Source organism: Bacillus sp. FSL W8-0848 (genome assembly GCF_038007805.1).
GTDB lineage: Bacteria > Bacillota > Bacilli > Bacillales > Bacillaceae > Bacillus > Bacillus glycinifermentans.
In genome coordinates this window covers 2,345,271-2,575,956 of the sequence record NZ_JBBOYB010000001.1, presented here as the reverse complement: position 1 = coordinate 2,575,956, position 230,686 = coordinate 2,345,271, and the positions used below count along the sequence as shown (strand labels likewise).

The following is a 230,686-nucleotide window of genomic DNA, read 5'->3' as shown; positions in this document are numbered from 1 at the left end:
CGGGAAGAAGAACAGAGCATCGATATTTCTAACATTCAAAACGCTTTCGCGCAGTTGGAGAGAACAGATCAGGACTTGTTCCATGCGTTTTCCGTACTTATCGATAAATTAGTAATTCATCAGGATGGAACAGTTGACTTCTATTACAATTTCAAATGAGCAAAAATGCGCTTTTAGTTTGCAATAGGAATGCATAACGAATGCCATGCAAAAATTGGGAGTGAAAGGCCGTTCGCAAGCTGTTGTTGAACTTCTTCGAATGGGTGAGCTAGAGCTCTAAATTGCGCCGGTATTCCTTCTTTTGAAAAAGAAGGGAACCGGTTATTTGTTTTTTCCGGAAGCAGCATATTCATGTGCTTAGTCTTGCAATTTTTGCAGAAAAGAAGGAAAATAGACTCGGGTGTTGTGAAATAAAACGACGAGTTGAGCGAGGTTTTAGCACATGAATACGAAAGCTTCTTTGAACCATATTGTGGATATTGAAAAATCGCTCCGCCATATCGCGGGCATCATTAAGCAAAAAGGAAGAGAAATTCTTACTCAATATTCGATTACACCCCCGCAGTTCGTCGGCTTGCAATGGCTGTATGAATACGGGGATATGACGATCGGCGAGCTATCTCACAAAATGTATCTGGCGTGCAGCACCACGACAGATTTAATTGACCGGATGGAAAGAAATAACCTCGTTGAACGTGTGAAAGATCCGTCAGACCGGAGGGTTGTCCGGATCCACCTTTTACCGGAAGGGGAGCGGATCATTCAAGAGGTTATTCAAAAAAGGCAGGATTACTTGGATAACATGCTAGAAGCGTTTTCTGAAGAGGAAACAGCCGTTTTTGAAAAATTATTAATCAAACTTCAGCAGGAAATGAATAGAAAATGAGGCGATTTTGTTGGATCAACCGATAGGAGTCATCGATTCGGGTGTCGGCGGTTTAACCGTGGCAAAAGAAATCATGAGGCAGCTGCCGAAAGAAAACATCATATATCTCGGAGATACGAAAAGATGTCCGTACGGTCCGCGGGACAGAAAAGAAGTTCTTTCATATACATGGGAAATGACAAATTACCTGTTATCCCGTCATCATATTAAAATGCTCGTGATCGCCTGCAATACGGCAACCGCCATCGCGCTTGAGGACATCAGCCAAACGGTTGGCATTCCCGTGATCGGAGTGGTGCAGCCCGGAGCAAGGGCGGCTATTAAAGTGACGGAAAATCAGCGGATCGGCGTCATCGGAACGGAGAATACAATTAGAAGCGGAGCATACGAAAAAGCGCTGCTTTCATTAAACGGCGATCTCACGGTCGAAAACGTAGCCTGTCCGATGTTTGTCCCATTCGTGGAAAGCGGCAAATTTTTGGACGAAACGGCTGATGAAATCGTCAGGGCTTCGCTGTATCCGCTCAGGGATTCATCCATTGATACGCTGATCCTCGGATGCACGCATTACCCCATTTTAAAAGAGCCGATTCAGCGCTACATGGGCGAACGCGTCAACATCATTTCTTCAGGTGATGAGACGGCCAGAGAGGTCAGTACGATTTTATCCTACAACGGTTTATTGAACAAAAGCGCGCTTTCGCCTGAACACCAATTTTTCACAACCGGAGACCGAGAACGGTTTAAAAAAATCGCAAACGATTGGTTTGGCTACGACGTAAAGAATGTGAACAGCATCACGATTGAAAAAACAGCTGTAAAAGAGTACTAAACATACATGAAATAAATGAGCATCTTCTCATACGGAAGATGCTCATTTTGTTTTCTGAAAACGTTCCCCTCGGGCCCTGAGACCAATTCAAACAATTGGTCTATTTTGCATAAAGGCTCGTATACATAGTAGTACAAACAGTCTTAGGAGGGAAAGGTATGCCGAAAAAAGGGACGATGGGAATCGCGGTGTCTGTGACGGCCTCCGTGCTGCTTCTTTCCGGATGCGGTCTGTTTCAGTCAGATCAGGCATCAGAGGAAATTGATCCGCCGCAGGATATCACATATGTAAAAGAGGAGAAGGATCAAGACCAAACGGATCGGACGAAAGAAAAAACAGATGACCAGGACGGCAAAACGACAAGCGAAAATAAAGCGGAACAAAATGGCGATACGGTCATGAGGGAGCTTTATCTGATCGATAAAAACGGATATGTAACGGCACAGACGCTTCCGCTTCCAAAACAGGAAGGAACGGCAAAACAGGCCCTTGAATACCTCGTTGAAGGAGGTCCGGTCTCAAACATCCTTCCCAACGGTTTCAGAGCTGTGCTGCCGGCGGACACAACAGTAAATGTCGACATTAAAGAAGATGGCACAGCCATCGCCGATTTTTCAAACGAATTTAAAAATTATAAAGCAGAAGATGAACAAAAAATCGTCCAGGCGATCACATGGACTTTAACGCAATTTAACTCCATCGACAAAGTGAAAATTCGGATGAACGGGCACGATTTAAAAGAAATGCCTGTAAACGGCACGCCGCTGCCGGAGAATTTGAGCCGCGAGGACGGCATTAATATTGATACCGCCGGTGTGACGGATATGACAGCCACACAGCCTGTTACCGTATATTATTTAGCCGAGACGGATGAAGGCACATACTATGTCCCTGTTACAAAGCGCGCATCTGACAAAGAAAGCGATCAAGTCACGGCAGCGATTGAAGAACTGACGGAAGGCCCGAGCAAAAAAAGCGGATTGCTGTCGGATTTCCAGGGGGACGTGAAGCTCGAGAGCAAGCCGAAAATTGAGGACGGCCACGTGACGCTCGACTTCAATGAAGCCATTTACGGAAGCGCAGACGGGCAAAAGAAAGTGATTTCCGATGAAGTGTTAAACAGCATCGTGCTGACGGTGACCGAACTGCCGGATGTTAAAAGTGTATCCGTCACCGTAAACGGAAAGGCCGAGCTTGTCAATGAAAAAGGCGAAAAGCTGTCAAAACCGGTTTCAAGGCCGAGCAGGGTGAACACAGGTAGTTTTTAGCCGGAGATTTTTGATATACTATAAAAAAAGAGGTGGGCGTATAGAGCTGCCTCTTTCTTTATTCAGTTTTCGTTGACAGGAAATCTGCGAAATGTTTATGTACATACAATCGGAGGTAAAACATGAGATACGATGGAAGACAAAATGACGAATTGCGCCCTGTTGAGATGGAACTTGACTTCATTACCCATCCTGAAGGATCGGTGCTGATTACCGTCGGCAATACAAAGGTGATTTGCAATGCATCCGTAGAAGACCGCGTTCCGCCGTTTTTGCGCGGAGAAGGGAAAGGCTGGATTACGGCAGAATACAGCATGCTGCCACGCGCCACGAATCAGAGGACGATCAGGGAATCGTCAAAAGGAAAAATTTCCGGACGTACGATGGAAATCCAAAGGCTGATCGGACGAGCTTTGCGCGCGGTCGTTGATTTGGAGAAGCTCGGCGAACGGACGATCTGGATCGACTGTGACGTGATTCAGGCGGACGGCGGAACGAGAACGGCTTCGATCACCGGGGCATTCACCGCGATGGCGCTGGCCGTCAGCCGGCTTATGGAAAACGGGACGCTGAAAACAATGCCGATCACTGACTTTTTGGCTGCCACTTCAGTGGGGATCGACAAGGAGCACGGACTCATCCTTGATTTGAATTATCAGGAAGACTCGGCAGCAGAGGTTGATATGAACGTGGTTATGACGGGGGAAGGCCGCTTTGTCGAGCTTCAGGGAACCGGTGAAGAAGCGACGTTTTCAAAAAGCGAACTGAACGGTCTTTTAGAGCTTGCCGAAAAAGGGATTGCCGAACTCATCGAAAAACAGAAAGAAGCGCTCGGTGACGCTGCAGCGGCCATTCAGCAACAATAAAACTTTCAGAAAGGCTTGATACGAAATGAAAGAAGTCATCATTGCCACAAAAAACGAAGGAAAAGTCAAGGAATTCAAAGAAATACTCGCCCCGCGAGGCTATGATGTCAAATCATTACTGGATATCGGCTATACGGCCGATATCGAAGAAACCGGACAAACCTTTGAAGAAAACGCAATCATCAAAGCGGAAACGATTTCGAAAGAGACCGGCAAAATCGTGATTGCCGACGACTCCGGCCTGTCCGTCGATTATCTCGGCGGAAGGCCGGGGGTCTACTCGGCACGCTATGCCGGAGAAGAAAAAAACGACCTCGCCAACCTGCAGAAGCTGTTAAAAGAACTCGAAGGAGTCGAAAAGGAAGAGCGTTCGGCAAGATTCAGATGCGCGCTTGCCTTATGCATTCCGGGACAGGAAACGAAAACGGTCGAAGGGGCCGTCGAAGGCTATATTACAGAGGAGCCGATGGGGACGAACGGATTTGGCTATGATCCGGTGTTCCTCGTCAAAGATAAGGATCAGACGATGGCTCAGCTTTCAAGCAGCGAAAAAAACAAGATCAGCCACAGGGCGGATGCGCTCAAAAAGCTGACCGCATTATTGGATTGACACGGAGAGGAGGTGCCGGAATGAAGGTGCTGATCGTAAGCGACAGCCACGGCCTTGAAAATGAACTCGAAACAATCGCCAAACGTCATGAGAAGGATGCTGATCTCAACATCCACTGCGGAGATTCCGAGCTTGACCCTTCTCATCCGGCGCTTGCTTCCTACTTGACGGTAAAAGGTAACTGCGACTTTTACGGGGAATTTAAAGATGAAATCGTCGTACCGATCGGTGAGCGGAAGCTGTTTTTTACACACGGACATTTATACGGCATCAAGCAGTCGCTGTTAAATGTGTATTACCGGGCGGAAGAACTCGGAGCCGATATCATCTGCTTCGGCCACTCCCACATCGCCGGCAGCGAGCTGATGGACGGAAAGCTGCTGATCAACCCCGGCAGCATCCGCCTTCCCCGGGTGCGAAGGGAGAAAACTTATGCTATACTAAGCATTGACAATAACAACGCAGAAGTCCGCTTTTACGATACATCCGGACAGGAAATCGAAAGCTTAACAAATCGTTGCCGATTGCCGTAACATTCATGAGGAAGAATTTCTTCTTCCTCGTGATGAAAAAAAATTCTAAAAAAATGTTGACTTATGGGCACAATACGCATATAATAAATCTTGTCGCTGATAGTTAAAGCAAGCAAAACAACACATCATGTCCCAGTAGCTCAGCTGGATAGAGCAACGGCCTTCTAAGCCGTCGGTCGGGAGTTCGAATCTCTCCTGGGACGTTAAGCTGAAAAGCCTCAAATCTCTTGGTATACAAGGGTTTGAGGCTTTTTTCTTTAAGATCAAAGGTAAAGGCGTAAAAGCTGTAGGGAAAAATTCTGGTATATTCGATAAAATATCATTATATCCCTATAAAACTGTTTAAACGTATATATTCAACCTGCACCATCTTCTAAAAAGCATGTCTACAATCTTAAAGCCATTTTTATTTTTAATACTTCAAGAAACAGAAGGTGGGTTTTTTGACCTGATCAATAAGATTCATTTTCGTGGATAGACAGGATTTATTCACCAATTTCTTTCCGTAAAGTGGTAAACTCTATACTGATTGTAACTTTAGTATTAGAGGGGAATGCCATGAAGACTCTTGATGTCCATGCGTTGCACCATGCAATTGATCAAACGCTGGAACAATTAAAAAAGCAATCAGAAGAAATCGCCAATCTCAAAAAAAGCGTTGACGGGATAACGGCTCTTGATGATGCTTTAGAAGGTAAAGGAGGCGACGCGATTCGCGCCTTTTATGAAGAATGCCACACTCCGTTTTTGCGGTTCTATGAATCTTTCGTCGAGGAATACGAGTCATCTTTAAAAAAAGTGAAAAATGCACTGAATTCCTTGGAACCGAATCACAACGGTTATATTTCGCAAGCCTTTCTCGATCACGATCTGGAACAAGGCTTGAACGCGGCTGATCGAACAACGAAACATTTGGTATCAAAAGCCAACGCCGCGATTTCAAAAGTCAGCCATATTGTTGATTTGCCGGATTTGAATGACAATGATTTTCATGAACAAAACCGAAAAGCAATGAAAGACATCAATCAGACAATTGAAAAGCTGCACACTTTTGACAGGGAGCAGACAAACGCCCTCAAAACCGCTGAAAACGATCTTAAGACGATGCAGAGGTACATAACCAGGCTTGAAAAAATGTATACGGGTCCTAAAATTGAGATTGCAACCTATCAAAAAGGCTCGATTTTAAAGCCGGATGAGATGGATGCTTTACGCGGGGATCAAGAGACAGCGATGGGCGTCATGTTGGATAAGCTTGATAAGAGATCAAAGCTTGAAAAAGAGATTAGCGAAGTTAGCGAACATGATGTTCAACTTTATAAGCTGAGGAAAAAGCTCGAAAATGCATCCGATTCAGAGGAATATATTAAGATTGCTAAAGAAATCGGTTATGATAATCTCACACCAGAAGAAATGGAGCATGTTAAATCCATTGAGTTCTGGGACGATCCTCTTCAAGCGACAATTAATAATGTTAAAGAGGCCGGTCAAGGCCTTTTAGACGGTGTAGTGGACGCAGGGGAAAAATTAGATGAGGCGGGGGAAAAATATTTAGGTCCTGTATATAAATCAGTTAAAGGCAGTGCGGTCGCCGGATATGATCTTGCGAAAGATTTTGTTGATGGCGGAATTCAGCTGGGATGGAATATCGGATGGACAATCGACCATTTATATAAAGACCCACAGGTTGTTTTAGATACTGTTCTTGGATACGATTATAAAGGCGCTTTTCTGAGCATGATTGACACGTTGGCGGAAAAATGGGATGAGAAGGTAGTACATGGGGATGCGTATTCAAGAGCGCATTATTTTACTTATATGATCGGTAGCCTGTGGGGCTTGAGGAGCGGAAAATCTTCTGTTTCAACTGGCTCAAAAGATATTGCGAAAGCGGGAAAAACAGCGGTAAGCAAGGTGAAGAAAGCCGGTAAGGCCGTAAAACAGTCAATCAAGCCGCCTAATAATCGATATACTCCTGCATTGCAAGGGATTCTTCAAGATGCACCGAATTCTATTAACGTGAAGAATACGCCGATGGTATTAAAAGAATTGGCCGAGGATGGAAAGAAAAGTGTGCTTTTTAAGTCAGCTAAGGGTAAAGTAAATGATGTTACTAAAGTTAAAAAAGAAACGATAAAAAGGTTTACAAAAGAACAATTGGCAACTAAGCCTAGAAATTCCCCTATTCCAGAAAAATGGGAGAAAAAAGGTGGAAAAGTAGAGATAGATAAAGATGGCACTTGGGTATATACAAATAAAAAAGGACAAACGGTTAGGTATACTGGAGGTTATCCAGACTTCACCCCATATATGCACCCTACTGTAAAACCTGTAGAGATTGAGGTTGCAAAACCAACAAATCGTTCAGCAGACTTTAGACAGGCAAATTTAAAGGCTGGGTTAAACAAGGACTCTGATCCGCCGGTAGCTGCTTTAAACGAGCCACCAGAAGGATATACCTGGCATCATCATGAAGATGGAAAAACAATGATGTTGGTTGATAAAAAAGTGCATAGAGAATTTACTCACGTTGGTGGGGTTAATACTGTTAACGGTAAATAAAGAGGAGGAATTGTAATATGGCTAAAATAATTAATTCACACGATCAACTTTCGTTGGAACAAATCGAACAATTTGAATCAGAAAATAATGTTAAGCTGTCAGAGCTTTATAAAGAATTTTTATTAAAATGGAATGGCGGTAAAGCAAGACCAAATATATTTAAAATTTCAGATGAACAAGGTTCCAGTGTCTTAAACGTTTTTTATGGAATTGGGGAAATGTATGATAATTTAGAGGATTTCTTGGACATAATGGACGACCGTTTGCCTGAAGGATTTATTCCTATTGCAGAAGATCCCGCAGGAAATGTTATTTGTTTAGGAACCGAAGAGCCTTATTATGAAAAGATATACTTTTGGGATCATGAAGAAGAGTCAGAGAATCCTGATGACATGAGCAATATGTATTTTCTAGCTGATAACATCAATGGATTTTTGGACAGCCTTTATGAAGATGATGCAAAATAAAATGTAATTCTAGAACCTTGATTGGCTACTGTCTTTCAAGGTTTTTTATGTTCAAATCGAGAAAAATCCGACAAAAAGGGGGATAAAATAGGGGACTTTTTTAATTCCACTTTGTCATACGATAGATACAAAAAAACGAACGTGAATATTGAGTCCAAGACGGAGAGCCTGCGGACGTTGATCTTTTGCACAAGGATGTTATGCAGATGATTGATGTCCGTTTTTTAATGGAGAATGGGAGATGCACCTTTCCCTTATCAAGTGTGTACCTGGAGGTATCGAATGATGATGAAGGTCGTCAGTTTCACAGGAGCGGTTGAACTCTATGCAGGATTGCGAACGATAGTCGCGAGGATTGCAAGCGGTGAGATCCCGTTTGCACAGGAAGTCATTTTCACATGGCTCCTTATAACTTTTGCGTCCTCTTGGAGATTTGCTGGAGCCAATTCAAATAAAAAAACGAATAGTGCAAGGTGGTGTTTATTCGGTTAGGAGAATGAAAAAGAAAGATAAGAGATGTTTTATCAGCTGACACGAAGCAACAACTTAAAAAGCATTAAGCCCCTTAACGAAGGAAGATGATCCTTTAACGAGGCGGGGATTGGGAAGAGATCATGGGTGTCAGGAAAGACACATATAAACGACAAGGTGGCCACATTGTGCAGTTGGTGAATCCGGAAAAATCGGTCGTGTAAAATGGAAGGCAGGACGGGGAGGCAGATAATCCCGGGTCACGACGCAAAATATAATGAGTAAAGGCGACTCTGTAATTATGCAGAGTCGTTTTTTAACTTGCAATTAATTAGCAAGGACATCTTTTTATTTAGAACTCATAAATATTCGATGGGAAGTCTAATTGCTTATTTTCTCTATTTTTTTTATGTTGTAATATAGGCTTCAGGCGGTCAATTTTCAATGAGATATTTATTACTGCAAAATTTAGTCGCATTCTTACTTCCGTATTTTATACTGATATTCTTGGGGATTCTTTTTAAGAAAAGTGTAATAGAAAAAAATGAACTTATAATTAAACATTATATTTTAAAAAATACTAGGGAAAGCTCTCAGGAAGGTTTGCTAAAGTTTTTCTCGAAATTTCATATAATTGATGTATTAAGCATACGCAGAATGAAAACCATAAAGAGTTGGTTAATAAATAAACATAGTATAGATGATTTAAAAATGATTAAAATTGCAACAGAAGATGAATTTAAGAGGAAAGAGAATTTCTTATCACGTGTCACATTTGTTAATTTGTTTTTTTTGCCTTTCTTTACTGGAGTTGTATCTTTTGTAGTTCCGCTCTTTACATTTATCTTTAGTTTAACTGCTTTTGGTATTCAACAAGAATATATAAAAGCATCAGAGTCTAATCCTACTATGTCTTTTTTTGCTTTCTTTGATCTTACGAATCCAGATAATAATCAGTTAGAAAGATATATAAGACCAATATTTAACATGGTGTATTATGATACTGTTGGATTCTTTTTTCAAGCATTTTCCTTTATAGTTTTAGTAGTGGGTGTCAGTTTATTCTTAAGGAGACTTTCTTTAAGAAATACTTCTAGACTACATCTAATCACTCAACAAGCTTATGAAGAAAAATTAAAAAAAGTTGAAAAATTGACTAGTGATATAAGAGAGGTTAAAAAGAAGTTAGCTCTTAACTGGAATATGTGTACGTTAAATGACTCAAAAGAAAATCTTGAAATAATGTTTATTTCTCCGGATAAGGCAGACTGCTTTCTTCTTGAATCGAACGAAGAGAAAGACATTGTGGAACTTAGAACTATTATAAAAGATATTGACAGTAAGTTTAATGAATCTTAGGCATCCATCGGGGTGCTTTTTTTATTTTCAAAACAAACACAAATCAGAAGGGGGCGGCGGGTGAATGTAGATGGCCGAAAAGCACATTCAAGCACAAAAAGATTATGTCAAAGGAATGAAATACAAGGAACTTGCCGAAAAGCACGGGGTGTCAGTGAACACCATCAAGTCATGGAAAAGGCGGCACGATTGGGAATGAAAAAAGTGTCCCTGAAAAAAGTGTGCACACAAAAAAGTAGGCGCGCCACCCAGCAATATAAACGCTTTGGGGAACAAAGGCGGCACAGCAGCAAAGGGAAATCAGAATGCTGTGACTCACGGCTTTTTCTCCAAGTTTCTCCCGAAGGAAACGCTCTAATTATTCTGTTGATACACCGTCTGATGATTCTACAGGAAATGGAGAAGTTCCACAAACTTCAGATGAACCAACACAAGACACACAAGGTAAACGAGCAATTCTAGTGGTAACAATGACAACTGGTCTTGAAAAAGAGTTCGATCTTACAATGGAAGAGATTAATAAATTTATTTCGTGGTATGATCAAAAAGCTGCTGGTACAGGTCCTGAGAGGTATGCAATCGATAAGCACGAAAATAACAAAGGACCGTTTGATAACAGAAAAGATCATATAATCTTTAGCAATATTTTTACGTTTGAAGTAAATGAGTATTCAGCTAAAAAGGCTGAATAAAACATGAAATGAAGCTGGCCGAAAAAAGTATCGGCCATATGAGGAGAGCGGCCCTTTCATTTTGAGAAGGGGCTTACTTCTTTTCTAAGCTCATAGCATCCTGAAATTTTATAAGAGTTGAAACTCCTTTTGAATACACGACACGGAAAAGCTTGCGTTGCAAATTTATGAAATAGGTAAGCCTCTCGACCTGAATAATCTCTCCGGAATCTTCCTCATTTAAAATGAGCAGCGGCTTTAAAAACAATGAGAACTGAACTTTTGAATTATACTCCATCGCTTCACATATTATTCCTATGTCTTCTTCTATTTGGTTCATATTAAGAACGGGCCTTTTCACTCTTTTGTTTGGTTTTTAACTCTCGAAGCAACCTGACATGCTCCGGCACATCATAGCTGTTCATTTAATTGTTCCCGATCTTGCAAGTAATCATCGTCTTCTTAGAAGGAAGCAAATGTTCTATTTTCAAGGAAATGAATACAATAGAAAATTGGGAGCAGATTCACTCCCAATTAGGTATTTTTAGTTCCTATAGAAAGCAAAAGGGTGGGGTGATGATATAGCGGAGGAGGTAATGTCCTGTAGTGTTTCTAGGGTCAACGGCCTTTTCAGCCGTCGGTCAGGAGTTTACCTCTTACATGGGACGTCACAGCAGAAAAGCTTCAAACCTTCTGATATGCAGGGATTCGTGGTTTTTTTACCTGGAACAATTCGGTCTGTTTTTGGTTTGAAACTGCGTTTTGAGAGTAGATTTAAGTTTTGAATTTCCGCCCGCTGATTTATGTTCAAAAAAATGTCGGCTGATTTTTGGTCAGTTTATTCAATTACATGAGCTTAAATTAGCTTTGTAGGATCAATTTGTGTATGGCCTAATCTTCCCTGAATAACTTTAGTAACACACCTTCGGTTTCTTCAAAAAATAGTGGGAATTGCAGTTGCTGGGATTTAAGAAAAATTGGATCCTTCGGAGTTGATTATATCCTCATAAAAAAAGAAGCTGTTCATAGAAAATGTTATAAACCGATGTTGGAAACAACCTCTTTCCAATCTTAATCATTCACCTCGCTGTTACTCCAAAAAAGCTTTCGAATAATGAACGACACCTCGCACATGCTCAAGAGAATGATCTGTCAACTCAAGAGCCATAAATACTTCATCAGGCACTTCAAACGGGGCTTGTATATTCCATAAGCTAGCCGGTTTAAAACCAAACTTCGGATAAAAGTCTTTATGTCCCAAAACAATGACTGAACGATAACCAAGTTCTTTTGCGTTTTTTAAGGCAGCACGAATTAACCGGCTCCCAATTCCTTTTTTCTGATACTCAGGTGCAACAGAAACTGGAGCAAGTGCCAGAGAATCAACAGTGTTATCGCCATCTGCGATTTTTATTTTTGATAAAAGTACATGACCGATGATATTTTTGTCTTGATTTACTGCGACTAATGAAAGTTCAGGAATAAATGCATCTGATTTTCTGATCCTATTTACAAGCAAGTGTTCTTTCTTGTCGCTGTATTCCTCATTTAAAAAGGCTTTTTTAACAATTTCTTCAGTCGTATTATAATCTTCAGTGAGCTCTCGTCTTATTAAGATATCCATTTATAGTCTCCTGTTCTTTTGGTTAATTGTGATAAGTTTTTTTATAAGGTTAATAAACAAAACACCCGATTCACCATGCACCGGATGCGCATCAGGATACTGTTCGAAGATCTTCATAAAGATTGCGGAATTGATAGGCAAAATTACTGTAATATTGAGGCTTATTCCCCCTGAGCCGACCAATATGTACCTAATAGGCTTCTGATCGAAAGCAATCCCGCCACTGCAATGAGGGTGCCTAACATTCCGGGTAAAAGCAGATAGGCGATCATTAAACAAATAGCCGTTGCGACAAAATCTATAGTAAAACCTATTCCGGGGTGTCTCTTGAAATACCTTCTAATGTTTTTCAAATGATCTAAGCCTCCTATCGCATATCTTTTAAAAGATACTATGGGCATAAATGGTTCCACAAGAAAAAACAGCCCATGAAAGCGGCGCAATGAGCCTCTGTCACTTTTAACAAAATTTTATGCTGAACAATTCATTTTTTTATGACTCTAAATCGGGATCAACAAAAAATGTGATTTGAGCTGATACTTGAAAGCCCCCGGCATCCCACCCAAAACCTCGCTTTATTGGCCTAAACGTCTATTTTGATCAAGTAACTTTCGAAACGGCGATAGTCCGTTTCGCCTTGCCTTTCGCTCGTCACCGCCCTGCCTAAATACCCGCCAATTCACAGTTTTAGACATATATCTCATACAAGCAATGGTTTGATCTGTTATCCAGATTGATGGAAACGCCTCCAAGATGTAATATTTACCATGATAGAAAATCTTCCAACGTTCAATCGGACATCCAACTTAAAAAGGGAGCTGAAGAAAGGTGCACACACTAGAAAAAGCTGAAGAAACAAATATGCGAGCGGCGAGAGATTATGTGACAGAAGCGTTTGAAACCGTACGGCAGCGCAATATTCATGAGAGCGAATTTCTTCAAGCGGTAAAAGAAATCTTTGATTCGCTTGTCCCTGTTTTTGCGAAATATCCGAAGTATATTGAGCACAATATACTTGAGAGAATTGCGGAACCGGAACGAATGATTGTGTTCAGGGTTCCGTGGGTTGACGATCAGGGGACGGTTCGGGTTAACCGCGGATTCCGCGTCCAGTTCAACAGCGCGATCGGCCCGTACAAAGGGGGCATCCGTTTCCACCCTTCCGTTAACGCAAGCATCATTAAATTTTTAGGCTTTGAACAAATTTTTAAAAACTCTCTGACAGGCCTTCCGATCGGAGGCGGAAAGGGCGGATCCGACTTTGATCCAAAGGGCAAATCAGACAGGGAAATCATGCGTTTTACGCAGAGCTTCATGAATGAACTGCATAAATATATCGGACCAGACAGAGACGTGCCGGCGGGCGATATTGGCGTAGGCGCAAGAGAAGTCGGGTATATGTTCGGGCAGTATAAAAAAATACGCGGCGCTTATGAAGCGGGTGTTTTGACGGGGAAAGGCCTTGAATACGGGGGCAGTCTAACGCGCACAGAGGCCACCGGCTACGGGCTTGTCTACTTTGTCGAAGAAATGTTGAAGGATAAGGGGCTGAGTTTTGAAGGAAGCACCGTCGTCGTATCGGGATCGGGAAATGTAGCGATATACGCCATGGAAAAAGCGATGCAGTTTGGTGCAAAAGTGGTCGCCTGCAGCGATTCTGACGGATACGTATACGATAAAAACGGGATCGATCTTGATACTGTCAAACGATTGAAAGAAGTCGGGAACAAAAGAATCGCTGAGTATGTAGATGAACATCCTGACGCGCATTATTACACAGGCTGTTCAGGAATCTGGTCCGTGCCTTGCGACATTGCGCTTCCGTGCGCGACCCAAAATGAAATTGACGAAAAAGCGGCCGACATGCTGATCGCAAACGGCGTAAAAGCCGTCGGGGAAGGGGCGAACATGCCGTCTGAACAGGAAGCCATCGAGCGCTTTTTGAATTCTGGCATTCTGTTCGGTCCCGCAAAGGCCGCCAACGCCGGCGGTGTCGCCGTTTCTGCGTTGGAAATGGCGCAAAACAGCGCCCGTCTGCGATGGACGGCAGAGGAGACGGATCACAGGCTGCGCGATATCATGACAAGCATTTACCAAAACAGCATGAAGGCGGCCGGGGAGTACGGACGCCCTGGTGATTTATTGGCAGGAGCCAACATTGCGGGATTCATCAAGGTCGCCGATGCGATGATTGCTCAGGGGGTTGTTTAATTCAACGGGTGTTCCTTCTTTATCTGAACCCGCCGCCAACCCCTCTAAATCCATGCGCACCGACAGAGGGACTGCTGATGACTCCCGGGTGGCTGATGGCGCCTGCGGGGGTTGGACCGGTTAAAACAGAACCATACGGGTAGTATGTCGTTGGAGTGCCGGGCGTATATACGTAGGTCATCTGAGGTACAGAGAAGTATCCGGGATATCCCGGGAATCCCGGATATCCGAAAAACCCTGGATATTGACGGTATCCGCCTTCGTAAGCAGGATCAGAATACGGGAAAGCTGAAAATGTGCTGTACATAACATCCACCTATCTTTTCTTATTTATAATACTTTATGTAAATGTATGTAAAAGGAGTCTGTACACGTTTGCCGGTTAAAAGCCTAATCCGGCAACCAGGGAGGCTCCATTTTTTCTGTCATGAAATATGACAAAACAGTATAAAACTTCGTTTTCATTGTGTAATCTTTATAGATTACAGAAAAAATTTTTAATTATTTTTTAATTTTGAATTTCCTTTTATATCAATCATGTAAGCGTATACAAGTAGATTGATAAATCTAAATTGTCTAATAATTTTAAAAAATACGGTTGACACTGTTTGTAAAGGAGCGTAATATGAGTTCAAACAAAAGATCAAATCGCTTTAGAGCTTTTCAATTTTCCCGGAGAATAACGGCGGGAAAACGGGTTCCCGCATCATGATTTTTTAATCAGGTAACGCGTTCATTTACAACAGAAAGGTGTGCGAAAAGGATGGGGGACCAGAAAGACCAGTGGATCTTCCTAAACGACAAACTCGTTAAAAAAGAAGACGCTAAAATATCAGTCTATGATCACGGTTTTTTATACGGCGACGGGGTGTTCGAAGGCATCAGGGTGTATGACGGAAACATCTTCAGAATGAAGGAGCACATGGAACGCCTGTATGATTCAGCAAAATCCATCCTGCTCGAGATCCCTTATCAGCAGGAAGAGCTGACGGATCACGTTCTGAAAACGGTAGAGAAAAACGGGCTCAAAGATGCTTATATCCGCTTGGTTGTTTCAAGGGGACCGGGAGATCTCGGACTCGATCCAAACAATTGTTCAGCTCCCAGTGTCATCATAATTGTCGAACCATTGGCAATATTCCCAAAACATTTATATGAAACGGGAATTGATATCGTTACGGTGCCGACAAGACGAAACCGGCCGGATGTATTAAGCCCGAAAGTAAAATCCCTGAATTATTTAAATAATATTCTTGTCCGGATCGAGGCGCGGATGGCCGGGGTCAGCGAAGCGCTTATGCTCAATGATCAAGGCTATGTTGCCGAAGGTTCTGCGGATAATGTTTTTATTTATAAAAACGGAAAGCTTTTGACGCCGCCGGGATACCTTGGCGCGCTAGAAGGAATCACGCGCAATGCGATCATTGAAATCGCCGAAGAGCTCGGCTATGAAGTGAAGGAAGAGCCGTTTACCCGCCATGATGTATATACGGCGGAGGAAGTGTTTTTGACGGGAACCGCTGCCGAGGTCATCGCGGTTGTCAAAGTGGACGGCCGGCAGATCGGAAGCGGAAAGCCGGGAGTCCATACAAACCGGATGCTGGAAAAATTCCGCGAACGCGTTGTGCGTGAAGGAGAAAAGGTAAACTTTAACGATCAAAGCTTGAATGTCAGCTGAATAAAGATAAACGTAGAAGAGGATAAGTAACAGCGGAAACGCCGTCTGCAGAGAGCCGGGATTGCTGGAAACCGGTGGCGGCCTCCGCTTGCGAACTCCCCTCTGAGTGCAGGTTTGAACGATTCGTTAGAATTTAGTAGGGCCGGCCGGGTGAACCGAAACGATCACTCGTTATTAAAGCGGATATAGTTATCCATAAGGCGGCCGTAACGGCCGTGAACAAGGGTGGTACCGCGGAAAGAAAAGCCTTTTCGCCCCTTTGGCCTGCGAGGTAAGCAGCGCCATTGTGGGCGGGAAGGCTTTTTTAGCTGTAAAGGCATAATGGATGCATGCTTTGCGGCACATATAGATCAAATCAAAATCAAACTTGAAGTTGTGAGTGATGAACAAATAAGGAGGAAGAAAAATGAGGACGAATGTACAGTTGGATGCAGATCATGCCCAATGTACACAAACGATGGCTGGGGCGTCGATGCTGATTGAAGCTTTAAAGCGGGAAAATGTTGAAGTGATCTACGGATATCCTGGCGGGGCTGTCCTGCCGATTTATGACAAACTTTACGGATCGGGAATGTTTCATGTGTTGACGCGCCATGAGCAAGGGGCGATTCATGCGGCGGAAGGGTATGCGAGAATTTCCGGGAAGCCGGGCGTCGTGATCGCCACCTCGGGGCCGGGGGCGACCAATCTCGTGACCGGCCTTGCCGATGCAATGATCGATTCATTGTCGCTGGTCGTGTTTACGGGTCAGGTAGCGACATCGGTCATCGGATCTGACGCTTTTCAGGAAGCGGATGTGATCGGGATTACGATGCCGATCACAAAGCACAGCTACCAGGTCCGGGAGGCTGAAGACCTGCCGAGAATCATTAAAGAAGCGTTCCACATCGCGACAACCGGCAGACCTGGCCCCGTTTTAATCGACATCCCGAAAGATATCGCCGGAATCGAAGGGGAATTCAGCTACGACCATGACATTCGCTTGCCGGGCTATCAGCCGACAAAAGAGCCGAATTATCTGCAGGTCAGAAAGCTTGTGGAAGCGGTCAGCGGAGCGAAAAAGCCGGTTATTTTAGCCGGAGCCGGCGTTTTGCACGGGAAAGCGTCGGAAGAATTAAAAAATTATGTCGAACAGCAGCAGATTCCGGTTGCGCACACGCTGCTCGGGCTCGGAGGTTTTCCGGCCGACCATCCGCTTTTCCTTGGAATGGCAGGAATGCACGGGACATATGCCGCGAACATGGCGCTGTATGAATGTGATTTATTAATCAGCATCGGGGCGAGGTTCGATGACAGGGTTACAGGGAATTTGAAACATTTCGCCAAATACGCGAAAGTCGCCCATATTGACATTGATCCGGCCGAAATCGGCAAAAACGTCCACACGCACATTCCTGTCGTCGGAGACAGCAAGCTCGTCTTAACGGAACTGATCAAGCAAAACGGCAAACCGAGCGCTTCTGATGAATGGAAACAACAGCTTGCCGGCTGGAAAAGCGAATATCCTCTCTGGTATGAAGAGAATGCAGCCGAAGGCTTTAAGCCGCAGAAGCTGATCGAGTACATCCATAAATATACGAGGGGCGAAGCCATTGTGACAACAGACGTCGGTCAGCATCAAATGTGGGCCGCACAGTTCTATCCGTTCAAAAAAGCCGACAGATGGGTGACCTCAGGCGGTCTCGGCACGATGGGATTCGGGCTCCCGGCAGCAATCGGGGCGCAGCTTGCGGAGAAAGATGCAACGGTTGTCGCCCTCCTCGGAGACGGAGGATTTCAAATGACCCTTCAGGAGCTGGCGGTCATCCACGACCTCAACCTTCCGATCAAAGTCGTCGTGTTAAACAACCACTGTCTCGGCATGGTTCGGCAGTGGCAGGAAATCTTTTATGATGAACGCTATTCCCATTCGAAATTTTCGTCGCAGCCCGATTTTATCAAGCTTTCTGAAGCTTACGGCATCAAAGGCGTCCGAATTACATCTGAAGAGGAAGCGAAAGAAAAGCTCGAAGCTGCTTTGACATCGAATGAACCGATGGTCATCGACGTTCAGGTCGCAAGAGATGAAAAGGTATTTCCGATGGTTGCACCTGGAAAAGGGCTTCATGAAATGGTGGGGGTGAAACCTTGAAAAGAATCATTACGCTCACGGTACTGAATCAATCCGGCGTCTTAAACAGGATCACGGGGCTGTTTACAAAACGGCACTACAACATTGAAAGCATTACGGTGGGACACACCGAAACAGAGGGCATCTCCAGAATTACGTTCGTCGTTCATGTGGAAGATGAAAAAGAAACCGAACAGCTGACAAAACAGCTAAATAAGCAGATTGATGTATTAAAAGTCACGGACATTACGAATCAATCCATCGTCCAAAGGGAGCTGGCTTTAATCAGGGTCGTCTCCCCTCCTTCGAGCAGAGCGGAAATCAACGGCGTGATCGAGCCGTTCCGTGCCACAGTGGTCGACGTCGCCAAGGACAGCGTCGTCATTCAGGTCACAGGCGAATCAAGCAAAATCGAAGCGCTTATTGAACTGCTGAAGCCATACGGGGTTAAAGAGGTTGCCAGAACAGGCACAACGGCTTTTGCAAGAGGTACTCAGCAAAAGCCGGCCTCTATTAAAACAATATCTATTGTATAAATCTTAAAAACAAAAAAAGGGAGAGATTGAAATGGTAAAAGTATATTACAACGAGGATATTAAAGAAAACGTATTGGCAGGAAAAAAAGTGGCGGTTATCGGATACGGTTCACAAGGCCATGCGCATGCGCTGAACCTGAAAGAAAGCGGAGTCGACGTCATTGTCGGCGTCAGAAAAGGAAAATCGTTCACGAAAGCGGAAGAAGACGGCCATCAAGTATTTACTGTAAAAGAAGCGGCGGCACAGGCTGATATCGTCATGGTTCTGCTTCCTGATGAACAGCAGCAAAAAGTGTATGAAGCCGAGATTAAAGATGAGCTTCAAGCCGGCAATTCGCTCGTTTTCGCACACGGTTTCAACGTTCATTTCCATCAAATCGTTCCTCCGGCAGACGTTGACGTATTCCTCGTCGCTCCTAAAGGACCGGGACATCTCGTCAGAAGAACGTTCGAGCAGGGCGCAGGAGTGCCGGCGCTGTTCGCGATTTATCAGGATGTATCAGGTGAAGCGAAAGACAAGGCGCTTGCATATGCGAAAGCGATCGGTGGTGCGAGAGCAGGAGTGCTTGAAACAACATTTAAAGAAGAAACTGAAACAGACTTATTCGGGGAACAGGCGGTTCTGTGCGGAGGACTGACATCCCTGGTCAAAGCCGGCTTTGAAACGCTGACAGAAGCAGGATACCAGCCGGAACTCGCATACTTTGAGTGTCTGCACGAGCTGAAGCTGATCGTAGACCTGATGTATGAAGAAGGCTTGGCAGGCATGAGATACTCCATTTCCGACACGGCGCAATGGGGAGATTTCGTATCAGGTCCGCGCGTTGTCGATGAAAATGTCAAAGCTTCTATGAAAGAAGTATTGAAAGACATCCAAAACGGAACGTTCGCGAAAGAATGGATCGTTGAAAACCAAGTAAACCGCCCGCGCTTTAACGCCATCAATGCAAGAGAAAATGAGCATGAAATCGAAGTGGTCGGCAGAAAGCTTCGCGAAATGATGCCGTTTGTCAAACAGGGCAAAAAGAAGGAAGCGGTGGTAGCCGGTGCGAAAAATTAACTTTTTTGATACGACACTCCGCGATGGCGAGCAGTCACCAGGCGTCAATTTAAACACGCAGGAGAAGCTGGCGATCGCCCGGCAGCTGGAAAAACTCGGGGTCAATATTATGGAAGCGGGTTTTCCCGCTTCATCCCCCGGGGATTTCTACGCTGTAAAGGAAATCGCGCAAACGATTAAAAACTGTTCGGTAACAGGGCTTGCCCGTTCTGTCAAAGGGGATATCGATTCGGCCTGGGAGGCGCTGAAAAACGGGGCTGAACCGCGGCTGCATGTCTTTATTGCGACCTCTGACATCCATTTGAAATATAAGCTGAAAAAAACGCGGGAGCAAGTGCTGGAACAGGCGGTGGCAATGGTTAAATACGCGAAGCGGAAATTTCCGGTCGTGCAATGGTCGGCAGAAGATGCGTGCCGTACGGATCTGGCGTTTTTAGCCGAAATCGTGAGCCGGGTAATCGAAGCCGGTGCGGATGTCATCAATCTTCCGGACACGGTGGGGTATTTGGCGCCTGCCGAGTACGGAAACATTTTCCGCTACATCAAGGAAAATGTCCGCAATGCAGACAGGGTCAAGCTTTCAGCCCATTGCCACGATGATTTGGGAATGGCCGTCGCCAACTCTCTGGCCGCCATTGAAAACGGCGCTGACCAAGTGGAATCGGTAATCAACGGCATTGGCGAAAGAGCGGGGAATGCGTCTCTTGAAGAAATTGCCGTTGCTCTCCATATTCGGAAGGATTTTTACCAGGCGGAGTCTACGATTCAATTGAATGAAATTAAACGGACAAGTGATTTGGTGAGCAAGCTGACTGGAATGGCCGTTCCGCGCAACAAAGCGGTTGTCGGCGACAACGCTTTCGCACACGAATCAGGCATCCATCAGGACGGTTTCCTAAAAGAAAAAACAACGTACGAAATCATTTCGCCGGAGCTTGTCGGCGTCAAGGCAGACGCGCTTGTGCTCGGAAAGCATTCAGGGCGCCATGCGTTTAAAGATAAGCTGCAAAAGCTCGGATTCCAGTTTGCGGAAGAGGAGATCAATAAGTTTTTCAACATATTTAAAGAGCTGACAGGAAAGAAAAAAGAATTTACAGATGAAGATCTGATTTCTCTTATCCTTGAAGAAAAAGCGACAGACCGCAAAATCGGCTACGATTTGGTGTCGCTTCAAGTCCATTACGGCACATCGCAAGTTCCGACGGCGACGGTTTCGTTGAAGGACCAAAAGACGGATCAGGTCATTCAGGAAGCGGCGACGGGAGCGGGCAGCGTTGAAGCGGTCTATAATACGCTGAAGCGCTGTATGGATAAAGAAATCCAGCTCTTAGACTACCGGATTCAATCCAACCGCAAAGGGCAGGACGCATTTGCCCAGGTGTATGTCAGGGTGTTGATCGACGGAAAAGAATCAGGCGGCCGCGGAGTCGCGCAGGATGTGCTTGAAGCTTCGGCAAAAGCGTATGTAAATGCGGTGAACCGCCTTCTCGTTTACCAAACGAATGCGGAAGGCTTGCTAAAGGAAGCGGCTGTAGGATCATGACAGTGAAAAGGAAGGAGTTTGTTTAACGTGAAAAAACGAATCGCACTTTTGCCAGGTGACGGAATCGGCCCCGAGGTGCTGGAAGCGGCGGTAGACGTTCTGAAAAGCGTTGCCGAGCATTATCAGCATGATTTCGAATTTGAATACGGTCTGATCGGCGGAGCTGCCATCGATGAGGCGGGTGTGCCGCTGCCGAAGGAAACGGTCGCCGTCTGCCAAGGAGCTGACGCCATTTTGCTCGGAGCCGTAGGAGGACCGAAATGGGATCAAAATCCTTCTGACCTGAGACCGGAAAAAGGGCTCCTCGCCATTCGCAAACAGCTCGATCTTTTCGCTAACTTGAGACCTGTCAAAGTGTTTGAAAGCCTTGCCGAAGCCTCTCCTTTAAAAAAGGAATATATTAAAGGCGTTGACTTTGTCATCGTCCGCGAGCTGACGGGCGGTCTATATTTCGGAAAGCCGAGCAGGCAGTACGTCAATGAAAACGGCGAGGAAGAAGCCGTTGACACGCTGTTCTATAAAAAATCCGAAATGGAACGGGTCATCAGGGAAGCTTTCCGAATGGCAAAGGGACGCAAAGGAAAAGTCACATCCGTCGATAAAGCGAACGTTCTTGAATCAAGCAAGCTGTGGAGAAAGACGGCCGAAGAAGTCGCTCAAGAATTTCCTGACGTGAAGCTTGAGCATATGCTCGTCGACAATGCCGCGATGCAGCTCATCTATCATCCGGGTCAATTTGACATCGTCGTCACTGAAAACATGTTCGGCGATATTTTAAGCGATGAAGCTTCGATGCTGACGGGATCGCTCGGCATGCTGCCGTCGGCCAGCTTATCAAGCTCAGGCCTCCATCTGTATGAGCCTGTTCACGGGTCAGCTCCTGACATCGCGGGACAAAACGTCGCCAATCCGCTTGCAGCCATTTTGTCGGCGGCGATGATGCTCCGCACGTCATTCGGCCTTGAAACGGAAGCGAAAGCCGTTGAAATCGCCGTTGATCAAGTGCTTCAGTCCGGAAAAAGAACAAAGGATCTTGCAAAAGGCGGAGAGCATTGTACGACAAAGGCGATCACGGGAGAGGTTAAAGCAGCACTGGCAGATGACAACGCCATTTCGAACATCATGACCGCTTACGTTTAAGGAAAACGGATATTGGTAGAGGGAGGAAACAAGATGACGCCTCGAACGATCATCGAAAAAATTTGGGATCAGCATGTCGTTAAAAAAGGAGAGGGAAAGCCCGACCTTTTATACATCGATCTGCATTTAATCCATGAGGTCACTTCACCCCAGGCCTTTGAAGGTCTGAGACAAAAGAAAAGAAAGGTGAGAAGGCCTGAGAATACGTTTGCCACGATGGATCATAACATCCCGACCGTGAACCGGTTTGAGATTCATGATGAAGTCGCAAAACGGCAGGTCAGCGCGCTTGAACGAAATTGCGCAGAATTCGGCATCCGCCTTGCCGACCTGTCGAGCCCTGATCAGGGAATCGTCCATGTCATTGGACCTGAGCTCGGTTTAACGCTGCCGGGAAAAACGATTGTCTGCGGCGACAGCCATACGTCAACGCACGGAGCGTTCGGCGCGCTTGCATTCGGAATCGGAACGAGCGAAGTCGAGCATGTGCTTTCAACGCAGACGCTTTGGCAGCAAAAACCGAAAACGCTTGAAATCCGCGTTGACGGCACACTGCAAAAAGGCGTCACAGCAAAAGACGTGATCCTTGCCATCATCGGAAAGTACGGTGTTAAATTCGGCGCCGGCTATGTCATTGAATATACGGGAGAAGTGTTCCGAAACATGTCGATGGATGAACGGATGACCGTCTGCAACATGTCGATCGAAGCCGGGGCAAGGGCTGGGCTTATCGCACCTGATGAAACGACGTTTGAATATATTAAAACGAAAAAATATGCGCCAAAAGGCGCGGCGTTTGAAAAGGCCGTCGAGGAATGGGAGAGTCTGAGGACCGATCCGGGAGCTGTATACGACCGGACGATTGTTCTGGACGGCAATGAGATTTCCCCGATGGTGACATGGGGCATCAATCCGGGAATGGTTCTGCCGGTTGATGAAGCCATTCCGGGCCCTGAGGCGTTCGAGGAAGACGATAAAAAAGAAGCGCTGCGGGCCTATGAATATATGGGACTTGAACCATATAAAAAAATCGAAGATATTACGATTGAGCACGTGTTTATCGGCTCATGCACGAACTCGCGGCTGACGGATCTCCGTCAGGCGGCCGAGATAATCAAAGGGCAAAAGGTCGCCGACGGCGTCAGGGCGATCGTTGTTCCCGGTTCGCAAAGCGTCAAAATCCAGGCGGAAAAAGAAGGCCTTCATGAGATCTTTACCGAGGCCGGCTTCGAATGGAGAGAATCGGGATGCAGCATGTGCCTGAGCATGAATAACGACGTCGTTCCGGAAGGAGAGCGCTGCGCCTCCACGTCAAACCGGAATTTTGAAGGAAGGCAGGGCAAGGGAGCAAGAACGCACCTCGTCAGTCCTGCAATGGCGGCGATGGCTGCGATTTTCGGCCGTTTTGTCGATGTCAGAAAGCACTTTAAAGAAAAAACAGTCGTGTAAAGGAGTGAAAAGATGGAGCCTTTAAAAACGCATACCGGAAAAGCGGCGGTATTAAACAGAATTAATGTAGACACGGATCAAATCATACCGAAACAATTCCTGAAACGGATCGAAAGAACGGGCTACGGCCGCTTCGCATTCTTTGACTGGCGGTATTTGGAGGACGGTGCGCCGAATCCGGAATTCGAGCTCAACCGGCCCGAATATGAAGGGGCATCGATTTTAATCGCTGGTGAAAACTTCGGCTGCGGCTCCTCGAGGGAGCATGCGCCGTGGGCTTTGAACGATTACGGCTTTAAAATCATCATCGCGCCGTCGTTTGCCGACATTTTTCATCAAAACTGCTTTAAAAACGGGATGCTGCCGATCCGCCTTCCTTATGACACGTGGAAGGAGCTTGCTGCACATTATGAACATCAGTCGCTGCCTTTGACAGTCGACCTCGAAAAGCAGACGATTACGGATCACGGCGGGAAGCAGATTGCATTCGACGTTGATCCGCACTGGAAGGAAATGCTTTTGAACGGCTATGACGAAATCTCATTAACGCTGCTATTGGAAGATGAGATTGAACAATTTGAAAAACAGAGAAGCCCCTGGCTGCAAGTTTAAAAAAGCTGTCCGATTTTTTCGGAAGCTTTTTTTGCTGAAAGGGGCAGAAACGGTTCTTTCTTGTGTTTAGCGGGCCGGGTTGGTACACTTGATAAAAATAAGTGCCTGAAAGGAACTTAAGCATGAAGCGTGACAAGAAAAATTCAAAGATCATCCCGTTCCCTAACGTGAAAGAGCGGTTAGTGCATAAAGGGATGTCCGCCCTAAAAGAAAAAAATTACCATGAAGCACTGCGGCTGTTTTCAGAGGCGAGGAATTACGATGAAGAGGAATCTGACATTTATCTCGGAATGGCAATATGCTTTCTGGAAATCGGCGAGCTTGAAGAAGCGAGGGGCATCTGCGAAAAAATGCTCAAGGAGGGCCAGGGTCACTATTTTACGGTTTTACAGGTCTATATGACGATTTTAATTCAGCTTAGACAGTATGATAAAGTAAAGGAAACGATCGAAGCCGTTCTTGAGGAAAACAAGCTGCCCCCCGAAAGCGCTGAACAGTTTTATAAACTGCTCGAATTCAGCCGTAAGATGACCGAAGAGCCGGAGGCGGAGGACATCATGGAGGATCCGTCAGACGCCGAGGGCTACGACCGTGAGAAAGTTTTAAACGACACCGGAGAGCAGGTGAAGCTGGTCCATGCGCTGAAAGACCGGAATCTCTCGAAATACGCCGGTTTATTGAAAACGATCCTGCAGCATCCGAACGGGCATCCGGTCGTAAAGACGATGATCCTTCAGCTCCTGGCCGAGTCGGACTATGAAAAACCGACGCTCGTCACAAAATTTGGCGAATCGATGACAATCAATCCGAAAGAAACGGTCAAGCCTGATGACATGCCGATTTTAAAACACGTCCTGAACGTCCTTGACGATACGCTCGGAAATGAGAATCCCTCGCTGTATCAGGCGGTTGAAGAATTGTGGCGCAGGCATCTCTATGTGCTGTATCCGTTTCAGCCGAAATACTCGAACCGCGAGCTTTGGGCCGCCGCGCTTCATAAGGTCGGATATGAAATGCACGGCATCGACATTGACAAAAGCGAGCTTCACATTCTCTATGATTTCAATGACGGACAGCTTGAAGAAGCGTGCGCGATGATCAAAGACATAGAAGAAATTTCTTACTTGTAAATGTTGAAAGCAGCAGGCATTGTGTTATAATAAAGTGGTTGCATTTATGAAACGGAAGGCGATTGTTCCGTTTGCCGCTATAAATTCATTATTTATCTTTGCATACATAATGATGGCTCATGAGGAAGAACTAAGCTGACGGCAGGATCAATGTTTTGATGGACGAAGCCGCGTGCTTGTTTTAAAATGGAAAACCGACACAACCTGAATAGATTTTGGAGGGAAACACATGTCAGTAAAATGGGAAAAGCAAGAAGGAAACGAAGGCGTTTTAACGGTTGAGGTTGATGCTGATACCTTTAATAAAGCCCTTGATGATGCATTCAAAAAAGTAGTGAAGCAAGTATCCATTCCTGGATTCCGTAAAGGAAAAGTGCCGCGCGGCTTGTTTGAGCAGCGTTTCGGTGTTGAAGCGCTTTATCAGGACGCACTGGACATCCTGCTTCCTGTCGAATATCCGAAAGCGGTTGAAGAAGCGGGTATTGAGCCTGTTGACCGTCCGGAAATCGACGTTGAAAAAATCGAAAAAGGCGAGAACCTGATCTTTACTGCGAAAGTAACGGTTAAACCTGAAGTGAAGCTTGGCGAATACAAAGGGCTCGGCGTTGAAAAAGACGATACTGCCGTAACGGATGAAGACGTACAAAACGAACTGAAGTCTCTTCAAGAGCGCCAGGCAGAGCTTGTCGTCAAAGAAGACGGAAAAGTGGAAGAAGGAGACACCGTTGTTCTTGATTTCGAAGGATTCGTTGACGGCGAAGCTTTTGAAGGCGGAAAAGCGGAGAACTATTCTCTGGAAGTCGGTTCAGGCTCTTTCATTCCGGGCTTTGAAGACCAGCTTGTCGGACTGGAAGCCGGCGCCGAAAAAGACGTTGAAGTCACATTCCCTGAAGAATATCATGCTGAAGAATTGGCCGGCAAACCAGCCGTCTTCAAAGTGAAAATTCATGAAATCAAGGCGAAAGAGCTTCCTGAGCTTGATGACGAGTTCGCGAAAGACGTCGATGAAGAAGTCGAAACGCTTGCCGAACTGACTGAGAAAACGAAAAAACGCCTTGAAGAAGCGAAAGAAAACGAAGCGGATGCAAAATTGCGCGAGGAGCTTGTTTTAAAGGCTTCTGAAAATGCTGAGATCGACATTCCTCAAGCGATGATCGATACAGAGCTTGACCGCATGATGAAAGAATTCGAACAGCGTCTGCAAATGCAAGGCATGAACCTTGATCTTTACTTCCAATTCTCAGGCCAGGATGAAAACGCGCTGAAAGAGCAAATGAAAGAAGATGCCGAAAAACGCGTAAAATCAAACTTGACGCTTGAAGCCATCGCAAAAGCCGAAGACCTTCAAGTTTCTGACGAGGAAGTCGAAGAAGAGCTTTCTAAAATGGCTGAAGCGTATAACATGCCTGTTGAAAACATCAAACAAGCGATCGGTTCTACAGACGGCATGAAAGAGGATTTAAAAATTCGCAAAGCAATTGATTTTCTTGTAGAAAACCGTTAATATGTTTCATAATCATAGTTTATATAAAACAGGGCGCGAGTGTTTCGTGCCTTGTTTTATACAATTTTGACTTATCGGCCCTTCTTTTGGAAAGGATAGATAATGTCAAGCGGATCAACATACATATTGAATATGCCGGAAAGGCAAACACAATGTTATCGCCTTTTTGGAAAGTGTGGTAAAATGCAATACATAATGGAACGAATGTTTTACAGCGTATGTTTCTTTTAACGAAGAAACGGATATGACAAGGATATAAGGGGTGAAAGAATGTTTAAATTCAACGAGGAAAAAGGACAATTGAAATGCTCGTTTTGCGGAAAAACCCAAGATCAGGTACGCAAGCTTGTCGCCGGACCAGGCGTATATATATGTGATGAGTGCATCGAACTTTGCACTGAGATCGTCGAAGAGGAACTCGGCAATGAAGAAGAAGTGGAGTTTAAAGATGTTCCGAAGCCGCAGGAAATCCGTGAAATTCTTGATGAATACGTAATCGGCCAGGACCAGGCGAAAAAATCCCTTGCCGTAGCCGTTTACAATCACTATAAACGGATTAACTCCAACAGCAAAGTCGACGATGTCGAGCTGTCGAAGAGCAACATTTCCATGATCGGACCGACAGGAAGCGGAAAAACGCTTCTTGCCCAAACGCTTGCACGCATCTTAAATGTGCCGTTTGCGATCGCTGACGCTACCTCCCTGACGGAGGCGGGCTATGTCGGCGAAGACGTGGAAAACATTTTGCTGAAGCTGATCCAGGCGGCTGACTATGACGTGGAAAAAGCCGAAAAAGGCATTATCTACATCGATGAAATTGACAAAGTCGCGAGAAAGTCGGAGAACCCTTCGATTACGCGCGATGTTTCAGGTGAAGGCGTCCAGCAGGCGCTTCTGAAAATTCTTGAAGGCACGGTTGCCAGCGTTCCGCCTCAAGGCGGAAGAAAGCATCCGCATCAAGAATTCATCCAAATTGACACGACCAATATCCTGTTCATCTGCGGCGGGGCTTTTGACGGAATCGAGCAGATTATCAAACGCCGTCTCGGTCAGAAAGTCATCGGTTTCGGCGCCGACAACAAGCACGAAGACCTTGAGAAAGAAGCGCTGTTGTCCAAAGTGCTTCCTGAAGATTTGCTTCGCTTCGGCTTAATTCCGGAATTCATCGGCCGGCTTCCGATTATCGCCAGCCTTGAACCGCTTGATGAAAAAGCGCTGGTTGAAATTTTGACAAAACCGAAAAATGCACTTGTAAAACAATACGCGAAAATGCTTGAACTGGATAATGTGGAGCTTGTCTTCGAAGAAGAAGCTCTCAAAGCAATCGCCAAAAAAGCGATCGAACGCAAAACAGGTGCGCGCGGACTTCGTTCCATTATCGAAGGAATCATGCTTGACGTGATGTTTGACCTGCCGTCACGCGACGATATCGAAAAATGCGTGATTACGGCAGAAACCGTCACTGACGGCGAGCCGCCGCGCCTGATTATGAAAGACGGCACCGTCGCCACCGAAGACAAAAAAACGTCGGCATAATGCTTACATCCCCCTGAAGCTTCAGGGGGTTTTTGTTTGGCCAAAATTATCCCTTCCGAAACGTTTATTCCCTCTCCCAACAGGAAATACTAACAGACATAGATCAGATACGGGAGGGACCATCAGTTGAGCTGGACGAGCATTGCACTTTTTGTACAATTATTTTTCGGGATTATCATCGGATTATATTTTTGGAATCTGCTTAAAAACCAAAGAACGCAAAAGGTTACGATAGACAGAGAATCCAAAAAAGAGATGGAACAGCTCCGGAAAATGAGATCAATCCATTTATCAGAACCTTTATCAGAAAAAGTCCGGCCGACAAGCTTTCATGACATTGTCGGCCAGGAAGACGGAATCAAAGCGCTGAAAGCCGCTCTTTGCGGACCGAATCCTCAGCACGTGATCATCTACGGCCCTCCGGGGGTCGGAAAAACGGCAGCCGCCCGGCTCGTCCTGGAAGAAGCAAAAAAAAATAAACGTTCTCCTTTTCGGGATTCTTCCGTTTTTGTGGAGCTTGACGCAACGACGGCCCGATTTGATGAGCGGGGAATTGCCGACCCTTTAATCGGTTCGGTTCATGACCCGATTTACCAGGGAGCCGGCGCGATGGGACAGGCGGGAATTCCGCAGCCGAAACAAGGGGCCGTCACACATGCCCATGGAGGCGTTTTATTTATCGATGAAATCGGAGAGCTTCATCCGATTCAAATGAATAAAATGCTGAAAGTGCTGGAAGATCGGAAAGTCTTTCTGGAAAGCGCCTATTACAGCGAAGAAAACACGCAAATTCCGAAGCATATTCACGATATTTTTCAAAACGGGCTGCCGGCGGACTTCAGACTGATCGGCGCGACGACGAGAATGCCCGAGGAAATTCCTCCCGCCATCCGCTCGCGCTGCCTTGAAGTGTTTTTCCGAGACCTTGAAAGGCACGAATTGAAAACCGTCGCGAAAAAAGCGGCTGAAAAAATTAAAAAACACGTAACAGACGAAGGGCTCGACCTTTTGACATGCTATGCGAGGAACGGGCGCGAAGTCGTCAATATGATGCAGATCGCCGCCGGGATGGCGCTTACTGAAGACCGCGACCACGTCACTCTCGAGGATATCGAATGGGTGATCCATTCCAGCCAGCTGACGCCGAAATATGAACAAAAAATCGGAGGTAAGCCGCAGATCGGCATCGTCAACGGTCTTGCGGTACACGGTCCGAACAGCGGCTCTTTGCTAGAGATCGAAGTTACTGTCAATCAAGCGGCTGATAAAGGATCGATCAATATTACCGGCATTGCCGAAGAAGAAAATATCGGCAATCAGTCAAAATCGATCCGCCGGAAAAGCATGGCGAAAGGGTCTGTTGAAAACGTCATGACCGTCCTCAGGACAATGGGGGTAAAAGCTTCAGATTATGACATCCACATTAATTTCCCGGGCGGAATCCCGGTTGACGGGCCGTCGGCTGGAATTGCGATGGCCGCGGGCATTTTTTCGGCAATCCACAAAATCCCGATCGACCATACGATCGCGATGACTGGTGAAATCAGCCTGCACGGCCGGGTTAAACCGATCGGCGGCGTGATTCCGAAAATTAAAGCTGCCAAGCATGCGGGCGCGAAGACGGTCATTATCCCGCATGAAAATGTCCAGTCCATCTTAAAGCAGATCGAAGGCATTCGCATCGTTCCCGTCAAAACGCTTCAGGAAGTGCTTGACCTTTCATTGGTCAATCCGCCTTCAGAAATGCCGGACGGCGTAAAGATCAAAAAAGAATCCGTATAATCCTCATCACTTTTCGGTGAGGATTTTTTAACGGGGCCGTATCCGGGCAAGTTTTCTTTGCGGAGGACATCTTTTCCTTTTTCAGAAGTGAAAGAAAGGGTATACTACAGGAGACCCTTTTAATTCGCGGGACTTACCATTGTACATCGATAAAAAAAGTGTATTATAATGTTTCTTACTAAAGTTACGGAGGTGTCAGTCAAAATGGCAGATGAAACGAAACGAAGCATCCCGCTCCTCCCTTTAAGAGGTTTACTCGTCTATCCGACCATGGTGTTGCACCTTGATGTAGGACGCGAAAAGTCGGTGCAGGCGCTTGAACAGTCTATGATGAATGACCATATAATTTTTCTTGCAACACAAAAGGACATATCGATAGACGAACCGGATGAAGAAGAAATCTTCCCATTCGGGACCTACACGAAAATCAAGCAGATGCTGAAGCTTCCGAACGGAACGATCCGCGTTTTAGTGGAAGGCATTCAGCGCGCCCGAATCGTTGAATACCATGATTTGGATGATTATACATCGGTTACGATCGAGCGAATCGAAGAGGATACTGAAAAAGATGTTGAAGATGAAGCACTAATGCGCACCCTGCTCGACCACTTTGATCAATACATAAAGATTTCCAAAAAAATATCGGCTGAAACGTTTGCCGCGGTAACAGACATTGAAGAGCCCGGGAGAATGGCCGATATCGTCGCTTCCCACCTTCCGCTTAAGTTAAAGGACAAGCAGGAAGTGCTGGAAACAATCGATGTGAAAGCAAGGCTGAATAAAGTGATCGACCTGATTCACAATGAAAAAGAAGTCTTGGAGATTGAGAAAAAAATCGGGCAGCGCGTGAAGCGTTCAATGGAAAGAACGCAAAAGGAATACTACCTCCGCGAGCAAATGAAAGCCATCCAAAAAGAGCTTGGAGACAAAGAAGGAAAAGCGGGCGAGGTTCAAAAGCTTACGGATAAAATCGAAGAGGCCGGAATGCCGGACCATGTGAAAGAAACGGCATTCAAAGAGCTGAACCGGTACGAAAAAATCCCGTCAAGCTCTGCAGAAAGTTCGGTGATCCGCAATTACATCGAATGGCTGATTTCGCTTCCGTGGAATGATGCAACAGAAGACAGGCTTGATATTCACCTTGCCGGCAAAATTCTTGATGAAGAGCATCACGGCCTTGAGAAAGTCAAGGAGCGGGTTCTTGAGTACTTAGCCGTCCAAAAGCTGACAAAGTCATTAAAAGGACCGATTTTGTGTTTGGCCGGACCTCCCGGCGTCGGAAAAACTTCCCTTGCAAAATCGATCGCTAAATCGCTCGGGCGGAAATTCGTCCGCATTTCGCTTGGCGGCGTCAGGGATGAATCCGAAATCCGCGGCCACCGCCGGACGTATGTCGGGGCAATGCCCGGCCGGATCATTCAGGGAATGAAAAAAGCGGGCAAAATCAATCCAGTATTTCTGCTGGATGAAATTGATAAAATGGCCTCAGATTTCAGGGGCGACCCGGCTTCAGCGATGCTTGAAGTGCTCGATCCTGAGCAAAATCACACGTTCAGCGACCATTATATAGAAGAAACATTTGACTTATCGAAGGTTTTGTTTATCGCGACGGCGAACAATCTGGCGACGATTCCTGCTCCGCTTAGAGACAGAATGGAAATCATTACGATCGCGGGCTATACCGAAGTGGAGAAGGTGGAAATCGTCAAAGACCATCTTCTGCCGAAGCAGATCAAGGAGCACGGGCTGAAAAAATCAAACCTGCAAATGCGGGATCAGGCCGTACTTGATGTCATCCGCTATTATACGAGGGAAGCCGGGGTACGGAACCTTGAGCGCCAAATTGCCTCGATCTGCAGAAAAGCGGCAAAGCTGATCGTCTCAGGAGAAAGAAAAAGAATCACGGTCACAGAGAAAAATCTTGAGGACTATCTGGGAAAACGAATCTTCAGATACGGGCAAGCGGAGCTGGATGACCAAATCGGCGTCGTGACGGGGCTTGCTTACACAACAGCCGGCGGTGACACGCTTTCTATCGAAGTGTCGCTTTCACCGGGTAAAGGAAAGCTGATCTTAACCGGAAAGCTCGGCGATGTCATGAGGGAATCGGCGCAGGCTGCGTTCAGCTATGTCCGTTCAAAAGCGGAAGAATTAAAGATCAGTCCGGATTTTCATGAAAAGCACGACATTCACATCCATGTTCCGGAAGGCGCTGTTCCGAAGGACGGTCCGTCCGCCGGCATCACAATGGCGACCGCTCTCATTTCTGCACTGACGGGCCGCCCGGTTTCCCGCAATGTTGGCATGACCGGGGAAATCACGCTGAGAGGCCGGGTGCTTCCGATCGGCGGCCTGAAAGAAAAAACGCTCGCCGCGCACCGGGCCGGGCTGAAAAACATCATCATACCGAAAGATAATGAAAAAGACATTGAGGACATTCCGGAGAGCGTGCGGGAAGGACTGAATTTCATACCCGTCTCTCATCTGGATGAAGTCCTTAAGCATGCGCTAGTGGGAGAAGAGAAATGAAAGTTACAAAATCAGAAATCGTCATCAGCGCGGTGAAACCCGAGCAGTACCCTGAAGGGGGGCTGCCGGAGATCGCGCTTGCCGGGAGATCGAATGTCGGGAAATCATCATTCATTAATACAATGATCAACCGGAAAAATTTAGCGAGAACGTCTTCAAAGCCCGGCAAAACACAGACGCTCAACTTCTATATCATCAATGATGTGCTCCATTTCGTGGATGTTCCGGGCTACGGATTTGCAAAAGTGTCCAAGACCGAGCGCGAAGCGTGGGGCCGGATGATCGAGACGTATTTAACGTTGCGCGAAGAACTGAAAGCAGTCGTACAAATCGTCGACCTCAGACACGCGCCTTCACAGGATGATGTCATGATGTATGACTTTTTAAAGCATTATGATATTCCGGTGATTGTCATTGCGACAAAGGCTGATAAGATCCCAAAAGGAAAATGGGATAAGCATGCAAAAGTCGTCAGACAGACGCTGAATATTGAAGATGGAGACAAACTGATTCTGTTTTCCTCGGAAACGAAAAAAGGAAAGCAGGAGGCATGGGCCGCAATTGAACAAATGATCAACGGCTGAAAAAAAGCACTTGCGTCATGGATGCAGGTGCTTTTTTGCGGAATAAATTATTTTCTTTTTAAGAATAATAAGAGCAGACTGGCTGCAATCAGTGCGGCCGGCCAGTATGCTTCTACATAGGATGTTTCAATTTTAAGCGATTGAAGCCAGGCAATGATCCGGTTGAAAAAATAAAGATACAGCGCAAAGGCGATCATCAAAAAACTTTCAAATTGATATTCTTTCGTGCGAAGCGATCTGATGAACAGGGCGCATCCGGCAATCAGGACGACCGCGGTGAAATCGTCAGCTTGTCCGAAAAGCTCCTGTTTAAAGGCGAAATAAACGCCGATTGCGGTAAGCAGCAAGCCGGCAAAAAAATGAGCGTTATCGGCTTCTTTGTGCCCCTGATATAAAAATGCGAGGCCCACGAGAGCGGCCAAAACAGACCATTCCCCTTGTCCGTCAAAGAGGCTGATTTGTCCGGAACGCAATATTGCGTAAATCGATACGGCAAGGAACAGGCACGGGAGCAAAATCGATTTCTTTTTCAAACTATCACCTTCTCGTTTTAAAGAAAATAGGAAAGCAATTTCTACTATAACACAACATTTTTTTAAAATCTGTTCACATTTTGTGAAGAGAAAATAGTGAATATATGTTATAATCGTTGTGAATAATAAATTCTATATTGTAATTATTCTAATCTAGATAGATGTTGGGGGTGCAAGCAGGAATTATGCATATACTTGTTGTGGGATTGGATTACAAATCGGCCCCTGTTCATATACGCGAAAAATTAACGTTCCAGCCCAGCGATTTGGGACGCGCCATGTCGCAGTTAAAAGAAGAGAAAAGCATACTCGAAAACATCATCGTGTCGACATGCAACCGAACAGAACTGTATGCTGTCGTAGATCAGTTGCACACCGGACGCTATTATATGAAAAGGTTTTTGGCGGATTGGTTCGGCATGGATAAAGAAGACATGTCGCCTTACTTAAAATATTATGAAAATGACGGAGCGGTTGAACATCTGTTCCGTGTATCGTGCGGCCTTGATTCAATGATCATCGGCGAAACGCAGATTTTGGGCCAAGTGCGCACAAGCTTCAAGCTCGCTCAGGAAGAGAAGACGATTGGTACCGTTTTCAACTATTTGTTTAAACAGGCTGTCACCGTTGCCAAACGGTGCCATGCTGAGACGGACATCGCATCAAATGCGGTATCTGTCAGCTATGCCGCCGTTGAGCTGGCGAAAAAAATCTTCGGCAGCCTTGCGGATAAGCACGTTCTCATTCTCGGAGCGGGCAAAATGGGAGAGCTAGCCGTGCAAAACCTTCACGGACAAGGAATCGGACAGGTTACGGTCATCAACAGAACATTTTCAAAGGCAAAAGAGCTGGCCGGCCGCTTTTCAGGCGAGGCTAAGAGCCTGAACGAGCTGCAATGCGCTCTGACGGAAGCTGACATTCTCATCAGCTCGACCGGTGCAAACGGCTATGTCATTACAAAAGAGATGATCGAACAGGTCAACAAGCTTCGGAAAGGCTGTCCGCTTTTCATGGTGGATATCGCCGTGCCGCGCGACCTTGATCCTGCGCTTCAAGACGTGGAAGGCGTCTTTTTGTATGATATCGACGATCTTGAAGGCATCGTCGAGGAAAACTTGAAAGAGCGCCAGGCCGTGGCTGAAGAAGTCGAGCTCATCATCGAGGCGGAAATCGTCGCCTTTAAGCAATGGCTCAATACGCTCGGAGTCGTTCCGGTCATCTCGGCATTGAGGGAGAAGGCCCTCGCGATCCAGTCTGAAACGATGCAGAGCATTGAGCGCAAGCTGCCTCATTTAAGTATGAGGGAAAAGAAGCTTTTAAATAAACATACGAAAAGCATCATCAACCAGCTTTTGCGCGATCCGATTTTAAAAGCGAAAGAGTTTGCCTCAGAATCGGATGCAGAGGAAAAGCTCAGCCTGTTCACGCAGATTTTCGATATTGAAGAAGCGGCTTTCGCGAATGAAAAGAAACAAGATGAGCGCCAGCTGGTTCACGGCTTTAAAAAACAGCATCAGCAGGGCTACACTTCTATCGCGAGTGAGTGACGGTCATGACAGATACACTGCTAGCAAGGCTTAATGAAGGCACGATCGTGTTATATGCGCTCAGCGTTCTCTTTTATTTTATAGATTTTCTACAGCACAACCGGAAGGCAGGCAAAGCGGCCTTCTGGTTGCTTTCTATTGTCTGGATTCTTCAGACGGTGTATCTTTTTTATTTTATGTGGTATACCGAGGCGTTTCCTGTGCTGAACAATGTGCAGGGTCTTTATTTTTATGCCTGGGTGCTTGTCACGCTGTCCCTTGTATTGACAAAGCTCTTGAAGGTGGATTTTCTCGTCTTTTTCACAAACGTGATCGGCTTTTCCATGGTGGCGATTCATACGTTTACACCGACCGCACAGCAGTCGGCGGAGCTTTCGGGCAGGCTGGTGTCAGAGCTTCTGATCATTCACATTACGATGGCGATTCTCTCATACGGAGCATTTTCTTTGTCATTTGTCTTTTCAATGCTTTATCTTTTTCAGTACAATTTATTGAAAAAGAAAAAGTGGGGAAAATGGCTTTTGAGAATCGAGGATTTGGCAAAGCTTGATTACATGGCTTACGTCCTCAATATCATCGGCGTGCCCATGCTCCTCTTGAGCCTGATCCTCGGGATCATCTGGTCGTATGTGTCGCTTGAGACCCTGTACTGGACGGATCCGAAAGTGCTCGGCTCCATCGTGCTTCTCTTTTTATATGGTTATTATTTATTTATCAGGATCGTCAAAGAGCTGCAGGGGAGGATCGCGGCTATGTGGAACACCGCGTCTTTTCTTGTTCTCTTAATCAATTTCTTTTTACTAGGCAGCTTTTCACAATTTCATTGGTTTAGTTAAAACGGTTGCCCGTACGGAAATGGGAGGAAGAACATATGAGAAATATCATCGTAGGCTCAAGAAGAAGCAAATTGGCGATGACCCAGACGAAATGGGTAATCAAAAAACTGGAGGAACTGCATCCGAATGTTACATTTGAAATAAAGGAAATCGTGACGAAAGGCGACCGGATTCTTGACGTCACCTTGTCAAAGGTCGGCGGAAAAGGCCTTTTCGTTAAAGAAATCGAGCAGGCCATGCTTTCAGGAGAAATTGATATGGCGGTTCACAGCATGAAGGACATGCCGTCCGCGCTTCCGGAGGGCCTTGTGATCGGCTGCGTTCCGAAGCGGGAGGATGTCCGCGATGCGCTCATTTCAAAAAAACGTCAAACACTCGCAGAGCTTCCGCAGGGGGCGGTTGTCGGTACGAGCAGCCTGCGGAGAAGCGCCCAGCTTTTGCAGATCCGTCCCGACCTTGAGATTAAATGGATCAGAGGGAATATCGACACAAGGCTCAAAAAGCTTGAGACTGACGAGTATGACGCGATTATTTTGGCGGCTGCCGGCCTTTCGAGAATGGGCTGGAAAGACGATGTCGTGACGGAGTTTCTAGAGCCTGAGAGCTGCCTGCCTGCAGTCGGGCAAGGTGCGTTGGCGATTGAGTGCAGAGCTGCGGACGAGGAGCTGCTCGGTCTGTTATCCCGGCTGAATGACTGTTACACAGAGCAGACTGTCACGGCTGAACGCGCTTTTCTTCATGCGATGGAGGGCGGGTGTCAAATTCCGATTGCGGGCTTTGCCGTGATGAATGAAGAAGATGTCATCGAACTGACCGGTCTTGTCGCTTCCCCGGACGGCAAAACGGTATACAGGGAAAAGACGAGCGGGACAGATCCCGCAGCCGTCGGCAAAGAGTGCGCCGAACGGATGGCGCAAAAAGGAGCCAAGGATTTAATTGACCGGGTCAAGCAGGAGCTGGACAATCATGAATCGTGATCTTCCTCTGCAAGGAAAGAAGGTGCTCGTCACCCGCAATAAAGCGCAAGCCCAGTCATTTGGAAAAAAGGTGAAGGATTTGGGGGGAGAAGCGGTATTAACCTCTTTGATCTCGTTCCGGCCCGCTCTCTCTTCTGATCGGGCCCCGCAATTTCAAGCGGACATCGGCCAGGCGGACTGGCTTGTCTTTACTAGCGTAAACGGAGCGAAGTTCTTTTTTTCTTACATGGAAGATCACGGAATCGGGATTTCGGCCGCATCCAGGGCAAAGGTTGCCGCTGTCGGCGAAAAGACCGCCCGATATTTAGAAGACAGGAATGTCCGGGTAGACCTTATTCCGCAACGTTACATCGCTGAAGAGCTTGCAGAAGCGCTGCTGCAAAAAGCCGGCCCGAGTGACAAGGTGGCGGTTTTGAAAGGGAATTTATCGCGCGATGTTATAAAAGAAACCCTTACCCCGCTCGGCGTTGACATTTCGGAGTGGGTCTTGTATGAAACCGTCCCCGACACGGATGGAATCTGTCTGCTCAAAAGTACGGCAGCGCGTGAAGCGTTTGATTTCGTGACGTTTACGAGCTCTTCGACCGTACATGCGTTTATGAGCATATTGAAAGAGGAGAGCAAAAGGTGGGTCGAAAAAGGCACATCCTTTATCAGCATCGGGCCTTTGACGAAAAAGGCGCTCTCGGAATACGGAATCCCTTCAACTATGCCGGAGGTTTATACAATTGACGGAATGCTGGATACGATGTGCAGCATTTCAAGAAAAGGAGTATGACAAATGAAAGCATCATTTCACAGACACCGCCGTCTGCGGACAACGGCAGGCATGAGGAAGCTTGTCAGAGAAACCGAATTAAGAGCATCAGACTTTATTTATCCGATTTTTGCAATCGAAGGAGAGAACATTAAAAGTGAAGTGCCTTCAATGCCCGGCGTGTATCAGCTGTCACTGGACAGACTGAACGAAGAACTTGAAGAAGTCGCAAGCCTCGGCATTCAATCGGTTATCGTTTTCGGCGTCCCGGAACACAAAGATGCTGTCGGAAGTGAAGCATATCATGACCATGGTATCGTCCAAAAAGCGATCGCAAAAATAAAAGAGGACTTCCCGGAGCTTGTCGTAGTCGCCGATACATGCCTTTGCGAATATACGGATCACGGCCACTGCGGCCTCGTCGAGAACGGCGAAATCTTAAACGACGAATCGCTCGCTCTCCTGGCGAAGACGGCGGTCAGCCAGGCCAGGGCCGGCGCTGACATCATCGCGCCTTCCAACATGATGGACGGGTTCGTTGCCGCCATCAGAGAGGCGCTTGACGAGGAAGGGTTTACGAACGTGCCGATTATGTCTTACGCTGTAAAATATGCGAGTGCGTTTTACGGGCCGTTCCGCGATGCAGCAGGAAGCAGCCCGCAGTTCGGAGACCGGAAAACGTATCAAATGGATTACGCCAACCGCCTGGAAGCCATCAGAGAAGCGAAATCCGATGTGGAAGAAGGCGCCGATTTTCTAATCGTCAAACCGACTCTCTCCTATTTGGATATCGTCCGCGACGTGAAAAACGAGTTCAATCTGCCTGTCGTAGGATACAATGTGAGCGGAGAGTATTCGATCGTAAAAGCGGGAGGCCAAAACGGCTGGATCGATGAAAAAGCGCTGGTCCTTGAAATGCTGACAAGCATGAAGCGGGCAGGCTGTGATTTGATCATTACGTATTTTGCAAAAGATGCGGCAAAATGGATTGCAGAATAACGAAAATCGACTGGAGGTTTTAGCGAATGCGGAGCTATGAAAAATCTAAAGCGGCTTTTAAAAAAGCCCAGCAAGTCCTGCCGGGCGGAGTAAACAGTCCGGTCCGCGCGTTTAAATCGGTAAACATGGATCCGATTTTCATGGAACGGGGCAAAGGTTCGAAGATTTATGATATCGACGGAAACGAATATATTGATTACGTCTTATCATGGGGTCCGCTCATTTTAGGGCACAGCAACGAACAAGTTGTGAAAAGCATTCAAGAGACGGCCAAAAACGGGACAAGCTTCGGTGCGCCGACCGAGCTGGAAACAGAGCTCGCCGAGCTTGTCATTGAACGCGTCCCTTCCATAGAAATCGTCCGGATGGTCAGCTCGGGAACCGAAGCGACGATGAGCGCATTAAGGCTTGCAAGGGGATATACCGGCCGGAATAAAATCGTGAAATTTGAAGGCTGTTATCACGGGCACGGCGATTCGCTGCTCATCAAGGCGGGCTCCGGAGTAGCGACGCTCGGCTTGCCTGACAGCCCGGGTGTTCCCGAAAGCATTGCCAAAAATACGATTACCGTTCCATACAATGATCTCGAAACGATGAAGCTTGTCTTCAAAGAGTTCGGAGACGACATCGCCGGCGTCATTGTCGAGCCTGTAGCCGGCAATATGGGTGTCGTGCCGCCTGTTAAAGGGTTCCTCGAAGGACTCCGCGAGCTTACCGAAACATATGGTGCGCTTTTGATCTTTGACGAGGTTATGACGGGCTTCAGGGTCGATTACAATTGCGCCCAAGGCTATTTCGATGTGACGCCTGATTTGACGTGTCTCGGAAAAGTGATCGGCGGCGGGCTTCCAGTCGGTGCGTACGGAGGAAAAGCCGAAATCATGGAGAAAATCGCGCCGAGCGGACCGATTTATCAGGCCGGCACATTGTCCGGCAACCCGCTTGCCATGACAGCCGGACTCGAAACATTGAAGCAGCTGACGCCTGATTCTTATCGGGAATTTTCACGCAAAGCGGATCTTCTTGAAAAAGGAATTTCTGAAGCCGCCCGGAAAAACGGCATTCCGCATACATTTAACCGGGCGGGATCGATGATCGGCTTCTTTTTCACAGACGGGCCTGTCATCAATTATGAAACCGCCAGACAGTCTGACCTCAGCCTGTTTGCCGACTATTACAAAGGCATGGCGGATGAAGGCGTGTTCCTGCCGCCGTCACAGTTTGAAGGGCTGTTTTTGTCAACCGCCCACACGGATGAAGACATTGAACATACGATCAGAGCGGTTGAACGGGTGTTCAGCGCGATCAGCCGCAAAAAGTAAAGAACGAAGGAGGCTGCCGGCATTGCCGGCGGCCCTTTTTTTTATGTTCATATTTTGCCGTTTTTTTTCATACATCTTTACTGACATCTAATTTTAAAAATTAGGTGAAGGGAGGATATCAGTTTGCCGCAAAACCACCGTTTGCAATTTTCTGTGGAAGAGTCGATCTGTTTTCAAAAAGGACAGGAAGTATCGGAATTGTTATCGATATCATTGGATCCTGACATTTCCGTTCAGGAAGTGAATGATTACGTATCAATACGCGGGTCATTAGAGCTGACAGGCGAATACAACATAGATCAAACCCGGGAGTATGCTGAGCTGCCTGCGACAAGCCGATTTGTGGAAGACGTAAAATTGAAAGGGGACGGAAGCGCCGAGCTGACGCATTGCTTTCCCGTAGATATTACGATTCCGAAAAACAAGGTGAATCATTTAAACGATGTATTTGTGTTTATTGATGCTTTCGATTATCAGCTGACAGATGCCCGCATGCTGACGATTCAGGCGGACTTGGCGATTGAAGGCCTGCTGAATGTGAGCGGGGAAGAAGAGGAGAAAAACGGGGCGCACACCCCGCCGGTCCTGGGGGAAATTCCTCAGTATGAAGAAGAACCTGAACCTGCGTACCGGTCTTATCCGGATGAAGAAGACGATCCTGAAGAAAAGACGTTTTCCATTAGCCTAGACGCTCCGTACGATGACCAGGAAGTAGAAGAAGAAACATACGAAGATGAAGATGAAACCGATGAACAAACGGTTCCGATTTATCAATCGTTTCTCGGAGAATCCGGAAACGAAGCAAAACCGTTTTTTGCCGCTTCATTGTCCGCTGCGGAAAGAACGAAGCGCGAGCTGGAAACGCAAAAGGAAACTGAGGAAGTAAGAGAAGAGGTAAAAACAGAACGGAATATGGAAGAAAGCAGCAGGGATGCAAAAGCGGAACTGAGAATGGAGGAAAGCAGCAGGGACGCAAAAGCAGAACCGAGAATGGAAGAAAGCAGCGGGGACGCAAAAGCGGAACCGAGAATGGAAGAAAGCGAGGCGGCGGAAGAGACGGCGGAACCGTTATACAGGTCTTATTCCGATTCTGAAGAAACAAAGGAAACACCGTTTTTCGGCGTTCCTCCTATTCTGCATGATGAAGAAGAGCAGGAGGAAAGGGAGTCCTTTGAAATTGAAGTAAAACAGGAAACAGCAGAAGAAGAACCGGAGCCGAGCCATTCCATCGTAATTCCGGAATACTCTTTTCATGAGCAGGAAGAGCCTGAAGAAGAACGGGATGACAACGCGGAAGAAGAAACGAAAGAGAACGATAACGCGCTCTATTTAACGAAACTGTTTACAAAACAAGGGGAGGAGGAGTTTGCGCGAATGAGGATGTGCATCGTTCAGCAAAATGATACAATCGACCTTCTGTGCGAACGTTACGGCATTAATGCCCAGCAGCTCATCCGGATGAATTCCCTTTCTCTTGATGAAGAATTAAAGGAAGGACAAATCCTTTATATTCCCGATTATCAAAACAGCCATGCCTGATGCGTGGTGAGCAGAAATGGAAGATATCCAGTCTGTTTTGCATGAATACGGGCTTGCCGCTCAATATGTTGAGCCCGTCAGTCGAAAAGTGTGGAAAGTATATACGAACCACGGCGTATTCGCCCTGAAAAAACTGGTCGCTTCAAGGAATGCCCGTTTTACGGAGCAGATGATCATCCTTGAGGAGAAGGGCTACAGAAATTTCGTTCCCGTTTACAGAAACCGATCAGGGGAATTTTTGACCGGTGCGGGTGCTGATGTCTGCTATTTAATGCCGTGGCTTTCGCTTCAAAAAGAGGAAGAGCGCGATCAAAAGCACGAATATTTATTTCAGGAAATCGCTCTTATTCATCAGAAAACGGAAAAAGAAACCGATATAAGGCAAGAGGATACGCTCGGGCACTATGAACGGACAAAACGAAAATGGGAAGCGCAAAAACAAAGATATGAAGAGTTTCTCACAGTGGCGGAAAAAGAATGGTACATGTCGCCATTTCAGCTTCAGGCCGCGATGTATTACAAAGAGACGCTGTCCGCCGTCGATTTTGCGCTTGAACGTCTTGATGAGTGGTACGAAGCCATCAAAGGTAAGGAGTCTTCCAGACTCGTCTTAAACCACGGGCAATTGTCCGTCCGCCACTTTCTGTATAATGATATGGGCACGGGCTACTTTACCAACTTTGAGAAGGCGGGATACGGGCCGCCTGCAAATGACCTGATCGTATTTTTTACGAGAATGTTTAAGACAAATCCCGTCATGTGCCCGGAATGTGTAAGCTGGTTTTATACGTATCACAAAGTCTACCCTTTGCGCGATGAAGAAATCAGCTTGTTTTTAAGCTATATGGCTTATCCGGCAGCCGTATTTGACGAGCTGAAACGCTATCAGACGGGAAAACGCTCCGGAGAGAAAGAAGAATGCACAAGACTGCTGAAGGCGTATTGGCAAATGAAAAATGCGGAGCCGCTCGTAATGGGCATCCATCAAACAGAAGAAAACCGAAAACTCCAGGCAGAAACAGAGTCCCCATCATCATGATGCGGACTTTTCTGCTTGCAGCAGGCCTTGCCTGTTTTATATCCAGTCAAGGTGAAAGGCGCATGCAAGGAATATGAGAATACCCAACAGGAGAACATCAAACGTCGTTGGAAAGAAAAGGGTTCGAATGCCTTGAAAGATCGTAAGCGGGAGGATGACTTGAACACCGACAAGCTTTATCTGTTTCAGCCACGGCTGGAGCGAGTGAATGTTGAACTTTTTCCGCACCTTATGCCTCCTCTCCTTTTCGTTACAGCATCATATGAGAAAACGAAGCTTGTGTGCATGGCCCAATCTTGTATAAAACGGGAGAAAAACGGCAAAGATGATTGACGAAAATGAAAAAGATTTAGTAATATAAGAACAAGAAAAAAGTACGTGCTGAAAAATCAATGATCACCCGCTTTGAATGGGAAGAGTACAAAAACAGACGCTTACAGAGAGGGACTCCTAGAGCTGAAAGGTTTCCCAGCCAGTCTTTTTTGGAAGGTCGCCCAGGAGCGCAATTTCTTGAACATAAAAGTAGAGAAATTCGGGAAAGGCCCGTTATCCCATTAAGTGCGTGAATGCCTCATTCGGCGTTCATGAAAAAAGGTGGTACCGCGAGAGAGTTCTCTTCGTCCTTTTAACAGGATAAAGAGGACTCTTTTTCTATTGATCAGCCGTTTATATTGCTGGAGGTTTGAAAATGGATAAACAAGAACTGACGATGCCGACAAAATACGATCCGGCCAAAGTCGAAAAAGACAGATACGAATATTGGGTGAACGGCAAGTTTTTTGAAGCTGCAAACGACTCTGACAAAGAGCCGTATACCGTTGTCATTCCACCGCCGAATGTGACAGGGAAGCTGCATTTGGGACACGCGTGGGATTCGACGCTGCAGGATATCGTCACGAGAATGAAGCGGATGCAGGGGTATGACGTGCTGTGGCTTCCGGGAATGGACCACGCCGGAATTGCGACACAGGCAAAGGTTGAAGCCAAGCTGCGCGAGGAAGGAAAAACCCGCTATGATCTGGGGCGTGAAAAATTTCTCGAGGAAACGTGGAAATGGAAAGAGGAATACGCCGATTTCATTCGCAGCCAATGGGCAAAGCTCGGTCTTGGCCTCGATTACTCAAGAGAGCGGTTCACTCTTGATGAAGGGCTCTCAAAAGCGGTTCGCGAAGTCTTTGTGAAGCTTTATGAAAAAGGGCTGATTTACCGGGGAGAATATATCATCAACTGGGACCCGGCCACAAAAACGGCTCTGAGCGACATCGAAGTCATCTATAAAGACGTTCAAGGTGCATTCTACCATATGCGCTATCCGCTGAAAGACGGCTCAGGCTCGATTGAGATCGCGACGACCCGTCCGGAAACGATGCTCGGAGATACGGCGGTTGCGGTTCATCCGGAAGATGAACGGTACAAACACCTAATCGGAAAAACGGTCGTTCTGCCGATCACGGGAAGAGAAATTCCGATTGTCGCTGATGATTACGTCGACATGGAATTTGGTTCAGGTGCGGTGAAAATCACGCCGGCTCATGATCCGAACGACTTTGAGATCGGAAACCGCCACAATCTGGAGCGGATTCTCGTTATGAATGAAGACGGAACGATGAACGATAATGCCCTTCAATATAAAGGCATGGACCGTTTTGAATGCCGCAAAGCGATTGTGAAAGACCTACAGGAACAGGGCGTTCTTTTCAAAATCGAAGAGCATATGCATTCCGTCGGTCACAGCGAGCGCAGCGGCGCAGTCGTTGAACCGTACCTTTCAACGCAATGGTTCGTCCAAATGCAGCCGCTGGCCGATGCGGCAATCGAATTGCAAAAAAGCGAAGGCAAAGTCAATTTCGTACCGGAGCGGTTTGAAAAAACATACCTTCACTGGATGGAAAATATCCGCGACTGGTGTATTTCACGCCAGCTTTGGTGGGGCCACCGGATTCCGGCCTGGTATCATAAAGAAACGGGTGAAGTCTACGTCGGCGTTGAAGCGCCTGAGGATGCCGAAAACTGGGAGCAGGACAAAGATGTTCTTGACACGTGGTTCAGTTCGGCTCTGTGGCCGTTTTCGACGATGGGCTGGCCTGATGTCGATGAGGAAGATTTCAAGCGCTACTATCCGACTAACGTTCTTGTTACAGGATATGACATCATTTTCTTCTGGGTGTCCAGAATGATTTTCCAAGGCATCGAGTTTACGGGCGAGCGTCCGTTCAAAGACGTCTTGATTCACGGATTGATCCGAGACGACCTAGGCCGCAAGATGAGCAAATCGCTCGGAAACGGGGTCGATCCTATGGAAGTCATCGAAAAGTATGGAGCCGATTCACTCCGCTATTTCCTGGCGACCGGAAGCTCGCCTGGACAGGATTTGCGCTTCAGCTTTGAAAAGGTCGAATCTACATGGAACTTCGCAAACAAGATTTGGAATGCCTCAAGGTTTGCGTTGATGAACATGGACGGTATGACGTATGAAGAACTCGATTTATCAGGTGAAAAATCGGTTGCAGATAAATGGATTTTAACGAGATTAAACGAAACGATCGAAACGGTGACACATCTTGCAGAAAAATACGAATTCGGCGAAGTCGGCCGCCATCTCTACAACTTTATTTGGGACGATTTCTGCGACTGGTACATCGAAATGGCCAAACTTCCGCTTTACGGCGATGATGAAGCGGCCAAAAAGACGACACGCTCCGTTTTGGCGTATGTACTGGATCAGACGATGCGCCTCCTGCATCCGTTCATGCCATTTTTAACAGAGGAGATTTGGCAGCACCTTCCTCATGAAGGTGAATCGATTACGGTTGCGAAGTGGCCTGAAGTCGTCAAAGCATATTCCGACGAAGAGGCTGCGGCAAATATGAAGCTTCTCGTTGAAGTGATCCGTGCAGTGCGGAATATCCGCAGTGAAGTCAATACACCGCTCAGCAAACAGATCGAGCTTTATATCAAAACGAGCTCGCCTGAAGTCGCCGGGCGCCTTGAAGAAAACCGCTCTTACGTGGAACGCTTTACAAACCCGAGCGTGCTTGAAATCGGAACGGACGTCAAGACGATTGATAAAGCGATGACTGCCGTTGTATCAGGGGCAGAGTTGATTTTGCCGCTTGAAGGGCTGATCAACATTGACGAAGAAATCAGCCGCCTTGAAAAAGAGCTCGGTAAATTGAACAAAGAAGTCGAACGGGTTCAGAAGAAATTAAGCAATTTAGGCTTTATGAAAAAAGCGCCGCAGCACGTCATCGACGAAGAGCGGGCGAAAGAAGCCGATTATACAGCAAAACGCGAAGCCGTCGAAAAAAGGATCGCCGAATTGAAAAACTAAAAAAGGAAAAGCGAGGTGTTTTTCGGTCTTCACAAGGCCGGAAAACACCTTCATCATTGAAGGGAGGGAACAGGCTTGTTCAACACGTTTGAAGAAGCGCTAAGCTGGTTGAACGGAAGGCTGAAATTCGGCATCAAGCCGGGGCTGGAACGAATGGAGTGGCTGCTTGATGCGCTCGGGCACCCGGAGAAAAAAATGAAAGCTGTGCACGTTGCCGGAACAAACGGAAAAGGGTCGACGATCGCCTTTATCCGCTCGATAATGCAGGAAGCCGGATATACGGCGGGCACGTTCACTTCCCCTTATATCGTAACCTTCAACGAACGGATCAGCGTGGACGGCATTCCGATTTCAGATGAGGAGTGGACGGCGCTTTTCAATGAAATCGCACCGCTCGTCCTGGAGCTGGAAAAAACCGAACTTGGGGCGGCCACCGAATTTGAAATCATCACCGCTTGTGCATTTTTATATTTTGCTGCATACCGCAAGACCGATTTTGTTATTTTTGAAACGGGCCTTGGCGGCCGCCTTGATTCGACGAATGTCGTCGAACCGATATTGACGGTCATCACCTCGATCGGCCGCGACCACACCGCGATCTTGGGAGATACACTGGAAGAGATCGCGGCTGAAAAAGCGGGAATCATCAAGCAGGGCGTGCCCGTGTTAACAGCTGTTCATCAGCGTGAAGCTGCCGGTGTGATCAAACGCAAAGCTGCGGAAAAATGCGCTCCGTATATATCCCTTCAGGAGACTTGCGACATATACGGGGAGCTCTCTCTGCCGGATGGCGAACGGTTTTCGCTAAAGACGCCTGAGCAGCAGTACGAACAGCTTGAAACCGGCCTGATCGGCACCCATCAGCGGCAAAATGCTTCTTTGGCGGTTCTTGCAGCTGAATGGCTCGCCGCGGAAAATTACGCCGATATCAGCCGGGAAGCGCTTCGTGCCGGTTTGAAAAAAGCGGAATGGGCCGGCCGCTTTGAAAAAGTGCTGGAACAGCCGCTTACATATATTGACGGCGCTCATAACAAAGAAGGCGTCGGCCGTCTGACCGAGACGATAGCCGCTCACTTTGGGGATCGGAACATCCACGTTTGTTTCAGCGCCTTAAAAGACAAGCCCTATCAGGATATGATCCGCGAAATAGAGGCGTTTGCATCTTCGGTTCATTTTACATCGTTTGATTTTCCGAGAGCCGAATCCGCTCAAAAACTGTACGAGCAAAGCCGGGCCCGCTATAAAACCTGCGGCGAAAACATCGACTCCGTGTTTCGGTTTATCGAAGAAAAAGCTGCGGATGAAAAAGCCGTCGTGATCATTACGGGCTCGCTCTACTTTATTTCCGCCGTCAGAGCGGCATTGAAACGATAAAAGGCAAAAATGCGTTTTTAGCTTAGGCTGAAGGCGCATTTTTATATTTTCGCGAACAGCGGCCCTCTCCAAGGTTTGCTAAAATGGAAGCCCCTGGCCTGCCGGAAGATCCGGGCCGGGAAATCCTGCGAGAGGCTGATGTTCGTTGATGTACTTTTTCATAACCGGTTTGGTGCTAGGCTCTTTTTTTAATGCGGCAGGCCGCCGCATCCCTCAAAAAACCTCATTGCTCGCTCCGCGTTCCGCCTGCCCCGTCTGCCGCCGCCCATTGACTTTTCTTGAGCTGATACCGGTGCTGTCCTACGTCTTGCAGAGAGGAAAGTGCAGAGGGTGCAAGTGCTCCATTTCGATCGTCTATCCGGCCGTTGAGCTGACGGCGGCTTTTCTGTTTCCCTTTGCATGGCTGCAGATGGGCGGAGAGGGAGAGCTTGTCATGGCGCTTTTGCTCATTTCTTTGCTGCTGATCGCTTTTGTCTCAGATGTGACGTATATGGTCATACCCGATGCCGTACTTTGTGTTTTTCTGCCTATTTTCGTTGCCGGGCGTTTATTGATTCCGCTTGACCCTTGGCATTCGAGCATAACGGGGGCGGCTTGCGGATGCCTGCTGCCGCTCTTTACGGCTGCTGTGACGAAAGGGGGCATCGGCGGGGGCGATGTGAAGCTGTTTGCCGTCCTTGGCGTCGTCCTGGGAGCCAAGCTGATCGTGCTCGTGTTTTTCCTGTCCGCCGCCTGCGGAACGGTGATCGGGCTTACAGCCATGGCTTGCGGAAAGCTCAAGCGAAGGGATCCCTTTCCGTTTGCGCCCGCCATTTTGATCGGAACGCTGACAGGCTATTTTTACGGCGATCAGCTGATCGATTTGTACGTCCAAATGACGGCATAAAAAATTTGACGAAACCTTTTTGAACGAGACGACAAAAGTCTTGTTCTTTTTTTTTCGGGCTGTGATACAGTGTGGACAATAAGAGGGACAAGCCTTCAGGAGATCTCCTCCTTCCTTTTGGCTCCCTCTGTTTCTAACGGGATACTGCTATGCTCATCATACAATCAAAAACAGAAAGCGAGGGATGTACATTGAAAAAACGGAAAAGCAAGAAAATTTCGGCCGGGAACACGCCTAAAGAAGATCCGCTCAAAGTGATGATCAACGGAAAGGAAGAGACGATATACGGCACGGCGAAAGCAGAGGCGCAGGAAAAACATAAGGAAAAGAAACTGACCTTTTCGAATTGGGAAGAAAAGCGGAAGGCGGAGCAGGAGATATCCGCTTCAAAGGAGGACAGAAAACCCGAAACGGACGAATTTACATGGGCTGAGCCGGATGAGGAAGAGGCCGTTTTTAAAGACGATCCAAAAGTGGTGACGCCTTATCAAAAGAAACATGAAGCCAAAGGCAGTCAAAAGGCGAAACGAACGTTTTCTTACCCCGTTAAGCGTTTCGCGATGACGATTATTTTCGCTGTTTTGCTCGGCACAGGCCTCGGCGTTTTTGCTCTCAACCTTGCATCAGATAAAGGAGAAGTGCCGGCATCGGGCAGTCTTGGCGCGAATGCGGAAGACGGCGGGGCGGTCAAAGCCGGGGACAGCGATGGCGAAAAACAGGCGGCTGGCAAAGCCGGTGCGGATTTTAAAGGCTTTGCCGTGCAGGCGGGCAAATTCTCTTCAAAAGAAGGGGCGGAAACGATGGCTTCTCAAATCGTTGAAAAAGGATATGCCGCTGTTCCGCTGGCAAAAGATGACGGATATTACGTGATCGCCGGCATAACCGGTGAAAAGCAGATGACTTCTCAGCTCGGACAGATTTTGATCGATCACGATCTTGATGCGTGGGGCGGAAAAGAGCTGTCGGTTTCGCTTGATTCCGATTTGTCCCCGGCTTTTAAAGAAGCGGCAGAGCTGTCGGCAAAAGCGATTCTCGGCGCCGAGGTAACCGCGAAAAACGTCGCCGATCTCAAAGCGGAAATTGATGGAATAAAGCCAAATGGAGACTCGGAAAAGATAAAAGAGGGCATACTAAAGGCCGTGAATCTGCTGGAAAAACCGACAGCGGCAAACGGCTGGAAAAGCCAGCAGCTATTGCTCAGCCAAATGAAATAATCATTTGAACCAGCCGATGGGCTGGTTTTTTTGATTTATCGATTTTTGTCATCAAAAAGTTATTTTTCTGAAATTGTGGCTGAGGCTTTCTTTTGGTAGGATAAAACAAGTATCTTTATTTCTTAAGCAAAAAACCCGTGAAAGGATGGCTTCCCATGACACAGCCGCTTATTTTAGCTTCACAATCACCCCGCAGAAAGGAACTCCTCGACCTCCTGCACATTCCATACCGCGTCGTGGCGAGCAACGCAGAAGAAAAATTAAACCGAAACTTTTCGCCGGAAGAGAACGTCAAATGGTTGGCGGAACAAAAAGTGCGAAAAGTAGCCGAGCAATATCCTGATGCTGTCGTGCTTGGCGCCGACACCATAGTTTGTTTTGAAGGCGTTTGTCTGGGCAAGCCGAAAGATGCCGGGGAAGCCGGAAGGATGCTGAAAATGCTTTCCGGACAAACCCATTCGGTGCTGACGGGTGTCTGCATCAAGTCAAACAGCAAATGCGAAACATTTTTTGAGGAAACCGAAGTCACCTTTTGGCCTCTCGAAGATAAAGAAATCAGCGCCTATATTGATACGGGCGAACCGTTTGATAAAGCAGGTTCATACGGAATACAGGGAAAGGGCGCGCTCTTCGTCAAACATATTAAGGGCGATTACTACACGGTTGTGGGGCTGCCTATTTCCAAAACGATGAGAATGCTGAAGCGGTTTGGTCTGCACTCCTATTGATGAACCGAACGGGAAGGGGAATCACAGGGAGGGTTTTATCATTAGCGATCAGCCATTAAAATTAAGAGATTTTCCGGAAGATGAAAGGCCTCGCGAACGGCTCTTGAACATGGGCGCCGAAAGCCTGTCAAATCATGAATTGCTGGCGGTTCTTTTAAGAACCGGAACAAAAAAAGAATCGGTTCTCCAGCTTTCAAGCCGCCTTCTTCAGACGTTCGACGGCCTGCGTTTATTAAAAGAAGCATCTGTTGAAGAGCTTTCAAGCATCTCGGGCATCGGCCGCGCGAAAGCCGTTCAAATATTGGCGGCTCTCGAACTCGGCCGGCGCATTCATAAGCTTGTGTACGAAGAGCGGCATGTGATCCGCTTTCCTGAGGATGCAGCGAATTTGCTGATGGAAGATATGCGTTTTTTGTCTCAGGAACACTTCGTCTGTCTCTACCTGAATTCTAAAAATCAGGTAATCCACAAACGCACCGTCTTTATCGGCAGCCTGAACTCTTCCATTGTCCATCCGCGGGAAGTGTTTAAGGAGGCTTTGAAGCGGTCAGCCGCTTCTTTTATCTGCGTGCACAACCATCCTTCGGGAGACCCGGCACCGAGCAGCGAAGATATCGATGTTACAAGGCGTCTCAATGAATGCGGACAGCTCATCGGAATCGAATTGCTCGACCATATTATCATCGGCGATCAAAAATTTGTGAGCTTAAAAGAAAAAGGATATTTGTAACACTTTTTTTTTCATTAAATTAAGCTATAATAGAATTTATGGTTTTTGCTTAGGAATTTGTTTTAAGAAAGGAAGATACATACAAATGTTTGGAATTGGTGCGAGAGACCTTGGAATAGATTTGGGAACAGCGAATACGCTTGTCTTTGTCAAAGGAAAAGGAATTGTCGTTAGGGAGCCTTCTGTCGTTGCGCTTCAAACGGACACAAAGCAAATTGTCGCAGTCGGTAATGACGCGAAAAATATGATCGGACGGACTCCGGGAAATGTCGTTGCGCTCCGCCCGATGAAAGACGGAGTCATCGCTGATTATGAAACAACGGCAACGATGATGAAGCATTATATTAGCAAAGCTGTGAAAAACAAAGGATTGTTTGCAAGAAAACCTTATGTAATGGTCTGTGTTCCATCCGGAATTACAGCGGTAGAACAGCGCGCGGTTATCGATGCCACACGCCAGGCGGGCGCAAGAGACGCCTATCCGATTGAAGAACCGTTTGCCGCGGCGATCGGCGCAAACCTGCCTGTTTGGGAGCCGACCGGAAGCATGGTTGTTGACATCGGCGGAGGAACGACCGAAGTCGCGATTATTTCCCTTGGAGGAATTGTCACTTCCCAATCCATCCGTGTAGCCGGGGATGAGATGGACGAGGCGATTATCTCTTATATCAGAAAAACGTACAATCTGATGATCGGGGATCGCACTGCCGAAGCTATCAAACTCGAAATCGGCTCGGCCGAAGCAAGTGAAAACGGAGAAAGCATGGAAATCCGCGGCCGCGATCTTTTAACAGGACTGCCGAAAACGATTGAAATCACCGAGAAAGAAATTACGGCGGCGCTTCGCGATACTGTGTCTGCAATCGTAGACGCCGTGAAAAATACGCTGGAAAAAACACCGCCTGAACTTGCGGCTGACATTATGGACCGCGGAATCGTCCTGACGGGCGGAGGCGCGCTTCTTCGCCATTTGGATAAAGTCATCAGCGAAGAAACGAAAATGCCGGTTATCATTGCGGAAGACCCTCTTGACTGTGTAGCGATCGGAACAGGTAAAGCACTCGAACAAATTCATCTATTTAAAGGGAAAAATTAAGGACACAGTGAAATAGAAGAGGTGTATAATCATGCCGCAGTTTTTTACGAATAAACGGTTGATGCTTTTACTCCTTTGTATCATCATTTTGGTGGCAATGATTGGATTTTCGTTGAAGAACGACCGTAATGCAACTTGGCCCGAAAAATTCATTGGCGATACAACTGGTGTATTCCAAACCATTTTTCATACGCCCGCTCAGTTTTTTTCGGGCTTCTTTGAAAATGTAGAAGACTTAAAAAACACTTATGATGAAAACGAGCGCCTGCGGAAGAAGCTTGACGGCCAGACTCAGTATGAAGCAAAGCTTCAGGAACTCGAAAACGAAAACAAGTCCCTTCGCAAGGAGCTAGGCCATTTGAAGTCGATCAGAGACTATAATCCGATACTGGCGACTGTCATCGCCAGAAACCCGGATAAATATGAATGGTGGAACATGATCACGATTAACAAAGGCTCCAAGCATGGCGTGAAAAAAGACATGGCGGTCACAGACGAAAACGGCAACCTGATCGGTAAAATCGACAGCACAAAAGTGAATAGCTTCACTTCCACTGTCCAGCTTTTAAGCGCGACGGACAGAAACAACCGAATTTCGACCATCGTTTCGGCTAATAAAGGCAAAAAAACGGTAAACGGCATTATCAACGGATATGATTCTGACAAAAAGGCGCTGTCCATGGAAATTATTGATCCTGATAAAGAAAGGGATATCAAAAAAGGCGACCTGGTTGAAACCTCCGGGGCAGGCGGAGTATTTCCAAAAGGCTTAACGGTCGGAAAGGTGACAGAGGTCGAACCCGATTCTTACGGTTTGACAAAAATCGCTTACGTGAAGCCGGCTGCTGATTTGTATAATCTTGATAATGTCATTGTCGTTGATCGTACACTCGACACGGTGAATGAGGAGGAGGGAGGATCGTGAAGCGGTTCCTTCTTCCTGTCATCATGATGTTTGTCCTGGCGTCTGAAAGCGTTTATGCAGATTTTGTCAGATTGCCTTTTATCGGCGATGATCTGCAGCTGATTCCGCGTTTTCTGCTGCTCGTCTTAGTTTTTATGACGGCTTACGTCAATCAGTCGTTTGCCATTACATATGGATTTATATTCGGACTGCTATACGATATTAACTATACCGACCTTTTAGGGGTATACATGTTTGGTTTTGCCGGTATTTGTTATTTAACGTCAAAGGCGTTTAAAGTGCTGCAGACGAACGCGCTTGTCGTGATCTTCATATCGGTTCTTGCCGTCTGTGTCCTTGAGTTTTATCAATACGGCGTACAGATGTTAATACGGCCGGAGATCATGCCGTTCCATCAATTTGTGCTGGAAAGGCTGCTTCCTACTCTCGGATTAAACGCGGTTGCGGGAATTTTGCTCATTTACCCGTTCAAAGCGTTTTTTACCAGTCTTAAGAAAGAGCTTCGGGAAGAGTAAAAAAAGGATTTTATCAGCCGATGTCGAAATGAGTATGATGTTGAGGTGAACACCGTGAAGACCCAAAAGCAGCAATACGTAACAATTAAAGGAACGAAAAATGGATTGACGCTTCATCTTGATGACACATGCTCTTTTGAAGAATTACTGAACGGTCTTCAGGATATGCTGTCACTCGAACATTATATGGATGGAAAAGGCCAGAAAATCAGTGTTCTCGTAAAGCTTGGCCACCGCTATGTGACGAAGGAACAAGAAGCCAGGCTGACCGAAGTGATCACTGAGAAGCAAAATCTGTTTATCCAGTCCATCGAAAGTGAAGTCATGACCAAAACAGAAGCCGACCGCTTAAAAAAAGAAAGCGAGGTCATTTCGGTCGCCAAAATCGTTCGCTCGGGACAAGTCCTGGAAACAGATGGCGATTTGCTTCTCATCGGGGATGTGAACCCGGGAGGAATGGTGAAGGCCGGAGGAAATATTTTTGTCCTCGGCTCTTTAAGAGGGATTGCCCACGCTGGTTTTAACGGAAATAAACGAGCTGTTATTGCGGCTTCCGATATGAGACCGACTCAATTACGCATAAATCATGTGCTCAATCGCTCCCCAGACCACATCCAAGAAGGGAACGACATGGAATGTGCTTATTTAGACGAAGAAGAGAATATGGTCATTGACCGCCTTCAACAATTGGCTCATTTGAGACCTAGTTTAACAAGGCTTGAGGGAGGAATGTAAAGTTGGGTGAAGCTATCGTAATAACCTCGGGGAAAGGCGGAGTAGGCAAAACGACGACATCCGCGAATCTTGGCACCGCTTTGGCCATCTTGGGAAAGCGGGTATGTCTTGTTGACACAGACATCGGCCTGCGCAATCTCGATGTCGTCATGGGCCTTGAGAATCGAATTATCTATGATCTGGTGGATGTCGTTGAAGAAAGATGCAAGATCCATCAGGCGCTTGTAAAGGATAAACGCTTTGATGACCTGCTTTATTTGCTTCCGGCGGCACAGACAAGCGACAAATCGGCGGTTCTGCCGGAGCAGATGGTCAAATTAATCCAGCAGTTAAAACAGGATTTTGACTATATCGTTATTGACTGTCCGGCAGGAATTGAGCAGGGATATAAAAATGCGGTTTCCGGCGCTGACAAAGCCATTGTCGTGACGACACCGGAAATTTCAGCCGTTCGTGACGCCGATCGGATTATCGGACTTCTCGAGAAAGAGGAGAACATTGAGCCGCCCCGTCTGATCATCAACCGGATCCGCAATCACTTAATGAAAAACGGCGATACGCTTGACGTTGACGAAGTGATTCAGCATTTATCCATCGAATTGATCGGCATCGTCGCCGATGATGATGAAGTCATTAAGGCATCCAACAACGGAGAGCCGGTTGTCATGGACCCCAACAACAAGGCTTCCATCGCATACCGGAACATCGCCCGCCGCGTTCTCGGCGAATCCGTGCCTTTACAGTCATTTGAAGAAGAGCATAAAGGCGTGTTTGCCAGAATTAAATCGTTCTTCGGCGTGCGCGCATAATGCCAAAAAGCAATCTCAAGTTATGAGATTGCTTTTTTCATAGCATTTATTCTCTACCTTCATGTTCCACATAATGTTTCAGTATGGAGAGCTTGTTGTCCCAATACCGGTCGAAATAGGAGAGCCACTCCTGCAATTCGATCAGCGGTTCGGGATGAAGCCTGTACAGCTTCTCCCTTCCCGCTTTTCGTTCGCTCACAAGCCGCGCATCAGACAAAATCCGCAAATGCTTGGAGACGGCCGTCCTTGTTATCGGAAAATGGCTGCTGATATCGGTAATGGGCATTTCCCGATCAGCGAGAAGCTTCAGCAGCTTCCTCCTCGTCGGATCGGCGACCGCCCGAAACACATCATGTTTTTGCGCTGATGAAGACACTAGCCTTCAACTGCCATGCGAAGCCTTTGATTGACGAGCCCTTCCCAGCCGCCGTTCATCCTGTCGCGGACGTCCGAATTGTTTGCTCCCGCTTTTGGAACGATTTCTTCCGGCTCTCCCCAGCCGGAGTGAATCAAAGTAAACTCAGTGCCGCCGCCGGCTGTCTCTTTTAATTCAAAGGTCACGATCCAGCCTGACGTGTCCCAGGTGAAAGAGAGGCGATGCGGAGCTTCAAGCTCAATCACTTTGCACGGTGAAGGTCCATATGGCGACTGCAGGGTGAATTCATGGCCGATTTCAGGCTGAAAATTGTTCGCCATGAACCAGGCGGCAATTCCCTCGCTTGTCGCAACCGCTTCCCATACTTTTTGAATCGGCGCATGAAATGTGACCCTTTTATGTATATCAGGCACATGGCTGTTTTGTTCTTTCATTCGAATACCTCCGTCATGAAAAATATGAAACCAAAAGGTTTCGTTTTTTTATTATACGAAACCTTTTGGTTTCATGTCAATAATATCGGTATAAATGCTGTGGACAAGACATATCATGGTACAAACCAACGTGAATGTAAAGGATGAGGGGTATGAGTCACAGAGCAGATGAAATCCGCAAAAGAATCGCGAAAAAGCGAAAACGGAAAACGCCGGCAAATGGACCGGGCCGCCCTGACAGATCAAAGCGCCCGCTGCCACCGCCCGCCTGGACAGCCTTTCCGGAGGATGATAAACATGAGGAGTTCCCCGCATATGAAGGGGGTTCAACTTTGATAAACGGAAAGCATCCGCTTGTAAAGGCCGATGCATTCATCATAAAATGCCTCCTGTCAGCATGCCTCGTTCTTGTGTCTGCCATTGCTTATAAAGGCCATTTTGAATCCGTGAAGCAGGTCAAACCGGTGATCGGCCGGATGTTCACAGAAGAATTTCAATTTGCGGCCCTTGGACATTGGTATGAATCAAAGTTCGGACACCCGCTTTCGCTGTTTCAGCCGAAAAGCGGAAAGCAGTCAGAGCAAATGGAGGTCAACCAGGAGCTTGTCACCCCTGCGATGGGGAAAGTTCAGCAGAAATTTTCCGGAGAGGGGATCAAAGTCGAAACCGAAAGCGAAACGATTGAGAGCATGAAAGAGGGCTATGTCATTGAAGTGGAAAAAAGCCCGGAGACAGGCCTGACGGTTGTCATCCAGCATGCCGATAACAGCTACACCTATTACGGACAGTTGAAAAAGGTCGATGTCGCTTTATACGATTTCGTCGATAAAGGAGCCAAGCTCGGAACGATTCAGCAAAATAAAGACCATAAAGGCGTCTATTATTTTGCAATTAAACAAGGAGACGAATTTGTCGATCCGATACAGGTGATATCGTTTGATGAATAGATGGACAGAGCTCATCGCAAAGCTTCATATCCATCCCCTGCTCTGGCTGGTGATGGCGCTCGCTTTAATGACCGGGCATATTAAAGCGTTATTTTGCTTAATGATCGTCATTTTGGTTCATGAGCTTGGCCATGCCGCAGCAGCCGTCTATTTTTCCTGGAGGATCAAACGGATTTTTCTGCTTCCTTTCGGGGGAGCCCTTGAGGTTGACGAGCATGGAAACAGACCGTTAAAAGAAGAACTTGCCGTCGTTTGCGCTGGGCCGGTACAGCACATATGGCTTCAGTCAGCCGCTTGGCTGATGTCTGCCAATTCGCTCCTCGAACCGAAAATGTTTGATATGTTTACATTTTACAACTTGACGATCCTGCTGATGAATCTGTTTCCCGTCTGGCCGCTGGACGGGGGGAAGCTGTTGTTTCTGCTTTTTTCGAAATATTTGCCGTATCAAAAGGCGCAGCAAATGATCCTGTCCGTATCGTGTGGCGGCTGTGCACTGTTCATGATAGCGGTTTTGGCGGTTTCTCCAATGCAGCTGAGCGCCTGGGTGCTGCTCGTATTTCTATCCGTCTCCCTTTACCGGGAATACAGAAGCAGGCATTACGCCCATATCCGTTTTCTGCTTGAACGCTATTACGGAAAAGAGCGGGAAGTCCGCCGGCTTGCACCGCTCACCGTTTGCGCGGATGAGCGCATATACGACGTCATGTTGATGTTCAGGAGAGGCTGCAAGCATCCGATTATCATTGAAAAAGACGGGGAAAAGCTGAGCCAGCTCGATGAAAATGAAGTTCTTCACGCCTATTTCGCCGATAAACGAACGACGTCTTCAATGGGAGAGCTTCTGTCGGTTTATTGAAAACTGTATTGACATTCGTCTGTGATTCTGGTATATTTTTTAATGTTATGGATGTAGCACCCGTGCTACAACCGCTCAGCGCAGGCGCTAAGTGCTTGATAAAGCCCCCTGCTGACTGGCGAGTCTTAGTTTATTAGGAGGTGCAGAGATGTACGCAATTATTCAAACAGGCGGAAAACAAATCAAAGTTGAAGAAGGTCAAACTGTATACGTTGAAAAGCTTGCTGCTGAAGTCGGCGAAACAGTTACTTTTGACAACGTATTGTTTGTCGGCGGTGAAAACGTTAAAGTTGGAAACCCTACGGTTGAAGGCGCTACGGTAACAGGCAAAGTTGAAAAACAAGGCCGCGCTAAAAAAATTACCGTATTTAAGTACAAGCCGAAGAAAAACCAACATAAAAAACAAGGTCATCGTCAGCCTTACACAAAAGTCGTAATTGAAAAAATTAACGCTTAAGGCGTGTAGGATATGATTCAGGCAACAATTACAAGATCCCGGCTGGACGGGGACATTTTGTCCTTTGAAATGACGGGGCATGCGAATTTTGCTGAACATGGACACGATCTCGTTTGTGCCGGAGCATCTGCCGTTGCCTTCGGAGCGGTCAATGCTGTCATCGCACTGGCCGGCATTGATCCGATCCTCGATCTTGGGGAAGACGGGGGATATTTGTCTTTCCGGTTCCCTGATGAGACAGATCAGGAAGCGCGGAGCAAAGCCCAGTTGCTTCTTGAAGGCATGATCGTTTCCCTGCAAACGATCGAACGGGATTACAAAGGTTACTTACGAGTAACAGAGAACAAAATATAGGAGGTGAGCTACATGCTAAGACTAGATCTTCAGTTTTTCGCTTCTAAAAAAGGAGTAGGTTCAACGAAAAACGGACGTGACTCTGAGGCTAAACGTTTAGGTGCTAAACGTGCTGACGGTCAATTCGTAACAGGCGGTTCCATCCTTTACCGTCAACGCGGAACAAAAATTTACCCAGGTGAAAACGTGGGCCGCGGCGGAGATGACACTCTATTTGCGAAAATCGACGGAACTGTTAAATTCGAACGTTTCGGCCGTGACCGCAAAAAAGTGAGCGTATATCCTGTAGCCTAACCTTTAAACGAAACTCCGGTCGTTCTGACCGGAGTTTTTTTTACATATCAATTTCAATCCCGGACACGCTATCCGGCAAATGCCGGGATTCCGCTGGAGATTCCGCATAAACGTGTTTCATTTATACTGTCTTCTCTGTTATAATTCAAAGTACAAACCGGATCAGACTCCTAAAAAGAGACCAAACGATTGGGAGTGCCAAAATGGAAGAAATATCGAAAAAACGAGAAAAGAATATCGATGACACGGCTTTGACTCATGAGCTTATCCATCTGCTCAGCCACTCAAGGCACGACTGGATGAATAAACTTCAATTGATTAAAGGAAACCTAACATTAAAGAAATATGACCGCGTGTTTGAGATCATTGATGAAGTGGTCATTGAGGCTCAGCATGAATCAAAGCTTTCAAACCTGAAAATACCGCGGTTTGCTTACGATTTGCTCACGTTTAACTGGACGGCTCATTCGCTGACGCTTGAATATGAGGTGATCGGAGAAGTCAGGGATCTCTCGGCTTATGATGAAAAGCTGGTGATTCTCATCAGAAAGCTGTTTCGGATTTTTGACGAATGCGTTTCAAAAGAGAGCGAAAACCATTTGACCGTCACGCTGCAAACGGACGGACCCGAGGGAAGCCTCGTCATTTATCTCGACTTTCACGGCGCCTTGACAGAGCTTATCGGCTTTGAAGAATTTCAGAAATCACCTGAAGATTTTTATGAAATCAGGCGGCTCGATGTTTCAGAGCGTGAATGTCTTGCTGAAATCCACGTCAAGTAAACGCGGTTTTAAAGGAATAGAACGGAGGACATTATGTTTGTTGATCAGGTAAAAGTATATGTTAAAGGCGGAGACGGAGGCAACGGAATGGTTGCGTTCCGCCGCGAAAAGTATGTGCCGAAAGGAGGCCCTGCGGGGGGAGACGGCGGAAAAGGCGGAGACGTCGTGTTTAAAGTCGACGAAGGTCTCAGCACGCTGATGGATTTTCGCTATCAGAGGCATTTCAAGGCTGCCCGCGGAGAGCATGGCATGTCCAAAAACCAGCACGGCAGAAATGCGGAGGATATGGTTGTCAAAGTTCCGCCGGGCACCGTTGTCATTGATGATGATACGAAACAGGTGATCGCCGATTTGACGGAACACGGACAGGAAGCCGTCATTGCCAAAGGCGGCCGAGGAGGCCGCGGCAACACACGGTTTGCGACACCGGCAAATCCGGCGCCGCAGCTTTCGGAAAACGGCGAACCGGGCAAAGAACGCTACGTCGTTCTTGAATTAAAGGTGTTGGCCGATGTCGGGCTTGTCGGCTTTCCGAGCGTCGGAAAGTCAACGCTTTTGTCTGTCGTTTCTTCAGCCAAGCCGAAAATCGCCGATTATCACTTTACGACGCTTGCTCCGAACCTCGGCATGGTGGAAACCGATGACGGCCGCAGCTTTGTGATGGCTGACCTTCCGGGGCTCATTGAAGGCGCTCATGAAGGAGTCGGCCTTGGCCATCAGTTCTTGAGACATATCGAGAGAACGCGTGTCATCGTTCATGTGATTGACATGTCAGGCCTTGAAGGGCGCGATCCTTACGAGGATTATGTGACAATCAACAAGGAGCTTGAGCAGTACAATCTCAGGCTGACAGAACGGCCGCAGATTATCGTCGCCAATAAGATGGATATGCCTGAGGCGGAAGAAAACCTGAAGGCTTTTAAAGAAAAACTCACAGACGATCACCCCGTTTTCCCGATCAGCGCCGTTACAAGACAGGGATTGAGAGATCTGCTGTTTGAGATCGCCAATCGTTTGGAAACAACGCCGGAATTCCCGCTGTATGACGAGGAAGAACTGACAGAAAACAGGGTCATGTACAAATTGGAAGACGAAGAGGCGCCGTTCGAAATTACCCGTGATTCTGACGGAACCTTCGTCCTGAGCGGAGCCAAGCTCGAACGCTTATTTAAAATGACAGATTTCTCAAGGGACGAGTCCGTCAAGCGGTTTGCGAGACAGCTTCGCGGCATGGGCGTTGATGATGCATTGCGCGCACGCGGGGCAAAAGACGGGGATACGATACGTTTGCTTGAATTTGAATTTGAATTCATTGATTGATCGTGCCGGAGAGTTTGCGATGCAAACTCTCCGACATTCATTAGGATACAGGGTTTTTAAAAGGAGAGAAGAGCCATTGAAAGAGGAGACCTTTTATCTTGTCAGGGAAGACGTGCTGCCCGAAGCCATGCGGAAAACGCTCGAGGTCAAAAAGCTGATCGAACGGAAGAAAGCTGAGTCTGTAGCAGAAGCCGTCCAAAAAGTTGATTTAAGCAGGAGCGCTTTTTACAAGTACAGAGATGCGGTTTTTCCTTTTTATACAATGGTCAAAGAACAAATCATCACACTTTTTTTCCATTTGGAAGACCGTTCGGGAACATTATCGCATCTGCTGCAGGTTGTGGCTGATTCAGGGTGCAACGTGCTGTCGATTCACCAGACCATCCCCCTTCAAGGAAGAGCCAATGTTACATTATCGCTCAGCACGAGGGGGATGGCTGAAAATGTTGATTTGCTTATGAACAAATTAAGAAAGCTGGAATTCGTAGAAAAGGTCGAAATACTAGGTTCAGGCGCTTAAGGGAGAGAAGTGTATATACCATGAACATGAAAGTCGGTTATTTAGGTCCAGAAGCAACATTTACCCATTTGGCCGTGTGCTCTTGTTTTGCAGAGGCCAAACAGCAAGCATATAATACGATACCTGCCTGTATGGACGCAGCCATGAGCGGTGAAATCGATCTTGCCGTTGTTCCGCTGGAAAACGCGATCGAAGGATCGGTGAACATGACGATCGATTATTTAATCCATGAACAGCCTCTTTATATTGTCGGGGAAATCACGGCGCCGATCCGCCAGCATTTGCTGGTGCACCCTTCAAGAAAAGAAGAATGGACGAACATCGAGAAAATCTATTCACATTCACACGCGATTGCGCAATGCCACAAGTTTTTGCACCGCCAGTTTGATTCGGTTCCTTTCGAATACGCGACTTCAACGGGAGCCGCGGCAAAATACGTGAGCGAGAACCCGGATAAAAACATCGCGGTGATCGCCAATGAAATGGCGGCGAAAACGTATCGATTAGACATTGTAAAGAGGGACATCCACGACTACGAATATAATCATACGAGATTTGTGATGCTCCATCCGGATCAGCATGCTTCCGTTCAAGTCAATCCGGAATTAACATCAAGGCCGAAGACGACTTTGATGGTGACCCTTCCTTCGGACAGATCAGGGGCGCTTCATCAAGTACTGTCCGCTTTCGCTTGGAGAAATTTGAATCTTTCTAAAATTGAATCCAGGCCGACAAAAACAGGATTGGGAAATTACTTTTTTATCATTGATATCGAAATGGCGCTAGACGACGTCCTTATCCCAGGTGCCGCTGCAGAGCTCGAAGCATTGGGCTGCAAAGTGAAGGTGCTCGGGACGTACAATGCCTATGCCTTATAATGAAAAGGTCCTTGTGCCATCAGGCAAAGGGACCTTTTTTCGTTTATTCTTGAATTAAGATGCCGGCTTTCTTCAGCGCATCGCAAGCCTGTTCGATTTTCTCTTCGCCGTCTGCCTCCAGCGTGTGAAGGTGTATGCCGTTTGTCAGCTGTGACAAGTATGCGGCGTTTGTCGAAGAAATTTTTTTCACGAAATCTGCGACTTCCTTTCTCGTACTGACCCTGATGGATGCTGTCAGATCGCCATACACGGGATGCTCGATCGTAACATCCTTTACCGTCACCCCAAAATCGACGATCATGTTCAGTTCTTCTTCCGTTTTGCCGGGGTCGTGGTCGCAGGCGATGATGCGTTTGACCGGCTGTTTGTCAGAGGCTTGCGCCCGCAAATACATATATCCTTGACTCGTTGCAATAATCGGTTCATTTTTTGCTTTTAATAAGGATATATCCTGTACGATCACCTGTCTTGAAACAGAAGCTTTTTTCGCCAGCTCGCTGCCCGTCAGAGGTTTCTCAGATTCTTTAAGCCATGCGAGCAGGTGTTTTCGCCGCTCAGCTCCCGTAAGTTTTAATCCGTCTGTCAATCCGATGGTCTCCTTTCTCATGTTTTCATCTTTTCAAATACGTCCAGCAGTTTATCTACGTGCTCTTTTGTCGTCTCATATCCGAACGAAATTCGAATAAAGCGAAGGGCCTGCTCCTTTGGAACGCGGAGAGCCTTCATCGTGTTTGACGGCTCTTGATGGCCCGCGGAACACGCGCTTCCCGTTGAAATGCAAATGCCGCGCCTGTTACATTCCAGCATAACATATTGTCCTTCAAAGGAATGAAAAAAACAACCTAAAATATGCGGAAGCACTTTGTGACCGGCCGAATCGGAGACGGCGAGGGAGACGGGAAGGCATCGTTCCTGCAAGCGCCTCAAAAAATAGCCGCGAAGCTTTTGGTGTTTTTCAAAAACGGCGTCCATCCTGCCGGCCGTCTTTTCAGCCGCCGTAATAAATGCGCCGATTCCGGGCACATTGACGGTTCCGCTGCGAAAACCGTCCTCATGCAGAGTTCCGGGATAAACCGGCTTCCAGCCCACGCTCGGCCGAATATAAACTGCGCCGATTCCTTTAGGGCCGTATACTTTATGGCTTGAAACCGATAAAGCATCCACACCGAGTTCTTCAACGTTTACCGGGATTTTGGCAAACGTCTGAACGGCATCGCTGTGCAGGAGAACGCCCCGTTTATGCAAAAAGGAGGACAATTCAGCGAGCGGCTGGATGATTCCTGTTTCTGAATTGGCATGCTGTATCGAGACAAGCCCTGTGTCAGGACGGAGGTGCCGTTCCAATATATCGGCCGTGATCACCCCGTTTGCGTCAGGCTTCATCGTGCTGACTTCGTATCCGAGCGCGGTCAGATGCCGCTTTAAAATATGCATGGACTGATGCTCCATTTCTGTCATGATAAAATGGCGTTTTCCTGAAGGCAGACCGTTCAATATCGAATGGACGGCCAACATATTCGATTCGGTGCCGCCGCTCGTAAAATAAATGCCTTCAGCCTTGCCTGAGATGATCTCTGCCAGCTTAGCCCGGCAGTAATGCAACACGCTTTCCGCTTTTCCGCCGGCGTCATGGAGGCTGCTTGAATTTCCGTAAACCTCTCTGCTCAATTGTTCAAACGCTTGCAGGGCATCGCTTAAGACAGGGGTTGTCGCTGCATAGTCAAGGTATATCATGATTATCGTCTCCATTATAAAAAATGCTTGAGTTTATTTTATCTATGTGTAAATATAGGTGTCAAGACACATGTAAATTTACGGGAGGAATCATCATGTCTTCTCAGACCATTGTTGTGGTCGGCGCCGGAGCGGCTGCGCTGTCGTTTGCTGCCGCGATGCCGCCTTCATATGAAGTCATCGTCATCACCAAAAGCTCGGTGCATGACAGCAATTCGATGCTCGCCCAAGGCGGTATTGCCGCCTCTGTACTGCCGCAGGACTCAACTGCGGCGCACGCTGAGGATACATTGTACGCCGGAGGCGGCCACAATCATATTGAAACAGTCAATGATGCTATCGTAGACGGACGCAGATTCGTGATGGAGCTGATCAGCCAAGCCTTTCCTTTTGACAAGGACCCAAACGGGCGGCTTCAGCTCGGCAGGGAGGGGGCCCACTCGGCCAGCCGGATTTTGCATGCCGGCGGAGACGCGACGGGACGGATGCTTGTCCGGCATCTCATCAGCCGGCTTCATTCGAATGTCATCCTGAAGGAATACGAAGCCGCTTGTGAGCTATGGATCGATAACGGCCGCTGTGCAGGCGTCTGGACAAAAGATCAGGCGGGCTCGGTGCGTCTCAGGAAGGCGGATCATGTGGTGCTGGCGGCCGGAGGGTGCGGAAACCTTTTTCAAATGCACACGAACAACCGCTCAGTGACAAGCGACGGCCTTTCATTGGCATACCGGGCCGGAGCCTGCCTGACCGATTTGGAATTTGTCCAATTTCACCCTACGCTGCTCGCGAAAAACGGGCGAGCGTACGGACTGGTTTCAGAGGCCGTCCGCGGAGAGGGGGCCGTCCTGATTGATGAAAACGGCCATAGGATCATGGAAGGTGTACATCCGTTAAAGGATTTGGCGCCCCGCGACATCGTAGCGCGTGCGATTCATGATTACCAGAAGCAGGGAAGCCGCGTATTTTTGGATATCCGCGAAATTACGGACTTTCATCAGCGGTTTCCGACAGTCACTACTCTTTGCGATCAAGCGGGAATCTCATTTGAAGAGGGCCGGCTTCCCGTATCGCCCGGCATGCATTTTTTAATGGGCGGCATATCTGTGAACAGGTGGGGGGAAACGTCAGTGCCGCACCTTTATGCCATCGGAGAAGCGGCGTGCACCGGTTTTCACGGCGCCAACCGGCTGGCGAGCAATTCTCTTCTGGAATGCCTCGTTTTCGGAAAAAGAGCGGCAGAACGCATCCAAACCGAAACGACTGGAACGTCTCTCAGCGCAAAACGGCCAAGCTTGAAAGAGATTGCATTTGCCGTGCCTGAATGCAGCCTTGAAGACATCCGTAAAAACATGACCGATCATGTTTCGATTATCAGAACGGCGGATGAACTGAAGAAGGTGAAAAAATGGTTTGAAGAGATGCCGGTTCAGATGATAAATGTGAAAGAAATCACAGAGGAAGCGCTTGAATTGGCCCATTTGTGGCAGACGGCCAGATTGATGACAGATTCCGCCTTGCTGCGGACGGAAAGCAGAGGCGGGCATTTTCGCTCTGATTTTCCTTTTCGGGATGATGCGGGATGGAAAGGCAAACAGATCGTTCATTCAAAAGGAAGCATAACGATAAGACAAAACGAAGGGATTGTGAACAATGCAGCAGCTCACGCTTAATCGCATGCTCGAACAATTTTTCAAAGAAGACGTCGCCTGGGGAGATCTCACGTCCCAGGCCATTTTTGCCGAAGATCAGGAATGCGAGGCTTTCATTTCTGCGAAGGAAAACGGCTTGTTTGCAGGGGCGATGGTTGTAAAGGAAGGCTTTGGACTGATCGATAGCAAAATCGCCGTCGACATCGATAAAAATGACGGTGATCCCGTTGAAAAAGGGGAAGTAATCGCCAGGCTCAAAGGACCGGCAGCCTCGCTTTTGACAGGCGAGCGGGTCGTTTTAAACCTCATTCAGCGAATGTCAGGCATCGCCACGCTGACAAAGCAGTCGGTCTCGCGTTTAAATGACCCTGAGATCAGAATATGTGACACGAGAAAGACGACTCCCGGGCTCCGCATGCTTGAAAAACACGCCGTCAAAACGGGCGGCGGCGCAAATCACCGCTTTGGACTCGACGGAGGGGTCATGATCAAAGACAACCATATCGCCGCCTGCGGCTCGATCCGAAAAGCCGTCGAAAAAGCGAGGGCAGCCTGCGGGCCCATGATCAAGATCGAAGTGGAAATCGAGTCAGAGAAAGAGCTCGCCGAGGCGATCGAAGCTGAAGCGGATATCATTATGTTTGACAACTGTTCTCCGGAGACGGTTCGGAAATTTGCGGACATGACGCCTCCGGGCATTATAACGGAAGCATCGGGCGGCATTACGTTCGAAAATTTGCCGTTTTACAGGGGGACAGGAGTTGACTACATATCACTGGGTTATTTGACGCATTCAGCGAAAGCCCTTGATATCAGCCTGAATGTCAATTTAAAGAAAATGGGAGAGATAACAAAATGTCGATTTTAAACATGATGAACAACATGAACGAAAAGATGATGATGCCCGGCTCTTATAAAGAGCTGCCTGAAGAGGAAATGAAGAAGAGAATTTTGCATATCAAAGAGAAATACGGAGAAAAGCTGTTTATCCCTGGCCATCACTATCAAAAAGATGAAGTCATCCAATTTGCGGACGCCACAGGGGATTCATTGCAGCTCGCACAAGTGGCGCAGCACAACAACAAAGCGGAATATATTGCGTTTTGCGGGGTGCATTTTATGGCAGAAACCGCAGACATGCTGACGGAAAACAATCAGGTCGTCGTTTTGCCAGATATGAGAGCCGGCTGTTCAATGGCCGATATGGCCAACATGCAGCAAACAAACAAGGCATGGGAAAAGCTGACGGACATCTTCGGGGAGACGGTCATTCCGCTGACATATGTGAATTCGACGGCTGAAATTAAAGCTTTTACCGGAAGAAACGGGGGAGCTGCAGTCACATCATCGAACGCCAAACATATACTGAGATGGGCGCTTACACAAAAGGAGCGGATTTTATTTCTTCCGGATCAGCATCTGGGGCGCAATACGGCATATGATCTCGGCATTCCCCTCAGCCGGATGGCAGTTTGGGATCCAATTGAAGAAAAGCTGCTGTACAAAGGGGATGTGCAGGAGATAAAGGTTATTTTGTGGAGGGGGCATTGTTCAGTCCACGAAAAATTTACCGTGGATAATATTAAAAACGTAAAAGAACGCGATCCCGCCATCAATGTCATTGTTCATCCCGAATGTACGCACGAAGTCGTGATGCAGAGCGATTTCAGCGGTTCTACGAAATACATCATCGACACCATCAACAAGGCTGAACCGGGGAGCAAGTGGGCGATTGGAACAGAGATGAACCTTGTACAGAGAATCATCAGCGAGCATCCTGACAAACAAATCGAATCTCTCAATCCGGACATGTGCCCGTGCTTGACGATGAACAGAATCGACATGCCGCATCTGCTGTGGTCATTAGAGCAAATCGATAAAGGCGAACCTGTAGGTGTAATAAAAGTTGAAGAAGACATCGCAAAAGATGCCGTCAGCGCTCTCAACAGGATGCTAAGCATCAGCTGACGCCGAAGAACAAGTTTTTATCATAACCCCTTCTATTTCCGCATAAATTTGTGAGGAAACATATTTGTTATTCTAATGCGTTCGTTCACGTTTTTGCATAGGAGGGGAAAACGTTGAAAATTCATATTGTCCAAAAGGGCGACTCCCTGGAAAAAATTGCAGAAAGATACGAAGTAGACTTTCAGGAACTGAAGAAATTAAATTCTCAACTGAGCAACCCGGATCTGATCATGCCCGGAATGAAAATAAAAGTACCGTCTGGAGGAGTGCCGGTCAAAAAAGAAGAAGAACAGCTCAATATGCGTAAGGAATTGCCTAAAAAGAAGGAATTGCCGAAAAAGGAGCTTCCCAAAAAGGAACTTCCAAAAATGGAGCACCCATTTGCACAAGAAAAGCCTAAAGAAAAAGTGGAAATCGAAGACGTAAAGATGAAAGAAAAGCCTTCAATCCCGTACGTTCCGCCTGTCCCCAATCTGGGGCAGCCAGGTTTGCCGGAAGGCGATATTTCCAATCTTTATCAAAATGTAAACCAGCTCCATCAGCCGTTTGTACCTCCAAAACCTTATGAACATCAAGAGAAAGAGTCAAACATGTATTTTCCATGGACAAATGAGGAGGAGAGTAAAATGGAAAACGTCAACTATCCAAACGTTCCGAACCCTCAGCACGCAGGAGCGGCAGCTGAGGAACCCCCTGCATATCACGGGATGCCGAACGTAGCATCAGCCGGATATTATCATCATCCGCACTACTTTCACCACTATCCGTATTATCCGGGTTGCTTGATTCCGGTTTCACCGGTATTGCCGGGTTCTGGTTTGTGCCATCCGTGGTATCCTGCCCACATGCATTATATGCCTTATCCGCATCATGGCTATGTATCTCCGGCAGAATATGGAGGCGGAGAAAACGTCGGACACGACAATGCCGGCCATCATCACACCCACCATCATCAGCCCATGACGGCTCCGGCCTACATGCCGTCTTACGGAGCTTATCCGGGTCAAACGTACCCTTCATTTGCGCCGCCGAATGTCGGACACACGGGTGACCCGAACATTGCGCACGCCGGTGAAGAAGACTGCGGATGCGGACCGGGGCAATATTCGGGAGGCATTCCGACAGGCTACCCAGGCGGCATGCCATTCGGACAAATGCCCGGACAAATGCCGCAAATGGGTGCACCTTACGGAACAGGAGCATACGGACAGCAGCCGGCTGGAGGGCAAATGTTTGGAAGACCGGAAGAGGATGAAGACTGATTTCATTCGGGACGATGATATATCGTTCCTTTTTTAATGTTGTCTTTCCTTTAAGCGCTTCATACCAAAAAGAGCATATTGTCTATAACTGTCAAGGGTAACTCCCGGCATCCCGCACATCCTAAAAATGAGCGTCATGCTCAAAAATTAAAGCGGTTTTCACGGGGGGTTCAACCATTGGATAATAAGCTGAAAGTGTTCTCTAGTATCTTGCTTTTAACGGCGGGTCTTTCAGCATGCGGTTATAACAATGCCATGGATACGAGAAACAATACGCGCACGGTCGGATACTATTCAAACGATCCGGAGCGTGATGCCGGTTACGATCAAGACGGTCCTGTAACCGACATGATGGAAAATATGAACGGCCGAAACGGCACAACGAACGTATCGTATAACAATCGCATTCCGACCGGAGATGGAACCTACAGCAGGGGAGACATGAATTATCACAACCATTTGGTAAATGCGGCCAACACCGGATATAACACGCCGAAAAACCGCGCCATCTCACGGAACATCACCGAACGTGTCAATAAAATGGACGATATTAACGAAAGCCAGGCGGTTGTAACAGACCAAACGGTCATTATCGCCGTGCGGGCCAACAAAAGGCTGACGAATGATGATAAAAATCAAATCAGAAAAACGGCTAAAGACTTTGCCGGCAATCGTACCGTTCAAATCACAGCCGATGATGGTACATTCACCAGACTTCGGGAAATGAATAACAATTTCCAAAACGTATGGAACCGCGGGGACACCACGAACGAGCATTTGAACCGCCTGCGGAACCAGTGACAGACAAAATGCCGGGCTCAGACGTCCCGGCATTTTTCCCGTTTTCTTTACAAAACCGGGCAAAAACGTTTAAAGTGATACATAGAGACGACACAATTTGTTTGGAGGTAGAAAGACATGGCTGGCCATTCTAAATGGAAAAACATTCAGAAACGAAAAAATGCCCAAGATGCAAAACGGGGCAAAATTTTCATGAAGCTTGCCAAAGAAATCTATGTTGCGGCAAGAGGGGGCGGATCTGATCCGGAATCCAACGCAAGCCTGCGTCTCGCAATTGATAAAGCCAAAGGGGCAAACATGCCGAATGACAACATTGACCGTGCGATCAAAAAGGCGGCCGGAAACCAGGACGGCAGCCACTATGAGGAAATTACCTATGAAGGCTACGGCCCTTCCGGTGTCGCTGTAATGGTCAAATGTTTAACAGATAACAAAAACCGTACGGCGACAAACGTCAGAACCGCTTTCAGCAAAAACGGCGGCAGCCTAGGAGAGACGGGCTGCGTTTCTTACATGTTCAATCGAAAAGGATATATTGCCATCGAGCGTGAGGAACTTGATACAGATGAAGATGAATTCATGCTCGAAGCCATTGATATAGGCGCTGATGAGCTTGAAACGAGCGATGAACTGTTTGAAATATATACAGAACCGGAGCAATTTGAGGAGATCAAAAAGGAATTGGAAAACCGCGGGTATCAGCCTGTGACAGCTGAAATCACAATGGTCCCGGAGACGTATGCCGAAATTGATGAACCGGTTCAGGAAAAAATCGAAAAACTCGTTGATGCGCTTGAAGATGATGATGATGTCCAGGAAGTGTATACCAACGTTCATTAAATAAAAAGGACGCTTTAATGAAAGGGCGTCCTTTTCCTATGTTTTTAACCATTTCAAAACCGCTCCCGAACAGCAGCGGAGACAAGATTGGTTTTGGATCATATATTATGAGGGAGATTGGCATAAAGGGAAAGGAGGGTGTATAAATGGCTGAAAATTTCCAAAATGACATCCCGGCTGTTAATGTAGAGCAATTGAATGCACAAACGGCCCAAATCCTTGAGCAGGTCAACAATATGATCTCTGGCTTTGGCCAGTCCATTTCTGACTTGGTTCAGCAGAACGGCAATGTCGATTTAAGCAATGTCGACTGGACAAACAATCAAAACTTAGAGCTGAACCAATCCATTCAAAACCTTGTCAACGATTATATCCAAAGTATCAACAGTCTGAATTCCCAGCTGAACGGAACGCTCGGTCAAGCCATTGACGGAACGATTGTACAGAAAAATAACGACGAATAGGAAATCGTTGGCTTGGGTTTGTCGGCAAAGCTGATATAGCATTGCCGGCATTTTTTATAGATGAACGGCTGCGGAGACATCCGCAGCTTTTTTGTATTAAATGCTTTTTTTCATGCCGCAGCGTCTGCATTCCCGCAAGAATTGCCCGTTTTTTACTGAGCTTTTGAAGAGCGTGTAATCACAATTGTCACAGCGGCCGTGACGGACATCAGGATACTGATTGTAGTCGTAAACTATTGTCAAATCATACCCTTTTGTTTCAAATTCTGATTCTATCATATTTTTCACCTGCGCTTTTATAATCAGCTAATAGGATAACAGAAGGAGATGAAAAATGAAATATACTTTGCCGTTAAACATGACCGCGATTCGTCGCTTTTTTATCAAACCGTATACCCCGTTTGCAGAAATCGGGCTCAGATTCACGGAGAATGCGGCGTCAGAAAACAACGGAGTTGGCCGGGATATTTTCTTATCGGATTTTCCTCATAACAATTATCCATCTTTCAAACTACTGAAAAAGAATTGTTTTAATAAAAATATTTAAATTTTTATTTTTTATCGAACTTATTCATAATTGAATGAGCAATATGTAAAGCGTAAAATAACTGTGTCACAAAAAAGTCAAAAAACATATAACAGGCAGGCATGGAGGACATGCCCTTATACTTGTAAGATAAGCTGTAAAAGGGGAAGAAAACATGAAGAAGAAAGTGTTCATCTATTTGGCGATCGCTGCTGTGATGATAAATGGCGTCTGCAGATGGGTGGAGAAAACGTCCAGAGAGGAATTTCAGCGCCAGGCAGGGGACAGGTATGCCAATTTCGAGGAACTAAAAGCGCATGAAAAAAACAATTATAGCATCGACTATCATGAAGAAGCCGGTAGCGATTGTCTCATTTTTTCTCCCCACGGAGGAAGGATTGAAGGCGGGGTCAGCGAGCTTGTCCGCGCGTTTAACAACGATTTCTCAACATATTTATTTGAAGGGAAAAAAGATGAGAACAATTCAAATTTGCACCTGACGAGCACAAATTTTGATGAGCCGCTGGCCATGCAAAAAATAAAAGAATATCGCTACACGATCGCGTTTCACGGATATTCGGGAGACCGGCCGCATACTTTGGTCGGAGGCACGGACAGAAGGCTGGCGAAAGCCATCGTCAGATCGCTCGAAAAATCAGATTTTTCTGCCGAACTGGTGGAAAAGGACGGAAAATTCGCCGGAACGCACCCTGAGAATATCAACAATGAAAGCCAAAGCGGGTTGAGCGTGCAGCTGGAAATCAGCACCGCGCAGCGCAAAGAATTTTTCGGGAATTTTTCCTATAAAAAAAGAGCAGAAACAAAAACGCGGACGTTTTATCGATACGTCCGTGCGGTTCGAAAAGTATTGGAAGACAAATGTTAAGGCTCAAGCTTAATTTATTCCTGAGGAAAAACATGTTATTCTATGATTGATCTGCCACATCAAAAAGGGGGAATTCGAAAATGACGCGCAAAAACAGCATCATTAAGGAATTTTTATCACACCGTACAGTGACGGAAGAATTGATTCAAAAAATCGACGAAAAACATCTGGACTACAAACCGACTGAAACATCAATGTCTGCGAAAGAATTGGCTGTTCATATTCTCGATTCTTTCTATAAGTTTGCTTTGACGGCTAAGGAAGGGAACCCGGCCGCGTTTAAACAAAAGGCGGAAGAGGCGGACGGAAGCCTTGCCGAGCTTGCGAAAACGTATACCGAGAAAACGAACAAGCTGCTCGAATCTTTTACTGATGAGGACTTGGACCGTGAAATCGATCTGACGACGACATTCGGCATGAAAGTGACAGCTGAACAGCTTATTCAATTTGCGATCGGCCATGAGATCCACCACAAAGGCAACCTGTTCGTCTATGTCCGTGAAATGGGGCATACAGACCTGCCGTTATACGTCAAAATCCGCTGATCTCTCAAAAAACGCAGTCATAAAGAATACGATAGCGGCGCGGTGAGCACATTATGGATAAAACCTAAAGGAGGATGCCATGATGAATACACAGCGCGCCCAGGAAATCGTAGAATCGCCGGTGATGGTCGACGTCACCTACAACGGCCGGCCGATTTATATTCAGCATGTCGATCAGCAGAATGAAACCGCGAGAATTTATCCGCTCGGCCAGCCTGAAAACGAACAGGAAGTGCCGCTGGCGAGCCTAAAAGAGCAGTAAAAAAATCCCCTTCGTTCCGAAGGGGATTTTCTTTTGCCGTTAAAAGCGGGTCCGCTTCAATCAAATTCGAGTATGAATTTTAGACTCAGCCATATGAAAAAACACTCGAATAGCGCGAGTGTTTTTTCGTTAATTGATGATTTTGATGATCCCTTTGAAAGCCCATCTCAGCAAATAAAACAAAGGCTCGATCAGGTCTGCGAAAGGAAAAAAATCCCACTTATCATGCTTTTGTTTACGCTTTTTCTTATTCTCCAATTTCGCTTCTCCTTTCATAAAAAGGCATACGGCTGAAGCGCCGGATGGGTTTCACTTCTTTTGCTTTATGAAAGAAATTTATTTTTTCTGGCGGTCCATTGTTTTTGCAGCCAGCTTCGTTTGTAAAGAAAAGCGATCATTTCCATCCAGCATTTTGGGAGTTTTTGCGGGAATCCGTTTTTTTTATAAAAGATTTGATAAGCTGTTTTTAAGTCATCCCACTGTGTGCATTGTTTCGTTTGCGTAAATCTGGCGACATCGATGACCTTTACTTGTCCTGACGGCGTCAAGATCAGATTGCGGAGGTGAATGTCAGACGGATTTAATCCGGCCAGACGCGCATCGTGTAAAGCGCGGTCGACTTCCATCACCATTTCATCATCGATAGGAATGCCTTGATGTAAACACTCATAAAACGTATGGCCCTTAATATACTCCATTAAAATATATGAGCGGCCCGTTTCATAAATATCCGGATAATAGGAAGACCCTGACAGCCTTTTGTATATCTCCGCTTCTTTTTCGGCGGTTTTTTGAAATTCGGGGAAAAAGACCTTCAGCGCCATCTCTTTTCCCTGATCATTCAATTTAAAAACATAAGCGCTTCTTCCTTTCCCGATTAGTGTTATGTCATCAGGTTTTTGGACAAGCTTGTTAAATCTTTTTTTCGTGTCATATACGACGGCTTCTGCAAGGGTTTGCGCTTTCGTCACGTTACGTTCACCTTCTTTTTTTAGGGGCTCAAAAAAGAAAACTCTATATTGTTGTTTATACATGAGAATGGGCGACTTTGCATCCTAAATGCTTGAAATCAAGATGATTCACTGGAAAAGTAACAATTGTAAACAGCCTGTAAAATAATTCTCCGCTGCCTCATGCGCATTTTATTATAAACTGCAGAAAGCGGTTAAATTCCAAACGCGTTGGTCAAACTATGGGTAAATTCGTGAAGGCAAAAAGAAGGTGATGTAATGAACAGCCGGAAAACGAGGAAGAAAATCGGTTTTATTCTTGGCGGTTTGTCTCTTGCTGTCGTTTTTACCTTTCAGCATAAAGCTTCGGCAAACGATCCGGCCGCGGATCAAAAAGTTCATATCCAGTTTGAAAAAGTGTATTTGGACGGCGATGTAGGCATCGAAAATCGAGAAGAAACCATCGGCAAAGCGGAGGATGTGAAAGCCGCGTACAAAGGATGGCGGCTTGTTGACCAAAAAAAGGGCTTTATCCTGCTTCGCAAGCAAGTCGATGACATCTCCCCGCTCAGCAAAACGAACGGTTACATCGGCGTGACAGAAGAAGGCGTCATTTCGACGTTTCACGGACGTCCTGACGTTTTATCAGAGCCGATACAATCCTTTTTTCAGATTGATATAAAACGGCTTGAAAGCCGCATGGCTGAGGATCTTCAAAAAGGCATTCCATATCGGACGAAAAAGGAATTCGAGCACGTCATTGAGGCTGTGAAATCGTCCGGGAGCGAGCATCATGTAAAGGATATGAAGACATGACACCGTTATGTCTTTTTTTAAGTGATTAGAATAACCGAACTTCTTCCGTCTTAGCGAACATATGTTAACTTTTTCATTCTAGCTTTGCCTGTTTTATGTTACAATGAAGAGCAGTCAAAGAGGTGAATGAACGTTGATCGAATTTGTCAAGGGGACCGTTGCGTACGTATCTCCCCAATATATCGTTATTGAAAACGGCGGAATCGGATACCAGATCTTTGCGCCGAATCCGTTTATTTATAAAGAAAACAACGAAGAAACGATTTATACATATCATTACATCAGGGAAGACGCGTCTTCTCTGTACGGGTTTTCAACAAGGGAAGAAAGAATGCTGTTTGCAAAGCTGCTTGATGTCACGGGAATCGGCCCTAAAGGAGCGCTTGCTATCCTTGCTTCCGGCGATCCCGGGGCAGTCATTGAAGCGATTGAAAATGAGGATGAAGCCTTTCTCGTCAAATTCCCCGGTGTCGGAAAGAAAACAGCGAGACAGATCATTCTCGATCTAAAAGGGAAATTGGCGGACGTCGCCCCGGCGATGGCGGCAAGCCTGTTCAATCATGTGGAGCGGGAACAGGCGCATGAAGCCGCAACCGCCCTTGAGGAAGCGCTCGAAGCGTTAAGCGCGCTCGGCTACTCCGACCGCGAGATTAAAAAAGTGCAGCCTCACCTGAAAAAAGAAGAGGCGCTTTCGACAGATCAATATGTCAAAAAAGCACTGCAAAAACTATTAAAGTAAGGTGATGTTCATGGATGAGCGGCTCGTATCAAGTGAACTAGACAACCATGAATCAGCGATTGAGCAAAGTTTGCGGCCGCAAAAACTGGCTCAGTACATCGGCCAGGAAAAGGTCAAAGATAACCTCAGAATCTTCATCGAAGCTGCGAAAATGAGGGAGGAGACGCTGGACCATGTCCTGCTGTACGGACCACCCGGACTGGGGAAAACGACGCTTGCCGCAATCATCGCAAACGAAATGGGAGTGAACATCCGCACGACATCGGGACCCGCGATCGAACGCCCCGGCGATTTGGCGGCGATCCTGACGGCGCTTGAACCTGGCGATGTCTTATTCATTGACGAAATCCACCGGCTGCATCGTTCGATAGAAGAAGTTCTGTATCCGGCAATGGAAGATTTCTGTCTTGATATCGTCATCGGAAAAGGGCCGTCCGCCCGTTCTGTCAGGCTCGACCTTCCGCCTTTTACGCTCGTCGGCGCGACCACAAGGGTGGGGCTATTGACAGCGCCTCTCAGAGACAGGTTCGGCGTTTTGTCAAGGCTTGAGTATTATACGCAAGACGAGCTGTCAGACATCGTCGAGAGAACGGCGGAACTGTTCGGAGTCGACATCGACCCCCTATCCGCCCGGGAGATCGCAAGGCGGTCAAGGGGGACGCCGCGGATTGCCAACAGGCTCTTAAGAAGGGTCAGGGATTTTGCCCAGGTCCTCGGCAACAGCTCCATAACGGAAGAGGTGGCGGTTGACGCGCTTGAGCGCCTTCAAGTTGACAGGCTCGGACTCGACCACATCGACCGCAAGCTTTTAATGGGCATGATCGAAAAATTTGGCGGCGGTCCTGTAGGCATCGATACGATCTCAGCCACGATCGGGGAGGAATCCCATACGATTGAAGATGTGTATGAGCCGTATCTTCTTCAAATCGGTTTCATCCAAAGGACTCCGCGGGGACGCATCGTGACGCCTGACGTTTACACCCATTTTAAAATGGAGGTTCCAAAGACATGACTGACTTTCCAAAAATGCTGATGCTGCTTGGCGCTGCCATTTTTGCCGTCGGTTTATTCATGCAAGTCATCGGCAAACTGCCGGGGGATATTTTTGTAAAAAAAGGGAATGTGACGTTTTTCTTTCCAGTTGTCACATGTATTGTCATCAGCATCATCCTGTCCGTATTGTTCTCGATCTTCGGACGGATGAAGTGAGGCATAAGTACAGATAGAATAAGGTGAAAAAAATGAAAGTAGATTTGTTTGATTTTGACCTGCCGGAGCGTCTCATCGCCCAGGTTCCACTAAAAGAGCGGGACGCTTCGCGGCTGATGGTCCTTGACAAAAAAACGGGGGACATTACCCACAGTACTTTTAAGCACATCATCGATTTTTTGAACCCGGGCGATTTACTCGTGCTGAACGATACGAGGGTTCTGCCTGCGCGCCTGTTCGGCATCAAAGAAGAAACGGGTGCCAAGGTTGAAGTCCTGCTGCTAAAGCAGGAGGAAGGCGACGTGTGGGAGACGCTTGTCAAACCCGCCAAGCGGGTAAAAAAGGGCACAGTCCTGACGTTCGGCGACGGCCGTCTGACGGCGGTCTGCAAGGAAGAGCTCGATCACGGAGGAAGAAAAATCGAGTTCCGCTATGAAGGGATTTTTTACGAAGTGCTTGATTCGCTCGGGGAAATGCCGCTACCTCCTTACATTAAAGAACAGCTCGATGATAAGGAGCGCTACCAAACGGTGTACTCCAAGAAACAAGGTTCTGCTGCTGCGCCGACGGCCGGTCTGCATTTTACGGAAGAGATTTTAAAAGCGCTCGAGGAAAAAGGCGTGCAGATTGCGTTTATCACGCTTCACGTCGGACTCGGGACATTCAGGCCCGTCAGTGCGGAAAATGTGGAAGAGCATGATATGCATGCGGAGTTTTATGAAATGACGGAAGAAACGGCCGCGATCTTAAACCGTGTCAAAGAGGACGGGGGACGGATTATTTCCGTCGGTACGACATCGACGAGAACCCTTGAAACGATCGCATCTGAGAATGACGGGCGCTTCAAGGAAGCAAGAGGCTGGACGTCCATCTTTATTTATCCGGGATATACGTTTAAGGCAATAGACGGGATGATTACGAACTTCCACCTTCCAAAATCGTCCCTTATCATGCTTGTCAGCGCGCTTGCGGGCAGGGAGCACATCCTTTCCGCTTACAGAACGGCCGTTGAACACGAATACCGCTTCTTCAGCTTTGGAGATGCCATGTTGATTCAATAAATTTCAAAAGATTGGAGGGCTCATATTTTGTCGCAGCAACCGATACGCTATGAGTTCATAAAAGCATGCAAACAAACAGGAGCCAGGCTGGGGAAAGTGCATACCCCCCACGGCTCATTCGAAACGCCGGCATTCATGCCGGTAGGAACGCTAGCCACCGTGAAAACGATGTCGCCCGAAGAACTGAAAGAAATGGGCGCCGGCATTATTTTAAGCAACACGTACCACCTGTGGCTGAGGCCGGGACATGAGATCGTCAAAGAAGCGGGCGGCCTTCACAAGTTTATGAATTGGGACCGCGCCATTCTGACCGATTCCGGGGGCTTCCAGGTGTTTTCATTGAGCGAATTCCGCAAAATTGAAGAGGAAGGCGTTCATTTCCGCAATCATTTAAACGGGGATAAGCTGTTTTTATCTCCGGAGAAAGCGATGGAGATTCAGAACGCCCTCGGCTCCGATATCATGATGGCTTTTGACGAATGCCCGCCTTATCCGGCAGAATACGATTATATGAAAAAGTCGGTTGAACGGACGAGCCGCTGGGCGGAACGGTGCCTTGCCGCTCATAAACGGCCTGGCGACCAAGGGCTGTTCGGAATCGTTCAGGGCGGCGAATATGAAAATTTAAGAAAACAAAGTGCAAAAGACTTGATTTCCCTTGATTTCCCGGGCTATGCTATAGGTGGACTATCCGTCGGCGAACCAAAGGATGTCATGAACCGCGTATTGGAGTTTACGACGCCTCTGCTTCCTGCGGACAAACCGAGGTATTTGATGGGAGTAGGCTCGCCTGATTCTCTTATTGACGGCGCCATACGCGGCGTTGATATGTTTGACTGTGTGCTGCCGACGAGAATCGCGCGAAACGGAACGCTCATGACGAGCGAAGGGCGGCTCGTCGTCAAAAATGCCAAGTATGAAAGGGATTTCAGACCGATTGACGAACATTGCGACTGCTATACGTGCCGCAATTATTCGCGGGCGTACATCAGGCATTTGATCCGCTGCAATGAAACGTTTGGAATTCGTTTAACTTCTTATCATAATCTTTATTTTCTGTTAAAATTAATGGGGCAAGTGAGAGATGCCATTCGTGAAGATCGTTTAGGTGATTTCCGTGAAGAGTTCTTTGAGCGGTACGGATTTAATAAACCGAATGCTAAAAGTTTCTAGCCACATAAACGAGGTAAGCGATCAAACCAATTGAAAGGGGTGAAAAAAATAATGGAGATGCTTGGGACATTACTTCCGATTATTTTAATGTTTGCGGTTCTTTATTTCCTGTTGATCCGCCCTCAGCAAAAGCAGCAGAAAGCTGTCCGTCAAATGCAGGAGGAGCTGAAAAAAGGGGATAAGGTCGTAACGATCGGCGGCCTGCACGGTATCGTCGATTCGCTTGACGAAGACAAAGTTGTGATCAAAACCGGCGATGGTACCCGCCTGACATTCGACCGCCGCGCAATCAGAGAGGCGGCAGCCGAATAGGGAACGATAAGCCTGCTTATACATAAGCAAAAGCGAGGGAGCGGAAATTCATCCGCTCCCTCGCTTTTTCTCAGCCTCCCTAGGCGCGGCTCCCGTGAAGATTGACCCCGAATATCCCGCCCAGCGCGCTGACGCCCATGAATCCGGCATGGTACAGCACCTGCTTGACATTGAAAGCCTCGCCGAATCCCAAATATTGAAACAAAAGCACCGTAAGCGAGAAACAAAGGGCTGTCAACGCCCCGATCAGCCATCCTTTTTCCTTTGCTTTCCCTCCCGAAATAAAGCCGCCGATGAACAACGTAATAAAAGATATGGCGGTAATGAACCAGCTGAATGAGCTTTCCGTTAATGATGTTAATGTTAGTAAAAGAGATACTACAAGGCTTCCCGCAAACATGAGCGCAAACATCACGACTAAGCTGTACAGAATCCCTTTGCCTACTTGTTTTGGCTCGTTCATCACATACCTCCTTTCTGGAAATGGATGGGCTCGTCTTTTTAAATGTATTCCGGCCGGTCCCGAAATAGACTAAGTCCTTCCCTGCTTTTTGTACATAAAAGCACGTTTTTAACAAACGCTATGACATAAAGATTCAGAAAAAGGAGGCGGCCGTCTTGGAAGAGGTCATCACTCTTGTATTTCGGACGATCTTTTTGTATGTCCTCATTCTCGTCCTGTTCCGCTTAATGGGAAAAAGAGAAATAGGAGAGCTGAGCATACTGGATCTCGTCGTGTTCATCATGATGGCCGAAATTGCCGTTTTGGCCATTGAAAAAATCGACGACAACATTTTTCATACGATTGTGCCGATCCTTGTATTGACACTGATTCAAGTATTTTTTTCATACTTGTCGCTGAAAAGCCAAAAAATCCGCCATCTTCTCGATGGAAAACCGACGATTATCATCGACCGCGGAAAGATTGACGAACGGGCGATGAGAAGCCAGCGCTATAACTTCGACGACCTCTTGACACAGCTGAGAGAAAAGAACATCGAGCGGATTGCGGATGTAGCATATGCGATATTGGAGCCGACCGGCGAGCTTTCGGTGTTTACAAAAGACCGTACAGACAGCCGGATTGAACTGCCGCTTATTGTTGACGGAATCGTTCAACATGAACATTTGGAACAGATCGGGAAAGATCGCAGATGGCTTGAGCGAATGCTCGAAAAAAAGGGGTACCGCAGCCTTTCCGGCATTTCTTTCTGCACGTATCACAACGGCTCTTTTTTTATTGACCTTAAAGATGAACACAAACCGTAAACAAGCTACGAAATCCAGCGGCCGAACGGAGGAAACCGCTGGATTTCCTCTTTTTTGATAAGCCTGAACGCGATCAATAGGAACATATACAGAAAGCTCGAAAGCATGACACAAAAGAGAAGACGCACCGGTTCGGACTGCTCAAGGAAAAGGTGCTGTTTCATCCACAAGCTCAACCATCCGGATAGGAAAATGACGGCAAACGACATCATGTATTCCTTCAGATTGATGCTGATGGGGAGGACTTTGCTGACCGTCGCCGCATGCAGAAGCGTAACGAGGATCATGCCGGTGACGATTGCCAGTGCAGCCCCCATGATGCCGAGCGAAGGCCGTGAAGCAAGCACGAAAATCAGCCCCGTTTTGACGACCGCCCCGACCAGGCTGTTCATCATCGCCGCACCGGCCAAATTTAACGCCTGCAAAACGGCCTGGAGAGGCCCTTGGAAGTAATAAAATAAAAAGAACGGAGCCATGACTTTGACATAGATGGATGCGTTTGCCGATCCATACATGACGCTGACAAGCTCATCCGCATATGAAAACAAGATCACGACCGAAATTCCCCCGCTTAACATACAAAGCCTCATCGCCTGTTCGAGCCGGTATTCGACGATGTGCATTTTTTTCTGTTCAATCCCTTCGCTGATGGCGGGAACGAGCGCCGTTGACAACGAATACGTGATAAAGCTCGGAAGGGTGAGCAGCGTCAAGGCGAATCCCGTCAGCTCCCCGTACTGGCTGGTTGCCGCTGAAGCGGCAATGCCTGCGATCGCAAGGCTCTGAGCGACAACGATCGGTTCAAAGAACCAGGACAAGTTCCCGATAAACCGGCTGCCGGTCGTCGGAAGCGAGACGCTCATCAGCTCAAAAAACGTGCTCCGCCCCGATTTCAATGACTGAAAAAACCGTTTTCGAATTCTGATTTTCTTTTTATATTTAAAAGCGATAAACAAATAAAGCAGGGAAGCGAGTTCTCCGAAGACAGAAGACAGCATCGCCCCGGCTGCCGCAAACTCGATGCCGAACGGCAGAAATGCCGTTGTGCAGACGGCCACGAGCGAGATGCGGACAATCTGTTCAAGAACTTGGGAAACGGCAAGCGGCCTCATATTCTGTTTTCCTTGAAAATAGCCTCTCAGCACGCTGGAAACCGCGATAATGGGGACGACAGGCGTGACAGCCAAAAGCGGATAAAGCGTTCTTTCATCCGTAAAAAGCGTTTCGGCCATCAGCGGCGCATAAATAAGGAACACCGGGGTAATGAGCGCGCTGAGCGCGCCCGTAATCGCCAGCGACATGACTAAAATCTGCTTCGTCTTCCTGCGGTCGCCCCTGGCTTCAGCTTCCGCCACGAGCTTGCTGATGGCGACGGGGAGGCCGAATTGGGTAAGGGTCACCGCGAGGAAAAACGTCGGTACCGCCATCATGTAAAGGCCTACGCCTTCCTCGCCGATGAATCTTGCGATCACGATCCGGTTGATAAAGCCGAGCATTCTCGTAATCAAACCTGCTGCTATTAAAATGAGCGTGCCTTTTAAAAACGTTTGCTTGGTCATTTCTTAGTCCCCTGCCTTCTCAAACAACCTTTAATCATATACAATAAGATATGCGCATACATCGTCCAAGCATGACAAGTCTCTCTGAAAAAATGTGAAAGGAGCGTGGCTTTGCATGGACAAACATCCGGCTGATATGTATAAAGACCATTTAAAGCCTTTTCTTCTCAGCAAGCTGGAAGAATTTATGATCCTGGGTTATGATGATATTGAAATAAAGGAATTATGGTCATACTTATTGAATAAGAAATGGAAGAATCATAAGGATGTCCAAATTCATCAGCTGGCTGACGATATTTTATCAGTGAAAATTGGCGAATTTATGAACTATGCAACCGTAGAATCGTTTAAAACGTCTAATTTACTCGACAGCAAAGAAGGGCAGGACATGCTCGACGAGCTGCTGAAGTGACCGTCGATTTTTTGGGTTGATTTAAGGAGGAAATACATAATGAAAAAAGGACGCTTGATTGCGTTTTTCCTTACCGTTCTATTGATCGGTACTGGACTTGGAATTTTGACGAAGCCGGCTGCCGAAAACATCAGTCTCGGCCTTGATCTTCAAGGCGGCTTTGAGGTTTTGTATGAAGTTCACCCTGCCAAAAAAGGTGATAAGATCAACAAAGACGTCCTCGTCAGCACGGTTGAGGCGCTGAACAGAAGGGCGAACGTGCTGGGCGTAAGCGAACCGAACATCCAAATTGAAGGAAACAACCGGATCAGGGTTCAGCTTGCAGGCGTCCACAATCAGAACAGAGCGCGGGAAATTTTATCAACACAGGCCGAGCTTACCTTCAGGGATACGAATGACAAGGAGCTTCTGAACGGTTCGGATCTCGTCGAAAACGGCGCAAAGCAGTCGTTTAAGCCGGATACGAATGAACCGATCGTTACGATCAAGCTGAAGGATGCGGACAAGTTCGGCGAAGTGACGAAGAAAGTCCTGGCCATGCAGCCGAATAACCAGCTTGTCATCTGGCTTGACTACAAAAAAGGCGATTCATTTAAGAAGGAATCGCAAAAGGCGGATCACAAATATATTTCTGCACCAAACGTAAGCCAGGTGCTGAATACCTCAGACGTTATGATCGAAGGGAAGTTCACGATTCAGGAAGCCAAAGACATGGCGAGCATTTTGAACGCCGGAGCCCTTCCCGTCAAATTGACTGAGAAGTACTCGACATCAGTCGGTGCGCAGTTTGGGGAACAGGCTCTACACGATACTGTGTTTGCCGGAGCTGTAGGTATCGCTATTATTTTCTTATTCATGCTTTTTTATTACCGTCTGCCTGGATTGATTGCAGTCATTACGCTGTCAGTCTACATCTATATCACCCTGCAGATCTTTGACTGGATGAACGCCGTCCTCACACTTCCGGGGATCGCGGCTCTTATCCTCGGGGTCGGTATGGCTGTTGACGCCAACATTATTACCTATGAGCGGATCAAAGAGGAGATCAAGCTCGGAAAATCGGTTCGCTCCGCTTTCAGGGCAGGTAACAGGCGGTCGTTCGCGACGATTTTTGACGCGAATATTACGACGATACTGGCCGGAGCCGTTTTATTCGCCTTCGGGACAAGTTCTGTCAAAGGGTTTGCGACGATGCTCGTTCTGTCGATTTTGACAAGCTTTATCACGGCCGTTTTCCTATCGAGATTTTTGCTCGGCCTGCTCGTTGAAAGCCGCTGGCTCGACAGGAAAAAAGGCTGGTTCGGCGTCCGGAAAAAAGACATCTTGGATATCACAAAAACGGATGAACATACGGAGCCGCCGACGCCGTTTGACAAATGGGATTTTGTCAGCAAGCGCAAATGGTTCTTCGCGTTTTCAGGCATACTCCTTGCCGCGGGAATCGTCGTTCTGCTTATATTCAGGCTGAACCTCGGCATCGATTTCTCCAGCGGGGCAAGAATCGAAGTTCAAAGCGGCCATAAGCTGTCAGCCGAACAGCTCGAAAGCGATTTTGAACATCTTGGGCTCAAACCCGATTCGATCGTCCTCTCAGGAGAAAAAGAGAATCATGGTGTCGCTAGGTTTGTAGGCGTACCGAACCAAAAGAAAATTGCCGAAGTGAAAGACTATTTTAAAGACAAATACGGCACCGAGCCGAACGTAAGCACCGTATCGCCGACCGTCGGCAAGGAGCTGGCAAGAAACGCGCTTTATGCGGTGATCATCGCCTCGATCGGGATCATTTTGTACGTATCGATCCGCTTCGAATACAAGATGGCGATTGCGGCGATTGCTTCATTGCTTTATGACGCATTTTTCATCATCGCCGTCTTCAGCCTCACAAGGCTCGAGGTTGATGTTACGTTCATTGCCGCGGTACTGACCATTATCGGTTATTCGATCAACGATACGATCGTTACATTTGACAGAATCAGAGAGCATGTGAAAAAGCGCAAGCCGAAAACGTTCAGCGATCTGTCGCATATCGTAAACTTAAGCTTGCAGCAAACTTTCACCCGTTCGGTGAATACGGTGCTGACCGTCGTCATCGTTGTCATCACGCTTCTCATTTTTGGCGCTCCGTCGATTCGAAACTTCTCGATCGCGCTCTTGGTCGGTCTTTTAAGCGGCGTGTATTCATCGCTGTACATCGCAGCCCAAATCTGGCTTGTATGGAAAGGCCGGGAATTAAAGAAACCGAAACAAAAGACGAAAGAAGACTAAACATCAGGACTGTCCATGCTCTGGACAGTCCTTTTTAGCTGTTTATCGGCCTGATTGATCTTAAAAATGACTTTTGCTATAATGACTAGACTCCGAACACGCACGTATTTAAGGACATAACACAGAAGAGGTGGACGTTTATGAGAATGCGCGAATTTGATCTGCCCGGCATCGGCAGAAAAGTAGAAATGTTTACGCGCGACGCGGAAAAGATAACGATTATTCTTCATGAAAACGGAATGAGAGAGCTGTATCACTTCCATGAACATGATGATGAAGAATGCGTGTCATCCATGTGCTTTGATGATGATGAGGCAAGGCAAATATCGGCGATCCTCGGAGGCGTCGCGTACAAGCCAAGGGCAATCGAAACAGTCGAAGCTGCCATTGATGAGCTGGCAATCGAATGGTTTAAAATAGAAGCTGGATCAGAGGCCGCACAGCAAACGATCAGTTCCCTCGGAATCGGCAAACACTACGGCGTCACCGTGATCGGCGTCGTCAAAAAAGGCGGTGACAAAATTCTAAACCCGGTTTCAGAGACGATGATGAATGAAGGTGATACGCTGGTGATTTCCGGAGAAAAAAAAGAATTAAGACGCCTCATTCAGGAAAAGCTGACCGCGTCAGGGTAATTTATATGTAAGCGTGTTCTTATAAAGGTGCGCCTTGTTTTCTTGTTTACAAATGGAGCATTGCTACGTGAATGGGGTGATTTATGATGAACAAACAATGGACGTTAATTGCTGCACTTATATTTACGCTGGTCGTCGCGATTTTTGCGGTTATCAATGTAGAGCCTGTAAAGGTCGATTTTCTGTTCGCAACAGCCGAATGGCCTTTGATTCTCGTTATTTTGGTTTCGGTGCTGATGGGTGCGCTCATCATCGGCTCTGCCGGCGCTTTTCAGTTGATGAGACTGAAGAGGGAGCTCAGGGCGCTCAGAAAAGAAGAACAGGCAAAAAAATCGGAAGCTGAGGCAGAGCCGCGCGCATCCGCTGATTCGAACGACTGAAGAATGTACGAAAAAAATTGAATCCCCTCAGCCGACTCTAGTATAATAGGGTGGTTGAGGGGTGAATTTATGTTAGCGTCAAAAATGCGTTGGGACGTGCAAACGCCCGACAAAGAAAAGGTGGAGTCGCTTTCCGGAGAATTGGGCATCACTCCCCTTGCCGCCTCATTGCTTGTCATGAGAGGCTATGATACAGCCGATAAAGCAGCTTCGTTTTTATATGGCAAAGATGCTGTCTTTCATGATCCCTATCTGCTAAAAGATATGGAAAAAGCTGTACGGCGAATCAAACAGGCAATTTCGGAACACGAACAGATGATGATTTATGGAGATTACGATGCGGACGGTGTGACAAGTACGACCGTCCTTTTGCAGGCTTTAAAAACATTTGGAGCAAACGTCGATTTTTATATACCGGACCGTTTTAAAGAAGGCTACGGTCCCAATGAAGCCGCTTTCCGCCAGTTCAAAGAACAGGGCTGTTCTTTGATCATCACGGTGGACACAGGGATTGCCGGCGTTCATGAAGCGGATGTCGCCAAAGAACTCGGCATCGACCTGATTATCACCGACCACCACGAACCGGGACCGGTTTTACCTGATGCGTATGCGATCGTCCATCCGAAGCAGCCCGGCTGCAGCTATCCGTTTAAAGAGCTTGCCGGCGTCGGGGTGGCATTCAAGCTTGCCCACGCGCTTCTCGGAGAGGTTCCCGAAGAGCTGCTCGACTTGTGCGCCATCGGGACGATTGCCGACCTTGTGCCGCTTCATGATGAGAACAGGCACATCGCCAAGCTTGGCATCGCACAGTTTAAGAAAACGAAGCGGCCCGGCTTAAAAGCGCTGGCGAAGATCGCGGGAGCGGAGATTCAGCAGGCGAATGAAGAAACGATCGGTTTTCAAATCGCGCCCCGCATCAATGCCGTCGGCAGAATTGAGCAGGCTGATCCGGCCGTTCACCTTTTGAACACAGAGGATGAAACAGAAGCGGAAGAGCTTGCCGCAGAAATTGACAGCTTAAATAAAGAGCGGCAAAAAATCGTCAATCAGATCACCGATGAAGCTGTTCAAATGATAGAGGAGCAAGGTCTTGACCAATCAGTTATCGTCGCTGCGCAGCCCGGCTGGAATCCCGGAGTGGTCGGGATCGTCGCTTCAAAGCTTGTCGAACGGTTTTACCGGCCGGCCATCGTACTCGGAATCGATGAAGAAAAAGGCATCGCCAAAGGATCTGCGCGCAGCATCAAAGGTTTTGACCTGTTTCAAAACCTCTCGGAATGCCGGGACATCCTTCCGCATTTCGGCGGCCATCCGATGGCGGCCGGGATGACGCTCGATCAGGAAGACGTCGAGGTACTGAGGGAAAGGATCAATCGTCAGGCCGAAGCCGTCTTGACGGAGGAAGATTTCATTCCCGTGCAGGAAGTCGACCTTTGCTGCCGCTTGGAGGATATTACGGTTGACAGCATCGCTGAAATGAATATGCTCGCTCCATTCGGCACGGGAAACCCGAAGCCTTTCGTACTCGTGGAAGAGGCCGAAATCGAAGAAGCGAGAAAAATCGGCGCCAATCAAAATCACTTGAAGCTCATGCTTGCCGATGGACAGGCGAAGCTGGACTGCGTCGGTTTTTATAAAGGGGAAATCGAAGAAAACGTCGTTCCCGGAGCGAAGATTTCTCTCGTCGGCGAACTGTCGATCAACGAATGGAACAATAGAAAAAAACCGCAATTGATGATAAAAGATGCAGCCGTAAAAGAATGGCAGCTCTTTGATTTAAGAGGAAAGCGGTCATGGGAAGAAAAAATTCTGAAATTGGACCCTGAAAAGCGTTCATTCATTTGTTTTCGGGAGGAAACAAAAACAAAACTGGCGGATACCGGCCTGCGTGATGAGCTGATTGTGATCAGAAGCGAAGAAGAGGCAATGAAGCTCGATCTACATAATCGCTATGCCGTTTTTATCGATACGCCGCAATCGATTGATATATTTGACCATGCTGTAAAAGAAAAACGGCTGGAGCGGATGTATTTAATTTTCAACCAATCTGATGATCACTTTTTTTCCACATTTCCGACAAGGGATTATTTTAAATGGTATTATGCTTTTCTTCTGAAAAGAGGCTCTTTTGACCTGGCGAAATACGGCGGAGAGCTGGCCAGGCATAAAGGGTGGACAAAAGATACAATCGATTTTATGACAAAGGTGTTTTTTGAGCTCGGTTTTGTTACAATAGAGAATGGTGTTTTATCTGTTGTACATGGTGCGGCAAAACGGGATTTAACAGATTCTGAAACGTACCGGAAAAAACAGCGCCTGATTGAATTGGAGCAAAAGCTCGTCTATTCTTCGGCGGATGAGCTTAAACAGTGGCTGAATAAGCGGATGAATGAGAGTTCTGAAGCTTTGAAAGTATGAGGAGGACATGAAAACAGATGGATTTGAAGAAATATGTAACAATTGTACCGGATTACCCGAAGGAAGGCGTACAATTTAAAGATATTACAACATTGATGGATAAAGGAGAAGTCTATCGCTACGCGACTGATCAAATTGTCACCTATGCGAAAGAAAAACAAATTGATCTTGTCGTCGGTCCTGAGGCGAGGGGCTTTATCATCGGCTGCCCGGTCGCGTACGCTCTCGGAGTAGGTTTTGCGCCCGTCCGCAAAGAAGGAAAACTGCCCCGTGAAGTGATCAAAGTCGACTACGGCCTGGAATATGGAAAAGATGTACTGACCATCCATAAAGATGCCATTAAACCGGGACAGCGCGTTTTAATCACGGACGACCTTCTCGCGACAGGGGGAACGATCGATGCAACGATCAAGCTTGTCGAAGAGCTCGGCGGCATTGTGGCAGGAATCGCATTTTTGATCGAGCTGACGTATCTTGAAGGAAGAAGCAAACTTGACGGATATGATATTTTAACCTTGATGCAATACTAAACAAATTTTATACTATAAAAAGCACTCATAAAAAGCGGGTGCTTTTTTCCTATTCCAAAAAATGTTGCACGCCGGTGTGTTCTTTTTTATTTCTTCTCTTTACATCTGTGACATTTTTCTTGATAATAATTACAATACAGTTTTTCAATTATAAAAAAGGTGATTCCATGGCGAACGAACAAGTATTAACTGCTGAGCAAGTCATCGAAAAGGCGAAATCTTACCTTTCCGATGAACATGTTGCTTTTATAAAAAAGGCTTATCAGTATGCGGAAGACGCACATCGCGAACAGTACCGCAAATCGGGTGAGCCGTACATTATCCATCCGATCCAGGTGGCGGGCATTCTGGTCGATTTGGAAATGGACCCTGCAACGATAGCGGGCGGATTTCTCCACGATGTCGTTGAAGATACGAGCGTTACGCTCGAAGATTTAAAAGAAGCGTTTAACGAAGAAGTCGCAATGCTCGTCGACGGCGTCACAAAGCTGGGGAAAATTAAATATAAATCACAGGAAGAACAGCAGGCGGAAAATCACCGGAAAATGTTTGTGGCTATGGCTCAGGATATCCGCGTTATTTTGATTAAGCTGGCTGACCGCCTTCACAACATGAGAACGCTGAAGCACCTGCCGCAGGAAAAACAACGGAGAATCTCGAATGAGACGCTGGAAATTTTTGCTCCGCTGGCGCATCGCCTTGGGATTTCAAAAATAAAATGGGAGCTTGAGGACACCGCTTTGCGGTATTTAAACCCGCAGCAGTACTATCGGATTGTCAATTTAATGAAGAAAAAGCGGGCCGAGAGAGAATTGTACGTCGAAGAAGTCGTAAACGAGGTAAAAAAACGCGTCGAAGAAGTCAACATTAAAGCGGAGTTCTCAGGCCGTCCAAAGCATATATATAGCATCTACAGAAAAATGGCCATGCAGAATAAGCAATTCAACGAAATCTATGACTTGCTCGCAGTGCGAATTTTGGTCAACAGCATCAAAGACTGCTACGCTGTTCTAGGCATTATTCATACGTGCTGGAAGCCGATGCCGGGACGGTTCAAGGATTACATCGCAATGCCGAAGCCGAACATGTATCAGTCGCTGCATACGACAGTCATCGGTCCGAAAGGCGATCCCCTCGAAGTGCAGATCAGGACGTTCGAAATGCACGAAATCGCCGAGTACGGAATTGCCGCGCACTGGGCGTATAAAGAAGGCAAGAGCGTCAATGATGATGCAAGCTTTGAGAAAAAATTGTCCTGGTTCCGCGAGATTTTGGAATTTCAAAACGAGTCAAGCGATGCCGAAGAGTTTATGGAATCACTTAAAATCGATTTGTTTTCCGATATGGTGTTCGTATTTACGCCGAAAGGCGACGTCATCGAGCTTCCGTCAGGCTCCGTGCCGATCGATTTTTCATACAGAATTCATTCGGAAATCGGCAATAAAACGATCGGTGCCAAGGTGAACGGCAAAATGGTCACGCTGGATTACAAGCTGCGTACCGGGGACATCGTTGAAATTTTGACGTCCAAGCATTCCTACGGTCCGAGCCAAGACTGGATCAACCTTGCCCAGACGTCCCAGGCGAAGCATAAGATCCGCCAGTTCTTCAAGAAGCAGCGCAGGGAAGAAAACGTTGAAAAAGGGCGGGAGCTCGTTGAAAAAGAGATTAAAAACCTCGATTTTGATGTAAAAGACGTGCTGACTCCCGAGAACCTGCAAAAAGTGGCCGATAAGTTTAACTTCTCTAATGAAGAGGATATGTATGCGGCTGTCGGCTATAACGGCATTACGGCAGCTCAGGTCGCCAACCGCCTGACGGAGAAAGAACGGAAAATGCGCGACCAGGAAGAGCAGGTGAAAACCGTTCAGGAAGTGACGGCTGAAACGAAGCCTTATCAAGGGAAAAAGCGCGAAGCCGGCGTTCGCGTAAAAGGCGTCGACAACCTTCTCATCCGCCTTTCCAAATGCTGCAATCCCGTTCCGGGCGATCCGATCGTCGGATTCATTACAAAGGGGCGGGGCGTGTCCGTGCATCGTGAAGACTGCCCGAATGTTTTGACAAATGAAGCGCTTGACCGGCTCATTCAGGTCGAGTGGGAGCATGAGCCGCAAACGCAGCGGAGAAAAGAATACAATGTCGAAATTGAAATTTTGGGTTATGATCGCCGCGGCTTGCTGAACGAAGTACTTCAAGCCGTCAATGAAACGAAAACGAATATTTCATCCGTCTCCGGAAAATCGGACCGCAACAAAGTGGCCACGATCCATATGGCCATTTTTATCCAAAATATCAACCATTTGCACAAAGTGGTCGAACGGATTAAGCAGATTAAGGATATTTATTCAGTGCGCCGGGTGATGAATTAGGGGGGGAATCGTCATGAAATTAGTTGTTCAGCGCGTCACAGATGCGAGCGTCACAGTCGGCGGCGAGATTGTCGGCAAGATCGGACTCGGATTGCTCGTGCTTGTCGGCGTGACTCACGATGATACGAGGGAGGATGCCGAATATTTAGCTGAAAAGCTCGTCAACCTCAGAATTTTTGAAGACGAAGCCGAAAAAATGAACCTTTCCCTGTTGGATGTAGGAGGTTCTGTTCTGTCGGTATCTCAATTTACATTGTACGGAGATACGAAAAAGGGGCGCCGGCCGAATTTTACAAAAGCGGCCAGACCGGATGCAGCTCGTAAGCTTTACGAGGAATGGAACACCCTTCTTCGGGAAAAAGGGGTGCCTGTCGAAACGGGCAGGTTCGGCGAGATGATGGATGTCAAGTTGACAAATTCCGGACCAGTAACCTTTATTATGGATTCAAAAGCGTAAAAAAGCCGCCTTATGGCGGCTTTTTTATGTCGAAATTTGCAGGAAAGAAGCTGTCCGTTCGCGAATTTCAGGCAGTAAATCTGTTCTAACAGGTTTTTTGATATAGGGAATTACATAGAACTATAACGAAAAAAGCAGGCGGAGCCGCCTGCTTTCTTAATTAAAATAATTTTCAAGACCGTTCCTGATTCCGTCCGTCACTCTTTCTCGATAACCGTTTGTGCTCACGATCGCTTCATCCTGGGGATGGCTTAAGTAGCCGAGCTCAAACAGAGCGGCAGGGCGGTTGTTTTCCCTTAGTACGAAATAATCCCCGAATAAGACGCCGCGGCTTGGCAGAGGCGACTGTTTTTCGATTTCGGACTGAACATCTGCGGCCAGCCCCTTGTCTTTAGACTGGCTGTAATAATAGGCCGTATTTCCCCTTACAGAGGCATTTGCAAAACTGTCGAAGTGAATGCTGATAAATGCGTCGGCATTGCGGTAATGAGAGGTCGCAACACGCGACTGCAGACTGACGAAAGAATCGTCATTGCGTGTCATGTAGACATTGACTCCGTCTGCCCTCAGCTTTGCTGCAAGAAGCTTCGCCGTTTTGATGGTCAGCCTTTTCTCGAGCGTTCCCCGCGTACCGATTGTCCCGCTGTCATGTCCGCCATGACCCGCATCAATGACAATCGTTTTGTTTTTGATCGAATCGCTTGAGCCGGACGGCTTTGATAAAGGAGGCTCTGTATCGCCTGAGTCTCCGGAAGATCCTGATTGATCAGACGTCTGAACGACCCAGTTTGCTATATATGCCGAATTTCCGTTCGGCAGGGCAATTTCATACCAGTCGCTCTTTTTCCCGGTAATGGGGTAAGCTTCGCCTTTTCTGGCGCGTTTAACGACAGATGATGAAGTTGACGGCTCGCTTCTGATATTCGTACCGTCGTACACGATGGTCGCATTCTCGCCTGAGCCTGAGCTGGATGCGCTGCCGGCGTTTTCGGAACCGGAATTCTTTCCATCGTCCGTCAAAATATAATGGCTTGCGACCCAGCCTTTTTGTCCGTTGAACTCGATTTCATACCACCCGTGCTGTTCATTCAAAATCGTCACTGCCGTATTTCGTTTCAGCGAGGCGATGATTCCAGCCTGATGGGAAGCCGAGCTTCTGACATTCAGGGACGAGACGCCGACAGTTCCTGATTTTTGAGAAGCGCCGCTTGAGGACGATTCATTTGCAGAAGTACCGCCGGAGACATAGTCGGAGTGAACCCAGCCCGTTACATTTTGATAGGAGATCTTGACCCAGCTTCCGTCCGTTTTTAGGAGAGCGGCCTTTTCCCCTTTAGGGAACGTTCCGCTGACTTCGTATGAAGTGCCGGGCCCTTTTCTGATTCTTAAGTCAGTAGCGGTGGATGTTACTTGTCCGCTTTTTGCTTCGGAGGATACAGATCCGCCTGATGCCTGTCCTTTTTTCTTAATGAGCCAAGAGACGACCCAGCCCTTTTGTCCGCCGGAAAGCCGGATTTGAATCCAGTCTCCTTTTTCCTCCAGAATCGGATATGTTTCATCCCGCTTGACGACGCTGACGATGTCATGGCTCAATCCGGGTCCGCTTCTGACGTTGATCTTATCAGTGGCGACCACGGCTTCTCCTATGGCCGCAGAAGCTGTATTGGATGATGTATATAAGGCCGCTTGAGCGATCAGGATCATCGAGAGGATCAAGATTGCACTCTTTCGCATAATAATTCTTCATCTCCTCCTTTCTTAGAAAACTTGAAAACAGTACTTCTTCCTTTATATCGTATATTCCTTGCTGTTTTTTTAATAAAATGAAAATGATTTGTTTATACTATAGAAAAAAGCGATCTAAAGGATGTTGCGAGATGAGGTATGATCATCGTATGGGAAAAGCGATTCATGAACAAGAAGCGAATTTGCATCTTAAGGATCATGTTGATCCTGAGCATATCGGTTATTTGGAAGAAACGGCAACAGAGCTCGGCCTGACGTCAAAAGAATCGATCAAGAATAAAAAGAACCGCATTTAGGGTTGACACACAATCGTAACACTCGTATTATAATATAAATTAGTGTACATATAAGTTAGAACTGAAGATGGAGAATAGTAGGTAAGAGTACGTGAAAAGAGAGGAACCGCCCTGGGCTGAAAGCGGTCTGCACGGTATCTTATCCGAATGAACACTCCGAAGGTTTCCCGCTGAAAGCTTATTTTCGGAGCAATTAGGCGGCGGACGTGAACCTGCGTTAAAGGAATGAAAGCGGGAACTGCCAGGCAGTTCCAACTAGGGTGGCACCACGGGTATAACTCTCGTCCCTACTATTGGTTTTATAGTAGGCTCGGGGGTTTTTTCTATTTTTCAGAAGAGAAAACAGGTATGAAAAAGAGGAGGCTTTACAAATGGCATTTAACATTCCAAGGGGAACACAGGACATCCTCCCCGGAGAATCAGAGCGCTGGCAATATGTCGAGAACATTGCGAGAGAGACTTGTCATGCATATCACTATAAAGAAATCAGGACGCCGATTTTTGAACATACAGAATTATTCTCACGGGGTGTAGGAGAATCGACGGATATCGTTCAAAAAGAGATGTATACATTCGCAGATAAAAAAGGGAGAAGCCTCACGCTTCGTCCTGAAGGTACGGCTTCTGCGGTACGCTCGTTTGTTGAAAATAAACTATTTGCGAATCCGACGCAGCCGACAAAGCTGTATTATATCGGACCGATGTTCCGCTATGAACGGCCTCAAACCGGGCGCTACCGTCAATTCTATCAATTCGGCGTCGAAGCGATCGGTTCGAGCGATCCGGCGATCGATGCGGAAGTCATTGCCCTGGCGATGAGCGTATACCGAAAAGCCGGTCTGCAAAATGTGAAGCTCGTCATTAACAGCCTTGGCGACAAAACGAGCCGCATTGCGCACAGGGAAGCGCTGATCCGCCACTTTGAGCCGCGCATTGATGAGTTTTGCGGAGACTGCCAAAAACGCCTCAAGCAAAACCCGCTCAGGATTTTGGATTGCAAAAAGGACAGAGAGCATGAGCTTTTGAAAACGGCTCCTTCGATTCTTGATTATTTAAATGACGAATCGAAAGCATACTTTGAAAAGGTTCAGCAATATTTAACAGATATCGGGATTTCGTTTGAAGTGGATCCGAACCTCGTCAGGGGGCTTGACTACTATAACCATACGGCTTTTGAAATCATGAGTGATGCAGAAGGCTTCGGCGCCATCACGACGCTCGCTGGAGGGGGCCGCTATGACGGCCTTACCGAGGAAATCGGCGGACCGAAAGCGCCGGGCATCGGCTTTGCGATGAGCATCGAGCGCCTGCTTGCCGCAATTGACGCCGAAAATGTGAAGCTTGCTGTCGATGAAGGACTCGACTGCTATATCGTGACGCTGGGGGAAAAGGCGAAGGACTATTCCGTATCCCTTCTCTACAAGCTGAGGGAGGAAGGAATCTCCGGCGACATCGATTACGAATTTAAAAAAATGAAAGGCCAGTTTAAAGCGGCCGACCGCCTCAACGCAAAATATATCGCGATTTTAGGCGAAGATGAACTCAAGGACAACAAAATCAATGTCAAAGATGCAAAAACGGGAGAACAACAGGAAATCAAACTTGACGAATTCATCCGTTTTATGAAAGCAAACACTGAAAGGTAAAGGAGAGGAACGCTTTGTTTGGACGAACGTATTATTGTGGCGAAATCACGGAGAAGGCGATTGGAGAAACCGTTGTACTAAAAGGATGGGTTCAAAAAAGACGCGATCTCGGAGGTCTGATTTTCATCGATTTAAGAGACCGATCCGGCATCGTTCAGGTTGTCTTTAATCCCGATCTTTCCGCAGATGCGCTCAAAACGGCGGAAACGATCCGCAGTGAATACGTGCTTGACATCACGGGCAAAGTCGTCGCACGCGAAGAAGCCACGGTCAATCCCAACCTGAAAACAGGCAAAATTGAAATCCAGGCTGAATCGGTCACCGTGCTGAGCGCGGCAAAAACGCCTCCTTTCGCGATCAGTGACCAGGCCTCCGAAGTGTCTGAAGACGTCAGATTGAAGCACAGGTATCTCGACTTGCGGCGGCCGGAGATGTACAACACGTTAAAAATGCGGCATAACGTTACGAAAGCCGTCCGCAGCTTCCTTGACGATAACGGCTTTATCGATATAGAAACACCGGTATTGACAAGAAAAACGCCTGAAGGAGCGCGCGATTATCTCGTACCGAGCCGCGTTCATGAAGGCGAATTTTACGCACTGCCGCAGTCCCCGCAGCTTTTCAAGCAGCTATTGATGGTGTCCGGTTTTGACCGCTACTATCAAATCGCTCGCTGCTTCAGGGATGAAGATTTGCGCGCCGACCGCCAGCCGGAGTTTACGCAGATCGATATCGAAATGTCGTTTATGAGCCAGGAAGACATCATGAAGCTTGCTGAAGAGATGATCGCCAGGGTGCTGCTGGAAACACGGGGCATTGAAATCCCGCTGCCGCTGCCGAGAATGTCTTATCAAGATGCGATGAACCTTTATGGTTCAGACAAACCTGATACACGGTTCGGCATGCTGTTGACCGATGTGTCAGAAACCGTAAAGGACTCTGATTTTAAAGTATTTGCGTCAGCCGTGGCAAATGGAGGCGCAGTCAAAGCAATAAACGTAAAAGGGGCAGCATCCAAATATTCGCGGAAAGACATCGATGCGCTCGGCGAATTCGCCGCAAACTACGGGGCGAAAGGACTGGCATGGCTGAAAGCCGAAGCGGACGGTTTAAAAGGGCCGATTGCGAAGTTCTTCCAGGATGAAAAAGGACAGGCGCTCGCTGAAGCGCTAAACGCGGCGGAAGGGGACCTCATCCTCTTTGTCGCAGACCGGCTGGAAGTCGCCAATGACGCTCTCGGCGCACTGCGCTTAAAGCTCGGAAAAGATTTGAAACTGATCGATGAAAGCTTGTTCAACTTTTTATGGGTTGTGGATTGGCCGCTTCTTGAGTATGACTCAGAAGAAGGACGCTTCTATGCGGCGCACCACCCGTTCACGATGCCTGTCCGGGAAGACCTGGAACTGGTCGACACGAATCCGGAAGACATGAAAGCTCAAGCCTATGACCTCGTCTTAAACGGCTATGAGCTGGGCGGCGGATCGATCCGTATTTTTGAAAAAGACGTTCAGGAGAAAATGTTTGCGCTTCTCGGTTTATCTGAGGAAGAGGCGAAAGAACAGTTCGGCTTCCTGCTTGAGGCGTTTGAATACGGGGCTCCCCCGCACGGCGGAATCGCGCTCGGCCTTGACCGGCTTGTGATGCTGCTCAGCGGCCGAACCAATTTGAGAGATACGATCGCCTTCCCGAAAACAGCAAGCGCAAGCTGTCTGTTGATGGAAGCTCCTAGCGAAGTTGACAGCGCCCAGCTCGATGAGCTGCACCTGTCAATCAACCGCAAAGTTCGACAGTAAATTGTAAAATATACGGCTGTTCATCCCATTGAAAATCAAGGGGACGTATGATATCATTTTTAACAAATAAAGTCCTGATGTGTTTGTTGTACACCTAGTTTTGACCGAACATTTCTTTACTTGGGAGTTCATTGTTTTCAAACGGAGTAAATGCCTCTTTTCACTCGAAACCGGAGGACTTGCAAAGTTTGGAACAGAACACCCACCTGCCGAGAGCGGGATCAAAACGAAGGAATGCGGCAACGGCACAATCGGGACTTTTTTGTAGTTTGAAAATTTTGGCCATACTTAGAAAAGTGTATGAGACAAAAGCAAAAATATGAATGAAAATTGAACAGACAGCTTGTTTAATGACCCGATTATGATAAGATACTATCGGTAACTGTATATAAAGATGGAGTGAGATTCTTGTTACATCAGTTTTCACGCAATGAATTAGCGATTGGCAAAGAAGGATTGAAAATTTTAAAAAACAGCACGGTTGCCGTTTTGGGAATCGGCGGCGTCGGTTCGTTCGCGGCAGAAGCGCTCGCCCGCTCCGGAGTCGGCAGAATCGTAATGGTCGATAAAGACGACGTTGACATCACAAACGTCAACCGTCAGCTTCCCGCGCTGCTTTCGACGGTCGGCCAGCCCAAGGTTGACTTGATGAAGGCAAGGATCGCCGATATCAACCCGGAATGCGATTGCATCGCCTTAAAGATGTTTTATACGGAAGAAACGTATGAGCAGTTTTTTGCCTATGAACCTGACTATGTGATCGACGCCTCGGATACGATTCATTATAAGATCCATTTAATGAAGGAGTGCCTCAAGCGGAACATCAAGATCATTTCAAGCATGGGCGCGGCCAATAAGACGGATCCGACGAGGTTTCAAGTCGCCGATATTTCAAAAACGCACACAGATCCGATTGCAAAAGTGATTCGGACGAGACTGCGCAAAGAAGGCATTACAAAAGGCATTAAAGTCGTCTTTTCCGATGAAAGCCCAATCGTGATCCGCGAAGACGTCCGCAAAGTCGTCGGAAATGATGAGGCGAAAATCCGCAAAGCGCAGATGCCGCCGTCATCAAACGCCTTTGTTCCGTCAGTCGCCGGCTTAATCATGGGCGGCCATGTGGTCATGGAGCTATTGAAAGATATTCCGATCAAAAGGGTGAAAGATAAATAATGCAAAAGGATAGCAAGGAAATGCCGCCGGCTATCCTTTTTGCCGTTTTGGAGGAAGTTCATGAGAAGATGGAGCAAAGATAAAAGGCGATTGGACGATTTGATATGCGAAAGTCTAAAAAATCGGGTGAACTTTCACGTTACGGCATATCGAAAAGCCCATGATTAAATGGGGAGGGCTTTCATTAATGTGGACGGGAAAGATATATTCAGCATGTGCACGCTTACAGCGATAAACAAAACGACCGAAATAGAGTCCCGATCCAATAGCGTAAGAAATGTTGATGATGTAACGGAAAACGAGCGGATTTATGACGAAGCCCTGCATCAGGCAAATGAAGACGGACATTTTTATCGATACCAATTTTTTGCTGCGCTTGACGAGTATTTCACAAACAGTATTAATCAAACATTGTCGTCTGAACAAGTTCTTGTCAGAATGCTCGGAATGATAGATAGAAGGACGGGCAGACGCCGGCTCTTAAAAATGGTACCGGTCATTGACCGCGAACACGAAATCGTCAAGTATTTTTACAAGCTCAGAACGGAAGCGGAACGAAAAATGGCCCGTCTCCCCGGATAAAGGGGGATGGGCCGTTTTTCATTTTGTCTTCATCAGCTTGTCATATACCTGTTTAAGCGCGAGTTCAAATTTTCCCGTCTGCTTCGGTTCGTAATACACTTTGTTTTTCAATGGATCAGGCAGGTATTGCTGCTTGACCCAGCCGTTTTCGTAGTCGTGCGGGTATTTGTAATCAACGCCCCTGCCAAGCTCGGCAGCCCCTTTATAATGGGCGTCTTTTAAGTGTTTCGGCACATCGCCGATTTTTCCTGACCGGACGTCTGCCAAAGCCTTGTCAACTGCGAGGATGGCCGAGTTTGATTTAGGCGACAGGCAAAGCTCGATTACGGCGTTTGCCAGAGGAATGCGCGCTTCGGGGAACCCGATCCGTTCCGCTGTTTGAATCGCTTGGAGCGTTCTCCCGCCGGCCTGCGGGTTTGCAAGTCCGATATCCTCATAAGCGATGACGAGAAGCCTCCGGGCAAGGCTTTCCAAATCACCGCCTTCCATCAGCCGCGCCAAATAATGGAGAGCAGCATTCACGTCAGATCCCCTGATCGATTTTTGAAAGGCGGAGATCACGTCATAATGAGCGTCACCGTCTTTGTCATGTGCGAAGCTTTTTTTCTGGAGGCATTCTTCCGCCGTTTCCGTCGTAATATGAATGATTCCTTCTTCATTTTCTTTTGTCGACAGAACGGCAAGCTCCACTGCATTTAGTGCCGAACGGACGTCTCCGCCGCAGCCTGCCGCGAAATGGTCGAGCGCTTTCTCGTCAATCTCAACCTGATATGAACCTAAGCCTCTGTGCTCGTCATGCAGAGCCCGTTCGATGGCTGTTTTGATTTGGTCCGGGCTCAAAGGGTGCAGCTCGAAAATTTGCGTTCTGCTTCTGATCGCCGGATTAATCGCATGATAAGGATTGGCCGTCGTCGCCCCGATCATGATGATCATTCCGTTTTCCAAATACGGCAGAAGGAAATCCTGTTTGCCTTTGTCGAGCCGGTGCACCTCGTCCAATATTAATATCACCTGACCGGACATTTTCGCTTCAGCGGCAACTGCTTCCATGTCCTTTTTGTTGTTGATCACCGCGTTCAGCTTCCGGAAGGCGATGCTTGTGCTCCCGGCAATGGCCGTTGCGATCGATGTTTTTCCGATGCCGGGCGGCCCGTACAGGATCATGGACGAAAGGTGCTTTGCCTGCACCATCCGCTGAATGATCTTGCCTTCTCCTACGAGATGATCTTGGCCGAGAACCTCTTCAATTTTTGTCGGACGCATTCGAAATGCTAATGGTTTCATGATCAATCTCTCCTGAATATATTCTTTTTATAGAGTAACGGAAAAAAGACGATTAGAAAAGAAATCAATATGGCAACACTGATTATATAGCGGAAAATGAAAGTTTATATAAAGTGTGCTATAATTACCTGTAATCTATCAGACGGACAAGCAAAATGCTTGCCGGCATATAGCGGCTTGTACACGCAGAAGAAATATCCGGACGGCCGACAGCAGGGCGGGGATATCTTTTTTTCGGCGGAAATCTCCGTAACGAAATGCGGTTTACGGCTTCCGCATCCTGTGAGAGGGCCCAGAGTACCTTCGTCCGGAGCGAAACTCGGCTAAAGACTTTCACGTCCTGTGAAACGGCCTGAGTAACTTCGTCCTGAAGGCATGATTTTGTTATAGGTTAGAGGTGTTTAATTTGAAAATATCAACTAAAGGCAGATACGGGCTGACGATTATGATTGAGCTTGCCAAGAAGCATGGCGAAGGCCCGACTTCTTTGAAAAGCATTGCCCAGACAAACGATTTATCCGAGCATTATTTGGAACAGCTTGTATCCCCGTTGCGGAATGCCGGGCTTGTCAAAAGCATCCGCGGCGCATACGGCGGCTATATTCTTGGCGATGACCCAGCTTCCATTACGGCGGGCGACATTATCCGCGTGCTGGAAGGCCCGATCAGCCCCGTTGAAGTGCTTGAAAACGAGGAGCCTGCCAAACGCGAGCTGTGGATCAAGATCCGCGACGCCGTCAAGGAAGTGCTTGACTCCACGACGCTCGAAGACTTGGCAAGCTATACGGAAGGCGATCAGGAAGCCTATATGTTTTACATTTAAGACTTGAGGTGTAATGAGGATGGAACGGATTTATTTAGATCATGCAGCAACTTCTCCGACCGATCCGCGCGTAGTAGAAAAAATGCTGCCTTATTTTACGGAAAACTTCGGCAATCCTTCAAGCATTCATTCCTTCGGCAGAGAAGGCCGGAAATGGATTGATGATGCAAGGGCGATGATCGCCGGGGAAATCGGAGCGCGTGAGAATGAAATCGTTTTTACGAGTGGCGGCACGGAAGCCGACAATATGGCGATTTTAGGAAGCGCGCAGGCGAATAAGGATAAAGGAAAGCACATCATCACGACCAAGATAGAGCATCACGCAGTACTGCATACATGCAACAGGCTGGAGGAAATGGGCTTTGATGTGACATACCTTGACGTTGACAAAAGCGGCCGGGTTTCCGCCCGGCAAGTCGAGGATGCGCTGCGCGATGATACCATCCTTGTCACGGTAATGTACGGAAATAATGAAGTGGGGACGCTTCAGCCGATTGACGAAATCGGAGCGCTTGTAAAAGACCATCAGGCATTGTTCCACACAGATGCCGTTCAGGCGTTCGGTTTCTTGCCGATCGATGTAAAAGGCAGCCATATCGACATGATGTCTGTTTCCGGGCACAAACTGAATGGACCGAAGGGGACAGGCTTTTTGTATGTCAATGAAAAAGCGAAGCTCACGCAGATTGTTTTCGGAGGCGAACAGGAACGCAAACGCCGGGCCGGAACGGAAAACGTGCCAGGGATCGTGGGGTTGAGCGAAGCCGTTATTCTCACAAAACAGGAAAGAGAAGAAAAAACGGCTCTTTACCGCCGCTTCAAAAACATCATCACCAAAACGCTTGAACGTGAAGGCGTCCAATTTGAAGTGAACGGAAGTCTTGAGGACAGTCTTCCCCATATTTTGAACTTGTACTTCCCGGGGGTTTCGGTCGAGGCGCTGCTCGTTAACTTGGATATGGCCGGCATCGCGGTATCGAGCGGATCGGCCTGCACCGCCGGATCGGTTCTTCCTTCCCATGTTCTCTCCGCGATGTTCGGCGAACATGCAGATCAGCTCACTTCATCAATACGGATCAGCTTCGGCTTTGGCAATACCGAAGAGCAAATAAAGCGCGCGGCAGAAGAGCTCGCAAAGGTTGTAGATCGTCTGGCGTGAGCTAAAGATTCGCATCGCGCTTGATAATGATGATATGATCTGTGAAGGATAAGTTAATGAATTGATTTATTGGAGTTGATGAAAATGACGAAGCGGCCTGAAGATACACGGGTAGTCGTCGGAATGTCCGGTGGCGTTGATTCTTCTGTCGCAGCCCTGCTTTTGAAAGAGCAAGGCTACGATGTCATCGGGATTTTTATGAAAAACTGGGATGACACCGATGAAAACGGGTTTTGCACCGCTACGGAAGATTATGAAGATGTCATTAAAGTCTGTAACCAAATCGGCATCCCGTATTATGCGGTTAATTTTGAAAAGCAATATTGGGAAAAGGTGTTCCAATATTTTCTTGATGAATATAAAGCGGGCAGAACGCCGAATCCCGATGTCATGTGCAATAAAGAAATTAAATTTAAAGCCTTTTTGGAGCACGCTTTGTCGCTTGGCGCAGACTATCTTGCCACAGGCCATTATGCGAGGGTCGACCGTACGGAAGGCAGGGTTAAAATGCTGAGGGGACTTGACGAAAATAAAGACCAGACGTATTTCCTGAACCAGCTGACAGAAGAACAGCTTGATAAAGTGCTGTTCCCGATCGGCGAGCTGCAAAAAAGCCGCGTCCGCGAAATCGCAAAAGAAGCGGGACTTGCGACGGCGGCGAAAAAAGACAGCACGGGCATCTGCTTTATCGGCGAACGGAATTTCAAAACATTCCTCAGCCAATATCTGCCGGCACAGCCGGGAGAGATGCGGACGATGGAAGGCGAAGTCAAAGGCAGCCACGACGGTTTGATGTATTACACGATCGGGCAAAGGCACGGCCTTGGCATCGGCGGAAGCGGAGAGCCGTGGTTTGTCGTCGGAAAAGATCTCGAAAAAAATATTTTGTATGTTGATCAAGGCTTTGACAACCCGCTCTTGTATTCAGACAAGATCACGGCGACAAACGTGAGCTTTGTGCACAGCGGCGCCTTCAGAGATGAGTCTGAACTTTCCTGCACGGCTAAGTTCCGCTATCGCCAAGCTGATCATGAGGTCACCGTCAAAATGACCGGAACCGATGAAGCGGAAGTCATTTTTAAAGAGCCTGTCCGCGCCGTGACGCCTGGACAAGCGGTCGTCTTTTACAGAGGCGAAGAATGCCTTGGCGGCGGAACGATCGATGATGTATACAAAGACGGGCAAAAGCTCTGGTATGTATAATAAACAAAGCCCCGGAATCCTGGGGCTTGACGGCTGTCGACTTTGTCGACGGCCTTTTTAAAATCGAGCACGAAAGGGAGAAGGCTTTTGGACTACAACCAAATCGGAATTGATGCCATGCAAAAGGGAGACTTTGAAAAAGCGGCCGAAGCATTTACAAAAGCAATCGATAAAAACAGCGGCGATGCCGTTCCGTACATCAACTTTGCAAACCTGCTGTCGGCACTCGGCGAATTGGACAGGGCGCTCGCCTTTTATGAAAGGGCGGTAAGCCTTGATGAAAAAGCCGGAGCGGCTTATTATGGAGCCGGAAATGTCTATGTCATGAAAGAGCGCTACCAAGAGGCAAAGGATATGTTTGAAAAAGCATACCGGACGGGCATGGAAAACAGCGACTTGTTTTATATGCTCGGAACCGTGCTCGTAAAACTTGAGCAGCCGAAGCTCGCTTTGCCGTATTTGCAGAGGGCGGCCGAATTGAATGAAGCGGATCACGAAGCCCGCTTTCAATACGGGCTGTGCCTTGCCAACGAAGGCCTGCTGGACGAAGCGATCGCCCAGTTTTCCACAGTAACGGAGCTCAATCCGGGGCATGCCGATGCTTATTATAATTTAGGCGTTGCATACGCCTATCAGGAAAACCGGGAAAAAGCGCTTGCGATGCTGAACAAAGCGATCGACATACAGCCTGACCATTTCTTGAGCATCCAGGCCAAGCAATTGCTCGAAGAAGCATGATGCCGAGAGCGCTGTAAAGGAGGGAGGAGCACAGTGAAACACCAAAATCCGGACCAAATGCGAATGGATGAGGCGTCCTTTCTGAAGGGAACGGTAACAACTGTCATCTATCACAACGAAACAAATCTCTATACCGTGCTGAAAGTAAAAGTCCAGGAAACATCTGAATCGTTTGATGAGAAAACCGTTTCCGTCACAGGTTATTTTCCGGCGATCTTTGAAGATGAAACGTATACGTTTTACGGAAAAACCGCCTCCCATCCGAAGTTCGGCCTCCAATTTCAGACGGATCATTTTAAAAAAGAAGTCCCCACGACAAAAGAGGGCGTCATTCAATATTTGTCGAGCGACTTGTTTGAAGGCATCGGCAAAAAAACGGCAGAAGAAATCGTCAATAAGCTCGGGGAAGGCGCGATCAACAAAATTCTGGGCGACGCTTCAGTGCTTTACGACGTCCCGAAGCTGTCAAAGAAAAAAGCGGATAAGCTTGCTGCCGCGCTTCAGCAGCACCAGGGGCTCGAGCAGATCATGATTTCGTTAAGCGAGTTCGGTTTTGGACCCCAGCTTTCGATGAAAATTTATCAGGCATATGAATCGGAAACGCTTGATAAAATCCGCGAAAATCCGTACCAGCTCGTGAAGGACGTCGAAGGGATCGGCTTTGTGAAAGCGGATGAACTGGGCGGCCGAATGGGGATTTCGGGCAGGCATCCAGAACGGGTCAAAGCGGCGATTTTATTTACGATCGAAGCGGCATGCCTGCAGGAAGGGCATACTTACATCGAGACAAAACAGCTCATCATCGAGACGCAAAAGCTGCTGAACCAGTCGCCAGGCGAAGAAAAGGTGACCGAAATGGATGTGGCGGATTCGATCATTTCGCTCGGCGAACAAAAGGAATTGTTCATAGAAGATGACAGGTGCTACTATCCTTCGCTTTACTATGCTGAACAAAGCTTTGCCAAAAGGGTGCTGACGATCGCGGAACAAACCGAATATGACGATCAGTTCCCCGAATCGGAATTTTTGCTTGCTTTAGGGGAGCTTGAGGAACGGATGCAGGTTCAGTACGCGCCAAGCCAAAAAGAAGCGATTCAAAAAGCGCTGATGTCTCCGATGCTCCTTTTAACCGGAGGACCGGGGACTGGGAAAACGACGGTCATCAGGGGAATTGTCGAATTGTACAGCGAGCTTCACGGTTTGAGCTTGAATCCGGCTGATTATAAAAAAGACGAGGCGTTTCCGTTTGTCCTGGCTGCGCCGACAGGCAGAGCGGCCAAACGGATGAGCGAGTCGACGGGGCTTCCGGCCGTGACGATTCACAGGCTCCTCGGCTGGAACGGTTCTGAAGGGTTTACACATGACGAGGACAACCCGATCGAAGGCCGGCTGGTGATTATCGACGAGACGAGCATGCTCGATATATGGCTTGCCAATCAATTGTTCAAAGCGATACCCAACCGGATACAGGTCATCATGGTCGGAGACGAAGATCAGCTTCCGTCCGTCGGACCGGGACAGGTGCTCAGGGATCTTTTAGCCTCGAACGTCATTCCTTCCGTCAGATTAACCGATATCTACCGGCAGGCTGAAGGTTCATCAATCGTGGAACTTGCGCATGATATGAAAAAGGGCCGGCTGCCGCAAAATTTGACAGCGCCGACAAAGGACCGGTCATTTATCAGGTGCCGTCAGCAGCAAATGAAAGAGGTCGTGGAAAAAGTCGTCCAAAACGCATTGCAAAAAGGGTATTCCGCACGGGACATCCAAGTGCTCGCTCCGATGTACAGAGGACCGGCGGGAATCAATGAATTAAACGCGCTTTTGCAAAACATCCTCAATCCGCCGAAGCAAAAAGGCAGGGAATTGAAGTACGGGGATGTCGTCTACAGGACGGGAGATAAAGTTCTTCAGCTCGTCAACCAGCCGGAGCACAATGTGTTTAACGGAGATATGGGAGAAATCGTCTCCATCTTTTATGCGAAGGAAAATACGGAAAAAGAAGACATGGCCGTCGTCTCTTTCGACGGCAACGAGATCACATTCACCAAAAAGGATTTTAATCAGTTTACGCATGCTTACTGCTGTTCGATTCATAAATCGCAGGGCAGCGAATTTCCGATCGTCATCCTTCCCGTCGTCAAAAGCTATTACCGGATGCTGAGAAGAAATCTGCTTTATACGGCAATTACAAGAAGCAAAAAATTTCTCATTTTGTGCGGCGAAGAGGAAGCGCTCGAATGGGGCATCAAAAACAAAGATTCCTCTGAAAGGCAGACTTCGCTCAAGAGAAGGCTTCAGCAGGCAGCGCATGAAGAAGACGAAGAGCTCGCCGCGCTCCAAAAGGAGCTGCCGTTTAGCATATATGACGCCAATATCGGCATGGAGGGCATTACACCGTTTGACTTTATGGAAAAAGAGGCGGAATAAAGCTTTTTCATGGAATCCATTTCATCGTATGAGTCCCGTTCCAACGGCAGAACCTAAGACTGTTCTGAAAAAGGTGGTTGATCACACTTTGAGAACATGCAATGAGCTGGAAGGGCTCAATGTCTACGACAGGCAGTCGTCTCTTTTGCTTGGAGCGGTGACAGATATTTGTTTTTCCCAGGAAGGGACATGCCTCGGATTTGTCATGGAAGAGAAGCGGCGCTTTTACAACCATCGCTCGCTCCTTCCGCTTCCCTCCGTCACTGAGATTAATCGTGACGGGATATTCGTTGATTTCACCGTATTTAAGCCGATGCAAATCCCAAAGCAGAGCATTTCCTATGACCAGCTTAAACAAAAAATGGTCAAAAACGGGAGCGGCGATACGCTGGGAATACTGGAAGATGTATACTTTTCTTCCGACTCGGGCATAATCGTATCATACGAACTTTCAGACGGTTTTTTTGCCGACTTGTCAGGCGACAAAAAGCACATCCAGCCATCAGGCGAACCGCTTCAAGTAGGCAGAAGCACAATCGTCCTGAATTAAATAAGAGGTGTGTATACGAATGCTGATCTGCCCGAACTGCAAAGGCAAAGACATCGGAAAAATCGGTGTGAATCAATACTATTGCTGGGGATGCTTCATAGAGCTGACCCTTTCGAAAGGAAAAATTTCAACCCATCAGGTGGAAGAAGACGGAACATTGAGCAGTCTTGACGATCTGTTTACGGATGACGAACGTACGATTAACCTTTGAATGGAGGTTAGAATGTTGAATCGGACAATGACTTCTCTCATTTCGTTAGGTGCCGGGGCGTTGATGTATTACATGGCGTCTCAAAGCGACATGATGAATAAACGGAACATGAGAAAGCTTAGAAGGCGCGTTATGAGAATGTTTTAAAGAGAGGGGTACCCGTTCTTCGGGTATCCTCTCTTACGTTTCCCTTGCTTCCAAACGTCTCGCTGCAAGCGAAAGACAGTAATTCACCGTAAAATACATCAGGGCAACCAACAGGAAGATAGGGATGAGATAGTTGCCTTTTTGTCCGTTGATCACCTGTGCATTATGGGTCAGTTCCGGCAGGGCGATCACCACGGCCAGCGATGTATCCTTCAAAAGCGAGATGAATTGGCTGACGATCGGCGGGACCATTCTTCTGAGCGCCTGCGGCATGATGATCGACATTAATGTCTGAATATACGTCAAGCCGGAAGAACGGGCCGCTTCAATCTGGCCTTTATCGATCGATTGCAATCCGCTTCTGATGATTTCTGAAAGCATCGCCGACTCAAACACGGTTAATGCTGCAATCGCTGAAGCTGTGATGCCCAGTTTGATGCCGACTTCAGGCAAAGCAAAATAAGTAAAGAAGATAATTAACAACAGCGGCAGATTTCGAATCGTCTCCACGACAACGGCCAGCATGGTTGAGACGACGGGAATATTTGCAAAACGCAGCGTCCCGATGACGCCGCCGATGATAAAGCTGAGAATAATGGAAATAAACGCAACCTTCAACGTGACATAAAAACCGTTTAACAAAAATAAAAGATGGTCTGGTGTATAAGCGCCGGAAAAATCCATAACATGTCACCCTCCTGCCTGTTAATTGCTTTTGGCCAGCTTTTTTTCCAATTGTCCGACTCCAATGCTGAGCGGTATCGTTAACAGCAGATAGAACAGCCCCACAAAAATATAGACGTCAAAGGTGACCAGGGTGCTGGAAGAAATCAGATCCCCTTGATACATTAAATCCATTCCTGCGACAACGCCGAGAATAGAAGAATTTTTGACTAAATTAATAAACTGATTTCCCAGCGGAGGAATCACGATTTTAATCGCCTGCGGCAATATAATGTATCTCATCGTTTGGTTGTAGGTTAAACCGGACGACCTTGCCGCTTCCATTTGTCCTTTTGGCACCGATTGGATTCCGGCGCGTATCGCTTCGGCGATAAATGCCGCCGTATAAATCGTTAACGCGATCGTTCCGGCGGTAAAGCCGTCTATGACCATTCCGCTAGACGGAAGGCCATAGAAGAAAACGAACGTAATCAATAAAAGCGGGATATTGCGGACGAATTCAACATAGGCGGTACCCAGCCAATGTAAAGGTTTCAGCGGCGCAATTCTCATGACGGCAATGATTGTCCCCAGCAAAAAGCTGCAGATTAAACCGATGACGCTTGCTAAAATGGTCGTTTTAAAGCCTTCCAAATACATTTCCCAATTTTCGGTGAGTATCGAGAAGTTCAATACGCTTCACACTCCTTTAACGAAAGCCGGCTATTGTCGTCATCCTTCCTTGATCCATTTTTTGTAGACCTTGTCGTATTCGCCGCTTGATTTCAGCTCTTTTAACGCTTTGTTGATTTCCTTTACCAGCTCTTTTTGTCCTTTTTTCACGGCAATTCCGTACGGCTCTTCGGTAAACGTACCGCCGACTAAGTGGAAGGAAGAATCCTCATCAGCCATTCCGTACAGGATCGCATTATCTGTCGTTAAAGCGTCGCCCTGTCCTGATTTTAAAGCGGTAAAGGCTTCTGCGTAATTTTCGAATTCAAGAACGGAGGCTTCAGGAGCTTCTTTGCGGATGTTTTGTGACGATGTCGACCCTTTTACCGCCAAAACTTTTGTTCCTTTGCCAAGGTCGGCCGTGCTTTTGATCGGGCTGTCTTTTTTGACGAGGAGCGACTGGCCTGCTTCAAAGTACACATCTGAGAAATCGACTTCTTTTTTGCGTTCTTCCGTAATGGTCATGGTGGCGATAATGGCGTCAATTTCGTTATTTTGCAGCATAGGAATCCTTGTTTTGGATGTGACTTCTTTAAACTCGGCTTTGTTTTCGTCGCCGAGAATTTGTTTGGCAAGCTGTTTGGCGATATCGATATCAAAGCCTTCGATTTCGCCTGACTTCGGATCTTTCAAGCCGAACAGCCGCGTGTCATTTTTCACACCGAATACGATTTTGTCCCGCTTTTTAATCGTTTCAAACGTATTCGTATTCCCGCTGTCAGATCCTCCGGTTTCCTTTCCTCCGCAGGCGGCAAGAAGCATGATCGCTAAGAGAGCAGTAAATCCGAATGCCGGGATTTTTTTTATAAGTGACATACCTATTCCTCCAATTCTGTTTAATGGTTTAAGATACGGCTTAAGAACAGACGCGCCCTTTCTTCGCGGGGATTCGCATAGAACTCAGCCGGTATTGCTTCCTCCAAAACTTTTCCTTGGTCGATAAATACGATGCGGTCGGCTACCTCTTTGGCAAACCCCATTTCATGGGTTACGACGACCATTGTCATGCCTTCTTTGGCAAGGGTTTTCATCACGTCCAATACCTCTCCGATCATTTCGGGATCGAGAGCGGACGTCGGTTCGTCAAACAGCATGATGTCAGGCTTCATGGCCAGGCCTCTCGCGATTGCGACCCTTTGCTGCTGGCCGCCGGAAAGCTGGGACGGGTAGGAATCGGCTTTGTCGGGAATGCCGACTTTCTGCAGGTAATATTCGGATGTTTCCTGTGCTTCTTTTACGGGTTTTTTTAATACTTTTATAGGGGCTAGCATGATGTTTTGCAGAACTGTTTTGTGCGGGTAGAGATGAAAGTGCTGGAATACCATTCCGATATTTTGGCGGATTTTATTGATGTCTGTTTTTTTATCGTTCATCACCGTGCCGTTTACCGTTAATGTGCCTTGGTCAATCGTTTCCAGCCGGTTGATGCAGCGGAGCAGCGTGCTTTTTCCCGAGCCGGAGGGGCCGATGATGACGACGACTTCGCCTTTTTTGATATGTAAGTTGATGTCTTTCAAAACATGAAAGTTTCCATAGTGCTTATTTACCTGGTCAAATACAATCATTTTATTCCCCCTTTATGTGTGTCATATCATATAACAAGTAATTCCATCAGCAGGGATATTATACATTTTTACCATTAAAATAGTCAAATAGTTTTGTTAATTCAGAAAAATCAAGCGGTCTATCCGGCTGGTTGGTTTTTCGGGTTTAGTCCATTTTATTCTTATAAAAATCCTTTAATTCGGAGAAAAGAATAATTTTTCAATATCATCGAAAGGATAACAAAAGAGGTGAAAAACATGCTGAAAAAACCGCTGCAGCTTTTAATGTGGATCTCGATTTTCATGCTCTTCCTCCTGACCGTTTATATCTTTTTGCAGCTCCGGATGATATGGGAGCCGGTTTCTCTCCTCTTGAAGTCGATTTTGATCCCTTTGGCGATCGCGGTTTTTATCACTTATCTGCTTCTGCCCATCGTTGAAAAGATTCATCAGGCTGGCGTACCGAGAACCTTGAGCATTCTGATCATTTATCTCCTCTTCTTCGGAGGGCTCGGCTACGGATTTTACAAAGGCGTTCCGATCTTTATCAAGCAGCTGACGGAGCTGTCTGAGGGCATTCCGGTTCTGGCTGCGTCATACGAAAGCATGCTCGATAAGCTGCATGATCATACAAACGCCTGGCCAGACGGTATGCATGACAGAATCGACAAGTTTGTCAATCGGGCTGAAGCGTTTGTAGGAAGCTGGGCGGAACGGACGATTACGAGCATCCGTTTTGTTTTTGACTACATGCTTGTTGCAGCGATTATTCCTTTCCTTGTGTTTTATATGGTGAAAGATATCGACACGATGAAAAAAGCGGTCTGGTACATAACGCCGGCTTCATGGAGAAAAAGAGGCAGCGCGTTCATCCGGGATGTCGACGATTCGCTCGGGGATTACATCAGGGGGCAATTGTTCGTATGTCTTGTCATCGGGCTGGGGGCCGGCCTGTCATTTTGGCTTTTCGGCCTGCCGTATCCGCTGATACTCGGCCTCATGATCGGGGCGACAAACGTCATTCCCTATTTCGGGCCCATCATCGGGGCAGTCCCGGCTCTTATGGTTGCAGCTGCTTTGTCGACAAAGCTTATCATCGTTGTGATTGCGACGATTTTGACTCTGCAGTTTATTGAAAGCAATATTCTCGGACCGCTCGTTGTCGGAAAAAGCCTGCACATGCACCCCGTTGTCATCATGCTCGGCCTCCTTGCCGGCGACGAATTGGCCGGCATCATCGGGATGATTCTCGCGGTTCCGGTGATGGCCGTATTAAAGGTCATGTTCGCCCATTTTTTGGCGGCGAGGAAAGCCTGACCGCAGGGAGAATTGACATTCACTGCATCGTTGTCTATAATTTCGAGATAGACATACATACGAATCTCGACTGACGGATCCGAGTATACTGAAGCCCTGTTTACAGAGAAAAGCTCCTTTAGGCTGAAAGAGCTTTAGCAGAAGATCAGTAGAAGCTAATCCTGAGTGCAGGCGAAAACCTGCCGTCTTTATCCGGCGTTATACGGATATCAAGGTGATGGACGAATCTGTCCATAATCAGGGTGGTACCGCGAGAGGAGCTCTCGTCCCTGTGCAGCTGCAAGGTTTGCATGGGACGGGGGCTTTTTATATTGCATGCATCAATTAAAGGAGGAAACACAGTGAAGACATTAACATCCGCAGAAGTGCGTCAAATGTTTTTAGATTTTTTTAAAGAAAAAGGCCATACCGTTGAACCGAGCGCCTCTCTCATTCCGCACGAGGATCCATCCTTGCTCTGGATCAACAGCGGAGTCGCGACGCTGAAAAAATACTTTGACGGACGGGTGGTACCTGAAAATCCGCGCATTTGCAACGCCCAAAAATCGATCCGGACGAACGACATTGAAAACGTCGGAAAAACGGCCCGGCATCACACGTTCTTTGAAATGCTCGGAAACTTTTCGATCGGCGATTACTTTAAAGAAGAAGCGATCGAATGGGCATGGGAATTTTTAACCGACAAAAAATGGATCGGCTTTGACCCTGAACGCTTGTCTGTTACCGTTCACCCGGAAGATGATGAAGCGTACGAATTGTGGGCAAAAAAAATCGGCATTCCGGAAGAGCGGATCATCAGACTGGAAGGGAACTTCTGGGACATCGGCGAAGGACCGAGCGGCCCGAATACAGAAATTTTCTACGACCGCGGCGAAGCATACGGCAACGATCCTGAAGATCCGGAACTGTATCCCGGCGGAGAAAACGAGCGCTATCTTGAAATCTGGAACCTCGTGTTTTCCGAATTCAACCACAATCCGGACGGAACGTACACGCCGCTTCCGAAGAAAAACATTGATACGGGAATGGGGCTTGAGCGGATGGTATCCGTTATTCAGGACGCCAAAACAAACTATGATACAGACCTGTTTATGCCGATCATCAAAGCAACCGAAGCCATTTCAGGCGAAGCATACGGAACATCGAAAGAAAAGGATACCGCCTTTAAGGTGATCGCCGACCATATCCGGACGGTTGCATTTGCGGTAGGCGACGGAGCTCTTCCGTCAAACGAAGGCCGCGGCTATGTCATCAGAAGGCTGCTTCGCCGCGCCGTGCGCTATGCAAAAGCAATCAATATCAACCGGCCGTTTATGTATGAGCTTGTGCCTGTCGTAGCTGACATCATGGCTGCTTTCTACTCAGAAGTAAAAGAAAAAGCCGAATTTATCGCCAAAGTGATCAAAACGGAGGAAGAACGCTTCCATGAAACGCTGAACGAAGGGCTCGCGATCCTCTCGGAGGTCATCGGAAAAGAGAAGAAAAAAGGAAACGGCGTCATTTCAGGCGAAGATGTCTTCAAGCTTTACGATACGTACGGATTCCCTGTCGAACTGACTGAAGAGTACGCTGAAGACGAAGGCATGAAGGTCGATCATGAAGGCTTTGAACGCGAAATGAACAAGCAGCGCGAACGCGCGCGCCAGGCCCGGCAGGATGTCGGCAGCATGCAGGTTCAAGGCGGCGCGCTCCGCGATATCATGACAGAAAGCAAGTTCGTCGGCTATTCTGTGCTGAAAAACGACACGAAAATCACAGAACTTCTTCAGGAAGGCGAGCTTGCCGATCTTGTTCATGAAGGAAGCAAAGTTCAAATCATGCTGGAAGAGACGCCGTTCTATGCAGAAAGCGGCGGACAAATCGGCGACAAAGGCTGGCTGAGAAGCGAAGAAGCGGCAGTCCGCATCACGGATGTCAAAAAAGCGCCGAACGGTCAGCACCTGCACGAAGGAATCGTTGAAAGCGGAACGGTTCAAAAAGGCATGAGCGTCTCCGCAGAAGTGACGGAGCGCTTCAGAAAAGACATCGTCAAAAACCACACGGCGACACACCTGCTCCATCAGGCTTTAAAAGACGTGCTCGGAACGCATGTCAACCAGGCCGGATCGCTTGTGACCGGCAGCCGTCTGCGCTTTGACTTCTCCCATTTCGGACAGGTTACAAAAGAAGAACTGGCGCAAATCGAGGCAAAAGTGAACGAGAAAATTTGGGATTCGATTCCTGTTGAAATCGATCTGAAACCGATTGATGAAGCAAAGGCAATGGGCGCTATGGCATTGTTTGGAGAAAAATACGGCGACATCGTCCGCGTTGTCAAAGTCGGCGATTACAGCATCGAGCTGTGCGGAGGCTGCCACGTGAAAAACACCGCCGAAATCGGCCTCTTTAAAATCGTTTCCGAATCCGGAATCGGCGCCGGAACGCGCCGGATCGAAGCGGTAACAGGCAAGGGCGCATACCAGGAAATGAATGTTAAGCTTGAATTGCTCGAGCATGCGGCAGATGCGCTAAAAACAAACGTAAAAGAAGTGCCGAAACGGATCGAATCGCTCCAAGCCGATTTAAAAGCGGTTCAGAGGGAAAATGAATCCCTGCTCGCCAAGCTCGGCAACAAAGAAGCGGGAGAGATTTTGGAAAGAGTGAAAGAAATCGGCGGAATCAAACTGCTCGCCGAAAAAGTAAACGCGAAAGACATGAATCACCTCAGGACGATGGTCGACGAACTGAAAGCGAAATTAGGCTCAGGTGTCATCGTGCTTGGCGCAGTGCAAAACGAAAAAGTGAATATTTCTGCGGGAGTTACAAAAGATTTAATAGAGCGTGGTTTTCACGCTGGCAAACTCGTCAAACAAGTCGCTGAAGCGTGCGGAGGCGGCGGTGGCGGCCGTCCAGACATGGCCCAGGCCGGGGGGAAACAGCCTGAAAAATTGGAAGAAGCTTTATCTTCTGCAGAAGAATGGGTGAAATCCGTTTTATAAAAAGCCGATGTAGTGTAGAATGGTGATATAAGGTATTCAGGCTAAACACTTTGGCCTTTCGAATTTGGGAAAGAGGTGCAAAACGGTGAGCTCATTTGATAAGACGATGAAATTTAACTTTTCCGACGATTCAATGGAAACCAATGTGAATGAAGTGCTGATAACCGTCCATGATGCGCTTCAGGAAAAAGGCTACAACCCGATCAACCAAATTGTCGGATATTTGCTATCAGGTGATCCCGCTTATATTCCAAGGCATCGCGATGCACGCAATTTGATTCGGAAAATCGAAAGAGACGAGATAATCGAGGAATTGGTTAAATCGTATATAGAAAAGCATAAAGAGGCGTAAAAAAGAATGCGAATATTAGGTCTTGATTTAGGTTCAAAAACGCTCGGCGTCGCGCTGAGCGATGAAATGGGCTGGACGGCTCAGGGAATAGAAACGATCAAAATCGACGAAGCGGGCGGCGATTTTGGACTTGACCGCTTGGCTGAGTTAACGAAAGACTATACAATAGACAAAATTGTCCTCGGATTTCCCAAAAATATGAACGGTACCGTCGGGCCAAGGGGAGAAGCCAGCCAGAAATTTGCGGAAGTCCTAGAAGACGCGTTTCATGTCCCCGTCGTGCTCTGGGACGAGCGGCTCTCGACGATGGCGGCTGAAAAGATGCTGATTTCAGCTGATGTCAGCAGGCAAAAACGAAAAAAAGTAATCGATAAAATGGCGGCGGTGATGATCCTTCAAGGGTATCTCGACAGCCTAAATACATGAGGTGATCAAATGGAACACGGTGAAAAAAACATTACGATCGTAGACGATAAAGGAAATGAACAGCTTTGTGAAGTGTTATTCACATTTGACAGCGATAAATTTGATAAATCGTACGTCCTGTATTATCCGATTGAAGCGCAGGATGATGAGGAAATCGAAATCCATGCTTCAAGCTTCATTCCGAACGAAAACGGCGAAGACGGCGAGCTGATGCCGATCGAAACTGAGGAAGAATGGGATATGATCGAAGAGACGCTGAACACGTTTTTAGCCGACGAAGAGGAAGAAGAATAAAAAAAGCTGCCGCAAGGCGGCTTTTTTTTATGACAAAAGTATTGTAATAAATTGCCGAATATCAACGAATCATGTAGTATATACCATGGGAGGAGAGGAGGACATAAATGTTTGAAGACCAGACTAAGAAACCGTTCATAAAAAAACTCCTTGATCATAAAATTAAATTTTGGCTGACCGCGGCGGCAGTGCTGATTATTCTCATTGCAGGCGGTGCATCGCTCTACGTGAAATCCGCTCTTGAGCCGGTCGATAAAAACAGCGAAAAAGCGGTCAACGTATACATCCCGAAAGGCTCGACCGTTTCAACGATCGCCGCAAAGCTGAAAAAACAAGAGTTAATTAAAAATGAAAAAGTGTTTATCGCCTATGTCAAATTCAAGCATGCATCAGGATTTCAAGCCGGAAACTTTCAGCTCAGCCAGTCGATGAGCCCCGCTGAATTGATCGATAAGCTGACAAGCACATCTCACGTTCCAGCCTTTAAGATCGTCGTTCCGGAGGGCCGGCAGCTCACTGAAATCGCCGCCATGATCGCAGGCCAAACCAATTATTCAGAAAAAGACATTATGAATAAGCTTGATGACAAAAACTTTATTAACAAATTGAAAAAGAAATATCCGAATGTAATCAAAGATGATGTCTTGAACAAAAACATCAAGCATCCGCTGGAGGGGTATCTCTACCCTGCGACATACCCGTTTTACGATCCGGAAACAAAGCTGGAAGCCATTATCGAAGCGATGATCAAAGAAACCGATAAAACGGCCGAAAAATACCGGACGCAGATGAAGGACAAAAAAATGTCCGTTCACAAAACGCTCACAATGGCATCATTAATAGAAGAAGAAGCGACTGAAAAAGCAGACCGACATAAAATATCGAGCGTATTCTATAATCGTCTTGACAAGAAGATGCCGCTGCAGACGGATCCGACCGTACTCTATGCACTCGGAAAGCATAAAAACCGGGTCGTTTACAAGGATCTCGGGGTCAAATCCCCTTACAATACGTACAAGCATACCGGACTTCCGCCGGGGCCGATTGCAAATGCAGGGGAATCGTCTTGGGAAGCGGCATTAAACCCGGATAAAACGGATTATGTCTATTTCCTTGCCAAGAAAAACGGAGAAGTCGTTTTTACAAAAACGCTAAAAGAGCATAATAAAGCAAAATCGAAATATATCACAAATCAAAGCGAGTAAACCTTAAAGGAGAGTAAAAAATGACTCTCCTTTTATTCGCAAAAGAAAATGTTTTATGGTAAAATATATCGGGTTGTTTATTAGAGAAAAGACATTCACTGCTTTAGGAGAGTTCTTACATCTGACCTAAAGCTCTTTTTATGAAAGGGAGGCTCTTCCCGTGAAGATCGGACACCAGGAACTGACCGGCTATCTGGAAAGGCTGCAAAAGCCTCGGCCGGCAGACATTATGAAGCTTGAGGCTTATGCCGAGGAGCACGGCGTACCCATTATGGAACCGACCGGAATCGACGCGCTGCTTCGGCTTCTGTCGCTCAAAAATCCGAAAAAAATACTTGAAATCGGCACTGCCATCGGATACTCGGCGATTCGGATGGCGCTTGAACTTCCTGAAGCCGAAATATTTACAATCGAGCGCGACGAACAAAGGTATCACGAAGCCATTCAAAACATTCAATCCTTCCAGCTGGAAAACAGAATTCACGTGTTCTTCGGCGATGCGCTCAGCGAGTCGGCCGCCGTTCAGTCGATGGCGCCTTATGACGCGCTGTTTATCGATGCCGCAAAAGGACAATATCAAAAATTTTTCAGCTTGTACGAACAGATGCTGGCAGACGACGGCATCATTTTTACGGACAACGTCCTGTTCAAAGGGCTTGTCGCCGGAGATTACGATCAAATCGAAAACAAACGGATCAAAAAGCTTGTATCAAAAATAGATCATTTTAATCATTGGCTAATGGAGCACCCGGATTATCGTACAACGATTTTGCCGGTCGGAGACGGCTTGGCCGTTAGCCAAAAAGAGGTGAAACGCATATGAAAAAACCTGAACTGCTAGTGACACCGACATCGGTTGGCGATATTAAGCCTTTGGCCAGTGCCGGGGCTGACGCGTTTATCATCGGTGAACAAAGATACGGACTGCGCCTGGCCGGGGAATTTTCAAGATCTGATATTCAAGAGGCGATTCTTCAGGCTCATGAAGCCGGCGCAAAAGTGTATGTCGCGATGAATGCGATTTTTCATAACGATAAAGTGCCAGAATTGAACGATTATCTTTCCTTTTTGGAAGAGGCCGGGGCTGATGCCGTCGTATTCGGCGACCCGGCGGTGTTGATGGCTGCGAGAGAATCCGCGCCGAACATGCCGCTCCACTGGAGTACGGAAACAACCGCAACCAATCACCATTCGTGCAATTACTGGGGACGCAAGGGAGCGAAGCGCGCGGTATTGGCGAGAGAGCTGAACATGGACAGCATTATCGAGATTAAAGAAAAAGCCGAAGTCGAGATCGAAATTCAGGTTCACGGGATGACATGCATGTTCCAGTCCAAGCGATCATTGATCGGCAACTATTTTGAATACCAGGGCAAAGTCATGGATATCGAGGGCAAGAAAAAAGAAAAAGGCATGTATCTTCATGACAAAGAGCGCGGCAACAAATATCCGATTTTCGAAGACGAAAACGGCACGCACATTATGAGCCCGAACGATGTATGCATCATTGACGAGCTCGAGGATTTAATAGACGCCGGAATCGATTCATTCAAAATCGACGGGATCTTAAAATCGGCGGACTATCTTGCGCAGGTGACGGCGATGTACCGCGAGGCCATCGATCTTTGCATGACGGACAGAGAAGCATACGAAAATAAAAAAGAACAATGGATTGAGCGGATCGAAGACCTGCAGCCTGTAAACCGCAGCATCGATACCGGATTCTTCTTCAAAGAGACAGTATATTAAGGAGGGAAACCATGTCTGCAGTTCAAGATAAAATTTCCACAATCGTCAATGGAAAACGCGTCATTACGAAAAAACCGGAACTTCTCGCCCCGGCGGGAAATTTGGAAAAACTGAAAATCGCCGTCCACTACGGGGCAGACGCTGTATTTATCGGCGGGCGCGAATATGGACTCCGCTCCAATGCGGATAATTTTTCAATCGAAGAAATGGCCGAAGGCGTTGAATTTGCCAAACGATACGGAGCGAAAATCTACGTCACAACCAATATTTTCGCACACGAAGAAAATATCGACGGCCTTGATGAATACTTAAGGGATCTGCAGGATGCGGGCGTATCCGGAATCATCGTCGCCGACCCGCTGATCATCGAAACGTGCCGGAGGGTCGCTCCAAAGCTGGAAGTGCACTTGAGCACACAGCAATCATTGTCAAACTGGAAAGCCGTTCAATTCTGGAAGGAAGAAGGTTTGGAACGGGTCGTGCTCGCGCGCGAAACGAGCGCCCTTGAAATCAGGGAAATGAAAGAAAAAGTAGATATCGAAATCGAAACCTTTATCCACGGTGCAATGTGCATCGCATACTCCGGACGCTGCGTGCTGAGCAATCACATGACGGCAAGGGATTCAAACCGCGGCGGCTGCTGCCAGTCATGCCGCTGGGATTATGACTTGTATCAGACAGACGGTGCGAACGCGCTGCCGCTTTATGAAGAAAGCGACGCTCCGTTTGCAATGAGCCCGAAAGACCTGAAGCTGATCGAATCGATTCCGCAAATGATTGAAATGGGAATCGACAGCTTGAAAATCGAAGGACGGATGAAATCGATCCACTATATCGCAACGGTCGTCAGCGTTTACCGAAAAGTGATTGACGCCTATTGTGCAGATCCCGACGGATTTACCATTAAAGAAGAATGGCTGAAGGAGCTTGACAAATGTGCAAACAGGGATACGGCTCCTGCATTCTTTGAAGGAACGCCGGGATACGAAGAGCAAATGTTCGGCGAGCACGGGAAAAAGACGACATACGATTTTGTCGGGCTTGTGCTCGATTATGATGAAGAGACGCAAATCGTTACGCTCCAGCAGCGCAACTTTTTCAAAACAGGAGACGAAGTCGAATTTTTCGGCCCGGAAATTGATAATTTCACATACAAGATTGATACGATTTGGGACGAAAAAGGCAATGTGCTTGATGCAGCCCGCCATCCCCTGCAAATCGTCAAATTTAAAGTGGACAAGAAGATTTATCCTAGCAACATGATGAGAAAGGGGCAGTAAAAGGCATGGGAAAGAAACCGGTAGTCATTGGAATAGCGGGGGGCTCCGGGTCAGGCAAGACAAGCGTGACCAGGTCGATTTATGAACAGTTCAAGGGCCACTCTATTTTAATGCTTGAACAGGATTTGTATTACAAAGATCAAAGCCATCTGCCCTTTGAAGAAAGGCTGAACACGAACTACGACCATCCGCTTGCATTTGACAATGACTATTTGATTGAGCATCTACAAGAATTGCTGAAATACCGTCCGATTAAAAAACCGATTTACGATTACAAGATGCATACACGTTCGGAAGAAGTCGTGCATGTCGAGCCGAAAGATGTTATTATTTTGGAAGGAATCCTTGTTCTCGAGGATGAAAGGCTCCGCGATTTGATGGACATCAAACTGTACGTCGATACGGATGCAGATCTTCGCATCATCAGAAGAATGCTCCGTGACATTAAGGAAAGAGGCCGCTCGATCGATTCCGTTATCGAGCAGTACATTTCCGTCGTCAGACCGATGCACAATCAATTTGTCGAACCGACAAAACGCTATGCTGACATCATTATTCCGGAAGGCGGCCAAAATCGCGTTGCAATTGATTTGATGGTTACCAAAATACAAACTATTCTTGAACAAAACGCGATTTTATAATAACATAGCATAGACAAAGACTACTCTGACCATATTATGTATAGAAATTGAAGGGACCTCTTTAGATATGAGCCCTTCTTTAACTGTATAAGCACGATTTACCGGAGCCTTCCATCCGGTTGACATCATACTTTACAAATATGGGAGAGAAGAAGGGGACAAGGATTGTCCTCATTCTTGTATATTCAAGTCTATACTCTCACATACAAGTGATGAGGGACCAACTAGAAGGAGTGAAGGAACAATGGCACAAGAGAAAGTTTTTCCTATGACAGAAACAGGAAAGAAAAAATTAGAAGAAGAACTTGAGTATTTGAAAACGGTTAAACGCAAAGAGGTTGTTGAGCGCATCAAAGTCGCCAGAAGCTTCGGCGATCTCTCGGAAAACTCTGAGTATGATTCAGCCAAAGAAGAGCAGGCCTTTGTAGAGGGGCGCATCACAACGCTTGACAATATGATTCGAAATGCGAAAATCATCGAGGATGATGGTGAAAATTCAAACATCGTCAGTCTGGGAAAAACGGTCACATTTACAGAGCTTCCGGACGGAGAAGAAGAATCTTATACGATCGTGGGAAGCGCTGAAGCTGATCCGTTTGAAGGAAAAATCTCCAACGATTCGCCAATCGCCAAAAGCCTTCTCGGCAAGCAGGTCGGAGATGAAGTGACCGTGCAGACGCCGGGTGGAGAAATGCTTGTAAAAATTGTGAAAATTTCATAAAGTTTGTTTAGCAGACGAACGCCTCGTCCACAATGTGGATGAGGTGTTTTTATTATGAAATTACGCAAGCGCATGAAATGGATTGCGATGTTGATGTCGGCGGCGCTTTTGTTTTTGCTGGTGAGACTGGCGGAAATCCAACTGTTTTTCACCGAATCCTTTTCCAAATGGAATGTGAACTTAATCCAGGAAAGCGTGAAACAGCGCACGGAAGAGGTTCAGATTTCAGATGGAAGAGGATCTTTTTTAGATCGCAGCGGTAAGCCGCTCACCGTCAGCAGAAAGCCGGCAATTGTGCTGTTTCCGTTTTTGAAGTCACAATCATGGCCGATTGGCGAAGCGGCCGCTATTTTAAACATATCGGAAGAAGAGCTGGACGGGAAGCTTGATAAAGCGAAAAAACCCGTCATTCTCACCAAAAATGAAGAGGGCTCAATTTCGAAAACGGCACTCGAAAAAATCAACAAACTGAAATATCCGGGAATATACGGCGTATACATAGAAGAAACAGAAAAAAACAGGCTGGCCTCACACACCATCGGCATGACAAATCAGGACCCGGAGCTGCTTCGCAAAAAATACCCGCACAAAGACGGCCTGTCGATCAGCATGAAAATCGGCACCTTCGGCCTGGAGCGGACATTTGACGAATTCCTGCTTCCCGAACAAGATACAAAATTGTTATACCATGTGGACGGACTGGGAAACCCTTTGTTCGGCATTGACGTCAAGTATACGGCAGATGCGAACCCGTTCTATCCGCTGCAGGTCAAAACAACGATCGATAAGACGATGCAGCAGAAGCTTGAAGACATTTTGGATGACCATCATGTGAAAAAAGGCGGGGCGGTTCTCCTCGACATCGAAAACAGCAGTGTGCTTGCGATTGCCAGCAAGCCTGACGTAAACACGGCTTCCCAAAAAACGAGGCAAAACTATATGCTCACCCCCATGTATCCGGGCTCTGTTTTTAAAACGGTGATCGCGGCGGCGGCGATAGAAAACGGCTTGGATCATCCGACGAAAACGTTCAACTGCAACTTGAATCTTTACGGAAAACCGGGCGATGACAAGGGGAGGCTGAACATGGAAGAAGGCTTTGCCCAAAGCTGCAATTATACATTTACGAGCCTCGCGGATGAGCTGATCAAAAAAAACGGCTCGGTCATCGAAGATACTGCGAAAAAGCTCGGGCTTACCGGACGGGTCGGCTGGGAAGGCCGCCTATACCGCGAGCGGGATTTCAGGCAGTTTTACCATGAGGGTTCGGGTTCGGTCTGGGGGGACGAGCGGGATAAAAAAGTGAAAAAAGCGGTTGCACAAACCGCGATCGGCCAAAAAAACGTCAAGCTGACTCCGCTTGAAATCGCCAATATGATGGCGACCATAGCGAGAGGCGGCGAGAAAAAGCAAGTCAAAATCGCAAGCGGGATCGAATACAAAAACGGCACATTGATGGCTTCGTTTAAAGACCATGAGCTGTCGGGGGATACGATCGATCATTATACCGCGCAAAAGCTGCAAAAACTGCTCAGAAACGTCGTCACATCTGAAAAAGGGACAGGCAGGCGCTTCCGCGACCTTCCGTACGACGTATCGGGGAAATCGGGAACGGCGCAGACGGGCCGGCTGACAAAAGACAAAAAAACCCTCTATCATAAATGGTTTGCCGGCTATTTTCCGGCAGACAAGCCAAAATACGCGCTCGCCGTCGTTCATATGGACACACCGGAAGATCAGGCTGCGACAAATGCCGCATTTTATGATATTGTTAAAAAAGTATATGAAATTGAAAAGAACCAGACATAGAAGAATGCCTTACGTGATGATAAAATAGGATGCGAGGCAAGAGGGAAAAAGGAGTGCAATGAATTTGAGCAAAACAAGGGAATCTCGATTTGAAAACCGTGATAAGCGCAGGAAAGCGAATCTTGTGCTTAACATTTTAATAGGGATTGTATTGGTTTTAATCGTTGTGGTTGCCAGCAGTCTGATGATGAACAGCCCGAAGGAGCAAACACAGCAGGACGTCTCCAAAAACGATAAAACGACAGAAGCTCCTGCTTCCGATAATAAAAAGCAGACGTCTGACGAGGATGTAAAGGACAAAGAAAAAGCCGATTCAGACAAAAAAGATACGAGCGATTCAGATTCGGAGAAAGACAAAGATACAGCTTCTGACGAGGAGAAATCGACAGACGATCCGTTTAAAGGAGCGAAAGTAACGGAAGGAGGCTCCAGCGCAAACGTCGAAAAAACGATCGTCAATCCGAATTGGAAGCCTGTCGGCACAAAGCAAAGCGGAGAGCATACAGCAACGTACGACTCTTCATCCCAAGACTGGGCGGAAATGCTTGAAGCCATCTCTTACGCAACAGGCGTTTCCGAAGACAACATGACGGTCGTCTGGCTCGGAAACAACGGCAGCCCTCAAGATGCAAAAGGAACGATTCGGGCAAAGGACAGCGGAGATAAATATTCGGTCGCCATTACATGGGTGGACGGAAAAGGCTGGAAACCGACAAAAGTTGAAAAGCTAAAATAAAAAGAAAAAGCGGCGGTGAATGAAACCGGCCGCTTTTTTTATCATTCGGCTTTAAAATGAACGACGGCGCTGTACATGATCCGCCCGTCGATAACCGCAGTCTGATGGGACACCGATCCGACCCTGAGCATAAGAGCCTGATTGTTTTCGATCTGCTGATTGATTTTCTTTTCAAGCTCCTCCAAGGTCAGGGCTTCAAAAAACTCGATTTTATCCTTGATAAGATCAAGCTCGAATTTCATAGACAAATCCTCCATTCGTTCAGAGTCAATCATTATTAAAGCAGAGAAGCCGCATCATGACAAGGGAAATATCACCAAGCTGTTTTTGTACCCAAACCTGCGAAATTATGTTAGGATAAGAACTAATCAGGTATTGAAATCATACTATACTGATAGGAATTGTAAAAATAAATGGAGTGTGACAATAAATGGGGAGAGAGTTCATTTCGATATTTGAGAATTGGGCGAATTCTTATGATGATACAGTAGTCGGGCATGACCTTCAATATAAAGAAGTATTCCGAAACTATGACGGCATTTTGGAGGATGTTGTGAAGCGTTCAGGCAGCAAGGTGATCGAGTTTGGCGTCGGCACGGGCAATCTGACCGCAAAACTGATCGCCGCCGGAAAAAACGTGTACGGCATTGAGCCTTCAAAATCGATGAGAGACATCGCCGTAAGCAAGCTGCCTAAAGGGGCTTTGGTCTCTGACGGGGATTTTCTCGATTTTCCGGCTCCGCCGTTTTCGCCAGATACAATCGTCAGCTCATATGCCTTTCACCATTTGACGAACGATGAAAAACGCGAGGCGGTAAGGCGATATGGAAAAATGCTTGCGAAGCATGGTAAAATAGTGTTTGCTGACACCGTATTCAAGGACCGCGATTCGTACATTTCCGCCATTCAAGACGCAAAAAACAGAGGATTTTACCAGTTGGCGGAAGATCTTGAAACGGAACATTATCCGACGATTTCCGAGATGGAAACGATCTTTACCTCAGAACATTTCAGTATCGCCTTTCAAAAGCATAATGATTTTGTCTGGGTAATGGAAGCGGCAAAATTGTAAATGTGAAGGGAAGTTATGATATGAAGATAGCAATTATCGGAGCAATGGAAGAAGAAGTCACAATCCTGCGCAGCAAATTGGAACAGACGAAACAGGAAATCATCGCAAACTGTGAATTTACAAGCGGAATCTACGAAGGGAAAGAGGTTGTGCTTTTAAAATCCGGCATCGGTAAAGTGAATGCGGCCATGAGCACGACGATCCTGCTTGACCGCTTTAAGCCTGATGTGGTGATCAACACCGGTTCAGCCGGGGGCTTCCATCATTCCCTCAATGTCGGCGACATCGTCATTTCCACCGAAGTCCGCCACCATGATGTCGATGTCACGGCTTTCGATTATGAGTATGGACAGGTTCCAAACCTTCCTGCCGCTTATCCTGCCGACAGCGCATTGGTGAAGACGGCGGAAGATGAAGCGTCTGAACTCGGGTCTTTTCAGGTAGTCAAAGGAACGATAGCGACCGGAGATTCCTTTATGAGCGACCCTGAACGGGTGGCATTCATCCGCGACAAATTTAAAGATCTTTATGCGGTTGAAATGGAAGCGGCAGCCGTCGCCCAGGTTTGCTATCAGTTTGATGTTCCTTTCGTTGTCATCAGAGCGCTTTCGGATATCGCGGGAAAAGAATCTGAAGTATCTTTTGACAAGTTTTTGGAGCAGGCTGCGAAACATTCGACAGAGCTTGTCCTCCGCATGATCAAACAAATCAAATAAAACAGGGGGGTGCCCCCTCTGTTTTATACCTCTTAAAGGAGGAAGGAAAACGTGAATGTGATTACGGATATCACACAGTTAATCGGAAAAACGCCTCTTTTGAAGCTGCAGAAGTTTCAAACGCCTAAAGGGGTTAACATATACGCGAAGCTTGAAATGATGAATCCGGGCGGGAGCATTAAAGACCGGCTTGGAGAAATGCTGATTGACGAAGCGCTCAGCTCCGGAAAGCTGAAACCCGGAGGTACGGTGATCGAAGCGACGGCAGGCAATACGGGAATCGGCCTCGCGCTTAGTGCGAGAAAACACGGCATCACCGCTGTTTTTTGCGTGCCGGAGCACTTCAGCATGGAAAAACAGGCGATTATGAAGGCGCTTGGCGCAAAAATTGTCCACACGCCGAGAAGTAAGGGAATGAAAGGGGCGATCCAAAAAGCGCGTGAACTGGAGAAGGAGATCGACGGATCTTATTGCGTTTTGCAGTTTGAAAACCGAGTAAATCCATTGGTTTACTACAAAACGCTCGGTCCGGAAATTTGGAGCGACCTTGACGGACAGGTTGACGTGTTTGTCGCCGGGGCCGGGTCAGGAGGCACCTTTGCAGGAACTGCCCGGTTTTTGAAGGAAAAAAATCCGTCTATCAAAACGGTCATTGTCGAACCGGAAGGCTCCATTTTAAACGGGGGAAAAGCGCACGCCCATAAAACCGAGGGAATCGGAATGGAATTCATCCCCGGATACATGGACAAAAGCCATTTTGATGAGGTCTACACCGTGCTGGACGATGATGCATTCCGGCTCGTAAAAGAAGCCGCGGAAAAGGAAGGCCTTTTGATCGGAAGCTCATCAGGGGCCGCTTTGTTTGCCGCTTTGAAAGAAGCTGAGAAAGCCGGAGAAGGCGCAAACATTGTGACCGTTTTTCCTGACGGGAGCGACCGCTACGTCAGCAAAAACATATACGAAGGAGGAATATAATATGAAGCAAAAAACGAAAATGATCCACGGCGGTATTACACGTGACGAAAAAACAGGCGCAGTCTCAGTTCCGATTTACCAGGTGAGCACGTACAAGCAGCCGCGGGCGGGACAGCATACGGGATACGAATATTCACGAACGGCCAACCCGACGAGAACGGCTCTTGAAGCCTTGATCGCCGATCTTGAAGGAGGAGCGGCAGGCTATGCCTTCGGTTCAGGGATGGCGGCCATCACCGCGGTTATGATGCTGTTTAAAAGCGGCGACCATATCATTTTGACGGATGATGTGTACGGCGGCACGTACCGTGTGATGACAAAGGTGCTGAACCGCATCGGCATTGATGCCGCTTTCGTCGATACGAGCAGCACGGACAACATTGAAAAAGCCATCAAGCCGAATACGAAAGCGATTTACGTCGAAACCCCGACAAATCCGCTTTTAAAAATCACCGATTTGAAAAAGGTCGCTGAGACTGCGAAAAAGCACGGCCTGTTACTGATCGTGGATAACACATTTTATACGCCGTATTTACAAAATCCGCTTTCATTCGGAGCGGATATTGTGCTCCACAGCGCGACAAAGTATTTGGGAGGACACAGCGATGTCGTCGGCGGCCTTGTCGTGACTGCGACGAAAGAACTCGGTGAGGAGCTTCACTTCATTCAAAATTCCACAGGAGGTATCCTCGGTCCGCAGGACTCCTGGCTATTGATGAGAGGCATGAAAACGCTCGGCTTGAGAATGGAAGCCCATGAGCAAAACGCCAGAAGAATCGCTCAGTTTTTGGAAAACCATCATGCCGTTAAAAAAGTGTATTATCCGGGCTCTGCATCCCACCCCGGCCATGAGCTTGCCAAGCGGCAAAGCACGGGATTCGGCGGGATGATCTCCTTTGATATCGGAGACGAGGAAAATGTCGACCTTGTGTTGGGAAGGCTGAAGCTGTTTACCATCGCTGAAAGCCTGGGGGCTGTCGAAAGCCTCATTTCAGTGCCTGCCCGGATGACCCACGCATCGATTCCGCGCGACCGCAGACTCGAGCTGGGCATTACAGATGGATTGATCCGGATTTCCGTCGGAATCGAGGATATTGACGATCTATTGGATGATTTGAAACAAGCGCTTGAACCGCTCGCTTAAATTGGCTGAATTTACATGTCTGGTCAACTGTCAATCTATGTTACTCTAATTCATATTGTTTATGAATCTAGGCAGGTGACCAAAAAACATGCATAAGAAAAAAGTCAAATCTTTAATGGTTGACTATAAACAATTTGCTTTTACACTGCTCAGTGTCAGCACATTTTTATATATCGGCTCCGTCATCCCGAATCCGGGTCTCGGAACGGGCCAAAAAACGGTGATGATGCTCGCGACAGGCGCATTTTTAGCAGGAGCCTTCTTTTGTGTGAAGCGCTCGCTCAAATATAAAAAACAACTGGATGAAATGGAAGAATCGTAAACAGAGAACCGGGACGCACGGTTCTCTGTTTTTTTCATGGAGCGAAAAAAGGCATCCATTTTTTCGAAAAACAGTTTACAAACAGGAATTTGATGGATATACTTACAAAGTAAACAAAAAGCAAAGGAGGTTGATGAACATGAAAAACGCGATGACTACATACACTAGACTCTGTGAATACCATGATTCATTCAACCTGTGGGAGAAATTGTGCTCTTCCTTAACCGATGCTTTTTCGGCACACTGACGTTAGGAAGGAAAAACAATACGCTGCTCCTCCCGCAAGATAAAGACGCGTTCGTTTTTATCTGGCGGTTTTTGTTTGCGCCCGCAGGTTTGTCAAATGATCTGCGGGCTTATTTTTGAAAAAAGCGAACTTGAAAGGAGGTGAGCGACATGACGATTAATTTATTCTTCTTAACATTGACCATTCAAAAACGATTTAAGACGCCTGAAGAATACGAACGAGAATACGAGATCGAACAGCTGTACAACGAAATGAGAGACCGCCAGCTAAAGTATCTCTATACGAACAGCCAGCGCTAATCAAAGCGGACAATCAAATAAAAGGAGGAGATGATAATGATGTACAGAAGGGAATTGTTGGCACATTATACAATGGAGAAGGACCAGGTTTAGCCGGACTTTTTTGGGTCCGCATCGCAGATTGCCTGCATAGAATAAAGCAAATGTAATTGCAGGTGATGAATATGCACAAAGATGGAAGAATGCCTTTTATCGGTCATGGCTATACATCAATGCCTCATTCTTTTAAGCATGGCTACGGCAATCCGTACCGGCGCCGAAGAATGGAAGAAAGAGCGCGCCGGTTCGGCTATTGGCCGCCTTACTGGTATTATTAGAAGCAGAAAACGGCTCGTTTTCTGCTTTTTTTAAATAGATGGATACCCAAAATAGGAAAGGAGGGCTTAAAATGCCCTCCCTCCAGCTGTTCTAGTAAATGAAGCTAGTGCCTACGATAATCAAGAGAATGAAAAGCACGACAATAAGCGCAAAGCCGGCACCGTATCCGTAACCGCCGTATCCGTAACCGCCGTAGCAAGAGCCGCAAGACCCGCAAGACCCGCAAGACCCGCAACAACGGCCGAAACCGCCAAAACCGTATCCAAAGCCCATCATTTAGCACCACCTTTTAGTGAAAGTTCCATACATCCTATGCATTTATATGAGAAATTGAAAGGGCGGATAGATCATTTCATCAAGAGCTTTTTAAACATTATGCCTCTTTGATTCGATTTGTTCCTGCGTTTTAGGAGAAACATTTTCAAAGATGAATCCGTCTAGTTATGGAATGAAGGAAAAGATTCAGCATTTTCGCGGGTTTTCTTTTCATTTCTGGGCGGCCGATATGATTGGGGAAAGAGCCCGTTTTGTCTCCGGCTTTGTCCTTTGATGCAGGAATAAAAAATGGCCAAATAAGAATTAAAGCAGGTGTTTTGACGTGTTTGAACAATGGCTTGGAAAACAATTGCGGAGTCCGAGAGGCATTTTATCAAAATGGATTGCTTCTTATATGGAAACCGGAAATCATGATATAAACGAATGGTCGATTCAGTTATTGGATGTCCAGCCCTATGACCGAATCCTTGAAATCGGAACGGGAGGCGGAGCTGCTCTCAGCCGGATCGCGGAAAAGCTTGAAACCGGAAAGGCTTGCGGAATCGATTCATCCAAAAGCATGGTAAAGCGAAGTCTGCGCCGGACCAGGTATTTAAAAGAAGAGGGGAAAGCGGAGATCAAGCACGGATATGCCGAAAACATTCCGTTTGCAGACCGCGTCTTTCATAAAGTATTTTCAGTGCATTCGCTGTATGATTGGACGGATGCCGATCAGGCGCTAAAAGAAATTTACCGCGTGCTGCAAATCGACGGGACGCTGCTTCTCGCCGTCCATCTCAAAGAACAAATGAAAAAGTCAAAGAAAACGAAAGATTTGACGTTATATTCGGAAGAGCAGATCAGGCATCTGCTTGAAATACATCATTTTAGGGAAATCAGCGTACATATGTACAAAAATTATTGCTGCGTGACGGCGGTAAAATGACGATCATCCCCTAAAAGCCGGCCCTCTTACCACCGAGAGGGCTTTTTATATGCCATGAATTTAGTTCCATAATATCATATTTTTGTTTTTAAAAGAAATGTATTCCAATAAACTGTTAAACATGGTTTAATAGCGGGGTGAACGACTTTACTATATTTTGCGGAGGTACTTATGGAAAAAAGGAAAATTAGCGGTTCGATTGTTTTCATTCTAATGTTTGCCCTGATTTTTGGCCAGCTTCCGATTGGAAAGGCGGCGGCCGATGGCCCTGTTGATGAGACGGTGCTTGCGATCGCAGACCCCGTAAAAGCGGAGTTTAAAGAAAGCGATCAAGCACACTGGTATAAAATCGACCCTTCTGAAAAGGATCTCGCGGATTTTACGCATTTTCGAATCAAGCTTCAATCCGATCAGGAACTGAATATCTCCGTTTATTCCAGCCTGGAACATGCAACGGATGGTCAGACTTTTGATCGATACAACGGCTTTTCATATGCAAAAAACCCGGCCGCGATCGACTTTCCGATCGCCTGGAAAGGCCCGTACTACGTAAAAGTCGAAAACCATAATGAAGAAGAAACCGAAACTGATTCAAATACAGGCATTTCTTACACCATCAGCTATGAGGGCGTCACCCTTCCTCCGTCAGATCAGGTTGCCGAAGAAGAGTGCCCGGCAGAATTAAGCACATCAGAAAGGGAAAACGGCAAAAGCATTCTGCAAGATTTAAGAACGATCAGAGATGGCGTGCTGCAAAAAACGGAAAAAGGGAAAGACCTGTCATCTTTATACTATAAAACCGCTCCTTTCATAAGCGCAAAAATGATGTTTGACAAATCGCTGCGGGACGGTGTTTACCGCGATCTTGTCCAATTGAAAAAACTGTTCGGCGATGTCGCCGAAAACGGAGCGTCAAGCACATACACGGTCACAAAGGAAGATCAAAAGGCAATCCTCAGCCTTTATTCGGCGGCGCGCGATTCGGTGCCAGAGTCTTTAAAAAAGCAGCTCGATCAAATAGCTGAAGATATAGACATCGCAAATCTGACAGGCAGCAAAGTATCAACGATTTTGGCAAAAGCGGGGCTTGCGGATTCAGCTGCATCGAGTACACCTGAAAGCCGCTACATCGTGAAATTAAAAGACGGCAAAAATTTGAGATCCTTTTCATCCAAAGCGAAAGCATACGGAGCAGAGTCCGTTGATTCCTTCAAAAAAAGCAAAACGTTTAAAAACATGTACGTCGTCGAACTGGAGCAAAACGATTCAGACGGATACAAAGCAGCAGCGAAGAAATATCAGACAGCAGCGGCCAAGCTGTCCAAACTGCCTGAAGTGGAATTCGTCGAGCAGGTTCACGAGTATCACGCTTTATCGGCTGACACCCAGTACTCCTACCAATGGTCGCTCAAAAATAACGGCAAAGACCGCTCTGCAAACGCTGACATTCAATTCGAAAAGCTTCAAAAACTGCTGAATGGAAAAGCATTAAACGAAACGGTCATTGCCGTCGTCGATACGGGTGTTGATCATACGCTTGCAGACTTAAGCGGCGCTGTCAAAAAAGACGAAGGGTACAACTACATCGGCCGCAATACGAATGCGATGGATGATAACGGACATGGCACACACGTTTCAGGCATTATCGCAGCAGCGGCTGATAATCACTACTCAATGGCAGGGATCAACGCGCACGCAAAAATACTCCCTGTAAAGGTCTTGGATTCATCAGGAAGCGGAGACACGGAGCAGATCGCATACGGGATCATATACGCCGTTGACCGCGGGGCAAAAGTGATCAATCTGAGCCTTGGCGGACCGTACAGCCGCGTTCTGGAATACGCCCTGCAATATGCGGCTGAAAAAAATGTGACGGTGGTGGCGGCAAGCGGCAATGACGGCTCTTCAGATATTTCGTATCCGGCGTCTTCGAGATACGCGATATCCGTCGGCGCGACCAATCATCTCGATCTTGTCTCCGACTATTCCAATTATGGAAAAGGGCTGGATATGGTAGCTCCGGGAACCGACATCCCGAGCCTCGTTCCCGACGGTAATGTAACGTATATGAGCGGAACATCGATGGCTTCGCCGCATGTTGCAGCTGTTGCCGGACTCCTTTTGTCAGAGAACCCGTCTTTGCAACCGAAGCAAGTCGAAAAACTTCTGACGGAAACAGCGGCTGATGTTGCATTTGCCGAACAGGACAATCCGGGTTCGGATTTTGATGATGGCTTTGAGGAACCTGAACTTCCGGCTCCGGGATATGACTTTGTTTCTGGATGGGGAAGGCTGAATGCCTACCATGCCGTCAGCGTTTTGGAACTGAACATGAAGGTGAATCCGGTATTAGACCATTACAAAACCGTAACCGGTACGGCGAAAAGCGGATCAGCGGTCAAGGTGATGAGCGGCAGCAAAGTGCTCGGAACGGGAACGGCAGGCAAATCAGGAACCTTTACGGTGAAAATTCCGGCTCAGGCTGCCGATCAAGTTCTCCGGGTCGTAGCATCCGGCTACCTGGCTGAGGCAAGCTTAAGGACCGTCGTAGAAAAAGCGCCGAAAAAACCGTCTGTCAAGCGCGTCACCAACAATGACGCATATGTGGCCGGGAAAGCGCCGTCGGGCTATACAGTCAACATTAAAAATGCGTCCAAGAAGATCATCGGATCAGTGAAGGCAGATGCTTCCGGAACATTCAAAGCCAAGATCGGCAAACAAAAAGAATATTCCGTTTTATACGTTTCAGCATCGAAGGATGCATACAGGGAAAGCGCCGAAGTCAAAGTGACGGTAGCTGACGTAATTCCGCCGAATCCGCCAAAAATCAACCCGGTCTCTGATAAAAGTACAGAAATAAAAGGCAAAACCGAAGCGGGCGCTCAAGTAGCAGCAAAGGTAAAAGGAAAAACGATCGGTACCGGCAAAGCGAACAGCCAAGGCGAATACCGCTTGAAAATCAACAAACAAAAAGCTGGAACGACGATCATCGTAACGGCGAAAGACAAAGCCGGCAACATCAGCAAAGCGTCGAAAACGACCGTTCAAGACAAGACACCGCCATCAGCACCGAGAGTATATGCGGTGACGAATAACAGCACGGCCGTAAAAGGGAAAACCGAAGCAAATGCCGAAATCACCGTCAAAGCCGGCAAAAAAACGATCGGTACCGGCAAAGCAAATAAAAAGGGCGAGTTCTCCATTAAAATAAAAAAACAAAAAGCGAATACCGTAATATCGGTTACAGCGAAAGACAAAGCGGGAAATACGAGCAAAGCGGGAAAAACAACCGTGAAAAAAGCAAAATAGTATTGTACACCGGGAGCTGATGTTCAATCAGCTCCTTTTTCGGGTTTATGCCCCGCCTGAAATGGTTCAAACTGCAAATAAGGAGGGATTGACGATGAAATGGCTGCTCATGCCGGTTTTATTATGTTCACTTGCATCATCCGCATTTTTAGAAACAAAAGAACTGCCGACAAAGCAAAAGCTCGACGATGACTTGAAAAAGCAGGCTGTTGAGGCGGACATTTTTAAAATGAAGAAAGGCGAAGTCGAAAAAGAAACGAAAGTATACGCAGAAGGCGCCGCGGCATCTGCGGACCAGGAAGGAATATTCGCTTTATCCGTCAAGGCGGGAACCGTTTATGTTGAAAATCTCACCGGCCGCAGGGTGCAGCCGGGAGACAATGTGAGGGTATACGGAATGTACCAAGGCTTGCGAAACGGACATCCGCTTATTGCTGCGGTTCTGATAGAAACGTTATAAAAAATAATATATAAGAATACTAATCGATCGTGTTGCCAAATTGGCGGGATCTATTGTGGATTTGTGTAATTAGAACCGGTGAGCAAAATGGGTAGATTTTACCCATTTTGTTTTTTGTTTAAAAATTTTTATATTAAAAAAGGAATTTTGCGAACGCCTGTCTAATTTGAACAACAATGACGGTTGCGGAATGAACGTTCATTCCGCGATGTGGAGGTGAATACAGGTGGAACAAGAAAGCAAATATGAAAAGATCATCAAGGCTTCCCACGTTCTATTCGCAGACCGGGGATTCGATGCCACAACGATTCCGATGATCGCAGAGAAAGCAAACGTCGGAGCAGGGACGATTTACCGGTACTTTGACAGCAAGGAGGCGCTTGTCAATGTTCTGTTTCAAAACAGTGTAAGACGCTTTACAGAAAAGATTAAGGAAGGCTACCCCGAACATTTGAGTGTGCGCAGCCAATTTCACCACATCTTCCGCTGCCTCTACGAATTTGCGCACGAAAACGTCTATGCGCTTTACTTTTTGGAAATTGATAAAACTTCGCATTACTTAACCGAAACAAGCCGGAGCGTCCTGAACGACCTTTTGGATTTTGTCTATTTGTTTTTTGAGAAAGGCAAAGAGGCAAACATCATTCATCCGCTGCCTCCGCATATTTTAACCGCGATGGTATTCGGAGCGTTTGTCCACATTCAAAAGCTGGTGAAAGCCGGAGAAATTGAAGATCCTTCAGGCTTAATCGAAGAAATTGAACAATGTTCCTGGCATGCGATTAAACGTCACGATTAATAAGGATTTTCACAAAAAGAAAGGATGATCCTGATGAACAAGCTAAGCACGATCCCAATCCCGAAAACATACGGACCGCTCGGCAACCTTCCGTTGCTGGACAAAACGAAGGTGTCCCAGTCTCTGTGGAAAATCGCGGATGAAATGGGCCCTATTTTTCAATTTCAGTTTGGGGAAACGGTAGGCGTCTTTGTTTCAAGTCATGAGCTCGTTTCTGAGGTATGTGACGAATCAAGGTTTGATAAAAACATGGGGAAGGGCCTCCTGAAGGTTCGCGAATTCAGCGGAGACGGATTGTTTACAAGCTGGACGCATGAACCGAATTGGCGGAAAGCCCACAACATTCTCCTGCCGAGCTTCAGTCAGAAAGCGATGAAGGGCTACCACTCCATGATGCAGGATATCGCACTGCAGCTTATTCAAAAATGGTCCCGTCTGAATCAGAATGAGAGCATCGATGTTCCGGATGATATGACGCGCCTGACGCTGGATACGATCGGCTTATGCGGCTTCAACTACCGCTTTAACAGTTTTTACCGCGAAGGGCAGCACCCGTTTATCGAAAGCCTGGGCCGCGGATTGAATGAAGCGATGAGGCAGACGAAACGCCTCGAATGGCAGGATAAGCTGATGGTTAAGACAAGGCGGCAGTTTAACCGTGATGTTGAATCGATGTTTTCGCTCGTCGACCGGATCATCGCTGAACGAAGACAAACCGGAGGCGGGAGCGGAAACGACCTGCTGTCCCTCATGCTTCATGCGAAGGATCCTGAAACAGGAGAAAGGCTCGATGATGAAAACATCCGCTATCAAATCATCACCTTTTTGATTGCGGGGCACGAGACGACGAGCGGCTTATTGTCATTCGCGCTTTATCTGCTCCTTCAGCATCCCGATAAGCTCAAAAAGGCATATGAAGAGGCCGACCGGGTGCTTACAGATCCTGTGCCTTCGTACAAACAAGTTCAGCAGCTGAAGTATATTCGCATGATTTTAAACGAGTCGCTGCGGCTTTTTCCGACTGCTCCTTCGTTTTCTTTGTACGCCAAGGAAGAAACGGTGATCGGCGGCAAATATTTGATTCCGAAGGGTCAGAGCGTGTCCGTTTTAATTCCGAAACTGCACAGGGATCAAAGCGTCTGGGGAAAAGACGCCGAAGAATTCCGGCCTGAGCGGTTTGAACGAATGAACAGCATTCCGAAAAACGCGTACAAACCGTTCGGAAACGGCCAGCGCGCCTGCATCGGCATGCAGTTCGCGCTTCATGAAGCCACGCTTGTACTGGGGATGATCCTTCAGTATTTTGAACTGGAAGACCACACGAATTATCGCTTAACAATAAAAGAATCGCTTACCATTAAACCGGACGGGTTTACGATGCGGGTCAAGCCGAGAAGAGAGATGGCGCTGATGACAGCAGCGGCCCATCAAGAAAAGCAAGCCGCTTCCCGAACAGACATTCACTCACAGGCGGCGGCAGATGCCCACGGTACTCCGCTCCTTGTACTGTACGGCTCAAATCTCGGATCTGCCGAAGACGCCGCAAGAGAGCTCGCAGACGAAGCGCGTTTGCAAGGCTGGGAAAGCAGAACAGCTGAGCTTGATCAATATAAAGGCAGGATCCCGAAGGAGGGAGCGGTGCTTGTCGTAACAGCTTCGTATAACGGACACCCGCCCGATAATGCGAAGGAATTCGTCAATTGGCTTGAACAAGATCCCGAAAAAGACTTACAAGGTGTCAAATACGCCGTGTTCGGATGCGGAAACACCAGCTGGGCCAGCACGTATCAGCGGATTCCCCGCCTGATTGACGACGCATTTGAAAAAAAAGGCGCGATCAGGCTCTATACGCGTGGAGAAGGGGATGCCAACGATGATTTTGAAGGAAGCTTTGAAGCTTGGAAAAACGGTCTTTGGCCTAATTTGAGAAAAGCATTTTCCATAACGGAGCATAAGCAGCAGGCAGACAGACAAGAGCTGTCCGTCGAATTCATCAGCGCACCGGCCGGCTCGCCTCTTGTGAAAACGTATCGGGCGTTCACGGCACAAGTGTTAACGAACCGCGAACTTCAGAGCCCGGACAGCGGAAGAAGCACGCGACATATCGAAATCTCTCTGCCGGAAGGAACTGCATATGTGGAGGGGGACCATCTCGGGGTGCTGCCGCAAAACAGCAATGCGCTCGTCGACAGGGTGCTCAAGCGGTTTGGATTAAGCGGAGATGAACACGTTTTGATCAGCGGAGAACGCCGCGTCTCCCATTTGCCTTTAGATCGCCCGGTCAATGTCACAGCACTGTTTCAAAACAGCGTTGAACTGCAGGAGCCGGCCACAAGAGCCCAGATCCGCGAGCTGGCTCAGCATACCGTTTGTCCGCCTCATCAACGGGAGCTTGCCGCGCTTTTGGAGGATGAAGCCTACAAAGCGCAGGTCTTGCAGAAGCGTTTGACGATGCTCGATCTTCTTGAGCAGTATCCGGCTTGCGAGCTGCCGCTCGCACGCTTTTTGACGCTTCTGCCTTCATTAAAACCGAGGTACTATTCCATTTCCAGCTCGCCCCGGGAACATGCCCGGAACACGAGCATCACCGTCGCCGTTGTAAGCGGACCTGCGCTGAGCGGCCGGGGGCAGTACCGCGGTGTGGCATCAAACTATCTGGCAGAACTCGCCCCGGGGGACAGCATATCGTGTTTTGTCCGGGAGCCTTCGTCAGGCTTCAGGTTGCCCGATGACCCTGAAACGCCGCTCATCATGGTCGGACCGGGAACGGGAATTGCGCCTTTCCGCGGCTTTCTTCAGGCGCGCCGCATTGTAAAAGAAGCAGGAGCAACACTCGGCGAAGCCCATTTGTATTTCGGCTGCCGCCATCCGGAACACGATTTTCTGTACCGCGACGAATTGGAAAAAGCAGAACAGCACGGGATCGTACAACTGCACACTGCTTTTTCGCGGTTTGAAGACGGCCCGAAAACGTATGTGCAGGATCTGATAAAAGAGGATGCGGAAAGGCTGATTCATCTGCTGAACAACGGCGGCCGCCTGTACGTTTGCGGAGACGGCGCAAACATGGCCCCGGCCGTTGAAGACGCTTTGTGCGAAGCGTACGAACACATTTTGCAGGCAAGCAAAGAAGAAGCGCAAAGCTGGATCTCTAAACTGCAAGAAGAAGGACGCTACGCAAAAGACGTCTGGTCCGGCGCGGGAATTTCCGGCGGAACTGCGTCGGTATCCGCGCAGCCGCAAGTTTAAAACAAAAAGAGGCATCCGGATGTCCGGATGCCTCTTTGTTACGGCTTGGAGCTGATGTTATGTATAAATGTCATGAGGACTGATGCTACAAGCAATACCAATAAGATACACCCGACTTTAGCGGCTGTTTCCCAGCCGCTGAAAAAAGCAAGGCTGTTGATTGATTCCTGGCCCTTGAAGATCATATACACCGATAAAGGCGTTAAGATGACCACGCCTGTCCCCTTTAATAAAAGGGCTTTACGGCTTTCCTTTTTCGATTCATCCCACGAGTACATCAGGATGAACACAAAGCCGCAGAAAGCGATGATATCGGTCAGCATCCCGCTGTCATTCAAGATCCATCTCAAATAGCCTGCGAAAACAACGGATGCAATAAATCCGTAAAATCCCGTTTTCTTCATGCCAAAACCCCCCCATCCAATTATAGCGGATATAAGGAGAAAGCCAACATGACGAGATCCATGCACCTCTAAAAAACGGCTGACCTACAAAAAGAATTGCCATGCCGGCTTTTCCTTATATATCGGCATTCTTTGAATAAGGCTTAAGCTGTTTCTTTGCTTCGGCTTCCCTTGCATCTTTTCCGGCAAAGAAGGTGACCGGATAGGCAATCAAAAGCAGTCCCGCAATAAAAGAGATGATTCCCGGCCACTCAAAGTGAGTCCAGAAAAAACCGCCGAATGAACCGGCTAAGCTTGAGCCGAGATAATAGCTCAGCAAATAAAGAGATGAAGCTTGAACGCGCCGTTCACCCGCCTGCTGGCCGACCCAGGAGCTGGCGATCGAATGCGCCCCGAAAAATCCGAACGTAAAAACGGCGATGCCGGCAATTTTCAGCGGCAGCCAGGTAAAAAGCGTGATCAAGGCGCCTGAAGCCATGATGGCGATTGCGATCTTAATCATGAATGAAGTGCCGTAGCGGTCGGCTTTCTTTCCCATGTAAACCGAGCTGAGCGTTCCTGCCAAATAGACGATAAAAATCAAACCGATAATCGTTTGCGACAGCCGGTAAGGAGGGCCCATCAATTGAAATCCGATATAGTTGAACATCGTGACAAAGCTGCCCATTAAGATGAAGCCGAGGGAAACGAGCAGCATGAGCCGTCCGTTCACAAAGACAGACCGGTAGGCCAGGCATGTTTTTTTTAGATTGGTTTGCTTTCTTGCAGAGTGCCGCGGCTGCGGCAGGAAAACCCAAAACAGATAGCTTAGTACGACACAAATGATGCCGATGATGGCGAGCGCATCCCTCCAGCCGAAAAGGTCTGTCAAAAGGCCGGTCAACAGCCTTCCGCTCATGCCTCCAAGGCTCGTGCCGCTTATGTAGAGTCCCATCATTTTTCCGAGTCCCTTCGGATCGAACTCTTCGCCGACATACGTCATGGCGATGGCTGGAACGCCTGCAAGGAAAAAACCAAGAAGCCCCCTCATTACAAGCAGGGCGGCAAAATTCGGACTGAACGCCGTTAAAAGTCCGAGGACAGATGTTGCAAAAAGCGACATCGTCATGATGTTTCTAAGGCCAAACCCGTCCGCCAATGCGGCTGCAGCTAGCAAAGCAAACGCCAGTATACCGGTTGAAATGGATAATGTTAAGCTTGCAGACGCGGCTGATATGCCGAACTCTTTCGCAAATACCGGCATCAGCGGCTGTGTGGTGTACAATGTCGCAAATATGACAAAACCGCTGATAAATAATGCAATGCTTGCTTTTTGATAAACCTTTGTATGCGGCTGAATGTAATTCATGCTGGTCCCTCATTTCGGAAATCTGCTCTATGATTCATCCTACGCTTTCATTTGCAATGTGTCTAATTTATAATAACTATGATTATAATACGTTTTGGTTATGATAAAGAGGTGAGACAGTGGAGCTCCATCAAATTGACAATTTTATTGCGGTCAGCAAGCATCGCCACTTTACGAAAGCTGCTATGGAGCAGTGCATTTCCCAGCCGGCTCTGAGCCGGTCCGTCAAAAAGCTTGAAAAAGAATTGGGCGTTCCTTTGTTTATTCGCGGATCAAAGTCCGTCCGGCTCACAAAGTACGGCAAACAGTTTCTCGCCAATGCAAAAAAAGCCCGCCACACGCTCGATGAAGGCGTCCGGCAGGTGAAAAAAAGCGCAGATCCCGACTATGGAGAAATATCGGTGTCTTTTTTGCATACGCTAGGCTCCCGGCTTATGCCGCAGCTGATTGCCGGCTTTAAAAAACGGCACCCGCATGTGGAGTTCAGACTTTATCAAGGGGCGAATGAAGTGCTTCAGCACATGGTGGAAACAGGGGAGGCCGATATTTGCCTGAGCTCTCCGCCTCTGCCGAACGACCTGCTTGAGTGGACCATCCTTGATAAAGAGCAGCTTTATTTGGTGCTGCCCGCCGACCACCCGCTGGCAGGCCAAAACGAAATTGAGATGAAAGCCATTGCGGGGGAGGATTTTGTCGGCTTTAAACAGGGGTATGGGCTTCGCTATGTGTTCGATCAAATGTGCCGGGATCTAGAGATCAGCCCGAAGCTTGCGTTTGAAGGAGAAGAGGTTTCGACCATTTTGGGGCTCGTGTCAGCTGGGCTTGGCGCGGCGATTTTGCCGAAAACGGCTGAGCATGTCCATCTTCCCGTCGCATTCTGCCGTGTTGCGGATTACCGCTCCGAACGGAAGATCGGTCTTGCCGTCTTAAAAGACCACTATTTATCGCCTGCAGCCCTCAACTTTAAGCAGTTTGTCATTGAATACTATCAAAGGAACGCCCGCCCGTAGGCCCGTCTTCCAAAAGAGGCGCGGCAAAAGCCGCACCCCTTAAAAAATGTTTGTTATTTCTCATAATGCTGAAACTGAATATCCAATGTGCGAAGATACGTTTGCAATCCTGCGTCTTGTATCGGAATGATGTAGGCTGCCTCATTTGATTCATTATGGTGGGAATGCCATAACCCCGGCGGTGTGATGAACGCTTTTCCGGTGACCCATTCCACTTTAACCGGATCAATGATTTCCTTGGTATCGGGATCGATTTTGCTCCCGACTAATGTATACGTCCCCGGTGCCGCATAGGCAACAAAGTCGAGGGCGACCGATTTATGGCTGTGGGGCGCTTGCCTTGAACCCGGAGGGACGATGCCGAACATGGCCCACAGCACATGCGTAATGGTTAACGTCTGATCGAATTTGTCATTGTTTAAGAGAACGGAAATACGGTTACGAAAACGGGCGTCAGGGGCATTGGCGGCTTCGGCTAATTTTGCTTTTGCCTGTTCAGCGGTGTACAGAGTCGGTTTGAAGCGAGTTTCTGCGGCATTCACGCCTAAATAGCGAAGAAGCGGCGAATCTGTAATATAATAGATGGATGAGTCTTCAGAAGCGGTATGTCGGCTGTTTGAACCGGCAGGCAGCGTGAAAAAATCGCCTTTATGCCACTCAATCGTTTCTCCGCAGGAAACGGTTGTACCGGCGCCTTCAATCACGTAATATAATTCGCTTGTTGCGTTCGGTTTGGTATTGATCGTATCCCCGGTACGAATCTTGACAAAATGGGCGAGAAGGGACGGGCTTGATGCAGGATAATCCGTTTTAAGCTCGTTTGAAATGTCCAAAGGAATGATCCGCGTTTCCCCGGAACGGTATAATTCAGGACCGAACTCTTTAATTGGAACCGGGCTGATGATTCCGCTTCCAACCGGATCGGAAGCAGTGGTATACTCGAAAAAACGGGCATGCTTTGTCAACTGTTCGGCACGGGTTTCAGAATGGGCAGACATACGAAAACCTCCTGTTATTTTTTGATAATTCTATCATATTTCACATGGAAGATGTTAGCAAACTGATAAAAAGATAAAGAAAGAGGGATTGGTTGTGGCAAAAGGATTGAACGGAAAACGAATTGCGATCGGCGGTTCGCGAAAAATAGACGAAATCAGCACGCTCATCGAAAAACAAGGCGGAATTCCCGTCGTCCGCTCTCTGCAGGGAACCGTTTTTTTGGCGGAAAAAGAGGTTGAACCCGATTTGAAGGCATTTGTTGAAAATGGTGCCGATTGGGTGATATTTACGACCGGGATCGGTACTGAAACGCTTGTCAATGTAGCTGAAAAACTTGGAATCGGCGAACGCTTTTTGCAGGCGATCCGCAGGGCAAAAGCGGCATCAAGGGGCTACAAAACGATCGCTGCCTTGAAAAAGCTCGGCATTACCCCGGAAGCTTCCGATGAAGACGGAACGACGGGAGGACTGATTCGCGCGCTGGAGCCTTACGATTTGACCGGAAAACGGGTCATGGTGCAGCTTCATGGAGAAAATGCGCCGTCACTTTTGAGGTTTCTGGAGGAGAAAGGGGCGTCCGTATGTCCGATTCTGCCTTACAGGCATATCCCTCCGAAAGAGGAAACCGTTGCTTTATTGTGCCGGGAGATCGCAAGCCGCGAGGTCGATGCGGTTTGTTTCACGACGGCCGTTCAAGTCCGTTCGCTATTCAATTATGCGAGAGAAAAGGGTGCAGCCGAAGACATCGTCAAAGCTTTTGGGGAATCCGTTTTAGCGGCAGCCGTCGGGAAGGTGACGGCGGAAGCGCTGAAGGAAGAAGGCATAGATCGGCTGCTTGCCCCTGAGCTGGAACGGATGGGGGCGATGATCATGGAGCTGTCCCGTTATTATTCATAGCGCTAAACACAAACGACATTCCAAAACAAAGGAATGTCGTTTTTGCTACTTCAATTTATCATTCAACACGCTGTCCTCCAAGACCGCGAATTTGTCTCCGTAAACTTTCGTAATGTGCTTTGCTCCCCAATCGCACAGGGAATCCAATATGTCTTTTAACGTCCACCCGTATTCGCTGAGCTCATATTCGACTTTCGGCGGAACCTGCTGGTACACGATCCGGTTAATGACGCCGTCATCTTCTAATTCGCGCAATTGCTGGGTCAGCATTTTTTGCGTAATGTTCGGCATGAGGCGCTTCAATTCGCTCGTCCGCTTTTTGCCGTGCGTCAAATGGCAAAGGATGACGCACTTCCACTTTCCGCCGATAACTTCAAGGGTTGCTTCGACAGAGATATTGTATTTTTTCTGCTTCATCTTCATCCTCCGATCTGATAGGCACTTAAAAGTACCTATCATACTTTTTGGTTCCTATGATACTTAAAAGTACGTACTTTTTTTCATCACTGATATGTACCATAATATCATTTGCCGGCGATCATTTGCTATACAAAAAATCAAGGGGGAATGATATGTCTTCTTTTCAAAACAAACGAAGCATACCGGCGCTTTTGGCTTTAGCCGTCAGCGCATTTGCGATCGGTACGACAGAATTTATCAGCGTCGGCCTGCTGCCGCTCATTGCGGACGATCTGGATATTTCGGTTACGACAGCAGGGCTGACTGTTTCTTTATATGCCCTGGGCGTAACATTCGGGGCGCCCGTGTTAACATCTGTAACGTCCCTTATGTCGCGGAAAACATTGCTGCTTTTGATTATGCTGGTTTTCATGATCGGAAACGGCATCGCCGCGTGTGCCGGCAGCATTGGCATCCTCTTGGCGGCCCGCGTTCTTTCGGCCTTTTCGCACGGGGTATTTATGTCAATCGGCTCAACGATTGCTGCAAGCCTTGTGCCGGAAAATAAAAGGGCGGGCGCGATTTCCATTATGTTTACGGGACTCACCGTGGCGACGATTACGGGTGTTCCGATCGGAACCTTTATCGGGCAGCAATTCGGCTGGAGGCTTGCTTTTACGGCCATCGTTGCCGTCGGCGCGATTGCTTTTATCGCAAACAGCATCCTTGTGCCGTCCAATTTGCCAAAAGGCGCCCGGACGACGTTCCGAAGTCAGTTTAAGCTTGTGACCAATGTCCGCTTATTGCTTTTATTTATCATTACGGCTTTGGGGTACGGCGGCACGTTTGTCGTTTTCACTTATTTATCCCCGCTCCTTCAGCATGTCACAGGTTTTAAACAGGAGGCCGTCGCACTTATTTTGCTCGTGTACGGAATTGCGATCGCAATCGGCAACATCATCGGCGGAAAGGCTGCAAACAAAAAGCCGCTGGCTGCATTGTTTTATATGTTCATCGCCCAGGCGGCCGTGCTTTTCGCCTTGACGTTTACAGCGCCTTTTAAGGTTGCGGGCTTGATAACGATCATGTTAATGGGCTTGCTGGCTTTTATGAATGTTCCGGGGCTGCAGGTCTATGTCGTCATGCTTGCTGAACGGTTCGTACCGGGTGCGGTGGATGTCGCATCCGCCGTCAATATCGCAGCATTTAACGCAGGCATTGCCATCGGCTCCTACTTAGGGGGCATCATAACGGAGTCGATCGGGATCATCCACGCCCCATGGACCGGGGGAGTCATGGTTGTCTGTGCCGTTCTGCTTACAGGCGTGAGCCTTATGCTCGAACGAAAAGAGAAAAAACAGGGACCGGTGCTGCAAGAGTCTCTGCGGGACTGCATTTAAAAAAATAAACGAAAACAGGAGGTCAATGATGACTGCAAAACATTTACAGGATCGAACAGAATTGCATAATGGAGTAAAAATGCCTTGGTTTGGCATCGGGGTATTTAAAGTGGAAGAAGGCCCGGAGCTGGTAAATGCCGTAAAGACGGCGATTAATCACGGCTATCGGAGCATTGACACAGCAGCGATATACGGAAATGAAGAGGGAGTCGGAGAAGGCATCCGCCAAGGTTTACAAGAAGCGGGCATTTCGCGCGAGGATCTCTTTGTGACATCAAAGGTATGGAATGAGGATTTGGGCTATGAGGAGACAATCGCAGCCTATGAGAAGAGCCTCAGCAAGCTCGGGCTTGATGATTTGGATTTATATTTGATCCACTGGCCTGTTGAAGGCCGCTATAAAGAGGCGTGGAGAGCGCTGGAGGCCCTTTACAAAGCGGGGCGCGTCAAAGCGATCGGCGTCAGCAATTTTCAAATCCATCATCTTGAAGACTTGATGAAAGACGCTGAAATCATGCCGATGGTCAACCAGGTGGAGTATCATCCGCGCCTGACTCAAAAAGAGCTGCATTCATTTTGCAAGGCGCACGGCATTCAGCTTGAAGCATGGTCTCCATTGATGCAGGGGCAATTGCTCGATCATCCTCTTCTTAAAGAAATCGCGGAAACGCACGGCAAAACCGCAGCACAGGTCATTTTGCGCTGGGATTTGCAAAACGGCGTCATCACGATTCCAAAATCGACTAAAGCGCAGCGCATTGCCGAAAACGCGGATATTTTCGATTTTGAACTGACAAAAGAAGAAATGGCGCAAATCGATGCTTTAAACGAGAACACACGGGTCGGTCCTGATCCGGATAACTTCGATTTTTAAATAAAGACAACACCGTTCGATATGCGAACGGTGTTTGTTTTACCATAAGAATTGATATTCTTTTTCCAGCGCGAGCAGGCGTTTTTTCATTTCCAAGCCGCCCCTGTACCCTGTCAGTTTCCCGTTCTTTCCGATGACCCGGTGACAGGGAACTGCGATCAACAGCGGATTGGCGCCGATCGCCGCTCCCACGGCACGGACGGCCTCCGGCTTTTCGATCCTTTCGGCGATGTCCTAATATGAGCAAGTTTCTCCATAAGGAATGTCCTGCAATGCTCGCCAGACGGACAATTGAAAGGGGGTTCCGCAGAGGTCGACAGGAAAGCTGAAATCTTTCCGTCCGCCGTTCACATACGCGGCCAGTTCATCCGCGTAAGTCCGCAATGCTTCATCATCGAGCACTGCACAATCGGCAAGGTCCCGCTTGGCAAACCAGGCAGCCAGTTCATCATATGAGCCCGTAAAACAAAGGCCCGCAGCGGTCGCCGCCATATACAGATTCCATTCGTCAGCTTTAAGCTTGCTCCAATATACGATTTGGCCGGTCATTGCTCCGCCTCCCGCTTCAATTGACGAAACGACGTCGGCGTTTGCCCTGTTTTCTTTTTAAACAGGGCGGAAAAGTAATCCGCATTTGCAATGCCGACTTTGGCGGCGATTTGTGCGATCGTTTCGTCTGAAGCGGCAAGAAGCTTGCCCGCTTCACATATCCTTTTTCGGCTCATGTATTCAAGCGGAGAAACGCCTTTGATCCGTTTGAACGTCCGCTGAAGATGAAAAGGGCTGGCATGGCACATTTCAGCCAATTCAGAGAGCGTCAGCGGCTCGTGATAGCGTTCGCCGATGATCAGAGCGGCCCGCTCCGCCAGCTCCTCATCAGGCAAAAGAGGTCCGTCCGGATTGCATCGCTTGCAGGGGCGGTATCCTTCTGACAAAGCTTTTTGCGCATTCGGGAAAATGCGTACATTGTCAATGTGAGGGACCCTCGATTTGCAGGAAGGACGGCAAAATACGCCTGTCGTTTTAACCGCATAATAAAACACTCCGTCATATGATGAATCGTTTTCAACAATAGCCCGCCAATTTTCAGGCGTGAGGCCGGATTTGTCATTCATGTGATCACCCCGATGTATGTCAGTATAACCCGAAAGCGGTCCGGTGCGGTGGCTTTGGGAATGAAAAAGCAAGATGACAAAGGCCATCCTCTCCGAATTGATCTGATGACCTGTATAGTGTTACAGTGAAAGAAGATTTGAAGAGGTGAGGGTATTGGTCAAAGCAGTGGATCACGCCTCCTGAAATAAAAAATCATTCTATTTTAGGAGGCTAACCATGAATTTTCAAAGAATTGATCTTGAACATTGGCACAGAAAACCTTATTTTGAGCATTACATGAACGCCGGAAAATGCTCATTCAGCATGACGGCAAACATTCGCATCACCGGATTGCTCGACAGGCTGCGTGACAAAAATATAAAGCTTTATCCCGCATTTATTTACATGGTGTCAAAGGTCGTCAACGCCTACCCCGAATTTAGAACGGCATTCAATGACAAAGGGGAATTGGGATATTGGGAACGGCTGAACCCGTGCTATACGATCTTTCATCAAGAGGATAAGACCTTTTCTGCCGTATGGTCGGAATACTCGGAAGAATTCCCGCATTTTTATCAGACGTATCTTGGAGATATCGAGCGGTTTGGAGACAAAAAAGGGCTGTGGGCAAAAAAAGACGTGCCCGCCAATTCATTTTCGGTCTCTTCGATTCCGTGGACCAGCTTTACAAGCTCCTGAGCTTCATCTTGCAAATACAGAGTACCTGCTCCCGATTATTACGAACGGAAAATACTTTTCTCAAGGGAATGATGCCTATTTACCCGTTTCCCTGCAAGTCCACCATGCCGTGTGCGACGGTTATCATGCCGGCGTTTTTATGAATGATGTAGAGCGTTTGGCCGATTGCTGCGGGGAATGGCTCCTTTAGATGCTAAAAAAAGTCCTTCTCAACGTGAGAGGGACTTTTTTAGAAGCTATTCTTTCGTCAGCCATTCTTTCACGACCAAAACGGAAGAGCCGTTTTCGATGAGCGGATCGGACTGTCCGATTTGTTTTGCTTCTTCAATAGAATGGGCGCGGATGAGGTATGCACCGCCTGTTTCATCGCTGAAAGGGCCGTACAATTCTAAACGGTTTTCCGCTTTCAGCCGATCCAAAAAATCGTAATGAGCAGGCACATATGCAGTGTTAAAGTTTTCTGTCCGGGTCGTCAGCATTAAATATCTTTTCATGATAAGTTCCTCCCTCAAAGTACCTCTATTTTAACATTAATCACCCGGAGGTTGCTGTTTCAGGTGCTTTCGGTAATGGGCATCATGAATCAAGCGGATCGCCGGCCTGATTAAAAGCTGAAAGCTTCCGATTGCAAAAAGCCAATTCCCCTCCTCCTTTCATAGATCAGAAAAAATCTGTGTAAAGCACTTTTACTTTTTCTTACCTGTATCAATCGTTTTTTTCCTTTATCTCATGTGCCGCGGCTTTTTCCCTCCCATCTCCCTCAGAAATTTTCTGATAAACGAGAATGACTGGTATTCCTAATACTATGATAAATAGACTGCTATTTTCCGGCGTTTCCGGTGCATTATAATTCGAATATCGTTTAGGGAGGTGACAAGATGGAAAAAGACAACCGAAAAAAGGCGGACGGGATTTCTGGCGGGCTTGTATTTCTAATGGCGGTTGCTTCAGGGGTCACCGTTGCTAATATTTATTTGAATCAAGCGCTATTGGTCAGCATGGGGCATACGTTTCACGTTACAGCTGCACAGGCGGGGATGATCGCTACAATCACCCAAGCCGGCTATGCACTGGGGAATTTCATGCTGGTTCCTCTTGGCGACATTTTTGAAAGGCGACGCCTGATTGTTGCTTTACTGTTCCTCGTATGTCTATGCTCTACAGGGTCAGCGCTTGCTGCAAATTTTTCCTGGCTTGCGGCCGCACAGCTTTTGTTAGGTTTTTTCACGATTATTCCGCAAATTATCGTTCCCTTTGCAGCCGATTTAGCACATGAAAACGAGAGAGGAAAAGTGCTTGGAAATGTTGCGATTGGCTTGGTGTGCGGAATATTGGGGGCAAGGCTGATCAGCGGAATCATCGATTCGCATGCCGGCTGGAGGATGGTGTACTGGATAACGTGCGGGTCAACGCTTATCATCATGTTGCTGATTCGCTTGTTTATGCCGAAAAACAAGGCTTCACACACCATTAACTACGGAAAACTCCTTGCATCTCTGGGACCTTTGCTTTTCAGGGAACACACGTTGAGAAAAGCCTGCCTGAGCCAGGGGCTTATGTTTGGCGCCTTTAGTTTATTTTGGACGACTCTCGTCTTCCTGCTGAATGATCCGCCTTATTCTTACGGAAGCCAAGCTGCCGGCATGATCGGACTCGTCGGAATCGGCGGCGCCTTCGCCGCTCCTGTGATCGGACGGATTATTGACAAGAGGGGGGCGGTTTTTGCCAATGTGGTTTGCATGTCTATCTCGCTGCTTGCTTTTATGCTGCTTTTTTCAGGAAAACAATCTTTAATCGCCGTTATCATTGGAGCGTTATTCGTAACAATGGGGACACAAGCCAATCAGGTTGTATGCCAGGCCATGATTTTTCAATTGTCGGCTGATATGAGAAGCCGCCTTAACGGCATGCTCATGGTCATGATTTTCCTGGGGGGCGCGTTGGGCTCATATGCGGGTGTTTTGGCCTGGACCGAATTTCGTTGGACCGGCGTTTGCTTGCTTGGAATGTTCATGATCGGCATTGCCTTTACTTCGCTTTTGATTCCCGATCAGTCAGCCCAAGAAATAGAGAGGGAATAAATGGATCATACAAACGAAAATGATTATAAAGGGCCTAAAGTATGAAAACAATTCGATAAAGATCATTATATGGCGTTCGTAAACAGCTTCAAATATTCGTGCCAGTGGGCTAAAATACGATATTAACGCTGCCTATGAAGTGTTTGCAGAAAGAAACCGGAATAAGGCGCGTTTCATATTCATTTTGCTCCCGATTCATGTAGAATCATATTAAGAAGATTCCCGCATGCCGGAGGAGTGAGTGCCTTTGAGTAGAATAAAAGAGAAAAGGAAAGAGCTCGGCGATTTTTTGAAGTTAAAAAGGTCAACTGTATCACCTGAAGAATACGGGTTGCCGATAGGCCCCAGAAGAAAAACGAAAGGGCTCAGAAGAGAAGAGCTGGCACAGCTCTCAGGGATAGGAGTGACCTGGTATACGTGGCTCGAGCAGGGGAGGGATATCCAAGTATCGACACAGGTGCTGGAAAGCATCTCAAGAGTGCTCAAATTAAACTATGAGGAAAAAAAGCATGTCTTTCTTTTGGCCGGACAGCAAATTCCGCTGTATCATAGGGAAAGTTCCAGACAGGATTTGAGCCCGGTCGTCCAGAACCTTATCAAACACAATTTAAAGGCTTGTCCCGTTTACATCACAGACGAAAAATGGGACGTGATTGCCTGGAATGAAGCTGCTTGCGCGGTGTTCGGCGATTTTAACCGCATGAGCAAAAAAGAAAAGAACGCGATCTGGCGTTGTTTTTGTTCCAAAGAATATCAAAGCCTTTTCGCAGATTGGGAAAGTCATGCAAAAAGATTGCTTGCGCAGTTTCGCGGAACGGCGGCAAGGTTTTTCGGGGAGGAATGGATCAGGGAGCTGACAGATGAATTGTCCGATAAAAGCCCCGAATTCCGAAGGTGGTGGAATCATCATGAAGTGCTCGGAACGCCCCCCGGTGAAAAAGAGATACGCCACCCCCTGGCAGGCGCCATGTTTATGGAGCATGTCACTCTGCAAATATACGATTCGCCCGATTTGAAGCTGACGGTCTCTAGACCCCTGGAAAAAGAGGACACGATCGCAAAGCTCAATCGTTTGCTATCTGCCCGATCCATCAGCTCGTAAAAGAGGCCGTATTTTTACCGCGGTCATGAACATGGAGGATCCCCATGCTTTAGATGAAACTTAAGCATGCATGATCCGCCCGCGGAAATAAACAAAAATAGCCCGGATATCGGGCTATTTTGCATGGTATTACCGCTCGCATGCATAATTGTCGTGATCGCGGTCCATTTTAGCCTGGTAAGCAGGATGGGAGCTTGGAATACCGTTTGGGTATTTCTTTCTCAATTCGGTACAATTGGCAAACGTTTCTTTGCCGCCTGATGCCGGAGCGGAAGAATTTGAGTCTTTGCTTGCTGCAGCAGATTTTTTCGCGGAGTCCGACTTGAGCGCTGTCTTTGTTTTTCCAACGACGCATCCGTTGAACCCTTTGTCTGTCGCATAGCCGGACTTGCTCCATATCGCAATGTGCTTTTTCTTAGCGGTGTTTTCAACCTTTTGATATTCATCTACGTACTTTGTATTTGGCGGATATATGTAGGCTACCCTTGCAAGGCCGTCCTTTAAAAGCTGTTCCTGAACCGACTTTCCGTCAGCGTATACATAGGCCAGCAATCTTCCGTACTTGTCAGTGCGGCCGCCTTTATCAAATTCCAATTCCAGCTTGCCGCTTTCGACCAGTTTTTTGTTTTCTTCAGAAGCTTCTTTTCCGTATGGCTGAACGCATGAATTCGGTTTTTTTGTTTCCGGCGTATCGACAAGCAAATAGCGGACTGTTTTTACTTTTCCATTATATTTGACTTTAATCGTGTCGCCGTCGACTGCACGGACAAGGGTGACAGCCGCGCGATCTGTACGACCGTCATCCGCTGCACCGGATCGTTCTGGTTTTGAGCCGGAAACGGCACTGGAATTGCAGGCTGCCAAAGAAAAACTGAACACGAGGGCAGCGATTGCCAAACAACATTTTTTCAAAGCAAAATCCCCCTAAGCTGTAATTTGAACAAACTATATCATCAGCTAAAAAAGTAAAATTTTCAAGGGGAATTTTATTTTCAAAGCCGTTTTTCTTATCGTTCCTTTGCTTTATCCGCTCCTCCAAAAATATCTGGATTGCTTATTGATAAATTCGTGCCAATGAAATTGCTGACGGTAATATAAATAAAAAATCCAACAAAAGCTCCAGGGTCTCTTCCAAACAGGAGAATACTCAAAGAGATAAAAGTAACGGCCATCATGACATCAACAAGCAAACTAATTCTACGATGTTGTTTAAAATATTCTCTTACGTTCCTAATCTTGTTCATTATGCACCTCTGGATGAAATATTACATAGAAAATCGTACCATTTTCATAGAGTACAACGCAAACTGAACCGAATGCTGGCCATTTTACCCGTCGTCACTATGAGTTAAATTCCGAAAAAGCGATGACATAGTGCCTGAACGTTTCGGCCGCAGGTGATAAATAACGTCTTTGTTGTACTTGTTTTTTATTACGCAGGTTCAAGCATTTGCGGAACAGCCGGGGGATTGTTTTGCTGATTTTGGCTGGCTGGGCGTGGCCGTCATGTACTGTCATGCTCCTCGTTGCTTTATTTCTGTCTGTATTGCTGGCAAAAAAGGATGAAGCGCTGAAGGGGGCTTAAGAAAAAAGAGCTGTCATCAGACGGCTCTTTTTCATTTAGTCTTTTGGAATCGCATAAAATCTGGTACATTAATAGTGAAGAATGAAAAAACACGATCCGGTTGGTAGTCCGGATGCATGTCTATCATGTCAGTAACCTTCCCCTCCTCGGGATGTCCATCATTCTTCTGTCACATTAATAGAGGAGGGAATCGTTATGAAATTAACGATTTACTATGACGGCCAGTTTTGGGTTGGAATCGTTGAGATTGTACAAGAGGGAAAATTAAAGGCATTCCGCCATTTGTTCGGCAAAGAGCCGAAGGATTCGGAAGTGCTGCATTTTGTTTACCATCAGCTTGCCGAATTGATTTCTCAAGCCGAAAAGGAAGGAATCAGCGTAAAAGCTGAAGCGAATAAGAAGATCAATCCGAAAAGGTTGCAGCGGCTCGTTTCCAAAGAAATGAAGAATGCCGGTAGGTCAATGAAAGCCCAGCAAGCGATCAAACAGGAGCTTGACGCAAAAAAAGCGATGAAAAAGCGCTTGAAAAAACAGCAGCGCGACATCGAAAAGGAGCAAAAGTACCTGCTGAGAAAGCAAAAAGCGAAAGAAAAGCACAGGGGAAAGTAGCGGATCCAGCTCGTGGTTATCCTTTCCGTTTTTCCATCCATGAACATAGCTGTCTATTAGAACTGAGAAAGCCCTCTAAATATTAGAGGGCTTTCGAATGTTTATACGGCACGCTTTTTCCTTTATTCAGCCTGATGAGCCTTCGCTTTTCGCATTTTATAAATCGCAATCAGCAAAATAAACCAGGCAGGAGTTACAAACAAGGAAACGCGGGTATCTTCCGCAAGTGCGAGAACCACGAGAATAAACGCCAGGAAGGCGAGAATCAGGTAATTGGAAAGCGGATAAAGCGGCATTTTAAATTTGTTTTCTTTAGCCAAATCAGGTTTTGTTTTTCGGTATTTCATATGGCAGATGACGGTGATTCCCCAAATAAAGATGAAACATACGGTGGAAATGCTAGTAATCAGCGTAAATACGCCTTCAGGCATGATATAGTTCAGCGTAACACCGATTAAAATAACGATAGTTGAAAAGAACAGCGCATTGTTCGGTACTTTACGGGAAGTCAATTTTGCCAATGAAGAAGGTGCATTGTTTTCTTTGGCAAGCGAGTATACCATCCGGCTTGTGCTGAATACCGCGCTGTTGCACGCAGAAGCCGCGGATGTGAGCACAACAAAATTGATAATGCTCGCCGCCGCCACGATTCCGATCGCTGCGAAGACTTGAACGAACGGGCTTTCGCTCGGATTAATGGCATTCCAAGGATAGATGCTCATAATGACAAGCAAGGCGCCGATATAGAAAAGGAGAACCCTGATCGGAATATTGTTGATCGCTTTTGGAATGACTTTTTCCGGGTCTTTTGTTTCGCCCGCTGTAAGCCCCACAAGCTCAATCCCAACAAACGCAAAAACTACCATCTGGAACGAGAGGATAAAGCCGTTAAACCCGTTCGGGAACATGCCGCCGTGGTTCCAAAGGTTCGTAAAGCTTGCTGCGCCGGATTGCGTGGTAAAGCCTGTGAAAATCATAAAGAGACCAATGACGATCAGCGCCAGGATGGCAATGACTTTAACCAATGCAAACCAGAATTCCATTTCTCCAAAAAGCTTGACTGTTGCAAGGTTCATAATGAGCAGAATGATAAGCGCGATTAACCCCGGCACCCATTGCGGAACGCTTGGCAGCCAATACTGGGTATAGAGGCCGACTGCCGTTAAATCGGCCATCGCGATTGAAATCCAGCAAAACCAGTAGGTCCAGCCGGTGATAAACGCCGCCATTTTTCCTAAATAGTCTTGTACGAAATCGACGAACGAGTGATACTCCAAATTCGATAAGAGCAGCTCTCCCAAGGAGCGCATAATCAAAAAGCAAATGATCCCTGTGATCAAGTAAGCAAATAAAATCGACGGTCCTGCAAAATGTATCGATTTTCCCGACCCAAGAAACAAGCCCGTTCCAATCGCCCCGCCGATCGCGATTAATTGGACATGCCTGTTTTTTAAACCCCTCGACAATTTTTGTTTATGTATATCATTTGTCACTCTTTTGTCCCCCACTTTGTTTTGTTGTCTCAACTTTCGTTATTTTTATGTATTGATTATACACCAAAATGGTTATTTAGAAACTATTTTTTAGGAGTTTCGGCCAAGATGCCGTCAGCAAGAACACGGTGCATTTGGTCTTACGTTTCATCAAAAAGGCTTCAGGGAAAGATGCGGATTCAGCTGAAGGCAACCCTGTGATCCCCGGGAAAGCGGCCATCCAGAAGGGCTGTTCAGTTCAGAAAATTCATTTTCACCGATATCAGAATTTTCCCCAATATATTCCCTGAGAGTGGTAAACTGTTTACAGATTGATACTTTAGGAGGAGGAAAGCCGTGAGAGTTTATAAGAAAAAAACACTAATATCAGAAATGAGATCATGTTCAGATGAATATAAAAGCAAAAAAGAGCGGTTCGCCAATCTTCAAAAGGCCTTTTTCGATTCGGCGGACTTCCGCGGTTTTCTATAGAGACATGTTCACCCGATTGTGCAATCCTGCTGATAATATTGAAGCCTAACCGGCTTGATGACAAAGGATGAATCTCATGAAAAGAATCGATAAAATATACCGCCGGCTGCTGCATCATTTTCGTGAAGTTTCCCCGGATCAGCTTTTGCAGATGCAAGGTCTTTCAGCAAAGGATATCGCCCAAGAGTTGCAAATGGAGCGTTCCAATGTCAGCTTTGAATTGAACAACCTCGTCCGCGCTAAAAAAGCGATAAAGGTGAAGACGTTCCCTGTCCGTTACGTTCCGGTGGAAGTCATTGAAAGAACATTCAACATTAAATGGAATACAGCAAAGATGGAAGTAGACGAACTTCATCAGTGTTCCGGCAATCAAAAAAGGGTGCCCCGGAAAATTTCCACCAATCCTTTGGAACTGATGATCGGAGCAAAAGGCAGCTTAAAGAAAGCGATCTCCCAGGCGAAAGCAGCCGTCTTTTATCCTCCGCACGGTCTGCATATGCTGCTTTTAGGGCCGACAGGTTCCGGCAAATCCCTTTTTGCGAACCGGATTTATCAATTTGCGATTTACTCTGACATTCTCAAACCCGGTTCTCCTTTTATTACATTTAACTGTGCGGATTACTATAACAATCCTCAATTATTGCTCTCTCAATTATTCGGGCATAAAAAAGGATCGTTTACAGGCGCTGACCAAGACAAAGCCGGTTTAGTCGAACAGGCCGACGGAGGCATTCTGTTTATGGATGAAATCCACCGCCTTCCTCCCGAGGGTCAGGAAATGCTGTTTTATTTTATTGACAGCGGCGCTTATAACAGGCTTGGCGAAACGGAGCACAAGCGTACATCGAAAGTATTGTTTATTTGCGCTACGACAGAAAACCCGGGTTCTGCATTGTTGAAAACATTTTTGCGAAGAATTCCGATGACCATACATATCCCTTCGCTTGAAGAACGGTCTCTTAAAGAAAGAGTTGAGCTGACAACGTTTTTATTGGGAAAAGAAGCGGAGCGGATCAAGAAAAATCTGAATGTGCACATCGATGTATATAATGCCCTTATTCATTCCGCCACATTCGGGAATGTCGGGCAGCTGAAATCAAATGTGCAGCTCGTTTGTGCTCACGGTTTTTTGCATCATCTTGACAGGGATGATGCTGTCGAACTGACCGTCCGGGATCTGCCTGATGACATCAAACAGGACTGGATTTCAAGCAGCAAAAATATCGAGAGAAGCAAAATGATTTCCGAATATGTAAATATCACCACCATCATATCGCCGATAGTGGAAGACGAAACAACCAAAATCGATGATGATCTTTCATTTAATTTGTATGATTTGATTGAGGAAAAGGTCAACATTTTAAACAAAGAAGGCTTATCAAAAAAAGAAATTAATCAATATATTTTGACTGACCTTCATTTGCATGTCAGAAGTTTTTTTCATCAGCGAACGTTTCAAAACTACAACTTACTGAAATTTGCCGACGATAAAGTGATTCGCCTTACGAAAGAGCTGAAAGAAGTTGCCGAACATGAGCTGAATTGCAAATTTGACCGCAAATTCATCTATTTTTTGAGCATGCATGTTGATGCATTTTTAAAACGTGGCAAGCAAACTGATGTCTTAAATGCACAGGAGACTGACGAAATCCGCGATACCTATGTGAAGGAATATCAAGTTGCACTGATATTTAAAGATAAAATTCAAGAGTATTTTAGAGTCGTCGTTCCGGAAATAGAAGTGATCTATTTAACGATGCTGATTCAGTCGATCAAATCGTTGGAGGCGAACAAAAGAGTGGGGATTGTCGTCGCCGCGCACGGAAACAGTATGGCGAGCTCCATGGTGGACGTAGCGATTGAACTTTTAGGCAGCACTCCGATTGCGGCGGTTGACATGCCTCTTGCGGTTTCTCCGTCGCAAATCATGGAGCGCCTGGAAGCGAAAATTAAACAAGTGGATAAAGGAGAAGGAGTATTGATGCTTGTCGACATGGGATCGCTTGCGATGCTGGGAACGAAGCTCGAAGAAAAAACGGGCATCAATATTAAAACGATCAGCAATGTCACGACATCAATGGTGCTCGATGCCGTCAGAAAGGTTAATTATCTGAATTTAAATTTGCATGCCATATATGAATCGGTTACAAAGGATTTTACCGAGCTGTGGGGCCGCACACCTCAGTCGCCCGGCAAAAAGAAGGCACTGGTCTCCATTTGTACGACCGGGAGCGGAACGGCAAAAAAACTCGAAGAGATCTTAACAACAATCGTCAATCAGGCCGCAGACGACCCGATCAAAATCCTGACCGTTTCGTCTATTAAATTAGCAAACAGCATAAAAGAAATCGAAAAAGAGTATGAGATCCTTGCCACAGTGGGAACGAAAAATCCGAAGATCAATGCTCCCCATGTATCTCTTGAAGTGTTAATAGAAGGGGAGGGCGAGCGGGTGATCCATCAGGCGATTACAAAAGGCAACGTCCCTCCGGGCGATGGACTGGCCGGTGCAAACATCATGGTACGGGAGCTTTGCGAGGATAGTTTGAAAAAGTATCTCGTTTTCTTAAATCCCTATCATATTATTGACATTTTATTAGAGTGGCTGCAAACGATTCAAGATGAATTAGGCATCATGCTAAACAATGCGGTGATGATCAAAGTTATTATGCACACCGCTTTTGCTTTCGAAAGGGTGATTAAAGATCATCCGATTGCTTTTTCAGAAGAGGATGCAATTGACGATCAGCTGAAAAAAGTTTACCACATAACAGAACGGACGTTAAAGCCTTATGAACAGAAGCTTGGGCTTGCAATCAGCGAAGATGAAAAATTATTTATAGCCGCCATCTTTGCCGAAGAGCTGCATGGCCAGGTGTTTTAAAAGCTGTTTTTTTACTTGAACCTGTATTAAATGGACCTCCATTTTAATACAGGTTTATTTTTTTGTTTTGAATGTGTTTCAAAACAAAAAAGAGATTGGTTGAAAACGCTTAATAAATTTGTGTTGGCACGAAACTTGCATCATAAAAGAGCGAACGCCAAAAGAAAGGAGCAAACATCAATGATTTCAGTTATTATCAGCGGTCATGGAGATTTTCCAATAGCACTGAAAGAGTCGTCAAACATGATTTTCGGCGAAGAAGACCATCTGACGGCGGTGCCGTTTTTGAAAGGGGAAGGCATCCAAACATTGCAGAAAAAATATCAGCAGACGCTAAAGCGCATTCCAAAGGAACATGAGGTGCTGTTTTTAGTGGATATATTTGGCGGAACGCCATACAACGCGGCCGCTCCTTATATCGTGAAGGATCAAAGAATGGATATGGCGGCCGGGGTGAACCTGCCGATCCTGCTGGAGGTATTAAGCCTGAGAGGACATATGCCGCTTAAAGAACTGCTGAACAGGCTGAAAACAATGAGTCAGGAAAGCTTCCAGGTGTGCAGCGAACATTTAGAACATGCGATAAGAGCCGAAAGAGAGGATAAATTGTGATGAACATTGTATTAGCTAGGATTGATGACCGCTTTATTCACGGCCAGGTGCTGACCAGATGGATTAAAATCCATGCGGCTGACCGCATCATCGTTGTCTCAGATGATGTGGCGGCAGATGACATGAGAAAAACGCTGATTCTTTCTGTTGCCCCCTCAAATGTTAAAGCGAGCGCCGTCTCTATTTCAAAAATGGCAAAAGCGTTTCACAGTCCGCGGTATGAGGAGACAACAGCGATGCTGCTATTTGAAAAACCGGGCGATATTGTATCCCTGATTGAAGCAGGGGTCCCCATTAAAACGGTAAATGTCGGAGGCATGCGTTTCGAGCATAACCGCAGGCAGATCACAAAATCAGTCAGCGTGACAGATCAAGATATAGAGGCGTTTGAACAACTGAACGAATTGGGGGTGAAGCTGGAATTGAGACAGCTCCCTTCAGATACAAGCGAAGACTTTATGCAGATTTTGAGAAACGTCGCAAAATAGAAAAGGGGGGTATGAGAAGATGTCTTCCATACAAATTATATTGCTGTTGATCATTGCAGGCATTACCGGTATCGCAAGCGTATTGGACGAGGGACAGACGCACCGTCCGCTGATTGCCTGTACATTGGTCGGGTTGGTGCTCGGAGACCTGAAAACCGGCATCATTTTGGGCGGAACCCTTGAACTGATGGCATTGGGCTGGATGAATGTCGGGCTCGCCATGGCGCCGGATACGGCCATCGCTTCTGTGATCTCAACCATTTTGGTGATTACCGCCGATCAGGGAATCGGCGAAGGAATTGCCGTCGCAGTAGCATTGGCAGCCGCAGGGCAGGCGCTGACGATTTTTGTCCGCACGATTACCGTCTTTTTAATCCACCGCGCTGACAAATACGCCAAGGATGGGAATATGAAAGGAATCGAAATCATGCATATTACAGCAATGGTGTTTCAGGCGCTCAGAGTTATGATCCCGACGTTGATTGTGGCGCTGATCAGCGTCAGCGCTGTTCAGGCTTTCTTAGGGAATATTCCCGAAGTCATTACAAAAGGTCTCCAGGTAGGCGGAGGAATTATCGTTGTCGTCGGGTATGCGATGGTGATCAATATGATGAACATTCCTTACTTGAAGCCATTCTTCTACATCGGCTTTTTGTTGGCGGCGTTTACAGACTTCAATCTGGTCGGGTTCGGCGCTCTCGGACTGTGCCTTGCCCTTCTGTATCAGCAGGTCATGCAAAAAAACAGCGCGCAGGGAGCGGTCGCAGCAGCAGCCGCAAACAGCAGCTCGGCTGCTTACGATGATGATGATGATCTTGATGCCTAATCAATGAGGAGGGGACCGAAGAAGATGGAGACAGAAAAAAGATTAACAAAGAGAGAAATTTTCAGCATGTTCATTCGTTCAAATTTTTTGCTCGGATCTTTTAACTTTGAGCGTGTGCAGGCAATGGGCTATTGCTATGTGATGATTCCGGCGATTAAAAAACTGTACGGTCCGGGAGCGAAAAGAAACGAAGCATTGCAGCGCCATCTCGAATGGTTCAATACACACCCGTGGCTGACAGCACCGATATTCGGCGTGACGGCCGCCATGGAAGAAGAGATGGCCAATCAAAAAGGAATTGATGCAAAAGCGATCAGCGGTATGAAAATCGGGTTAATGGGACCGCTCGCGGGTGTGGGCGATCCGATTTTCTGGGGGACGCTGCGCCCGGTGTTAGCGGCTTTGGGGGCATCGCTCGCCTTAGGAGGGAACATTGCCGGGCCTCTGCTGTTCTTTTTCTTCATCAATGCCATAAGATTAAGTACGAAATATTACGGTTTAAAGTACGGCTATGTGAAAGGAATGGAAATTCTTCAGGATTTGGTCGGGAACCGGATTCAAAAGCTGACCGAAGGCGCTTCGATACTCGGATTGTTTGTCATGGGGGCTCTTGTCTCAAAGTGGACCACCATCAACATCCCAATCGTCGTTTCCAGAATTAAGAACGAATCAGGCAAAGTGGAGGTTCAAACGGTGCAGAGTATTTTGGACAGCATCATGCCGGGGGTGCTGCCTTTAGGTTTGACGCTGCTCGTCGCGTGGATGCTGCGAAAAGGCGTGAATCCGCTTCTTATTATATTCGGCATTTTTATCATCGGTATTCTCGGTTATTGGGCCGGTTTTTTGGCATAAGGTTTTGGAAGTCATCCCGAATTCTTAAAAACAGCCGCCCCCGGCATTTCCGGCGGGGGCGGCTGTTTGGAGCAAAATCGGAATGTGCTTGAATATCCAATAAAGATAGGAAGGGAGAGGGTGAATAAAGTGAAAAAGAGGCTGCTTCAATTCGGAGCAATGCTGACCATGATGCTGCCGGCCGGGCCTGTTTACGCAGCCGACCCAAGCTACTATGAGGAGGAACATCGGCCAAGGTACCACTTCACTCCTGAAGCGAACTGGATGAATGATCCAAACGGAATGGTCTATTATGCTGGGGAATACCATCTGTTTTATCAATATCATCCATATGGTTTGCAGTGGGGGCCGATGCACTGGGGCCATGCGGTCAGCAAGGATTTAGTCAGGTGGGAGCATCTTCCGGCCGCGCTGTCACCGGATGATAACGGCACGATTTTTTCTGGCAGCGCCGTAGTCGATTGGAACAATACAGGCGGTTTTCAGACCGGAAAAGAAAAGCCGCTCATTGCCGTTTATACGCAGGACCGCGAAGGGGAACAGGTCCAGAGCATCGCTTACAGCAATGACAAAGGAAGAACATGGACGAAATATCCGGGCAATCCCGTCATTCCGAACCCGGGAAAAAAGGATTTTCGCGATCCGAAAGTATTATGGCATGAAGAAACAAAAAGGTGGGTGATGGTGCTGGCGGCCGGTGACCGAATCATGATATACACATCTCCCAACCTGAAGGAATGGACCTATGCGAGCGAATTTGGAGAGGGGCAAGGCAGCCATGGAGGCGTATGGGAATGTCCTGATTTGTTTCAGCTTTCAGTAGACGGCAATCCGTATGAAAAGAAATGGGTGATGCAAGTCAGTGTTGGAAACGGGTCCGTCTCGGGAGGATCAGGCATGCAATATTTCGTAGGCAGCTTTGACGGCAAGTCTTTTAAGAATGAAAATCCGCCGGGCAAAACCCTATGGACGGACTACGGCAAAGACTTCTATGCGGCTGTCTCCTGGTCCGACATCCCGTCTTCAGACGGACGCAGGCTTTGGCTGGGATGGATGAGCAATTGGCAATATGCAAACGATGTTCCTACATCCCCGTGGAGAGGGGCCATGACGATTCCAAGAGAGGTAAAATTGAAAGCGTTTTCTGACGGAGCCAGAATTGTGCAAGCCCCGGTAAAGGCGCTGCGTTCGATCAGAGGAGCCTCTCAAGGGTGGCGGCATAAGATTATATCCTCCGCAGGCCGCAGCCTGCCGGCTAATTTACCGGGAGACTCCTACGAAATCAATGCAGAATTTCAAGTGAGCGCCGGATCGGCTTCTGAATTCGGTTTTAAGGTTCGAAAAGGAGAAAATCAATATACAAAAATCGGCTATCATCAGGGAAACGGCACTCTGTTCGTTGACCGCAGCCAAACCGGAAACGTCGCCTTCCATCCAAGCTTTAACACCGGAAAGCAGGCTGCTCCGTTGAAGCCGGTGAATGGCAAGGTGAAGATGCGCATTTTTGTCGACCGCTCTTCTGTCGAAGTATTTGGAAACGATGGACAGCAAGTGCTGACCGACCTCATCTTCCCGGATCAATCGAGCAACGGGCTGGAGGTGTATGCTTCAAACGGTTTTGTAAAGCTAAATTCCCTAACGATTCATCCTCTGAAAAAAACTTGGGGAAAGTCCCCTCTCAAGTCAAACCTCGCGGGCTGGACGACCGTAAACGGGTTGTGGGCCGACACCATTGATGGAAAACAAGGACGCTCTGACGGTGATTCTTTTATTACATCTTCAGCTTCCGGAACAGACTTCACTTACGAATCCGACATTACGATTAAAGATGGCAATGGAAGGGGGGCTGGAGCCCTTGTCTTTCGGGCTGGTCAAGATGTGAAAAACGGCTATCTGGCCAATGTGGATGCCAAGCATGACGTAGTCAAATTTTTCAAATTTGAAAACGGATCAGCCTCTGTCATAGCCGAGCACAAAACACCGATAGATGTCAATAAAACGTATCATCTGAAAACTGTCGCCCGAGGCGCAAACGTTAAAATCTATTTGGATGACCGTTTGGTGATTGATGCGCATGATTCAACATTCAAACATGGAACATTCGGTTTGAACGTATGGGAGGCAACGGCAGTCTTTCAGAATGTGTACGTTAATCAATGACAAAGGGCCGGGATTTTGGATCCCGGCCTTAATGCCTTCATAGGACGGTGGGGATGTGCAATTTTTCCAGGGGAACGTTAGCTAGCACGGGACAAAAACGCGCTTCACGATAATTATTGAAAATCGACCCACACCGAGCCTTGCTCTGCTGAACGCACGCAATTTTCGACCCAGCGTATGCCCTCAATGCCGGCGTCAATATCAGGATAAATCAGGTTTTGTAACGTTTGTTTATCTCCGCGGTTTTTGGCGCCAATCGCGACGGCGAATTTCAAGCACATCGTACCGACCGCTCCGTTTTCATAATGCATCAAGACGTAGGCATTATCCTCGAGCGGGGCGCGGCTCTTGACGAAGCTCTGGCGGTCGCACAGCAGCTCTTTTATGTTCATGTGCGGCATAATGAGCTGTGACATATAATAGGTGTGAGTCGACAGATCGCCCAGCACAAAGCTTGGTCCGGCGATTGCAGGGTCGACGCGCCATTTTTGTGCATCGCTGGTTTTTTCGACTTCATCTGTTGCGCTGAATCCGTGTGTATACTGCAAATCAACCAGGCGAATATCGCCGATTTGCCCCTGTTCAATCATAGCGCGCATTTGAAGCAGCATTTGATTGCCGGAAAAACCGTACGTCACGCCGACAATTTTTCCTTTTTTCTCCGCAAGGGCTTTGATTTCATAGCCCTCTTCTGAGGTGAAAAACATCGGTTTTTCACAGATGACATGCAAATCCGCTTCAAGCGCAGCCTTGCAGATTTCATAATGGGTGCGGTTCGGAGTGGCAATCGAGACCACCTCTATGCCATCGTCTCGCTTGGCTTCTTCCGCAAACATCGTTTGATAATCGGGATAACAGCGTTCTGCACTCACTCCGATGTTCATCCCGAAGTCTTTTCCCCTTTCAGCATCAATATCAAATGCGCCGGCTGTTAATTGAAAGGCTGTATTGTCTCTCAACGCGCCTGTGCGATGTTTATATCCAACCTGGCTGAGCCTTCCTCCGCCTACCATTGCCCAGCGCAAAGGCGTTGAAATGATCCTTTCTCCATTCAGCATGACGAAACCCTCCTATTGGCTGATTGCTTGCTTTAATGCTTTGATCGATATTCTGATGCCAGCTTCCGGTGACATCGTAAGGTCTTCCATTTCCAAAGAAACTTCACCATCATAACCCGTCATTTTCACGACCGAGAAAAATTCTTTCCACCACTGCAAATCTTGTCCGCATCCGACAGCTACATAATTCCACGCCCGATTCGCCGTATCAGTCACTTCCTTTGTTTCTAACACACCGTTTACGGCAGATAAATATCTTTCAATTCTGACATCTTTTCCGTGGACATGATGAATGGCCTCGCCCAGTTCTCTTGCAGCGATGATTGGATCTGCCCCCATCCATAATAGGTGGCTCGGATCAAGATTCAGCCCCACCATCGAGCCAACCGCGTTTCGAAGCCGAAAGAGAGTCTCGGGATTATAGACTAATTGTGAGCTGAAATTTTCCAGCGCGATTTTTTCAACGCCGCAGCTTTCCGCTTTTTTGACAAGCTCTTTCCAGTAAGGGATCGCGACTTCTTCCCACTGGTAGGTTAAGATATCTTTTAAGACAGGCGGCCAGCTCACCGTGTATGTAATCCAGTTCGGCGTATTGTCCTCAGGGCTTCCGGCCGGCAAACCGCTCATCATGATGACTTTTTTGATGCCTAATAATCCTGCAAGCTCCATCGTTTTTTCTGTGACTTCCCTGTGCTCTTTGCCGAGTTCTCCCGGATCTAAAGGATTTCCCGAGCAATTTAAGGCGCAAAGCGTCATATTCCGTTTTTCCAGCGTCTCTGCGAATTCGCGCCTTTTATCGCTGCTTTGCAGCAGTTCATCGAGATTTAAGTGGGGCGCAGGCGACCAGCCTCCGGCTGTCATCTCCAGTGTATTAATTCCAAGCTCTGCGGCTGCGTCCAGCATTTCATCAAAAGGTAAATGTCCTAAACTGTCGGTTACATAAGATAGTTTCATTGAAATTCCTCCTTGGATTTTTTGATCGGCCTGGCGAACGGCAGGCGCCTCATATCGATCATCCCTCCTCTGTGATTTGTAATCGCTTTCTTTTTAAGATTATAAAGTAATGAAATTTGTCTCGTCTTTATCAGATAGAGACATTCTTTTGTCGTTTCAGGACATCATTCTTTCAAATCATAATTTGCCGGCGTGAAATACGGTCATTTTTGATTCCTTGTAAAGCGACCGAAAAAGCCCGGGGGAACTTCCGATCTTGGCGGCAAAGACACGCGTGAAATAGTGGACGGTAAAACCGATTTCTTCCGCGATCTCTTTGATCGATAAATCCGTTGTTTTCAGCAATTCAGCAGCTTTGACGATTTTTTCGTTCTGCACGAATTCCGAGTAGCTGACGCCGAGCTCTGCCGAAAATAAACGGGACAAGTGCCGTCCTGAGATATGAAAGTGGTTTGCGACATCTTTCAGCTTTAATGATTGTGACAGGTTGTCTTGAATATGCAGTTTAACCTCAGTCAGCAGAGCTGAAGTTGTTTGAACGGGCTGCTTTTGCTTCGAATGATGGGCAGAGGGGAGTATGGTTTGAATTAGTGACAGGAGTAAAGCCTGCGACAGATTTTCCAGGATCTCTTTGCAAAAAAACTTTACAGGCTGCGCCGCTTGCAGCATTAATGTTTTCCAAAGCATGCACGGGGCTTCTTCATCTTTTGCAGATAATGCAACAATCCCGGTTTGTTTAATTTCCTCTATTACTTTAATCCATTCAGTGCTTGATCTATCTTCGTTTAACTCAAAAGCGACATAAAGAATGGACAGCCCGGTCTCGCTTTTGATTTGGTGCAATATTTCCGGCCTTGACATAAAAATCGCATTTTCCTTCAGCGGATATTGATAACCGTGCTCGAGATAATAGCCGTCTCCTTTTATCACATAACAAATTTCAAAAAAAGAATGCTTGTGAACGAGTGTATGATAGTGATTTGGCATAGCTCCCCAATAGTGGACGAAAAATGAAGCGCCGTCAGGCTCTAAGTGATGCACATATTGATTTAAAGCTGTTCTGCCTGAAACAAGGTGATTCACATTCATGCAAACGCCTCCTGTTCCCTTTAGTTGTCGTTTTTCTCATCATACCAAGACGTGTAAAAATAAAACATCCCTATTGTAGCGGCAAAGGTGAGATGTAGGGAGGACGGAGTCTTCAAAAACTGAAGCTTTATTTCAATCAGGAATTTTTCCGTCTCTATTAAACAAAAATTGAGATATATAACTAATAATTGACAACGCTTTCACGCTGGCTTACACTTAGTTTAATGAGTAAACAAAGTGTAAGCATTAGAAGAAAATAAAGACAGACCTCCAGATTGGGCAGAGCCAAAATCGAATTGTATGCTCCGCATAAAAAGGTTTGGTACCTATCGAACATGATTCGGCATGCAGCAAATAAGGTTTCCCATCCTCCCTGGTTCGCATGCAATTCTAATTTCTCTGAAAATTCAAAAGTATGGAAAGGCAAACAGGGGGTGGTGCAGAAGCTGTCTATTTCAAAAGTCAAGGCGGCTTGTCCCATGGCATTCAACTGTTAGTGGCATTTGCAGTTTTGTTCCTGTGACCAAAAGCTTTTTAGGGAGGAAAGAATAATGGCTAGCGAAACCCTTGAAAAAATTAGTATGTTTGAAAAATCCGGCTATGCTTCCGGAGATTTAGCATGTAATTTAATTTACACGACGGTTTCAACGTATCTTTTATTTTTCTATACCGATGTTTACGGTTTGTCAGCAGCCGCTGCCGGGACGATGTTTTTAGTTGTTCGGATAATTGATGCGCTTGCCGATCCTTTTATCGGAACAATAGTAGACCGGACAAACAGCAAATTTGGGCGTTTTCGGCCGTATCTGCTGTTTGGTGCGTTTCCGCTTTCAGTACTTGCCATCCTCTGTTTCACAACCCCGGATTTCTCAGATACAGGAAAATTAATCTACGCTTATATTACGTATGTCGGCTTATCTCTCACATATACGACGATCAATGTTCCATACGGCGCACTAACTTCCGCGATGACTAGAAATAACCAGGAGGTCGTCAGCATTACCTCTGTCCGGATGGTCTTTGCCAATCTTGGCGGACTCATCGTATCTTTTTTTGTTCCTTTACTTTCAGCTTATTTAGGTGATACGACCGGAAACAAAGCACTGGGATGGCAGCTGACAATGAGCATGTTAGGCATTATTGGCGCATGTCTATTAATCTTTTGTTTTAAAAGTACAAAAGAACGAGTAACTCTGCAAAAGCCTGAAGAAAAGATTGAATTTTCCGATATATTTGAACAATTTGGGGTTAACCGTCCATTAGTTGTTCTCAGCATATTCTTTATCATTATCTTCGGCGTCAACTCTATAAGCAATTCTGTCGGAATATACTACATGACGTACAACGCAGGCAGAGAAGACCTTGTCAAATGGTATGGCTTGCTCGGAAGCCTGCCTGCTTTGGCCATCCTGCCGTTTATACCACGAATCAATAAATGGCTCGGAAAGAGGAAGCTATTAAATACCGCTTTATTACTCAATATCGTACCGCCGAGCAACGTGTTTCTGGTGCTCTTCTTTCGCGTCATTGCCGCAGTAGGAAGTGTGACAGCCGGGGGGTATATGTGGGCGCTTATTCCCGAAACAATTGAATATGGGGAATATAAGACCGGAAAACGTTTGAGCGGATTGATTTATGCCATTATCGGCTTCTTTTTTAAGTTTGGCATGGCTCTCGGCGGGGTCGTTCCGGGACTGATATTGGACAAGTTCGGCTATGTTGCAGGGCAGGCCCAAACTCCTGAAGCATTGACCGGAATATTAATAACGACAACCGTTGTTCCTGTTATTTTTCTTATCTTAGCTATGATCGACATTAATTTCTACAATTTAAGCGAAGAAAAATATGCAAAAGTCGTACGCGAATTAGAGAATAAGGATAAAGTTACTTGGACAATATGAATGAATCTCGTGAAACCGCCCTTTCAAAACGATATTTTAGGAGGAAAGAGGATGAAAATTATCAATCCGGTGCTTAAAGGTTTCAATCCCGATCCGAGCATATGCAGAGTCGGCGAGGATTATTATATTGCTGTATCTACCTTTGAATGGTTTCCAGGCGTGCAAATCCATCATTCAAAAGATTTAGACAACTGGCATTTGATTGCACATCCATTACAGAGGATTTCACAATTGGATATGAAAGGGAATCCCGACTCAGGCGGAGTATGGGCGCCTTGTTTAAGCTATGCCGACGGAAAGTTTTGGCTCATCTATACGGACGTAAAGGTTGTCGATGGGGCCTGGAAAGATTGTCATAATTATTTAGTCACTTGCGAAACCGTTGATGGCGATTGGGGGGAGCCGATTAAATTAAATAGTTCCGGTTTTGATGCTTCTTTGTTCCATGATACAGATGGAAGAAAATATTTATTAAATATGATGTGGGATCATCGAATAGGCCGCCATTCATTTGGAGGCATTGTGATGCAGGAATATTCCGCAGAGGAAAAAAGGTTAATCAATCATCCGAAAATCATTTTTAAAGGTTCGGATATCAAGCTGACTGAAGCGCCTCACCTTTATCATATCGGAGATTATTATTATTTATTGACAGCAGAAGGAGGGACAAGGTACGAACATGCCGTTACGATGGCCCGGTCAAAACATATCGAGGGGCCGTATGAAATCCATCCGGATAACCCCATTTTAACGTCTTGGCATGACCCGCGAAATCCGTTGCAAAAGTGCGGTCATGCATCAATTGTCCAAACACATACAGATGAGTGGTATTTAGCTCATTTAACCGGGCGCCCGATCCGCCCTGATGATGATTCGATTATTCACCAAAGAGGATACTGTCCGCTGGGAAGAGAAACAGCGATACAAAAATTGGAGTGGAAAGACGGATGGCCTTATGTAGTTGGGGGAAAAGAGGGGAGTCTTGAGGCCGACGCGCCCCGGATACCTGAAACTGCGTTTCCTGCGACATATCCAGAAGTTGATCAATTTGAAGATTCGACATTAAATATTAACTTTCAGACCTTGCGGATCCCGTTTACGAAAGAATTAGGCTCATTAACCGAAAGGCCGAACCATTTGCGCTTATTTGGCCATGAATCGCTGACATCGAAATTTACCCAGGCGTTTGTCGCAAGGCGCTGGCAAAGTCTCCGTTTTATAGTGGAAACTGCTGTTGAATTCCGTCCGGAGAGCTTTCAGCAAGCGGCGGGTTTGGTGAATTACTACAACACCGAAAACTGGACGGCCCTTCAAATCACTTATGATGAGGACCTTGGGCGAATGCTGGACCTCACGATATGTGATAACTTTTCATTTTCACAGCCGATAACAGATAAAATCGTTATTCCCCGCGACATCCAATATGTTTATTTAAGAGTAAATGTTGAACAGGAAACATATTATTACTCGTATTCCTTTAACAAGGAAGACTGGCATATCATTGAGATCATGCTGGAATCGAAAAAGTTATCAGATGATTATGTCCGCGGAGGAGGGTTCTTCACAGGAGCTTTTGTAGGAATGCAGTGCCAAGATACAAGCGGAGCGAATAAGCATGCCGATTTTGCCTATTTTATGTATAAAGAGGTGTGAATGAAAGGATTAACGACCGTTTGTAAAGTCCAGTGAGATTCTGGCTAAAATGTCTTGCTATAAATTCATTATTTTGGGAAACGTGTTTTAGGCAGTGAAATCCGATCGATACAATCAGGATCTGTAAATCAGGGGGGCTGTCCTAAAAGTTCATAAGAACATGGCCTTTTGGACAGCCTTTTTCCTGAAAAAGGAACAGAAAAAGCGCCCAATCAAGGCGATTTTTTGTCTAACCAAAGGGTGTTTATAAGCAGTGTAACATGAATCAACTCATTTTTCTGACGAATGAATACAAAAATCTGGTGAATCAGCTTGAAGCGCGTCGAAAAAGGCACCTGTATGATCATCAGAACACACATCGCCGCACCGCATTATCATGAGAAATTTGATATTCATGAAGAAATTCTTCCGCAAAGCGTTCGGCTGCCCGAGCGGGCGGTGTGCAAGCTGTTGAAGCAGAGGGGAGGCCCTCTTTTTTTATTGTTTTTGCATGCCATTAATAAAGAGGTCTTCTAAAGCAAAACCTGCGATTTTCTTTTGAATTTAAACATCCGAATTCAAGGGGAAAAAGGGATTTTTTTGATCATTATTAAAATTCACACTTTACAGGTAGGTATTATGTGAATTATATTAAATATTAAAATGTAAGTTATTTTTCATCAAGTCTTAAGAAAGAACCGATTAATTAAAAAGGGGATGATCTGGGTTGCCTTTAAAAGCAGGAATTGATCAGTATGTGTTGGATAAGGTTAAGGTTTTACTGGAGAGTCTGGAATATGGAACGGTTCAAATCACCGTTCATGATTCACAAGTGACGCAAATCGAAAAACTGGAAAAACACCGTTTGCCATTACAAGCAAAAACAAAAATACATCAGAAGAACGCCAGGTGATAAAAAAATGAATATGCTCCGATCGGACCACCGAAGGGCTCCTGTTAGTTTACCGTTCACTGGAAGAAGAACAGTAACTAAGAGGACTTTTTTATTTTTAAAAAGGGAACGAGGAGAAAGAAATGGGACATCCAACGATTTATCCGACAGGAGGGACTGTGTTTCATCCTGAAAAAGCAAGCAGCGGCTATACCGTATGATGTCGTCCAAGATAGGATGGGATGGGAAGCCGAGAGCGGGTAACGATAATGAATAAAGGGGGAGAAACCGGATGACGGTTCAAACGGAGGAAATTACGATTAAGCCGGTATCAGGAAGAATCGGGGCTGAAATCAAAGGGGTAACATTAAGCGGGGATTTAGATTCGGCTGCGCTTCACACGCTCAAACAAGCATTAGCCGATTACAAAGTCATATTTTTGAAGGGACAGCATCATTTAGATGATAAAGGCCAGGAGGAATTTGCAAAGTTGCTTGGGGAACCGTACGTTCATCCAACGGTTCCTGTAAAAGAAAAATCCAACTATATTTTCGAGCTTGATTCTGACAGCGGTGCAAGAGCAAACCATTGGCATACCGATGTCACATTCGCGCCGGAAGTCCCGAAATATTCGATCCTCAGAGCGGTGATCATTCCAAAGGTTGGCGGAGATACCGTTTGGGCCAATACAAATACCGCTTATGAAGAGCTTCCCGGGAGTCTCAAAAAACTGGCCGATCAATTGTGGGCGATTCACACGAATGAATTCGATTATGCATATACCAGATCAGAAGACTTGCCTGATGATGAAGCGAGAAAAAGGCGCCGGGCGATATTCGAATCCACCATTTTTAAAACGAGGCATCCGGTTGTTCATGTACATGCCGAAACAGGTGAAAAACACCTTCTGCTGGGCGGCTTTGCAGGAAGAATCGAAGGCTTTACAACGGGCGCCTCAGAAAGGCTGTTAAGCATCTTTGATGACTATGTCACGCGGCTGGAAAACACGGTTCGCTGGCAATGGACTGAAGGCGATGTAGCGATTTGGGATAATCTCGCCACTCAACACTACGCGGTCGCCGACTATGATGAACACCGTGTCGTACGGCGGGTGACTGTAGGAAAAAGTGTACCGGTGAACATAAAAAATGAAGCAAGCTCACTGATCGGTAAAAAATGAAGATTCAGTGTTTAGAAAAAAGAGGCTGGATTTGTCCAGGCCTCTTTTTAATCTTTCAAATTTTATCCTTTTTCTGCAACACATCCGGTAAAACTCATCATTATACGTTACCTAAAACATTTATAACCGGGCTGGAGGAATGCTTTGAGGAAAGTTGAAGACATTTTCTGGATCATACTTGGCTTTTACCCGGGTCAATCGCTCGAAGTTGCCGCCATAGTATGCTCTAGGCCAGTTCTTGATTGCAAGATCAGGCGTATTCACGTACACTCCCTCGGTAAAGGGCAGCATCGCCTGCCGGAAATCCTCCACCCAGCGGATGCCGAGGGCAGCTTCTTCCTGTGTATTCCATGTAGAAAAAATAGACATATTCGATAAAGCCTTTCTGTAGAAGTAGGCTGTAGCATCTTTTGGCACTCTGGCCACGGCGCCGCCCAATCCGTGGAAAAAAACCGTCACTGAGGTGGTAGGCGGTTTATCAATAAAGCGCCTGATCGTTGTGATGGCCTCATCTGGCAGCGGTTCATTCACAAAGGGTCCTACACTTTTGAAGGGCAAGGGAGAATCAGGCTGGGTGTCCGCTATCCGTTCAACTGCCTCAAGCCAAGGCATCTCTTCAATAAATACCTGTTGCGGCGAGCCTGTGTGAAGCAGAGGCTGCAGCAATTGCCGCAACTTTGCAGCTGAACCAAGGTAGACGCCCTGCATCAGCAGCAGAGACTCTCGCCCTGATGTTATGGTAAGGAGAGGAGTAAGCTTTTCATCGGAGTTCGGAAATGTATACTTCTGCCAGACACGCAGCACCTCTTCCATATTACCCAAGTCCCAGTTTATGCTGGCGTAGGCAACTGTTTCAAGATGATGTGTCCGGAAGCGGAAGGAGGTACAAATGCCAAAATTACCCCCTCCGCCGCCCCGCGAAGCCCAAAACAGGTCGCTGTTCTGAGTGGCATTGGCTCTTATGACCTGACCATTAGCATCGACCATTTCGAGTTCAAGCAAGCTATCGATCGTCAGTCCCCACGGTCGTGACAGACTGCTCTGACCTCCACCAAGAGTCAATCCGGCAATTCCCGTAGTCGGACAAAGTCCGCCCGGCACCACCAGTCCCTCAGGTCCAAGAATCAGTTATAAAGAATAGTCGCGAATTCCGGTTTGTACAGTGACTGTCCCTCTCTTATAATCAATCTCTACCCGGGTCATCTCACTAACATCGATAACGATGCCGGCGTCAACGACCGACAACCCCTCATAGCTATGGCGGCCGGATCGTATGCGTATGGGCACATCCCGATAACGCGCCCAGCGGATGGCGTTAACAATGTCCCGAGTCTCTCTGGCGAAGACGATGACAAGAGGGAATTTATTGAAAAAGGTGTTGAATTCCCTTCGGGCCGAATGATACCCCGTTTCACCGGGTACAACGATCCGTCCTGTTAATTCCGGCTCCTTTTCCCGCCGAACAGATTTTTTTTCTGTGCTCAATCCTACCACGTCCATTCTTTTCATTAGACTTAACACCGTTTGCAAAAATGCTTGTGAAAATGTATGCCAGTTTGGAAGAAAGTATGCGGCTTATGAAAGCGGGCTGAATTTAAATTCGAAAAAACTGGCACGGATCTTGCATCATATTCTTGTAGAGTGAGATATGAGGGAGGATGCAATGATGTGTTGAATACTTCGTAAAATGAAAGCGCTTTTTTAAGTCGTGCCGTTCCAGCCGTTTATGACCAACAATTTTTCATAAGGGGAGTATGAAGATGTCACCAACTAAGGAGAAGGGATCCTTAAATCTGTTGCATTCCACACAAACGATTATAAAAAGAGCCTTGCGCAAATTGGGCTATTCCGAAGAAGTATACGAACTGATGAAAGAACCGATCCGCACATTGACTGTCCGGATTCCGGTCAAAATGGACAATGGGTCTGTCAAGGTGTTTACCGGATACCGCTCTCAGCATAATGATGCGATCGGGCCGACAAAGGGAGGAGTAAGGTTTCATCCTGAGGTGAACGAAGACGAGGTGAAGGCGCTGTCCATTTGGATGACTTTAAAGTGCGGGATTACCAATCTTCCGTACGGCGGGGGAAAAGGCGGCATTGTGTGTGATCCGAGAAGCATGTCTTTCGGTGAATTAGAGAGGCTCAGCCGCGGATACGTCCGCGCCATCAGTCAGATTGTAGGACCGACAAAAGATATCCCGGCTCCTGATGTTTATACCAATTCGCAAATTATGGCCTGGATGATGGATGAATACAGCCGTCTCAGAGAATTTGATTCCCCCGGCTTTATTACGGGAAAACCGCTCGTTTTGGGAGGTTCGCACGGTCGCGAAACCGCCACAGCCAGCGGAGTGACCATATGCATTGAGGAAGCGGTGAAAAGAAAAGGCATCTCTTTAAAAGGGGCCCGCATCATCATTCAAGGCTTCGGCAACGCAGGCAGTTTCATTGCAAAGTTTATGCATGATGCCGGAGCGAAAGTTATCGGCATTTCGGATGCATATGGAGCGCTTTATGATCCGGCCGGTCTTGATATCGAATATTTGCTTGACAGACGCGACAGCTTCGGCACCATTACGAAGCTGTTTACAGACGTCATCACAAATCAAGAATTGCTGGAAAAAGAATGCGATATCCTTGTACCGGCCGCCATTTCCAACCAAATTACAATGGACAATGCGCATCATATTAAAGCGAAAATCGTCGTTGAAGCAGCTAACGGACCGACAACGCTTGACGCCACAAAAGTGCTGAATGAAAGAGGTATTCTGCTTGTCCCGGACATTTTGGCAAGCGCAGGCGGTGTCACGGTTTCGTACTTTGAATGGGTGCAAAATAATCAGGGGTACTACTGGTCAGCCGAAGAAGTCGACAGGAAACTGCGCGAAGTTATGGTCAATTCATTTCAAAATATCTATCAAACTTCTCTTACCCATCAAGTGGATATGCGTTTAGCGGCATATATGGAGGGGGTTAGAAAAATAAGCGAGGCTTCGCGCTTTAGAGGTTGGGTATAATGATTCGTCGGCCGCAGCAATCATGCGGCCGATTTTTACGCAATGGGTGCAAAAAAATTTTTCGTTATTTCTGCAAAAAATAAGGCAATTTGCAATTTATTTTGCATCTATTTGCTCCGTGTACCACGCCATTTTCATGTTTTTTCTGGGAAAAATGTCACGAAAACTAGCGATTTTTCAGACAGGCACAAATATTGCATCATTATGATGTGAAAATATCAAAGGAGGTGCCATTTATTCAAAAAATAAGCGGCAGAAGGCGCGGTTACTTAAAAATCACAATGTATTGAAAAATGGAGGAGCATGTTATGTATGAACAAATCAACGGGATGACATTGGAAGAAAAAACTGAAACACTCACAAGATTTTTGGTCAGCATAAAAAGTTTGAACGGAACATCCGGTGAGAGGGACATAGCTGATCATATTTCACAGATACTGAAAAGCTTTCCTTATTTCCGAAAGCACCCGGAACGGGTATGGGAGCAGCCGATTCCAGGTGACCCGCTTGGCAGGAAAAATGTATTTGCGCTTGTAACGGGCAATCATCGAAGTGAAAAAACCGTTATATATCATGCACATATAGACACGGTCGGCATTGAAGATTTTGGGATTCTAAAGGAGCATGCGCTCGATCCGGATTATCTCGTCAACTATTTTTCCAAATATGAATTTAATGAAGACGTCAGGCAAGACGCTTTGTCGGGAGACTGGCTGTTCGGCAGAGGCTCTGTTGATATGAAAAGCGGGATCGCTGTTCATTTGGTCAATATTTTATATTTTACCGAGCATCTTGATGAGCTGCCGGGACATATTTTATTTATGGCGAATCCTGATGAAGAAAGTCAGCACGCCGGGATTATATCAGCCGTTTCCGAATTGAAGCGATTGAGAAACGAAAGACAATTTAACTATCTGGCCGCCATCAACACAGATTTTATCACACCGCTATACGATGGCGATGACACGCGCTACATATATACAGGCGCTGCCGGAAAGCTCCTGCCGTGCTTTTATATTTACGGCCGCGAGGTTCACGTGGGGGATACACTGGCAGGCATTGATCCGAATTTCATCGCATCTGAACTGACAAACAGAATTCACAATAACATGAATCTCGCCGAAAATATTGAAGGAGAACTGACCCTGCCGCCGTCCTGTCTGTATCAGTGGGATAATAAAGAAACGTACAATGTTCAGACTGCCCTAAGCAGCTATTTATATTTTAATTACTTCATCTATGAAAAAACCGCGAAAGAAATCATGGATCAACTGCATGAAGTGGCGCTGGAAGCGTGTGCCTGCACAGAGAAAAAATTATCGGACTATTATGACGATTTCCTTATGCGAACCCACCTGCCGAGAAAGGACATATCGTGGAACATTCGAGTCGTTACACTGGAAAATTATATTCAGGAATTGAAGCAAAAGGGGGCGGATCCCGATTCCTGCATAAAGAAAACGCATCAGAAATTTGAGCATCTGGAGCTGCGAATGAGGTGCTTTAAAGTTGTCGAAGCCCTGCAAAAGCTCGATCCGGAGCAATGTGCGAAGGTCATACTATTTTATGCTCCGCCGTATTTACCCCATAACTATTTAAGAGAGGAAGACGCCCGCGACCGGCAATTGCTGAAGGTTGTAAAGGAAGCCTGCGAAGAGATGGCCGCAAAAACAGGAGAAACATTTGCATATCAAAAATTCTTCCCTTATTTAGCGGATGGAAGCTTTCTGTCATTGCATGAAACGAATGAGGAAATTGCTTCATTTATACGAAACTTTCCCGGATGGGAGACGATCGGGACGATTCCTTTCGAAGATATTCGTCAATTAAATATTCCGTCAATTAATATGGGGGTTTACGGAAAGGACGGGCATAAATGGACGGAGAGAGTGTACAAGCCTTATACATTTAAGGTGCTTCCGGAGCTGATCAGAAAAACGTCGGTCCATTTGCTTCATGGGTTGTACAAATTGAATACTGATGGAGGGATATCATGACAGAACAAAAGGGATACAACGAATTGCAACGCACGATGAAAAGCCGCCACCTTTTTATGATCGCTTTAGGCGGCGTAATCGGCACAGGACTGTTTTTGGGCTCCGGGTTCACCATTAGTCAGGCAGGTCCGGGCGGAGCGATTTTGGCTTATATGTTGGGCGGCTTTTTAATGTATGTGGTTATGCTGTGCCTTGGAGAGCTGGCAGTGGCACAGCCGGTGTCAGGATCGTTTCAGTCGTATGCCGCGACATACATAGGGCCTTCCACGGGCTTCATGATCGGGTGGCTGTATTGGTTCAGCTGGGCCAATACAGTAGGACTGGAATTCACGTCAGCAGGAATTCTTATGCAGCGCTGGTTTCCGGAGGTGCCTATTTGGGTTTGGTGTTTAACCTTTGGGGTTGTGATTTTTTTCATTAATGCATTGTCGGCAAAAAGCTATGCCGAAACCGAATTTTGGTTTTCAAGCATTAAGGTTGCGGCCATTGTATTATTTATTGTAATCGGGTGCGGAGCGATTTTTGGCTTGATCGGATTAAAGGGAGGAGAGCCGGCTCCTTTTTTCTCTCGTTTTACAACTGACGGAGGGCTGTTTCCCAACGGCTTGCCTGCGGTCCTTTTTACGCTTGTGATGGTGAATTTTTCATTTCAGGGAACTGAGCTAGTCGGCATTGCAGCCGGAGAAAGCGAGAATCCAGAAAAAACATTGCCGCGTTCCATTCGAAACGTCGTGTGGCGCACGTTATTTTTCTTTGTTTTGGCCATGTTTGTATTGGTTGCGATGCTTCCGTATCAGACGGCGGGTGTCGTAGAAAGTCCGTTTGTCGCCGTACTCGATAAAGTCGGGATTCCCTATGCTGCTGATATCATGAATTTTGTCATTTTAACAGCAGTTTTGTCTGTCGCAAATTCAGGGCTGTATGCCGCATCCAGAATGCTGTGGTCGCTGTCTAAAAGCGGGATGGGGCCCAAGCGGCTAACGCCGTTGTCTAAAAAAGGAGTGCCGCTTCGCGCATTGCTGGTGACCATTACAATTTCGGGATTTTCATTGCTGACAAGCGTTGTAGCTGCGGAGACGGTATACTTGTGGCTCATCTCGATTTCAGGAATGGTTACCGTTGTCGTCTGGATGTCGATCTGCGCTTCGCAATTTTTCTTTAGGAGGCGCTTTATCGCCGGGGGAGGTGATGTGAAATTACTTACATTTAAGACGCCATTTTATCCGGTCGTTCCGATTCTCGGATTTGTTTTATACGGAGCCATATTGATCAGCCTCATTTTCATACCTGATCAGCGAATCGGACTCTATTGCGGGGTGCCGTTAATCATCTTCTGTTATGCGTATTATCATCTCGGCATAAAAAAACGGGTAAGAAGCGGGACTGGACATAGAGAAATAGATCAAGCCCAATAGAAATCTATCGAAAAAGGGAATGTATATGAAGTATAAAAGAAAAACCCCTCATTGAGGGGCTATCATTATGCCGCTGTCGTATTTGTCTTGTCTTTTCTAACAAGTCCCATGATGCCAGGGATAATCAAAAGAACGGCAGGCAATATATAGAACATAGAAATAGAAATCACTCCGCCAATACCGGAAATGATAAGCAAAACTCCGCCTACTTTAGGCTTGCTTTTCACAACGATAGAGGCTACAATGCCGAGGATTGAAAAGAAAATGGCTCCCCAGCCCAATCCGATAATTTCGCTGCTTCCGTTAAAAGTGGCATCAATACCGCCGATAAACAAAGCGAAGATCGCTCCAAAAAATCCGAAAATACCGCCGATTAAACCTAAAACAAATTCAGTTGTTCTTTTCATTCTATCAATCTCCTTACTTAACTGGTACAGCAAATGCTGCAGTTTTATTTTTTATACGGCTTCAGTTGTTCCGTCATCAAGGTTTTCGCTATCCATGTTGTTCATGCTTAATGCAACCCTGATCTTGTCGGCAAACATTTAAAATCGAATTGGCTATAATTGCGTATCTCCGCTGCCGCAGTGCTTGATCAGGATAGAAGTTCCATACCTTGACAATCGTATCTTTCAATGAAGATATATCAGTTGACGGAGCGACAAGATGAATTACATTTGATACCTCCCCATTCATTATTCGTATGTACGTCTTTTATCATAGGATAAAAATCATGACATTTCAACAGGGTATTACCAGTTTTAAGATAGATTTTATCGGCGATTGGACACGATTGGTACATGGAAAGTTGCGAAATTCATTGGCACAACTGACCTTTAAGGCCTGTCGCCAACCGAAAAGACGCATTTAACCGCCTTGCTGAAAAAACAAGAGGGGAGGTCTAAAGTTTTATGTTTAAAAAATAATAGCAGGAATTATGACTCAGTGAATAGAATTTGTAATTTGTAGAAATTCTCCCCGCATCAGGGGGAAACTCAACAGATTTTCGTTCCGGGAGCATTTACGGGCAAAAAGAGGCCGGTGCTGTGATTTATTCCGGCCTCATTTCAAAGCGCAGCGGGATCAAAGGCTCTTTCCCGCTTTTTTTAATTTTTTGCATGTAAAAATTCCTGTACCGCCTTCACATATTTTTCTTTTGGGTAGCATTGGTATAACCGGCTTGCCAAACGAACAGGGTCCCCGTAAAAAAACCGTTCATATTGAGTTTGTCTTGTGCCGAAAGGGCTCATTGTGAGATCCCATGCCAAACGGAAAAGTTTGACCCGGTCCTTTCCGTTTATGCCGGTTCCTTGCAGATAATGGTCAAGATCCTCTTTAATTTCAGAATCAAAAGCGCTTTCGGCCGGGATTGTCATCATGCCGCTGGCTCCGATTAATTGAATGATCTCTGTAAAACGGGGATATATTTTAGGGAAGACAGTGCTGGCGATTTGAAGCGGAATCAAACTCGGCCGCATATATCCGCATTCATCTAACATTGCATCATGTTCCGATTTCTCTAATAGCGCCTTCAATGTTTCAAGGCCGATCACGATTTCCGACAATTTCTCCTGTATGTGCTGATACTCAGATACATTGATCGTATCCACGAGAAGCTGGGAAACGCCTAAAAGAAATTCTGTTTTTATGATTTGTCTGGTGATGACCTGATGATATGAAAAAGCATTAAAAGAACTTGCGGCTAAAAAGCCGTTGGCTGTTTCCACATCACCATAAAAAAATACCCTGTCCCATGGTACTAAAACATCGTCAAAGACAACGACAGAATCCATTTCTTCATACCTTGAACCAAGGGGGTGATCAAATGCAGACTCCCCTAAAACGAACGATTCCCTGCAAATGAATTTTATGCCTTGCGTATTAGAGGGAATGGAAAAAGCAAAAGCTTCATCCTCTTCAAAATAAAATCTTGGTGCTGATAAAACTAAAATTTCATCTGTTAAGCCGCCTTGAGTCGCAAGAAGGCGGGCGCCTTTAATCACGATTCCCTCCTCATTACGGTCAACGATTTTTGCGGATATGGGATTTTCTGATGATGCCATATTCATTTGGGAGCGATTGACCTGGGGCGTAATGAATGTATGGGTAAACGAAAGGTCGTGTTTCATCGCCCGATCGTAAAGCGCCCGAATATGTTCAGGGAAACAGTTTTCTTTATCATGTAAAAGCGAGGCGGAAGACGCAAAGCTCATGATGACAGTGTTCATGTAATCGGGGCTTCTTCCCATCATTCCATGTGTGTGTCTTGCCCAGTGTTCAATCATTCTCCTTCTTCTTTGTAAATCTTCTTTTGTTTTCGGCTGTAAGTATGATAACCCAATCCGCTCTTTTTTTCCCGGGAGAAAAAAAGTCATCTCATCGATTAAGCCGCCGCTCGCTTGCAAATCATAAAGTGAGCTCTTAGTTTCCAGAATGCCTTTAAATGCAGGATGTTCAGAAATGTTTCCCTCTATTTTTTTGCCATCAAACCAAATTTCATTTTTTAGTTGGTTTAATCGGTCTAAAAACTCCTTCCCGCTGATAATTCCCATTGATATCGCTCCTTCTGCAGTAACGTTAGACACTGTCAATATATTAATAGTGATAGAGACATGTTCCAATATTCTGTTTTTGAAAAAGCCTGTTTAAGAGGATTGATCTGAAAGGTTCGTACCGGCGAAATACGGATGTTAGATTTAGTGGCATAATAAATGGGGGTGGTTTATAATCCTAGTAAAGGGTTATATTTACAAAATTTTGAGGAGATGGAGGTTGGATTGATGTCTTCAAAACATGAGAAGAGCTCCGCCGTGTTATCAGAAATCGATTTATCTTCAGCTGCATTTAAACATGAAGCGTATGATTTTTATAAAGAATTGCGCGCGTCCCGTCCTCTTTATCCAGTTTCTTTAGGAGAACTCGGTCAAGGCTGGCTTATTACGAGATACGATGATGCTGTGCATTTATTAAAGGATGCCAGGTTAAAGAAAGATGTTGAAAATGTGTTTGCTGAAAATGAAAAACCCGTTATATCAAAAACTAAAGAGCCTTTGACAGAGCACATGCTCAACTCAGATCCACCTGATCACACCCGCCTGCGCTCCCTTGTTCAAAAAGCGTTTACTCCCCGGATGATTTTACAGCTCGAAGACAGAATCCAGCATATCGCTGATTCTCTATTGGATAATGTACAGCGCAATTCCATGAATCTTGTAGAAGACTTCTCATTTCCCTTGCCAATTATCGTCATCAGCGAAATGCTCGGCATTCCCCTTGAAGATCGTCAAAAATTCAGGAATTGGTCACAAGCCATCATCGATTTCACTGACACCCCCGAAAGCTTGGATAAAATAAAGCAATTCGCCGAATACCTGCAATATTTGGTTCATAAAAAAAGAAACGAACCTGCAGACGATTTAATCAGCGCCTTAATCCAGGCTGAAAGCGAAGGAACGACATTAAGCACAAAAGAGCTCTACTCGACGATTATGCTGCTTATCGTTGCCGGGCATGAAACAACAGTGAACTTAATCACCAACATGATCTTTGCACTGCTCAATCACCCCGATCAATTGGAGACGCTTCAGCAAAACCCGAATTTGATAGATTCAGCGATTGAAGAGGCGTTGCGGTTTCACAGTCCCGTTGAATTGACTACCCTGCGCTGGGCGGCTGAACCGTTAACTTTGCATGGACAAGAAGTGAAAAGAAAAGATGTTATCGTCATTTCGTTAGCATCTGCCAATCGCGACGAAAAGGTATTCCCGGATGCTGATGTGTTTGATATTGCCAGAAAGAACAACCGTCATATTGCCTTTGGCCACGGCAGCCACTTTTGTCTTGGCGCACCTTTGGCCCGTCTGGAAGCAAAGATTGCCGTTCCTGCATTATTGCGCCGCTATCCCGATATACAGATACAAGGCAGAAGGGAAGATATCAAATGGAAAGGGAACTTTTTGATGAGGTCTTTGGAAGAATTGCCGCTATGTTTCTAGAGGGGTTCTGAACCGTGCGGCCGGTCTGTTTTTTATCACGGCGATCGTCCTGACGCAACAGAGGGTCGCGGGAGCCATTTTGCATATCTGGCTCTTAGTTTGGGAGGTTTTAAGATAAAGGGACATTATCGGTGACCATCGCTCGCGGAGGTACGCGGGAATTACGGCGGTGCGAGGCTGTTTCAGGAAAAAAGGGTCCATTGAAGGAGTAAAGCATATCATGCTTGGAACGATTCCGGACCGCATTCATGACATCCCGCCAACCGTCCGATCATTGTTCAATGCGGATCCGGCGTCCGCTCAGCCATCGGCGCAAGCGGGCGGTATAAAAAGTGTGTATAACATGACAGACGGAGACGGATATGAATGATGTCCGTCTCTTTTGTTGTTTTTCTTTCCTCTGTATATAACCTGGGATTCGCGGAACCGAAAGTTTAGAATCACTCTTGCCATTTTCCGTTTTGATTTTTTCTTAACATCAAGGTTTGATAGTGACGCCTTTGTTTTTCGATTTTCATTAACCAGGCCCCGACTCAACATGGCGAGAGCTGAAAAACATGAGGGGGAGTTCGGGCAATTGATGCGGAAATGATAGGCAATCATTGTCACCGATATGAGCATGCGGGGCTGATAGATGACTAATAAAACCTTTTTTATAACAACAAACGGAAATGAAGATAAATGTTCTAATTGAAGCTTGTCATTCCGCTGCCGGATACCATTCAGCGATATTAGAGCATTTTCCCTTTGATGTTTGAATAAGATATATGTATAATATAAATCGCAATATTTACGATTTATAAAAAGAGGTGTTGCAATGGAAATTTCATTTGTAAAGAGGTTTGGTATAGTAACTATTGGTTCATTACTAGTTTTGGCAGGATGTCAGGCTTCAGGTTCATCCGAAGGGGAGTCTAATAAAACAACAACATCCTCATCAGTTGCAGAAGACTCTTCGAAAAAGAGAAAAACATCTGAAAGTCACACACATGAAAGTGAACATGCTCACGATCATGCACATGATGAAAAAACAGAAAAAATTTATGAAGGTTATTTTAAAGACAGTCAAGTAAAGGATCGTTCGCTTTCTGATTGGGAAGGAGACTGGCAATCTGTATACCCATTCCTGCAGGACGGTACTCTTGACGAAGTATTTTCTTATAAAGCAGAACATGAAGGTGACATGACGTTAAAGAATATAAAGAGTATTATAAAAAAGGGTATAAAACAGATGTTGACCGTATCGTAATTCAACAAGATACTGTAACGTTCTTCAAAAATGGAGAAGAATATTCCGGCGTGTATACTTATGACGGATACGAAATCCTAACATATGATGCGGGCAATAGAGGGGTAAGATACATTTTTAAGCTGGCTAAAGAAGCTGATGGACTTCCCCAGTATATTCAGTTTAGTGATCATAGTATCTATCCGAACAAAGCCGGTCACTACCATCTGTATTGGGGTGACGACCGTGAAGCTTTACTTGATGAGGTCATAAACTGGCCTACATATTACCCGTCAGAAATGGATGGACACGATATTGCCCATGAGATGATGGCGCATTAAATTAGGAGTAACATGATTATTACCATGAAGTATGGTGTTTTTTTACAATAAAACTGTTCTGCAAACGGTCCATTCTCTGAATTCCAAGATCGGAACTCTCAAAAGGTGGAAAACGCTTGCTGCCGCTGCTGTAAAAACTGACAGTAAGCGAGACCGCGAAGCCATTGTTGCAAATTTTTCTGCAACATTTTCCGAAATTAAAATCGACAATAAAGCAGCCCAACCTGTTGCCGATATAGCAGGATAAAGCAAAAGTTTCCCCTTCCGGCAACAATGTCACAATTGCCGTCAAAAAGAAATAGCGAAAGAAAAAAGGCCGGAATTCAAGTGAACTGCACCCTGTCAAGTAGACAGTGGAAATAACTCAAACACACTAGACGGCTTTAGCCCTGTATTCCACCGGGCTGAGGCCGTTTAGTTTTTCTTGTAGACGATCGTGGTTGTAAAAGTGGATATATTCATCAATTGCGCTTTGAAGTGCCTCAAATGTCTCGTACGAATTCCGTCTGTATTTCTCGCATTTTAATTTCCCCCAAAACGACTCAATGGGGCCGTTATCAATACAGCGGCCGACGCGGGACATACTCTGTGTCATATTTGCGTTTTCAATCATCCTTCTAAACTGGTGGGACGTGTATTGAAAACCTCTGTCGCTGTGAAGGAGAGGACGTGCGTTTGGGGCTGCCTCAAGCGCTTGGTTCAAGGTTTTAAACACAAGGGCGTTATTATTGGACTTCCCCAGCACATAAGACACGACCATTCCCTCATGAAGATCTAGAATGGCACTGAGGTACGCTTTCCGATGGCCGTATTTTAGCTCCGTCACATCGGTCACCCATTTTTGATTTGGTTTGTCCGCTTTAAACTCTCGATTCAGGATGTTTTCGGACACATGTTGAGGCGTCGCTTTGCCGTAACGTTTTTTCTTCCGCCGAATGACACACTCTAGCTTGGCGATTTTCATCAGCCGATAGATGCGCTTATGATTGAGGCGCTCTTTAAAGCGGCGCTTCATGTTTAAGGTCATTCTGCGGTATCCGTAGATACCGCCAATTTGTTCATGAAGAAGCGTCATCTCGGCGATAATCTTTTCATTCTGTTTTTCTCTCGCTGAAGGTACGCGTTTTTTCCATTTGTAATACCCTTGGCGCGAAACTTCGGCAATCTCACATAACATTTGAACAGAGAAACTTTCTTTTCGATTCAGCTCTAAAATGGCGAGATATCGATCTTCGTACCGACTCTGACTCAGAACCGCCTCCTTTTGATCTCTTCCAACTTTTTTAAGAACGCATTCTCTGCACGCAAACGCTCATTTTCCTGTTCCAGCCGTTTGTTTTCCCGTTGAATTTTTTCTTCAGGTGTCAGTTCTTCTTCGGTTTTGCGTTTTCCCCGTGTATCTTTTAAGGCTTCTTCTCCACCTTCTTGATACTTTTTCACCCATTGATACACCTGTTGATAGGAAACTTGATGAATCTCCATCGATCTGGCGTAATCTTTTCCGTGGGCTAGGCAATCCTTCGCAATCTTAATCCGTTCTTCCAAAGAAACATTCTTCCGTTTGGTCATTAAACGATTCCTTCCTCTCCCACTGTCTTTTAACGTTTTATGACCATTATAAAGCTCGACCCACTTCATGAGCACGGATTTACTGGAAATCTTATATTTTCTCGAGATTTCTCTTTGAGAGTAGCGTCCGGATAAGAAGTCTTTCACGGCATTGTATTTTAATTCTGCGGGATAGAACTTATGGCGCTTTGAACGTTCCAAACTCTCCACACCCGCCATATCATGCGATGTTCTCCATTCACGAATTGTTTCGGCATGAATGTCATATTTTTCTGCGATCTCATTCACCGAATTATTCTCCTGATCACATTCTGATAGAATATTCAATTTTTCCTTTTTTGAAAACCATTTTCCAGCCATGAAAAAACTCCCCCAAGGCAAACAGATTTTTTTATTTCATCTGTCTACCTTTAGGGGAGCATATCATTTTCTGATCAACTATTATTTATATACCAGCGCCCCAATCAATTATAGTCAAACGATTTTAGAACTTGCATATTTTGCACTGGTTCTAACGGGATGACTAATTGTTGATTATATTTTGGTTATGTGTTATGTTTTTATCAAGTCAGCAGACATCATTTTTGATCTATCGGTGTGATACAAAATCGAAACAATGGATCAGGGGCGGATAGAACCTGACCTTGATTTTGTTAACAAAACTATTAAGGAGAAAGTAAACAGCATGCCATTATTACGTTTCGATCTAATAGAAGGCCGTGATGAAAAAGCATTAAAAACATTGCTAGATGCCGCTCACAATGCGATGGTGGAAGCATTTAACGTTCCGGAGAGAGACCGCTATCAAATTGTTCATCAGCACCCGGCGAATGAGCTTATTATCCAAGATACAGGCTTGGGATTTAATAGATCCAAGGATTTGGTTGTGATCAGTATCACCAGTAAAACAAGAACGAAGAGCCAAAAAGAGAAATTGTATGCCTTGCTGGCTGAAAAGCTTGAAGCGGAATGCGGTATTTCCCCGGAAGATGTAATGGTGTCCATTACCGAAAATGGTGATGCCGATTGGAGTTTCGGGCTTGGTGAGGCGCAGTTTTTAACTGGAAAGCTGTAAGGTTTCAACACACCGGTGATGCCAAAGATGCGTCTTGCGGCGGATTCGGCATCGCGGTTATCGCAGACCTCTAACAGCGCCGCAAGCGTTGAACGATACACTGCCGCATATATGTACAGCAGTCAGTAGAACCCTCTGCATTTCAGGGTTCTATATTTATGTTTACTTGCTGGGCGCTTTTTTTACTCCCGGAAAATCTATAGAATACGTTCTAGTCCTTAATGAGATTGGACTCTGTGAAACCTAGAAAATATATGATGGGTGCAGGCGTAAAGAGAATGAAGCTGATCAAGGGATGTTATTATAGATTTTTAATGAAATGAAGGCCATTCCTTATGATCCAGCATATCGTTGATGCCTGGTTCTTTCCATGAACAGAATCTGTAAAAGAAATATAATGGATTTCTACAGATAGATGTTCCTGTTTGAGCTGCTACCGGAAGTCAGCAGCTTTTTGCATTCATTAACTGTCTTCCGTTTCTTCTTCTCCGCGGTAAAACGCATAAAACATCTTCATCAGCGCGCTTCACATCAGAGCTCCTTCGCGATTTTTTTCTTTGAATCAAAACCGAAGCCGCCGATACTTTTTTCAGCTCCATGCTTGACGCCTATAAATATAAACAAAACATTAATAAAACAACGCTATTAGATTAACAAGTTTAAGATACGATCATAGATAAGATGGGATTAAGAGTAAGGGAGATATGGCGTAAAGATGAAATTAATAAGGATGAAGAAGCATTTATTAGTGGCTTTGTTTTCTCTGGCATTATTCCAATGTTCCTTGAGTGAATGTTATGCGGGCACTACAACTAAAGCAAAAACAATAACTCCGCCGCCGCCTTCAGGATATTTCGTAGATCATTACAAAAATAACAGCGCTGCTCATACGACAGTGAATTCCAATCCTGCGATCGGGGTGCTTTCCGAATTTAGTAAACTTTGGACTCGCGGGAGTACCTGGGATAGCGGGACCAAACTGAACAGCAGCGTGTTGGATGCCAACATTCAAAAAGTTGTTGACATTGCTGAACGCCGTACCTCCGCTGAGGAAAATGCTGCATATTTTGATGATCGCAGGAATCAGAGCTACAGTGTGATTGACGGTCTTGGCCCGCTTACTGATATATATCGGAAGCGTGCAGGCGCGACGACTACCATCAACAGTATCCCGGCAGATGCCGCGATAAAAAAATACAATGATGAAGGAACCAATTCAGGCAGCGCGAGTTCTAGTCTCGGCAGCATCGTGAGTTTGGTCAATACGTTGCGCGGCACATATTCTTCAACGAACCCGGCTAAGGGATACTTTAACTATCCTCGCCCATTTCGCTGGAAAAGCGATTCAATTATTGTTCCTTCCCTTGTTCCCGTTATCAATCCCGACCCGGGCAAAGACGGAGGTTTTCCCAGCGGACATACGAATGCCGCATATCTCAGCGCTTTTGCTATGGCTTATGCGATACCTGAGCGTTATCAGGAACTGCTTACCCGCGCTTCGGAACTAGGGAATAACCGCATTGCCGCCGGTATGCATTCTCCGCTCGATGTAATGGGAGGACGTGTCATGGCAACTGCATTGGCGGCTGCTATCCTATCTGATCCAGCCAATAAAAGTCTGAAAAAGGCTGCTTATGATGAAGCTCACAGTAAGTTGTTAACGCAAACTGGTACAGCGGAAGATCGATTCAGCGATTATGACAAGAATAAAAAACAATATACCCAGCGATTGACGTATGGATTTGGTCAAATAAAATCAACTGCTAAACCAATAGCGGTTCCCAAGGGAGCTGAAGTCCTCCTTGAAACACGTTTTCCTTACCTTGCTAAAACGCAGCGCCGTTGGATTTTAGCGACTACCGGCCTTCCCTCCGGAAAGCGCCACGGATCATTTTCTTCGATCGAGACCTCGGGTTTACCAAGCAAGTACAAAGTGAAGATGATCTATAAGTCCAACAGCATCCAATTAAAAGTCGCTGAAAATTAGGTTGCGTCTCCCTGATTAAAAAAGCAGAAGCCGAAAGTGGCAGGGGGTGTTGCCGGGGGATTCGCTCCATAAAGAGTATTTTTCAAGCTGGTGCTTATTGGCGCCAGCTTGATACTCGTAACGATACCGGGCTAGCCTTGGAACATAATGGTGAACAGAAAAATATTAAAAAATAGTCGGCACCATCCCTCCATCCATACGAATTGGAGAACCTTTAAATGCGGATGCATAAGGACTGCATACAAATGCAGCAAGCCTGCCTATTTCAAACGGCTTGATAAATCGCCGTATTTCAGATTGGGGCAGGTTTGCCGTCATAAATTCTTTCTCTTTTTCTGAAAAAGCCATCTCTTCATTAGGGTACATACCTTCAATGATTTGCTGCACATTTTCGGAGAGCGTTGGTCCCGGCATGATCGTATTGACTGTCACTTCTGTTCCTATTGTTAATTTAGATAAGCTTTTGGACAATGATAAAAGCATTGATTTTGTCATACAATACTGCGGCATTTGACCTGAAGGCATAATCGCCTCTTCACTCGCGATAAAGATAATGCGGCCATAATCATTATTCAGCATTTTAGGCAAATAAAATTTAGATAAACCATTTGCAGCAAGAACGTTCGTGCGGAAGTATTTTTCCCAGACGTCATCATCCACGTCCTCATATTGCATGATTTCATAGATACCCATATTGTTAACTAAAATATCAATATTTGGGTATTTTTTAAATAAAGCTTCTCTTTGCCCGATATCTACAATATCAGCTGCAGCATTTTGAGGAGAGGTAGCCGGGAAATCTGTTTTTAGTTCATTTACAGTTCGTTCTACCTCATCTTCATGTCGCCCGTTAATGAGGACATTCACGCCTTCTTTGGCAAGTTCAATGGCAATTGCTTTACCTATCCCTTTCGTTGATCCTGTAACTAAAGCTGTTTTATTGTTTAATCCCATATCCATCATACATTTCTCCTTTAATCATGTTAAAAAAGTGCTTCCTAAGACAATGTCAATTTTCCCGAGTGTGTATCTAAGCAGTGTTCAGTACGCCAATTTGAAGGAGAATCCCCTTCCCAAAGGCGGAAGGCACGGTAGAACGAGTTCTGGTCTTCATACCCAATCATGAAGGCCACTTCTTTAATATCGAGCGAGGGGTCTGCCAAGTACTCCAGCGCCTGCTCATGCCTGACTTGTGTCAACAAATGTTTGAAACTTGTGCCTTCGTCAGTAAGCCGGCGCTGCAAGGTGCGTTCGCTCATCCCCAGCTCGCTTGCAACAGTCCGAACGTCGGGGCGTCCTCCCATAAGGCTGCGTTTCATGATCCACTTGACCATCTCGGCGATTGAGAGGCTGCGCTGCTGCTCATCCAACGATTGGTCCAGTGCAGGTGTCAGAATCTCCAGCAGCTCTTCGTTGTACGAGGCAAAGGGGCGGTCCAGGTCTCCCCGGTGCAGCGTCAGCCGGTTACAATTTGCACCGATCCGGATACGGCAGCCGAAGTAAGCTTCAAGCGCCTCTACATCGCCCATCGGATGCGAAAATTCGACGAGCCTGGCCGTTAAAGGTTGACCTGTGCCGCGGCGTCCAAGCTCCAGAAGAAATGCCAGCGTGATGCCGATAAGCATCGGCGGACCGGACTGCCCGCTATCCAACCAATCCAGTTCGATTGTACAGTGCTCGCCTTCCTCGGTAATATGCAACCTTTCAGGAGGGCACAGCTGTTTGTACCGGGCCATCCGCTTTAGAGCGTCGCGGTAGTCGCGAGCATGATAAGTCGCTAAGACGGGAGGAGGGTAATGCGCTGTATCAAAGGCGGTCGTAAGGTTGATGATTCCTTTTGCAGTGTCATCAATGAGATCAGAATACGCCTGCCAGATCGAAAAATATTGGGCGGCGGTGACAACCGGTTCAGTCACAATGGTGAGCGGCAGTTGTGCTTTTCGAACCACGTCATGGGCAGCAATCCCTAATTGACGCAATCCTTCCCAAAATCCGGCCGGGATTTTAATGCGAGTATGTGACGTCATATATATGAGCTCTCCTTTGGCTTTCTACAATTCGTTGGTTGTGACCTGCGTCTTGCTGCTTAGCGGGGCAATTATTACTTTACCTATCCAATACCGCTTTTGTAACTAGCAAAGCGCGACATTTTACTTGCCGATTACGACGGATGAGTCCGTGAGGAATCGGATCACTCTATTATAATACGAGGGGGTAGATCAGGATGACAGAATCGCCGGCAAACCAAGGGCAAAATGGCAGAGGAGTGAGAAAAACGCAGAATCGCTCAGGGCTACAGAAGACCTGATAAAGTGAAAAAGCCTGTTTTGACGCACAACAAGCATCCGAAGGTTTATAGAGCATCAACAGCCCGGCTGCGGCCTGCAGCCCAGCCTCTCCCTTCCCGCGCTTTGCAGATAAATCGTCGTTACACTCTGCAGCCGGCGTTCGCTTTGCGGGCCCTGTAACTGGAAAATGAGCGGAAAGTGACTTTTTATTAATCATTGATTGTAAAAATGAAGATGTCTAAAGTATACTTAATGATAATGATAATCATTTACGACATGGAGATATGGACTTTTGATAAGCCATGCATGATATATACCGGGAGTGAATAGCCATGAGCAGGAATGAAGTATTTGATGTGACCATTATCGGCGGAGGACCGGCCGGATTATATTCCGCCTTCTATAGCGGACTGCGCGGGATGAAAACAAAGATTATTGAATATCAGCCGATGCTGGGCGGAAAGGTTCACGTATATCCGGAAAAAATGATTTGGGATGTCGGAGGGCAAACGCCGATTCCGGGAGCCAAGCTGATTGAACAGATGGTTCAGCAGGGATTAACGTTTCATCCCGAAGTGCTGCTGAATGAAAAAGTGGAGTCGATTGCCCGCAATGAAGAAGGACTATTTGAATTACATACGGCTGCCTCAGGCGTGCATCTTTCCAGGACGGTCATTGTTGCCGTGGGCGGCGGCATCCTGAATCCGCAAAAGCTCCAGATTGAAGGGGCCGAACGCTTTGAAGTGTCCAACCTGAATTATACGGTCAAGTCACTGCAGCATTTTAAAGATAAAACGGTAATCGTATCAGGCGGAGGCAACTCGGCTGTCGATTGGGCCAACGAGCTCGAGCCTGTAGCGAAGAAGGTTTATCTCGCTTACCGCAAAGAAGCGCTCAGCGGGCATGAGGCCCAGGTTGATCAGCTTCTGAACAGCTCGGTGAGCTGCTTCTTCCATACACAGATTACCAAGTTGATCGCTTCTGAAGATCATGAGGTGATCGAACGGGTCGAGCTCACAAACGCTCAAACCGGTGAAGTGATGGAGCTGCCTGTCGACGAGGTGGTTATCAACCACGGATATGAACGCGACACCTCACTGCTGGAGAACAGCCGGCTTGATATTACCCGGGTTGATGACTATTATATTGCAGGTACAGCCAACTGCCAGTCTTCCGTGCCCGGACTGTATGCGGCGGGGGATATTGTGCATTACGAAGGCAAGCTGCACCTGATCGCCGGAGCATTTCAAGATGCGGCAAACGCGGTCAACAGCGCCAAGCGCTTTATTGATCCCGAAGCGCACAAGAGTGCGATGGTGTCGTCGCATAATGAGGTTTTCAAAGAGCGCAACCGCGAGCTTGTGAAGAAGTTGTTCGTGTAGAAAAGGAATGTTTTCGCCCGTGGGAGCAGCTGATTCGTCAAGAGGATCTTGGAGATATGACAAGATCCTCTTTTTATTTAAACCAGCCTTTTTCCTTTGAACGGGTAATGGCTTCGATCCGATTTTTCACCTCAAGCTTTTCAAGAATCATTGAGATATAATTTCGTACGGTTCCGCTTTTGATGCTGAGTTCTTGGGCGATTTCTTTTGTGTTTTTTCCGTCAGCCACAAGTTCGAGCACTTCTTTTTCTCTATCTGTGAGGGGGTTGGCCTCACTGTACATGTCTTCCATCAATTCAGGCGCATAGATCCGCTTTCCTTTCATAACGCTGCGGATGGCGCTCACAAGCTCTTCGCTTGGGCTGTCCTTTAACAAATAGCCTTTAACACCTGCTTTAATGGCTCGCTGAAAGTAGCCGGGGCGGGCAAAAGTGGTTAAGATAATAATGTTGCAGCCTGTATCCTTTAATTCCTCAGCAGCTTCAAGCCCCGTCTTTCCCGGCATTTCAATGTCCATAATGCATACATCAGGCCGATGTTTTTTTGTGAAATCAACGGCATCCTGTCCGGTTGTGCCTTTGCCTACGACTTCCATATCATCTTCTAAATTCAGAAGCGATCCTAAAGCGCCCAAGAGCATCTGTTGATCTTCTGCAATAAATATACTAATCATGTAAGCCATCCTTTTTTGTTTATTTTGAGTTATTAGGAATTGACATGGTAAGCTTGGTGCCGTTTTTTGTATCAATGTGAAGGCCTCCGTTTGCAAATTCAAGCCGTTCTCTCATGCCAAGCAAGCCGTGTCCTTTTGAAAAGTACTTCTCTTCCCCTTGAAACGTTCCATCATCAGTCACTGTAATGACAACTTCTTTCCAGAACTGTTGGATGTCAACGCGGCAGGTCTTAGCCTGACTGTGTTTGACGACATTAGTGACAGCTTCCTTTAAGCACATGCTCAATATGTTTTCATTAAGCAATGAGATATTTTCCGGCAATTTATCTTCTTCATAGATAAATGCAATGTCGGCTGCTTCAAGAATTTGTTTGATGTTCATGATTTCATCCTTGAGCCGGATTCCTTTCATGGAGGATACGATTTTTCTGACTTCATTTAAAGAAGTTCTCGCAGTTTGCTGAACGCTTTTCAGTTCACGCGCGGCTTGATCGGGATCTTTGTAAATTAATTTTCTCGCCAAGTCGCTTTTTAAACCGATAAGAGACAGCTTCTGTCCAAGTGTATCGTGGAGGTCGCGGGCAATCCGCTGCCGTTCTTCTAATTTTACCAAATTGGCAATCTGTTCATTAGCATACTCGAGCTTTTCTTCCAGGCGTTCGCGCTCCTTGCGGCTTCTGATACTGAACGGTAATAAAATCGCACTGATAAGGGTGATGACCACAAACGGAATTTGTGTCAGAAAAAATTCCTTTTTTAACACGAGACTGAAGTTGGCAGCGACAGCTGCGCTTATTAAATGGACGTAATATAAAATGTGAAATGGGGCTCGTTTTTTTATGTTCCCTATAAAATATGCGATAAAAAAAGCAAAATAAATATAGCTGAACAGCATAATCGAAGCGGTTGAAATGCCGATTAAAATAAGCGCCCACAAATAAACGTCCCAGCCTTTTGAGACAAAAGCAAATCTGTATACCGCAAAAAATAAAAGTGTCAAAATGATGCCGACGACGATTACAAGTGTAGATGATGATTGCATGATAAAGTAGAAGGGAAGGATGAAAAATATCGTCCATATATACGGCGAGATCCCGTTAAGTTTTTGAAATGTAAAATGCTTTTTGACCATGATATAACCTCATTTTCAGCTTTTCATCTTTAGAGTAACTTTACCATTGCTGGAGCCGGATTGCATCATTGGACAATAAAAAGGAAGTCTTCTTGTTGATATAAGAAGACCTCCTCATCGTCAGGCGTTCTTCCGCAGCTTCTGATTTCCCGTTGAATCCGGCGAAAGATGGGATGATGTTTGTTTCATGTCACGAAAGGTTACAAATTGCTTTTTTTCTTCATCCCAAAGCCGGAACGCGAGTGATTGCAGGCTTGTTTTTAAAGTGATGGTCGGGACGTTTTTTAATGGTTCATGCTGTTCATGTGCGGTTTCAAGTTTATAGTTAGGCACCTTTGGACTCAGATGGTGAACGTGGTGGTACCCGATATTGCCTGTAAGCCATTGAAGCAGTTTCGGAAGTTTATAAAATGAACTTCCTTCCACAGCGGCCTGAACGTAGCTCCAATTTTCATCTGCTTCAAAATAAGAATCTTCAAATGTATGCTGAACATAAAACAGCCAAACGCCGATCGAACCTGAGATCAGAAAGATCGGACCCTGTACGAGCAAAAACGATTGCCAGCCAAAGATCAGGCAGCAGACAGCAGCCAATGCCGCAATTGCAAGGTTGGTAAGGTATGTGTTCAGACGTTCCTTCCGTCTTGCACCTTTTTTGTTAAAGCGGTTTGTGATCAGAAAGACATAAATCGGTCCGAGAATAAACATGATAAACGGATTTCTGTAAAGCCTGTATGCGATTTTTGTGTAGAGAGGTGCGGCTTTATATTCGTTTACCGTCAGCAGCCAGATATCGCCTGTTCCGCGTTTATCCAGGTTGCTGCTTGTCGCATGATGAATCGAATGGCTGTGCTGCCATTGAAGATAAGGAAATAATGTCAGAACGCCTGTCAAAAAGCCGAGAATATGGTTATGGCGCTTTTGTTTGAAAAAGGATAGATGGCAGCAGTCGTGAAAAATAATGAAAATTCTCGTCAAAAACCCTGCGGCAATCACCGTTATTCCTAAAGTGAGGAAATAGGAGACATTGAGGCTTAAATAGGCAAGAAACCACAGTCCGAAAAAAGGAATAAACGTATTGAAGAGCTGAATCAGACTGTTTTTGGTATCAGGCTGGGCAAACGCTGCAACCTGTTTTGTTAACTGTTTTTGTTTATGTGCAATAGTTTGTTCAGTCATAGTAAAGTTATCCTCTCATAAATGGGTCTTAAGTTAAGTTTACGCCACAGAGAGATGTCTTTGTAGTAGCACGCATCATGCTCCATACATGACACTTGTCATGTTTCCTTAACTCGAATTGATTGAACAAGCATAAGAAGATTGACAATGTCATGATGGGGTAAATCTGCATGATAAGATGGTGAATAAAGGAAGTTGTAAAAGCGCGATGATTGATTAATTAAACAAAGTTTTTTTACAAAAATGTAATTGATTATCATATTTTAGTCATTTAGATAAGGAGTTGACGCTCAACATTATCTGAGGAAAGTGGAAAATGCTGATTTTGTGGTTTCTGGGAAAAGAAGGTACGAAAAGGTTTGGGGAATTGAAAGCTTATTATGTAGAGCCTGAACGAGGTGAGTGGTTTTTCTCCCCAAAATATCGGGAAGGTGCAGAGTATTGGGTTTCATGGGAAAATCATGGTGAATTCTTATTTCATAGCGTACCATTCAACAAAGATAAAAAAGTCATTGAAAAGGAAGCAAAAAATTATGAAAAAAAGCTTCCCATGGATGCATCAGGCTTGCGATTCCAGATGCAAAATGGATTTATGAAAACATACCTGAAAAAACAAAAGTAGTCATCAGCTGATTTGGCTCGTTTTATTTATCAAGTTAGAAGACTCTTTTTTTTTTAAGAGTCTTCTTTTTGCAAATATCGGCGGCATTCGAATTTGATGCATGAAGAGGAAAAGCGGTCAAAAACAACCCCTTTCTGCTTGTTTCATATAATAAACATAAATGATATGTATGAAGTGCAGAGGAAATTTAGTTTTCATTAGACTTAGGAAACAAAAGAAAAACCGCGAACGCAAAACCCTAGCTTTCAGCCGTTTATGGAGAGCATTAAAAACAAATGAAGTTGATTTGAAATGATTAGATGAAGTGAAAAAGTATGATAATGATAAAGAAATGTTTATGAGGAAGTGAAAGCATGAATCTTGAAACGGTTATGAAGGAACTGGAAGCGCTGGGTACGGAAAACATGAAAAAAAGATACATAACGAATGGTGCACACGAACCGCTTTTTGGCGTGGCGACAGGCAAAATGAAGCCGCTCGCAAAGAAAATCAAGAAAAATCAGCCCTTGGCGGAGCAGCTTTACGCTACCGGGAACTACGATGCCATGTATTTTGCCGGCATTATTGCTGACCCAATGACAATGACTGAGGCGGATTTTGAGCGTTGGATCGATACTGCGTATTTTTATATGCTGTCTGATTATGTTGTTGCAGTAACTTTGGCAGAAACCGATTTTGCGCAAGCTGTTGCAGATAAATGGATCTCAAGCGGTGAAGAACTTAGAATGTCGGCAGGCTGGAGCTGTTACTGCTGGCTTTTGGGTAATCGATCGGACGATGAGTTTGGTGTGACCAAAATTGCCAGTATGCTTGATCAGGTGGAACATACGATTCAAGATTCTCCAGATCGAACAAAATCGGCTATGAATCATTTTATCTACACAGTCGGGATTTCATATTTACCGCTCCATGAAAAGGCGGTTGAAACCGCAAAAGCAGTAGGCCCAGTCGAACTCAGGCGGGGCAAGAAAAAAAGCAGTATCCTGAATGCTTCCAAAAATATTCAAATGGATATTGATAGAGGCCGTCTTGGTTTCAAACGAAAATATGTAAGGTGTTAGCATCATTTGCAGTGAAACTTCTAAAGGAGTGGCATATGGAAAATAACGTTTTTGAGCAGATGGCAAAACGATATGATACAGATGAGAGAATTGAATTAGCCAAAGTGATCGTGAATGAAGTAAGGCCGGAATTGCGGAATAGTCAATCAAAATCTTTAATTGACTATGGGAGTGGTACTGGTCTAATTAGTTTAGAATTATCAGATTTAGTAAATTCTATTTTGTTGGTAGATTCATCAAAACAAATGTTGGAGGTGGCAAAAGCGAAAATTTCCCGCAAAGGAATTGCCAACGCAAAAGTGCTTTATTCAGATTTTACCCAAGAAACTCCTGAACTGAAGGCAGATATTGTTTTAATGTCACTCGTCCTTCTTCATATTCCGGATACGAATAAAATTTTACAGAAATTGTTCGGCATTTTAAATAATGGCGGTAAGCTCATGATTATTGATTTTGACAAAAACAATAAAATTCAACATCCGAAAGTTCATAACGGTTTTTCGCACGAAGAATTGAAAAAAAGATTATCCGATGTTGGATTTAAATCAACTGAAATGAAGACATTCTATCACGGTCATCGCATTTTTATGAATCAAGATGCCTCAATGTTTATATCCAGCAGCATAAAGTGATTTCTTTTTTAAAAAAATGAAATAGAGGAAGCCGGAAAATGAGATCCGGCTTCTTCTGCATCACTGCTCCTTCTCCGGATGGTAAAACTCATGAAACATCTATCAGCGATCTGCGACACATAGCTCCGCGAAATCCCAAGCTTCTTCGCGATTTTGCACTGCGCTTTTTCTTTAATCAATGCCGAGGCGGCAGGCGATGACTTCTTTTTTCTCTGACATCAATATATCGTTGTATTACTTGATTTTAAAGGAGCGCTTATTATACTTCCCTTTATTTACAGGAGCTTAAAATTTGATTTATCCTCAGCAGTCCAGTATTATACACATAGGGGTATATGTATTAGGCGGGTGATATTCCATTAGGATAAAGCTTGTCTGTACAAAAAGTCATGTGACAGAAAAGCAGGACAGTTCATCTCTGCGTAGTAACGGTTTTGCGAAAAAGTTGATAAAAAGGATATGTTATCATCATAAGAAAATGGGAGGTTATCTGATGGAATACGATGATCAATTAAAAAACAGGATAAAACGAATTGAGGGTCAAGTTCGAGGAATATTAAAAATGATGGATGAAGGAAAAGAGTGCAAAGAGCTCGTAAGCCAAATGTCAGCGGTGCGTTCTGCATTAGATCGGGCCATCGGTGTAGTTGTCAGCAGTAATTTGGAGAAATGCGTTCGCCTTCAAATCGAAAGAGGAGAAGATACAGAAGACCTTATTCAAGAAGCGGTCAATTTATTGGTGAAAAGCAGATAATGAATAGATGGCTGTTTATGAAGCAGCCTCTGTACTGCCTTTAGAGTATAAAGCGAAAATTTTTTGCCTGCTATTATACCCCTGTAGGTATAATCGGTAGAAACCTATATTTTTTTGTGTTGTTTTATACCAATACAGGTATATGTATATTAGAGGGGGAGAGATGACATACATGTCAGACCAAAAAGAGAAAACGACGATTGTATTATTCAGTGGCGACTTAGATAAAGCTATTGCTGCTTTTATTATTGCAAATGGCGCTCTAGCCTATGATCACGAGGTAACAATTTTTCATACATTTTGGGGGCTTAACGCTTTAAGAAAAGATGAACCGGTACCAGTAAAGAAAGGGCTGCTTGAAAGAGCATTTGGTTTCATGATGCCCCGGGGGCCGGAGAAATTTGGCTTATCTAAAATGAATTTTGCCGGTATGGGTCCTAAAATGATCAAACATGTCATGAAAAAGCATGGTGCGCTGTCTCTGCCTCAGCTTATTGCAATGGCGCAGGAACAGGGAGTTAAGCTTGTTGCCTGTACAATGACGATGGACTTGTTAGGCTTGCAAAAAGAAGAACTGATCGATGGCCTTGATTATGCAGGAGTTGTAGCTTATCTCGGGGATGCCAATGAAGCAAAAGTCAACTTATTTATATAACTTTTTAGGTAAGACCATCTGAAAGGGAGAGAGAATGGACAGAAAAATAAATGATCGGCAGCTGCTGAAGCATCTCGAGCTACTAAAGAATGGTGACGATGTAAATATCATTTAGTATGAGAGAACATAATGAAATGGAACAGTGATAAAACAGAAAATGAACATGGAGGGATGACTGATGAACATCAAAACTGATCGCGTGTTAGATGCAAAAGGGCTTGCTTGTCCAATGCCCATCGTAAAAACAAAGAAGGCGATGAATGAGTTAGAACCCGGGCAAGTCATAGAAGTACAGGCTACTGATAAAGGGTCTCTCGCTGATATACAGGCATGGGCAAAGGGAAGCGGTCACCAGTATCTCGGTACAACAGAGGACAGAGATATATTAAAACATTATCTTCGCAAAGCCAGTAACTCTGATATAAAGGAAGAAAAAAAGTTTCCTTATACAATCCAAAACGAAGAGCTTCAAAAAAAGGTAGAAGCGAAAGAGCATATAACAGTGGTAGATGTCCGGGAACCCGCAGAATACAATTCCGGCCATATTCCCGGAGCGATTTCAATTCCGTTGGGTGAACTCGAAAAAAGAGCAAACGAACTGAATAGAGACGGGAAAATTTATGTCGTTTGCCGCACAGGTAATCGAAGTGATCTAGCTGCCAAAAAACTTGCAGAAAATGGTTTTGGAAATGTAGAAAATGTTTTGCAAGGTATGGCGGAGTGGTCAGGTCCTGTTGAAAAAGATCAATAAAATAAACATTGGAGGAATGATTTGAATGGCTGTAAAAGTTGCGATTATCGCAAGTAACGGGAGTTTATTTGATGCTTATAAGGTGTTTAATATTGCTGCGGCCGCAGCAGCAAGCGATGCTGAAGTAGGGATTTTCTTTACGTTTGAAGGACTGAATTTAATCCATAAGGAAGCCCATAAGAATCTTCCTGTTCCGGAAGGCCGTGAACATATTCAAGAAGGCTTTGCAAAGGAGAACGCACCATCGATTCCTGAATTGCTTTCAATGGCTCAGGAGCTGGGTGTGAAAATCATAGCGTGTCAAATGACGATGGATGTGATGAATCTGGACAAAGACCAATTTGTAGACGGGATTGAAGTTGGCGGTGCAGCAAGCTTCGTTCATTATGCTTCTGATGCCAATATGACTCTGACATTCTAAGGGGGTTTTAGAAGTGAATTTTACATTCATTTCACCAAAAGAAGTAACGGAAAAGGTATTAAATCAAGAATCATTTTTTATTTTAGATGTACGAAATAAAGATGCCTTCAGCGATTGGAAAATCGAGGGCAGCCGGGTTGAACATTTAAATGTTCCGTATTTTGATTTAATCGATGGTATAGATAAAATTGCAGACCAAGTTCCAAGAGATCAGGATATTCTAGTGGTCTGTGCCAAACAAGGGTCTTCAGAGATGGTTGCACAGCATTTAGCAGATGCCGGCTTTGAAAGAGTTTTTGTGCTTAAAGGCGGTATGAAAGCGTGGAGTGAATGGTTACACCCGGTAAAAATCGGAGACTTGGAAGGAGGAGGCTCTATCTATCAATTCGTAAGAATGGGGAAAGGCTGTTTATCCTATTTTATCGAGTCTGACGGGGAAGCAATTGTAGTTGACCCTGCTCGTACTGTTGATGCATATACAGATTTTGCAAAAGAGAAAAACGTTACGATTAAACACGTGATTGATACACATTTACATGCTGATCATATTTCCGGCGGACGTTTACTGCGTGAGCGCACAGGATCTGCATACCATCTACCGCCAAAAGATGCAGAGGAAGTGCAATTTTCGTATGAACCGTTAGCTGAAGGTAAAGTTGTTTCTGCAGGAAAGGAATGTATAAAAGTAGAGCCTATCTATTCACCAGGCCATACGATTGGAAGCACCTCTTTAATTGTTAATGGCCGCTATTTGTTAACAGGAGATATTTTATTTGTAGAATCGATTGGCCGGCCGGACTTGGCTGGAAAAGCCGGGGATTGGGCAGAGGATTTGCGTAACACTTTATATGAAAAGTACAAACAGATATCAGATGACCTGATTGTTCTTCCGGCTCACTTTGCGAAAGTCGGCGAATTAGGCGATCAAGGGCATGTTCAGGCTAAGCTGGGTGATTTATACAAAAAGAATGGCGGTTTAAATATGGATGAAAATGAATTCAGAGGTGCTGTATCAGAAAACCTGCCGCCACAGCCACATGCATATCAGGAAATCCGTCAAACCAACATGGGAAAAATAACGCCTGAGACTGACAGGCAAAGTGAGATGGAAATTGGCCCAAACCGCTGCGCGGTTCATGGATGAACATAGATTTGAAGATAGGAGAGATAAAAAATGAAATCAAATAAAATAATAGATGCTAAAGGATTCGCATGCCCAATGCCGATTGTAAAAACAAAAAAAGCTATTGATGAATTGCAATCCGGAGAAGTGTTAGAAGTACATGCCACTGATAAAGGGGCAAAAAGCGATCTAACAGCATGGGCTAATTCAGGCGGTCATGAGTTGCTTAAAGATACAGAAGAAGATGGCGTATTAAAGTTTTGGATTAAAAAAGGTTAAATGTGATAAAGGGGGGGCTATTCCCCCTTTTAATTGACGGAAAGGAGGAAAGTTAGTGGGCATATCTTTTATTCTTCTACTATTTTTAATCGGATTAGTTGGTTCTTTTATGTCCGGGATGCTTGGTGTTGGGGGAGCCATTATTAATTACCCTTTGTTATTATACATACCTGTGTTATTTGGATTTACAGGCTTTAATGCTTACCAGGTTTCGGGTATTGTGGCAGTCCAGGTTTTTTTTGCAACGTTTTCCGGTGTATGGGCTTACCGGAAAGGCGGTTACTTAAATAAAGAACTTATCACCATTATGGGATTAAGTATTTTAATGGGAAGTATAATCGGCGGTTATGGGTCACATTTTTTCTCTGAAGATGTCATAAACTTGGTTTACGGAATATTGGCGATAATCGCCGCAGTCATGATGTTTATTCCAAAGACAGGTACAGAAGGTCATCAAAGTGATCACGTTCGTTTTCTAAAGATATTAACCTCGGTAATCACTTTCGCAGTCGGCTTGGCTTCAGGCATTGTCGGTGCCGGCGGCGCTTTTCTGCTTGTTCCGCTAATGTTAGTCGTTTTAAAAATCCCTACACGAACCACAATCGCGACATCACTCGCAGTTACATTTATTTCATCGATTGGAACAACAGCCGCAAAGCTCATCATTGGACATGTTCCTATTATGCCGGCTTTGGTTATAATAGCTGCCAGCCTAGTGGCATCCCCGATAGGTGTTTTAATTGGCAAGAGGGTGAATGCTAAAGTTCTTCAAGGTATTCTGATATTCGTTATTTTGATTACAACCGTGAAAATTTGGTTTGATATCTTCATTAATGTTTAAGGTTTTCTAAATTATCGGTTTTGAAGGAGGAATTGGATGAAAGAGGTTATAGAGTTAACTTCAATGATTTCAATTGAAAAATTCGTAAACGATCATAAATTAAGTTTTATATATATATCAAGGCCTCAATGCACAGTATGCCACGCTGTTCTGCCGCAGCTTAGAGCACTGCTCGCTCAATTTCCGAAGATCAAATTGGGACACATCGATGCTGATATAGTGGAGGAGGTTGCAGGCAGGTTTTCAGTCTTCACAGTTCCTGTACTTCTTTTGTTTATTGAGGGAACCGAATTTCTAAGAGAAGCGCGTTTTGTTCATTTTGAACAGTTTGAACAGAAGCTAAAGAGGGTCTATCGATTGTACGAGGAATAGATAGCTAAGGGAGGGGCCATGATGTGTCAAAACCCAACTTTTTTTGAACGGTATAAAGAAGAAGGAAAGTCAATGGAAAGCGGCTATTTAAGGCAGATCTTCGACCATTTGCAGGATGGAATCATCATGATGGATCAGGAACGCAGAATTCTGGTGATGAATCCGTCCGCAGAGAAGATGACGGGATGGAAAGTAGGGGGCAGGGTTCCGTACTGTTCCTACTGCCAAACGAGAAAACTGGAAGCGGGAGAAGAGCGTTGTTATTTGCTGGCCAAGCGGGAAATTCCTTATTTTCTTTCCTCGATGCCCACTTATGAGGGGCGATTCGTCGATATGGAGATGAGTACGGCTGTCATTTATGAAAACGGTGATCAAAAGGAAGTCCTTTTGGTCCTGAAGGATTTAACGATGAAGAAAAAGGAAGAGGAAGCAAGGATCTCCAAGCTGGTTCTGCAAAAAACGTTAGAAGCCCAGGAGAACGAACACAAGCGGTTGGCCCAGGAACTGCACGATGGCGTAGGGCAATCGCTTTATTCGGTTTCAGTAGGCATTCAAGCGATTCAATCGCGCATGAAGCAGGAAGATAAATTTAAAGAATACATGCAGGAAATCATCGATGAACTGGAAAAAGCGATACAAGACGTCAAACTCTATTCTCTCCAGCTGCGTCCGCATAGTCTCGATCAACTGGGACTGATCCCTACTGTCAAGCACCTTGTTTCCAGCTTAAACAAGAATCATAAGGATGTTTCTATTACGTTTGCCTCAAGCAATGTCAGCAATCGCTTGCTGCCGATTTTGGAAATCAATTTGTACCGCGTGATCCAGGAAGCGCTGCATAACGCCCTGAAATATTCGCAGGCGACACTTATTGAAGTCATACTGTACAAAGAAGGCGGTGAACTCGTTTTAATGATTCAGGACAATGGCATCGGTTTTGAGCGCGAGCTGACAGAGGAAGGTCTGGGATTCAAACATATGAAAGAGAGAGTCGATCAGATGGAAGGAAGTCTTCGTATTCACTCCGCACTTCAGAGAGGTACGTCTATTAAAGTGAAAGTACAGTATAAGGAGGGGAAGGAGAGTGATCAGGGTATTGCTGGTCGATGACCACATGATGATTCGCAAGGGAATTCGCGTGCTTTTGGAAGGTTTTTCTGAAATCGATATTGTTGGAGAAAGCCACAATGGCAACGAAGCCGTCCTCAAGACCGGTCAGTTGAAACCGGATGTAGTGCTGATGGATTTGTCGATGCCAAATGGATTGGATGGATTCACAGCGAGCAGTGAGATCCGAAAGTTAAACCCATCTGTTAAAATCGTGATTTTGACAATACATGATGAGGAAATTTTTGTCCATAAAGCGATCGAGGTAGGGGCCCATGGGTACGTCTTGAAAAACAGCGATTATCAGTTGCTTTATCAGGCGATTGTCGAGGTGTACAGAGGAAAACTCTTTTACAAGACATCTGTATCGCAAGACATCATTAAACAATGGCTGAATTCAGAGTCCAAAAAGCCGCCTTCTGTTTTAACTGTTCGCGAAAAGGAGATTGTCAGACTCATTGTGCTGGGTTATGCCAATAAGGAGATTGCCGATAAACTCTCGATCAGCGTCAAAACCGTGGAAAACCACAAAACGAATATCATGCAAAAGTTAGAGCTGGACTCGAAACACGAATTGATCCAATATGCGATTAAAAACAAATATCTGGATCTGGCGTTGTAACAGACTGCCTTTTGTCAGCTTGGGAAGACGGGGCTCATATAAAAGTAGGGGAGTTCCCCTATATAGAAAAAGGGAGATCGGTGTTACCTTAAAAACAGTGATACGCATCTTTACGTAAAACATCAACTTTCTAAAAGCATAAGGGGGTTGACTATGGCAAAACAAGTTCGTTATTCCGTTGTCATTGTTGGAGCTGGAACTGCCGGCATCTCTGTAGCCGCCCGTCTCGTCCGGGCTTCTAAAAAACTCAAAGGACAGATTGCCATCATTGACCCGCAAACAAAGCACTACTACCAGCCTTTGTGGACATTAGTTGGAGGCGGGGCAGCGAAGAAGGAAGAGTCGGAGCGCGATCTGGCTTCCCTGATTCCTGCCGGGGTTGACTTGATCGGCGATGCTGTAACGGAGTTTCGGCCGGATCAGAACACACTCCTTACAAAACAAGGAATGATCGTTTCCTATGATTATCTCGTTGCAGCAGCCGGTTTGCAAATCGATTGGGACGGGGTCAAAGGCTTGAAAGATGCGGTCGGAAAAAACGGGGTTTGCAGCAACTACTCATACCATACGGTAGACAGCACTTGGGAAAACATCCGCAACTTTAAAGGCGGAACCGCCATTTTCACTCATCCGGATTCTCCCGTGAAATGCGGGGGAGCTCCACAGAAAATTATGTACTTAGCAGACGACTATTTCCGTAAGTCAAATGTCCGCAATCAGTCGGAGATTATTTTTGCATCGGCGAAATCAATCATTTTTGATGTCCCCAAATATGCAAATGCGCTCGAAAAAGTCGTCCAGCGCAAGGGCATCCAAACGATGTACAAAAGAAACCTGATCGAAATTCGGCCTGATTCAAAAGAAGCCTTGTTCGAGAATCTGGAGACGGGGGAACAGGAAGTATTAACATACGATCTTCTTCATGTGACTCCGCCGATGAAAGCGCCTCTATTTATAAAAGAAAGCGCATTGGCGGATGCCGGCGGATGGGTCGATGTTGATCCGTACACTTTGCAGCACAAAAAGTTTGCCAATGTTTTCGGAATTGGAGACTGTTCTAACCTGCCGACGTCCAAAACAGGGGCGGCGATTCGCAAACAGGCTCCGGTTTTGGTGCAAAATCTGATGTCCCTGATAAAAGGATCTTCATTAGATGCAAGGTACGATGGATATACCTCATGCCCCTTGGTTACAGGCTACAACAAACTCGTGCTGGCCGAGTTTGACTATCACAAGGAGCCGCAAGAAACGTTTCCATTTGATCAGTCCAAAGAACGATTCAGCATGTACCTGTTAAAAAGAAGATTGCTTCCCGTCATTTATTGGAATGGCATGTTAAAAGGACTGATGTAAGAGAGGACAAAAGGTAACGGCAAGTGTATTTGGATGATGTGCATGATGCAGGATTCCAAAACAGTTTTCTTAAAATAAATGATGATTCAAGGGGAGGAATACAACATGTTGTTGCGCTACTTTTACGATGAAAAGCTGGCCCATGCATCCTATCTGGTCGGCTGCCAAAAAACAGGGGAGGCAATTATCATTGATCCCGGCCGCAATCTAAAGCCATATTTACAAGCAGCCGAAGATGAAGGGCTGCACATCACAGCAGCCGCAGAAACCCATATTCACGCCGATTTTGTTTCCGGTGCCCGCGAACTCGGCGTGACACACCAAGCGAAGCTGTATCTTTCCGATGAGGGCGATGCAGATTGGAAATATCAATATATTGATGGATTGAAACATCAACTTGTGAAAGACGGTGATCGCTTTTCCGTCGGAAACCTGATGTTTGAGGTGATGCATACCCCCGGCCATACCCCGGAAAGCATTTCTTTCCTGTTGACGGACCGCGGAGGAAATGCTGATCGTCCAATCGGCATCTTTACGGGAGATTTCGTCTTTGTAGGCGACATCGGCAGACCCGACTTGCTGGAAAAAGCGGCTGGGATCAAGGGAACGTCAGAATCGGGGGCAAGAGAGATGTTCAAGTCCCTCATGAAGTTTAAACAACTCCCGGATTACATGCAGGTCTGGCCGGCACATGGCGCAGGCAGCGCTTGCGGCAAGGCATTGGGAGCGATTCCGACTTCGACTGTCGGCTACGAAAAGCTGTTTAACTGGGCAATGGCTTGCACCGATGAAGAGGAATTCGTAAAAGCTTTGCTTGATGGACAGCCAGAACCGCCAAAATATTTTGCCGTGATGAAACGCGTGAATAAAGAAGGCCCAGCGTTGCTTAAAGATCTGTCTGCTGTTCCAGAGATCGCTTCAATTGAGCAGGTGAAAGATTTACAGAAAAAAGGGCAAATTGTGGATACCCGCCCTTCCCGGGAATTTGCTGAAGGGCATATCAAAGGCACGATCAACATTCCATTCAACAAGGCGTTTACGAACTGGGCAGGCTGGCTCATTGACTACAATCGTCCTGTGTCCTTCATAACGAATCCGGATAAAGTGAACGAACTCCTGGAAGCGCTGCGCTCTGTAGGCATTGACAATGTGGCAGGGTTTATGGACAGCGGCAAAATCCTGGAAAGCGGCGCTTTTGAACTTGAATCATACACGGAGATAACACCATTGGATATTGCTAAATTGGTGGAAGACGGATTCGTGCACGTCCTTGATGTCCGCAATCTGACTGAATGGCAGGAAGGTCACATTCCGAATGCGCAGCACATCATGCTGGGGACGCTCCCGGAACGGCTGGATGAAATTAAAAGAGACTGTCCGATCCTTGTGCAATGCCGTTCCGGAGCCCGGTCCGCCATTGGAGCCAGCATCCTGCAAGCTGACGGCGGTTTCAAACAGGTATTGAGCTTGAGCGGCGGCATTGTTCAGTGGCAGAAAGCCGGGCTTGCGATCGTGTGACAAGGGTCAGCCATTTGAGCTTTAATCAAGTGCATGGAATTCTATTAAAGCGTTATTCTAGAAAAAGATGAAAGAGGCCGAAATTCTCATCCTCCCGGCCTCTTTACCGATATTATTTTCCCTTCTTCTCCGCCCGATAAAACGCATGAAACATCTTCATCGGCAAACGCTTCTCACTCCGGGATCATAACCCCGCCCTGATGTTTCTCTTTGATTTCAAGCCAGGTCCGAAGCGGCCGCCTGAGGATGGGCATTTCAAATCTTTTGCCGCAACTTTAAATAATTTCTTAGTCATGCCAATTAAAAAGCACCATGATTGATTAATTAGATAAAATCTTTTTACAATTATGTCATGGTTTATCATGAAAATTATATTTTAATTTACTGCAAGTTAGATAAGGAGTGATCAAATGTCACGGATGGAAAATAAAACATTTAATTGCGAAAAAGAGTTAACGCTCAACATTATCGGAGGAAAGTGGAAAATGCTGATATTGTGGTTTCTGGGAAAAGAAGGTACGAAAAGGTTTGGGGAACTGAAAGCTCTGATGCCCGGCATTACTCAAAGAATGCTGGTGAATCAGCTGCGTGAATTAGAAGAAGATCATATTGTACATAGGGAAGTATATCCGGTTGTTCCCCCAAAGGTTGAATATTCTCTTACAAAACAAGGAGAAAGTTTAATGCCTATAATTGAGGCTATGTATGAGTGGGGTAAAAATTATATAGAAACTAATTTTTTTAAAGATGATAAATAGATGGTTGGCTTGAGATACTGTTTTGGAAACAGTATCTTTTTCTATACCATATGAGTAAAAGTATAGTATGTAAAAAAAAGTGCGTACTATAAAGGTGTCATCCCTCTTGCTATACTCGTCTTGTAAGAGAAATATCAAGAGAATCATCCGCGGAATTCATATTGATAATTTAAAAACAGGGGTGACTTATAATTGGAATTACAGTTAGCATTAGATTTAGTCAATATACCGGAAGCCATCAAGGTGGTAAAAGAAGTAGAAGAATACATTGACATTGTAGAAATCGGTACGCCGGTTGTGATAAATGAAGGACTCCGTGCAGTAAAAGAGGTGAAAGATGCTTTCCCGAATTTGAAAGTGCTGGCAGACCTTAAAATTATGGATGCGGCCGGGTATGAAGTAATGAAAGCCTCAGAAGCAGGAGCCGATATCATTACCATTTTAGGAGCTGCTGAAGACATGTCTATTAAAGGCGCTGTAGAAGAGGCAAAAGCTCAAGGCAAAGAAATCTTGGTGGATATGATTGGGATTAAAGATATTAAAGCGCGCGCCAAGGAATTAGATGAATTTGGTGTGGATTATATTTGCGTGCATACGGGCTATGATCTTCAAGCCATTGGCCAAAATTCATTTGAAGACTTAATGACAATTAAGAATGTAGTAAAAAACTCAAAAACGGCTATTGCAGGCGGTATTAAGCTGGACACATTGCCCGCAGTCGTTAAATTAAACCCTGATTTGATTATCGTTGGCGGCGGTATTGCAAATCAAGATGATAAAGCGGCAGCAGCCGCAGAAATGAAGCAGATGATTCAACAATCATGACGACTTATGATTATTTACAAGCGATCATCGCAGAACTGAATCATGCAACTTCTCGTATTCAAGAGGAAGGAATAGAGAATTTAATATCCAGTATTTTATCTTCAGAAAAAGTGTTTGTTTCCGGTGCAGGCCGTTCTGGTTTCATGGGGAAGTCATTTGCTATGAGATTAATGCACATGGGTATTCATGCGTATGTTACTGGAGAAACAGTAACACCTTCATTTACAGAGAAAGACTTGCTTATCGTAGGCACAGGATCAGGAAAAACCGAAAGTTTGCTTCACATGGCGAAAAAGGCAAAAGATATCGGAGGTGCCGTAGCAGCAGTTACAATTACTCCGGACTCACCAATAGCTGAAGTATCTGATTATATCGTGCAGCTGCCCGGTTCACCGAAAGATACAGCGGCAAGCGATAAACAGACCATTCAACCAATGGGGTCGCTTTTTGAACAAACTCTTTTACTGTTTTACGATGCCGCCATATTGCGAATGATGGAGATGAAAGGGCTGAATACTCAGCACATGTATGGGAATCATGCAAATCTTGAATAGATATGTATTAGTAAAGAAAAGGCGCAAATTTCATAAGGGATGTTGCGCCTTTTTTCTGTGAAGGTGTAATTCAGTATACATTAAGAAATGGCTAATATGAAACATTACTTCTCCAAACTGTCGTCTTTACAAGAAGAACGCAACTACACTGTGGAAGATTTGAAAGCAGCAGGATTTTCGAGAAAAACCATTGAAAGTGTACTTGAACAACAGTATAAGATGTTAGACAAGCTCGGAGTAAAATGTGAAAGGATTGATTTGAAATGACTTTGCTCGATAAAATCAGCTCTCGTTTTTCAGTAGATGCACAAGAAGCTCCTGCAAACGAAGAAGAAATTAAATCATTAACAGAATTCTCGCCTATTAATGTACCATCTGATTATTTAGACATAGTGAGTGAAGCAACAGAAGTTGAAATAAATGTTTCTGGAGAAAAGTATATACGTATATGGAGCCCCGCGGGTTGTGTTGAAATGAATGAATCCTATGAAATACAAGACTACATACCAGATTCTCTTGCAGTGGGAGATGATGAAGGTGGAAATGCTCTTATTTATTTCGAAGGAAAAGGTGGTTTTGGGCTATATATAGTAGGCTTTGGAATTTAGACGCAGAAGAAGCTGTTAAAGTTGCTGCATCTTTAAATGACTTATTAATTAATGATATAGGAATAGAGAAAATATTAGAAAGTTAATTGGCTCCCGGAGGAAACCTGGCCAACAATCCATGATAACGAAATGCTTTAACTGCTAGAAGCCCTGATTATGGGGCCTTTTTCGTTTTGGCGTGTTAATCTTAAAAAAACACAGGAAGTCATTTTCACACGGCTCTTTATAATCTTTGCGTCCTTCTGGAGATTAGCCGGAGCCATATCTAAATCAAAAAAGCGAATAGCGCAAGGTGGTGTTAATTCGGTAAGGAGAATGAGTATGAAATTTAGAGATTTTTTGTCTGTTGATGATAAAAGGAAGCTTAATGCTTCGGCTGCAAAAATGAGCAGCTTTCCAGAAAAGATTGGGAAGAGATTATGGGAACTCGTAGAGACACATATAAAAAAGTGAATGGCCGAATCAGAAGGAAATAAAAGAAGAGATGTTCTTCAAAGAAGAAACATCGCAATTCAGAAACGGGGAGGGGATCCCCCTTTAAAATATAACCATTATTAAAATTGATAATACAAAAATGATTGTTTGAATGGGCATCATTTTTATAGTAAACAAACTCATATTTCAATTTTGTTGAATAGGATATATAAGAATAAAAATTTGTCCCAATTTCCAAAAGGCATCCTGCAGGGTGCTTTTTTGATTCTACCGGACATAAAAAACACACCGATAACTTAACCGGTGTATCAAGGCTGGAGAAGGAAAGGGTCTTCACATTCAATACGGTGTCTTTATTCTTTTCTTTAACCCGGACTCTAATTAAAAGGTGCTTTTTAAAATGTGCATGCTAGAGACTTTGCATTCTATTATATTTCTTTAAATTGGAAAAGGTGAATAAAATTTTTAGCGCCTTAAGTAAGCACCGGTTTAGACTAAACCGATGCTTAGCTAAAGGAGATATGAATTGGGATGCTTTTATTATGGTTTTTAAATATTTAAGTTATACACTTAATTTTTGGCGTTTATTAGGGATGCTTTTTTTTTGGAGGTAAGACATGACATTCGAGAAATACCTGTAGAGAAAATTAATCCGGCTCTATATAACCGCGAATCGATCTGCAGCCTGGTGATCCAGAATATGAAGCGCTGAAACAGTCTATAAAGCGTTTCGGAGCGGTGAAACCTTGTCGGCGGCCACCAGCGTTTTAAAATCCACATGGAAGAAAAGCCGCGCTCTCCCGGTGTCAGTACATCAATTAAGACACTGCAAGCTTGGAATGGCATCAAGAATGCAATCTGGTCAGAAGATTCGCGCTAAAATAAACTAAGAAGAGAGTCGGCAAAAACCGGCTCTTTTTTTTATCCTTTAGAATTTTTATCTTTAATGTCTTCTTAAAGTATTTATCCCCAAATATACAGCTTCCCATCCTAAAAGTTCCGTACATCGTTTTTGTCAATATGAAAATTATAAAGGGTGTAAATTAATTTTAAGGAGGAATTTTTTTGATGACAAAAAATCACAAACAACAAAGTCAGCAACAAAAAGAAAAGCAAAAACATTCTCAATTACTTGGATCAAATATTACGGACGCTGAGCTTGCCCAGGAACTTGGAGGTCTTCAGCAGCAGCTTGCGCAATTAAACCAAAATGTAACCCAATTAGGATCATCTCAACAACAAAGCGTCCAAGGTCAAGCGCAACAAGGTTCTCAAAATCAAATGAAGCAACAGATTCAGCAATTTGGTTCTCAATCTCAACAGCAAATCCAGCACGCTGATCAAAAAATTCAGCAAAATATCCAGCAAGCTGACCAACTGCTTCATCAAACTCTTCGAGGGATTCAAACTAATCAGGCAATGAACCAAGTGAATCAAGCGGTTCAACAGGCTCAACAATCATTAAATCAACAAGGTCAGCAGGGACAGCAAAGTCAACAAAATCAGCAAAACCAACAGTTTCAACCGCCATTACAGTAAAGATATTCTGTACAGAAAGAAAAGATACTTTAAAACGGCTCTTTAGGCGAGGGGGAAGTCGTATTCTTCCTCCTCTTTAATTTGAAGGAGGATTTTTGTGATTTGATTTTCAAATCTATCGACCATCACCTCATCAAGCATGTATTCCTCATATGCATAATCACCCATCTGCATTCCATTCTTTTCAATAAAGCGAATGATTCTGCGGTAGGCATCTTCGGCTTCGTCACCTTTTTGGTATCCAACAGCATACAGACCTTTTGGCCTCACGTGATAGTTTATCTTCTCTATTCCTTCTTGTATTTTTATAAAAAAGTAACTGTAATTATAGAAGTCTTTTTTAAGAATTTGTTCACGTGCTAATATTCCGCCGACCGGATATCCCTCATCTAATTCATGTAATTGACCATAGTGAATAAGTTCTGAAATGGCCGTAATGTATTTTCGTTCCGGTAAGTTTAATGTTTTTCGGCTAATCATAAATTTTTCTTCATCTAAATATTGAAGAGAAACAGAGGAAAAGTCTGTTTCAAGTACTTGTTCAGTCAACTTCACTTTCGTCTGTATGATCGTTTGTAAATGTTTGAGTTTTTTGATTTTGCTCTCAATTTCAAAAGACTTTTCTTTGAGAATTGCAACGATATCCTCTGGTGTTTTCCCTTTTAAAAGCTGCTTTATTCTTTTTAACGGAACACCAACCTCCTTAAACAAACAAATGACTTGAAATAGCTCGAATTGATTATAGGAATAATACCTGTATCCGTTCTCTTTTTTTATTTCGGGAGATAACAGGCCAATCTCGTCATAATGAAACAGGGTTTTTTTTTTACGTTGCAGAGCCTTGCAAATTCACCTGTTGTGAAATATTTTTTAATATCTTCGCTCATAACAAACCTCCTTGACAATAAGGTAACCATATAGTTTATGATGCTCATTGTACCTGAAGGAAGGGTTGATTAACAACGAAAAGGATAGATAAAAATGGTTTCAATATCGGATAAGATGAAAAAATCTAACCCATTCAGATTATTTCTTTCTTATTTAATCCCCTCTTGTATCGGGATGTTTCTCATGGCAGTAAATATTTTAATAGATGGACTGTTTATCAGTCGTGGGGTAGGATCGGAGGCTTTAGCTGTCGTTTACATTACCGTGCCTATCGGGATCGGTGGGGCTGCGCTTTATTCCATTGCTCTTGGAGAAAGAAACCTACAAAAAGCCAATCACATTTTTACACATTCCCTTGTGGTTGTTTTTGTTATTACCGGCATTTTTGCATCGGTTTCTTATTTTTATGCTGAATGTATTGCGAAAGCACTTGGTGCATCAGGAGACATTTTATCTCTTGCATCCAGCTATTTGAAGATCATTTTGGCATTTGCAATTTTTTATGTTCTGGAAAATACACTAAGCATTTTCATCCGCAATGACGGTAATCCTAATTTAGCGATGACAGGACTCGTAAGTACGTCCATTTTTAATATATTATTAAATTATGTCTTTATTTTCAGGTTGAATATGGGGATCGCTGGGGCAGCGTACAGCACTTCTCTCGCTACTGTTCTCGGTTTTCTTGTCCTGCTAACACATTTCCTGCGAAAAAAAGTGTTCTGCGGATTAATGGTTCCAAGCCGAATGGGAAAACGATGCGCAGCATACTGAAAACGGGTTTGCCGAGTTTTATCATCGAGGGCTCGTGCTTAACGCACTCATTCAGTACATTGCTAATTTATATTAGTGTAAGAAGATTAATTTTAGCCTTTTTCATAACAATACACATGCTTTGCGCCTCTAACAAAAAATTCGGTTTTAAATAATGGGGAACTGGATTTTAATGACGAAAGGTAATGGAAAAAGTAATACTTAAGCAATTTCGTCTTGACTATGCGGTAACCATATACTATATGGTGTTAGTTGTAACCAATTATTTTTTTCGACAAACAAAGGAGAGAGATAAAGTGAAAGGGAAAAGAGTGATTAAAGAGATAGGTTGAATTTTACTCTTTTTTCCTTTTTGCCATAAACGGTAAGGGAGTGATTGAATGAAGTCAGAATAATAAGTGTTTCAAACTGAATTAATGAGACTGAACACGAAAGGAGAATAAATTATGACAATTTCGTCAAATATTGGTCGTGAAGCGCCTCAACTTGACTTGTTTACTTCTGAATTTAAAGAGAAAGCCTATCCGTTTTACGCAAAACTCAGGGAGTATGATCCCGTTTATCGTTTCACCCTTCTTAATGGTCAAATTGCTTGGCTTATTACACGATACGAAGATGCACAGACAGTATTAAAAGACGACCGATTTATTAAGAATCCACATACAATGTTGAGCCAAAAACAAATCAACAAGATGTTTCCCACTCTGGAAAGAGATTTACTCATTAATCACATGCTGAGTTCTGATCCTCCAGATCATGCTCGCTTGCGTAACTTAGTTCATAAAGCTTTCACACCAAAAATGATTGAGGAATTGCGTGATCGAATTCAAGAGATTACTGACACTTTACTGGATGAAGTCCAAAACAAAGGAAAAATGAATCTAGTTGATGAATTTGCTTTTCCTTTACCTATCATTGTGATTTGTGAAATGTTAGGAATTCCCCCAGAGGACCGTGATCAGTTTCGGGAATGGTCTGACACTTTAATTGAGGCCTCTAACCGTCCCGAGAAAATTCAGAAGGCTCGCCCAACGTTTCAATCTTTTATTAAATACATGGGTCATCTGATTGAAGATCGGCGAAAAAATTCGACTGAAGACCTTGTTAGTGCTTTGATTCATGCTGAGACTGAGGGAGAAAAACTTACAGAAAAAGAATTGTATTCAATGATTTTGTTGTTAATTGTTGCTGGACATGAAACGACGGTTAACTTGATTGGAAATGGTGTATTAGCTTTGTTGCAGCATCCAAAACAACTGGAAAATCTCAAGAGCAATCCTGAACTTATCTCATCCGCAATTGAAGAAGTATTACGTTTTTACGGACCTGTAGAGTTGGCAACTAATCGATGGGCAGGTGAAGATGTTTTAATACATGAGAAGTTGATAAGGAAGGGAGATATGGTTGTAGTGGCTTTAGCTTCGGCCAACCGTGATGAGTCAAAGTTTGAAAATCCAGATTTATTTGATATTACTAGAAAGAATAACCGTCATCTAGGCTTCGGCATGGGAATTCACTACTGTCTGGGTGCGCCATTAGCCCGACTTGAAGGTCAGATTGCCCTTCTTACTTTACTGCGTAGAATGCCTAATCTACAGCTAAATACAGATGCTAAAACATTAAAATGGCGTCCAACTTATTTGATGCGGGGATTAATTGAATTACCAGTTATGTTTTAATGTCATTGGGATTGGCTCGGTTTTGGTGAAAAAGACTCAGACAGCCAAACGAGTTGAATGAATTATTTAAACAATATGATATGACCATAAATCTCCGTGTTATTCTGACAATTAGTACGAACAAAAAAGAAAAAGTAATTTAAATAATTTTCGTCTTAGCTATACGGTAACCATATACTATATGGTGTTTGTGTAACCAAAATGAAAGTTTTTGGAATAAACAAAAGGAGGGAAATGAAGGGGAAAAGTGTAATTAAAGGGATAGGTTTATATTTGCTTGCTTTTTGGCTAGTCATTGGAATGCTGATTCCATTTTCACCGGTAGAAGCGAAACAAATAAATAAACCTGAAGTAACTAGTCATGTTTATAAAGGGTTAAAGGATTGAAATATCCGCAGGTCAATAATGTTCAAAATAGTTCGTTCGAAGAGAATATGAACAACGATTTTCTTAAACACATTCAGAATTCTTACAAACAATATAAATTTAATCAAAAAAAAGGGGGAAATACCACTATAAGACTGATTATCAAACCTCATTTAAGGTGAAGTTTTAAAATGGGATAGCAGTGGTATTTCAGGAATATGAAGTAGCACCCTACGCTGCGGGTAATCCGGTTGTAAATATTCCTCAATCCATATATAAATAAGAAATAGGAAATGCAGCTGTCACCTGATCAGCTGCATTTCCCTTTGTTTTTTTATTAGAAGACAAAATGGGATACAAGGTTATCTGTGAGAACAATGGAATTCTAGGATTGTTTTTTAAATGTTCTAAGTCACTGTTGATGTTTTCTAAGCCATTGCTTCTCTTTCACAAATAAATTTTAAAGCTTTGCAAATCATAAGCTGTTTCGTAATTGGTCATTTCATAAAAATTGGAGGGATCGACAGCTTTGTCTGTCGATATATCGTTTGTTTTTAGTGCATCTAAATGGCTTCCCAAGATTAGATTAATTTAAAAATTATTTTGTTCTTTACCAATAGCAGAATCATTAATGAATCCTAATCTACCTCCCACTACTTCTTTTACTTCGTGGATGACAATAAAACAATTAGGATCAATTTCTTGCACATTCTTTTTAATCTTTAACAGTTCGTTCTTCTTAATCACAACGTAGATAATTCGTTTATCTCGATTGGCATAGTATCCGTATCCATAAAAAATGGTTGCCGCTTTCCCAAAATTACTAGTAATGACCTGTGCAATTTCTTCATATTTATCAGACATAATAGTCATTGCTTTCTTATTGTGGAAACCCAAAATTACTAAATCAACTACTTTTGAGTTTAAATAAATAAAAATAAATGTATATAGCATGTTATTGATACCGATGGCAAATACGGAAGATAATATAATGACACTATCCATGAAAAACATGCTTTTTGAAATATTATAGCCTTTTGTATAATTTAATAAATAAGCTAAAAGAGTAGTTCCACCGACAGATCCATCAGCAATAAAGATTAAGCCTAGCCCAGTCCCCATTACTAACGCACCGAACACAACACCTAAAACCATATCGTGAATACCAAATGGGATAAGGCTTAAAATACTAAGGAAAACAGAAGTCATAACCGCACCTAATACAGTATAAAAAATCGACTTTTTCACTAAAAATTTATAAGCCAGTGCCATTAAAATAAGGTTAATAATAAATGTACTAACACTTGTAGGAATATGAAATAAATAATATAAAACAAGAGCTATACCAACTGTACTTCCGTCTCCTAATTTATTTGGAATAATGAAAAATTCAATAGATGCTGCATTGAGAAATGCTCCAATAATATTAAAAGAACATCTTTATGAATTGACTTCAATGCGAGAACCTCCTTCACAGTAAGTGTTTTGTTACACAAACAACAAAAATAAAAAAACACCTAAAAATTAGTGATTTAAAAAAATAAAGAGTATCAGAAAAAATTCGGAATTACAACGTTAAGCTTTTCAAGCTTACTTAAGAACTGGCTTGCTGGTATAGCTATTTTCCTCAAAATACTGAGTTTGTAGAACAGTTCCGGACATTAAACCTCAAACTAAAAAAGAACATTAGGGCAATTTTGTAGTGACCGATAGGAATAGAAGCCCACCTCGCAAGAGATGGGGCTTCTGTACTGTTTTGTCAACGGTCGAAGAGGTTTTGTCAAAAACCTCTTCATATTTAAAAAATATTATTTCATCGCCTGAACGATAAGCGCTGTCAAAGCCTCAGAACCTTTTGGCACCAGGTGCACACCGTCAGGAGTAAAATATTCGGGATGCTGAAGGGCTTCACTATGCCAATCAACCAATTTAACATTTTGGCGGCTATTTGCCTGTCGGCGTAATGACTCGTTCACTTTTCTCTCCCATTGGCGGGGCACACGTGTATTCACAAGATAAATACGGGCTTTTGAGAAAGAGTCAAGGAGTGCATCCATTTGCTTGTTTGTAAAATAACCGTTTGTCCCTAGCTCTATAATGACAGAGTTGTTAGGCTGATTAAACGATGCATATTTTGATGTTAATTGAGATGTTTCTGATACTTGTCGTCCTTCCTTTCCATCTACCGTAATATGGGGAAATCTACGGCGAAGGTTTGACTCGATGTCAAGCAAGATGGAGTCGCCGATGGCTAGCACATATTTACTAGACTCCTTCTGCTTCTGCTTCTGCTCCTGCTCTGTTGTTTGCTGTTCTCGATTCTCGGTTTGTTGACCGCTTGAGTTTGCCTGTTCCTCGGTTTCTTTTTGATCTTGCTTTGCATCTGTTTCACCTTTTTCCACAGGCGGCTGATGTGAACTAGTGGGTGCTTCTTGGGAGGACCGGTCATTTATCAAATGTGTCTGTTTATTTTTTACAGTGACTCCGGAAAAACCCGCTAAGAAAATAATAAAGGCGACAAAAAGTAGTCCCATTGACATTTTGCTGATTGGAGAAGACGTTTTCCATTTCACAATCCTTTTCAGAAAAACGCGACGGAAAAATACTTGAAAGCCATCCTCTCGAATCGGCTTTTCAATGAACCGATGGGAAAACTCAGCGAGAATCAGCGTTACGGCAATCCTAATAACATTATGCCAATAAACCGGATTTCCAATCTCCTGAACAGGTGTGCTCAATACGATGACAGGGTAATGCCAAAGATAGATGCCGTAAGATCTCGTTCCAATCCAGCGCAGTGGTTTCCATGAAAGTAGGCGCCCCAAAAAGCTGCTTGGATGACTGACACATGCAACCAGAATAGCAGCGACGATGCTGATCAAGAACATGCCGCCATGATAAAGGAAGGGAGAGTATTCATGAACGAAATAGATACATAGGATCAATATCACAAAAGCGGCAAGCTCAGTTCTGCGCAACACATGCTTCAGTCTCCTTGGCAGCCTGTTTGAAGACAGCCTTTTCATCGGCCATACAAGAGCTAATGCGCATCCGATAAGCAATTCAAAAGAGCGTGTATCCGTTCCGTAGTAGACACGGCTTGGATCTTCGCCAGGAACGTACAGCACACTCATCCAAACAACCGAACATAGTGCGAGCAATAAAACCGCCATCGCCAGCTTGATTCGTCTTTTGCATATATACATTCCCACTCCTAGGATGATAGGCCAAACGATATAAAACTGTTCTTCAATCGCCAATGACCAAAGGTTCTTTAAAGGTGAAGGAGAACTGAAATTTTCAAAATATGATAAATCATGAAAAATAAACCACCAATTACTGGTGTAAATTAAAGAGAAGAACGCATCTCCACGTACAGTATGCAGCAGCTCCTGTTTGAATAATACAACCCATATGACAGTCGCGATAATCATAAGGAATGCTGCTGGCACAAGCCGACGCATCCGCCGGATCCAAAAGTCGCGGAAATCCAAGTTGATGTTATTTCCATACTCCGGTAATATCATTGATGTAATTAGATAGCCGGATAAAACAAAAAAGATATCGACTCAGATGAAGCCTCCATTGGCCCAATTAAAGTTTAGATGATAAGCGATGACCGCCAGAACGGCAAAGGCCCGGAGTCCATCTAATCCCGGTATATAGCGGTGATGTTGTGTCTTTTCTAACATGATATACCTCCAATACATGTAAATAGTAATTCATGTTGTTTTGCCATCCCTCTTATTGAATCCGATAATAGACGTAAACGGGGTGGCTTTTTGTTTCCTCATAAGCTTGCCAAATAAGCGAGAGGCCACATCAGAATCTTTCTTTTCGGACGATGCTGAAGGCCTTGTCAACAATTTCATCAAGCTCTTTTGGAATAGGCACTTTTTGTACTCTTCTTTTAATTGTTCCAATTTTTTATCTATCAAGAAAGACCCTCCTGCGTCAAATGAATGCGCATAAGCTTTAGCCCTCTGCGTAGCCGAGTCTTGACAGTATTCACCTTGTCTCCCGTGACTTCGGCTATTTCTTTTATTTGCAGATCTTCGAAAAACCGAAGAACGATGATCGTTTTATATTGATACGGCAATTCTTCAAGCGCTTCGTGAAGGTCTATATCATGATAGATATCTTTCTTTCCCTCGCTTAAAAACTCTATTGTTTGGCAATCCATAGCCTTGAGTTTCCTTTGCTTTTTAAGAAAATCAATCGCGGTTCGTACTAGAATTTTATAAAACCAGCTTTTCATCGCATCAGGATTTCGAAGTGAATCGACAGAAGCAAGCGCTTTTTGGATCGATTCCTGAACAATATCTAAAGCATCTTCTTGATTTTTTACATAACTGTAAGCCAGCCAATAAAGATCTTTTTCTCTGTCAGTTACGTATGCAACAAGTGACGCTTCGACTGTTTGTTTCTTCATTGCAAAAAAGCTCCTTTTCTATGTTTCCTTTTATTTCAACACCTTTCCGTATACTACAACATATTTTTATATTACAAATAATTTTCATATGTTACGGTTTGTTTTCATTAGTTGCATTTTAATGATAAATGTTACAATTTCGATATTTTCCTCGTCCATTTTTTCATATATCACAATAAAAATCAAGGATTTATTCTTGTTAATTCTATGATGAGAAAGTACATTTTCCCGAAAAGAATTATTAGCTTGTTGGCGGTCTGAAATTAGGTATGGTCTCCTGCGAAACGGAAGGAAATATGATGGGTTTGTAGGTTTCTTTCTCCGAGAGGAATAGAATAAAGCGCAGCCCACTGATCCCGATAGGCACGGTAATGTAAACGGCAGCTAAAGCTCCGATCCTACCCCATCCCACGATTGATAAGCAGTCATCTATTAAAATATTAACTGCCATAAGAAACATCCCGATACAAGAGGGGATTTAATAAGAAAAAATAATCTAAATGGGTTAGAATTTTCATCTTACCCGACATTGAAACCATTTTATCTATCTTTTTCACTGTTAATCAACTCTTCTTTCAGGCACAGCACAATGAACATCATAAACTATATGGTTACCGTATAGTCAAGGAGGTTTTTTATGAATTTGCAAGGCTCTGCCATGTAAAAAAACAAACCCTGTTTCATTATGACGAAATTGGCCTGTTTTCTCCCGAAAAGAGAACGGGTACAGGTATTATTCCTATAATCAATTTGAACTATTTCAAGTCATTTGTTTGTTGTTCTGTTAAAAAGAATAAAGCAGCTTTTAAAAGGGAAAACACCAGAGGATATCGTTGCAATTCTCAAAGAAAAGTCTTTTGAAATTGAGAGCAAAATCAAAAAACTCAAACATTTACAAACGATCATACAGACGAAAGTGAAGTTGACTGAACAAGTACTTGAAACAGATTTTTCCTCTGTTTCTCTTCAGTATTTATTTGTAGTTTCTAAGAGAGGAACATAATTCATTCAGATGACGGGGTCGACCCTAGAAAGAGTCATCCGAATGAAGTTCAATTTCAAAAAACTCTTGACATTCCATTTTTTTAATTGAAAGTGACAAAAATTTAAACTGTAGACAGAGCGATACTCTGCCTGTTTTTTTTAAAAACTCATTATGATAGAATCTGTAATGTTGTGTTTGAAAAATGGCCTTTATGGCTTTTACATAGATTTAGTATGGAGAAAAACGGAGGTATCAGATTTGAAAAGAAAGAGAATCAAGCAGCTGATCATGTTTGTTGTTGCTTTTGCTGTAGCTGCAGGTACTTTATTTCCTATGTCAAATGCAAAAGCTGCAGATGATCCAATTAATGTAAACGCTAAGGCGGCAATTTTAATTGAAGCTTCATCGGGAAAAGTTTTATACAGCAAAAACGCCGACCAGCGTCTGCCTGTTGCCAGCATGGCTAAAATGATGACGGAATATCTTCTTTTGGAAGCGATCCATGAGGGTAAAGTGAAGTGGGATCAAAAATATACACCAAATGATTATGTCTATGAAATTTCTAAAGAACGTTCATTGTCCAACGTACCGCTTCGCAAAGACGGCTCTTATACCGTAAAAGAGCTTTATCAGGCGACTGCGATTTACTCGGCAAATGCAGCGGCAATCGCGCTTTCAGAAATCGTTGCCGGTTCTGAATCAAAGTTTGTAGAATTAATGAATAAAAAGGCAAAAAAACTGGGAATGAAGAATTTCAAATTTGTAAACGCGACAGGTTTGGAAAATAAAGATCTTCATGGAAAACATCCTAGAGGAACAAGTGTTGACGAAGAAAGTGAAGTGTCTGCAAGAGACATGGCGGTTCTTACAGCCCATTTAGTCAACGATTATCCTGAAATCCTGGACACCGCAAGCATTGCAAAAACAAAGTTCAGAGATGGCACAGATGATGAAATGGACATGCCGAACTGGAACTTTATGCTGAAAGGCCTTGTTCAGGAATATGAAGGCGTTGACGGGTTGAAAACAGGATCAACTGACTCGGCAGGATCATGTTTTGCCGCCACCGCTAAAAGAAACGGAATGCGCGTGATTTCAGTAGTCTTTAACGCAAAAGGAAGCCTTCACACTGGACGTTTTGTTGAAACGAAAAAAATGCTGGACTATGCCTTTAAAAATTTCTCTATAAAAGAGATGTATGCAAAAGGCGCTCAAGTGAAAGGGAATGAAACGCTTAAAGTCAACAAAGGCAAAAATCAAGAAGTCGCGATCGTAACAGATAAAGCTTTTTCAATCCCTGTGAAAAACGGAGAAGAGAAGAACTATAAGGCAAAAGTAACACTTGATAAGAAAGAGCTTTCCGCACCCGTGAAAAAAGGTGAAAAAGTCGGAACGTTGACGGCTGCCTATACGGGTGATGAGAAGGATTACGGCTTCGTCGGCAGCGATGTATCAGGTGTGAAATTGGTGACAAAAGAAGATGATGAAAAAGCAAACTGGTTTGTATATACGATGCACAGCATCGGCGGATTTTTCGCCGGAATTTGGAACAGCATTGTTGATATGGTAACCGGCTGGTTCTGATAGTAAAGAGCTCTATATTTAGGGCTTTTTGCTTTAATTTTTAATCAATTGATTTGAAATAATCTCAATTAAAATCAAGCAAAAGAGCTTGAAGAAAAACGTGAACGAAGAAAAAAAGAGAAGCCAGAATTAGGGAACAAACTCAGAAAGAGTTAGCAACAATAAACAATGTAAAAGTAGAATCTGAAAAAACGAAAGAATCACGAAGAAGTTCAATAAGAAAACTAAAAACACAAAGTCTATAGTGTAGGATCATCTAGAGTGAATAAAAAATGGGAAAAGAAAAGGTTAGCAAGATATCCCAACGAGTTTGGAGAGAAAGTAATGGTCATTGATTAAACATTTATATTATGGAATTGATGATTTTAGGTGACCAATGGTTTTATTTATAGAATTTTATCTGTAGGAGTATTGAAATGACAAATATTCTGATTGTTGATGATGATATCAATGTTTTAAAGATCATAGACATCCATTTAACCGAAGCTGGGTTTAACGTATTCCAAGCGAAAGACGGTCTCGAAGCTTTGAAAATCCTTCGCAATGAAAAGTGTCATTTAGCAGTTGTAGATGTGATGATGCCTTTTATGGATGGCTTCGCGTTTACAAAGGAGATTCGCAAGCAGTATAACATTCCGGTCATCCTTTTAACGGCTAAAAACCAAATCGAGGATAAGGAGCAAGGTTTTCAATCAGGAACCGATGATTATTTGATCAAGCCTTTTGAACCAAGGGAATTACTTTTTCGCATCAAAGCATTGCTGCGCCGTTATGATATATACGCGGATGAATCAGTTATTCGCATAGGAAGTACAGTCATAAGTAAAAAAAATTATGAAGTTCAAATTGGAGGCCGAACCATAATATTGCCCTTAAAAGAATTCGAACTATTGTATTTTTTAATTTCTCATCCTATGCAAGTATTTTCCCGGGACTATCTAATCGAAAATATTTGGGGTATCGATTATGAAGGAGATGAACGCACAGTCGATGTTCATATCAAAAGATTGAGAGAACGCTTTTCTAAATTAACGGATGATTTTCAAATTAGAACGGTGCGAGGAGTTGGATATTTATTGGAGGCAAAACGGGGATGAGATCTCTTTATGTCAAATTTGTTATGATCACCATCGGTATCATGATTTTGAGCGGAATTCTGGCGTTTTTCATATCCAATACTTATTATCAGCAAAAATTAAAGCCCTATAACGATCAAAAAAATACAAAAATTGCTCTTAATATTGCTGCTTTTGTTGATAAACATCCAAATATGGATTTGAAGGATTATTTAGAAAACCTTTCTGTAATCGGCTATCAAATTTATATTGTGGATGATGATGGAAATGAAACATATTTTGGCGCTCCGTTCAGGGAGAAAAATCTTCCTACATCTGCTCAGAAACAAGTACTAAACGGAAACGTTTTTCATGGAATGCTTCACTTTCCAAAAGGAACATTTGTAACTGGATTTTTTGCAAATGAATTAAAGAATACAATCGGCGTCCCATTAACGCACAACGGGAAAACCTATGCTCTTTTCCTCAGACCGGATATCAAGCTCCTTTTTAATGAAATGCATCTTTTATTTGGATGGATGCTTGCGTTAACCATTTTATTGAGCATCGTGCTGGTTGCTTTTAACACAAAATATTTAATAAAGCCCATCTCCACACTGACGACGGCTACAAGATCACTCTCGAATGGGGATTTCAAAGTTAAACTGAATATTGCCCGCAGGGATGAGCTAGGTAAACTGTCAAGAAGTTTTATGCGAATGGCGGAAAAATTAGCACAAATGGATGATATGAGAAAGGAATTCACCTCCAATATTTCTCATGACATACAGTCGCCACTGTCCAATATAAAAGGATATACAAATCTTTTAGAAAAGGAATCGATAAGCCGAGAAGAAAGAGAACAGTATGTTTCTGTTATCAATGGTGAAATCAAAAGGATCTCTAATTTAACGAAACAATTACTGCTTCTCGCTTCATTGGATCGAAATAAAGACATTTTAAAGAAAAAAACTTTCAATGTTTCACAGCAAATTAAGGAATTGGTGCGACATTTTCAGTGGGCAATGAATGAAAAAGGGATCATGATCAGCTACTCATTGCCCGATAAAGAAATACTCGGAGACCCATCTTTGCTGAATACGGTTTGGGACAACCTGTTAACGAATGCCATTAAATATAATAAACCTGACGGTAACATTGAAATAACGATTGAAGATGCTAAGCATTCAATTAAAGTAATATTCCAGGATACGGGAATTGGATTATCCGAAAAGGAAAAAGACAGGATTTTTGATCGTTTTTATCGAGCGGATGATTCCAGAACCCGTGCAATTGAGGGGACAGGACTAGGTTTATCTATTGTTTCAAGTATTGTCAAAATGCATGGAGGTCATATCGATGTATACAGTAAGGAAAAGGAAGGAACCGTTTTTATTGTGGTCCTTCCTGTCAAGTAGCATGGCCACTCGTGATTGTCAGTCATTAGAAAATGACTGACATATTTTTTTGTAACCGTTTATTCATCTTCCATTCATATTCATGCCGTATATTATGACTGTAGAAAAGAAAGGAAGGTGTTGAAGAGATGTTTTCTCTTTCATTAAAGGAAATCCGCTTTTTTAAGCTTAGATACTCACTTATTGGATTTATATACTTCTTTGTTGCCTCCTTAGTGTTTATCATTAGTGGCCTTGCAAACGGGTTATCGGCTGATAATGCCTCTTCCATCCTAAACATGGATGCTCATGCATTTTATCTAGACAAGGACGCTGACCATCGCCTTGACAGATCCCGTTTTGATGACCAACAAATGGAGAAGTTAACAAAAAATAATGCCATACAACCTATTGGCCTTCAAATGGCATCACTAAAAAAAGAAGGGACAGACCAAAAAGTTGATGTTAGTTTTATGGGAATTAATCCAAACGGTTTTTTAATGCCTGATATTAAAGAGGGCGCTCGCTTAAGCTCTTCTTCCAAGCCATTAACCCTTGTTGTAGATAATTCACTAAAACAAGACGGGGTAAGGATTGGCGACCACTTATACGATGAACGTTCACAGCTGACATTTGAGATCATTGGCTTTACCGAACATCAAACCTTCAGCCATTCTCCTGTTGCGTTCATGAATTTAAAAAGTTGGGGAAAACTGACCAATTCCAGTCAAAAGTTCTACTATAATGCATTTGTCTTAAAAGATGAAGATCAAGAAACACAAAATAACGTACAATCCATAATGAAAGATGGAACTTGGGTAACCAAAGATGAGGTCGTTCAAGGGATTCCCGGTTATAAAGCAGAACAAAGTTCCCTCCTTATGATGCTCGTCTTTCTGATCATTATTGCAGTATTTGTGTTAGGAGCGTTCTTCTTTATTATGACGATTCAAAAGATTAACGAATTCGGTGTCTTAAAAGCAATCGGTGCAAAAAATACTTTTTTAATCGGTTCAACGCTTTTACAAGTTGTCATCCTCTCTGTTTTTAGTATTGGCGGAGCAATAGGGTTCACAGGTGTTTTAAAAGTATTGATGCCTGAAGAAATTCCTTTCGTTTTTGATGTCAGTTTAATTCTTGTGTTTTCAGTGATTTTATTAATCGTTTCGATTTTGGGCGCACTATTATCCGCCGTCAATATCGTTAAAGCCGATCCACTACAGGCTATAGGGAGGACTGAATAATGGGGAATTTTCCGTTACAACTAAAAGGTGTACGAAAAACATTTAGGGATGGTGATAAGGAAATCGAAATATTACATTCGTTATCTTTTCAGGCAAAAAAAGGTGAACTTGTCGCTGTCCTGGGGCCATCAGGTTCTGGAAAAAGCACTTTCCTTTCGATTGCCGGTGCGCTTTTAAGCCCAGATGAAGGGGAACTCATGGTGAATGGAAAAAATATAGCCCTTTTTAAGGATAAACAAAAAGCGGATATACGCTTACATTCAATAGGATATATCTTTCAATCATCAAACCTGATTCCTTATGTAAATGTAAAGGATCAGCTTAAATTGGTAGCAGATTTGACAGGAACCTGGAATAAGGAATCCAAAAAGCGCGCATATGATTTGATTCATGCTGTCGGACTTGAAAATCGAGAGGGCCACTATCCACATCAACTCTCGGGGGGCGAGAAACAAAGGGTTGCCATTGCACGCGCATTTATGAATCAACCGGAAATCATTCTTGCCGATGAACCAACCGCAAGCCTTGACTCAAAACGAAGCAAAGAAATTGTAGAATTGATCGCTAGGGAAGTAAAGGAGAAAAATAAAGCTGCTATTATGGTCACCCATGATGAAAGCATTCTATCGTTTTGCGATCAAATTTATTATATGAAAGATGGTAACTTACAAAACAATAATTAATAACTTGTTCTCCTTTATTCAGTAAAACAGATGAATACTTCCGATATCCAAGCAATAAAAAATATCAAGAAAAAGACAAGTCGAAGCAAGACCTGTCTTTTTCGCTATTTCATTGTCTCCTCCATTGTCTCCTCCCAACGCCGCAAAACCCGGCCTTATCCTTCAGCTCTTGCATTCCGTAGAGGAATACGCTCATCAAAGGAAAGATATGAAGGTTGATTCAAAAATAGCTGAACAATCATTTAACCGGCTGCTTGGAACACTTATTAATCTAGAACGAAATCTTTCTGATCGTTTCGTGGATAAATAGTTGTCGGCTATGCATCTAAGAATGAAAATCAAGAACTAGGATATAAACGAAAAAAAGTGGTGTTTTTAGAACCGGAAAGATAAGATTCAAAGAGGGCAAGCCTAAAGTCACTAAAGGATTAGGATAGTGGAAAAAGACTAGTTATTAAGGGGCATTTTAGTTATAGGAAGTGCTTTTTTATGTTTAAAAATATAAAGGGGTATATATAAACGAAATGTGTTGCTAGCTTTTCCTAGCTGCTTTTCAAAGGTATACCCACTTTTCTCTAACACACTCACTAAAAAAGTCAAATTACAGTCTTCTGGTATTTCAAGCAATATATCTATCGTTGGCTTTGCTCATAATCCGTTAACATCTAAAGTAGATACATATGCCTGAACCTCATCGTAAATGGAGTCCAGGCATACAGTACGCTTCTTTTGCGTCTTACCTTCTTTAACGATGGCTTTACGCTTACTCTCATAGTGCCTCAAGCTTTCTCTTCATGTGAGGTTTTAAAACAGCTCTCTAATATCCCGAACTCCCCTCTTAGATTCTTAGTTTCTAATTGGAACTCAGCTTCAGGAATAATCAATAGGCTTACCTCGCTATGATTATGGGGAATTTCAAATTCTAATCTGATTTTTCTCATAGTATTTTCTTTCATTTTGAATGTGTAAGACTTCGAGTATTTGTTGTTGTCAGCTTTAAATGAAATTGCTTGAAAGTCTGAAAGTGTGATTGTTCTGTTTGTCATGAAGAAAATGCTGGGAAAAAGACAGCTGGCAGAACTTTCATTTTTTGAATATATCGCGGGAATCACTATCGGGGGCATTACATCTGAGGTTGTCATGGGACTTGAGAGAAGCATATTTAACGGAATACTTGCTATTTTTATTTTTGCGGCAGTTCCTTTCTTTGTAGAATTGATCTCATTAAAAAAATGCGCGATTTTCTTGAAGGAACGGGAACGGTTTTTATTAAAGACGGAAAAATCATGGAAGATAATTTAAAAAAAGAAAAATACTCGGTCGATGAGCTGTTGGAGCTTTTGCGAAAAAAGAATGTATTTAATGTTTCTGAGGTTCAATTTGCTATCCTGGAACAAAGCGGTGATTTGAATGTGCTGCTCAAAAAAGAGCACAGGCCGGTTACAATCAAGGATTTGCAAATGCCTTACCAGTCAGAGAAAGAGCCGCAGGTCGTGATCATGGACGGAGAAATTTTAGACGAACCGCTGTCGATAGCCGGTTTAAATCGCCGCTGGCTGCACGAGGAGCTTGATAAATTAGGCGTCGCAAAAGAAAACGTGTTTCTCGGACAAGTAGACTCAGACGGACAATTAACCGTGAATCTGTATGACGACAAAATAAAAGTTCCGGCTCCTCAGGAAAAACCTCTATTGTTGGCTAAGATTAAAAAATGCCAGGCTGATCTGGAATTGTTTGCTCTCGCCACTGACTCAAAATCGGCATAGGATATGTATGCCAAAAATGCCAATAAACTAAAAGATATGCTGCAAAAACTTGAGCCTATTTTACATGAATAAATAAGTTAGATTTGATCCTCAATATTTTTTGTGATGACGGTCATTGAACGGTCATTATCTCTGATAGAAGCGTAAAAATATATCTTGAATTCGATGATATCCTTTTGCCTTTAGTTCGTTTTTTAACCACTTTTCGTCCTTGTCCAGTAATTACCTTTCCTTCGATGACGACGGCAATCGGTAGTCCACTGTATTCGGTTTTAATATGCAAATCCTTACGTGTGGCTGGAACCAGTTCTTTCTTAGGCAAAATGCTGATTTCCCCGTTCGCCTCCAATATTGCATATTCATTAGCACCTAGATGTTATCCATTTTTTCTGCGTTAAAGTCATAAAGAATAGACTGGTTTTGCTCAGGGGGAGTTTAAAGGTCAGATTCGCAAACCACCATCCGCACTTCTCATCTTGTAAATCAATCTTTAAAATCGATTAATACTAGCTTAACACTTTAAAAATATAATGAGCATGTTATTGAGATTCATATATTTTTAGGAGGTTATCCAGTTGAAAAAATTCCCGAAGAAATTACTGCCTATCGCGGTTTTATCATCTATTGCGTTCAGCAGCTTAGCCAGCGGCAGTATGCAAGCCAGCGCCCAAGAAAAGAAAAAGGGGAATCAAAACGAAATTAAAAATGTCATCGTTCTGATTGGTGATGGTATGGGTGTATCTTATACGTCCGGTTATCGCTACTTAAAGGATAATAAAAAGACAAAGGCTGTGGAGCCTACGGCTTTTGATCAATATCTTGTCGGCCAGCAAACGACTTACCCCGATGACCCTGAGCAAAATGTGACGGATTCTGCAGCTGCGGCAACAGCCATGTCTACGGGAATTAAAACATACAATAATGCGATTGCAGTGGATAACGACGGTTCAGAGGCCAAAACCGTACTTGAAGCGGCAAAAGAAAAAGGAAAATCAACAGGACTTGTGGCCACTTCAGAAATTACACACGCCACTCCGGCCTCTTTCGGTTCATATGACCACAGCCGGAAAAATATGAACTCGATTGCCGATGATTATTTTGATGAAATGGTAAACGGTAAGCACAAAATTGATGTCCTTCTAGGCGGAGGAAAAAGTAATTTTGACCGCAAGGATCGCAATTTGATCAAGGAATTCAAAAAAGCGGGATACAGCTTTGTGGATAACCGCAAGGACATGCTGAAAAATAAAGACAGCCAAGTTCTCGGCCTATTCGCTGACGGCGGCCTGCCTAAAAAGATTGACCGCACGAAGGATATTCCTTCATTAAAAGATATGACAAACACAGCCATTAAAAAATTAAGCAAAGATAAAGACGGATTCTTCCTTATGGTTGAAGGAAGCCAGATTGACTGGGCCGGACATGACAATGATATTGTCGGCGCGATGAGTGAAATGGATGACTTCGAACAAGCCTATAAGGCAGCTATTAAGTTTGCCAAAAAAGACAAGCATACATTGGTTGTCGCAACGGCTGACCACTCAACCGGCGGATACTCTATCGGTGCAGACGGCATCTATAACTAGTTCAGTGAACCGATTAAAGCAGCAAAGCGCACTCCTGACTATATGGCAGAAAAAATCGCCGGCGGTGCGGATGTTGAAAAAACATTAAAAACATATATTAATCAAAAGAAGTTAGCTTTAACGACAGCAGAAATTCAATCAGTTGAAGAAGCAGCCAAATCGAAGAAAGTGCTTGATATCGACAATGCGATTGAAGACATTTTCAACAAACGCTCTCACACCGGTTGGACAACGGACGGACATACAGGTGAAGATGTTCCTGTATTTGCATACGGACCGTCAAGCGAGACATTTGCCGGACAAATCGATAATACTGAAATCGCTAAAAATGTTTTCGACGCTTTACAATACAAAATTAAGATTAACGATAAGTAAGAGAATACAAGGTGTCCCGTTGCTTGTATGAAGTAACGGGATCTCTATTTTGAATGGAGGCAATTAAGATGAGAAAGGCTCTTTGCATCTTATTCTCAATCATGATGCTTGCCGGCTGCTCATCAAACGCCAGCAATAACAATACAGGCGGCCAAACAGCAGAAGCCAAAACGCAGAACGTTTCAGCTCAAGCAGACAGTAAAATAAATGAGTACCAGCTTAATCCACAAGTTACAGATGACAGGTCATTGCAAAAGGTCAATCAAACATT

Annotated in this window: 214 protein-coding genes, 1 tRNA gene, 1 other RNA gene, 21 pseudogenes and 4 other annotated features (2 of these 241 only partly in view); of the genes and pseudogenes, 186 read left to right on the top strand and 51 right to left on the bottom strand. The window is 45.5% G+C overall.

Annotated features, from left to right (window positions below):
- The 14 genes and pseudogenes from NSQ39_RS13435 to NSQ39_RS13370 form a co-directional block, all read left to right on the top strand.
- A protein-coding gene (locus NSQ39_RS13435) for a recombinase family protein (protein ID WP_175075692.1) crosses the window boundary here: on the top strand, window positions 1–159 show its final stretch. The gene continues 1,365 nt to the left of window position 1, outside the view; 159 of the gene's 1,524 nt are visible here — the last part of the coding sequence; the start codon falls outside the window, past its left edge; the stop codon is at window positions 157–159.
- 34 nt (window positions 160–193) lie between these two features.
- Window positions 194–280, top strand: a pseudogene (gene gerE, locus NSQ39_RS13430) (spore germination transcription factor GerE); the annotation flags it as partial.
- A 162-nt stretch (window positions 281–442) separates the two neighbouring features.
- A complete protein-coding gene (locus tag NSQ39_RS13425; RefSeq protein ID WP_175075691.1) occupies window positions 443–886 on the top strand; it encodes a MarR family winged helix-turn-helix transcriptional regulator in 444 nt (147 codons plus the stop codon).
- 7 nt (window positions 887–893) lie between these two features.
- Window positions 894–1,718, top strand: coding sequence for a glutamate racemase (racE, locus tag NSQ39_RS13420; protein ID WP_341015373.1), 825 nt, complete (start codon window positions 894–896; stop codon window positions 1,716–1,718).
- A 158-nt stretch (window positions 1,719–1,876) separates the two neighbouring features.
- Window positions 1,877–2,986, top strand: coding sequence for a GerMN domain-containing protein (locus NSQ39_RS13415; protein ID WP_175075690.1), 1,110 nt, complete (start codon window positions 1,877–1,879; stop codon window positions 2,984–2,986).
- Between the two features lie 122 nt (window positions 2,987–3,108).
- Window positions 3,109–3,852: a ribonuclease PH gene (gene rph / locus NSQ39_RS13410; protein WP_046132001.1), complete on the top strand. Its 744-nt coding sequence runs from the start codon at window positions 3,109–3,111 to the stop codon at window positions 3,850–3,852.
- Between the two features lie 25 nt (window positions 3,853–3,877).
- Window positions 3,878–4,462: an XTP/dITP diphosphatase gene (locus NSQ39_RS13405; RefSeq protein WP_175075689.1), complete on the top strand. Its 585-nt coding sequence runs from the start codon at window positions 3,878–3,880 to the stop codon at window positions 4,460–4,462.
- A 20-nt stretch (window positions 4,463–4,482) separates the two neighbouring features.
- Complete coding sequence (locus NSQ39_RS13400; protein WP_175075688.1) at window positions 4,483–4,995, top strand: YfcE family phosphodiesterase; 513 nt, start codon at window positions 4,483–4,485, stop codon at window positions 4,993–4,995.
- A gap of 129 nt (window positions 4,996–5,124) precedes the next feature.
- Window positions 5,125–5,198 (top strand) — tRNA-Arg (locus NSQ39_RS13395).
- A 355-nt stretch (window positions 5,199–5,553) separates the two neighbouring features.
- Window positions 5,554–7,557, top strand: a complete 2,004-nt coding sequence (locus NSQ39_RS13390; RefSeq protein ID WP_175075687.1) for a T7SS effector LXG polymorphic toxin — start codon at window positions 5,554–5,556, stop codon at window positions 7,555–7,557.
- Window positions 7,558–7,574: 17 nt separating this feature from the next.
- Complete coding sequence (locus NSQ39_RS13385) at window positions 7,575–8,024, top strand: SMI1/KNR4 family protein (RefSeq protein ID WP_175075686.1); 450 nt, start codon at window positions 7,575–7,577, stop codon at window positions 8,022–8,024.
- A 915-nt stretch (window positions 8,025–8,939) separates the two neighbouring features.
- Entirely contained in the window at window positions 8,940–9,854 is a 915-nt protein-coding gene (locus NSQ39_RS13380) for a hypothetical protein (RefSeq protein ID WP_175075685.1), read from the top strand.
- Between the two features lie 70 nt (window positions 9,855–9,924).
- Window positions 9,925–10,209 (top strand): annotated as a pseudogene (locus NSQ39_RS13375) (sigma factor-like helix-turn-helix DNA-binding protein); the annotation flags it as partial.
- A 106-nt stretch (window positions 10,210–10,315) separates the two neighbouring features.
- The gene (locus NSQ39_RS13370; RefSeq protein WP_341015363.1) at window positions 10,316–10,546 is read left to right on the top strand and encodes a hypothetical protein; all 231 of its coding nucleotides are present in this window, start codon (window positions 10,316–10,318) and stop codon (window positions 10,544–10,546) included.
- 1,069 nt (window positions 10,547–11,615) lie between these two features.
- Here NSQ39_RS13370 and NSQ39_RS13365 read toward each other — a convergent pair.
- Both NSQ39_RS13365 and NSQ39_RS13360 read right to left on the bottom strand, forming a co-directional pair.
- Complete coding sequence (locus NSQ39_RS13365) at window positions 11,616–12,149, bottom strand: GNAT family N-acetyltransferase (RefSeq protein ID WP_175075684.1); 534 nt, start codon at window positions 12,147–12,149, stop codon at window positions 11,616–11,618.
- A 161-nt stretch (window positions 12,150–12,310) separates the two neighbouring features.
- Window positions 12,311–12,502: a hypothetical protein gene (locus NSQ39_RS13360; RefSeq protein ID WP_175075683.1), complete on the bottom strand. Its 192-nt coding sequence runs from the start codon at window positions 12,500–12,502 to the stop codon at window positions 12,311–12,313.
- A 475-nt stretch (window positions 12,503–12,977) separates the two neighbouring features.
- Between NSQ39_RS13360 and gdhA the strand changes: the two genes are divergently transcribed.
- Window positions 12,978–14,360, top strand: coding sequence for an NADP-specific glutamate dehydrogenase (gdhA, locus tag NSQ39_RS13355; RefSeq protein ID WP_173427508.1), 1,383 nt, complete (start codon window positions 12,978–12,980; stop codon window positions 14,358–14,360).
- A 19-nt stretch (window positions 14,361–14,379) separates the two neighbouring features.
- Here the strand turns inward: gdhA and NSQ39_RS13350 are convergent, their stop codons facing one another.
- The gene (locus NSQ39_RS13350; RefSeq protein ID WP_175075682.1) at window positions 14,380–14,667 is read right to left on the bottom strand and encodes a hypothetical protein; all 288 of its coding nucleotides are present in this window, start codon (window positions 14,665–14,667) and stop codon (window positions 14,380–14,382) included.
- A 456-nt stretch (window positions 14,668–15,123) separates the two neighbouring features.
- On the opposite strand from NSQ39_RS13350, the gene ilvE reads away from it, so the two are divergent.
- The 14 genes from ilvE (at window position 15,124) to yihA (ending at window position 33,553) form a co-directional block, all read left to right on the top strand.
- Window positions 15,124–16,038: a branched-chain-amino-acid transaminase gene (ilvE, locus tag NSQ39_RS13345; protein ID WP_175075681.1), complete on the top strand. Its 915-nt coding sequence runs from the start codon at window positions 15,124–15,126 to the stop codon at window positions 16,036–16,038.
- Window positions 16,039–16,042: 4 nt separating this feature from the next.
- Window positions 16,043–16,300 (top strand) — a binding site (T-box leader).
- Window positions 16,301–16,444: 144 nt separating this feature from the next.
- A complete protein-coding gene (gene ilvB, locus NSQ39_RS13340) occupies window positions 16,445–18,169 on the top strand; it encodes an acetolactate synthase large subunit (RefSeq protein ID WP_175075680.1) in 1,725 nt (574 codons plus the stop codon).
- On the top strand, window positions 18,166–18,684 hold the full coding sequence (gene ilvN, locus NSQ39_RS13335; protein WP_046132038.1) for an acetolactate synthase small subunit: 519 nt from the start codon (window positions 18,166–18,168) through the stop codon (window positions 18,682–18,684). Before ilvB ends, ilvN begins: the two co-directional genes overlap by 4 nt.
- Window positions 18,685–18,715: 31 nt before the next feature.
- On the top strand, window positions 18,716–19,744 hold the full coding sequence (gene ilvC, locus NSQ39_RS13330) for a ketol-acid reductoisomerase (protein WP_046132039.1): 1,029 nt from the start codon (window positions 18,716–18,718) through the stop codon (window positions 19,742–19,744).
- Window positions 19,731–21,287 (top strand): 2-isopropylmalate synthase, encoded by a 1,557-nt coding sequence (locus NSQ39_RS13325; protein ID WP_341015355.1) that lies wholly within the window; start codon window positions 19,731–19,733, stop codon window positions 21,285–21,287. Before ilvC ends, NSQ39_RS13325 begins: the two co-directional genes overlap by 14 nt.
- Window positions 21,288–21,314: 27 nt before the next feature.
- Window positions 21,315–22,427: a 3-isopropylmalate dehydrogenase gene (gene leuB / locus NSQ39_RS13320; protein ID WP_046132041.1), complete on the top strand. Its 1,113-nt coding sequence runs from the start codon at window positions 21,315–21,317 to the stop codon at window positions 22,425–22,427.
- A 33-nt stretch (window positions 22,428–22,460) separates the two neighbouring features.
- Window positions 22,461–23,876 carry a 3-isopropylmalate dehydratase large subunit gene (gene leuC / locus NSQ39_RS13315; RefSeq protein ID WP_175075678.1) on the top strand — a complete coding sequence of 472 codons (1,416 nt, stop codon included), beginning with the start codon at window positions 22,461–22,463 and terminating at the stop codon, window positions 23,874–23,876.
- 12 nt (window positions 23,877–23,888) lie between these two features.
- A complete protein-coding gene (leuD, locus tag NSQ39_RS13310) occupies window positions 23,889–24,488 on the top strand; it encodes a 3-isopropylmalate dehydratase small subunit (RefSeq protein WP_046132043.1) in 600 nt (199 codons plus the stop codon).
- Window positions 24,489–24,610: 122 nt separating this feature from the next.
- The gene (ddcA, locus tag NSQ39_RS13305; protein WP_175075677.1) at window positions 24,611–25,618 is read left to right on the top strand and encodes a DNA damage checkpoint antagonist DdcA; all 1,008 of its coding nucleotides are present in this window, start codon (window positions 24,611–24,613) and stop codon (window positions 25,616–25,618) included.
- 229 nt (window positions 25,619–25,847) lie between these two features.
- Window positions 25,848–27,122 carry a trigger factor gene (gene tig / locus NSQ39_RS13300; RefSeq protein ID WP_046132045.1) on the top strand — a complete coding sequence of 425 codons (1,275 nt, stop codon included), beginning with the start codon at window positions 25,848–25,850 and terminating at the stop codon, window positions 27,120–27,122.
- A 270-nt stretch (window positions 27,123–27,392) separates the two neighbouring features.
- Window positions 27,393–28,658, top strand: a complete 1,266-nt coding sequence (clpX, locus tag NSQ39_RS13295) for an ATP-dependent protease ATP-binding subunit ClpX (RefSeq protein ID WP_046132046.1) — start codon at window positions 27,393–27,395, stop codon at window positions 28,656–28,658.
- A gap of 126 nt (window positions 28,659–28,784) precedes the next feature.
- A complete protein-coding gene (gene lonB / locus NSQ39_RS13290) occupies window positions 28,785–30,440 on the top strand; it encodes an ATP-dependent protease LonB (protein WP_046132047.1) in 1,656 nt (551 codons plus the stop codon).
- Between the two features lie 204 nt (window positions 30,441–30,644).
- A complete protein-coding gene (lon, locus tag NSQ39_RS13285) occupies window positions 30,645–32,969 on the top strand; it encodes an endopeptidase La (protein ID WP_175075676.1) in 2,325 nt (774 codons plus the stop codon).
- Complete coding sequence (gene yihA, locus NSQ39_RS13280; RefSeq protein WP_175075675.1) at window positions 32,966–33,553, top strand: ribosome biogenesis GTP-binding protein YihA/YsxC; 588 nt, start codon at window positions 32,966–32,968, stop codon at window positions 33,551–33,553. The genes lon and yihA overlap by 4 nt, the downstream gene beginning before the upstream one ends.
- A gap of 47 nt (window positions 33,554–33,600) precedes the next feature.
- On the opposite strand, the gene NSQ39_RS13275 is transcribed toward yihA, so the two are convergent.
- Window positions 33,601–34,086, bottom strand: coding sequence for a hypothetical protein (locus tag NSQ39_RS13275; protein ID WP_175075674.1), 486 nt, complete (start codon window positions 34,084–34,086; stop codon window positions 33,601–33,603).
- Window positions 34,087–34,271: 185 nt separating this feature from the next.
- Here NSQ39_RS13275 and hemA point away from each other — a divergent pair, with 185 nt between their 5' ends.
- The 8 genes from hemA to ysxE all read left to right on the top strand — a co-directional run bounded on the left by hemA (window position 34,272) and on the right by ysxE (window position 43,102).
- Window positions 34,272–35,633 (top strand): glutamyl-tRNA reductase, encoded by a 1,362-nt coding sequence (gene hemA, locus NSQ39_RS13270; protein WP_175075673.1) that lies wholly within the window; start codon window positions 34,272–34,274, stop codon window positions 35,631–35,633.
- A gap of 5 nt (window positions 35,634–35,638) precedes the next feature.
- Window positions 35,639–36,469, top strand: coding sequence for a cytochrome c biogenesis protein (locus NSQ39_RS13265; RefSeq protein WP_048355979.1), 831 nt, complete (start codon window positions 35,639–35,641; stop codon window positions 36,467–36,469).
- Between the two features lie 35 nt (window positions 36,470–36,504).
- Window positions 36,505–37,446 (top strand): hydroxymethylbilane synthase, encoded by a 942-nt coding sequence (hemC, locus tag NSQ39_RS13260; RefSeq protein WP_175075672.1) that lies wholly within the window; start codon window positions 36,505–36,507, stop codon window positions 37,444–37,446.
- Window positions 37,436–38,224 (top strand): uroporphyrinogen-III synthase, encoded by a 789-nt coding sequence (locus tag NSQ39_RS13255; RefSeq protein WP_341015337.1) that lies wholly within the window; start codon window positions 37,436–37,438, stop codon window positions 38,222–38,224. The genes hemC and NSQ39_RS13255 overlap by 11 nt, the downstream gene beginning before the upstream one ends.
- Before the next feature lie 3 nt (window positions 38,225–38,227).
- The gene (gene hemB / locus NSQ39_RS13250; RefSeq protein WP_175075670.1) at window positions 38,228–39,202 is read left to right on the top strand and encodes a porphobilinogen synthase; all 975 of its coding nucleotides are present in this window, start codon (window positions 38,228–38,230) and stop codon (window positions 39,200–39,202) included.
- Window positions 39,203–39,228: 26 nt separating this feature from the next.
- Window positions 39,229–40,524, top strand: a complete 1,296-nt coding sequence (hemL, locus tag NSQ39_RS13245; RefSeq protein WP_175075669.1) for a glutamate-1-semialdehyde 2,1-aminomutase — start codon at window positions 39,229–39,231, stop codon at window positions 40,522–40,524.
- Between the two features lie 123 nt (window positions 40,525–40,647).
- Complete coding sequence (locus tag NSQ39_RS13240; protein WP_175075668.1) at window positions 40,648–42,063, top strand: LysM peptidoglycan-binding domain-containing protein; 1,416 nt, start codon at window positions 40,648–40,650, stop codon at window positions 42,061–42,063.
- Between the two features lie 16 nt (window positions 42,064–42,079).
- Entirely contained in the window at window positions 42,080–43,102 is a 1,023-nt protein-coding gene (gene ysxE / locus NSQ39_RS13235; protein WP_046132058.1) for a spore coat protein YsxE, read from the top strand.
- A gap of 36 nt (window positions 43,103–43,138) precedes the next feature.
- Here ysxE and NSQ39_RS13230 read toward each other — a convergent pair whose 3' ends face one another.
- Window positions 43,139–43,330, bottom strand: coding sequence for a hypothetical protein (locus tag NSQ39_RS13230; RefSeq protein WP_082094150.1), 192 nt, complete (start codon window positions 43,328–43,330; stop codon window positions 43,139–43,141).
- Between the two features lie 168 nt (window positions 43,331–43,498).
- Window positions 43,499–43,730: a binding site (T-box leader), on the top strand.
- A gap of 60 nt (window positions 43,731–43,790) precedes the next feature.
- On the opposite strand from NSQ39_RS13230, the gene NSQ39_RS13225 reads away from it, so the two are divergent.
- The 11 genes from NSQ39_RS13225 to minD all read left to right on the top strand — a co-directional run bounded on the left by NSQ39_RS13225 (window position 43,791) and on the right by minD (window position 55,445).
- Window positions 43,791–46,433: a valine--tRNA ligase gene (locus tag NSQ39_RS13225; RefSeq protein WP_175075667.1), complete on the top strand. Its 2,643-nt coding sequence runs from the start codon at window positions 43,791–43,793 to the stop codon at window positions 46,431–46,433.
- Window positions 46,434–46,508: 75 nt separating this feature from the next.
- Window positions 46,509–47,807: a bifunctional folylpolyglutamate synthase/dihydrofolate synthase gene (locus NSQ39_RS13220; protein WP_175075666.1), complete on the top strand. Its 1,299-nt coding sequence runs from the start codon at window positions 46,509–46,511 to the stop codon at window positions 47,805–47,807.
- Window positions 47,808–47,955: 148 nt separating this feature from the next.
- Window positions 47,956–48,693: a prepilin peptidase gene (locus tag NSQ39_RS13215; RefSeq protein ID WP_175075665.1), complete on the top strand. Its 738-nt coding sequence runs from the start codon at window positions 47,956–47,958 to the stop codon at window positions 48,691–48,693.
- A 191-nt stretch (window positions 48,694–48,884) separates the two neighbouring features.
- Window positions 48,885–49,907 carry an SPOR domain-containing protein gene (locus NSQ39_RS13210; protein WP_175075664.1) on the top strand — a complete coding sequence of 341 codons (1,023 nt, stop codon included), beginning with the start codon at window positions 48,885–48,887 and terminating at the stop codon, window positions 49,905–49,907.
- A gap of 155 nt (window positions 49,908–50,062) precedes the next feature.
- The gene (locus NSQ39_RS13205) at window positions 50,063–50,635 is read left to right on the top strand and encodes a Maf family protein (protein WP_046132062.1); all 573 of its coding nucleotides are present in this window, start codon (window positions 50,063–50,065) and stop codon (window positions 50,633–50,635) included.
- A gap of 37 nt (window positions 50,636–50,672) precedes the next feature.
- The gene (gene radC / locus NSQ39_RS13200) at window positions 50,673–51,365 is read left to right on the top strand and encodes a RadC family protein (protein WP_175075742.1); all 693 of its coding nucleotides are present in this window, start codon (window positions 50,673–50,675) and stop codon (window positions 51,363–51,365) included.
- Between the two features lie 85 nt (window positions 51,366–51,450).
- Window positions 51,451–52,461, top strand: a complete 1,011-nt coding sequence (locus tag NSQ39_RS13195) for a rod shape-determining protein (RefSeq protein WP_046132063.1) — start codon at window positions 51,451–51,453, stop codon at window positions 52,459–52,461.
- A 31-nt stretch (window positions 52,462–52,492) separates the two neighbouring features.
- Entirely contained in the window at window positions 52,493–53,386 is an 894-nt protein-coding gene (gene mreC / locus NSQ39_RS13190) for a rod shape-determining protein MreC (RefSeq protein ID WP_046132064.1), read from the top strand.
- Window positions 53,383–53,901, top strand: coding sequence for a rod shape-determining protein MreD (mreD, locus tag NSQ39_RS13185; protein WP_175075663.1), 519 nt, complete (start codon window positions 53,383–53,385; stop codon window positions 53,899–53,901). Before mreC ends, mreD begins: the two co-directional genes overlap by 4 nt.
- A gap of 54 nt (window positions 53,902–53,955) precedes the next feature.
- Window positions 53,956–54,636: a septum site-determining protein MinC gene (gene minC, locus NSQ39_RS13180; protein ID WP_046132066.1), complete on the top strand. Its 681-nt coding sequence runs from the start codon at window positions 53,956–53,958 to the stop codon at window positions 54,634–54,636.
- A 2-nt stretch (window positions 54,637–54,638) separates the two neighbouring features.
- The gene (gene minD / locus NSQ39_RS13175; protein ID WP_175075662.1) at window positions 54,639–55,445 is read left to right on the top strand and encodes a septum site-determining protein MinD; all 807 of its coding nucleotides are present in this window, start codon (window positions 54,639–54,641) and stop codon (window positions 55,443–55,445) included.
- Between the two features lie 46 nt (window positions 55,446–55,491).
- Here minD and NSQ39_RS13170 read toward each other — a convergent pair whose 3' ends face one another.
- Together NSQ39_RS13170 and NSQ39_RS13165 are read right to left on the bottom strand one after the other, a co-directional pair.
- Window positions 55,492–55,821 (bottom strand): ArsR/SmtB family transcription factor, encoded by a 330-nt coding sequence (locus NSQ39_RS13170; RefSeq protein WP_175075661.1) that lies wholly within the window; start codon window positions 55,819–55,821, stop codon window positions 55,492–55,494.
- Complete coding sequence (locus tag NSQ39_RS13165) at window positions 55,821–56,255, bottom strand: SRPBCC family protein (RefSeq protein ID WP_175075660.1); 435 nt, start codon at window positions 56,253–56,255, stop codon at window positions 55,821–55,823. Before NSQ39_RS13165 ends, NSQ39_RS13170 begins: the two co-directional genes overlap by 1 nt.
- Before the next feature lie 152 nt (window positions 56,256–56,407).
- On the opposite strand from NSQ39_RS13165, the gene NSQ39_RS13160 reads away from it, so the two are divergent.
- The 9 genes from NSQ39_RS13160 (at window position 56,408) to pheA (ending at window position 62,666) form a co-directional block, all read left to right on the top strand.
- Window positions 56,408–57,202 (top strand): peptidoglycan DD-metalloendopeptidase family protein, encoded by a 795-nt coding sequence (locus NSQ39_RS13160; protein WP_175075659.1) that lies wholly within the window; start codon window positions 56,408–56,410, stop codon window positions 57,200–57,202.
- Window positions 57,195–58,061 (top strand): M50 family metallopeptidase, encoded by an 867-nt coding sequence (locus tag NSQ39_RS13155; RefSeq protein WP_046132071.1) that lies wholly within the window; start codon window positions 57,195–57,197, stop codon window positions 58,059–58,061. Before NSQ39_RS13160 ends, NSQ39_RS13155 begins: the two co-directional genes overlap by 8 nt.
- 59 nt (window positions 58,062–58,120) lie before the next feature.
- Window positions 58,121–58,197 (top strand) — a sequence feature (ribosomal protein L21 leader region).
- 12 nt (window positions 58,198–58,209) lie between these two features.
- Complete coding sequence (rplU, locus tag NSQ39_RS13150; RefSeq protein ID WP_046132072.1) at window positions 58,210–58,518, top strand: 50S ribosomal protein L21; 309 nt, start codon at window positions 58,210–58,212, stop codon at window positions 58,516–58,518.
- Window positions 58,519–58,530: 12 nt separating this feature from the next.
- Window positions 58,531–58,872 carry a ribosomal-processing cysteine protease Prp gene (locus tag NSQ39_RS13145; protein ID WP_175075658.1) on the top strand — a complete coding sequence of 114 codons (342 nt, stop codon included), beginning with the start codon at window positions 58,531–58,533 and terminating at the stop codon, window positions 58,870–58,872.
- 12 nt (window positions 58,873–58,884) lie between these two features.
- Window positions 58,885–59,166 carry a 50S ribosomal protein L27 gene (gene rpmA, locus NSQ39_RS13140; RefSeq protein WP_006637844.1) on the top strand — a complete coding sequence of 94 codons (282 nt, stop codon included), beginning with the start codon at window positions 58,885–58,887 and terminating at the stop codon, window positions 59,164–59,166.
- A gap of 203 nt (window positions 59,167–59,369) precedes the next feature.
- Window positions 59,370–59,948 (top strand): sporulation initiation phosphotransferase B, encoded by a 579-nt coding sequence (locus tag NSQ39_RS13135; RefSeq protein WP_046132074.1) that lies wholly within the window; start codon window positions 59,370–59,372, stop codon window positions 59,946–59,948.
- A 33-nt stretch (window positions 59,949–59,981) separates the two neighbouring features.
- Window positions 59,982–61,268 carry a GTPase ObgE gene (obgE, locus tag NSQ39_RS13130; protein ID WP_046132075.1) on the top strand — a complete coding sequence of 429 codons (1,287 nt, stop codon included), beginning with the start codon at window positions 59,982–59,984 and terminating at the stop codon, window positions 61,266–61,268.
- Window positions 61,269–61,344: 76 nt separating this feature from the next.
- The gene (locus NSQ39_RS13125; protein WP_175075657.1) at window positions 61,345–61,788 is read left to right on the top strand and encodes an ACT domain-containing protein; all 444 of its coding nucleotides are present in this window, start codon (window positions 61,345–61,347) and stop codon (window positions 61,786–61,788) included.
- Window positions 61,789–61,814: 26 nt separating this feature from the next.
- A complete protein-coding gene (gene pheA / locus NSQ39_RS13120) occupies window positions 61,815–62,666 on the top strand; it encodes a prephenate dehydratase (RefSeq protein WP_046132151.1) in 852 nt (283 codons plus the stop codon).
- A gap of 43 nt (window positions 62,667–62,709) precedes the next feature.
- Here the strand turns inward: pheA and NSQ39_RS13115 are convergent, their stop codons facing one another.
- Together NSQ39_RS13115 and NSQ39_RS13110 are read right to left on the bottom strand one after the other, a co-directional pair.
- Window positions 62,710–63,252 (bottom strand): transcription repressor NadR, encoded by a 543-nt coding sequence (locus tag NSQ39_RS13115; protein WP_046132077.1) that lies wholly within the window; start codon window positions 63,250–63,252, stop codon window positions 62,710–62,712.
- Window positions 63,221–64,400 (bottom strand): annotated as a pseudogene (locus NSQ39_RS13110) (IscS subfamily cysteine desulfurase). Before NSQ39_RS13110 ends, NSQ39_RS13115 begins: the two are co-directional and overlap by 32 nt.
- 95 nt (window positions 64,401–64,495) lie before the next feature.
- Between NSQ39_RS13110 and nadB the strand changes: the two are divergent.
- The 7 genes from nadB (at window position 64,496) to NSQ39_RS13075 (ending at window position 71,384) form a co-directional block, all read left to right on the top strand.
- Entirely contained in the window at window positions 64,496–66,070 is a 1,575-nt protein-coding gene (gene nadB / locus NSQ39_RS13105) for an L-aspartate oxidase (protein WP_175075655.1), read from the top strand.
- Window positions 66,051–66,917 (top strand): carboxylating nicotinate-nucleotide diphosphorylase, encoded by an 867-nt coding sequence (gene nadC / locus NSQ39_RS13100; RefSeq protein ID WP_175075654.1) that lies wholly within the window; start codon window positions 66,051–66,053, stop codon window positions 66,915–66,917. The genes nadB and nadC overlap by 20 nt, the downstream gene beginning before the upstream one ends.
- Complete coding sequence (gene nadA / locus NSQ39_RS13095) at window positions 66,905–68,017, top strand: quinolinate synthase NadA (protein ID WP_175075653.1); 1,113 nt, start codon at window positions 66,905–66,907, stop codon at window positions 68,015–68,017. The genes nadC and nadA overlap by 13 nt, the downstream gene beginning before the upstream one ends.
- 113 nt (window positions 68,018–68,130) lie before the next feature.
- Window positions 68,131–69,279, top strand: coding sequence for a SafA/ExsA family spore coat assembly protein (gene safA, locus NSQ39_RS13090; RefSeq protein WP_175075652.1), 1,149 nt, complete (start codon window positions 68,131–68,133; stop codon window positions 69,277–69,279).
- Window positions 69,280–69,456: 177 nt separating this feature from the next.
- Window positions 69,457–70,080 carry a YhcN/YlaJ family sporulation lipoprotein gene (locus NSQ39_RS13085; RefSeq protein ID WP_175075651.1) on the top strand — a complete coding sequence of 208 codons (624 nt, stop codon included), beginning with the start codon at window positions 69,457–69,459 and terminating at the stop codon, window positions 70,078–70,080.
- A 117-nt stretch (window positions 70,081–70,197) separates the two neighbouring features.
- On the top strand, window positions 70,198–70,920 hold the full coding sequence (locus tag NSQ39_RS13080) for a YebC/PmpR family DNA-binding transcriptional regulator (protein WP_175075650.1): 723 nt from the start codon (window positions 70,198–70,200) through the stop codon (window positions 70,918–70,920).
- Window positions 70,921–71,066: 146 nt separating this feature from the next.
- On the top strand, window positions 71,067–71,384 hold the full coding sequence (locus tag NSQ39_RS13075) for a hypothetical protein (RefSeq protein ID WP_175075649.1): 318 nt from the start codon (window positions 71,067–71,069) through the stop codon (window positions 71,382–71,384).
- A gap of 96 nt (window positions 71,385–71,480) precedes the next feature.
- Here NSQ39_RS13075 and NSQ39_RS13070 read toward each other — a convergent pair whose 3' ends face one another.
- On the bottom strand, window positions 71,481–71,660 hold the full coding sequence (locus tag NSQ39_RS13070) for a hypothetical protein (protein WP_046132152.1): 180 nt from the start codon (window positions 71,658–71,660) through the stop codon (window positions 71,481–71,483).
- 425 nt (window positions 71,661–72,085) lie between these two features.
- Here NSQ39_RS13070 and NSQ39_RS13065 point away from each other — a divergent pair, with 425 nt between their 5' ends.
- From NSQ39_RS13065 to NSQ39_RS13055, 3 genes are all read left to right on the top strand, one after another.
- Window positions 72,086–72,796 (top strand): poly-gamma-glutamate hydrolase family protein, encoded by a 711-nt coding sequence (locus NSQ39_RS13065; RefSeq protein ID WP_175075648.1) that lies wholly within the window; start codon window positions 72,086–72,088, stop codon window positions 72,794–72,796.
- Between the two features lie 80 nt (window positions 72,797–72,876).
- Window positions 72,877–73,341 (top strand): DinB family protein, encoded by a 465-nt coding sequence (locus tag NSQ39_RS13060; RefSeq protein WP_046132088.1) that lies wholly within the window; start codon window positions 72,877–72,879, stop codon window positions 73,339–73,341.
- A gap of 82 nt (window positions 73,342–73,423) precedes the next feature.
- Window positions 73,424–73,603 carry a small acid-soluble spore protein H gene (locus NSQ39_RS13055; RefSeq protein ID WP_046132089.1) on the top strand — a complete coding sequence of 60 codons (180 nt, stop codon included), beginning with the start codon at window positions 73,424–73,426 and terminating at the stop codon, window positions 73,601–73,603.
- A 129-nt stretch (window positions 73,604–73,732) separates the two neighbouring features.
- Here NSQ39_RS13055 and NSQ39_RS13050 read toward each other — a convergent pair whose 3' ends face one another.
- The gene (locus tag NSQ39_RS13050) at window positions 73,733–73,861 is read right to left on the bottom strand and encodes a hypothetical protein (RefSeq protein WP_272901826.1); all 129 of its coding nucleotides are present in this window, start codon (window positions 73,859–73,861) and stop codon (window positions 73,733–73,735) included.
- A gap of 65 nt (window positions 73,862–73,926) precedes the next feature.
- Entirely contained in the window at window positions 73,927–74,574 is a 648-nt protein-coding gene (locus NSQ39_RS13045) for a phosphotransferase (RefSeq protein ID WP_175075647.1), read from the bottom strand.
- 258 nt (window positions 74,575–74,832) lie between these two features.
- Between NSQ39_RS13045 and NSQ39_RS13040 the strand changes: the two genes are divergently transcribed.
- The 7 genes from NSQ39_RS13040 to yajC all read left to right on the top strand — a co-directional run bounded on the left by NSQ39_RS13040 (window position 74,833) and on the right by yajC (window position 79,863).
- Window positions 74,833–75,369 (top strand): BofC C-terminal domain-containing protein, encoded by a 537-nt coding sequence (locus NSQ39_RS13040; RefSeq protein ID WP_046132091.1) that lies wholly within the window; start codon window positions 74,833–74,835, stop codon window positions 75,367–75,369.
- Between the two features lie 133 nt (window positions 75,370–75,502).
- Window positions 75,503–76,108 carry a Holliday junction branch migration protein RuvA gene (gene ruvA, locus NSQ39_RS13035; protein WP_046132092.1) on the top strand — a complete coding sequence of 202 codons (606 nt, stop codon included), beginning with the start codon at window positions 75,503–75,505 and terminating at the stop codon, window positions 76,106–76,108.
- 10 nt (window positions 76,109–76,118) lie between these two features.
- Window positions 76,119–77,120 (top strand): Holliday junction branch migration DNA helicase RuvB, encoded by a 1,002-nt coding sequence (gene ruvB, locus NSQ39_RS13030; protein ID WP_046132093.1) that lies wholly within the window; start codon window positions 76,119–76,121, stop codon window positions 77,118–77,120.
- A complete protein-coding gene (locus NSQ39_RS13025; RefSeq protein WP_046132094.1) occupies window positions 77,117–77,317 on the top strand; it encodes a DUF2905 domain-containing protein in 201 nt (66 codons plus the stop codon). Before ruvB ends, NSQ39_RS13025 begins: the two co-directional genes overlap by 4 nt.
- 32 nt (window positions 77,318–77,349) lie before the next feature.
- Entirely contained in the window at window positions 77,350–78,378 is a 1,029-nt protein-coding gene (gene queA, locus NSQ39_RS13020; protein WP_046132095.1) for a tRNA preQ1(34) S-adenosylmethionine ribosyltransferase-isomerase QueA, read from the top strand.
- 27 nt (window positions 78,379–78,405) lie between these two features.
- Window positions 78,406–79,551, top strand: coding sequence for a tRNA guanosine(34) transglycosylase Tgt (tgt, locus tag NSQ39_RS13015; RefSeq protein ID WP_046132096.1), 1,146 nt, complete (start codon window positions 78,406–78,408; stop codon window positions 79,549–79,551).
- Window positions 79,552–79,602: 51 nt separating this feature from the next.
- Window positions 79,603–79,863 carry a preprotein translocase subunit YajC gene (yajC, locus tag NSQ39_RS13010; protein WP_046132097.1) on the top strand — a complete coding sequence of 87 codons (261 nt, stop codon included), beginning with the start codon at window positions 79,603–79,605 and terminating at the stop codon, window positions 79,861–79,863.
- A 79-nt stretch (window positions 79,864–79,942) separates the two neighbouring features.
- Here yajC and NSQ39_RS13005 read toward each other — a convergent pair whose 3' ends face one another.
- The gene (locus tag NSQ39_RS13005) at window positions 79,943–80,326 is read right to left on the bottom strand and encodes a TIGR04086 family membrane protein (protein ID WP_046132098.1); all 384 of its coding nucleotides are present in this window, start codon (window positions 80,324–80,326) and stop codon (window positions 79,943–79,945) included.
- A gap of 155 nt (window positions 80,327–80,481) precedes the next feature.
- Between NSQ39_RS13005 and NSQ39_RS13000 the strand changes: the two genes are divergently transcribed.
- Window positions 80,482–81,132 (top strand): DUF421 domain-containing protein, encoded by a 651-nt coding sequence (locus NSQ39_RS13000; protein WP_175075646.1) that lies wholly within the window; start codon window positions 80,482–80,484, stop codon window positions 81,130–81,132.
- Window positions 81,133–81,137: 5 nt separating this feature from the next.
- Here NSQ39_RS13000 and spoVB read toward each other — a convergent pair whose 3' ends face one another.
- Window positions 81,138–82,691, bottom strand: a complete 1,554-nt coding sequence (gene spoVB / locus NSQ39_RS12995; RefSeq protein ID WP_175075645.1) for a stage V sporulation protein B — start codon at window positions 82,689–82,691, stop codon at window positions 81,138–81,140.
- A gap of 115 nt (window positions 82,692–82,806) precedes the next feature.
- Here spoVB and NSQ39_RS12990 point away from each other — a divergent pair, with 115 nt between their 5' ends.
- The 8 genes from NSQ39_RS12990 (at window position 82,807) to dtd (ending at window position 92,157) form a co-directional block, all read left to right on the top strand.
- Window positions 82,807–83,103 (top strand): post-transcriptional regulator, encoded by a 297-nt coding sequence (locus NSQ39_RS12990; protein WP_046132101.1) that lies wholly within the window; start codon window positions 82,807–82,809, stop codon window positions 83,101–83,103.
- A gap of 39 nt (window positions 83,104–83,142) precedes the next feature.
- Complete coding sequence (secDF, locus tag NSQ39_RS12985) at window positions 83,143–85,368, top strand: protein translocase subunit SecDF (protein WP_175075644.1); 2,226 nt, start codon at window positions 83,143–83,145, stop codon at window positions 85,366–85,368.
- Between the two features lie 140 nt (window positions 85,369–85,508).
- The gene (locus tag NSQ39_RS12980) at window positions 85,509–86,003 is read left to right on the top strand and encodes a cation:proton antiporter regulatory subunit (RefSeq protein WP_046132103.1); all 495 of its coding nucleotides are present in this window, start codon (window positions 85,509–85,511) and stop codon (window positions 86,001–86,003) included.
- 86 nt (window positions 86,004–86,089) lie between these two features.
- Window positions 86,090–86,383 (top strand): LapA family protein, encoded by a 294-nt coding sequence (locus NSQ39_RS12975; protein WP_046132104.1) that lies wholly within the window; start codon window positions 86,090–86,092, stop codon window positions 86,381–86,383.
- 69 nt (window positions 86,384–86,452) lie between these two features.
- Window positions 86,453–88,801: a single-stranded-DNA-specific exonuclease RecJ gene (gene recJ / locus NSQ39_RS12970; RefSeq protein WP_216899098.1), complete on the top strand. Its 2,349-nt coding sequence runs from the start codon at window positions 86,453–86,455 to the stop codon at window positions 88,799–88,801.
- 17 nt (window positions 88,802–88,818) lie between these two features.
- Complete coding sequence (locus NSQ39_RS12965) at window positions 88,819–89,331, top strand: adenine phosphoribosyltransferase (protein ID WP_046132106.1); 513 nt, start codon at window positions 88,819–88,821, stop codon at window positions 89,329–89,331.
- Between the two features lie 167 nt (window positions 89,332–89,498).
- Window positions 89,499–91,700, top strand: a complete 2,202-nt coding sequence (locus NSQ39_RS12960) for a RelA/SpoT family protein (RefSeq protein ID WP_175075642.1) — start codon at window positions 89,499–89,501, stop codon at window positions 91,698–91,700.
- A 13-nt stretch (window positions 91,701–91,713) separates the two neighbouring features.
- A complete protein-coding gene (gene dtd, locus NSQ39_RS12955; RefSeq protein WP_046132108.1) occupies window positions 91,714–92,157 on the top strand; it encodes a D-aminoacyl-tRNA deacylase in 444 nt (147 codons plus the stop codon).
- 156 nt (window positions 92,158–92,313) lie between these two features.
- Here dtd and NSQ39_RS12950 read toward each other — a convergent pair whose 3' ends face one another.
- Window positions 92,314–93,891 (bottom strand): SH3 domain-containing protein, encoded by a 1,578-nt coding sequence (locus NSQ39_RS12950; RefSeq protein WP_175075641.1) that lies wholly within the window; start codon window positions 93,889–93,891, stop codon window positions 92,314–92,316.
- Window positions 93,892–94,034: 143 nt separating this feature from the next.
- Here NSQ39_RS12950 and NSQ39_RS12945 point away from each other — a divergent pair, with 143 nt between their 5' ends.
- The 6 genes and pseudogenes from NSQ39_RS12945 to NSQ39_RS12920 all read left to right on the top strand — a co-directional run bounded on the left by NSQ39_RS12945 (window position 94,035) and on the right by NSQ39_RS12920 (window position 99,393).
- Window positions 94,035–94,199, top strand: a complete 165-nt coding sequence (locus tag NSQ39_RS12945) for a YrzK family protein (protein WP_096891867.1) — start codon at window positions 94,035–94,037, stop codon at window positions 94,197–94,199.
- Window positions 94,200–94,254: 55 nt separating this feature from the next.
- Window positions 94,255–94,491: a binding site (T-box leader), on the top strand.
- A gap of 79 nt (window positions 94,492–94,570) precedes the next feature.
- Entirely contained in the window at window positions 94,571–95,845 is a 1,275-nt protein-coding gene (gene hisS, locus NSQ39_RS12940) for a histidine--tRNA ligase (protein WP_175075640.1), read from the top strand.
- 14 nt (window positions 95,846–95,859) lie between these two features.
- Window positions 95,860–97,638, top strand: a complete 1,779-nt coding sequence (aspS, locus tag NSQ39_RS12935; protein WP_175075639.1) for an aspartate--tRNA ligase — start codon at window positions 95,860–95,862, stop codon at window positions 97,636–97,638.
- A 68-nt stretch (window positions 97,639–97,706) separates the two neighbouring features.
- Window positions 97,707–97,900: non-coding RNA, 6S RNA (gene ssrS, locus NSQ39_RS12930), on the top strand.
- A 146-nt stretch (window positions 97,901–98,046) separates the two neighbouring features.
- A complete protein-coding gene (locus NSQ39_RS12925) occupies window positions 98,047–98,811 on the top strand; it encodes a tRNA threonylcarbamoyladenosine dehydratase (RefSeq protein WP_046132112.1) in 765 nt (254 codons plus the stop codon).
- 60 nt (window positions 98,812–98,871) lie between these two features.
- Window positions 98,872–99,393, top strand: a pseudogene (locus NSQ39_RS12920) (SF0329 family protein).
- Window positions 99,394–99,411: 18 nt separating this feature from the next.
- Here NSQ39_RS12920 and NSQ39_RS12915 read toward each other — a convergent pair.
- Entirely contained in the window at window positions 99,412–100,677 is a 1,266-nt protein-coding gene (locus NSQ39_RS12915) for a replication-associated recombination protein A (RefSeq protein WP_046132113.1), read from the bottom strand.
- 406 nt (window positions 100,678–101,083) lie between these two features.
- Here NSQ39_RS12915 and cymR point away from each other — a divergent pair, with 406 nt between their 5' ends.
- The 8 genes from cymR to NSQ39_RS12875 all read left to right on the top strand — a co-directional run bounded on the left by cymR (window position 101,084) and on the right by NSQ39_RS12875 (window position 107,938).
- A complete protein-coding gene (gene cymR, locus NSQ39_RS12910) occupies window positions 101,084–101,500 on the top strand; it encodes a cysteine metabolism transcriptional regulator CymR (protein ID WP_046132114.1) in 417 nt (138 codons plus the stop codon).
- A 19-nt stretch (window positions 101,501–101,519) separates the two neighbouring features.
- On the top strand, window positions 101,520–102,659 hold the full coding sequence (locus NSQ39_RS12905; protein WP_175075638.1) for a cysteine desulfurase family protein: 1,140 nt from the start codon (window positions 101,520–101,522) through the stop codon (window positions 102,657–102,659).
- An 84-nt stretch (window positions 102,660–102,743) separates the two neighbouring features.
- Window positions 102,744–103,862 (top strand): tRNA 2-thiouridine(34) synthase MnmA, encoded by a 1,119-nt coding sequence (gene mnmA / locus NSQ39_RS12900; RefSeq protein ID WP_175075637.1) that lies wholly within the window; start codon window positions 102,744–102,746, stop codon window positions 103,860–103,862.
- A gap of 117 nt (window positions 103,863–103,979) precedes the next feature.
- On the top strand, window positions 103,980–104,600 hold the full coding sequence (locus NSQ39_RS12895) for a tetratricopeptide repeat protein (RefSeq protein ID WP_373688020.1): 621 nt from the start codon (window positions 103,980–103,982) through the stop codon (window positions 104,598–104,600).
- A 57-nt stretch (window positions 104,601–104,657) separates the two neighbouring features.
- On the top strand, window positions 104,658–107,030 hold the full coding sequence (recD2, locus tag NSQ39_RS12890; protein ID WP_175075741.1) for an SF1B family DNA helicase RecD2: 2,373 nt from the start codon (window positions 104,658–104,660) through the stop codon (window positions 107,028–107,030).
- Between the two features lie 88 nt (window positions 107,031–107,118).
- On the top strand, window positions 107,119–107,580 hold the full coding sequence (locus NSQ39_RS12885) for a PRC-barrel domain-containing protein (protein ID WP_046132118.1): 462 nt from the start codon (window positions 107,119–107,121) through the stop codon (window positions 107,578–107,580).
- Window positions 107,581–107,599: 19 nt separating this feature from the next.
- Window positions 107,600–107,791 (top strand): hypothetical protein, encoded by a 192-nt coding sequence (locus NSQ39_RS12880; protein ID WP_046132119.1) that lies wholly within the window; start codon window positions 107,600–107,602, stop codon window positions 107,789–107,791.
- Between the two features lie 15 nt (window positions 107,792–107,806).
- Entirely contained in the window at window positions 107,807–107,938 is a 132-nt protein-coding gene (locus NSQ39_RS12875) for a YrzQ family protein (RefSeq protein WP_065894754.1), read from the top strand.
- A gap of 33 nt (window positions 107,939–107,971) precedes the next feature.
- Here NSQ39_RS12875 and NSQ39_RS12870 read toward each other — a convergent pair whose 3' ends face one another.
- From NSQ39_RS12870 to NSQ39_RS12855, 4 genes are read right to left on the bottom strand one after another with little or no spacing between them, the layout of a single operon-like run.
- A complete protein-coding gene (locus NSQ39_RS12870) occupies window positions 107,972–108,622 on the bottom strand; it encodes an amino acid ABC transporter permease (RefSeq protein ID WP_175075635.1) in 651 nt (216 codons plus the stop codon).
- Window positions 108,623–108,643: 21 nt separating this feature from the next.
- Window positions 108,644–109,294: an amino acid ABC transporter permease gene (locus tag NSQ39_RS12865; protein WP_046132121.1), complete on the bottom strand. Its 651-nt coding sequence runs from the start codon at window positions 109,292–109,294 to the stop codon at window positions 108,644–108,646.
- A gap of 39 nt (window positions 109,295–109,333) precedes the next feature.
- Complete coding sequence (locus NSQ39_RS12860; RefSeq protein ID WP_099047115.1) at window positions 109,334–110,140, bottom strand: transporter substrate-binding domain-containing protein; 807 nt, start codon at window positions 110,138–110,140, stop codon at window positions 109,334–109,336.
- Between the two features lie 29 nt (window positions 110,141–110,169).
- Window positions 110,170–110,898: an amino acid ABC transporter ATP-binding protein gene (locus tag NSQ39_RS12855; RefSeq protein ID WP_175075634.1), complete on the bottom strand. Its 729-nt coding sequence runs from the start codon at window positions 110,896–110,898 to the stop codon at window positions 110,170–110,172.
- A gap of 237 nt (window positions 110,899–111,135) precedes the next feature.
- Here NSQ39_RS12855 and NSQ39_RS12850 point away from each other — a divergent pair, with 237 nt between their 5' ends.
- The 13 genes from NSQ39_RS12850 (at window position 111,136) to NSQ39_RS12790 (ending at window position 124,385) form a co-directional block, all read left to right on the top strand.
- Window positions 111,136–112,194 (top strand): AI-2E family transporter, encoded by a 1,059-nt coding sequence (locus NSQ39_RS12850; RefSeq protein ID WP_046132124.1) that lies wholly within the window; start codon window positions 111,136–111,138, stop codon window positions 112,192–112,194.
- 341 nt (window positions 112,195–112,535) lie between these two features.
- Window positions 112,536–115,172 (top strand): alanine--tRNA ligase, encoded by a 2,637-nt coding sequence (gene alaS / locus NSQ39_RS12845; protein ID WP_046132125.1) that lies wholly within the window; start codon window positions 112,536–112,538, stop codon window positions 115,170–115,172.
- 85 nt (window positions 115,173–115,257) lie between these two features.
- Window positions 115,258–115,524 (top strand): IreB family regulatory phosphoprotein, encoded by a 267-nt coding sequence (locus NSQ39_RS12840; protein ID WP_046132126.1) that lies wholly within the window; start codon window positions 115,258–115,260, stop codon window positions 115,522–115,524.
- Between the two features lie 6 nt (window positions 115,525–115,530).
- Complete coding sequence (gene ruvX, locus NSQ39_RS12835) at window positions 115,531–115,950, top strand: Holliday junction resolvase RuvX (RefSeq protein ID WP_065894601.1); 420 nt, start codon at window positions 115,531–115,533, stop codon at window positions 115,948–115,950.
- A 9-nt stretch (window positions 115,951–115,959) separates the two neighbouring features.
- Window positions 115,960–116,244 (top strand): DUF1292 domain-containing protein, encoded by a 285-nt coding sequence (locus NSQ39_RS12830; protein ID WP_175075633.1) that lies wholly within the window; start codon window positions 115,960–115,962, stop codon window positions 116,242–116,244.
- Between the two features lie 107 nt (window positions 116,245–116,351).
- Window positions 116,352–117,449 (top strand): endolytic transglycosylase MltG, encoded by a 1,098-nt coding sequence (mltG, locus tag NSQ39_RS12825; RefSeq protein ID WP_046131485.1) that lies wholly within the window; start codon window positions 116,352–116,354, stop codon window positions 117,447–117,449.
- 160 nt (window positions 117,450–117,609) lie between these two features.
- Window positions 117,610–118,272: an O-methyltransferase gene (locus tag NSQ39_RS12820; RefSeq protein ID WP_046131486.1), complete on the top strand. Its 663-nt coding sequence runs from the start codon at window positions 117,610–117,612 to the stop codon at window positions 118,270–118,272.
- A complete protein-coding gene (locus NSQ39_RS12815) occupies window positions 118,269–119,198 on the top strand; it encodes a peptidase U32 family protein (RefSeq protein ID WP_046131487.1) in 930 nt (309 codons plus the stop codon). The genes NSQ39_RS12820 and NSQ39_RS12815 overlap by 4 nt, the downstream gene beginning before the upstream one ends.
- A gap of 11 nt (window positions 119,199–119,209) precedes the next feature.
- Complete coding sequence (locus tag NSQ39_RS12810) at window positions 119,210–120,478, top strand: peptidase U32 family protein (RefSeq protein ID WP_046131488.1); 1,269 nt, start codon at window positions 119,210–119,212, stop codon at window positions 120,476–120,478.
- Window positions 120,479–120,483: 5 nt separating this feature from the next.
- Window positions 120,484–121,119 carry a uridine kinase gene (gene udk / locus NSQ39_RS12805; RefSeq protein ID WP_046131489.1) on the top strand — a complete coding sequence of 212 codons (636 nt, stop codon included), beginning with the start codon at window positions 120,484–120,486 and terminating at the stop codon, window positions 121,117–121,119.
- A 244-nt stretch (window positions 121,120–121,363) separates the two neighbouring features.
- Window positions 121,364–121,840: a transcription elongation factor GreA gene (gene greA, locus NSQ39_RS12800; RefSeq protein WP_046131490.1), complete on the top strand. Its 477-nt coding sequence runs from the start codon at window positions 121,364–121,366 to the stop codon at window positions 121,838–121,840.
- Between the two features lie 54 nt (window positions 121,841–121,894).
- Complete coding sequence (locus tag NSQ39_RS12795; protein WP_046131491.1) at window positions 121,895–123,649, top strand: peptidoglycan D,D-transpeptidase FtsI family protein; 1,755 nt, start codon at window positions 121,895–121,897, stop codon at window positions 123,647–123,649.
- A 58-nt stretch (window positions 123,650–123,707) separates the two neighbouring features.
- Window positions 123,708–124,385 (top strand): DUF1510 family protein, encoded by a 678-nt coding sequence (locus tag NSQ39_RS12790; RefSeq protein ID WP_046131492.1) that lies wholly within the window; start codon window positions 123,708–123,710, stop codon window positions 124,383–124,385.
- A gap of 41 nt (window positions 124,386–124,426) precedes the next feature.
- Here NSQ39_RS12790 and NSQ39_RS12785 read toward each other — a convergent pair whose 3' ends face one another.
- Window positions 124,427–124,627, bottom strand: a complete 201-nt coding sequence (locus tag NSQ39_RS12785) for a YrzA family protein (protein ID WP_046131493.1) — start codon at window positions 124,625–124,627, stop codon at window positions 124,427–124,429.
- A gap of 188 nt (window positions 124,628–124,815) precedes the next feature.
- Between NSQ39_RS12785 and NSQ39_RS12780 the strand changes: the two genes are divergently transcribed.
- The 7 genes from NSQ39_RS12780 (at window position 124,816) to NSQ39_RS12750 (ending at window position 129,477) form a co-directional block, all read left to right on the top strand.
- Window positions 124,816–125,457 carry a class I SAM-dependent methyltransferase gene (locus tag NSQ39_RS12780; RefSeq protein WP_046131494.1) on the top strand — a complete coding sequence of 214 codons (642 nt, stop codon included), beginning with the start codon at window positions 124,816–124,818 and terminating at the stop codon, window positions 125,455–125,457.
- Between the two features lie 20 nt (window positions 125,458–125,477).
- Complete coding sequence (gene mtnN, locus NSQ39_RS12775; protein WP_175075631.1) at window positions 125,478–126,173, top strand: 5'-methylthioadenosine/S-adenosylhomocysteine nucleosidase; 696 nt, start codon at window positions 125,478–125,480, stop codon at window positions 126,171–126,173.
- A gap of 51 nt (window positions 126,174–126,224) precedes the next feature.
- Window positions 126,225–127,148, top strand: a complete 924-nt coding sequence (locus tag NSQ39_RS12770; protein WP_175075630.1) for a PLP-dependent cysteine synthase family protein — start codon at window positions 126,225–126,227, stop codon at window positions 127,146–127,148.
- A 1-nt stretch (window position 127,149) separates the two neighbouring features.
- Window positions 127,150–128,292, top strand: a complete 1,143-nt coding sequence (locus tag NSQ39_RS12765) for a bifunctional cystathionine gamma-lyase/homocysteine desulfhydrase (protein ID WP_175075629.1) — start codon at window positions 127,150–127,152, stop codon at window positions 128,290–128,292.
- 88 nt (window positions 128,293–128,380) lie between these two features.
- The gene (locus tag NSQ39_RS12760; protein WP_046131498.1) at window positions 128,381–128,614 is read left to right on the top strand and encodes a YrhC family protein; all 234 of its coding nucleotides are present in this window, start codon (window positions 128,381–128,383) and stop codon (window positions 128,612–128,614) included.
- A gap of 396 nt (window positions 128,615–129,010) precedes the next feature.
- Window positions 129,011–129,160 carry a YrzI family small protein gene (locus NSQ39_RS12755; protein WP_065894598.1) on the top strand — a complete coding sequence of 50 codons (150 nt, stop codon included), beginning with the start codon at window positions 129,011–129,013 and terminating at the stop codon, window positions 129,158–129,160.
- Window positions 129,161–129,324: 164 nt separating this feature from the next.
- Window positions 129,325–129,477 carry a hypothetical protein gene (locus tag NSQ39_RS12750; protein WP_164918165.1) on the top strand — a complete coding sequence of 51 codons (153 nt, stop codon included), beginning with the start codon at window positions 129,325–129,327 and terminating at the stop codon, window positions 129,475–129,477.
- Window positions 129,478–129,568: 91 nt separating this feature from the next.
- Here the strand turns inward: NSQ39_RS12750 and NSQ39_RS12745 are convergent, their stop codons facing one another.
- Window positions 129,569–129,751: a YjcZ family sporulation protein gene (locus NSQ39_RS12745; RefSeq protein WP_175075740.1), complete on the bottom strand. Its 183-nt coding sequence runs from the start codon at window positions 129,749–129,751 to the stop codon at window positions 129,569–129,571.
- A 325-nt stretch (window positions 129,752–130,076) separates the two neighbouring features.
- Here NSQ39_RS12745 and NSQ39_RS12740 point away from each other — a divergent pair, with 325 nt between their 5' ends.
- The 5 genes from NSQ39_RS12740 to NSQ39_RS12720 all read left to right on the top strand — a co-directional run bounded on the left by NSQ39_RS12740 (window position 130,077) and on the right by NSQ39_RS12720 (window position 138,496).
- Entirely contained in the window at window positions 130,077–130,679 is a 603-nt protein-coding gene (locus tag NSQ39_RS12740; protein WP_046131499.1) for a class I SAM-dependent methyltransferase, read from the top strand.
- Between the two features lie 171 nt (window positions 130,680–130,850).
- The gene (locus NSQ39_RS12735) at window positions 130,851–133,988 is read left to right on the top strand and encodes a S8 family peptidase (protein WP_175075628.1); all 3,138 of its coding nucleotides are present in this window, start codon (window positions 130,851–130,853) and stop codon (window positions 133,986–133,988) included.
- 94 nt (window positions 133,989–134,082) lie between these two features.
- The gene (locus NSQ39_RS12730) at window positions 134,083–134,448 is read left to right on the top strand and encodes a hypothetical protein (protein ID WP_046131501.1); all 366 of its coding nucleotides are present in this window, start codon (window positions 134,083–134,085) and stop codon (window positions 134,446–134,448) included.
- Window positions 134,449–134,674: 226 nt separating this feature from the next.
- Entirely contained in the window at window positions 134,675–135,247 is a 573-nt protein-coding gene (locus NSQ39_RS12725) for a TetR/AcrR family transcriptional regulator (protein ID WP_046131502.1), read from the top strand.
- A gap of 33 nt (window positions 135,248–135,280) precedes the next feature.
- A complete protein-coding gene (locus NSQ39_RS12720) occupies window positions 135,281–138,496 on the top strand; it encodes a bifunctional cytochrome P450/NADPH--P450 reductase (RefSeq protein WP_046131503.1) in 3,216 nt (1,071 codons plus the stop codon).
- A gap of 38 nt (window positions 138,497–138,534) precedes the next feature.
- Here NSQ39_RS12720 and NSQ39_RS12715 read toward each other — a convergent pair whose 3' ends face one another.
- Both NSQ39_RS12715 and NSQ39_RS12710 read right to left on the bottom strand, forming a co-directional pair.
- Window positions 138,535–138,900, bottom strand: a complete 366-nt coding sequence (locus NSQ39_RS12715) for a YoqO family protein (protein WP_175075627.1) — start codon at window positions 138,898–138,900, stop codon at window positions 138,535–138,537.
- A 115-nt stretch (window positions 138,901–139,015) separates the two neighbouring features.
- On the bottom strand, window positions 139,016–140,248 hold the full coding sequence (locus tag NSQ39_RS12710; protein WP_046131505.1) for an MFS transporter: 1,233 nt from the start codon (window positions 140,246–140,248) through the stop codon (window positions 139,016–139,018).
- A 119-nt stretch (window positions 140,249–140,367) separates the two neighbouring features.
- On the opposite strand from NSQ39_RS12710, the gene NSQ39_RS12705 reads away from it, so the two are divergent.
- Entirely contained in the window at window positions 140,368–141,258 is an 891-nt protein-coding gene (locus tag NSQ39_RS12705) for a LysR family transcriptional regulator (protein ID WP_335496914.1), read from the top strand.
- 53 nt (window positions 141,259–141,311) lie between these two features.
- Here the strand turns inward: NSQ39_RS12705 and NSQ39_RS12700 are convergent, their stop codons facing one another.
- Window positions 141,312–142,256, bottom strand: a complete 945-nt coding sequence (locus tag NSQ39_RS12700; protein ID WP_335496912.1) for a cupin — start codon at window positions 142,254–142,256, stop codon at window positions 141,312–141,314.
- 94 nt (window positions 142,257–142,350) lie between these two features.
- Between NSQ39_RS12700 and NSQ39_RS12695 the strand changes: the two genes are divergently transcribed.
- Complete coding sequence (locus tag NSQ39_RS12695) at window positions 142,351–143,154, top strand: uroporphyrinogen-III synthase (RefSeq protein WP_046131508.1); 804 nt, start codon at window positions 142,351–142,353, stop codon at window positions 143,152–143,154.
- A 45-nt stretch (window positions 143,155–143,199) separates the two neighbouring features.
- On the opposite strand, the gene NSQ39_RS12690 is transcribed toward NSQ39_RS12695, so the two are convergent.
- Window positions 143,200–143,571: a winged helix-turn-helix transcriptional regulator gene (locus NSQ39_RS12690; protein WP_048353586.1), complete on the bottom strand. Its 372-nt coding sequence runs from the start codon at window positions 143,569–143,571 to the stop codon at window positions 143,200–143,202.
- Between the two features lie 155 nt (window positions 143,572–143,726).
- On the opposite strand from NSQ39_RS12690, the gene NSQ39_RS12685 reads away from it, so the two are divergent.
- Complete coding sequence (locus NSQ39_RS12685; protein WP_046131510.1) at window positions 143,727–144,953, top strand: MFS transporter; 1,227 nt, start codon at window positions 143,727–143,729, stop codon at window positions 144,951–144,953.
- Between the two features lie 25 nt (window positions 144,954–144,978).
- Entirely contained in the window at window positions 144,979–145,827 is an 849-nt protein-coding gene (locus NSQ39_RS12680) for an aldo/keto reductase (RefSeq protein ID WP_046131511.1), read from the top strand.
- A gap of 39 nt (window positions 145,828–145,866) precedes the next feature.
- Here the strand turns inward: NSQ39_RS12680 and NSQ39_RS12675 are convergent.
- Window positions 145,867–146,376: pseudogene (locus NSQ39_RS12675) on the bottom strand (methylated-DNA--[protein]-cysteine S-methyltransferase).
- Entirely contained in the window at window positions 146,373–146,942 is a 570-nt protein-coding gene (locus NSQ39_RS12670) for a bifunctional transcriptional activator/DNA repair enzyme AdaA (RefSeq protein WP_046131598.1), read from the bottom strand. Before NSQ39_RS12670 ends, NSQ39_RS12675 begins: the two are co-directional and overlap by 4 nt.
- A 217-nt stretch (window positions 146,943–147,159) precedes the next feature.
- On the opposite strand from NSQ39_RS12670, the pseudogene catA reads away from it, so the two are divergent.
- Window positions 147,160–147,811 (top strand): annotated as a pseudogene (catA, locus tag NSQ39_RS12665) (type A chloramphenicol O-acetyltransferase).
- Window positions 147,812–147,857: 46 nt separating this feature from the next.
- Here the strand turns inward: catA and NSQ39_RS12660 are convergent.
- Entirely contained in the window at window positions 147,858–148,115 is a 258-nt protein-coding gene (locus tag NSQ39_RS12660) for a YciI family protein (protein WP_046131512.1), read from the bottom strand.
- 36 nt (window positions 148,116–148,151) lie between these two features.
- Window positions 148,152–148,265: pseudogene (locus tag NSQ39_RS12655) on the bottom strand (YrhK family protein); the annotation flags it as partial.
- 234 nt (window positions 148,266–148,499) lie between these two features.
- Here NSQ39_RS12655 and NSQ39_RS12650 point away from each other — a divergent pair.
- On the top strand, window positions 148,500–149,702 hold the full coding sequence (locus NSQ39_RS12650) for an MFS transporter (protein WP_046131513.1): 1,203 nt from the start codon (window positions 148,500–148,502) through the stop codon (window positions 149,700–149,702).
- Window positions 149,703–149,949: 247 nt separating this feature from the next.
- Window positions 149,950–150,804 carry a helix-turn-helix transcriptional regulator gene (locus tag NSQ39_RS12645; RefSeq protein ID WP_046131514.1) on the top strand — a complete coding sequence of 285 codons (855 nt, stop codon included), beginning with the start codon at window positions 149,950–149,952 and terminating at the stop codon, window positions 150,802–150,804.
- 129 nt (window positions 150,805–150,933) lie between these two features.
- Here the strand turns inward: NSQ39_RS12645 and NSQ39_RS12640 are convergent, their stop codons facing one another.
- Window positions 150,934–151,716 (bottom strand): thermonuclease family protein, encoded by a 783-nt coding sequence (locus NSQ39_RS12640; protein WP_175075623.1) that lies wholly within the window; start codon window positions 151,714–151,716, stop codon window positions 150,934–150,936.
- 95 nt (window positions 151,717–151,811) lie between these two features.
- Window positions 151,812–152,048, bottom strand: a complete 237-nt coding sequence (locus NSQ39_RS12635; protein WP_046131516.1) for a hypothetical protein — start codon at window positions 152,046–152,048, stop codon at window positions 151,812–151,814.
- A 536-nt stretch (window positions 152,049–152,584) separates the two neighbouring features.
- Between NSQ39_RS12635 and NSQ39_RS12630 the strand changes: the two genes are divergently transcribed.
- A complete protein-coding gene (locus NSQ39_RS12630) occupies window positions 152,585–152,998 on the top strand; it encodes a YjdF family protein (protein WP_216899102.1) in 414 nt (137 codons plus the stop codon).
- 122 nt (window positions 152,999–153,120) lie between these two features.
- Here NSQ39_RS12630 and NSQ39_RS12625 read toward each other — a convergent pair whose 3' ends face one another.
- On the bottom strand, window positions 153,121–154,491 hold the full coding sequence (locus tag NSQ39_RS12625) for an amino acid permease (RefSeq protein ID WP_309245915.1): 1,371 nt from the start codon (window positions 154,489–154,491) through the stop codon (window positions 153,121–153,123).
- 547 nt (window positions 154,492–155,038) lie between these two features.
- Between NSQ39_RS12625 and NSQ39_RS12620 the strand changes: the two genes are divergently transcribed.
- The 6 genes from NSQ39_RS12620 (at window position 155,039) to NSQ39_RS12595 (ending at window position 162,784) form a co-directional block, all read left to right on the top strand.
- Entirely contained in the window at window positions 155,039–157,846 is a 2,808-nt protein-coding gene (locus NSQ39_RS12620) for a sigma 54-interacting transcriptional regulator (RefSeq protein ID WP_341015227.1), read from the top strand.
- Window positions 157,847–158,026: 180 nt separating this feature from the next.
- Entirely contained in the window at window positions 158,027–158,458 is a 432-nt protein-coding gene (locus NSQ39_RS12615) for a mannose/fructose/sorbose PTS transporter subunit IIA (protein ID WP_175075616.1), read from the top strand.
- Window positions 158,458–158,946, top strand: a complete 489-nt coding sequence (locus NSQ39_RS12610; protein WP_341015223.1) for a mannose/fructose/sorbose PTS transporter subunit IIB — start codon at window positions 158,458–158,460, stop codon at window positions 158,944–158,946. Before NSQ39_RS12615 ends, NSQ39_RS12610 begins: the two co-directional genes overlap by 1 nt.
- 19 nt (window positions 158,947–158,965) lie before the next feature.
- A complete protein-coding gene (locus tag NSQ39_RS12605; RefSeq protein WP_046131521.1) occupies window positions 158,966–159,772 on the top strand; it encodes a PTS mannose/fructose/sorbose transporter subunit IIC in 807 nt (268 codons plus the stop codon).
- A gap of 24 nt (window positions 159,773–159,796) precedes the next feature.
- Complete coding sequence (levG, locus tag NSQ39_RS12600; protein WP_046131522.1) at window positions 159,797–160,624, top strand: PTS fructose transporter subunit IID; 828 nt, start codon at window positions 159,797–159,799, stop codon at window positions 160,622–160,624.
- Window positions 160,625–160,753: 129 nt separating this feature from the next.
- The gene (locus NSQ39_RS12595) at window positions 160,754–162,784 is read left to right on the top strand and encodes a GH32 C-terminal domain-containing protein (RefSeq protein WP_046131600.1); all 2,031 of its coding nucleotides are present in this window, start codon (window positions 160,754–160,756) and stop codon (window positions 162,782–162,784) included.
- A gap of 113 nt (window positions 162,785–162,897) precedes the next feature.
- On the opposite strand, the gene NSQ39_RS12590 is transcribed toward NSQ39_RS12595, so the two are convergent.
- The 3 genes from NSQ39_RS12590 to NSQ39_RS12580 all read right to left on the bottom strand — a co-directional run bounded on the left by NSQ39_RS12590 (window position 162,898) and on the right by NSQ39_RS12580 (window position 165,885).
- Window positions 162,898–163,842 (bottom strand): Gfo/Idh/MocA family protein, encoded by a 945-nt coding sequence (locus NSQ39_RS12590; protein WP_175075614.1) that lies wholly within the window; start codon window positions 163,840–163,842, stop codon window positions 162,898–162,900.
- 12 nt (window positions 163,843–163,854) lie between these two features.
- Window positions 163,855–164,796 (bottom strand): sugar phosphate isomerase/epimerase family protein, encoded by a 942-nt coding sequence (locus tag NSQ39_RS12585; RefSeq protein WP_046131524.1) that lies wholly within the window; start codon window positions 164,794–164,796, stop codon window positions 163,855–163,857.
- A gap of 177 nt (window positions 164,797–164,973) precedes the next feature.
- On the bottom strand, window positions 164,974–165,885 hold the full coding sequence (locus tag NSQ39_RS12580) for a helix-turn-helix transcriptional regulator (RefSeq protein WP_175075612.1): 912 nt from the start codon (window positions 165,883–165,885) through the stop codon (window positions 164,974–164,976).
- Between the two features lie 551 nt (window positions 165,886–166,436).
- Here NSQ39_RS12580 and NSQ39_RS12575 point away from each other — a divergent pair.
- The 5 genes from NSQ39_RS12575 to NSQ39_RS12555 all read left to right on the top strand — a co-directional run bounded on the left by NSQ39_RS12575 (window position 166,437) and on the right by NSQ39_RS12555 (window position 171,490).
- Window positions 166,437–167,786 carry an MFS transporter gene (locus NSQ39_RS12575; RefSeq protein ID WP_046131526.1) on the top strand — a complete coding sequence of 450 codons (1,350 nt, stop codon included), beginning with the start codon at window positions 166,437–166,439 and terminating at the stop codon, window positions 167,784–167,786.
- 51 nt (window positions 167,787–167,837) lie between these two features.
- The gene (gene xynB, locus NSQ39_RS12570; RefSeq protein WP_046131527.1) at window positions 167,838–169,439 is read left to right on the top strand and encodes a xylan 1,4-beta-xylosidase; all 1,602 of its coding nucleotides are present in this window, start codon (window positions 167,838–167,840) and stop codon (window positions 169,437–169,439) included.
- Between the two features lie 339 nt (window positions 169,440–169,778).
- The gene (locus tag NSQ39_RS12565) at window positions 169,779–169,955 is read left to right on the top strand and encodes a hypothetical protein (RefSeq protein ID WP_197672603.1); all 177 of its coding nucleotides are present in this window, start codon (window positions 169,779–169,781) and stop codon (window positions 169,953–169,955) included.
- A 190-nt stretch (window positions 169,956–170,145) separates the two neighbouring features.
- Window positions 170,146–170,331, top strand: a complete 186-nt coding sequence (locus tag NSQ39_RS12560) for a YezD family protein (RefSeq protein WP_046131529.1) — start codon at window positions 170,146–170,148, stop codon at window positions 170,329–170,331.
- 271 nt (window positions 170,332–170,602) lie between these two features.
- The gene (locus NSQ39_RS12555; protein ID WP_175075610.1) at window positions 170,603–171,490 is read left to right on the top strand and encodes a TauD/TfdA dioxygenase family protein; all 888 of its coding nucleotides are present in this window, start codon (window positions 170,603–170,605) and stop codon (window positions 171,488–171,490) included.
- A 120-nt stretch (window positions 171,491–171,610) separates the two neighbouring features.
- Here the strand turns inward: NSQ39_RS12555 and NSQ39_RS12550 are convergent.
- Window positions 171,611–172,990, bottom strand: a pseudogene (locus NSQ39_RS12550) (FAD-binding oxidoreductase).
- A 260-nt stretch (window positions 172,991–173,250) separates the two neighbouring features.
- Between NSQ39_RS12550 and NSQ39_RS12545 the strand changes: the two are divergent.
- From NSQ39_RS12545 to NSQ39_RS12535, 3 genes are all read left to right on the top strand, one after another.
- On the top strand, window positions 173,251–174,510 hold the full coding sequence (locus NSQ39_RS12545) for a Glu/Leu/Phe/Val family dehydrogenase (RefSeq protein WP_082094124.1): 1,260 nt from the start codon (window positions 173,251–173,253) through the stop codon (window positions 174,508–174,510).
- Between the two features lie 308 nt (window positions 174,511–174,818).
- Window positions 174,819–176,507, top strand: a complete 1,689-nt coding sequence (locus NSQ39_RS12540; RefSeq protein WP_046131533.1) for a M20/M25/M40 family metallo-hydrolase — start codon at window positions 174,819–174,821, stop codon at window positions 176,505–176,507.
- A complete protein-coding gene (locus tag NSQ39_RS12535; RefSeq protein ID WP_175075608.1) occupies window positions 176,504–177,922 on the top strand; it encodes an amino acid permease in 1,419 nt (472 codons plus the stop codon). The genes NSQ39_RS12540 and NSQ39_RS12535 overlap by 4 nt, the downstream gene beginning before the upstream one ends.
- A 65-nt stretch (window positions 177,923–177,987) precedes the next feature.
- On the opposite strand, the gene NSQ39_RS12530 is transcribed toward NSQ39_RS12535, so the two are convergent.
- Complete coding sequence (locus NSQ39_RS12530) at window positions 177,988–178,329, bottom strand: DUF4064 domain-containing protein (RefSeq protein WP_046131535.1); 342 nt, start codon at window positions 178,327–178,329, stop codon at window positions 177,988–177,990.
- Window positions 178,330–179,028: 699 nt separating this feature from the next.
- The gene (hpaB, locus tag NSQ39_RS12525; protein WP_216899104.1) at window positions 179,029–180,474 is read right to left on the bottom strand and encodes a 4-hydroxyphenylacetate 3-monooxygenase, oxygenase component; all 1,446 of its coding nucleotides are present in this window, start codon (window positions 180,472–180,474) and stop codon (window positions 179,029–179,031) included.
- Window positions 180,475–180,702: 228 nt separating this feature from the next.
- Between hpaB and NSQ39_RS12520 the strand changes: the two genes are divergently transcribed.
- The 4 genes and pseudogenes from NSQ39_RS12520 (at window position 180,703) to NSQ39_RS12505 (ending at window position 183,733) form a co-directional block, all read left to right on the top strand.
- Window positions 180,703–181,917: a cytochrome P450 family protein gene (locus NSQ39_RS12520; protein WP_175075604.1), complete on the top strand. Its 1,215-nt coding sequence runs from the start codon at window positions 180,703–180,705 to the stop codon at window positions 181,915–181,917.
- 220 nt (window positions 181,918–182,137) lie between these two features.
- The gene (locus NSQ39_RS12515) at window positions 182,138–182,287 is read left to right on the top strand and encodes a hypothetical protein (protein ID WP_175075602.1); all 150 of its coding nucleotides are present in this window, start codon (window positions 182,138–182,140) and stop codon (window positions 182,285–182,287) included.
- Window positions 182,288–182,956: 669 nt separating this feature from the next.
- Window positions 182,957–183,486, top strand: a pseudogene (locus tag NSQ39_RS12510) (metal-binding protein ZinT).
- 31 nt (window positions 183,487–183,517) lie between these two features.
- A complete protein-coding gene (locus NSQ39_RS12505) occupies window positions 183,518–183,733 on the top strand; it encodes a YrpD family protein (protein WP_373688019.1) in 216 nt (71 codons plus the stop codon).
- A gap of 126 nt (window positions 183,734–183,859) precedes the next feature.
- Here the strand turns inward: NSQ39_RS12505 and NSQ39_RS12500 are convergent.
- Window positions 183,860–185,415 (bottom strand): IS3 family transposase gene (locus NSQ39_RS12500; protein ID WP_341015208.1). Its coding sequence is split into 2 segments (ribosomal slippage): window positions 183,860–184,758 and window positions 184,758–185,415, totalling 1,557 coding nucleotides; the frame shifts between segments, so codons are not numbered across the junction.
- A 325-nt stretch (window positions 185,416–185,740) separates the two neighbouring features.
- Here NSQ39_RS12500 and NSQ39_RS12495 point away from each other — a divergent pair.
- Window positions 185,741–186,130, top strand: coding sequence for a tautomerase family protein (locus NSQ39_RS12495; protein WP_175076564.1), 390 nt, complete (start codon window positions 185,741–185,743; stop codon window positions 186,128–186,130).
- Between the two features lie 715 nt (window positions 186,131–186,845).
- Window positions 186,846–188,006, top strand: a pseudogene (locus NSQ39_RS12490) (acid phosphatase); the annotation flags it as partial.
- 276 nt (window positions 188,007–188,282) lie between these two features.
- On the opposite strand, the gene NSQ39_RS12485 reads toward NSQ39_RS12490, so the two are convergent.
- Both NSQ39_RS12485 and NSQ39_RS12480 read right to left on the bottom strand, forming a co-directional pair.
- Window positions 188,283–189,077, bottom strand: a complete 795-nt coding sequence (locus NSQ39_RS12485) for an SDR family NAD(P)-dependent oxidoreductase (RefSeq protein ID WP_175076566.1) — start codon at window positions 189,075–189,077, stop codon at window positions 188,283–188,285.
- 38 nt (window positions 189,078–189,115) lie between these two features.
- Window positions 189,116–190,144: a helix-turn-helix transcriptional regulator gene (locus NSQ39_RS12480; protein ID WP_175076567.1), complete on the bottom strand. Its 1,029-nt coding sequence runs from the start codon at window positions 190,142–190,144 to the stop codon at window positions 189,116–189,118.
- 593 nt (window positions 190,145–190,737) lie between these two features.
- Between NSQ39_RS12480 and NSQ39_RS12475 the strand changes: the two genes are divergently transcribed.
- The gene (locus NSQ39_RS12475) at window positions 190,738–191,787 is read left to right on the top strand and encodes an NAD(P)/FAD-dependent oxidoreductase (RefSeq protein ID WP_175076568.1); all 1,050 of its coding nucleotides are present in this window, start codon (window positions 190,738–190,740) and stop codon (window positions 191,785–191,787) included.
- A 73-nt stretch (window positions 191,788–191,860) separates the two neighbouring features.
- Here NSQ39_RS12475 and desR read toward each other — a convergent pair whose 3' ends face one another.
- The 3 genes from desR to desE form a co-directional block, all read right to left on the bottom strand.
- Window positions 191,861–192,460, bottom strand: coding sequence for a two-component system response regulator DesR (desR, locus tag NSQ39_RS12470; protein ID WP_020452333.1), 600 nt, complete (start codon window positions 192,458–192,460; stop codon window positions 191,861–191,863).
- A gap of 19 nt (window positions 192,461–192,479) precedes the next feature.
- The gene (locus tag NSQ39_RS12465; protein ID WP_175076569.1) at window positions 192,480–193,592 is read right to left on the bottom strand and encodes a sensor histidine kinase; all 1,113 of its coding nucleotides are present in this window, start codon (window positions 193,590–193,592) and stop codon (window positions 192,480–192,482) included.
- A 120-nt stretch (window positions 193,593–193,712) separates the two neighbouring features.
- Window positions 193,713–194,771: a fatty acid desaturase DesE gene (gene desE / locus NSQ39_RS12460; protein ID WP_175076570.1), complete on the bottom strand. Its 1,059-nt coding sequence runs from the start codon at window positions 194,769–194,771 to the stop codon at window positions 193,713–193,715.
- Window positions 194,772–195,054: 283 nt separating this feature from the next.
- On the opposite strand from desE, the pseudogene NSQ39_RS12455 reads away from it, so the two are divergent.
- From NSQ39_RS12455 to NSQ39_RS12350, 22 genes and pseudogenes are all read left to right on the top strand, one after another.
- Window positions 195,055–195,144, top strand: a pseudogene (locus NSQ39_RS12455) (winged helix-turn-helix transcriptional regulator); the annotation flags it as partial.
- Between the two features lie 3 nt (window positions 195,145–195,147).
- Window positions 195,148–195,404, top strand: a pseudogene (locus NSQ39_RS12450) (L,D-transpeptidase family protein); the annotation flags it as partial.
- A gap of 342 nt (window positions 195,405–195,746) precedes the next feature.
- Window positions 195,747–196,454: a DNA alkylation repair protein gene (locus tag NSQ39_RS12445; protein WP_175076571.1), complete on the top strand. Its 708-nt coding sequence runs from the start codon at window positions 195,747–195,749 to the stop codon at window positions 196,452–196,454.
- A gap of 35 nt (window positions 196,455–196,489) precedes the next feature.
- Window positions 196,490–197,086: a class I SAM-dependent methyltransferase gene (locus tag NSQ39_RS12440; RefSeq protein ID WP_175076572.1), complete on the top strand. Its 597-nt coding sequence runs from the start codon at window positions 196,490–196,492 to the stop codon at window positions 197,084–197,086.
- 493 nt (window positions 197,087–197,579) lie between these two features.
- Entirely contained in the window at window positions 197,580–197,840 is a 261-nt protein-coding gene (locus NSQ39_RS12435; RefSeq protein ID WP_046131553.1) for a metal-sensitive transcriptional regulator, read from the top strand.
- A 172-nt stretch (window positions 197,841–198,012) separates the two neighbouring features.
- On the top strand, window positions 198,013–198,495 hold the full coding sequence (locus tag NSQ39_RS12430; RefSeq protein ID WP_046131602.1) for a DsrE/DsrF/DrsH-like family protein: 483 nt from the start codon (window positions 198,013–198,015) through the stop codon (window positions 198,493–198,495).
- Window positions 198,496–198,673: 178 nt separating this feature from the next.
- Window positions 198,674–199,246 (top strand): sulfurtransferase TusA family protein, encoded by a 573-nt coding sequence (locus NSQ39_RS12425; RefSeq protein ID WP_046131554.1) that lies wholly within the window; start codon window positions 198,674–198,676, stop codon window positions 199,244–199,246.
- Between the two features lie 25 nt (window positions 199,247–199,271).
- Window positions 199,272–199,667, top strand: a complete 396-nt coding sequence (locus NSQ39_RS12420; protein ID WP_046131555.1) for a DsrE/DsrF/DrsH-like family protein — start codon at window positions 199,272–199,274, stop codon at window positions 199,665–199,667.
- A 13-nt stretch (window positions 199,668–199,680) separates the two neighbouring features.
- Window positions 199,681–200,811: an MBL fold metallo-hydrolase gene (locus tag NSQ39_RS12415; RefSeq protein ID WP_175076573.1), complete on the top strand. Its 1,131-nt coding sequence runs from the start codon at window positions 199,681–199,683 to the stop codon at window positions 200,809–200,811.
- Between the two features lie 30 nt (window positions 200,812–200,841).
- The gene (locus NSQ39_RS12410; protein WP_046131557.1) at window positions 200,842–201,069 is read left to right on the top strand and encodes a sulfurtransferase TusA family protein; all 228 of its coding nucleotides are present in this window, start codon (window positions 200,842–200,844) and stop codon (window positions 201,067–201,069) included.
- 55 nt (window positions 201,070–201,124) lie between these two features.
- Window positions 201,125–201,910, top strand: a complete 786-nt coding sequence (locus NSQ39_RS12405; RefSeq protein ID WP_175076574.1) for a sulfite exporter TauE/SafE family protein — start codon at window positions 201,125–201,127, stop codon at window positions 201,908–201,910.
- Window positions 201,911–201,946: 36 nt separating this feature from the next.
- On the top strand, window positions 201,947–202,282 hold the full coding sequence (locus tag NSQ39_RS12400; protein ID WP_341015179.1) for a thioredoxin family protein: 336 nt from the start codon (window positions 201,947–201,949) through the stop codon (window positions 202,280–202,282).
- 18 nt (window positions 202,283–202,300) lie between these two features.
- Window positions 202,301–203,392: a PAS domain-containing sensor histidine kinase gene (locus NSQ39_RS12395; protein WP_341015175.1), complete on the top strand. Its 1,092-nt coding sequence runs from the start codon at window positions 202,301–202,303 to the stop codon at window positions 203,390–203,392.
- Window positions 203,367–204,011 carry a response regulator transcription factor gene (locus tag NSQ39_RS12390; protein ID WP_341015171.1) on the top strand — a complete coding sequence of 215 codons (645 nt, stop codon included), beginning with the start codon at window positions 203,367–203,369 and terminating at the stop codon, window positions 204,009–204,011. The genes NSQ39_RS12395 and NSQ39_RS12390 overlap by 26 nt, the downstream gene beginning before the upstream one ends.
- Window positions 204,012–204,164: 153 nt before the next feature.
- Window positions 204,165–205,364, top strand: a complete 1,200-nt coding sequence (locus NSQ39_RS12385) for an FAD/NAD(P)-binding oxidoreductase (protein WP_341015169.1) — start codon at window positions 204,165–204,167, stop codon at window positions 205,362–205,364.
- A gap of 105 nt (window positions 205,365–205,469) precedes the next feature.
- Window positions 205,470–206,882 carry an MBL fold metallo-hydrolase gene (locus NSQ39_RS12380; protein WP_046131563.1) on the top strand — a complete coding sequence of 471 codons (1,413 nt, stop codon included), beginning with the start codon at window positions 205,470–205,472 and terminating at the stop codon, window positions 206,880–206,882.
- A gap of 410 nt (window positions 206,883–207,292) precedes the next feature.
- Window positions 207,293–207,640 (top strand): winged helix-turn-helix transcriptional regulator, encoded by a 348-nt coding sequence (locus NSQ39_RS12375; RefSeq protein WP_046131564.1) that lies wholly within the window; start codon window positions 207,293–207,295, stop codon window positions 207,638–207,640.
- A 192-nt stretch (window positions 207,641–207,832) separates the two neighbouring features.
- Window positions 207,833–208,465: a 3-hexulose-6-phosphate synthase gene (hxlA, locus tag NSQ39_RS12370; RefSeq protein ID WP_046131565.1), complete on the top strand. Its 633-nt coding sequence runs from the start codon at window positions 207,833–207,835 to the stop codon at window positions 208,463–208,465.
- A complete protein-coding gene (gene hxlB / locus NSQ39_RS12365; RefSeq protein WP_046131566.1) occupies window positions 208,462–209,019 on the top strand; it encodes a 6-phospho-3-hexuloisomerase in 558 nt (185 codons plus the stop codon). Before hxlA ends, hxlB begins: the two co-directional genes overlap by 4 nt.
- A 263-nt stretch (window positions 209,020–209,282) precedes the next feature.
- Window positions 209,283–209,713: pseudogene (locus tag NSQ39_RS12360) on the top strand (SMI1/KNR4 family protein).
- Between the two features lie 235 nt (window positions 209,714–209,948).
- Entirely contained in the window at window positions 209,949–210,080 is a 132-nt protein-coding gene (locus NSQ39_RS12355; RefSeq protein WP_272901851.1) for a hypothetical protein, read from the top strand.
- Window positions 210,081–211,130: 1,050 nt separating this feature from the next.
- On the top strand, window positions 211,131–211,601 hold the full coding sequence (locus NSQ39_RS12350) for a hypothetical protein (protein ID WP_175076576.1): 471 nt from the start codon (window positions 211,131–211,133) through the stop codon (window positions 211,599–211,601).
- 42 nt (window positions 211,602–211,643) lie between these two features.
- Here NSQ39_RS12350 and NSQ39_RS12345 read toward each other — a convergent pair.
- Window positions 211,644–212,488 (bottom strand): annotated as a pseudogene (locus tag NSQ39_RS12345) (MerR family transcriptional regulator).
- A 94-nt stretch (window positions 212,489–212,582) separates the two neighbouring features.
- Here NSQ39_RS12345 and NSQ39_RS12340 point away from each other — a divergent pair.
- The 4 genes from NSQ39_RS12340 (at window position 212,583) to NSQ39_RS23105 (ending at window position 215,591) form a co-directional block, all read left to right on the top strand.
- Window positions 212,583–213,263 (top strand): MATE family efflux transporter, encoded by a 681-nt coding sequence (locus tag NSQ39_RS12340; protein WP_309245928.1) that lies wholly within the window; start codon window positions 212,583–212,585, stop codon window positions 213,261–213,263.
- Between the two features lie 446 nt (window positions 213,264–213,709).
- Window positions 213,710–214,942 carry a cytochrome P450 family protein gene (locus NSQ39_RS12335; protein WP_335496768.1) on the top strand — a complete coding sequence of 411 codons (1,233 nt, stop codon included), beginning with the start codon at window positions 213,710–213,712 and terminating at the stop codon, window positions 214,940–214,942.
- Window positions 214,943–215,143: 201 nt separating this feature from the next.
- Window positions 215,144–215,329 (top strand): hypothetical protein, encoded by a 186-nt coding sequence (locus NSQ39_RS12330; RefSeq protein ID WP_341015160.1) that lies wholly within the window; start codon window positions 215,144–215,146, stop codon window positions 215,327–215,329.
- 181 nt (window positions 215,330–215,510) lie between these two features.
- The gene (locus tag NSQ39_RS23105; protein ID WP_373688031.1) at window positions 215,511–215,591 is read left to right on the top strand and encodes a DUF3298 domain-containing protein; all 81 of its coding nucleotides are present in this window, start codon (window positions 215,511–215,513) and stop codon (window positions 215,589–215,591) included.
- A gap of 308 nt (window positions 215,592–215,899) precedes the next feature.
- Here the strand turns inward: NSQ39_RS23105 and NSQ39_RS12325 are convergent.
- The 4 genes and pseudogenes from NSQ39_RS12325 to NSQ39_RS12310 form a co-directional block, all read right to left on the bottom strand.
- Window positions 215,900–216,765 (bottom strand): annotated as a pseudogene (locus tag NSQ39_RS12325) (YitT family protein).
- Between the two features lie 351 nt (window positions 216,766–217,116).
- A pseudogene (locus NSQ39_RS12320) lies at window positions 217,117–219,000 on the bottom strand (acyltransferase family protein).
- A 30-nt stretch (window positions 219,001–219,030) separates the two neighbouring features.
- Window positions 219,031–219,246 (bottom strand): hypothetical protein, encoded by a 216-nt coding sequence (locus NSQ39_RS12315; protein WP_335496767.1) that lies wholly within the window; start codon window positions 219,244–219,246, stop codon window positions 219,031–219,033.
- A complete protein-coding gene (locus tag NSQ39_RS12310; protein WP_335496765.1) occupies window positions 219,243–219,740 on the bottom strand; it encodes an RNA polymerase sigma factor in 498 nt (165 codons plus the stop codon). Before NSQ39_RS12310 ends, NSQ39_RS12315 begins: the two co-directional genes overlap by 4 nt.
- Window positions 219,741–220,358: 618 nt before the next feature.
- Here NSQ39_RS12310 and NSQ39_RS12305 point away from each other — a divergent pair.
- From NSQ39_RS12305 to NSQ39_RS12275, 7 genes and pseudogenes are all read left to right on the top strand, one after another.
- A pseudogene (locus tag NSQ39_RS12305) lies at window positions 220,359–220,731 on the top strand (MerR family transcriptional regulator); the annotation flags it as partial.
- A 282-nt stretch (window positions 220,732–221,013) separates the two neighbouring features.
- Complete coding sequence (locus tag NSQ39_RS12300) at window positions 221,014–222,309, top strand: D-alanyl-D-alanine carboxypeptidase family protein (RefSeq protein ID WP_445662413.1); 1,296 nt, start codon at window positions 221,014–221,016, stop codon at window positions 222,307–222,309.
- Window positions 222,310–222,719: 410 nt separating this feature from the next.
- Window positions 222,720–223,406 carry a response regulator gene (locus tag NSQ39_RS12295; RefSeq protein ID WP_175076603.1) on the top strand — a complete coding sequence of 229 codons (687 nt, stop codon included), beginning with the start codon at window positions 222,720–222,722 and terminating at the stop codon, window positions 223,404–223,406.
- A complete protein-coding gene (locus tag NSQ39_RS12290; protein ID WP_175076581.1) occupies window positions 223,403–224,782 on the top strand; it encodes a sensor histidine kinase in 1,380 nt (459 codons plus the stop codon). Before NSQ39_RS12295 ends, NSQ39_RS12290 begins: the two co-directional genes overlap by 4 nt.
- Window positions 224,783–224,910: 128 nt before the next feature.
- Window positions 224,911–226,005: an ABC transporter permease gene (locus tag NSQ39_RS12285; RefSeq protein ID WP_175076580.1), complete on the top strand. Its 1,095-nt coding sequence runs from the start codon at window positions 224,911–224,913 to the stop codon at window positions 226,003–226,005.
- A complete protein-coding gene (locus NSQ39_RS12280) occupies window positions 226,005–226,688 on the top strand; it encodes an ABC transporter ATP-binding protein (RefSeq protein WP_175076579.1) in 684 nt (227 codons plus the stop codon). Before NSQ39_RS12285 ends, NSQ39_RS12280 begins: the two co-directional genes overlap by 1 nt.
- 1,044 nt (window positions 226,689–227,732) lie before the next feature.
- Window positions 227,733–228,526: pseudogene (locus NSQ39_RS12275) on the top strand (DUF421 domain-containing protein).
- A 54-nt stretch (window positions 228,527–228,580) separates the two neighbouring features.
- Here NSQ39_RS12275 and NSQ39_RS12270 read toward each other — a convergent pair.
- A pseudogene (locus NSQ39_RS12270) lies at window positions 228,581–228,776 on the bottom strand (YetF domain-containing protein).
- 253 nt (window positions 228,777–229,029) lie between these two features.
- Between NSQ39_RS12270 and phoB the strand changes: the two are divergent.
- Together phoB and NSQ39_RS12260 are read left to right on the top strand one after the other, a co-directional pair.
- Window positions 229,030–230,415 (top strand): annotated as a pseudogene (phoB, locus tag NSQ39_RS12265) (alkaline phosphatase PhoB).
- Between the two features lie 68 nt (window positions 230,416–230,483).
- A pseudogene (locus NSQ39_RS12260) lies at window positions 230,484–230,686 on the top strand (hypothetical protein) (it continues 504 nt past the right edge of the window).

Bases quoted from the DNA above. Each gene is read 5' to 3' on its own strand.
- NSQ39_RS12685 (WP_046131510.1), top strand. From the start codon at position 143,727: ATGTCTTCTTTTCAAAACAAACGAAGCATACCGGCGCTTTTGGCTTTA.
- NSQ39_RS12710 (WP_046131505.1), bottom strand. From the start codon at position 140,248: ATGAATTACATTCAGCCGCATACAAAGGTTTATCAAAAAGCAAGCATT.
- pheA (WP_046132151.1), top strand. From the start codon at position 61,815: ATGAAAGTCGGTTATTTAGGTCCAGAAGCAACATTTACCCATTTGGCC.
- NSQ39_RS13415 (WP_175075690.1), top strand. From the start codon at position 1,877: ATGCCGAAAAAAGGGACGATGGGAATCGCGGTGTCTGTGACGGCCTCC.
- NSQ39_RS12355 (WP_272901851.1), top strand. From the start codon at position 209,949: ATGAAATTTAGAGATTTTTTGTCTGTTGATGATAAAAGGAAGCTTAAT.
- NSQ39_RS13195 (WP_046132063.1), top strand. From the start codon at position 51,451: ATGTTTGGAATTGGTGCGAGAGACCTTGGAATAGATTTGGGAACAGCG.
- NSQ39_RS13390 (WP_175075687.1), top strand. From the start codon at position 5,554: ATGAAGACTCTTGATGTCCATGCGTTGCACCATGCAATTGATCAAACG.
- NSQ39_RS12605 (WP_046131521.1), top strand. From the start codon at position 158,966: ATGTCTTCCATACAAATTATATTGCTGTTGATCATTGCAGGCATTACC.
- NSQ39_RS12475 (WP_175076568.1), top strand. From the start codon at position 190,738: ATGAGCAGGAATGAAGTATTTGATGTGACCATTATCGGCGGAGGACCG.
- nadA (WP_175075653.1), top strand. From the start codon at position 66,905: ATGTCGATTTTAAACATGATGAACAACATGAACGAAAAGATGATGATG.
- NSQ39_RS12395 (WP_341015175.1), top strand. From the start codon at position 202,301: ATGATGTGTCAAAACCCAACTTTTTTTGAACGGTATAAAGAAGAAGGA.
- NSQ39_RS12855 (WP_175075634.1), bottom strand. From the start codon at position 110,898: ATGATTGTATTTGACCAGGTAAATAAGCACTATGGAAACTTTCATGTT.
- spoVB (WP_175075645.1), bottom strand. From the start codon at position 82,691: ATGACCAAGCAAACGTTTTTAAAAGGCACGCTCATTTTAATAGCAGCA.
- NSQ39_RS12895 (WP_373688020.1), top strand. From the start codon at position 103,980: ATGCAAAAGGGAGACTTTGAAAAAGCGGCCGAAGCATTTACAAAAGCA.
- mltG (WP_046131485.1), top strand. From the start codon at position 116,352: ATGTTTGAAGACCAGACTAAGAAACCGTTCATAAAAAAACTCCTTGAT.
- NSQ39_RS13265 (WP_048355979.1), top strand. From the start codon at position 35,639: ATGACAGATACACTGCTAGCAAGGCTTAATGAAGGCACGATCGTGTTA.
- NSQ39_RS12440 (WP_175076572.1), top strand. From the start codon at position 196,490: ATGGAAAATAACGTTTTTGAGCAGATGGCAAAACGATATGATACAGAT.
- NSQ39_RS13040 (WP_046132091.1), top strand. From the start codon at position 74,833: ATGAACAGCCGGAAAACGAGGAAGAAAATCGGTTTTATTCTTGGCGGT.
- NSQ39_RS12580 (WP_175075612.1), bottom strand. From the start codon at position 165,885: ATGAATGTGAATCACCTTGTTTCAGGCAGAACAGCTTTAAATCAATAT.
- lon (WP_175075676.1), top strand. From the start codon at position 30,645: ATGGCAGATGAAACGAAACGAAGCATCCCGCTCCTCCCTTTAAGAGGT.
- NSQ39_RS13075 (WP_175075649.1), top strand. From the start codon at position 71,067: ATGGCTGAAAATTTCCAAAATGACATCCCGGCTGTTAATGTAGAGCAA.
- NSQ39_RS13255 (WP_341015337.1), top strand. From the start codon at position 37,436: ATGAATCGTGATCTTCCTCTGCAAGGAAAGAAGGTGCTCGTCACCCGC.
- NSQ39_RS12975 (WP_046132104.1), top strand. From the start codon at position 86,090: ATGAACAAACAATGGACGTTAATTGCTGCACTTATATTTACGCTGGTC.
- NSQ39_RS12310 (WP_335496765.1), bottom strand. From the start codon at position 219,740: ATGAAGAAACAAACAGTCGAAGCGTCACTTGTTGCATACGTAACTGAC.
- NSQ39_RS13065 (WP_175075648.1), top strand. From the start codon at position 72,086: ATGAAGAAGAAAGTGTTCATCTATTTGGCGATCGCTGCTGTGATGATA.
- NSQ39_RS12755 (WP_065894598.1), top strand. From the start codon at position 129,011: ATGACGATTAATTTATTCTTCTTAACATTGACCATTCAAAAACGATTT.
- NSQ39_RS13145 (WP_175075658.1), top strand. From the start codon at position 58,531: ATGATTCAGGCAACAATTACAAGATCCCGGCTGGACGGGGACATTTTG.
- NSQ39_RS12630 (WP_216899102.1), top strand. From the start codon at position 152,585: ATGAAATTAACGATTTACTATGACGGCCAGTTTTGGGTTGGAATCGTT.
- desE (WP_175076570.1), bottom strand. From the start codon at position 194,771: ATGACTGAACAAACTATTGCACATAAACAAAAACAGTTAACAAAACAG.
- mnmA (WP_175075637.1), top strand. From the start codon at position 102,744: ATGACGAAGCGGCCTGAAGATACACGGGTAGTCGTCGGAATGTCCGGT.
- recJ (WP_216899098.1), top strand. From the start codon at position 86,453: ATGTTAGCGTCAAAAATGCGTTGGGACGTGCAAACGCCCGACAAAGAA.
- hisS (WP_175075640.1), top strand. From the start codon at position 94,571: ATGGCATTTAACATTCCAAGGGGAACACAGGACATCCTCCCCGGAGAA.
- NSQ39_RS13080 (WP_175075650.1), top strand. From the start codon at position 70,198: ATGGCTGGCCATTCTAAATGGAAAAACATTCAGAAACGAAAAAATGCC.
- NSQ39_RS12545 (WP_082094124.1), top strand. From the start codon at position 173,251: ATGTCACCAACTAAGGAGAAGGGATCCTTAAATCTGTTGCATTCCACA.
- NSQ39_RS12555 (WP_175075610.1), top strand. From the start codon at position 170,603: ATGACGGTTCAAACGGAGGAAATTACGATTAAGCCGGTATCAGGAAGA.
- ilvE (WP_175075681.1), top strand. From the start codon at position 15,124: ATGGGGGACCAGAAAGACCAGTGGATCTTCCTAAACGACAAACTCGTT.
- NSQ39_RS12690 (WP_048353586.1), bottom strand. From the start codon at position 143,571: ATGAAGCAGAAAAAATACAATATCTCTGTCGAAGCAACCCTTGAAGTT.
- NSQ39_RS12790 (WP_046131492.1), top strand. From the start codon at position 123,708: ATGAATTTGAGCAAAACAAGGGAATCTCGATTTGAAAACCGTGATAAG.
- NSQ39_RS12745 (WP_175075740.1), bottom strand. From the start codon at position 129,751: ATGGGCTTTGGATACGGTTTTGGCGGTTTCGGCCGTTGTTGCGGGTCT.
- hemB (WP_175075670.1), top strand. From the start codon at position 38,228: ATGAAAGCATCATTTCACAGACACCGCCGTCTGCGGACAACGGCAGGC.
- NSQ39_RS12635 (WP_046131516.1), bottom strand. From the start codon at position 152,048: ATGAACAAGATTAGGAACGTAAGAGAATATTTTAAACAACATCGTAGA.
- NSQ39_RS13025 (WP_046132094.1), top strand. From the start codon at position 77,117: ATGACTGACTTTCCAAAAATGCTGATGCTGCTTGGCGCTGCCATTTTT.
- NSQ39_RS12290 (WP_175076581.1), top strand. From the start codon at position 223,403: ATGAGATCTCTTTATGTCAAATTTGTTATGATCACCATCGGTATCATG.
- NSQ39_RS12980 (WP_046132103.1), top strand. From the start codon at position 85,509: ATGAGAATGCGCGAATTTGATCTGCCCGGCATCGGCAGAAAAGTAGAA.
- NSQ39_RS12680 (WP_046131511.1), top strand. From the start codon at position 144,979: ATGATGACTGCAAAACATTTACAGGATCGAACAGAATTGCATAATGGA.
- NSQ39_RS13005 (WP_046132098.1), bottom strand. From the start codon at position 80,326: ATGAACGAGCCAAAACAAGTAGGCAAAGGGATTCTGTACAGCTTAGTC.
- levG (WP_046131522.1), top strand. From the start codon at position 159,797: ATGGAGACAGAAAAAAGATTAACAAAGAGAGAAATTTTCAGCATGTTC.
- recD2 (WP_175075741.1), top strand. From the start codon at position 104,658: ATGCGAATGGATGAGGCGTCCTTTCTGAAGGGAACGGTAACAACTGTC.
- NSQ39_RS12430 (WP_046131602.1), top strand. From the start codon at position 198,013: ATGTCAGACCAAAAAGAGAAAACGACGATTGTATTATTCAGTGGCGAC.
- leuC (WP_175075678.1), top strand. From the start codon at position 22,461: ATGACGCCTCGAACGATCATCGAAAAAATTTGGGATCAGCATGTCGTT.
- NSQ39_RS12540 (WP_046131533.1), top strand. From the start codon at position 174,819: ATGTATGAACAAATCAACGGGATGACATTGGAAGAAAAAACTGAAACA.
- NSQ39_RS12505 (WP_373688019.1), top strand. From the start codon at position 183,518: ATGGTGTTTTTTTACAATAAAACTGTTCTGCAAACGGTCCATTCTCTG.
- NSQ39_RS13160 (WP_175075659.1), top strand. From the start codon at position 56,408: ATGAGTCACAGAGCAGATGAAATCCGCAAAAGAATCGCGAAAAAGCGA.
- NSQ39_RS12850 (WP_046132124.1), top strand. From the start codon at position 111,136: ATGCTGAAAAAACCGCTGCAGCTTTTAATGTGGATCTCGATTTTCATG.
- NSQ39_RS13225 (WP_175075667.1), top strand. From the start codon at position 43,791: ATGGATAAACAAGAACTGACGATGCCGACAAAATACGATCCGGCCAAA.
- udk (WP_046131489.1), top strand. From the start codon at position 120,484: ATGGGAAAGAAACCGGTAGTCATTGGAATAGCGGGGGGCTCCGGGTCA.
- clpX (WP_046132046.1), top strand. From the start codon at position 27,393: ATGTTTAAATTCAACGAGGAAAAAGGACAATTGAAATGCTCGTTTTGC.
- NSQ39_RS12795 (WP_046131491.1), top strand. From the start codon at position 121,895: ATGAAATTACGCAAGCGCATGAAATGGATTGCGATGTTGATGTCGGCG.
- mtnN (WP_175075631.1), top strand. From the start codon at position 125,478: ATGAAGATAGCAATTATCGGAGCAATGGAAGAAGAAGTCACAATCCTG.
- NSQ39_RS13205 (WP_046132062.1), top strand. From the start codon at position 50,063: ATGACACAGCCGCTTATTTTAGCTTCACAATCACCCCGCAGAAAGGAA.
- NSQ39_RS12380 (WP_046131563.1), top strand. From the start codon at position 205,470: ATGTTGTTGCGCTACTTTTACGATGAAAAGCTGGCCCATGCATCCTAT.
- NSQ39_RS12530 (WP_046131535.1), bottom strand. From the start codon at position 178,329: ATGAAAAGAACAACTGAATTTGTTTTAGGTTTAATCGGCGGTATTTTC.
- NSQ39_RS12565 (WP_197672603.1), top strand. From the start codon at position 169,779: ATGATCATCAGAACACACATCGCCGCACCGCATTATCATGAGAAATTT.
- NSQ39_RS13425 (WP_175075691.1), top strand. From the start codon at position 443: ATGAATACGAAAGCTTCTTTGAACCATATTGTGGATATTGAAAAATCG.
- NSQ39_RS12330 (WP_341015160.1), top strand. From the start codon at position 215,144: ATGAAAGTTTTTGGAATAAACAAAAGGAGGGAAATGAAGGGGAAAAGT.
- NSQ39_RS12285 (WP_175076580.1), top strand. From the start codon at position 224,911: ATGTTTTCTCTTTCATTAAAGGAAATCCGCTTTTTTAAGCTTAGATAC.
- NSQ39_RS12590 (WP_175075614.1), bottom strand. From the start codon at position 163,842: ATGCTGAATGGAGAAAGGATCATTTCAACGCCTTTGCGCTGGGCAATG.
- NSQ39_RS12340 (WP_309245928.1), top strand. From the start codon at position 212,583: ATGGTTTCAATATCGGATAAGATGAAAAAATCTAACCCATTCAGATTA.
- NSQ39_RS12400 (WP_341015179.1), top strand. From the start codon at position 201,947: ATGAAAGAGGTTATAGAGTTAACTTCAATGATTTCAATTGAAAAATTC.
- hemA (WP_175075673.1), top strand. From the start codon at position 34,272: ATGCATATACTTGTTGTGGGATTGGATTACAAATCGGCCCCTGTTCAT.
- NSQ39_RS13055 (WP_046132089.1), top strand. From the start codon at position 73,424: ATGAATACACAGCGCGCCCAGGAAATCGTAGAATCGCCGGTGATGGTC.
- ruvB (WP_046132093.1), top strand. From the start codon at position 76,119: ATGGATGAGCGGCTCGTATCAAGTGAACTAGACAACCATGAATCAGCG.
- rpmA (WP_006637844.1), top strand. From the start codon at position 58,885: ATGCTAAGACTAGATCTTCAGTTTTTCGCTTCTAAAAAAGGAGTAGGT.
- NSQ39_RS12375 (WP_046131564.1), top strand. From the start codon at position 207,293: ATGTCACGGATGGAAAATAAAACATTTAATTGCGAAAAAGAGTTAACG.
- yajC (WP_046132097.1), top strand. From the start codon at position 79,603: ATGGAGATGCTTGGGACATTACTTCCGATTATTTTAATGTTTGCGGTT.
- dtd (WP_046132108.1), top strand. From the start codon at position 91,714: ATGAAATTAGTTGTTCAGCGCGTCACAGATGCGAGCGTCACAGTCGGC.
- hemC (WP_175075672.1), top strand. From the start codon at position 36,505: ATGAGAAATATCATCGTAGGCTCAAGAAGAAGCAAATTGGCGATGACC.
- ilvB (WP_175075680.1), top strand. From the start codon at position 16,445: ATGAGGACGAATGTACAGTTGGATGCAGATCATGCCCAATGTACACAA.
- NSQ39_RS12465 (WP_175076569.1), bottom strand. From the start codon at position 193,592: ATGGTCAAAAAGCATTTTACATTTCAAAAACTTAACGGGATCTCGCCG.
- NSQ39_RS12495 (WP_175076564.1), top strand. From the start codon at position 185,741: ATGCCATTATTACGTTTCGATCTAATAGAAGGCCGTGATGAAAAAGCA.
- NSQ39_RS12960 (WP_175075642.1), top strand. From the start codon at position 89,499: ATGGCGAACGAACAAGTATTAACTGCTGAGCAAGTCATCGAAAAGGCG.
- NSQ39_RS12750 (WP_164918165.1), top strand. From the start codon at position 129,325: ATGCACAAAGATGGAAGAATGCCTTTTATCGGTCATGGCTATACATCA.
- NSQ39_RS12810 (WP_046131488.1), top strand. From the start codon at position 119,210: ATGTCTGCAGTTCAAGATAAAATTTCCACAATCGTCAATGGAAAACGC.
- NSQ39_RS13060 (WP_046132088.1), top strand. From the start codon at position 72,877: ATGACGCGCAAAAACAGCATCATTAAGGAATTTTTATCACACCGTACA.
- secDF (WP_175075644.1), top strand. From the start codon at position 83,143: ATGAAAAAAGGACGCTTGATTGCGTTTTTCCTTACCGTTCTATTGATC.
- NSQ39_RS12445 (WP_175076571.1), top strand. From the start codon at position 195,747: ATGAATCTTGAAACGGTTATGAAGGAACTGGAAGCGCTGGGTACGGAA.
- NSQ39_RS12880 (WP_046132119.1), top strand. From the start codon at position 107,600: ATGCTGATCTGCCCGAACTGCAAAGGCAAAGACATCGGAAAAATCGGT.
- NSQ39_RS12945 (WP_096891867.1), top strand. From the start codon at position 94,035: ATGAGGTATGATCATCGTATGGGAAAAGCGATTCATGAACAAGAAGCG.
- mreC (WP_046132064.1), top strand. From the start codon at position 52,493: ATGCCGCAGTTTTTTACGAATAAACGGTTGATGCTTTTACTCCTTTGT.
- NSQ39_RS12815 (WP_046131487.1), top strand. From the start codon at position 118,269: ATGAAAAAACCTGAACTGCTAGTGACACCGACATCGGTTGGCGATATT.
- NSQ39_RS12615 (WP_175075616.1), top strand. From the start codon at position 158,027: ATGATTTCAGTTATTATCAGCGGTCATGGAGATTTTCCAATAGCACTG.
- NSQ39_RS12385 (WP_341015169.1), top strand. From the start codon at position 204,165: ATGGCAAAACAAGTTCGTTATTCCGTTGTCATTGTTGGAGCTGGAACT.
- NSQ39_RS13380 (WP_175075685.1), top strand. From the start codon at position 8,940: ATGAGATATTTATTACTGCAAAATTTAGTCGCATTCTTACTTCCGTAT.
- ruvX (WP_065894601.1), top strand. From the start codon at position 115,531: ATGCGAATATTAGGTCTTGATTTAGGTTCAAAAACGCTCGGCGTCGCG.
- NSQ39_RS12350 (WP_175076576.1), top strand. From the start codon at position 211,131: ATGACAAAAAATCACAAACAACAAAGTCAGCAACAAAAAGAAAAGCAA.
- tig (WP_046132045.1), top strand. From the start codon at position 25,848: ATGTCAGTAAAATGGGAAAAGCAAGAAGGAAACGAAGGCGTTTTAACG.
- hemL (WP_175075669.1), top strand. From the start codon at position 39,229: ATGCGGAGCTATGAAAAATCTAAAGCGGCTTTTAAAAAAGCCCAGCAA.
- NSQ39_RS12905 (WP_175075638.1), top strand. From the start codon at position 101,520: ATGGAACGGATTTATTTAGATCATGCAGCAACTTCTCCGACCGATCCG.
- rplU (WP_046132072.1), top strand. From the start codon at position 58,210: ATGTACGCAATTATTCAAACAGGCGGAAAACAAATCAAAGTTGAAGAA.
- NSQ39_RS12765 (WP_175075629.1), top strand. From the start codon at position 127,150: ATGAAGCAAAAAACGAAAATGATCCACGGCGGTATTACACGTGACGAA.
- NSQ39_RS12280 (WP_175076579.1), top strand. From the start codon at position 226,005: ATGGGGAATTTTCCGTTACAACTAAAAGGTGTACGAAAAACATTTAGG.
- NSQ39_RS12335 (WP_335496768.1), top strand. From the start codon at position 213,710: ATGACAATTTCGTCAAATATTGGTCGTGAAGCGCCTCAACTTGACTTG.
- desR (WP_020452333.1), bottom strand. From the start codon at position 192,460: ATGATTAGTATATTTATTGCAGAAGATCAACAGATGCTCTTGGGCGCT.
- NSQ39_RS12870 (WP_175075635.1), bottom strand. From the start codon at position 108,622: ATGGATTTTTCCGGCGCTTATACACCAGACCATCTTTTATTTTTGTTA.
- NSQ39_RS12950 (WP_175075641.1), bottom strand. From the start codon at position 93,891: ATGCGAAAGAGTGCAATCTTGATCCTCTCGATGATCCTGATCGCTCAA.
- NSQ39_RS12700 (WP_335496912.1), bottom strand. From the start codon at position 142,256: ATGTCTGCCCATTCTGAAACCCGTGCCGAACAGTTGACAAAGCATGCC.
- NSQ39_RS12535 (WP_175075608.1), top strand. From the start codon at position 176,504: ATGACAGAACAAAAGGGATACAACGAATTGCAACGCACGATGAAAAGC.
- NSQ39_RS12785 (WP_046131493.1), bottom strand. From the start codon at position 124,627: ATGAAATTCGAGCTTGATCTTATCAAGGATAAAATCGAGTTTTTTGAA.
- xynB (WP_046131527.1), top strand. From the start codon at position 167,838: ATGAAAATTATCAATCCGGTGCTTAAAGGTTTCAATCCCGATCCGAGC.
- hpaB (WP_216899104.1), bottom strand. From the start codon at position 180,474: ATGGGAATTATCAGCGGGAAGGAGTTTTTAGACCGATTAAACCAACTA.
- NSQ39_RS12485 (WP_175076566.1), bottom strand. From the start codon at position 189,077: ATGGATATGGGATTAAACAATAAAACAGCTTTAGTTACAGGATCAACG.
- rph (WP_046132001.1), top strand. From the start codon at position 3,109: ATGAGATACGATGGAAGACAAAATGACGAATTGCGCCCTGTTGAGATG.
- NSQ39_RS12520 (WP_175075604.1), top strand. From the start codon at position 180,703: ATGTCTTCAAAACATGAGAAGAGCTCCGCCGTGTTATCAGAAATCGAT.
- NSQ39_RS12915 (WP_046132113.1), bottom strand. From the start codon at position 100,677: ATGAAACCATTAGCATTTCGAATGCGTCCGACAAAAATTGAAGAGGTT.
- nadB (WP_175075655.1), top strand. From the start codon at position 64,496: ATGTCTTCTCAGACCATTGTTGTGGTCGGCGCCGGAGCGGCTGCGCTG.
- NSQ39_RS12715 (WP_175075627.1), bottom strand. From the start codon at position 138,900: ATGAAGAAAACGGGATTTTACGGATTTATTGCATCCGTTGTTTTCGCA.
- ysxE (WP_046132058.1), top strand. From the start codon at position 42,080: ATGGAAGATATCCAGTCTGTTTTGCATGAATACGGGCTTGCCGCTCAA.
- yihA (WP_175075675.1), top strand. From the start codon at position 32,966: ATGAAAGTTACAAAATCAGAAATCGTCATCAGCGCGGTGAAACCCGAG.
- NSQ39_RS12670 (WP_046131598.1), bottom strand. From the start codon at position 146,942: ATGAATGACAAATCCGGCCTCACGCCTGAAAATTGGCGGGCTATTGTT.
- NSQ39_RS13400 (WP_175075688.1), top strand. From the start codon at position 4,483: ATGAAGGTGCTGATCGTAAGCGACAGCCACGGCCTTGAAAATGAACTC.
- NSQ39_RS12650 (WP_046131513.1), top strand. From the start codon at position 148,500: ATGGAAAAAGACAACCGAAAAAAGGCGGACGGGATTTCTGGCGGGCTT.
- NSQ39_RS12575 (WP_046131526.1), top strand. From the start codon at position 166,437: ATGGCTAGCGAAACCCTTGAAAAAATTAGTATGTTTGAAAAATCCGGC.
- NSQ39_RS12410 (WP_046131557.1), top strand. From the start codon at position 200,842: ATGAAATCAAATAAAATAATAGATGCTAAAGGATTCGCATGCCCAATG.
- greA (WP_046131490.1), top strand. From the start codon at position 121,364: ATGGCACAAGAGAAAGTTTTTCCTATGACAGAAACAGGAAAGAAAAAA.
- NSQ39_RS12965 (WP_046132106.1), top strand. From the start codon at position 88,819: ATGGATTTGAAGAAATATGTAACAATTGTACCGGATTACCCGAAGGAA.
- NSQ39_RS13155 (WP_046132071.1), top strand. From the start codon at position 57,195: ATGAATAGATGGACAGAGCTCATCGCAAAGCTTCATATCCATCCCCTG.
- NSQ39_RS13405 (WP_175075689.1), top strand. From the start codon at position 3,878: ATGAAAGAAGTCATCATTGCCACAAAAAACGAAGGAAAAGTCAAGGAA.
- NSQ39_RS12735 (WP_175075628.1), top strand. From the start codon at position 130,851: ATGGAAAAAAGGAAAATTAGCGGTTCGATTGTTTTCATTCTAATGTTT.
- NSQ39_RS12300 (WP_445662413.1), top strand. From the start codon at position 221,014: ATGTTTGTTGTTGCTTTTGCTGTAGCTGCAGGTACTTTATTTCCTATG.
- NSQ39_RS12425 (WP_046131554.1), top strand. From the start codon at position 198,674: ATGAACATCAAAACTGATCGCGTGTTAGATGCAAAAGGGCTTGCTTGT.
- NSQ39_RS12990 (WP_046132101.1), top strand. From the start codon at position 82,807: ATGGACAAACATCCGGCTGATATGTATAAAGACCATTTAAAGCCTTTT.
- NSQ39_RS13215 (WP_175075665.1), top strand. From the start codon at position 47,956: ATGTACTTTTTCATAACCGGTTTGGTGCTAGGCTCTTTTTTTAATGCG.
- NSQ39_RS12610 (WP_341015223.1), top strand. From the start codon at position 158,458: ATGAACATTGTATTAGCTAGGATTGATGACCGCTTTATTCACGGCCAG.
- obgE (WP_046132075.1), top strand. From the start codon at position 59,982: ATGTTTGTTGATCAGGTAAAAGTATATGTTAAAGGCGGAGACGGAGGC.
- NSQ39_RS12730 (WP_046131501.1), top strand. From the start codon at position 134,083: ATGAAATGGCTGCTCATGCCGGTTTTATTATGTTCACTTGCATCATCC.
- NSQ39_RS12620 (WP_341015227.1), top strand. From the start codon at position 155,039: ATGAAAAGAATCGATAAAATATACCGCCGGCTGCTGCATCATTTTCGT.
- NSQ39_RS12780 (WP_046131494.1), top strand. From the start codon at position 124,816: ATGGGGAGAGAGTTCATTTCGATATTTGAGAATTGGGCGAATTCTTAT.
- ddcA (WP_175075677.1), top strand. From the start codon at position 24,611: ATGAAGCGTGACAAGAAAAATTCAAAGATCATCCCGTTCCCTAACGTG.
- NSQ39_RS13365 (WP_175075684.1), bottom strand. From the start codon at position 12,149: ATGGATATCTTAATAAGACGAGAGCTCACTGAAGATTATAATACGACT.
- NSQ39_RS13385 (WP_175075686.1), top strand. From the start codon at position 7,575: ATGGCTAAAATAATTAATTCACACGATCAACTTTCGTTGGAACAAATC.
- NSQ39_RS12420 (WP_046131555.1), top strand. From the start codon at position 199,272: ATGGCTGTAAAAGTTGCGATTATCGCAAGTAACGGGAGTTTATTTGAT.
- NSQ39_RS13350 (WP_175075682.1), bottom strand. From the start codon at position 14,667: ATGTACAGCACATTTTCAGCTTTCCCGTATTCTGATCCTGCTTACGAA.
- nadC (WP_175075654.1), top strand. From the start codon at position 66,051: ATGCAGCAGCTCACGCTTAATCGCATGCTCGAACAATTTTTCAAAGAA.
- NSQ39_RS12760 (WP_046131498.1), top strand. From the start codon at position 128,381: ATGCATAAGAAAAAAGTCAAATCTTTAATGGTTGACTATAAACAATTT.
- NSQ39_RS12660 (WP_046131512.1), bottom strand. From the start codon at position 148,115: ATGAAAAGATATTTAATGCTGACGACCCGGACAGAAAACTTTAACACT.
- NSQ39_RS12435 (WP_046131553.1), top strand. From the start codon at position 197,580: ATGGAATACGATGATCAATTAAAAAACAGGATAAAACGAATTGAGGGT.
- NSQ39_RS13135 (WP_046132074.1), top strand. From the start codon at position 59,370: ATGGAAGAAATATCGAAAAAACGAGAAAAGAATATCGATGACACGGCT.
- NSQ39_RS12585 (WP_046131524.1), bottom strand. From the start codon at position 164,796: ATGAAACTATCTTATGTAACCGACAGTTTAGGACATTTACCTTTTGAT.
- ilvC (WP_046132039.1), top strand. From the start codon at position 18,716: ATGGTAAAAGTATATTACAACGAGGATATTAAAGAAAACGTATTGGCA.
- NSQ39_RS12480 (WP_175076567.1), bottom strand. From the start codon at position 190,144: ATGACGTCACATACTCGCATTAAAATCCCGGCCGGATTTTGGGAAGGA.
- NSQ39_RS12515 (WP_175075602.1), top strand. From the start codon at position 182,138: ATGCTTGGAACGATTCCGGACCGCATTCATGACATCCCGCCAACCGTC.
- queA (WP_046132095.1), top strand. From the start codon at position 77,350: ATGAAAGTAGATTTGTTTGATTTTGACCTGCCGGAGCGTCTCATCGCC.
- NSQ39_RS12830 (WP_175075633.1), top strand. From the start codon at position 115,960: ATGGAACACGGTGAAAAAAACATTACGATCGTAGACGATAAAGGAAAT.
- NSQ39_RS12720 (WP_046131503.1), top strand. From the start codon at position 135,281: ATGAACAAGCTAAGCACGATCCCAATCCCGAAAACATACGGACCGCTC.
- hxlB (WP_046131566.1), top strand. From the start codon at position 208,462: ATGACGACTTATGATTATTTACAAGCGATCATCGCAGAACTGAATCAT.
- NSQ39_RS13165 (WP_175075660.1), bottom strand. From the start codon at position 56,255: ATGAAAGAACAAAACAGCCATGTGCCTGATATACATAAAAGGGTCACA.
- leuD (WP_046132043.1), top strand. From the start codon at position 23,889: ATGGAGCCTTTAAAAACGCATACCGGAAAAGCGGCGGTATTAAACAGA.